Source organism: Rhodococcus sp. USK13, from assembly GCF_018343855.1.
GTDB lineage: Bacteria > Actinomycetota > Actinomycetes > Mycobacteriales > Mycobacteriaceae > Rhodococcus_F > Rhodococcus_F oxybenzonivorans.
The window spans coordinates 917,155-1,147,840 of the sequence record NZ_CP069242.1 but is presented as its reverse complement, the minus strand read 5'-3'; the positions used below and the strand labels follow the sequence as shown (position 1 = coordinate 1,147,840).

General features: G+C 64.9%; 205 protein-coding genes and 7 pseudogenes (2 of these 212 running past the window's edge). 92 read left to right on the top strand and 120 right to left on the bottom strand.

The features are described 5' to 3' along the window. The 6 genes from JQT59_RS08085 to JQT59_RS08060 form a co-directional block, all read left to right on the top strand. Window positions 1-629 carry the end of a DUF262 domain-containing protein gene (locus tag JQT59_RS08085; protein ID WP_213575679.1) on the top strand. It extends 1,210 nt beyond the left edge of the window, so only the last 629 of its 1,839 coding nucleotides appear in the window; its start codon lies off the left edge, out of view; it ends in the stop codon at window positions 627-629. Between the two features lie 799 nt (window positions 630-1,428). Further along, window positions 1,429-1,626, top strand: a complete 198-nt coding sequence (locus JQT59_RS08080; protein ID WP_213575678.1) for a helix-turn-helix domain-containing protein — start codon at window positions 1,429-1,431, stop codon at window positions 1,624-1,626. A 2-nt stretch (window positions 1,627-1,628) separates the two neighbouring features. Next, a complete protein-coding gene (locus JQT59_RS08075) occupies window positions 1,629-4,904 on the top strand; it encodes a helicase-related protein (RefSeq protein WP_213575677.1) in 3,276 nt (1,091 codons plus the stop codon). Continuing rightward, window positions 4,897-5,574 (top strand): DUF4391 domain-containing protein, encoded by a 678-nt coding sequence (locus JQT59_RS08070; RefSeq protein ID WP_213575676.1) that lies wholly within the window; start codon window positions 4,897-4,899, stop codon window positions 5,572-5,574. The genes JQT59_RS08075 and JQT59_RS08070 overlap by 8 nt, the downstream gene beginning before the upstream one ends. A gap of 4 nt (window positions 5,575-5,578) precedes the next feature. Next, the gene (locus JQT59_RS08065) at window positions 5,579-7,441 is read left to right on the top strand and encodes a site-specific DNA-methyltransferase (RefSeq protein ID WP_213575675.1); all 1,863 of its coding nucleotides are present in this window, start codon (window positions 5,579-5,581) and stop codon (window positions 7,439-7,441) included. Window positions 7,442-7,446: 5 nt separating this feature from the next. Further along, window positions 7,447-10,527: a type III restriction-modification system endonuclease gene (locus tag JQT59_RS08060; protein ID WP_213575674.1), complete on the top strand. Its 3,081-nt coding sequence runs from the start codon at window positions 7,447-7,449 to the stop codon at window positions 10,525-10,527. Here the strand turns inward: JQT59_RS08060 and JQT59_RS37660 are convergent. Next, entirely contained in the window at window positions 10,517-10,639 is a 123-nt protein-coding gene (locus JQT59_RS37660) for a hypothetical protein (RefSeq protein ID WP_283254053.1), read from the bottom strand. The two genes, JQT59_RS08060 and JQT59_RS37660, sit on opposite strands and share 11 nt — an antisense overlap. Before the next feature lie 407 nt (window positions 10,640-11,046). Between JQT59_RS37660 and JQT59_RS08055 the strand changes: the two genes are divergently transcribed. Continuing rightward, entirely contained in the window at window positions 11,047-12,390 is a 1,344-nt protein-coding gene (locus JQT59_RS08055; protein ID WP_213575673.1) for a PIN-like domain-containing protein, read from the top strand. Window positions 12,391-12,698: 308 nt separating this feature from the next. On the opposite strand, the pseudogene JQT59_RS38315 reads toward JQT59_RS08055, so the two are convergent. The 12 genes and pseudogenes from JQT59_RS38315 to JQT59_RS36770 form a co-directional block, all read right to left on the bottom strand. Then, window positions 12,699-21,142: pseudogene (locus JQT59_RS38315) on the bottom strand (helicase-like domain-containing protein); the annotation flags it as partial. A gap of 386 nt (window positions 21,143-21,528) precedes the next feature. Beyond that, the gene (locus tag JQT59_RS38310; protein ID WP_502939800.1) at window positions 21,529-22,155 is read right to left on the bottom strand and encodes a hypothetical protein; all 627 of its coding nucleotides are present in this window, start codon (window positions 22,153-22,155) and stop codon (window positions 21,529-21,531) included. Between the two features lie 194 nt (window positions 22,156-22,349). Then, the gene (locus tag JQT59_RS08040) at window positions 22,350-22,712 is read right to left on the bottom strand and encodes a type II toxin-antitoxin system HicB family antitoxin (protein WP_160093876.1); all 363 of its coding nucleotides are present in this window, start codon (window positions 22,710-22,712) and stop codon (window positions 22,350-22,352) included. Beyond that, window positions 22,705-22,965 (bottom strand): hypothetical protein, encoded by a 261-nt coding sequence (locus JQT59_RS08035; protein WP_064079949.1) that lies wholly within the window; start codon window positions 22,963-22,965, stop codon window positions 22,705-22,707. The genes JQT59_RS08040 and JQT59_RS08035 overlap by 8 nt, the downstream gene beginning before the upstream one ends. Window positions 22,966-23,271: 306 nt before the next feature. Further along, window positions 23,272-23,883, bottom strand: a complete 612-nt coding sequence (locus JQT59_RS08030) for a hypothetical protein (protein WP_213575670.1) — start codon at window positions 23,881-23,883, stop codon at window positions 23,272-23,274. A 308-nt stretch (window positions 23,884-24,191) separates the two neighbouring features. Then, the gene (locus JQT59_RS08025; RefSeq protein WP_213575669.1) at window positions 24,192-24,383 is read right to left on the bottom strand and encodes a hypothetical protein; all 192 of its coding nucleotides are present in this window, start codon (window positions 24,381-24,383) and stop codon (window positions 24,192-24,194) included. After that, window positions 24,380-24,943 (bottom strand): DnaB-like helicase N-terminal domain-containing protein, encoded by a 564-nt coding sequence (locus JQT59_RS08020; RefSeq protein WP_213575668.1) that lies wholly within the window; start codon window positions 24,941-24,943, stop codon window positions 24,380-24,382. Before JQT59_RS08020 ends, JQT59_RS08025 begins: the two co-directional genes overlap by 4 nt. Before the next feature lie 32 nt (window positions 24,944-24,975). Continuing rightward, window positions 24,976-25,203, bottom strand: a complete 228-nt coding sequence (gene nrdH / locus JQT59_RS08015) for a glutaredoxin-like protein NrdH (protein ID WP_213575667.1) — start codon at window positions 25,201-25,203, stop codon at window positions 24,976-24,978. A gap of 454 nt (window positions 25,204-25,657) precedes the next feature. Beyond that, the gene (locus JQT59_RS08010) at window positions 25,658-25,795 is read right to left on the bottom strand and encodes a hypothetical protein (protein WP_213575666.1); all 138 of its coding nucleotides are present in this window, start codon (window positions 25,793-25,795) and stop codon (window positions 25,658-25,660) included. A gap of 424 nt (window positions 25,796-26,219) precedes the next feature. Continuing rightward, complete coding sequence (locus JQT59_RS08005; RefSeq protein ID WP_213575665.1) at window positions 26,220-26,651, bottom strand: hypothetical protein; 432 nt, start codon at window positions 26,649-26,651, stop codon at window positions 26,220-26,222. 42 nt (window positions 26,652-26,693) lie between these two features. Then, window positions 26,694-27,170 (bottom strand): hypothetical protein, encoded by a 477-nt coding sequence (locus tag JQT59_RS08000; protein WP_213575664.1) that lies wholly within the window; start codon window positions 27,168-27,170, stop codon window positions 26,694-26,696. Window positions 27,171-27,593: 423 nt separating this feature from the next. Then, a complete protein-coding gene (locus tag JQT59_RS36770) occupies window positions 27,594-28,007 on the bottom strand; it encodes a ribbon-helix-helix domain-containing protein (protein WP_249354231.1) in 414 nt (137 codons plus the stop codon). Here JQT59_RS36770 and JQT59_RS36765 point away from each other — a divergent pair. Beyond that, window positions 28,000-28,560, top strand: a complete 561-nt coding sequence (locus tag JQT59_RS36765) for a hypothetical protein (protein ID WP_249354229.1) — start codon at window positions 28,000-28,002, stop codon at window positions 28,558-28,560. The two genes, JQT59_RS36770 and JQT59_RS36765, sit on opposite strands and share 8 nt — an antisense overlap. Before the next feature lie 24 nt (window positions 28,561-28,584). Here JQT59_RS36765 and JQT59_RS07990 read toward each other — a convergent pair whose 3' ends face one another. Beyond that, window positions 28,585-28,809: a hypothetical protein gene (locus tag JQT59_RS07990; RefSeq protein WP_213575663.1), complete on the bottom strand. Its 225-nt coding sequence runs from the start codon at window positions 28,807-28,809 to the stop codon at window positions 28,585-28,587. A gap of 136 nt (window positions 28,810-28,945) precedes the next feature. Between JQT59_RS07990 and JQT59_RS07985 the strand changes: the two genes are divergently transcribed. Then, window positions 28,946-29,104, top strand: coding sequence for a hypothetical protein (locus tag JQT59_RS07985; RefSeq protein ID WP_213575662.1), 159 nt, complete (start codon window positions 28,946-28,948; stop codon window positions 29,102-29,104). A 30-nt stretch (window positions 29,105-29,134) separates the two neighbouring features. On the opposite strand, the pseudogene JQT59_RS07980 reads toward JQT59_RS07985, so the two are convergent. Then, window positions 29,135-29,236, bottom strand: a pseudogene (locus JQT59_RS07980) (Lsr2 family DNA-binding protein); the annotation flags it as partial. Window positions 29,237-30,243: 1,007 nt separating this feature from the next. Between JQT59_RS07980 and JQT59_RS07975 the strand changes: the two are divergent. The 9 genes and pseudogenes from JQT59_RS07975 (at window position 30,244) to JQT59_RS07935 (ending at window position 39,392) form a co-directional block, all read left to right on the top strand. Beyond that, entirely contained in the window at window positions 30,244-30,807 is a 564-nt protein-coding gene (locus tag JQT59_RS07975) for a VOC family protein (protein WP_213575661.1), read from the top strand. A gap of 27 nt (window positions 30,808-30,834) precedes the next feature. After that, window positions 30,835-31,686, top strand: a complete 852-nt coding sequence (locus tag JQT59_RS07970) for a fumarylacetoacetate hydrolase family protein (RefSeq protein WP_213575660.1) — start codon at window positions 30,835-30,837, stop codon at window positions 31,684-31,686. Next, complete coding sequence (locus tag JQT59_RS07965; protein ID WP_213575659.1) at window positions 31,683-33,650, top strand: acetoacetate--CoA ligase; 1,968 nt, start codon at window positions 31,683-31,685, stop codon at window positions 33,648-33,650. Before JQT59_RS07970 ends, JQT59_RS07965 begins: the two co-directional genes overlap by 4 nt. A gap of 36 nt (window positions 33,651-33,686) precedes the next feature. Beyond that, entirely contained in the window at window positions 33,687-35,450 is a 1,764-nt protein-coding gene (locus tag JQT59_RS07960; protein ID WP_213575658.1) for an FAD-dependent monooxygenase, read from the top strand. A 69-nt stretch (window positions 35,451-35,519) separates the two neighbouring features. Next, on the top strand, window positions 35,520-35,870 hold the full coding sequence (locus tag JQT59_RS07955; protein ID WP_213575657.1) for a DoxX family protein: 351 nt from the start codon (window positions 35,520-35,522) through the stop codon (window positions 35,868-35,870). 347 nt (window positions 35,871-36,217) lie between these two features. After that, window positions 36,218-36,486 (top strand): annotated as a pseudogene (locus JQT59_RS07950) (acyl-CoA dehydrogenase family protein); the annotation flags it as partial. Between the two features lie 198 nt (window positions 36,487-36,684). After that, window positions 36,685-37,665 (top strand): quinone oxidoreductase family protein, encoded by a 981-nt coding sequence (locus JQT59_RS07945; RefSeq protein ID WP_213575656.1) that lies wholly within the window; start codon window positions 36,685-36,687, stop codon window positions 37,663-37,665. 570 nt (window positions 37,666-38,235) lie between these two features. Continuing rightward, window positions 38,236-38,466, top strand: coding sequence for an acyl-CoA dehydrogenase family protein (locus JQT59_RS07940; protein WP_249354569.1), 231 nt, complete (start codon window positions 38,236-38,238; stop codon window positions 38,464-38,466). 344 nt (window positions 38,467-38,810) lie between these two features. Beyond that, window positions 38,811-39,392: a TetR/AcrR family transcriptional regulator gene (locus tag JQT59_RS07935; RefSeq protein WP_213575655.1), complete on the top strand. Its 582-nt coding sequence runs from the start codon at window positions 38,811-38,813 to the stop codon at window positions 39,390-39,392. A 17-nt stretch (window positions 39,393-39,409) separates the two neighbouring features. Here JQT59_RS07935 and JQT59_RS07930 read toward each other — a convergent pair whose 3' ends face one another. After that, on the bottom strand, window positions 39,410-39,706 hold the full coding sequence (locus JQT59_RS07930; protein ID WP_213578382.1) for a hypothetical protein: 297 nt from the start codon (window positions 39,704-39,706) through the stop codon (window positions 39,410-39,412). Here JQT59_RS07930 and JQT59_RS07925 point away from each other — a divergent pair. Further along, window positions 39,599-40,550 (top strand): annotated as a pseudogene (locus JQT59_RS07925) (recombinase family protein). The gene JQT59_RS07930 and the pseudogene JQT59_RS07925 sit on opposite strands and share 108 nt — an antisense overlap. Window positions 40,551-40,849: 299 nt before the next feature. On the opposite strand, the gene JQT59_RS07920 reads toward JQT59_RS07925, so the two are convergent. From JQT59_RS07920 to JQT59_RS07910, 4 genes are all read right to left on the bottom strand, one after another. Further along, entirely contained in the window at window positions 40,850-41,002 is a 153-nt protein-coding gene (locus JQT59_RS07920; protein WP_213575654.1) for a hypothetical protein, read from the bottom strand. Window positions 41,003-41,108: 106 nt separating this feature from the next. Next, window positions 41,109-41,417, bottom strand: coding sequence for a hypothetical protein (locus JQT59_RS07915; protein ID WP_213575653.1), 309 nt, complete (start codon window positions 41,415-41,417; stop codon window positions 41,109-41,111). Window positions 41,418-41,426: 9 nt separating this feature from the next. After that, window positions 41,427-41,552 (bottom strand): hypothetical protein, encoded by a 126-nt coding sequence (locus JQT59_RS37655; protein WP_283254052.1) that lies wholly within the window; start codon window positions 41,550-41,552, stop codon window positions 41,427-41,429. A 53-nt stretch (window positions 41,553-41,605) separates the two neighbouring features. Beyond that, window positions 41,606-42,103 carry a winged helix-turn-helix domain-containing protein gene (locus JQT59_RS07910; RefSeq protein ID WP_213575652.1) on the bottom strand — a complete coding sequence of 166 codons (498 nt, stop codon included), beginning with the start codon at window positions 42,101-42,103 and terminating at the stop codon, window positions 41,606-41,608. A gap of 135 nt (window positions 42,104-42,238) precedes the next feature. On the opposite strand from JQT59_RS07910, the gene JQT59_RS07905 reads away from it, so the two are divergent. Beyond that, on the top strand, window positions 42,239-43,216 hold the full coding sequence (locus tag JQT59_RS07905; protein WP_213575651.1) for an ATP-dependent DNA ligase: 978 nt from the start codon (window positions 42,239-42,241) through the stop codon (window positions 43,214-43,216). Window positions 43,217-43,486: 270 nt separating this feature from the next. Here the strand turns inward: JQT59_RS07905 and JQT59_RS07900 are convergent, their stop codons facing one another. From JQT59_RS07900 to JQT59_RS07880, 5 genes are all read right to left on the bottom strand, one after another. Beyond that, a complete protein-coding gene (locus JQT59_RS07900; protein ID WP_213575650.1) occupies window positions 43,487-44,737 on the bottom strand; it encodes a zinc-ribbon domain-containing protein in 1,251 nt (416 codons plus the stop codon). A gap of 165 nt (window positions 44,738-44,902) precedes the next feature. Continuing rightward, a complete protein-coding gene (locus tag JQT59_RS07895) occupies window positions 44,903-45,250 on the bottom strand; it encodes a histone-like nucleoid-structuring protein Lsr2 (RefSeq protein ID WP_213575649.1) in 348 nt (115 codons plus the stop codon). Window positions 45,251-45,350: 100 nt separating this feature from the next. Continuing rightward, the gene (locus tag JQT59_RS07890; RefSeq protein WP_213575648.1) at window positions 45,351-45,548 is read right to left on the bottom strand and encodes a hypothetical protein; all 198 of its coding nucleotides are present in this window, start codon (window positions 45,546-45,548) and stop codon (window positions 45,351-45,353) included. 145 nt (window positions 45,549-45,693) lie between these two features. After that, on the bottom strand, window positions 45,694-46,077 hold the full coding sequence (locus JQT59_RS07885; protein ID WP_213575647.1) for a hypothetical protein: 384 nt from the start codon (window positions 46,075-46,077) through the stop codon (window positions 45,694-45,696). Window positions 46,078-46,742: 665 nt separating this feature from the next. After that, entirely contained in the window at window positions 46,743-47,390 is a 648-nt protein-coding gene (locus JQT59_RS07880) for a TetR/AcrR family transcriptional regulator (protein ID WP_213575646.1), read from the bottom strand. A gap of 184 nt (window positions 47,391-47,574) precedes the next feature. Here JQT59_RS07880 and JQT59_RS07875 point away from each other — a divergent pair, with 184 nt between their 5' ends. The 4 genes from JQT59_RS07875 to JQT59_RS07860 all read left to right on the top strand — a co-directional run bounded on the left by JQT59_RS07875 (window position 47,575) and on the right by JQT59_RS07860 (window position 52,777). Further along, window positions 47,575-48,501, top strand: coding sequence for an SDR family NAD(P)-dependent oxidoreductase (locus JQT59_RS07875; protein ID WP_213575645.1), 927 nt, complete (start codon window positions 47,575-47,577; stop codon window positions 48,499-48,501). Next, window positions 48,498-49,697, top strand: a complete 1,200-nt coding sequence (locus tag JQT59_RS07870) for an acetyl-CoA C-acyltransferase (RefSeq protein WP_213575644.1) — start codon at window positions 48,498-48,500, stop codon at window positions 49,695-49,697. Before JQT59_RS07875 ends, JQT59_RS07870 begins: the two co-directional genes overlap by 4 nt. Window positions 49,698-49,774: 77 nt before the next feature. Then, window positions 49,775-51,133, top strand: coding sequence for an MFS transporter (locus tag JQT59_RS07865; RefSeq protein ID WP_213575643.1), 1,359 nt, complete (start codon window positions 49,775-49,777; stop codon window positions 51,131-51,133). A gap of 42 nt (window positions 51,134-51,175) precedes the next feature. Then, the gene (locus JQT59_RS07860) at window positions 51,176-52,777 is read left to right on the top strand and encodes a long-chain fatty acid--CoA ligase (protein ID WP_249354222.1); all 1,602 of its coding nucleotides are present in this window, start codon (window positions 51,176-51,178) and stop codon (window positions 52,775-52,777) included. Between the two features lie 520 nt (window positions 52,778-53,297). Here the strand turns inward: JQT59_RS07860 and JQT59_RS07855 are convergent. From JQT59_RS07855 to JQT59_RS07820, 7 genes are all read right to left on the bottom strand, one after another. Further along, window positions 53,298-53,813 (bottom strand): recombinase family protein, encoded by a 516-nt coding sequence (locus JQT59_RS07855; RefSeq protein WP_502939798.1) that lies wholly within the window; start codon window positions 53,811-53,813, stop codon window positions 53,298-53,300. 412 nt (window positions 53,814-54,225) lie between these two features. Then, window positions 54,226-55,920: an AMP-binding protein gene (locus JQT59_RS07850; RefSeq protein WP_213575641.1), complete on the bottom strand. Its 1,695-nt coding sequence runs from the start codon at window positions 55,918-55,920 to the stop codon at window positions 54,226-54,228. 730 nt (window positions 55,921-56,650) lie between these two features. Continuing rightward, window positions 56,651-57,244: a hypothetical protein gene (locus tag JQT59_RS07840; protein WP_213575639.1), complete on the bottom strand. Its 594-nt coding sequence runs from the start codon at window positions 57,242-57,244 to the stop codon at window positions 56,651-56,653. A gap of 43 nt (window positions 57,245-57,287) precedes the next feature. Beyond that, window positions 57,288-58,364 (bottom strand): alcohol dehydrogenase catalytic domain-containing protein, encoded by a 1,077-nt coding sequence (locus tag JQT59_RS07835; protein ID WP_213575638.1) that lies wholly within the window; start codon window positions 58,362-58,364, stop codon window positions 57,288-57,290. Between the two features lie 22 nt (window positions 58,365-58,386). Continuing rightward, window positions 58,387-59,820, bottom strand: coding sequence for an aldehyde dehydrogenase (locus JQT59_RS07830; protein ID WP_213575637.1), 1,434 nt, complete (start codon window positions 59,818-59,820; stop codon window positions 58,387-58,389). 25 nt (window positions 59,821-59,845) lie between these two features. After that, the gene (locus JQT59_RS07825; protein ID WP_213575636.1) at window positions 59,846-61,081 is read right to left on the bottom strand and encodes an NAD(P)/FAD-dependent oxidoreductase; all 1,236 of its coding nucleotides are present in this window, start codon (window positions 61,079-61,081) and stop codon (window positions 59,846-59,848) included. Next, window positions 61,078-62,715, bottom strand: coding sequence for a pyruvate, phosphate dikinase (locus JQT59_RS07820; RefSeq protein WP_249354218.1), 1,638 nt, complete (start codon window positions 62,713-62,715; stop codon window positions 61,078-61,080). Before JQT59_RS07820 ends, JQT59_RS07825 begins: the two co-directional genes overlap by 4 nt. 407 nt (window positions 62,716-63,122) lie before the next feature. Between JQT59_RS07820 and JQT59_RS07815 the strand changes: the two genes are divergently transcribed. The 5 genes from JQT59_RS07815 (at window position 63,123) to JQT59_RS07795 (ending at window position 67,311) form a co-directional block, all read left to right on the top strand. Next, a complete protein-coding gene (locus JQT59_RS07815) occupies window positions 63,123-63,539 on the top strand; it encodes a PEP-utilizing enzyme (RefSeq protein WP_213575635.1) in 417 nt (138 codons plus the stop codon). A 66-nt stretch (window positions 63,540-63,605) separates the two neighbouring features. Then, window positions 63,606-64,811: a cytochrome P450 gene (locus JQT59_RS07810; RefSeq protein ID WP_213575634.1), complete on the top strand. Its 1,206-nt coding sequence runs from the start codon at window positions 63,606-63,608 to the stop codon at window positions 64,809-64,811. Beyond that, entirely contained in the window at window positions 64,808-64,999 is a 192-nt protein-coding gene (locus JQT59_RS07805; protein WP_213575633.1) for a ferredoxin, read from the top strand. The genes JQT59_RS07810 and JQT59_RS07805 overlap by 4 nt, the downstream gene beginning before the upstream one ends. Before the next feature lie 137 nt (window positions 65,000-65,136). Further along, complete coding sequence (locus tag JQT59_RS07800) at window positions 65,137-65,943, top strand: tyrosine-protein phosphatase (RefSeq protein ID WP_213575632.1); 807 nt, start codon at window positions 65,137-65,139, stop codon at window positions 65,941-65,943. A gap of 57 nt (window positions 65,944-66,000) precedes the next feature. Then, window positions 66,001-67,311 (top strand): PucR family transcriptional regulator, encoded by a 1,311-nt coding sequence (locus JQT59_RS07795; RefSeq protein ID WP_213575631.1) that lies wholly within the window; start codon window positions 66,001-66,003, stop codon window positions 67,309-67,311. On the opposite strand, the gene JQT59_RS07790 is transcribed toward JQT59_RS07795, so the two are convergent. Further along, the gene (locus JQT59_RS07790) at window positions 67,305-67,802 is read right to left on the bottom strand and encodes a hypothetical protein (protein WP_213575630.1); all 498 of its coding nucleotides are present in this window, start codon (window positions 67,800-67,802) and stop codon (window positions 67,305-67,307) included. The genes JQT59_RS07795 and JQT59_RS07790 overlap by 7 nt on opposite strands. A 29-nt stretch (window positions 67,803-67,831) precedes the next feature. After that, window positions 67,832-68,800 carry a phosphotransferase family protein gene (locus JQT59_RS07785; RefSeq protein ID WP_249354567.1) on the bottom strand — a complete coding sequence of 323 codons (969 nt, stop codon included), beginning with the start codon at window positions 68,798-68,800 and terminating at the stop codon, window positions 67,832-67,834. A 546-nt stretch (window positions 68,801-69,346) separates the two neighbouring features. On the opposite strand from JQT59_RS07785, the gene JQT59_RS07780 reads away from it, so the two are divergent. Genes JQT59_RS07780 through JQT59_RS38305 form a run of 3 tightly spaced genes read left to right on the top strand, consistent with a single transcriptional unit; the run spans window position 69,347 to window position 72,558 of the window. Next, on the top strand, window positions 69,347-70,660 hold the full coding sequence (locus tag JQT59_RS07780; protein WP_213575628.1) for a hypothetical protein: 1,314 nt from the start codon (window positions 69,347-69,349) through the stop codon (window positions 70,658-70,660). A 43-nt stretch (window positions 70,661-70,703) separates the two neighbouring features. Further along, entirely contained in the window at window positions 70,704-71,624 is a 921-nt protein-coding gene (locus tag JQT59_RS07775; RefSeq protein ID WP_502939796.1) for a DUF7064 domain-containing protein, read from the top strand. Then, window positions 71,608-72,558 carry a DUF7064 domain-containing protein gene (locus tag JQT59_RS38305; RefSeq protein WP_502939794.1) on the top strand — a complete coding sequence of 317 codons (951 nt, stop codon included), beginning with the start codon at window positions 71,608-71,610 and terminating at the stop codon, window positions 72,556-72,558. The genes JQT59_RS07775 and JQT59_RS38305 overlap by 17 nt, the downstream gene beginning before the upstream one ends. Window positions 72,559-72,618: 60 nt before the next feature. Here the strand turns inward: JQT59_RS38305 and JQT59_RS07760 are convergent, their stop codons facing one another. Continuing rightward, complete coding sequence (locus JQT59_RS07760; RefSeq protein ID WP_213575624.1) at window positions 72,619-73,587, bottom strand: DUF7064 domain-containing protein; 969 nt, start codon at window positions 73,585-73,587, stop codon at window positions 72,619-72,621. Window positions 73,588-73,730: 143 nt separating this feature from the next. Here JQT59_RS07760 and JQT59_RS07755 point away from each other — a divergent pair, with 143 nt between their 5' ends. Further along, window positions 73,731-75,455 (top strand): PEP-utilizing enzyme, encoded by a 1,725-nt coding sequence (locus JQT59_RS07755; protein ID WP_213575623.1) that lies wholly within the window; start codon window positions 73,731-73,733, stop codon window positions 75,453-75,455. 66 nt (window positions 75,456-75,521) lie between these two features. On the opposite strand, the gene JQT59_RS07750 is transcribed toward JQT59_RS07755, so the two are convergent. The 11 genes and pseudogenes from JQT59_RS07750 to JQT59_RS07700 all read right to left on the bottom strand — a co-directional run bounded on the left by JQT59_RS07750 (window position 75,522) and on the right by JQT59_RS07700 (window position 84,676). Next, window positions 75,522-76,121: a histidine phosphatase family protein gene (locus JQT59_RS07750; protein ID WP_213575622.1), complete on the bottom strand. Its 600-nt coding sequence runs from the start codon at window positions 76,119-76,121 to the stop codon at window positions 75,522-75,524. A gap of 17 nt (window positions 76,122-76,138) precedes the next feature. Then, entirely contained in the window at window positions 76,139-77,347 is a 1,209-nt protein-coding gene (locus JQT59_RS07745) for a helix-turn-helix transcriptional regulator (RefSeq protein WP_213575621.1), read from the bottom strand. Window positions 77,348-77,498: 151 nt separating this feature from the next. Beyond that, entirely contained in the window at window positions 77,499-78,266 is a 768-nt protein-coding gene (locus JQT59_RS07740; RefSeq protein ID WP_213575620.1) for a FadR/GntR family transcriptional regulator, read from the bottom strand. A 735-nt stretch (window positions 78,267-79,001) separates the two neighbouring features. Then, window positions 79,002-79,319, bottom strand: a complete 318-nt coding sequence (locus tag JQT59_RS38300) for a hypothetical protein (RefSeq protein WP_502939792.1) — start codon at window positions 79,317-79,319, stop codon at window positions 79,002-79,004. 104 nt (window positions 79,320-79,423) lie between these two features. After that, entirely contained in the window at window positions 79,424-79,942 is a 519-nt protein-coding gene (locus JQT59_RS07725; RefSeq protein WP_213575619.1) for a hypothetical protein, read from the bottom strand. 4 nt (window positions 79,943-79,946) lie between these two features. Next, window positions 79,947-80,909, bottom strand: a complete 963-nt coding sequence (locus tag JQT59_RS07720) for a phosphotransferase family protein (protein ID WP_213575618.1) — start codon at window positions 80,907-80,909, stop codon at window positions 79,947-79,949. A gap of 78 nt (window positions 80,910-80,987) precedes the next feature. Continuing rightward, window positions 80,988-81,419, bottom strand: coding sequence for a transposase (locus JQT59_RS37650; protein WP_283254082.1), 432 nt, complete (start codon window positions 81,417-81,419; stop codon window positions 80,988-80,990). A gap of 18 nt (window positions 81,420-81,437) precedes the next feature. Continuing rightward, window positions 81,438-81,797, bottom strand: coding sequence for a transposase (locus JQT59_RS37645; protein ID WP_283254051.1), 360 nt, complete (start codon window positions 81,795-81,797; stop codon window positions 81,438-81,440). Window positions 81,798-81,843: 46 nt separating this feature from the next. Beyond that, window positions 81,844-82,419 (bottom strand): annotated as a pseudogene (locus JQT59_RS07710) (RNB domain-containing ribonuclease); the annotation flags it as partial. Window positions 82,420-82,544: 125 nt separating this feature from the next. Further along, entirely contained in the window at window positions 82,545-83,957 is a 1,413-nt protein-coding gene (locus JQT59_RS07705; RefSeq protein WP_249354217.1) for a TnsB C-terminal domain-containing protein, read from the bottom strand. Then, window positions 83,954-84,676, bottom strand: coding sequence for a TnsA-like heteromeric transposase endonuclease subunit (locus JQT59_RS07700; RefSeq protein WP_213575617.1), 723 nt, complete (start codon window positions 84,674-84,676; stop codon window positions 83,954-83,956). Before JQT59_RS07700 ends, JQT59_RS07705 begins: the two co-directional genes overlap by 4 nt. A gap of 255 nt (window positions 84,677-84,931) precedes the next feature. On the opposite strand from JQT59_RS07700, the gene JQT59_RS07695 reads away from it, so the two are divergent. From JQT59_RS07695 to JQT59_RS07675, 5 genes are all read left to right on the top strand, one after another. Beyond that, a complete protein-coding gene (locus JQT59_RS07695) occupies window positions 84,932-85,786 on the top strand; it encodes an integrase (protein ID WP_349307003.1) in 855 nt (284 codons plus the stop codon). Further along, window positions 85,746-87,230, top strand: coding sequence for a tetratricopeptide repeat protein (locus JQT59_RS07690; protein WP_213575616.1), 1,485 nt, complete (start codon window positions 85,746-85,748; stop codon window positions 87,228-87,230). The genes JQT59_RS07695 and JQT59_RS07690 overlap by 41 nt, the downstream gene beginning before the upstream one ends. After that, entirely contained in the window at window positions 87,212-88,510 is a 1,299-nt protein-coding gene (locus JQT59_RS07685) for a CHAT domain-containing protein (protein ID WP_213575615.1), read from the top strand. The genes JQT59_RS07690 and JQT59_RS07685 overlap by 19 nt, the downstream gene beginning before the upstream one ends. A gap of 119 nt (window positions 88,511-88,629) precedes the next feature. After that, window positions 88,630-89,040: a VOC family protein gene (locus JQT59_RS07680; protein WP_109334474.1), complete on the top strand. Its 411-nt coding sequence runs from the start codon at window positions 88,630-88,632 to the stop codon at window positions 89,038-89,040. Window positions 89,041-89,188: 148 nt separating this feature from the next. After that, window positions 89,189-89,392, top strand: a complete 204-nt coding sequence (locus JQT59_RS07675; protein ID WP_109334475.1) for a cold-shock protein — start codon at window positions 89,189-89,191, stop codon at window positions 89,390-89,392. Between the two features lie 331 nt (window positions 89,393-89,723). Here the strand turns inward: JQT59_RS07675 and nuoN are convergent, their stop codons facing one another. From nuoN to JQT59_RS07600, 15 genes are all read right to left on the bottom strand, one after another. After that, a complete protein-coding gene (gene nuoN, locus JQT59_RS07670) occupies window positions 89,724-91,370 on the bottom strand; it encodes an NADH-quinone oxidoreductase subunit NuoN (RefSeq protein WP_213575614.1) in 1,647 nt (548 codons plus the stop codon). After that, window positions 91,367-92,968, bottom strand: coding sequence for an NADH-quinone oxidoreductase subunit M (locus JQT59_RS07665; protein WP_213575613.1), 1,602 nt, complete (start codon window positions 92,966-92,968; stop codon window positions 91,367-91,369). The genes nuoN and JQT59_RS07665 overlap by 4 nt, the downstream gene beginning before the upstream one ends. Then, a complete protein-coding gene (gene nuoL, locus JQT59_RS07660) occupies window positions 92,965-94,959 on the bottom strand; it encodes an NADH-quinone oxidoreductase subunit L (RefSeq protein ID WP_213575612.1) in 1,995 nt (664 codons plus the stop codon). The genes JQT59_RS07665 and nuoL overlap by 4 nt, the downstream gene beginning before the upstream one ends. Before the next feature lies 1 nt (window position 94,960). Then, window positions 94,961-95,260: an NADH-quinone oxidoreductase subunit NuoK gene (gene nuoK, locus JQT59_RS07655; RefSeq protein ID WP_109334483.1), complete on the bottom strand. Its 300-nt coding sequence runs from the start codon at window positions 95,258-95,260 to the stop codon at window positions 94,961-94,963. Continuing rightward, a complete protein-coding gene (locus tag JQT59_RS07650; protein WP_213575611.1) occupies window positions 95,257-96,141 on the bottom strand; it encodes an NADH-quinone oxidoreductase subunit J in 885 nt (294 codons plus the stop codon). Before JQT59_RS07650 ends, nuoK begins: the two co-directional genes overlap by 4 nt. Continuing rightward, window positions 96,135-96,734 carry an NADH-quinone oxidoreductase subunit NuoI gene (gene nuoI, locus JQT59_RS07645; RefSeq protein WP_213575610.1) on the bottom strand — a complete coding sequence of 200 codons (600 nt, stop codon included), beginning with the start codon at window positions 96,732-96,734 and terminating at the stop codon, window positions 96,135-96,137. The genes JQT59_RS07650 and nuoI overlap by 7 nt, the downstream gene beginning before the upstream one ends. Beyond that, entirely contained in the window at window positions 96,727-98,070 is a 1,344-nt protein-coding gene (nuoH, locus tag JQT59_RS07640; protein ID WP_502939843.1) for an NADH-quinone oxidoreductase subunit NuoH, read from the bottom strand. The genes nuoI and nuoH overlap by 8 nt, the downstream gene beginning before the upstream one ends. Before the next feature lie 5 nt (window positions 98,071-98,075). Next, a complete protein-coding gene (locus JQT59_RS07635; protein WP_249354565.1) occupies window positions 98,076-100,511 on the bottom strand; it encodes an NADH-quinone oxidoreductase subunit G in 2,436 nt (811 codons plus the stop codon). A 53-nt stretch (window positions 100,512-100,564) separates the two neighbouring features. Continuing rightward, window positions 100,565-101,863, bottom strand: coding sequence for an NADH-quinone oxidoreductase subunit NuoF (gene nuoF / locus JQT59_RS07630; RefSeq protein ID WP_213575608.1), 1,299 nt, complete (start codon window positions 101,861-101,863; stop codon window positions 100,565-100,567). 1 nt (window position 101,864) lies between these two features. Further along, on the bottom strand, window positions 101,865-102,839 hold the full coding sequence (gene nuoE, locus JQT59_RS07625) for an NADH-quinone oxidoreductase subunit NuoE (protein WP_213575607.1): 975 nt from the start codon (window positions 102,837-102,839) through the stop codon (window positions 101,865-101,867). Beyond that, a complete protein-coding gene (nuoD, locus tag JQT59_RS07620; protein WP_213575606.1) occupies window positions 102,836-104,176 on the bottom strand; it encodes an NADH dehydrogenase (quinone) subunit D in 1,341 nt (446 codons plus the stop codon). The genes nuoE and nuoD overlap by 4 nt, the downstream gene beginning before the upstream one ends. Beyond that, window positions 104,176-104,823 carry an NADH-quinone oxidoreductase subunit C gene (locus tag JQT59_RS07615; protein ID WP_249354563.1) on the bottom strand — a complete coding sequence of 216 codons (648 nt, stop codon included), beginning with the start codon at window positions 104,821-104,823 and terminating at the stop codon, window positions 104,176-104,178. Before JQT59_RS07615 ends, nuoD begins: the two co-directional genes overlap by 1 nt. Window positions 104,824-105,119: 296 nt before the next feature. Continuing rightward, a complete protein-coding gene (locus tag JQT59_RS07610) occupies window positions 105,120-105,674 on the bottom strand; it encodes a NuoB/complex I 20 kDa subunit family protein (RefSeq protein WP_213575604.1) in 555 nt (184 codons plus the stop codon). An 85-nt stretch (window positions 105,675-105,759) separates the two neighbouring features. Continuing rightward, the gene (locus JQT59_RS07605) at window positions 105,760-106,119 is read right to left on the bottom strand and encodes an NADH-quinone oxidoreductase subunit A (protein ID WP_109335456.1); all 360 of its coding nucleotides are present in this window, start codon (window positions 106,117-106,119) and stop codon (window positions 105,760-105,762) included. Window positions 106,120-106,408: 289 nt separating this feature from the next. Next, window positions 106,409-106,831 carry an Rv3143 family two-component system response regulator gene (locus JQT59_RS07600; RefSeq protein WP_109334499.1) on the bottom strand — a complete coding sequence of 141 codons (423 nt, stop codon included), beginning with the start codon at window positions 106,829-106,831 and terminating at the stop codon, window positions 106,409-106,411. Between the two features lie 203 nt (window positions 106,832-107,034). Here JQT59_RS07600 and JQT59_RS07595 point away from each other — a divergent pair, with 203 nt between their 5' ends. The 8 genes from JQT59_RS07595 (at window position 107,035) to JQT59_RS07560 (ending at window position 115,564) form a co-directional block, all read left to right on the top strand. Further along, complete coding sequence (locus JQT59_RS07595; RefSeq protein WP_213575603.1) at window positions 107,035-107,478, top strand: hypothetical protein; 444 nt, start codon at window positions 107,035-107,037, stop codon at window positions 107,476-107,478. Window positions 107,479-107,567: 89 nt separating this feature from the next. Continuing rightward, the gene (locus JQT59_RS07590; protein ID WP_213575602.1) at window positions 107,568-108,959 is read left to right on the top strand and encodes a cytochrome P450; all 1,392 of its coding nucleotides are present in this window, start codon (window positions 107,568-107,570) and stop codon (window positions 108,957-108,959) included. Between the two features lie 271 nt (window positions 108,960-109,230). Further along, window positions 109,231-110,196 carry a thiamine pyrophosphate-dependent dehydrogenase E1 component subunit alpha gene (locus JQT59_RS07585; RefSeq protein ID WP_208960018.1) on the top strand — a complete coding sequence of 322 codons (966 nt, stop codon included), beginning with the start codon at window positions 109,231-109,233 and terminating at the stop codon, window positions 110,194-110,196. A 14-nt stretch (window positions 110,197-110,210) separates the two neighbouring features. Beyond that, window positions 110,211-111,242, top strand: a complete 1,032-nt coding sequence (locus JQT59_RS07580; protein WP_213575601.1) for an alpha-ketoacid dehydrogenase subunit beta — start codon at window positions 110,211-110,213, stop codon at window positions 111,240-111,242. Window position 111,243: 1 nt separating this feature from the next. After that, the gene (locus tag JQT59_RS07575) at window positions 111,244-112,806 is read left to right on the top strand and encodes a dihydrolipoamide acetyltransferase family protein (protein ID WP_213575600.1); all 1,563 of its coding nucleotides are present in this window, start codon (window positions 111,244-111,246) and stop codon (window positions 112,804-112,806) included. Between the two features lie 9 nt (window positions 112,807-112,815). Continuing rightward, the gene (gene lpdA, locus JQT59_RS07570) at window positions 112,816-114,225 is read left to right on the top strand and encodes a dihydrolipoyl dehydrogenase (protein WP_213575599.1); all 1,410 of its coding nucleotides are present in this window, start codon (window positions 112,816-112,818) and stop codon (window positions 114,223-114,225) included. 62 nt (window positions 114,226-114,287) lie between these two features. Beyond that, window positions 114,288-115,307, top strand: coding sequence for a lipoyl synthase (gene lipA / locus JQT59_RS07565; protein ID WP_213575598.1), 1,020 nt, complete (start codon window positions 114,288-114,290; stop codon window positions 115,305-115,307). Next, window positions 115,304-115,564 carry a DUF3263 domain-containing protein gene (locus tag JQT59_RS07560; protein WP_109334512.1) on the top strand — a complete coding sequence of 87 codons (261 nt, stop codon included), beginning with the start codon at window positions 115,304-115,306 and terminating at the stop codon, window positions 115,562-115,564. Before lipA ends, JQT59_RS07560 begins: the two co-directional genes overlap by 4 nt. Here the strand turns inward: JQT59_RS07560 and JQT59_RS07555 are convergent. From JQT59_RS07555 to JQT59_RS07530, 7 genes are all read right to left on the bottom strand, one after another. Continuing rightward, window positions 115,543-116,658, bottom strand: coding sequence for a GAF domain-containing protein (locus tag JQT59_RS07555; protein ID WP_502939841.1), 1,116 nt, complete (start codon window positions 116,656-116,658; stop codon window positions 115,543-115,545). The genes JQT59_RS07560 and JQT59_RS07555 overlap by 22 nt on opposite strands. 234 nt (window positions 116,659-116,892) lie before the next feature. After that, window positions 116,893-117,369, bottom strand: a complete 477-nt coding sequence (locus JQT59_RS07550; RefSeq protein WP_213575596.1) for an Lrp/AsnC family transcriptional regulator — start codon at window positions 117,367-117,369, stop codon at window positions 116,893-116,895. Between the two features lie 34 nt (window positions 117,370-117,403). Next, complete coding sequence (locus tag JQT59_RS07545) at window positions 117,404-117,556, bottom strand: hypothetical protein (RefSeq protein WP_213575595.1); 153 nt, start codon at window positions 117,554-117,556, stop codon at window positions 117,404-117,406. A 79-nt stretch (window positions 117,557-117,635) separates the two neighbouring features. Then, window positions 117,636-117,764: a hypothetical protein gene (locus JQT59_RS37640; RefSeq protein WP_283254048.1), complete on the bottom strand. Its 129-nt coding sequence runs from the start codon at window positions 117,762-117,764 to the stop codon at window positions 117,636-117,638. Between the two features lie 212 nt (window positions 117,765-117,976). After that, complete coding sequence (locus JQT59_RS07540) at window positions 117,977-118,171, bottom strand: hypothetical protein (RefSeq protein ID WP_213575594.1); 195 nt, start codon at window positions 118,169-118,171, stop codon at window positions 117,977-117,979. A gap of 189 nt (window positions 118,172-118,360) precedes the next feature. Next, window positions 118,361-119,035 (bottom strand): response regulator transcription factor, encoded by a 675-nt coding sequence (locus JQT59_RS07535; RefSeq protein WP_230990003.1) that lies wholly within the window; start codon window positions 119,033-119,035, stop codon window positions 118,361-118,363. Continuing rightward, window positions 119,032-120,351, bottom strand: a complete 1,320-nt coding sequence (locus JQT59_RS07530) for a sensor histidine kinase (RefSeq protein ID WP_249354211.1) — start codon at window positions 120,349-120,351, stop codon at window positions 119,032-119,034. Before JQT59_RS07530 ends, JQT59_RS07535 begins: the two co-directional genes overlap by 4 nt. 47 nt (window positions 120,352-120,398) lie before the next feature. Between JQT59_RS07530 and JQT59_RS07525 the strand changes: the two genes are divergently transcribed. Then, the gene (locus tag JQT59_RS07525) at window positions 120,399-120,800 is read left to right on the top strand and encodes a hypothetical protein (protein WP_213575593.1); all 402 of its coding nucleotides are present in this window, start codon (window positions 120,399-120,401) and stop codon (window positions 120,798-120,800) included. A 102-nt stretch (window positions 120,801-120,902) separates the two neighbouring features. Then, a complete protein-coding gene (locus tag JQT59_RS07520) occupies window positions 120,903-122,609 on the top strand; it encodes a cutinase family protein (RefSeq protein ID WP_249354209.1) in 1,707 nt (568 codons plus the stop codon). 12 nt (window positions 122,610-122,621) lie between these two features. Here JQT59_RS07520 and JQT59_RS07515 read toward each other — a convergent pair whose 3' ends face one another. Beyond that, entirely contained in the window at window positions 122,622-124,832 is a 2,211-nt protein-coding gene (locus tag JQT59_RS07515) for an acyltransferase family protein (RefSeq protein ID WP_249354208.1), read from the bottom strand. A gap of 231 nt (window positions 124,833-125,063) precedes the next feature. On the opposite strand from JQT59_RS07515, the gene JQT59_RS07510 reads away from it, so the two are divergent. Beyond that, window positions 125,064-125,303: a DUF6400 family protein gene (locus JQT59_RS07510; RefSeq protein ID WP_213575591.1), complete on the top strand. Its 240-nt coding sequence runs from the start codon at window positions 125,064-125,066 to the stop codon at window positions 125,301-125,303. A gap of 29 nt (window positions 125,304-125,332) precedes the next feature. On the opposite strand, the gene JQT59_RS07505 is transcribed toward JQT59_RS07510, so the two are convergent. Next, window positions 125,333-125,734 carry a winged helix-turn-helix transcriptional regulator gene (locus JQT59_RS07505; RefSeq protein ID WP_213575590.1) on the bottom strand — a complete coding sequence of 134 codons (402 nt, stop codon included), beginning with the start codon at window positions 125,732-125,734 and terminating at the stop codon, window positions 125,333-125,335. 105 nt (window positions 125,735-125,839) lie between these two features. On the opposite strand from JQT59_RS07505, the gene JQT59_RS07500 reads away from it, so the two are divergent. Together JQT59_RS07500 and JQT59_RS07495 are read left to right on the top strand one after the other, a co-directional pair. After that, window positions 125,840-126,757, top strand: coding sequence for an NADP-dependent oxidoreductase (locus JQT59_RS07500; protein ID WP_213575589.1), 918 nt, complete (start codon window positions 125,840-125,842; stop codon window positions 126,755-126,757). Between the two features lie 62 nt (window positions 126,758-126,819). Beyond that, entirely contained in the window at window positions 126,820-128,202 is a 1,383-nt protein-coding gene (locus JQT59_RS07495; RefSeq protein ID WP_502939790.1) for an FAD-binding oxidoreductase, read from the top strand. A gap of 21 nt (window positions 128,203-128,223) precedes the next feature. Here JQT59_RS07495 and JQT59_RS07490 read toward each other — a convergent pair whose 3' ends face one another. After that, window positions 128,224-128,685, bottom strand: coding sequence for a MarR family winged helix-turn-helix transcriptional regulator (locus tag JQT59_RS07490; protein WP_213575588.1), 462 nt, complete (start codon window positions 128,683-128,685; stop codon window positions 128,224-128,226). Continuing rightward, window positions 128,682-129,293 (bottom strand): type 1 glutamine amidotransferase family protein, encoded by a 612-nt coding sequence (locus JQT59_RS07485; RefSeq protein ID WP_213575587.1) that lies wholly within the window; start codon window positions 129,291-129,293, stop codon window positions 128,682-128,684. Before JQT59_RS07485 ends, JQT59_RS07490 begins: the two co-directional genes overlap by 4 nt. 105 nt (window positions 129,294-129,398) lie before the next feature. Here JQT59_RS07485 and JQT59_RS07480 point away from each other — a divergent pair, with 105 nt between their 5' ends. Beyond that, entirely contained in the window at window positions 129,399-129,977 is a 579-nt protein-coding gene (locus tag JQT59_RS07480; protein WP_213575586.1) for a GNAT family N-acetyltransferase, read from the top strand. A gap of 6 nt (window positions 129,978-129,983) precedes the next feature. Here JQT59_RS07480 and JQT59_RS07475 read toward each other — a convergent pair whose 3' ends face one another. The 4 genes from JQT59_RS07475 to JQT59_RS07460 all read right to left on the bottom strand — a co-directional run bounded on the left by JQT59_RS07475 (window position 129,984) and on the right by JQT59_RS07460 (window position 135,551). Then, a complete protein-coding gene (locus JQT59_RS07475; protein WP_213575585.1) occupies window positions 129,984-130,433 on the bottom strand; it encodes a hypothetical protein in 450 nt (149 codons plus the stop codon). Window positions 130,434-130,442: 9 nt separating this feature from the next. Beyond that, window positions 130,443-132,389, bottom strand: coding sequence for a primary-amine oxidase (locus JQT59_RS07470; RefSeq protein ID WP_213575584.1), 1,947 nt, complete (start codon window positions 132,387-132,389; stop codon window positions 130,443-130,445). Then, entirely contained in the window at window positions 132,386-133,876 is a 1,491-nt protein-coding gene (locus tag JQT59_RS07465) for an APC family permease (protein WP_213575583.1), read from the bottom strand. Before JQT59_RS07465 ends, JQT59_RS07470 begins: the two co-directional genes overlap by 4 nt. Window positions 133,877-134,045: 169 nt before the next feature. Continuing rightward, window positions 134,046-135,551 carry an aldehyde dehydrogenase family protein gene (locus JQT59_RS07460; protein WP_213577493.1) on the bottom strand — a complete coding sequence of 502 codons (1,506 nt, stop codon included), beginning with the start codon at window positions 135,549-135,551 and terminating at the stop codon, window positions 134,046-134,048. Window positions 135,552-135,969: 418 nt separating this feature from the next. Between JQT59_RS07460 and JQT59_RS07455 the strand changes: the two genes are divergently transcribed. Together JQT59_RS07455 and JQT59_RS07450 are read left to right on the top strand one after the other, a co-directional pair. Continuing rightward, complete coding sequence (locus JQT59_RS07455) at window positions 135,970-137,427, top strand: APC family permease (protein ID WP_213575582.1); 1,458 nt, start codon at window positions 135,970-135,972, stop codon at window positions 137,425-137,427. After that, complete coding sequence (locus JQT59_RS07450) at window positions 137,424-138,179, top strand: IclR family transcriptional regulator (RefSeq protein WP_213575581.1); 756 nt, start codon at window positions 137,424-137,426, stop codon at window positions 138,177-138,179. Before JQT59_RS07455 ends, JQT59_RS07450 begins: the two co-directional genes overlap by 4 nt. Window positions 138,180-138,196: 17 nt before the next feature. Here the strand turns inward: JQT59_RS07450 and JQT59_RS07445 are convergent, their stop codons facing one another. The 4 genes from JQT59_RS07445 to JQT59_RS07430 all read right to left on the bottom strand — a co-directional run bounded on the left by JQT59_RS07445 (window position 138,197) and on the right by JQT59_RS07430 (window position 142,829). Next, complete coding sequence (locus JQT59_RS07445; RefSeq protein ID WP_249354205.1) at window positions 138,197-138,970, bottom strand: MBL fold metallo-hydrolase; 774 nt, start codon at window positions 138,968-138,970, stop codon at window positions 138,197-138,199. A 55-nt stretch (window positions 138,971-139,025) separates the two neighbouring features. Next, on the bottom strand, window positions 139,026-139,619 hold the full coding sequence (locus JQT59_RS07440) for a DinB family protein (protein ID WP_213575580.1): 594 nt from the start codon (window positions 139,617-139,619) through the stop codon (window positions 139,026-139,028). 9 nt (window positions 139,620-139,628) lie between these two features. Continuing rightward, on the bottom strand, window positions 139,629-140,240 hold the full coding sequence (locus JQT59_RS07435; protein WP_213575579.1) for a hypothetical protein: 612 nt from the start codon (window positions 140,238-140,240) through the stop codon (window positions 139,629-139,631). A 375-nt stretch (window positions 140,241-140,615) separates the two neighbouring features. Continuing rightward, window positions 140,616-142,829 (bottom strand): serine/threonine-protein kinase, encoded by a 2,214-nt coding sequence (locus JQT59_RS07430; protein ID WP_213575578.1) that lies wholly within the window; start codon window positions 142,827-142,829, stop codon window positions 140,616-140,618. A 291-nt stretch (window positions 142,830-143,120) separates the two neighbouring features. Between JQT59_RS07430 and JQT59_RS07425 the strand changes: the two genes are divergently transcribed. Both JQT59_RS07425 and JQT59_RS07420 read left to right on the top strand, forming a co-directional pair. After that, entirely contained in the window at window positions 143,121-144,476 is a 1,356-nt protein-coding gene (locus JQT59_RS07425) for an MCE family protein (protein ID WP_213575577.1), read from the top strand. Between the two features lie 121 nt (window positions 144,477-144,597). Continuing rightward, the gene (locus JQT59_RS07420; protein ID WP_213575576.1) at window positions 144,598-145,557 is read left to right on the top strand and encodes a peptidase associated/transthyretin-like domain-containing protein; all 960 of its coding nucleotides are present in this window, start codon (window positions 144,598-144,600) and stop codon (window positions 145,555-145,557) included. A gap of 55 nt (window positions 145,558-145,612) precedes the next feature. On the opposite strand, the gene JQT59_RS07415 is transcribed toward JQT59_RS07420, so the two are convergent. Next, window positions 145,613-146,197, bottom strand: coding sequence for a TetR/AcrR family transcriptional regulator (locus JQT59_RS07415; RefSeq protein ID WP_213575575.1), 585 nt, complete (start codon window positions 146,195-146,197; stop codon window positions 145,613-145,615). A gap of 102 nt (window positions 146,198-146,299) precedes the next feature. Between JQT59_RS07415 and JQT59_RS07410 the strand changes: the two genes are divergently transcribed. Next, window positions 146,300-147,442: an acyl-CoA dehydrogenase family protein gene (locus JQT59_RS07410; protein ID WP_213575574.1), complete on the top strand. Its 1,143-nt coding sequence runs from the start codon at window positions 146,300-146,302 to the stop codon at window positions 147,440-147,442. Window positions 147,443-147,503: 61 nt separating this feature from the next. On the opposite strand, the gene JQT59_RS07405 is transcribed toward JQT59_RS07410, so the two are convergent. Together JQT59_RS07405 and JQT59_RS07400 are read right to left on the bottom strand one after the other, a co-directional pair. Further along, a complete protein-coding gene (locus JQT59_RS07405; protein ID WP_213577489.1) occupies window positions 147,504-148,679 on the bottom strand; it encodes an Nramp family divalent metal transporter in 1,176 nt (391 codons plus the stop codon). 344 nt (window positions 148,680-149,023) lie between these two features. Continuing rightward, window positions 149,024-149,962 (bottom strand): dihydrodipicolinate synthase family protein, encoded by a 939-nt coding sequence (locus JQT59_RS07400; RefSeq protein WP_213575573.1) that lies wholly within the window; start codon window positions 149,960-149,962, stop codon window positions 149,024-149,026. Between the two features lie 208 nt (window positions 149,963-150,170). Here JQT59_RS07400 and JQT59_RS07395 point away from each other — a divergent pair, with 208 nt between their 5' ends. After that, window positions 150,171-151,160 carry a LacI family DNA-binding transcriptional regulator gene (locus JQT59_RS07395; protein ID WP_249354561.1) on the top strand — a complete coding sequence of 330 codons (990 nt, stop codon included), beginning with the start codon at window positions 150,171-150,173 and terminating at the stop codon, window positions 151,158-151,160. Between the two features lie 93 nt (window positions 151,161-151,253). Here JQT59_RS07395 and JQT59_RS07390 read toward each other — a convergent pair whose 3' ends face one another. The 7 genes and pseudogenes from JQT59_RS07390 to rpsF all read right to left on the bottom strand — a co-directional run bounded on the left by JQT59_RS07390 (window position 151,254) and on the right by rpsF (window position 158,578). Then, the gene (locus tag JQT59_RS07390) at window positions 151,254-152,222 is read right to left on the bottom strand and encodes an ERCC4 domain-containing protein (RefSeq protein ID WP_213575572.1); all 969 of its coding nucleotides are present in this window, start codon (window positions 152,220-152,222) and stop codon (window positions 151,254-151,256) included. Window positions 152,223-152,453: 231 nt separating this feature from the next. After that, on the bottom strand, window positions 152,454-153,914 hold the full coding sequence (locus tag JQT59_RS07385; RefSeq protein ID WP_213575571.1) for a glyceraldehyde-3-phosphate dehydrogenase: 1,461 nt from the start codon (window positions 153,912-153,914) through the stop codon (window positions 152,454-152,456). A gap of 276 nt (window positions 153,915-154,190) precedes the next feature. Then, window positions 154,191-156,394, bottom strand: a pseudogene (gene dnaB, locus JQT59_RS07380) (replicative DNA helicase). A 555-nt stretch (window positions 156,395-156,949) separates the two neighbouring features. Then, on the bottom strand, window positions 156,950-157,405 hold the full coding sequence (gene rplI / locus JQT59_RS07375) for a 50S ribosomal protein L9 (protein ID WP_109334605.1): 456 nt from the start codon (window positions 157,403-157,405) through the stop codon (window positions 156,950-156,952). A 17-nt stretch (window positions 157,406-157,422) separates the two neighbouring features. Next, the gene (gene rpsR / locus JQT59_RS07370; RefSeq protein ID WP_109334606.1) at window positions 157,423-157,665 is read right to left on the bottom strand and encodes a 30S ribosomal protein S18; all 243 of its coding nucleotides are present in this window, start codon (window positions 157,663-157,665) and stop codon (window positions 157,423-157,425) included. A gap of 38 nt (window positions 157,666-157,703) precedes the next feature. Beyond that, entirely contained in the window at window positions 157,704-158,225 is a 522-nt protein-coding gene (locus tag JQT59_RS07365; protein ID WP_109334607.1) for a single-stranded DNA-binding protein, read from the bottom strand. Window positions 158,226-158,290: 65 nt separating this feature from the next. Further along, window positions 158,291-158,578, bottom strand: a complete 288-nt coding sequence (gene rpsF / locus JQT59_RS07360; protein WP_005249677.1) for a 30S ribosomal protein S6 — start codon at window positions 158,576-158,578, stop codon at window positions 158,291-158,293. A 181-nt stretch (window positions 158,579-158,759) separates the two neighbouring features. Here rpsF and JQT59_RS07355 point away from each other — a divergent pair, with 181 nt between their 5' ends. The 4 genes from JQT59_RS07355 to JQT59_RS07340 are packed head-to-tail and all read left to right on the top strand — an operon-like array spanning window position 158,760 to window position 161,301. After that, window positions 158,760-158,981, top strand: a complete 222-nt coding sequence (locus tag JQT59_RS07355; protein ID WP_213575570.1) for a hypervirulence associated TUDOR domain-containing protein — start codon at window positions 158,760-158,762, stop codon at window positions 158,979-158,981. Then, complete coding sequence (locus tag JQT59_RS07350; protein WP_249354199.1) at window positions 158,978-159,313, top strand: DUF3140 domain-containing protein; 336 nt, start codon at window positions 158,978-158,980, stop codon at window positions 159,311-159,313. Before JQT59_RS07355 ends, JQT59_RS07350 begins: the two co-directional genes overlap by 4 nt. 48 nt (window positions 159,314-159,361) lie before the next feature. Beyond that, window positions 159,362-160,720 carry a glycosyltransferase family 87 protein gene (locus JQT59_RS07345; protein WP_213575569.1) on the top strand — a complete coding sequence of 453 codons (1,359 nt, stop codon included), beginning with the start codon at window positions 159,362-159,364 and terminating at the stop codon, window positions 160,718-160,720. After that, the gene (locus tag JQT59_RS07340; protein ID WP_213575568.1) at window positions 160,717-161,301 is read left to right on the top strand and encodes a GNAT family N-acetyltransferase; all 585 of its coding nucleotides are present in this window, start codon (window positions 160,717-160,719) and stop codon (window positions 161,299-161,301) included. The genes JQT59_RS07345 and JQT59_RS07340 overlap by 4 nt, the downstream gene beginning before the upstream one ends. 11 nt (window positions 161,302-161,312) lie before the next feature. Here the strand turns inward: JQT59_RS07340 and JQT59_RS07335 are convergent, their stop codons facing one another. Both JQT59_RS07335 and JQT59_RS07330 read right to left on the bottom strand, forming a co-directional pair. Further along, complete coding sequence (locus tag JQT59_RS07335) at window positions 161,313-162,257, bottom strand: alpha/beta hydrolase (protein WP_213575567.1); 945 nt, start codon at window positions 162,255-162,257, stop codon at window positions 161,313-161,315. Window positions 162,258-162,301: 44 nt separating this feature from the next. Then, window positions 162,302-163,948, bottom strand: a complete 1,647-nt coding sequence (locus JQT59_RS07330) for a flavin-containing monooxygenase (RefSeq protein ID WP_213575566.1) — start codon at window positions 163,946-163,948, stop codon at window positions 162,302-162,304. 223 nt (window positions 163,949-164,171) lie between these two features. Between JQT59_RS07330 and JQT59_RS07325 the strand changes: the two genes are divergently transcribed. Next, a complete protein-coding gene (locus JQT59_RS07325) occupies window positions 164,172-166,466 on the top strand; it encodes an ATP-binding protein (protein ID WP_213575565.1) in 2,295 nt (764 codons plus the stop codon). Window positions 166,467-166,577: 111 nt separating this feature from the next. Further along, the gene (locus JQT59_RS07320; RefSeq protein WP_159922847.1) at window positions 166,578-166,865 is read left to right on the top strand and encodes a CD225/dispanin family protein; all 288 of its coding nucleotides are present in this window, start codon (window positions 166,578-166,580) and stop codon (window positions 166,863-166,865) included. Here JQT59_RS07320 and JQT59_RS07315 read toward each other — a convergent pair. From JQT59_RS07315 to JQT59_RS07305, 3 genes are all read right to left on the bottom strand, one after another. Further along, on the bottom strand, window positions 166,862-168,478 hold the full coding sequence (locus JQT59_RS07315) for a glycosyltransferase family 87 protein (RefSeq protein WP_213575564.1): 1,617 nt from the start codon (window positions 168,476-168,478) through the stop codon (window positions 166,862-166,864). The genes JQT59_RS07320 and JQT59_RS07315 overlap by 4 nt on opposite strands. Before the next feature lie 22 nt (window positions 168,479-168,500). Further along, a complete protein-coding gene (locus tag JQT59_RS07310; protein WP_249354196.1) occupies window positions 168,501-170,867 on the bottom strand; it encodes a transglycosylase domain-containing protein in 2,367 nt (788 codons plus the stop codon). A 278-nt stretch (window positions 170,868-171,145) separates the two neighbouring features. Then, complete coding sequence (locus JQT59_RS07305; RefSeq protein ID WP_109334618.1) at window positions 171,146-171,577, bottom strand: DUF5318 domain-containing protein; 432 nt, start codon at window positions 171,575-171,577, stop codon at window positions 171,146-171,148. Window positions 171,578-171,665: 88 nt separating this feature from the next. On the opposite strand from JQT59_RS07305, the gene JQT59_RS07300 reads away from it, so the two are divergent. The 6 genes from JQT59_RS07300 (at window position 171,666) to JQT59_RS07275 (ending at window position 177,368) form a co-directional block, all read left to right on the top strand. Beyond that, the gene (locus JQT59_RS07300) at window positions 171,666-172,526 is read left to right on the top strand and encodes a DUF1707 SHOCT-like domain-containing protein (RefSeq protein ID WP_213575563.1); all 861 of its coding nucleotides are present in this window, start codon (window positions 171,666-171,668) and stop codon (window positions 172,524-172,526) included. Window positions 172,527-172,550: 24 nt separating this feature from the next. Then, a complete protein-coding gene (locus JQT59_RS07295) occupies window positions 172,551-173,375 on the top strand; it encodes a DUF1707 SHOCT-like domain-containing protein (RefSeq protein WP_213575562.1) in 825 nt (274 codons plus the stop codon). Window positions 173,376-173,381: 6 nt separating this feature from the next. After that, window positions 173,382-174,170: a DUF1707 SHOCT-like domain-containing protein gene (locus JQT59_RS07290; protein WP_213575561.1), complete on the top strand. Its 789-nt coding sequence runs from the start codon at window positions 173,382-173,384 to the stop codon at window positions 174,168-174,170. Window positions 174,171-174,355: 185 nt separating this feature from the next. Continuing rightward, window positions 174,356-174,913, top strand: a complete 558-nt coding sequence (locus JQT59_RS07285) for a PadR family transcriptional regulator (protein WP_109334622.1) — start codon at window positions 174,356-174,358, stop codon at window positions 174,911-174,913. Continuing rightward, on the top strand, window positions 174,906-175,988 hold the full coding sequence (locus JQT59_RS07280) for an inositol-3-phosphate synthase (RefSeq protein ID WP_005249652.1): 1,083 nt from the start codon (window positions 174,906-174,908) through the stop codon (window positions 175,986-175,988). Before JQT59_RS07285 ends, JQT59_RS07280 begins: the two co-directional genes overlap by 8 nt. 129 nt (window positions 175,989-176,117) lie before the next feature. After that, window positions 176,118-177,368, top strand: a complete 1,251-nt coding sequence (locus tag JQT59_RS07275) for a T3SS (YopN, CesT) and YbjN peptide-binding chaperone 1 (protein ID WP_213575560.1) — start codon at window positions 176,118-176,120, stop codon at window positions 177,366-177,368. 14 nt (window positions 177,369-177,382) lie between these two features. Here the strand turns inward: JQT59_RS07275 and JQT59_RS07270 are convergent, their stop codons facing one another. The 7 genes from JQT59_RS07270 to JQT59_RS07240 form a co-directional block, all read right to left on the bottom strand. Next, window positions 177,383-179,596, bottom strand: coding sequence for a transglycosylase domain-containing protein (locus tag JQT59_RS07270; protein WP_213575559.1), 2,214 nt, complete (start codon window positions 179,594-179,596; stop codon window positions 177,383-177,385). 132 nt (window positions 179,597-179,728) lie between these two features. Further along, a complete protein-coding gene (locus tag JQT59_RS07265) occupies window positions 179,729-179,920 on the bottom strand; it encodes a hypothetical protein (RefSeq protein ID WP_213575558.1) in 192 nt (63 codons plus the stop codon). A 6-nt stretch (window positions 179,921-179,926) separates the two neighbouring features. Then, a complete protein-coding gene (locus JQT59_RS07260; RefSeq protein ID WP_213575557.1) occupies window positions 179,927-180,820 on the bottom strand; it encodes a carbohydrate ABC transporter permease in 894 nt (297 codons plus the stop codon). Beyond that, window positions 180,817-181,866 (bottom strand): carbohydrate ABC transporter permease, encoded by a 1,050-nt coding sequence (locus tag JQT59_RS07255; RefSeq protein WP_213575556.1) that lies wholly within the window; start codon window positions 181,864-181,866, stop codon window positions 180,817-180,819. The genes JQT59_RS07260 and JQT59_RS07255 overlap by 4 nt, the downstream gene beginning before the upstream one ends. Window positions 181,867-181,897: 31 nt before the next feature. Further along, window positions 181,898-183,172, bottom strand: a complete 1,275-nt coding sequence (locus JQT59_RS07250; protein WP_213575555.1) for an ABC transporter substrate-binding protein — start codon at window positions 183,170-183,172, stop codon at window positions 181,898-181,900. Window positions 183,173-183,352: 180 nt separating this feature from the next. Further along, the gene (locus tag JQT59_RS07245) at window positions 183,353-184,426 is read right to left on the bottom strand and encodes an ABC transporter ATP-binding protein (RefSeq protein WP_213575554.1); all 1,074 of its coding nucleotides are present in this window, start codon (window positions 184,424-184,426) and stop codon (window positions 183,353-183,355) included. An 89-nt stretch (window positions 184,427-184,515) separates the two neighbouring features. Next, entirely contained in the window at window positions 184,516-185,370 is an 855-nt protein-coding gene (locus tag JQT59_RS07240; protein ID WP_213575553.1) for a ferredoxin family protein, read from the bottom strand. A gap of 187 nt (window positions 185,371-185,557) precedes the next feature. Here JQT59_RS07240 and JQT59_RS07235 point away from each other — a divergent pair, with 187 nt between their 5' ends. From JQT59_RS07235 to JQT59_RS07225, 3 genes are all read left to right on the top strand, one after another. Next, window positions 185,558-186,523 carry an ABC transporter substrate-binding protein gene (locus tag JQT59_RS07235; protein WP_213575552.1) on the top strand — a complete coding sequence of 322 codons (966 nt, stop codon included), beginning with the start codon at window positions 185,558-185,560 and terminating at the stop codon, window positions 186,521-186,523. Window positions 186,524-186,593: 70 nt separating this feature from the next. Next, window positions 186,594-187,412, top strand: coding sequence for a DUF2786 domain-containing protein (locus JQT59_RS07230; protein WP_213575551.1), 819 nt, complete (start codon window positions 186,594-186,596; stop codon window positions 187,410-187,412). Continuing rightward, on the top strand, window positions 187,409-187,933 hold the full coding sequence (locus JQT59_RS07225; RefSeq protein WP_213575550.1) for a TIGR04338 family metallohydrolase: 525 nt from the start codon (window positions 187,409-187,411) through the stop codon (window positions 187,931-187,933). The genes JQT59_RS07230 and JQT59_RS07225 overlap by 4 nt, the downstream gene beginning before the upstream one ends. A gap of 40 nt (window positions 187,934-187,973) precedes the next feature. Here the strand turns inward: JQT59_RS07225 and surE are convergent, their stop codons facing one another. Both surE and JQT59_RS07215 read right to left on the bottom strand, forming a co-directional pair. Then, window positions 187,974-188,741, bottom strand: coding sequence for a 5'/3'-nucleotidase SurE (gene surE, locus JQT59_RS07220; protein WP_213575549.1), 768 nt, complete (start codon window positions 188,739-188,741; stop codon window positions 187,974-187,976). Next, window positions 188,738-189,685, bottom strand: a complete 948-nt coding sequence (locus JQT59_RS07215) for a 1-phosphofructokinase family hexose kinase (RefSeq protein WP_249354191.1) — start codon at window positions 189,683-189,685, stop codon at window positions 188,738-188,740. The genes surE and JQT59_RS07215 overlap by 4 nt, the downstream gene beginning before the upstream one ends. Window positions 189,686-189,863: 178 nt before the next feature. Between JQT59_RS07215 and JQT59_RS07210 the strand changes: the two genes are divergently transcribed. Further along, window positions 189,864-190,658 (top strand): LLM class F420-dependent oxidoreductase, encoded by a 795-nt coding sequence (locus JQT59_RS07210; RefSeq protein WP_213575547.1) that lies wholly within the window; start codon window positions 189,864-189,866, stop codon window positions 190,656-190,658. Between the two features lie 68 nt (window positions 190,659-190,726). Here JQT59_RS07210 and JQT59_RS07205 read toward each other — a convergent pair whose 3' ends face one another. After that, window positions 190,727-191,941, bottom strand: coding sequence for an acetyl-CoA C-acetyltransferase (locus tag JQT59_RS07205; protein WP_213575546.1), 1,215 nt, complete (start codon window positions 191,939-191,941; stop codon window positions 190,727-190,729). A gap of 283 nt (window positions 191,942-192,224) precedes the next feature. Between JQT59_RS07205 and JQT59_RS07200 the strand changes: the two genes are divergently transcribed. Further along, complete coding sequence (locus JQT59_RS07200) at window positions 192,225-194,039, top strand: ABC transporter substrate-binding protein/permease (RefSeq protein WP_213575545.1); 1,815 nt, start codon at window positions 192,225-192,227, stop codon at window positions 194,037-194,039. Window positions 194,040-194,043: 4 nt separating this feature from the next. Further along, window positions 194,044-194,769 (top strand): amino acid ABC transporter ATP-binding protein, encoded by a 726-nt coding sequence (locus JQT59_RS07195; protein ID WP_213575544.1) that lies wholly within the window; start codon window positions 194,044-194,046, stop codon window positions 194,767-194,769. Between the two features lie 12 nt (window positions 194,770-194,781). On the opposite strand, the gene JQT59_RS07190 is transcribed toward JQT59_RS07195, so the two are convergent. Continuing rightward, on the bottom strand, window positions 194,782-195,465 hold the full coding sequence (locus JQT59_RS07190) for a FadR/GntR family transcriptional regulator (protein ID WP_213575543.1): 684 nt from the start codon (window positions 195,463-195,465) through the stop codon (window positions 194,782-194,784). Between the two features lie 78 nt (window positions 195,466-195,543). Here JQT59_RS07190 and JQT59_RS07185 point away from each other — a divergent pair, with 78 nt between their 5' ends. From JQT59_RS07185 to JQT59_RS07175, 3 genes are read left to right on the top strand one after another with little or no spacing between them, the layout of a single operon-like run. Next, window positions 195,544-196,296: a (Fe-S)-binding protein gene (locus tag JQT59_RS07185; protein WP_213575542.1), complete on the top strand. Its 753-nt coding sequence runs from the start codon at window positions 195,544-195,546 to the stop codon at window positions 196,294-196,296. Continuing rightward, window positions 196,293-197,771: a LutB/LldF family L-lactate oxidation iron-sulfur protein gene (locus tag JQT59_RS07180; RefSeq protein ID WP_213575541.1), complete on the top strand. Its 1,479-nt coding sequence runs from the start codon at window positions 196,293-196,295 to the stop codon at window positions 197,769-197,771. Before JQT59_RS07185 ends, JQT59_RS07180 begins: the two co-directional genes overlap by 4 nt. After that, entirely contained in the window at window positions 197,771-198,382 is a 612-nt protein-coding gene (locus JQT59_RS07175) for a LutC/YkgG family protein (protein WP_213577481.1), read from the top strand. The genes JQT59_RS07180 and JQT59_RS07175 overlap by 1 nt, the downstream gene beginning before the upstream one ends. Window positions 198,383-198,423: 41 nt before the next feature. On the opposite strand, the gene JQT59_RS07170 is transcribed toward JQT59_RS07175, so the two are convergent. Both JQT59_RS07170 and JQT59_RS07165 read right to left on the bottom strand, forming a co-directional pair. Further along, window positions 198,424-199,191, bottom strand: a complete 768-nt coding sequence (locus JQT59_RS07170) for an alpha/beta hydrolase (RefSeq protein WP_397517695.1) — start codon at window positions 199,189-199,191, stop codon at window positions 198,424-198,426. Between the two features lie 50 nt (window positions 199,192-199,241). Then, window positions 199,242-200,258, bottom strand: coding sequence for a PHP domain-containing protein (locus JQT59_RS07165; RefSeq protein ID WP_213575540.1), 1,017 nt, complete (start codon window positions 200,256-200,258; stop codon window positions 199,242-199,244). A gap of 154 nt (window positions 200,259-200,412) precedes the next feature. Here JQT59_RS07165 and JQT59_RS07160 point away from each other — a divergent pair, with 154 nt between their 5' ends. Continuing rightward, complete coding sequence (locus JQT59_RS07160) at window positions 200,413-202,482, top strand: PhoX family protein (RefSeq protein ID WP_213575539.1); 2,070 nt, start codon at window positions 200,413-200,415, stop codon at window positions 202,480-202,482. Between the two features lie 58 nt (window positions 202,483-202,540). Here JQT59_RS07160 and JQT59_RS07155 read toward each other — a convergent pair whose 3' ends face one another. The 3 genes from JQT59_RS07155 to JQT59_RS07145 form a co-directional block, all read right to left on the bottom strand. Further along, the gene (locus tag JQT59_RS07155; RefSeq protein WP_213575538.1) at window positions 202,541-203,287 is read right to left on the bottom strand and encodes a glycoside hydrolase family 25 protein; all 747 of its coding nucleotides are present in this window, start codon (window positions 203,285-203,287) and stop codon (window positions 202,541-202,543) included. A 74-nt stretch (window positions 203,288-203,361) separates the two neighbouring features. Then, window positions 203,362-204,699 carry a glucosylglycerate hydrolase gene (gene ggh, locus JQT59_RS07150; RefSeq protein WP_213575537.1) on the bottom strand — a complete coding sequence of 446 codons (1,338 nt, stop codon included), beginning with the start codon at window positions 204,697-204,699 and terminating at the stop codon, window positions 203,362-203,364. A gap of 44 nt (window positions 204,700-204,743) precedes the next feature. Further along, window positions 204,744-206,174 carry an amino acid permease gene (locus tag JQT59_RS07145; protein ID WP_213575536.1) on the bottom strand — a complete coding sequence of 477 codons (1,431 nt, stop codon included), beginning with the start codon at window positions 206,172-206,174 and terminating at the stop codon, window positions 204,744-204,746. Window positions 206,175-206,351: 177 nt separating this feature from the next. On the opposite strand from JQT59_RS07145, the gene JQT59_RS07140 reads away from it, so the two are divergent. The 5 genes from JQT59_RS07140 to JQT59_RS07120 are packed head-to-tail and all read left to right on the top strand — an operon-like array spanning window position 206,352 to window position 212,217. Further along, window positions 206,352-206,558, top strand: coding sequence for a heavy-metal-associated domain-containing protein (locus JQT59_RS07140; protein WP_213575535.1), 207 nt, complete (start codon window positions 206,352-206,354; stop codon window positions 206,556-206,558). A gap of 33 nt (window positions 206,559-206,591) precedes the next feature. After that, window positions 206,592-207,527: a DUF8832 domain-containing protein gene (locus JQT59_RS07135; RefSeq protein WP_213575534.1), complete on the top strand. Its 936-nt coding sequence runs from the start codon at window positions 206,592-206,594 to the stop codon at window positions 207,525-207,527. Further along, the gene (locus JQT59_RS07130) at window positions 207,527-209,788 is read left to right on the top strand and encodes a heavy metal translocating P-type ATPase (RefSeq protein ID WP_213577477.1); all 2,262 of its coding nucleotides are present in this window, start codon (window positions 207,527-207,529) and stop codon (window positions 209,786-209,788) included. Before JQT59_RS07135 ends, JQT59_RS07130 begins: the two co-directional genes overlap by 1 nt. A gap of 2 nt (window positions 209,789-209,790) precedes the next feature. Further along, window positions 209,791-210,108: a metal-sensitive transcriptional regulator gene (locus tag JQT59_RS07125; protein ID WP_109335477.1), complete on the top strand. Its 318-nt coding sequence runs from the start codon at window positions 209,791-209,793 to the stop codon at window positions 210,106-210,108. Window positions 210,109-210,144: 36 nt separating this feature from the next. Continuing rightward, entirely contained in the window at window positions 210,145-212,217 is a 2,073-nt protein-coding gene (locus JQT59_RS07120; protein ID WP_213575533.1) for a heavy metal translocating P-type ATPase, read from the top strand. Window positions 212,218-212,433: 216 nt separating this feature from the next. Here the strand turns inward: JQT59_RS07120 and JQT59_RS07115 are convergent, their stop codons facing one another. Continuing rightward, window positions 212,434-213,759: an HNH endonuclease signature motif containing protein gene (locus JQT59_RS07115; protein WP_213575532.1), complete on the bottom strand. Its 1,326-nt coding sequence runs from the start codon at window positions 213,757-213,759 to the stop codon at window positions 212,434-212,436. Here JQT59_RS07115 and JQT59_RS07110 point away from each other — a divergent pair. Both JQT59_RS07110 and JQT59_RS07105 read left to right on the top strand, forming a co-directional pair. Beyond that, entirely contained in the window at window positions 213,758-214,015 is a 258-nt protein-coding gene (locus tag JQT59_RS07110) for a hypothetical protein (protein ID WP_213578380.1), read from the top strand. The genes JQT59_RS07115 and JQT59_RS07110 overlap by 2 nt on opposite strands. Window positions 214,016-214,132: 117 nt before the next feature. Continuing rightward, the gene (locus JQT59_RS07105) at window positions 214,133-217,609 is read left to right on the top strand and encodes a serine/threonine-protein kinase (protein ID WP_213575531.1); all 3,477 of its coding nucleotides are present in this window, start codon (window positions 214,133-214,135) and stop codon (window positions 217,607-217,609) included. A 508-nt stretch (window positions 217,610-218,117) separates the two neighbouring features. Here the strand turns inward: JQT59_RS07105 and JQT59_RS07095 are convergent. Further along, complete coding sequence (locus JQT59_RS07095; protein WP_213575530.1) at window positions 218,118-218,984, bottom strand: alpha/beta fold hydrolase; 867 nt, start codon at window positions 218,982-218,984, stop codon at window positions 218,118-218,120. Window positions 218,985-219,138: 154 nt separating this feature from the next. Here JQT59_RS07095 and JQT59_RS07090 point away from each other — a divergent pair, with 154 nt between their 5' ends. Continuing rightward, entirely contained in the window at window positions 219,139-219,732 is a 594-nt protein-coding gene (locus tag JQT59_RS07090) for a TetR/AcrR family transcriptional regulator (protein ID WP_213575529.1), read from the top strand. A gap of 44 nt (window positions 219,733-219,776) precedes the next feature. On the opposite strand, the gene JQT59_RS07085 is transcribed toward JQT59_RS07090, so the two are convergent. The 4 genes from JQT59_RS07085 to JQT59_RS07070 are packed head-to-tail and all read right to left on the bottom strand — an operon-like array spanning window position 219,777 to window position 224,449. Then, a complete protein-coding gene (locus tag JQT59_RS07085; protein ID WP_213575528.1) occupies window positions 219,777-221,021 on the bottom strand; it encodes an NADH:flavin oxidoreductase/NADH oxidase family protein in 1,245 nt (414 codons plus the stop codon). 29 nt (window positions 221,022-221,050) lie between these two features. Continuing rightward, on the bottom strand, window positions 221,051-222,514 hold the full coding sequence (locus tag JQT59_RS07080; RefSeq protein WP_213575527.1) for a class I adenylate-forming enzyme family protein: 1,464 nt from the start codon (window positions 222,512-222,514) through the stop codon (window positions 221,051-221,053). Between the two features lie 10 nt (window positions 222,515-222,524). Further along, entirely contained in the window at window positions 222,525-223,472 is a 948-nt protein-coding gene (locus JQT59_RS07075; protein WP_213575526.1) for an alpha/beta hydrolase, read from the bottom strand. A gap of 8 nt (window positions 223,473-223,480) precedes the next feature. Beyond that, window positions 223,481-224,449, bottom strand: a complete 969-nt coding sequence (locus JQT59_RS07070) for an enoyl-CoA hydratase/isomerase family protein (protein ID WP_213575525.1) — start codon at window positions 224,447-224,449, stop codon at window positions 223,481-223,483. A gap of 160 nt (window positions 224,450-224,609) precedes the next feature. On the opposite strand from JQT59_RS07070, the gene JQT59_RS07065 reads away from it, so the two are divergent. The 3 genes from JQT59_RS07065 to JQT59_RS07055 all read left to right on the top strand — a co-directional run bounded on the left by JQT59_RS07065 (window position 224,610) and on the right by JQT59_RS07055 (window position 227,354). Continuing rightward, complete coding sequence (locus JQT59_RS07065) at window positions 224,610-225,335, top strand: TetR/AcrR family transcriptional regulator (protein ID WP_213575524.1); 726 nt, start codon at window positions 224,610-224,612, stop codon at window positions 225,333-225,335. Window positions 225,336-225,412: 77 nt separating this feature from the next. Next, window positions 225,413-226,315 (top strand): SDR family oxidoreductase, encoded by a 903-nt coding sequence (locus JQT59_RS07060; protein WP_213575523.1) that lies wholly within the window; start codon window positions 225,413-225,415, stop codon window positions 226,313-226,315. A gap of 37 nt (window positions 226,316-226,352) precedes the next feature. Continuing rightward, on the top strand, window positions 226,353-227,354 hold the full coding sequence (locus JQT59_RS07055) for an NADP-dependent oxidoreductase (protein ID WP_213575522.1): 1,002 nt from the start codon (window positions 226,353-226,355) through the stop codon (window positions 227,352-227,354). A 29-nt stretch (window positions 227,355-227,383) separates the two neighbouring features. On the opposite strand, the pseudogene JQT59_RS07050 reads toward JQT59_RS07055, so the two are convergent. Both JQT59_RS07050 and gnd read right to left on the bottom strand, forming a co-directional pair. Continuing rightward, a pseudogene (locus JQT59_RS07050) lies at window positions 227,384-227,555 on the bottom strand (phosphoglucose isomerase-related protein); the annotation flags it as partial. A 38-nt stretch (window positions 227,556-227,593) separates the two neighbouring features. Beyond that, complete coding sequence (gene gnd, locus JQT59_RS07045) at window positions 227,594-228,646, bottom strand: phosphogluconate dehydrogenase (NAD(+)-dependent, decarboxylating) (protein ID WP_502939788.1); 1,053 nt, start codon at window positions 228,644-228,646, stop codon at window positions 227,594-227,596. A 151-nt stretch (window positions 228,647-228,797) separates the two neighbouring features. Between gnd and zwf the strand changes: the two genes are divergently transcribed. Further along, window positions 228,798-230,231 carry a glucose-6-phosphate dehydrogenase gene (gene zwf / locus JQT59_RS07040; protein WP_249354559.1) on the top strand — a complete coding sequence of 478 codons (1,434 nt, stop codon included), beginning with the start codon at window positions 228,798-228,800 and terminating at the stop codon, window positions 230,229-230,231. A gap of 176 nt (window positions 230,232-230,407) precedes the next feature. Here zwf and hxlA read toward each other — a convergent pair whose 3' ends face one another. Continuing rightward, on the bottom strand, window positions 230,408-230,686 hold the end of the coding sequence (gene hxlA / locus JQT59_RS07035; protein ID WP_109334663.1) for a 3-hexulose-6-phosphate synthase. 351 nt of this gene lie beyond the right edge of the window; the window shows 279 of its 630 coding nt (coding positions 352-630); the start codon falls outside the window, past its right edge; the stop codon is at window positions 230,408-230,410.

Genomic DNA, 230,686 nt, shown 5'->3' with positions numbered 1-230,686 from the left:
ATGCGAACACACGCGGATACGGTCGAACCTTCATCGAGGTGCTCCAAGCTGCCCAAGCAGCCGAAGCGGGGAACCGCCCGATCGCCCTCGCAGTTGTCGCCGCGTTGGACGGAACTGGGCGAGCTCATTGGTGGCCCACTGATGAGGAGATCACCGAAAGCTTCACCACAAGGCGCTTCTATGACGGAGTCCTCAGCCGCGGGCGTCTGCGCCTGCTGCTCTCCGAGATTGATCGAGCACTGCGTGCCCGCAACGCGAAGACCGAACAAGGACAGTTCAACTACGACGTCCTGCAAATCGAGCACATCATGCCGCGGAACTGGCCGGCGAACTGGCCGGTGGACATCGCTGACGAGTCCGAGCGTCTCGCCGCAGAGCAGCACCGCCAGCAGCATGTCGACCGCCTCGGCAACCTCACGCTTATCACCGGGTCCTTCAACAGCTCTTTGAGCGACAGCGCATGGGACGTAAAACGAGCAGCTCTGCTGGAACAATCGAAGCTTCAGCTCAACGCCCGAATCGGCGCAGCGGAGGTATGGGACGAGACCGCCATCACCGCGCGCGCGAAGGAACTCGCCGACATCGTGCACGGCATCTGGCGCAGTGCAGAAGAATTCTCGCGCACATAACTAGCCGCGGCGCCGTGGCAAGGTCGAAATGTTGAGTGGAAGCCGAATCGATGAGGCATCCGATTACGGTGTCGAGCCGACCGGCACGGATCCAGACTGCCCTACCCACAACCAACGTTTCTGGTGTGCCATAACCACTTCATGACGTTTCAGGGAGTCTTGATGCGGGAGGGCGTCGGCACGGTGGCCTCGTTCGTGATGCCCGAAGAAATGCCAGGGCATCGAGACAGATTGCGGTGGCCGTGCCGTGAGACAAGCGACAACTCCGCAGGTCGCAGTGTCTCAAGATGCCACCCGCAGCGAGATGTCTACAGCCTCTTGCTCGAATCAGGGGACACCGCAGGTGGCCTCGCCCGGGTCGAAGGACCGCGGCCGATCTGCAGGCGGCCGCGTACGCAACCCCGCCCGGCACAGAGTGGGCTCCGAAACCGTGACGGTTCGGGGCCGGCTATCACCGTGTCACGCTGCGTCGGTCGCACCCCTGTCGTTCGCGGTGGGGGGTTGAGGGCGGCGGCGAGCGTGTGCACGGTCGCGAGCACGGTGAGTGCGGTCTCGGCGACGACGTGGTGTCTCCGTTTGCCCACACAGCGATATTACCGATGCTGATCGCGGCCTCTCTGCCTTACGGCACCACACCAGGTGGGCCTCGTTTCCAGAGAAGCCACGTGCCTGGTTTACGACGGTCCAGGGTCGATAAAAGCGGACAGACCTGCCTACGCACGGTCTAACGGGGTTAGTCGGGTAGGGTCGACACGCGTCAGCACAGGTCGTACTGCAAGCCCCCGAGAGGAGTCCTTCCGTGCCCGAGCCGTGGCTGTCCGCTGATGACATCGCCGCCCACCTCGGCGTCACCAAGGACACCGTGTATGCCTGGATTGCCGAGAAAGGCATGCCCGCCCACAAGCTCGGCCGCCTGTGGAAGTTTCAGACCAGCGAAGTCGATGACTGGGTACGAGGCGGCGGAGCGGACGCTGCCCGAGACACGGCGGGGGCCTGAGCGTGCGCCTCATCAACAACGTCAGCGACCTATTCGGAGACGATCTCAAGACCGAAATCATGCCGGCTTCGAAGGTGCGCATCGCGGCATCCACTTTCTCGATCTTTGCGTTCGAATCGCTGCGCAAGGAACTGGACCAGATATCTGAGTTGCAGTTCATCTTCACGTCGCCCTCGTTCGTAACCGCGAAGGTGACGGACAAGTTGAGCAAAGAGCGCCGCGAGTTCTATATCCCGACCGGTCACGCGGAATCTAGCTTGTACGGCTCCGAGTTCGAGATCAGGCTGCGCAACAAACTGACCCAACGCGCAATCGCGAAGGAGTGCGCCGACTGGGTGCGCCGCAAGGTGACGTTCCGATCGAACGCCACCAGCAACCCTATGCAGCCTCTCGCCGCGGTCGACGAGACCGCCGTTTACTTCCCGATTCAAGGATTCACGACCACTGACCTCGGCTACGAGCGGGGGCCAGCTGTCTCGAACGTTGTCACCAAGTTCGAGGGCGCACCCGAGACACGACAGTTCCTCAGCATCTTCGACCAGATCTGGAACAACCCGGACCAGCTTGACGACGTCACCGAAGCGGTCTACGACCACATCGCCAGCGTGTACGCAGAGAACTCCCCGGCCCGCATCTACTTCCTGATCCTCTACAACCTGTTCTCCGAGTTCCTCGACGACATCAACGAGGACGTGTTGCCCAACGACCGCACCGGATACCAGGACACGAAGGTCTGGCAGAGCCTGTACAACTTCCAGCGCGATGCCGCGACCGGGATCATCAACAAGCTGGAGACCTACAACGGCTGCATTCTCGCTGACAGCGTCGGTCTCGGCAAGACCTTCACCGCGCTGGCGGTCATCAAGTACTACGAACTGCGTAACAAGTCGGTACTCGTCCTGTGCCCGAAGAAGCTCGCCGAGAACTGGACGAACTACAACGCGAATCTGACGACCAACGTCTTCGCTGGTGACCGCCTCAACTACGACGTCCTCGCGCACACCGACCTGTCTCGCGATCGCGGAGAGTCGCTGGGGCTCAGGCTGGATCGGGTCAACTGGGGCAACTACGACCTGGTCGTGATCGACGAGTCGCACAACTTCCGCAACGCGGACTACGCAGTGGAGAAGGAGTCCCGCTATCAGCGGCTCATGCGACTGGTCCTCCGGGAGGGCGTAAAGACCAAGGTGCTCATGCTATCGGCCACCCCAGTCAACAACCGGTTCAACGATCTGAAGAACCAGCTCCAGCTTGCATACGAGGGTGAGTCGGAGAATCTCGCCCAGCACCTAAATATCTCCGCCACTGTCGAGAAGGTTTTCAGCGACGCACAGCGCGTCTTCAACGAGTGGTCCAAGCTCGACCCGGGGAATCGCACGACCGACCGCATCCTTCAGATGCTCGACTTCGACTTCTTCGAGCTGCTCGACGCAGTGACGATCGCCCGGTCACGCAAGCACATCCAGGCCTTCTACGACACCACGGAAATCGGCGCGTTCCCCGAACGGCTCCCACCGAAATCGATCCGCGAGCCGCTCACCGACTTGTCCGACGTGCCCGGCTTCAACGACATCTTCGAGCAACTCCAAGCACTCACGCTCGCTGTCTACACGCCACTGGCATACGTCTTCCCGAGCCGCATCGGCAAGTATGAAGACCTGTACAACGTCACCGCTGGCAACGCACGATCGAACCTCGGACAGCGTGGCCGCGAGCAGGGGCTCAAGAAACTCATGACCGTCAACCTCCTCAAGCGGTTGGAGAGCTCGGTCGACGCGTTCCGTCTCACCCTGACCAAGATCGAGCACACCGTCGACCTGACCCTGAGCCGACTCGACTTCCACAGCGGCTCGACCGTCGACCTCGGAACCGCCCTTTCGGGCCTCGACTTCGACGTGGACGACGCGGACGACGCAAACCTTGAGGCGCTTTCCTTCGGAGAAAAGATCAAGATCGACCTCGACGACATCGACATCGTGTCCTGGCGTCAGGATCTGTGGAACGACCGTGAAACCCTCCGCGAGCTACTTGACGAGATGCGCAAGGTCATCCCTGACCGCGACCTCAAACTCCAAGCGCTCAAGCGACTCGTCGAGGACAAAGCCGCCCACCCAATCAACCCGGGAAACCGCAAGGTCCTGGTGTTCTCCGCCTTTGCCGACACTGCCAGCTACCTCTACCGCGAGCTCGCGCCAGCCGTCAGCGCCGCGGGATTGGAGGCAGCCTTGATTACCGGTGGCAGTAACGGCGCGAAGACGACACTCGGTACCGGCTACGATTTCCAACAGGTCATGTCACTGTTCTCCCCTCGGTCGAAGCAACGCCACCTCACCATGCCGAAGGAGACACGCGACCTCGACGTGCTTATTGGTACCGACGTCATCAGTGAGGGCCAAAACCTCCAGGACTGCGACTACCTGATCAATTACGACATTCACTGGAATCCGGTCAGGATCGTCCAGCGCTTCGGCCGCATCGATCGCATCGGCTCGACCAACGCCCAGATTCAACTGGTGAACTTCTGGCCCGACATCTCCCTCGACGAGTACATCAACCTCAAAGAACGCGTCGAGAACCGGATGGTCATCGCCGACCTCGCCGGCACCGCCGACGACAACGTCCTCACCCTCGAAGACAGCGATGCCGCGTTCCGCAAGGAACAGCTCCGCAAACTCCAAGATGACGTCATCGAACTCGAAGACGTCCGTACCGGCGTCTCTATCACCGACCTCGGGCTCAACGACTTCCGCATGGACCTCCTCGGCTATCTCAAGGAGTACGGCGACCTTGCCACCGCCCCGAAGGGCCTCCACGCAGTCGTGCCTGCGGATCCCACCAAGGGGCTCAAGCCTGGCGTGATCTTCGCGTTGCGCAATATGAACGCCGACGAGAACATCGACCGCGGTAACCGACTCCACCCCCACTATCTCGTCTACCTCGACGACGCCGGCAACGTCATCACAGACCACACCGAGGCCAAGCACATGCTCGACCTCCTCCGGTCCGGATGCCGCCCCTACGACCAGCCCGTCGCCGACGTCGTCCGCACCTTCAACGGCGCCACCGGTGAAGGCACGAACATGGGCAAGTACTCCGAACTGCTCACTGACGCGATCCACTCAATGATCGACGTCACTGAGGAACGCGACATCGACAGCCTGTTCACCGGCGGTCGCACCACAGCACTCACCCAGACCATCGCCGGCCTCGAAGACTTCGAACTCATCGCCTTCATCGCCGTCGTCGACCCCGCCCAAGGGGCGCCGGTCGATGAGTGACCCGGCCGCGAACCTGCTCTACCGATGGCCCGCCGCCGCCAAGTTCGGCAGTCGAGTGCCCAAAGAGAAGTTCTACGAGCACGGCACAGTCCCAACCACAGTGCGGGAAAAATTCGTAGCTGAGGTGCAGCGCATCACCTGGGCATACAAGCTGGCCGAGAACACGATCAACCTATCCGGTAGCATTGCCGTCCCTGAAATTCAGGTCTTCCAGCTCGAAGCGAAGGGCAATGACGTCTCCGAACCGGTGTTGACCGCGATCGACAAGGCCATACCGTTCCCCATCATCTTCGAGATCAGCCGCGGCGCAGGTGATTCCAGGAGTGTTCGCATGGTCGCTGTGCATAAGCAGCTCGGCGCTGGCGCTCCCAAGCTCGGCGCCTACTACAGCACAGGCTGGCAATCCGCCGATGCTGAGCGGCAGACACTCCCCGCCTCGATCACGCTGTCCGCCTTGTACACTGCCCTCCTCACCCCACTGACCCCTGTGGAGTTGCGGCCGGGTGAGGACATGTCGGAGGTCGCCGCCAGACTGCAGACAGTGCGCACGCTCGAACGCGAGATCGCCTCACTGGAGCGCAAAATCCGCACGGAGCCTCAGCTCAACCGCAAGATTGAGCTGAGGCGTGCCCTGAAGACGAAGCAATCAGAACTTGAACAGCAGAGGTAAGTAAGTGGAGAAACTGCGCACGCCCGACTCGTCCGACGCCAACATCGACAAGCTCTCGACGTTGTTCCCCAGCGTCGTCTCCGAGTCACTTGACACCGACGGCAACCCTAGGAAGGTCATCGACTTCGATCTGTTGCGGCAGGAGCTTTCTGATTACGTCGTTGAAGGTCCGCAGGAGCGCTACCGGCTCGACTGGCCCGGAAAGCGCGCTGCAGCATTCGCTGCCAATGCACCCATAGCCAAGACCTTCCGCCCAGTCCGCGAGGAGTCCGTCGACTTCGACATCACCAAGAACCTCTTTATCGAAGGCGATAACCTCGACGCGCTCAAGCTGCTTCAGGAGTCTTACCTCGGTAAGGTCAAACTGATATACATCGACCCGCCCTACAACACGGGTGGAGATTTCATTTACGATGATGACTTTGTCGAGCAAATGGACGCCTACCTCGAACGCTCAGGCCAGACCGACAACCGTGGCACCAAGCTCGTAGCGAATACTGAGGCGAACGGTCGGTTCCACTCAGACTGGCTTAGCATGTTGTATCCGCGGTTGCGACTGGCTCGGAATCTTCTCTCGACCGAAGGCGCTATTTTCGTCTCGATTGACGACCATGAGATGCCTCGACTTCGTGCCATTATGGATGAAATATTTGGGGCTTACAATTTCGTCGCTACTGTGATCTGGCACAAGGTTCATACAGTCAAGAACACCGCTCGACACTTCTCGGAAGATCACGAATACGTCGTTATCTACGCCCGAAATGCGGACGAGTGGTCTCCTCGCCGCTTGCCGCGGACTGAGGAGCAGGACCAACGATTTACAAATCCCGACAACGACCCGCGGGGGCCCTGGATTAGTGGACCGATTCAAGCACGCAACTACTACAGCCGTGGTCTTTACGCCATCACGACTCCGAGTGGCCGTGTCATCGACGGGCCACCTTCTGGAACGTACTGGCGGTATTCAGAGGTGAAACTAGCCGAACTCGACTCTGACGGACGGATCTACTGGGGCGCAGCTGGATCTAACGTTCCACGAATTAAGAGATTCCTCTGCGAGATGGAGGATGGCCGAGTTCCGCAAACCTATTGGCCGCACGCTGAGGTCGGTCACAACCAGGACGCAAAAAAGGAACTCTTGAGTCGAGTGCACTTTGGCGACGGTGACGCCATATTTGACACGCCGAAGCCGACGAAGCTGATTCGGAGGATGTTAGCGCTCGCCACCTCCGCTGAATCTGATGATATCGTCATGGATTTCTTTGCTGGCTCAGCCACGACTGCCGATGCTGTCCTCCAGCAAAACGCAGAAGATGGCGGGCGCCGGCGATTCGTCCTTGTCCAGCTCCCCGAGCCCGAGGGCGAAAAGTCAAGGAACATCGCCGACATCGCCCGAGAAAGAATTAGAAGCGCCGGACGATCGGTCGTGCACGAAACGGGTATGAGTGGGGCTCATGTAGACGTCGGTTTCCGTGTGTTGCGCGTCGACGCCACGAGCATGGCTGACGTACTGCGCTCACCCGACGAGACGGATCAGCTCGCGCTCGACCAGCTGGAGGGTAGCGTGAAGCCCGACCGTTCGGGTGAGGACCTGCTGTTCCAGGTGCTGCTCGACTGGGGGCTCGAACTGACGATGCCGATCAACATCGACCAGATCGACGGTCATGAGGTGTTCGTGGTCGAGGACGGCGCGCTGATCGCCTGCTTCGACGAGCAGATCAGCCCAGAACTCGTGCGTACCATCGCGAAACGGGAGCCGCTTCGCGCCGTGTTCCGTGACTCCGGTTTTCCTTCGGACGATGCACGCATCAACACGGAGCAGGTATTCCGTGAGATATCTCCGGCGACAGACGTGAAAGCGATCTGACCGAGATGAAGCTTCAGTTCAAGGTTCAGCAGTACCAGACAGACGCCGTCGACTCCGTCGTCGATGTCTTCGAGGGACAGCCCAAACACGACGGAATCTTCTACCGGATTGACCCCGGCAAGGTGCAACGGTTGCCCAACCCGGCGCTGTTCGAGGCGAACGAGACGCCCGGCTCGGGGCTCCGGAACGCTGAAGTCGTCCTCTCCGCCGCCCAGCTGTTGGCGAACGTCCAAAAGGTCCAGCGTTCTCGCAACCTTCCGCTCTCGGCCAAGCTCGTCGACAGCAAGGCTGCACCAGGAGCGCCGAACCTTGACATCGAGATGGAGACAGGAACGGGCAAGACATATGTCTACATCAAGACGATCATGGAACTGTACAAGCGCTACGGCTGGTCGAAGTTCATCATCGTCGTGCCGTCGGTCGCAATCCGCGAGGGTGTGCAGAAATCGTTCGATGTGACTGCTGAGCACTTCCAGCAGCTGTACGGCACGAAGCCGCGATCGTTCATCTACAGCTCCTCGCAGCTGCACGAATTGGAGCGGTTCAGCTCCGATGCCGGAGTGCAGGTGATGATCATCAACATCCAGGCGTTCAACTCGTCCGGCAGAGACAATCGGCGAATCTACGACGTGCTCGACGACTTTCAGTCTCGGCGTCCGATCGACGTCATCAAGGCCAACCGCCCGATCGTGATCGTCGACGAGCCTCAGAAGATCGGTGCGGACAAGTCACTCACGTCACTCGCCGAATTCAACGCGCTGATGATGCTGCGCTACTCGGCCACCCACAAGGTCGACCACACTAAGATTCACCGACTTGATGCGATCGACGCGTACAACCAGAAGCTGGTCAAGAGGATCGCCGTCCGGGGCATCACCGTTAAGGGACTGGCCGGCTCGACCGCGTACCTGTATCTCGACGCGATCGAGATCGCCAAAGGTTCCAAACCCCGTGCCCGAGTCGAGCTCGAGGTGCAGACCAAGGGAGGCCCGATCAAGCGTCTGGTCAAGCGCCTTGACGTCGGCGCCAACCTGCACGACGTCTCGAACGGCATCGAGGCCTACAAGGGCCTGTTCATCACCGACATCGATGCCAACCGTGACGTGGTCACCCTCAGCAATGGTGACGACGTTGTCGCCGGTCAGTTGGCCGACCGTGACGTCACCGAGGAAACAAAGCGCCGCATCCAGATTCGCGAGGTGACCCGTGCCCACTTAGACAAGGAGCGGGAACTGTTCAGTCGGGGCATCAAGGTGCTCTCGCTATTCTTTATCGACGAGGTCGCCAAGTACCGCGACTACGACCGCGAAGACACCCTCGGCGACTACGCCCGCGTCTTCGAGGAGGAGTACGTCGCCATCCGCGACGAGGTGCTCGGTGAGCTCGCCCTCGACGACGCCACTGCGGGGTTCCAGAATTACCTGCGCCGCGACGACGTCCGCGCGGTGCACGAGGGCTACTTCTCCATCGACAAGAAGACCAAGCGGCAGGTTGACGGCAAGGTCAGCGGTCGCGGCGACGACAAGGGCCAGTCCACCGACACGGACGCCTACGACCTGATCCTCAAGCACAAGGAGCGCCTACTGTCGTTCGCAGAGCCGGTGCGGTTTCTCTTCTCCCACTCCGCGCTGCGTGAGGGGTGGGACAACCCCAACGTGTTCGTGATGGGAATGCTCAAGAAGAGCGACAACACCGTTTCCCGTCGGCAGGAGATCGGCCGCGGCCTGCGTCTGGCGGTCGATCAGCATGGTGAGCGTATGGACAACCCGGTAACCGTCCACGACATCAACGAGCTGACCGTGGTCACCGATGAGTCCTACACCGACTTCGTCGCCGGGATCCAGAAGGAAATTTCCGAATCCTTGGCGGCGCGACCGCGCAAGGCAAGCGTGAAGTTCTTTACGGGCAAGACGATTCAGACGCCGGATGGCGAGTTGGCAATCGAGGAGGTGCTCGCGCAAGCCCTGTATAGGTACCTAGTCAAGAACGACTATCTCAACGACGACGACACTCTCGCCGACACCTACAAGCAGGCGAAGGACGCTGGCACACTGGCCGAACCCACCTCGGAGGTGCTGAAGCCCGTCATCGACTATGCCTGGCCGCTTGTGGACGCGCTGTACCTCGACATTCCGGTCCCGGCCGACGACCGCAAGCCGAAGAAGATCCCGCTCAACGAGACCAACTTCGCCAAGAAGGAGTTCCAGGCGCTGTGGGGTCGGATCAACCACAAGGCCGTCTACCAGGTAGAGTTCGACTCGGATGAGTTGATCCGCAAGTGCATCCAGGCGCTCGACAAACACCTCAACGTCTCTGCGATGCAATACGTCGTCGAGGCCGGTCAGCAGCGCGCTTCCCTCGACGTCAATGACCTCACCGATGGTTCCGGGTTCACCCTGTCGAGTACGGCGACACATACCGAGACCGCCACTGCCGGCTCTCAGGTCAAATACGACCTTCTCGGTGAGATCACCGAGAAGACCCAGCTCACCCGGCGCACCACGGCTGCGATCCTGGGCGGAGTCACGCCAGCGACGTTCGCGAAGTTCCGGCTCAACCCCGAGCAGTTCATCACCGAGTCCGCCCGGCTCGTCAACGAGCAGAAGGCAACCGTAATCGTCGAGCACCTGACCTACGATGCGTTGGAGGACAGGTTCGACTCGGTGATCTTCACCGAGAACCAGACGAAGCAGGCGTTCGACCGCGTCGGTGACAAGCTGACGAAACACATCTACGACTACGTCGTCACCGACTCCAAAATCGAACGCGCCTTCGTCACCAAGCTCGACACCAGCACGGAGGTCGCCGTCTACGCGAAGCTACCTCGTGGATTCTTCATCCCGACCCCGGTTGGTGATTACAACCCCGACTGGGCAATCGCGTTCACCGACGGCAGCGTCAAACACGTGTACTTCGTCGCCGAGACCAAGGGCTCACTCTCAACGCTGCAGCTGAAGGGAGTCGAGGACGCAAAGATTGAATGCGCTCGAAAGTTCTTCGCATCGCTGAACGAGAAAAATGGCGAGGGTGTCGTCTACGACGTCGTCACCGACTACACCGAACTCATGCAGCTCGTTACCGCATGAAGGCCAGGTCGAGTTGCAGGATGGTGGTAATCAGCTCGGCGACCCGTTTGAACGAACTACCGGGCGGCGCGACGTTCGAGCTGTCCGACCTGCTGTCCGGGTCGGCCTCCACTGTCTGCGCGTCCTGCTCGTCCGTCGCAGCAAGAGAACCTACACGGCCCCTCTCGCTTCGTAATGGCTGAAGAAATGCCAGGGAATTGAGACAGATCGTTGTAGCCATGTCGTGAGACAGGCAACAAGTCCGCAGGTCGCAGCGTCTCTAGATGCGGCCCTAGCCCTACAGCTCGAATCACGGGACACGCAGATGGCCTCGCTCGGGCCGAAGGACCTCGGCCAGCACAAGGGTGAGCCAAAAAGTCATGGGGATCAGCTTCATGGTCGACATCCACACCGTGGCCTGCCTCCGCAAATGGTAAGTGAACGAACGGGTTCGGTATCTACTTGAGCCGCGTGCAACAATCGCGACATGTGAGCTGCGGGCTCCATGCAGGGCGGACAAAGGCGTGAGGAGCGTGCAGTGTGAAATCGGTGTTGGCTGAATGGTATGGGCCAAATGACGAGGAGATCGGCGAATTCCTCGCGAACGCAACGATTGCACTCGATGCGAATGTGTTGCTGGCGCTCTATCGCGTAAACGACGCCCAGCGCAAGCAGGTCCTCGATGTGCTGACACGTGTTTCCAGCCGGCTATGGGTTCCGCACCAGGCGGCGCTTGAGTATCAACGCAATCGACTCGGGGTTGCTGCTGATCAGCAGAAGGCCCACGATGCGGTTGCATCTATCGCTTCAGAGAGGGTAACTGAGGTGCTCTCGACTGCAGTCACAACACTCACTGAGCTGTGCGCAGAGGCAGTTGGTGAAGTCCGCGATCGTGAGATTCGATCAGCGATCGAAGAACAGTTCACCATGACGGTAAGCAGCCTTGAGGCTGTGCTGACCGAGCGTCAGCTGGCGATGCAGAACAAGTTCCACGAACTGCGGAGGACGCACACGATTGACTTCGCCGATGCTCGCAACGCCGACCCGATTCGGGCCGCTCTCGACGCATTGATCACAGATGACCGGGTCGGCGAAAAACCTGATGCGGAGACGCTTGAGACGCGGAAGAAGAAGGCACAGACGCGTATTGATGCAAAGATCCCACCGGGCTACAAAGACGCGAACAAAGATGACGCCACCGGAGATTGCTTGATCTGGTTCGAGCTCCTGGATCATGCTCGGAAGTCGACCCGTCCCATTCTTTTCGTGACCGACGATGCAAAAGAGGACTCGTATCAACGCGTTCGCGGGCAGATCGTGGGTCCTCGCGTCGAGTTACGTGCTGAAATGGCGAACGAGGCGAAACAGCCATACCACCAGACAACTCTGGACGGGTTCGTTCGTCTAGCGAACAGACACCTGAAGACTGCTGTTCCAGAAGACACTATCGCGACTCTCGAGCGGAGTCGGGTCGAGGCGAATAGAGCTGGTCGCGAAGTCCGGGGTCGGCTTCGAGATATTCGGATGATCATGCACCCTGACGGTTTCATGACACCCGCAGGTTTGGTGGAGGTCCTTGGGGATGGCTATCGCTCAGGTGAGTCGCTTCTTATTTCGCTGACGAATCCTGCAACCATCGCCGCACTTGGGGTCCTCATCGGGGACGTCGTGGTCGTAAGGATCGACAAAGAGGGTATGTACGAGATCCTCGGCCCGGTGCTCGACGTGCGTACTGGAGAAGAGCGCGAGTTCACAATGCCGGAGAGGTGCCCGGCGTGCGAAACCCCGGTGGTGGTGAGCGCTACTCCCAAGGGTCGCCCTGGGTGGAGGTGCCCCAATGAAGAATGTGCGCCGAAGCGGCAGAGGGATCAACTAGAAGATTAAGGACAAGGACGAACGCCCTGGGCGATTGCCACCTCAGGGAAAGTTTCTGGCTGCACCCCAAACCTCCATTCGATCGCGGTCCTCCCCTGTTCCTGGCCGTCGGACGGCCAGGAATAATCGTTGTCCTTCCTGCAACGAGTACTGTCGCACAGACCATCGTGGGGACTCCTGATTGGTAGGTCGCAGCCCGCCGTGAGCCCGTGCTCGCGGCGGGCCTACCTGTTTCGTCGTGCAGCTTATGGCCGTGCAGGCTCAACGGCTACGCCGCGGCGAGGACTACGGTGCGGACGACCGCGCCCGCTCGATCGTCAGCGCTCTTGATCTGTGTCGCGGCTGCGGTCGCCCCGCAGTCCGGATGGCACCCGTTCGATCGTGACGGTGTTCCTGGCGGCGCACGCGGTTGCGTGGGCAGGGAAATCGGACTTAACCAGCCGCATCACCTCCGCCAACTCCCGTTCCTCCTGAGTTCCTGCCGCCACTATGGGAGCCGAATCCTGTACACCGGACCGTGTCTCAGCCAACGATCCGGCATCGCGTTCCCACACCGCCGCCGGTGGGATGGCGGCTTCCGCGAGGGCGGTTCCGACGGTCTTCTCGGCGGCGGAGATCGCGGCGTCCCGGGTGGGGAAGGTGCCGCTGTCGAGGGTTTCCCGCGCGTTGTGGGCGGACCAGTACCAGTCGCGGCCGGTCCACTTCACCACGGCACCGGGATCGCCGGTGTCCCGGTCGAATCCAGCGGTGAGCTCGGAGCCGATCTCGTCGGCGCGCTGCCACCGTGGTGGTTGCGGATTCTCCGCGAGCTGGGCCTTGCGTTCGGCGTGCTCTTTCGCGGCCGCCACCATCCGGGCGGGGGTGGCTTCCCGCAGCTCGTCCTGGGACATGCCCTGGTTGTCGGCGTGCCCGCGGGTGGGGTTGAGGTCGCGGGTCCATCCGCGGTACATGCCGGCGGCCGCCAATCGTTCCTTGGTCGCCGCCTTTTCGGCGAGTGCTTCGGGGGAGTTCTCCCTGGCGGCGAGGTCGGCCCGCATCTCGTTGTAGGTGTGTGTGAGGCGGGTGATCTCGTCGGTCTTGGGGAACGGGACCCCGAGCTTGTCGGCGAGTTGCTCGGTCTGGGCGGCCATGTAGTCGCGGTCCTTCACGTTCAGGTCCATCGCGGCGGGCAGGTCGGCTGCCATGTTGGTCAGCCGGGTCACCATGCCGGATCCACCGTCGGCGCTGCCGAGGGCGAGGTCGACGACCTCGGCGTCGACGGTGCGGACGATGCCACCGGTGAGCCGGAATGCGTATCCGCCGACCGGGAGCCGGCCCATCGAGATTTCGGCGCCGGCGATCTCGGCCACCAGGTGTTGGCCGTCGGGTTGGCGTTCGAGGTCGCGGATGATGTGCGCCAGCCGGGTTTGCACCGCCTTGCGTACCTCCGCCGGTTCGGCGAACGAGACGGCGCGGCCCCCGACGGTGAGGGTGCGCTGTTTGCGGGGCAGTTCATTCCAGGCGGTGAGGGCGTCGGCGACCTCGCGGCCTTCCTCGATCTCCTTGGTCAGGATCGGCAACCGGGTGCGGTTGTCGTGCAGCTGCCATTTGATTCGCTCTTGGTCGGAGCGGTGGGCGCGGGCTTCGGCGCCCAGTTTGCGGAGCTGCGTTTCGAGTTCGACGACCTCGACGTAGCGGGGATCGCCGGTCGCGGCGGCCTTGGTCGCGGCCATCGACGAGGTCATATCGCCGCCGCCGATGTCTTCGGCCTCGGAGAAGTCGAGCACTCCGCGGCGGAGCTGCTCGATGTAGGCGGATTTCTTCTCCACGGTCTGCCATTTGGTGGTGTCGTAGGAGCGTTCCCCGACGATGTTGATGATCTCGACGGTCTTGTTCTGGTTGCCCTGCCGGATGATCCGGCCCTCGCGTTGTTCGAGGTCCGCGGGCCGCCAGGGGCAGTCGACGTGGAAGAGCGCGGTCGCGCGTTTCTGCACGTTCATGCCGGTGCCCATCGTCTCGGACGAGCCGATGAGCACCTTCACCTCGCCGCGGCGGCAGGCTGCGAACAGCTCCCGCTTGTCCTTCGGTTTGGGGTAGTCCTGGATGAACTGGACTGCGCCGGGGGACATGCCGCGGGCGACGAGGTCGGCGCGGATGATGTCGTAGAGGGTGTCGCCCTGGCCGGGCTTGGGGGTGCCGCGGTCGAGGAACACGATTTGCAGACCGCCGGTGCGTGGTTCCGGGTTGCCGTCCTCGTCGTAGTAGACGGTGTCGGCGGTGCCTTGCTCGATCTCCCAGAGCTTGTTCACCAGCAGGTCGACCCGGCCTTCACCCGGTGGTGGTGCGTCGAGGCCGCCGAGGCGGGGGTCGAGGGTGACGTTGGCGCCGTCGCTGCCGATCTTGAGGGGGTTGTCGATGTGCGCGGTCTTGCCGGTGTACATCTGCATCCGCTCGTCCAGGTCGATCATGAAGTCGCGGACCTGTTGCGGCATTTCGAAGGTCAGGTTCTGGCGGCCGCCGCCGGCAATCTCGGGAAGGGTGGCGGGGACCTGCTCGCGGACGACGACGTCGGTGAACTGGGCGTTCATCGACATCAGGGCGGGCAGGTTGACGAACTTGCCGATCCTCGACACCGATCGCAGTTCGGTGCCGGTGATGTTCATTTCGACCGATTGGCGCATCGCGGCGAAGTTCGCCGCCCAGGCGTCGATGTTCTCCATCCCGGCGGCCTCGAGCAGGTCCGGGCGCAGGTACTTCATCATCACCCACAGCTCGGACATGCTGTTGGCGACCGGGGTGCCGGTGGCGAAGGTGACCACCTTCTCCGGAACGGGTTTGCGGCCCTCGACGGCGGCGCGCTGGCGGTACTTACGCCGCAGGGAGGACAGTTTCATGTCCAGGTCGGTGGCCCGGCTCGATCCTTCCCGCAGCGCCAGGTCGGCGTTGTTGGACTGGCGCGAAAGGTTCTTCCACATGTGCGCTTCGTCGAGAAACAGGTAGTCGCAGCCGGTTTGCTCGAAGGAGAACCCGACGTCCTTGGAGTCGGCGTTGATCTTCTTCTCGAGCTTTTCCTGCCACCGTTTCTTGGCCTTCTCGATCTCTTTGATCGTGTTCTGCCCGGTGGCGGCCTCGCGGGCTTCCTCGAGCCGGGTGATCTCGTCGGCGATGTAAGCGGCCTGGGTGTCGACCCCGCATTGCATCTTGGTGAAGGCCGGTTCCGGGACGATCACCAGGTCCCAGTCCTGGGAGGCTGATTGCGCCATGAACAGTTGCCGGTCGGCGCGGGACTTGAAGTCGTCCCCGACCAGCACCCGGGCACCGGGGTAGGCGTCGGCGACCTCGCGGGACCACTGGTCGACCAGGTGGTTCGGGACCACCACCCAGGGCTGTTTGATCTGCCCGAGGCGCCGCATCTCCATCGCGCACATCGTGATCGACCAGGTCTTGCCGGTGCCGACGGTGTGATCGAGCAGCACCGACGGTTCGTTGATCTGCCGCACCGCGACCGCGGCCTGGTGCGGGTGCGGTGTGATCCGCAGTCCGGGGAAAGTGCGGCCCTGCCCGCTGTAGGCGGGGTCGACGAAGGAGTTGAACCGGTCGTTGAACGCCCGGGTCAGCGCGGCGGTGCGGGCCGGGTCGGCGAACAGCCATTCCCCGAACGCCGTTTCGAGCATCTCGGCCCGCTGTTGCAGTTCCTCGGTGAGCTCTTCGTGGAACCGCGGCTTGGGGGAGTGTTCGAGTTCGGCTTCGTCTTGAAGACCCGGATGGGCTGGTTGTTGGCGATCTTCTCCAGCAACGACAGCCCGTCGACGCCGCGCCGGTCCCCGGCCGTTTCGTACGGCAGCCCGTAGGGGTCGGTGTACTGGTCGCCGGCGATCGTGAAGTCCCAGGACGCGGTGATGGGGGAGTACTCGACCGCGATGCGGGTGTCCGGGTGCACCGAGAACGATTCGCGGATGAACTGCTCGTACAGCGGGGTCGGTACCCAGTTCGCACCGGGGCGGACGGTGATGTTGGTCGGATCCAGATCCTTCGGGATCACCTGCCGCAGTGCGTCGACCGCGCCGGCGTAGAGCTGTGGGTTCTGCCGGGCGGCGGCTTCGGTGGCCGCCAACTTCTCCCGCACGTTTCCGGACAGGAATCTTGGGGCCGGGATCAGTTCGGTCGGGTCTTCCGGGTCGGGGAAGACCAGCCCGTCGAGCTGGGTCCGGGCGGTCTCGGGATCGATGCCCACCAGCCCGGCGATCCGGTCCAGGTCGACCTGCCCGGTCTCGTCCAGGCTGACTGCCAGCGCTTCGGCGATGTCCTGGGCGGACTGCGCCCGTTGCGGCGCGGTGATGACGTCCTCGGTGAAGATCTTCGACTTGCGCGCCTGCTGGGTGTCCTCGTCGAAGAGTTCGATGCTGCGGACCAGCGCGATCGCCGGGTCGTAGCGGATGGCGCCCTCGAGGTGCCGCATCTTCTTCCACGCCGGGTTCGGCTCCGATGCCTCCGCCAGCAGCCGGGCGGCGACGTCCTCGGGAAGTGCCCCGGTGACCGGGCCGGTCTCGTCGCCGTTGTTGGCCCGCCACTTCTTCTCCAGGTCGGTGAAGCGTTTGTCGATCACCTTCTGGTTGGGCGGCGCGGGGGTGACCCAGGTGAACCGGTTGAGCGGCCCGTACTTCCGTGCGTACGCGTCGTACTGGCGGTTCAGCTGGGCCCGCAGCCGGTTCTTGGTGTCCTCGTCGCCGCCGGTGCGCTGGGCGTCGACGAGGTCGGTGACCGTGCCGGCCATGGCGAGCATCGACTTCCACTGGGCGGTGCGGGCCTTGTCGATCTTCGACGGCACCGGCGTCCACCGGCCGCCGAGGGAGAGCTGCTCGAACATGTCGATTTCGTCGTTGAACCGCACCGATCCCGGAACCTCGGTGATCGCGGCTTCTTCCGCGGTGATCAGCCCGGCCCGATCGAGCATCGGGTCGGCGGCCGGCTGTTCCGCGTCCTGCCCGAGTCCCGTGTTCTTCGCGGTGTCGACGATGGCGGTCAGCCGGTCACGGACCTGGGTGGCCAACGGGCGGGACGGGTCGGCGGTCACCTTCAAGGTGGCCGCCGAGTACATGCCCGACCCGATCCCGAGTTCGCCGAGCACGTTCTCCGGGTGGGTCAGGAAGTAGTCGTTGACCTGGATCTCACCGCCTGCCAGCTCGGCCTTCGAGGTGGTGATCCACTGCTCGGTCGCCGTTGCCGGTGCGCGGCCGGCCTCGCGGCGGCGGAAGATCAGCAGGTCAGTGACCACATCGGTACCGGCTTGGCGGTCGAATGCCTTGGTCGGCAACCGCAGTGCGCCGACCAGGTCGCCGAGTTCGGCGATTTCCTCGCGGGCCTTGGTCCGCTGGGCGTCGGAGGTGAAGGCGCTGGTGATGACCGCGACGTAGCCTCCGGTTTCGGTCAGTGCCAGGGACTTGCGGATGAAGTGGTTGTGGATGGTCAGCCCGGACGGGTTGTGCAGCGGGTCGCCGACCGCGAAGTTGCCGAACGGGACGTTGCCGATTACCGCGGTGAAGGCGCCCTCGTCGGGGGAGAACTTCTCGAATCCCTGATTGCGGACCTGGTGTTGGGGATAGAGGTGGTGCGCGATCCGGGCGGTCATCGGGTCCAGCTCCACCCCGACCATCCGGGTGCCCTTCGGGGCGTGGCCGATGAAGTTGCCGGCCCCGCATCCCGGTTCGAGGACCCGCCCTCCGGTGAATCCGGCTCTGCCCAGCGCGGACCACATCTCGGCCGCGATCGCCGGGTCGGTGTAGTGGGCGTTGAGGGTGGAGGCGCGGGCGGCGGCGATCTCCGCCGGGGTCAGCACCGCGGAGAGGTCGTTGCGGAGCTCGTCCCACTCCGGTTTGCGCTTGTCGAAGATGTCCCCGGCCGCACCCCACCCGGACCAGGCGGCGAGGACCCGCTGCTCGGCGGCAGTGGCCGCCCGATTCTCGTCATTGAGCTGGTGCACCAGACGGATCGCGTCGATGTTCGCGCGGGCTCGGGCCTTTGCCCCGGATGGTGCCAGCACCTCGGCGCCGAGGACGAAGTTCGCTGCCGTCACCTCCGGCCGGTCCGCCGCCGACTCGGCCGCCGCCGACGGTGCAGCCTCGGCCTCGTTCTCGGTGGAGCGGGAGAGGTCCTGACGGCCGCGTTCTGAGGTGTCGCGCTCCCCGGTGATGCTCGCGGCGGCCGCGGCCGACTCGATGTGCCGGCCGGTGCGTGCGGTGGCGATCGCCTCGGCGAGGGTTGCCGTGATGACCGGTTCGGCGTCGCCGCGGCTGACCTGCCAGTCCTTGGTGCGCCACCGGTAGCTGACCTGGGCCCGGTCCTGACCGGGTTCGCCGACAAGGTACTCCGAGGCCCGCACCGCCTCGAGATCGGCCGGTCCGGTCACCGCCGAGAACAGGTCGTCAGGTTCGGTGGCGCTGGTGTGCAGGGTGTCGAATGCGTGGTCGGCGACGTCGAGACGCAGTATCTCGGACATGTCGAGGCCGTGGGCGCGGCATGCCGCCGCCAGTGCGGGGTGCTCGCGCTCGACCTCGGTGAGGATGCGCGAACGTAACTCCCGGGAGGCCTGCGAGGTCAGAAAGCCGGTGCGGCCCAGGCTGGGGTGCGGTGAGGTGGCGGCCGCGACGAACACCTCGTCTGCTAGCAGGGCCTGCCCGGTGATCTCGGCGAACCGGCCGCGGGCCTGCTCGGCGACCATCCCGCTGCGGACCGGTCCCGCGTTCGGCGCACCGGTGCCGACCGTGGCCCGCCGGACCGCGGGCAGGTGGTGGCTGCCCCAGCGCTCGCGGCTCTCACCGCCGTCGGTGGTGACCTCCCAGATCGGATTGCCGGTGTGCGGGGTGAACCGGTGTATCTGGGTGCGGGGACGGTCTGTTCGTACGAAGGTGTCGACGCCGCGCGGGAACCATTCGGTGGCCTTGTCCCGGTAGACGTCTTCGAGGGACGCCAGGAGCGGCCCGCGGACTTCGGCGGTGAGCCATGGGTGGCCGCCGTGGTCGTCGATCACCGCCGCGAGCTCGGGATGGGTGGCCAGACGATCGGCCAGGTCGGCGGCCGCGGACTCGAGGACGGCGCTGGTCCGTTTGGTCACCAGAGTGCTCGCCGCCAGGGCCACCACCAGCGGATCCTGAGCAAGCTCGTCGAAAGCCCAAGCCCGCCACTTCCGGGCGGCGGCAGTGCGGTCGTCGACGCTGCCGGCCGCCTGCCAGGCGCGCAGGCTGGGGTCCGGGATCTGCGCCCGGGCCGTGTCGGCGCGGTGCTGCGCCTCGGCCACCGCGGCGGCATCGGCACCGTCGAGCATCAGGGCGGTGTGCACGCGTTGGGCGTCGAGCCAGGCATGGATCTTTTCCTGATCCGGAATCTCGGCGCCGACCTCGACGGCAGTGCCGGGTGCTGTTACCGCGTCGACCGTGACCTCGCCGGGCTCGGCGGTCTCCGGTGTGGGCGCGTCCGGGTCGGGGGAGTCCTTCACCGCCTCGTGGACCGCATCGAGGGTGGTGGCGATGTTGTCGTGCAGCCAGTACGCCGCCGCCTGATACTGCGGATCGGCGCCGTCGACGGACAGCAGCCAGTCGCTGACGGTGAGGTTGAGTAGCCGATGCCGGCCGACGCTGAGCTGGTCCTCGGGTCGTCGCCGCAGCACCTGCAGGCTGGGGTGGGTGATCATCTCGGCCTGCAGATCGGCGAGGACCTCGCCTTCGCGCCTCCGCGCCCATTCGGTCCGGGCACCGTGCCAGCCGCGGTTCCAGTCCGTGAAGATCTGCTCGGTGCGCGGGTCACCAACGGGGACACCGTCGAGTGCAGCGCGGACTCTCGGGTCCGCCGCCGGGACCGGGGCACCACCGGTGGGCCCGTGTTCGGTCCAGGCGTCGCGGCCGGTCTGCCGCCAGTCCACCGGGTCGGTGCGGTGACTGTTGGCGTGCACCCGGGTCAGGGTGTCCTCGGCCAGTTGCTGCCGCTGCGTTTCGTTTTCCGGGCTGGCGGCGGTGACGGTGGTGTCGAGGGCCTGCTGCACCGGCGGGGCTGCGGTGAACTGCTCGGCCGGTCCGGTCGCGGCCTCGGTAACAGCAGGGTTCGCTTCGAGTGCGAGGACCGCGGCGTCCGCGGCCGCACGATCGGGGTGGTGCTGCGCCCAGGCGCGGGCGGGCAGCTCCGCCGCTGCCGCCTGCCATCGGGCCGGGTCGTCGAGGGCGGCGCGGGCGATCGCCGCGACCTGCGGGTCCTCGCTCATCACCTGCTCGACCAGGCCGGCCTGCACGTCCTCGTGGGTCTTGCGGGCCGCCCAGATCGTGAACTGCTCGAACGTGTTGGCCTCGGCCCCGGCGACCAGGTTCAGGGTCTCGTCGGCCAACACCTGCCCGCAGATGTCGTCGAGCAACGCCGAAATGCCCTCGTCGTCGGCGACGGGTTCGCGTTGGCTGGTGAACTCGGCGACCAGCTCTCGCAGCGGCCGCCGGCCGGGCACGTCCTCCGAGGCCGGCGCGGGAGCCGGTGTCTGTGAGGGGCGCCTCTCGCGGTCGGTGCGCTGGGCGGCGAGTTGCTCCCGAATCTGCGCGGACCGCTCCCGTGCCTGCCCGGGCGTCAGTGGGGGACCGGTGTGCTCGGCCCGCTCGCCGCGCGCCCGTTGGGTTTCCGCCTCGGCGAGGATGCGGGCGATCTCCGGGTCGGCGGCGTCGGCGACCTTCCCGGACCGGGTGCGCAGCAGTTTGATTTGCTCGTCGGCGCGGCCGATCGTCAGGTCGTCGGGCAGCCGCACCGGCAACCCGCGCTGGCGCCGCAGGGTCCGCAGGTACGCCTGCTGCCGATCGGTGGCAGGGCGGTCGCGCCAGTCCCGGCGCGGTAGGCGTACCCGGCTCAGGGCCGCCACATCCACCCCGTCGACGTCATAGCCGGCAGCGATGCACGCCTGCCGGGCACGCTCGGCCGCGTCACGGGCCTCGTGGGCATCAGCCGACACCCGCTCGACCCGGGCCGCCATCCGGTCCGCGGTCGTACTCAGATCCTCGATCAGCTCCGGATCGGCATTGGCCAGGGACGCTTCCGCTGCCTGCGCCTGGACCTGCTTGGTGGCCTCGCGCAGGGTGCGGACCTTCTGCCGCAGCGCGTCGGCGTCCCGCTGAGCGCGGGCGTAGGAGATGAGCTCCGGGGCTACACCACTCGGTTCCCCGCGGCCTTCGACGCCTTGATCTGCTCGTCGATCATCTGCGCCAGCTCGTCGGCCAGCGGATCCGCCGCCGTCAGCGGTGTCCTCTCGTTGTCCTCCATCCGCTGCGCGATCAGCGCCGCCGCGTACCCCTGGAACGCGTCCGGTTCGCTCGGCCACACCCGATCGACCACCTGCCACGCCAACGGCGGGATCTCCACCATCGAGGTCCGCCACCGATCCGGGTCGCGGGCCTTCCGACGCTCGGTGATCTCCTCCTCGATCCGCTGCTCGATCTTCAGCTCCCGGGCGATCTGCTCCTCGCTGATCTCCGGCACCTGCGAGTACAGCTCCTCGGTCAGCACGGCCTCCCGGCTGTCGTGCTCGGCCTGCGCGATCAGCTGATAGGTCGTCATCACGTCCGGATCCTGTCCCGGATGCTCGGCCTTCCACTTCCGCACCAGATACCCTTGACCGCCCCCGAACCGCTGGGACGTCAGCTCCGTCAGCCGCTGGGCCTCCTCGTCGAACTGGGCCGTCAGCTGTTCCGGTGTCGCGTCCGGGTCCACGCCCAGGTGCTCCCGCCAGATCCGCTCCACTTCCGCGCGAATCGTCGGATCGAACTCCGCCATCGTCGTTTCCTCCCTGGATGATGTGTCCGCGCTCGCTCAACCGTCTGGCCCCTCTCATGTGCTGCCACGCGAAGCGTGACCTCCCCGTGCGCCCATTCGTTGGACACAAAGCACATGCAGCCTATGACGGATCTACCGAAAGTACTTGCAGCGCAAAGTTGTTAAAGTCTTACAACTTTGCCTGCGGCCTTCCCTCAGGCGGCACCGGCCGCCGCCGACCGAGGCGCAGCCGGAGCCGTGATCTTCTGGTTGACCAGCATGTTGAGCGAGACACCCTGTTCCTCGGCTTCGATCGCCAAAGTCCGGTGCACCTGCGGGGACGTGCGCACCATGAACTTGCCGCTGTAGGGCCGATCCGCGATCGGGACCGGTGGTTGCTCGCCGGACAGCGTCATGTCCTCGAGCACTTCACGGACGACGCCGATGACACCGTCGAGTGCTTCGGCCTGCGTTTCCGCCAACCAGGACAACGACGGGAATTCGGCGACGGCCCCGACGAATTCGCCGTCGTCCTCCGACCAGGTCACCCGATAGGTGTAGTGCGATGCGTCAGCCATTGTCAGCCTCCTTCGTGAGCTTGTCGTATGCGATGACGACCTGGCCGACCTGATAGGGCTTGGCCTTGCCGCCGCTGCCTTTCTGGATATTCACTCGCGGGTCGCCCGCCCACGGCATCTTGAACACCGCGTGCGAGGTGCCGCGCTGGCGCGGTTCCCCGAATATGTCGCAGCAGAAGTTGAACAGCTCGGTATAAGTCACGCTCTGCGGACTAGCCCTCATCCTCGCGATCAGCTTCGCCTGCTTCGACATACCGGAATGGTATCACTGGCGATACTATACTGATAGGTGTTGAGGGCTACGAGAGAGAAGTCAGCGGCCTTCGGCGTCGGCCTTCACGCCGAGACTCCGCTGGCCAGGAACATCAGCGGGCAGTATCGCCGCTGTTACCGCTCCGGAAAAGCGATCGCAGTGCGGCGCGCCTGCTCCGTCCGCCGTGCGCGGGGATATCGCCGGCGACCGTGGGCAGTCTCGGTGAGAGTTCCCGGGAAGGTGTCGAGGATGATGGTCTCGTCGGCGTCAAGGGCAAGTATCGGCGGGTGCAGGCATGTCATTGGTTCAGCCGGTTCCGAGGTCCTCTCGTGCCCGCACGAGGAAGTCACCTACGAATTCCCCTGACACCTCGACCATCCGATCGATCTCCGTGAGCAAGCCAGGGCGGTCCGGAAATAGACCGTCGGGGTCTGTTACGTCGCCGGCGCCCCCGAAGTGGCGGAAATCGAACGGGTTCAGGTGCACTCGGAAAAAGGATTCGTATGGGTAGGTGAACTTGTCGAGGGCCGGGAGGAGCTGTGCACTTCCCACCAAGAGCACCATATGGACGGCTCTGATTGCCGCCCCTCCCTTGTCCCTGATGACAGTGATGGCAGCTTGTACGGCTTCCGGATCGGGGGGATTCTCCGTCAGTGCTCCTTTCAGAGTTCCGAGTCCTTCCAGGAACCCGGTGACGCCGGTCATGAGATCGGCGTAGATCCGTTGCTGGTTCTCTCGCACCTCTTGCGCTACTGCGACACTTTCGTTTCTCGCCAACTCGTTTCTACTGACGTAGACAGCTGATCCGGCCGAGACGACGCTGGACACGATCGCCGCGCAGAGGGCCGTGGCCAGTGCGTAACGGCCGGTGCGGGTCGCGGCGCGGACATCGCGTTCCAGGCCCCTGGTTGATGCCAAGTCTGATTCCGATGTGTCCGCAGTCGGCGGCGTGGCGGTTGGCCCAGCGGTCGGCTGGTTCCCGGGCTCGGGTGTGCTGTCGGTATCCATCACAGGCCACCGATCCTCGCTTTACCTGAGTTCGCTCTGCTGGTGCGTAAGTTCAGTGTCTTCGCAAGGCCGGTCCCGGCACAGCGTATTCGGGTACTCGAAACGAGTCGGCGGTGCGCACCACCACTCCCGGCAAGGACATGACGAGTCCTCCTCGTTGCTCTTATCGGCCAGGGCGGGGTCTTCGGGGTTGCGTGTGAGTGCGCAGCAGGGGTCCGTCAGAACAGGGTGATTTGGGATTGGGCGGCGGCGGCGTCAGTGCGTTGCCGGTAGGCGGTCGCGAACGCTTGGGCGGTCCCCTCGGTGCAGCCGATTTCGCTGGCGATCTGCGCCCAGGTGAGTCCGGAGTTGTGGAGGTGGAAGGCGTCGCGTTCGTCGTCGGTGCTGCTCAGGTCGGGGTGGATACTCACTGGTCATCTCCTTCGATGGTGTTGCGGCGTTCGGTGAGCGAGCGTTGACGGCGGCCGATTTCGCACATGTGCTCATACAGCTGGTCGGCGGGAAGTTCCTGCGCGGCCTGGGTGAGTGCGGTCGCCGCGGCGGCGAAGCTGCGCCGGTATGCCTGGCTGAACACAGCTCGGGCGTAGTGGTCGATCGCGGTGTGTTCGGCGCCGAGGGTGGCGAGGTTGGCGAGGTGGCGGGAGCGTTCGGATCCGTGGTGGCCGGCGAGGGCACCGGACTGCTCGAGTTCCGATCCGACCATGGCCGCGTTGTGGGGTGCCCCGCCCGCGATCAATCGGGTGATCAGGGAGAAGAACTCGCGGTGGATGGGGCGCACGAAGTCGGTGGGCTCGAGGATGCCGATGGCGTGTTGCGCGGCCGACCGGGGTGCCCACAGCAAGGCGCACAGGAACAGTGCTTCGACGTCGTTGTGTAGGTCGTCGGCGTAGTCTTCCGGTTGGATCGGGTCGGCCGCGGCGGGTTCGGGGCTGTCCGTGACGCCGGTGACGACGGAGAGTGCGGCGCTCACGCCGGTTCGTTCCTTTCGTGGGGCCACGAGATTCAGGCCGCCGTGAGGCTTCTGATGCGGTCGATCCGAAATCCCGCCCAATGTTGGGTGCCGGCCACAACGACGGGAGCCTGGCGGTAGCCGAGGCTCATCACGTAGTCGCGGGCTTCGGCGTCCGCGGTGAGGTCGACAACCGTGTACTCGATCCCCGCTTTGTCGAATTGCAAATAGGTCGCGTTGCACTGATCGCACTCGGGCTTGGAATACACGGTGACAGTCACAACTTCCCCCTTCGAATAAATTTCGATTGCATTTATCTTATCGAATAAGACGCTCATATCCAAGCCTTTCGAGTATTTAATTCGATCATTTATGGACCATTCATGGGGGCGCTTTTCGATACCCTTCCTGGTACCCACTGAGGCATTGACTTCCCCGGGGGCAATGGCGCTGCTACCAGCGTGATCGCCTGCCCTCGGAGCTGCTTTCCCCCTGTATTGGCGGATGCCCTTCCGGGGCGGTGGGGGTCAAGGTGAGCGGGGAAAGTTTTCTGCGGAATAAGGGAATTCGTGACCGCGTGGAAAAGTTTTCACTGAGCGGCCTTGATGCGCAGGGGCCCTGGTAGAAGAGTGGGAAAAGAATAAGGGGGATGGTGCCGCAAACGGTTTATTACTTGTTGATTTCTCGGTGGTTTCCGTTCGCGGCCCGTCCAGTCGCCCGGCGCGATGCGGAGTGTCATCGGACCGGAAACCAGGTGTTCGGGAATTCTTCTAGTTCCGTCTGGTGCGGCATCTCTTCTCCGGTCACCCGGGTGGCTCCAGCTATCGGCGGGTGCAGGATCGGCATTCCCAGCGGCCGCGCACCTTCTGGCATGTCCGGCGTTCCTCGCACAGCCAACATGTCTGCTTTGCTTTCCGATCGGGATCGTTGGTGCTTGCGGTCGGGATCGCCGTGTTCCCCGCCGGGATTTCGACGGTGTGTGCGGCCTCGAGCTGCGGTGATACCTCGCGCGGTACGGGGGGTCGGGTTTGCAGCATGTGGCCGAACGCGTCTTGGCAGCCGGGGCACACGTCACCGGATTCGATGACTGGGGTTTCGCAGGTGGGGATGGCGCATGGGGTGAAGAGGTCGAGCTGGGCGAGTTGGTGTCTCGGCTCGGTCATGGTGGTTGCTCTGCCTTGTCCTTGGTGCGGGCACACCGGGCAGATAGCTGCTGCCCGGTGCGCCGTTGGGGGCCGATCTACGTGGTGGTCAGGATGTGTCCGCCATGCACTGCATCAGCGGGCTTGATCCGGTGTCAGACTTCGACGACCTGGGCGCTGGCCGCGGCGGCGGCGACGTCGATCGTCACCTTCTCCAGCGCGGTTCGAGGCACATTCCAGTACACGCCGTCGTCGCCGCCCAGCTCGGCGATCTTCACCTTGGCACCGTTCGAGAGGACCACGAACAGCGTGGTCGGATCGATATTCCGGGCCTGCTTCACCCGCACCGTGGACCCGGTCGACAAGGGCGCAACCGCGACGATCGGTTTCGCTAACAGTTCCTCGGGCGCGGGCATCAGCACTCCTGGCTGTGCCCTCACTCCGGGGCCGATACCGTCGAGTGGCTTAAGCTCGTAGTTCACCTTCAACTGGCGAACCACCTCGAAAACGCGCCCCTTCATGTCCTTGTTCGCGACCACGGGGTCGATGATGACGCGGTCGCCAGCCTGGAAGATGTTCTTCGACATAACTTTTGTTCTCCTTCGGAGATGGGTGTGCGGTGTTGGTGGTTATGCGGGGATCCAGGTCACGCCCTGGTCTCCGATGAGGGCGGTCTTCCCGGCCGGTGCACCGCCGGTGTACTGGTGCAGTGCCGTGCGGGCGCGGGTGACCGCGCAGCCGAGTGCATCGGAGGAGTCGCCGAGCACCTCGACGCTGGCCTCGCCCATTGCCAGGGCTACCGAGTCGCCCTGCGTGTCGTACAGGCCGACGGCCCAGCTCGTAATGGGTTCACCGGTTGCCAAGGCAGGGCCGCCGTTGGTGGTGGCCAGGAGGTAGATCGACCGCCCATCGGGGGCGTAACCGGCACCGCCGGTAAGGGCGTAGCAATTGCCGCCGGTCGTGGCCACTTCGGGATCGGTGACGCCGACTGCTTCCAGTTGAGTCAGCTCGTGGGCGTAGATCTCTTCCAAGGTGCCGAAGCTTCGGTAGTCGAGCACATCGGACGTCTCCACGATGGGATCCGCGGGCGCTGTCGGTGGGTTCATATGTCAGTGACCTTTCGTACGGATCGGATCACTCGCCGTGTCCCGATCGTTCTTTTTGCCCTGCTGGCAAGGGAGAGTCGGATCGGCGGTATCAGGACGGGGTGCAACCCCTGGGCCGAGAAGTTTCTCAGCGAGCGAAGCGAGTACGCGTTGAGAAGGTTCTCGGAGCCTTGTGCCGGCGCTTGCGCCGCCAGGGGTTGTTCCCCGGCCGCCGTCGATCAGGATCGGAAGGCCAGCAGGTCAAAAGAACGATGCTCTTCAACAGGGCGGAGCGCAGCGGAGCAGGAGCAGCTCGATTCGGGGGACACCGCAGGTGGCCCGGTAACCGCCGGAGGCGGGTACATCGCAACGCCGCCTCCGCCCGCGACCACTGACCAGCAGCCGTGGTCGATCAGTTCGTGTGGAGCGGAGGGCGCCGGTCGATCAGTCCGGCTGTGTGCGGCGCCGCGCCTGGCGGCGGGCGTGGCGGGCCATCAGATGGGCTCTGTTCTTCTCGCTGCGGAAGATCTCGCGGTTCACAGCGTGTTCGATCATTCCGGGTGCCTCGAGCACCCGCTGCGCGGCCAAACGCATCAACTCGGCGCGATCGGACCCGAGCCGTGCGGCCAAGGCGTCGAGCCTGTCCCGGAGCGGGGCGTCGAAGTGCACATTCACTCTGGCGGGATAGATTTCGGGTCGAAGATCGCGCAACGGTGCGATGTTCTCCAGGTCCGTGGTGAGGTCACCGGGCTCATCGAGCAGGCGCCGTAGCGCGACCCGGGCAAGTGCGGTGCCCAGTTTGTCGCCGTGGCGGCCGGCGAGGCGCCAGACCTGGTGCTTGCTGGACGGGTTGACCATCACCTCGACCTTCTCGGACAGTCCGGTCCGCCTCGCGGAGCATCGGGTGTTTGTAGCGGCCGGGAGTTTTCAGGAATCGGTGCAGGGCGATCCGCATGAGTGCGCTGATCGTGGTGTCGTGCTCGGCGGTCAGCGCCGTGAACTTCTGCGCGGTGTCGGGTTCCAGTTTGAGCGTGAGCATGACCAGCGGGATCGCCCGCCGCACGTGCGTGAGTCGCCGCGCTTCGGCGAGACGGTTGCGGACGGCTTTCGGCTGGGTGACCAGTCGTCGGCAGGCGGCGCGGATCAGCGCCCCGAACCGGCGTGGGCCGATGCCCTCGGCCATCTGCTCGAGTCGGTGTTTGGTCTCGGGGTCGAAGCGCAGTGCGATGGGATCGCCCACCGGGATCCGCCCTGGTTTCGACTCCGTCATCCCGTGCTCTTCTTCTGGTCCGCCGGTGCGCATGGTTGTGCCCCGGCGTCGGGGGGGATGCCGGGGCACAGGGGTTCTGGGAACGAATGGGGGGTGCTCACCAGAACGAATACGAGTCTACGGATCGCCGCCGTCAGGTGATCGCGCGGCCGCGATTCGCGCAAGTCAGTCGGAGTTGGGGAGGGTGAACCAGCGGTCGGCCTGTGGTTGCGGCCCGGAGCAGGGCGGGATCCGCACCGTCTCCCCGCACAAGCGACAGAAGAACGTGCGGTGCCCCGAGTTCTTGGCCGCCGCGGCCGGGCACCCGCAGACCTCCCAGCCGACCAGGCACCGTCCACCGATCAGCAGGTGATTGTTCGGACACCGGTCCGGGGCTTCCTCGTATTTCACTCACCCAGTCTATTCGCACACACATTCGAATTGAGCTAGTCTGGGGGTGCCCCGACTTGGAGGGAAGCCTTGCCGGGGCGCAGAACTTTGCCGCCGTTGACCTGGGCCTTCGGCGGTGCGGGCACGGAGGGACAGGGTGAAGGTAGGAGACCGGGTGCTGGTGCACCCTGAGGGGAAGTCGGTGTTCACCATCCTCAGTCTCGAGGACGATCGCGCGCTGATCGAGTCCACGAGCGAGGCGCCAGGACGATATCCGTTCAGCATCCGAGTGAAGTACCTCGTACCTGCGCCCTGAGCCAGCCCGCCCTGGTTGTCGAAAAAGGTGTCAGTGCGCTGCGTCGAATGCTTCCTGGACGTCGGCGGGGATCCGGCCGCGTGCAGAGACTTCGTAGCCGTTCGCGGCCGCCCATTCCCGCACGTCCCGGGCCCGTGACCGGGACTGGGCCTAGCCGGCTTTGGTGGTTGGGCGGCGCTTGTGGCTCCCGATCTTGGTGGCATGGTCGATGTAGAAGTCCATCGTCTTGAGGAATTCTCGGGCGTCCGCGCCACGTGTGCACTCCTTCTGCTCCGGTTACAGCCAGGCCGACCCTAGTGCCCAGCCGACGGAAAGCCACCGGCTTCAATTTTTCGGGCAGGAAGTGAAGCACCACGGATAACGGCTCGCCGGGGGTTGATTGCGCCGATGTTGGGGTGAATCGAGTGGGTCGTCGGCGGCGGAGATCACGTACGACGGCTGCCGACTGCTGGCCTCAGCCGGTGGCCACCGTGATCCCGGTTCTGTGGTCGCAGAATCTGAACGTCATGACGTCGTCGTATCCGGAATTGATCGAGGCCCTGGCCGCCACTTTCGACGGCCGCCGCCGGGTCGTGCTCGACGGGGAGGTCGTGGCGTTGGGAGCCGATGGGCGGCCCTCGTTCGGCCGTTTGCAACGCCGCTTCACTGCCCGACAATGGTGTCGAAACTCGCGGCGTCACTGTAGCCCGTCAATGTGCTCTTGTCTGAGGTTTTTCGTTGTGCCGGGACTGTTCGAGTGCCAAGTCCCTGCGCGCGGCCCGATAGGAGAACGCCGAATGGCCCACGTCGAAAAGCCTTGCAGGATCGGAACTCTCTGAGCTGCATCGTCAGCGAGGCCCTTCTGATGACGATTCCAGAATTGGTGACTAGCGAGACATGTTATGTCGACGGGAGTTGACGGACGAATCGCGTCTCGAGCGTCCCTTCGTTCGTTCATCCACCTTCCAGGGGCACGTTATGACCGCCAGAGCAGGTTTGATTTAAAGTCATTGACATCTAGTCAACGTAATGTTTACGCTGTGATTCAGCGCACGATGTGACCTGCTACATAACCGCCGCGTCCCGGTGTAGTCAGTGGAACCCGTAACGGCGGAGGTGCGCCGCGACAGAACTCGGACGGATATCACAAGGAGGCGGCTATGAGTGCCGACAAGAGACTCGCGCACATCGTTCTGCAGACCACCCAGCTTCCGGCAATGAAGGATTGGTACCTCGCGGTGCTCGACGCCGACCTGGTGTTCGAGAATCCGATGTTGGCGTTCCTGACCTTCGACGACGAGCACCATCGGCTCGCGATCGCGCAGATTCCCGGCCTGGTCGAGCGCACGCCGATGACGGTGGGATTGGCCCATTCCGCGTACACCTTCAACACGCTCGGTGACCTGCTCAACCAGTACGAGCAGCTGACGAAGCACGGCATCGAGCCGCAGGCGCCGGTGCAGCACGGTGTCACGACGTCGATCTATTACCGCGATCCGGACGGGAACATGGTGGAACTGCAGATCGACAACTTCGCCACCGCCGACGAGGCCACCGCGTACATGAACGCCGAGGAGTACACCACCGACCCGATCGGCCCGACTTTCGATCCGGAGGCGATGCTGGCGGCGCTCCGTGCGGGCACACCCGAAGCCGAGCTGATCACCAGGGCTTGGGCTGCGACAACCCCTCAACGCAATGTTCTCGAACTGATGATGTCCTGACCGGGACCGACTGAACAGGACTGAGCAATGCGACTTCTCAATGTGAACGGCCGGTTGGCGATCGAGCGTGACGGCAAGGCCATCGACGTCGAACGCGCCAGTCGCGGTGCCTTCGGCGCGGATCCGGCCGACATCTACCTCGACTGGGACAGGTTTCGTGTCTGGGAGGGCGAATACGGCGGCACCGACGGCGAGTCGTTCGATCCCGAGCAGCTGGGATCGCCGGTCACCACGCCGCGGCAGATCTTCGCCATCGGCCTGAACTACCGTGGGCACGCCGAAGAGAACGATATCGAGCTGCCGGACACTCCCATGGTGTTCACCAAGTTCGCTACCTCGATCACCGGGCCCAACACCACCGTGGTCATGCCGACCGCAGCGGTGGACTGGGAGGCCGAGCTCGTCGCGGTGGTCGGCCGCCGGGCCGAGCGGGTGGCGGCCGCCGACGCGTGGGACCACATCGCCGGATTGACCATCGGGCAGGATCTTTCGGAGCGCGTACTGCAGGTCAAGCCACCCGGACCTCAGCAGTTCAGTCTCGCCAAGTCCTTCCCCGGATTCGCGCCGATCGGCCCGGCGCTGGTGACCCCCGACGAATTCGACAACCCGGGCGACCTTGAAATCGGCTGCCGGATCGGTGCCGAGGTGATGCAGAAGTCGAGGACCGCCGATCTGATCTTCAGTGTGCCGGTCATTGTCGAGTATCTGTCGTCGATCCTGCCGCTACTGCCGGGTGATGTGATCTTCACCGGAACCCCGGACGGGGTGGGTTACGCCCGTACGCCGCAGCGCTTTCTGCGCGACGGCGAGGAACTGACCACCTGGATCGAGGGGATCGGGACGATGACGCAGCGTTTCGTCGCGAAGGCAGAATCGTGACCGACGAAATCCTGTGGACGCCGACACCGGCATCGATCACGAAGTCGCGATCCGGTCACTACCTGGACTGGCTCGAGGCGACCGGGCGCGGAAATTTCCCGGGCTATCCGGAGTTGTGGCGCTGGTCGGTGACGAACCTGCCCGACTTCTGGCGATCGATCTGGGACCACTTCGAGGTCATCGGCGACGGTGACCGGGACACCGCGCTGATCGGCACCGAGATGCCCGATGTGACGTGGTTTCCGGACGCGCGGTTGAACTACGCCGAGAACATGTTGCGCGGCCCCGGTGATCAGCCCGTGCTGGTCGCGCTGTCGCAGACCCGGGAACAGATCACCATGACTCGTGGGGAATTGCGGGACGCGGTGGCACGCACCGCCGCGGGATTGCGGAAACACGGTGTTTCGCAGAATGATCGGGTGGTCGGCTATCTGCCGAACATCCCCGAAACCCTGGTCGCGATGCTGGCCACGGTCAGTCTCGGTGCGATCTGGGCGGTCTGTGCCCCGGAGATGGGTACGCAGAGCGTGCTCGACCGGTTGCAGCAGCTCGACCCCACGGTGCTGTTGGTCGCCGACGGCTACCGGTACGGCGACAAGGTCATCGACCGGGCGGATGAGGTGGCAACCCTGCGAGCGGAACTCCCGACCGATATGACGGTGATCCACGTGCCCTACCTGGGCGGCTCTCCCGCACCGGACGGCACGATCGCGTGGCCGGATCTCCTCGCCGAGGCGGCCGAGCCGCACTACACCCGAGTGCCGTTCGATCACCCGCTGTGGGTGGTGTTCTCCTCCGGTACCACCGGTTTGCCGAAAGCGATCCTGCATTCGCACGGCGGGATCACGCTGGAGATGAACAAATCGCTGGGTCTGCACTCGGACGTGGGCCCCGAGGACAGGTACTTCGTGTTCACCACCACCAGCTGGGTGATGTGGAACATCCAGGTGTCGGCGCTGCTGCTCGGCTCGGCGATCGTGCTGTTCGACGGCAACCCCGCACATCCGGCACCGGACCGGCTGTGGCGGGTCGTCGCCGAACACGACGTCACAGTATTCGGGTGCGGTGCAGCGTTTCTCGCAGCCCAGCGTAAAGCACGTGTCCGACCCGGCGCCGAGTTCGATCTGTCGGTGCTGCGCGGCATGTTCGTCACCGGTTCACCACTGCCCACCGAGGGGTTCCACTGGGTGTACGAGGCGGTCAGCCCGGATGTCTTCCTGCAGTCCGCGAGCGGGGGCACCGACGTCTGCACCTGCTTCGTGGGCGGTACTCCGTTGCTGCCGGTGCGGGCGGGGGAGATCGCGGCGCCGCAGCTGGGCGTGCATGCCTGCGCGTTCGACGACACCGGTTCGCCGATTGTCGACGAGATGGGGGAACTGGTTGTCACCACGCCGATGCCCTCGATGCCGGTCGGGTTCTGGAACGACCCAGACAAGCGGCGGTACCGCGCCACCTATTTCGACCGGTACCCCGGAATCTGGCGCCATGGTGACTGGGTGGTGTTCAACTCGCGTGGCGGATGCGTGATCTCCGGCCGTTCCGACGGCACCTTGAACCGAGGTGGTGTCCGGTTGGGCACCAGCGAATTCTATTCGGTGCTCGAGGACATCCCCGAGATCGCCGACAGCCTCGTGGTCCATGTGGAGGACACCGCCGGCGGCATGGGCGATCTGGTGCTGTTCGTGGTGCCCACGACCGGCGCCGAGGTGGATGACGCGTTGCGCGGGCGGATCACCGGCGCGCTGCGGGACCGGCTCTCCCCGAGGCACGTCCCCGACCGCGTCATCGCAGCGCCCGCCATCCCGTACAACCTGACCAACAAGAAACTCGAGGTTCCGGTCAAACGGATCCTCCAAGGCGAATCCGTGGATCGGACCGTCTCGCCCGGAGCGCTGCGCAACCCCGAATCGATCGGCTTCTACGAGCAGCTCGCACAACGATTCCCCCGGCCCATCACCGCATGAGCCATCTCCCCGACGCAAGAAAGAAAGTAACGAACCATGTCTGAGATTCGAGTACCCGTCCTCATCGTCGGCGGTGGTGGGGCGGGGTTGACCTCATCGATCTTCCTGTCCTCACACGGCATCGACCACCTGCTGGTCGAACGGCACGAGGGAACCTCCGTCCTGCCCAAGGCGCACTACCTCAACCAACGATTCATGGAAATCATGCGGCAGCACAACGTCGCGGACGCCGTCTACGCCGGCGGTGCACCACTGGCACAGATGGGAAAGGTCGCGTGGTACACCTCGCTGAGCGGTGACGGCCCGCTCGACGCGAAGACCTTTGCCAAGATGGACGCTTTCGGCGGCGGAGAAACAACCGAACGGTACCTGAAAGACAGTCCGTGCCGATCGACGAACTTTCCGCAGCTCCGACTGGAACCGGTGTTGAAGCAGATCGCCGCCGATCGGGCGCCGGGCCGGGTGCTCTTCCACCACGAACTCACCGACGTGACCCAGGACGCCGACGGCGTGACCGCGACGATCCTCAATCGGACCACCGGCGACACAATGACGGTTCGCTCCGACTACCTCGTCGCCGCCGACGGCGGTAAGACGATCGGTGAGACGATCGGCGCGACCATGGTCGGCCCGAAAAATCTGATCGACATCGTCTCCACGCACTTCACGGCGGACCTGTCGCCGTGGTGGGACGACGAGGTACTCATCGCGCACTTCACCAATCCCGAGTCGGGCGCCTACCCCGCGGGCGGCAACCTGGTGCCGCTCGGCCCGACCTGGGGCAAGCACTCCGAGGAATGGCAGTTCCACTTCGCGTACCTGCCGACCGACGAGACGCACCTGAGCCCGGACTTCCTGGTTCCGAAGATCCGCGAGCTGCTCAAGGTCGGCGATCTCGACATCACGGTCAACAAGACCAGCCACTGGATGGTCGAGGGCAGTATCGCCAGCAAGTTCCAGGAAGGCAGAATCTTCCTCGTCGGCGATGCCGCCCACAAGCACCCACCGACCACCGGCCTGGGACTCAATACCTGCGTCCAGGACGCACACAACCTCGCCTGGAAGCTCGCGGCCGTCCTCAAGGGCCAGGCGGCACCCGAATTGTTGGACACCTATCAAGCCGAGCGCCTGCCGGTCGCCATGCGCGTCGTCGACTGGGCGTTGTTCAGCCTGCAGAACCACTTCGTCGTCGATGCCGGTATCGGCATGATGCCGATACCCCTCCCCCCGGAGATGCATCAGGCGATTCTCGGCGTCTTCTTCTCCGACACCCCGATGGGGGAATCGCGCCGGGCACGGTTCAACGAAGCGGTGGCGACCCAGCGAGTCGAATTCCAGGCCCACGATCTCGAGATCGGATACTCCTACCCCGTCGGCGCTGTGGTGGCGGACGGCTCGACCCCGCCGCCGACAGATCCGATGGGATCGATCTATCACCCCACCTCGCGTCCGGGACACCGCCTGCCGCACGCCTGGCTCGAACACGACGGACAGCGCCTCTCCACCCACGACATCGTCGGCGCTACCGGCGAGTTCACACTGATCACCGGTTCCGCTAATGCCGCATGGAAGGCGGTTGCGGCGGAGGCCTCCGAGAAGTTCGGCATCGGCATCCAGGTCGCGGCCATCGGATCGGACTACGCCGATGCAGACGGGCAATGGGCAGAGGTACGCGGAATCGGTGACGATGGCGCCATACTCGTCCGCCCGGACAACATCGTCGGCTGGCGCAGCGCCGATGCCACCGACGCCGCAGTGCACTCCTTCGTCGGCGCCGTCGGCACCATCCTCGGTCACTGACCTCGCCACCGCTGAACCGGGAACGGCCCACCGGGGTTCCGGTGGGCCGTTGACGAACAGGAGAAACACATGCCCACAGCCCACACCGTGCTGTCCTTCGTGCTCGCGGCGCTGATCGCGTTGATCGGAACACTCAAGGTCGTACAACACCCCAAGATGCTCGACAATGCCCACCACCTCGGGTATTCGGCACGCGCATTTCTGCTCATCGGGCTGCTCGAATGGGCCGCCGCGGTGGGACTGAGCGCCGGAGTGTTCTTCACCCCGCTCGGCATCGCGGCGGCGACCGGCCTGGTCGCGTTGATGATCGGCGGTGCCCTCGCGCACCTGCGAGCGAAAGACTCGGTCGTGGCCACCGCCCCCGCCGCCGTCTTCGGAGCGCTCGCCGTGGGCGTCATCGTTACCGCAGTCGCCGCTTGAACCTGCCCCTCCGGCCGAGCCGTGTGACTGTCACGCTGCAGGCGGCGGTAACAACCATGTGCGAGGGCGCGAGCATGGACAAAACCATGCACTCGACCTGAGTAGACGAGGGCAGTCATCCAAAGGACGACGGAGCTCGGCTCGGAGAACCGCCCCGTGTCGGCCGAGCCGGAGCCCGGAGCCCAGAGCCCTGGGGCTCTGCGCCCGGCAGCACAAGCGCTACGCCGATATCCCCAGACGCGCCGTGGGCTGACGGCCGAATCATTGCGCGGTCGCCGGTGGCTCAGCGCGGTCACCGGTGGCCGGGACCGGTAAACCCTGCGGAGCCACGAAATAGGAGAAGATCGATGCATCGCACACTTTTCGAAGCCGACCACGAGGCGTACCGGGAGACTGTGCGCGCGTTTCTCGCCCGTGAGATCGAACCCCACTACGAGGAATGGGAGTCCGAGCGGCTCATCGACCGGTCCACGTGGCTCGCGGCCGGAAAGTCCGGACTCGTCGGCTCGGTGTACCTGAGGAACACGATGGACAAGGGGTGCGTGACTACCGGTTCCGGTATGTCGTCGCGGAGGAAATCGCCCGTACCGGAGCCACCTCATTCGGATCGGGACTGTACTCCACCAGCATGGGCACCCCACCGCTGCTACCGCAGATCGGATTCCTCGCTCACGCGGCTACCTTGCGCGGCTTTGGCGAAGCCACTCAATGGTTGGTCGATCGGTTCGCCGGCCAGAGCCTGCCGCGCGGATGCACAAACTAATACCGACAACGGCACCTATGACAGGGCCCAGAACAATTCTGAGGAGAAATCATGAGAGCAGCAGTGGTGCACAGTTGGGGCGATGCCGAACAGCTCCGCGTGGAGACAGTTCCCGATCCCATTCCAGAGGACGGTGAGGTGCTGGTCGAGCTGCGTGCCAGCTCCTTGAACTGGCACGACGTCATCGTCCGCCAGACCGGACGAGGTTTCACGACACCGAGCATCCTGGGTATGGACGGGGCGGGGACCCGGCTCGACACCGGTGACGACACCATCATCTACCCCTGCATGAACTGGGGCAGCGACGAGACGGCACCGGCGAAGGACTTCTCCATCCTCGGCGACAGCACCGACGGCACGTATGCGGACTTGGTGTCCGTTCCCGTCGACAACCTTTTTCCCAAACCCGAGCACCTGTCCTGGGAGGAGGCCGCAGCCCTGCCCTGTGCAGGTCTGACCGCCTACCGTGCAATGTTCACGCGCGCCGACCTGAAGGAAGGTGAGACGGTGCTGGTCCTGGGGGCCGGGAGCGGAGTCTCCACGTTCGCGGTCACGTTCGGTGCCGCGGCCGGCGCTCACGTCCTGGTGACGTCGTCGAGTAACGACAAGATCGAGTCCGTCCGGGCGATCGGCGCCGAGCGCGGGTTCCTCTACACCGATCCGGACTGGGTCGAGCAGGTCGTCGAGGCCACCGGCGGGGGAGTCGACGTGGTGATCAGTGGGACCGGCGCCAACCTGGCCGAGGCCCTCGGGTGCCTCAAGCCCGGTGGCCGGATCGCCGTATTCGGCTCCAGCGCAGGCCGAACGGCGACATTCGAGGTGCCGATGCTTTACTTCGGGCAGTTCACCGTCCTGGGTACCACGCTGGGCAGCCCGACGGATTTCGGGCAGATGCTTCAATTCGTCGAGAAGCACCGCATTCGGCCGGTGATCGACTCGACGTGGGCTCTCGATGACGTCGTCGCAGCCCACCAGCATCTCGAGTCCCGCCGACACCTCGGCAAGATCGTGCTCGTGAACAAGGCCGGCTGAGTTCCCCTCGCCGGGCACTGTTCTGGACAGCGGATCGTCCGTCCAGCGGTTCGGAATGCGTCACCCCGTTCGGAGACTGGGGTGACGCCTCGGGCTCGCGCATCGCATGTGCCGACGGGAGGTGATTCCGAACGTGCGTGGTTTCTGAGCCCGAGCTCAACCTCAGGACGCCATCGGTCGCGGAGTGCCGCCGGTGCTGATAATCGGTCAACGGCCCAGCGACGATCTTCGAGGGTGCGGTCCGCAGACGCTGGCTCGCGCATGGGCGGAACAAGACCTTCCCCGTATCGGCTCCCAGCCGGCGTAAAGTTCGAGACCCGCGGGCAACCCCTGCCCTGAGACCGAATCGACAAACGCCGCCGCGACGCTCCGCGTGCCGATTCGGGCACGCGTCCCGCTCGACAGATGCGAATGCGCTGTCCGACAACGGACAACTCGGAGTTGTCCTGGCCGAACTTCGCCCGTCACACCGACACCCGACGATTGCTACTTCTGCATCAGGAACGTTGGCCCGGGTGGCAGCCCGGCCTCGGACGCGCACCGCGAGACGTCGACCAGCGCGATGATGGGCTGACCTGCCGTCACGAGAGGAACCGAATGAAGCATCGAGGGTCGACACCTTGGCGGGCAAGCGAGCTTCAGAAACGCGTCATCGACCGTTGCGTTCAGCTACACGGAGGTTATGGCTACATGATGGAGTACCCCATCGGCCGCGCCTACGTCGACACTCGCATTCAGACTATCTACGGCGGCACCACCGAGATCATGAAGGAAATCATCGGACGCGACATCGCAAGGTAGTTCTTCTCGCCCATCTAACGGGGCACGTCATGCCGCCCACACTTCGAATGAGGAGCGGCAACCACGAAACGCCCTGACGGGAGTTCCCCGATGGCGCTGGGTCGACGAAATTGCCATGAAGGCGGGCGCCGTCAAAAACGGGTATCCGATGTCGGTGACCTCAAGTCAATGACTTGCACTAGTCTAGAAGTGGACCACGATCAGAAAGGGACTCGCCGGCGGCGGTCGACCACTCGCCGTCGCAAGTGCCGGAAGGGAAGCGCCCGATGGCGTCAACAGCTGCCGCAGGCGCTCAAGTGCCTACGCGAAAGGCCCGTGCCGAAGAGACCCGCCGCAAACTCATCGTGACTGCCATCGAAAAATTCTCCGAACGCCATTACGACGAGGTGGCAGTAAGCGACATCGCCGAAGCCGCGGGTGTCGCGCACGGGTTGCTATTTCATTATTTCCAAAGCAAACGCGGGATCTATCTAGAGGCCATGCGTGCGGCCGCGCGAGACCTGGACAGTGCGCGCGAGGTGGAGCAGGGAATACCTCCAGGCGGGCAAGTTCGCCAGATGTTCGAGGCTCACTTCCGCTACCTGGCGCAACATCAGGGTCTCGCGCTTCGGTTAATACTGGGAGGCCGAGGCGCCGATCCCGAAGCTTGGGAGCTGTTTGAAGAGGACCGATGGCGATCCATCGACTGGGTATGCAACCTCATCGGCCTCGACCCGCAGCGACCAGCACTGCGGCTGATGCTCCGAGCTACCGTTGGCTGCGTGGACGAGGCAACCGCCAACTGGCTGGAAAGTGGTCAGCAGTTCGAAATCGAGCTGATGGCTGAGGCTCTCGTCGACCTTACCGTGGCCGGCCTTCGCGGCGCCGCCCGATTAGACGAATCCCTCGACGTCGAGAAAGCGGTCGCGCTACTCCAACAGCGGTAGCCCCTCCGGTACGGCTCTCAGCTCAGCGAAAACGGTAGCCGGGGAGGGTCGCCCGGGGTGCCATGAGGTTCGGTGAGAAGGATTTCGGCGCTGCCTTTTCCTGTTCCGACACCTGCCCTGAACAGCACATTCACCACCTCAAGAGCGTCGATAACCCGTGCTGGAAAACTATGTCGAGAAACCCCGCGTCTGGGTATTGTCGACAAATGCTGATCGGCTACGCACGCGTCTCCAGCGCAGACCAGAACCCCGACCATCAGGTCGATGCGCTGCGCCGTGCCGGGGTGGCCGCCGAGAACATCCACGTCGACCATGCCGGCGGAGCGAAAGCGTCACGACCCCAGCTCGATCTAGCGCTGGCGAGGCTACGCGAGGGCGACGTCCTGGTGATCACCCGGCTCGACCGGCCCGGGCGGTCGGTGCTGCACCTGGTCACCCTCGGCGCCGAGCTGCGGGAGCGCGGCATCGGGTTGAAGGTGCTCGAGCAGGGCATCGACACCTCTACCGCCGAGGGCCGCGGCCATGTTCGGGATGCTGTCGGTGCTGGCCGAGTTCCAGCGGGAGCTGATCGCGGCGAACACCCGCGACGGGCTCGCCGCCGCCCGAGCCCGTGGCCGCAAGGGCGGCCGGCCCTCAAAGCTCAGCCCGGACCAGATCGCACTCGCGCAACGCCTCTACGACGCAGGCGAGCACACCGTAGCCCAGATCGCGAACATGCTGAAAGTGCCGCGCACCACGATCTACGGGCATCTGAACACACGGCGGATGGACAGCGCACCCCTCGCACAGGAGAGTGCCGTGGTCGCCGATCAACCTGCCCGCACGCCTCGGACATGCCCGACCTGCGGGCACGAGCCAACCACCCGCGCCGAGGCGGCACACCAACGCGCCGACCTCGCGGTGACCTGGCTCCACCCCGATCCCCACCACCGGGGAACGGTCGTCAGCCGGCACCACTGTCGGCATTGCGAACCCGGGCAACCGGCATTCGACATCGCCTGCAGCGTCTGCGGCGACGGGCCCGTCCTCGCCGGCGCGCTCGCCGAGCAAGCCAAGAACGGCCACCTGAGCGAGCCGGTTCAACGATGGCTCACGGCAGCGGAATGGGCAGTCACCCCGGATCTCTTATGCCCGGGCCACGCCTATGCCGCGGACTGAACCCACTGGGCGATCACGCCGGCCTACCTGCTGCCGGCCGAGCCCGAACTGGTCGCCCACCGCGACCCATCCGAGGTCGCGACAACTGATGCGCGGCGTTGGTGTCGGTGGGGCGGGTTATGGTGGCTTCCGCGACGAGCAACAGGTCGCTGCACACTGACAAAGACCATGGATTTTCATGGTCCTGATCTGCGGAGTCTCCTCAGATCGGTTAGATGTGTGGCGACCTGTTTTTCAGTTTCGGTGGGCAGGTTCGTGTGGTGGCCCGGCGCGGTGGGGTGTTCGGCAAGTAGCCGGTCCTAGACCCCGCGCGGCAGGTTGGCCGACGGGGTGTCCCAGTGGGCATGATCGATGTCCGCGTAGAGACCGCCGAGGTGGTGCCTGGCCGCCGCCGCACCGCGGTGGAGAGCTTCGGACGCGATCGCGTCGAGGCGATCGAGGCGATGGGGCACGGCGGGACTCCCTCGAAGGTGCAGGTGAGACACCGCGATCCGACCCTTCCGGTGGGTGCGACTGTGCGGCAGTAGTCATGGCCCGGAACGGGTTGCCCAGATCAGATCAGGGGTGCGCCGGTATTTCCTGGCCACGCAGCCACGAGACGTTCCGTGCTGGCGTGCAGCTGGTTGAGTTCATCGACGACCAGGGCGCCAGGAACTCGACCGGCTGCTGCGTGGGGTCGGGAAAGCTCGCCGGCACGTCTGCCATCTCTTCCGTGGTCAGCTCGTTCCAGTTCTCCGGAAGATCGCCGAAGATCCCACCGGTGATCGTCGGCCCGTCCTTCGAGACCATGTAACTGATCACCAGTTCCCGGGGGTGCAGATCGTCCCGATCTGCGGGCTCGACACCAAGGACCAAATGCCCCCACACCCCCTTGTCTCAGGTGATGACCTCGGCGTCGACGGCTTTCTGCAGAAGCCAGTGACCCACGAGGCGATAACCGTCGTTGACCCGGCTGGGAGTGAGTCGGTCGAGCCGATCGGTGTGCAGTGTCAGCAACGCCATTCGGGGTCCTTACGCGATGAGGTGTCGGGCGAGGTGGTGGTATTGGCAAGGACTCACACGGCGTCTTCCACCTTTTGCCGGAGCCGGTCTGCCGTTTCGGCCCACTCGATGTGGTGGGGACTGTTCGGATAATCGGGTTCGTCCTCGACCTGGTCGCGCATTCGACCTGCCCATTCTTCCAGTGCGTCGGTCAGCACGAAGTACAGATGAGGCTCGGCCGGATCGTCGAGGTCGATCGTCAGGCTGTGCTTGCTCTGACTGTCCATCGCGGCGAGGACCGTAGTGAGCCGATCCCGGATCTGCGCCAATTCACCTGGCACGTCGACGGCCCTCAGTGGTTCGGTGCCGACCACGAAGGCGCCGACTCCCTGGCGGGTTTCGATCAGTCCTTCCTCGGCGAGACGTTGTTGCGCGGCGCGCACGGTGTTCAGGCTGCGGATGCCGTATTCGCCTTGCAGTTCGCTGATGCTGGGCAGTTTGGTACCGACTCTCCATTCACCAGAGGTGATGCGCTCGCGGAGCCGGTCGGCGAGCGCGTGGTACACAGCCATGCCCAACACCGTAACACTGTGTGTGATAACTACAGTTAAGTTGCGACAGGAGACCATGACCGGCGATCGACGGGGCCGGACCCTTCCGAGCGCTTCCGTCTGCGTAGCTCGCAGGTCACGGGCACAATCGGGGCTATGCGGCTGATCGCGCCCATGCTGGCCACGGCCGGCGTCGCACTCCCGGACGACACGGCGGAACGGCCGTGGAGTTTCGAGATGAAGTACGACGGGTGCCGAATGCTGGCCTCGGTGGGCGGCGGCCGCGAGCCGGTGCTGTGGACCCGCGCCATGAATGTGGTGACACCCTCGTATCCCGAGGTCGCCGAGGCCTTGACGGCGGCGTTCGGCGGCCGCGGGCGCATCGTTCTCGACGGGGAGGTTGTCGTACTTGATAAGGGCAAGCCCTCGTTCGGACTGCTCCAGCGGCGCATGGGGGTAGCCCACGCCACGAAGCCGCTGCAACGACGAATACCTGTGACATTTCTACCCTTTGACGTCCTGGTGCTCGACGATTTGGGCCTGATCAGCGCCTCGTACCTGGATCGGCGGGCGGAGCTGACCGGGCTGGATTCGATCATCCAGGACGTCGGCGGCCTGCCCATCACCGTCCCTCCGCACTGGGAGAAACAGAGCAGCACAATCATGCTCAATGCCGCGAAAAGTGCCGGTATGGAGGGGATCTTGGCCAAACGGTCGGCATCGATCTACCTTCCGGGCCAGCGGAGCCGATCCTGGATCAAGCACGCAATCCGCACGCGCAGTTCGGTTTTGGTGATCGGCTTCGTCGGCTCGAGCCGTTCGGTCGCGGTGCTGATCCTCGGAGCGTACGACGCCGAAGGACGTTTGCTCCAGGTGGGTTCGGTCTCCTCCGGACTCACGGTGTCGATGCGCCGACAGCTGCGCGAGGACTTCCGGCCGCTGGAACGCCCTAGCAGCCCTCTCGCGGACCCGTCAGCGGCCGCGGAGATCTTCCCTGGGGTTCAGTGGCTGACTCCTCGGCTGGTCGTGGACGTCGCCTACAGGGCGTCTGGTCCAGGTGGGCTCCGGCACCCCTCTCTGAAGGGCCGGCGCTTCGACGTCGATGATCGCTCGGTTCGGGTGGAGGACCTGTAGACCGGCCAGAGGAAAGCCGCCGACACCTTCCCCGGCGTCAGCGGCCTCCTCATCCCCTACGCCTGGAACGCTACGCACTGTAGGTCTTACCCGGTTCGGGGGTGACAGTGACGCCATATCGCCTCTCGGCAAGTGGTCGCTCGCAGCGACTTTTCTGGTGTGGTACCCGGGGTATGAGCGCCACCGTCGCCCTCTTCAACATGGGCCGAGCTGGTGGTATTCCGGCGGGGCCCCTGCCGCTTCCGAAGGTTCAGCTGCTCACGGGGCCTGTCAATGATTGATGACGCCGTAAGCAAGGGGATTCGGTGTATGCAGCGGGTCCGGCTTACCGATGAGAGGGTGATCGGTGAGTGGCTCACCGAGGATGGCCAGGCCGCCGCGGTGCAGGGTCAGTCCGGTGATCGACGCCACCAGCACAACGGTCTTGTCGTGGACCAGAAGCATGATTTTCGAGGCAGCGACGTGATCTGCCCGGAACTTCCAGATCCCCCGGCCCCGCTCCCACAGTTCCTGCGGTGTGAGACCTGGGCCGTAACCGGTATGTGTTCGGCCGAGAGGGTCGTCGGGTTCGGCGGGTGAGGATGCGGTGAGCGTGACCCGTAGGGCCGCTGAACGCGGGGGAAGCTGCTTCGGCCGGAACCGCCGCAGCTCGGACGACGCTCCTCTCTCACGGTCGCGGGGGAGGTGAGCGAAGCTGGGGTAGTGCCGATTCGCGAGGTTGACCGGAGGCAGCTCACCGGTCGCCGTGAACCGCTGTTGCTCGCAGAATTGCACGCGCCGCTCGATATCGTCGTCTAGGGATGCGTCGACAATGCCGAAGCCGAGCTTCTTCAGCGCCCATCCGATCTGGGAGGAATGCTCGCCGGGAAGATACCGGTCATGAAAGCCTCCGGCATCGTCCGGCACAGCCGAGTGCATCTCCTGCCGGCAACTCTGCGGCAGCGCGTCGAGGATGCGCAGCATGCACGCGCCGAGCAACCTCGATGCCGGGTAGCTCAACAGGGGACGATGCTCGACGGCCGCGATAGCGACGTACAGGCTCACCATCCGCACGAAGTACGCCTCCACCAGCGGGAAGATCTCTGCCCACCACTCGACGGTGTCGGCCGCTCTGCCGCAGAAGAGGGCGTAGTGCGGGCTGTCATCGAGGATGCGGACCGCGGCCGCGGCCGAGTCCTCATGCGCGTCGAGGATCAGCCGCGTGTGCTCTGTGATCTCGCACTTGTCGCACGGGTGGGCGAGCACACGAAAGGTGGTTTCGCTGGGCCTGAGGCTGCGGTGGCCGCAACTGTGCACGATGCAACCGGGAGCGACGCAGTACAGGCATGCGTTGATATCTCCCTTCTTCCACGTTGCGGGTGATCGCCGTTGCAACGGCGTTTCTTGCCACTCGTGGCCCACGGGGCATCGCCACCACAGCATCTTCTGCGACGAGTTCGGGATCGCATCGAGGTCGACCCCGGCATTGCGGGCTCGGTGTAGTTGCTGAAACAGTTCTGGGTGCTCGTCTTTGAAACGCATACCCCCCCTTGGGTCTTAAGCGGTATAGCTACTCACTCTTGTATCAACTGCGCGGAAATGTAGTTGGCGCAACCCCCTCGACTGTGGTGGAGGTGGTAGCCGGGTCGATGGGCGCCAGAAAGCCGCCGGGACGGGATGTCTCAACGAGCAAAGGTGAGCGGGGCGTCAGTGGGCGTCGTGGAAGGCCTGCTCGATCTCGGCGGGGATACGACCGCGGGAAGCTAGTTCGTAGCCCTGCTCAATCGCCCATTCGCGGATCTTCTTCGCCTCTCCCGATGCGCGCTTTGCGGCAGGCGGATTGACCGGTCGGTCCGCGCGGTGTTTGCGGCCGCCGACCCGGGTGGAGTGGGCGATGTAGTACTCGAAGGTTTCGCGGAGTTCCTTCGCGTGCTCGTCCTTCAAGTCGATCACGTACTCGACGCCGTCGACCGCGTAGTGGATGCTCTCGCCGTCCTCACCGAAGACGGTGCCGTCGATATCGTCAACCATCTCTACTACGACCTTGCGTGCCACAGATTCCACTCCTCGAATTCTTCGCTAGGGACCAGATGACAGTACTGGTAGTACCAGGAATCCCCGGCGGATCCAGCAGGGCCTATCGGCGCCCCACCGCCTACGACTGCGGCTCGGCACCCAGGTGACGCGAGAGCAGTTCGTCCCACGCGCGCGTGGGCAGCCGGGTGGGGTCATAGACGTCCAGGGCCAGTGCAGCGTGGTGCGCGTCCGCGTGCAGGCCCCCGAGGTTGTGTAGGTCGGCTCGTGCGCCGGCGGTGAAGGCGGCTGCTGCGATGAGCGTCCGGTGGTCGGTCAACGTTCTCTCCGTTCGTTGTCTTCGATGGCCGCGCGGGTACCGCGGGCATCGGTGAGTTGGTCGCGTAATTCGTAAGTTCCTTGGCGGCCGCCCGCTGCTACGCCTGGTCAGATCAGTGGAGTCCCAGTATTTCCTGGCCAGGCGGCTACGAGACGTTCTGTGCTGGCGTGCAGCTGGTTGAGTTCGTCGACGACCAGGGCCAGGAATTCGCCGGGCTGCTGCGTGGGGTCGGGGAAGCTCGCCGGCACGTCTGTCGCTTCTTCCGTGGATCGGCGACGATCCCTCCGGTGATCGTCGGCCCGTCCTTCGAGACCATGTAACTGATCACGAGTTCCCGGGGACGTAGGTCGTCTTTATGCTCGGGTTCGACCCCGAGCATCAGGTGCCCCCACACCGCTTTGTCCCAGGTGATGATCTCGGCGTCGACGGCCTTCTGCAGAAGCCAATGTCCGGCGAGATGGTAGCCGTCGCTGACCTGGCTGGGGATGAGTCGGTCGAGTCGGTCGGTGTGCAGTGTCAGCAACGTCATTCGGGGTCCTTACGGGATGAGGTGTCGGGCGAGATGGTTGCATTGGCAAGGACTCACACTGCGTCTTCCACCTTTTGCCGGAGCCGGTCAGCCGTTTCGGCCCACTCGATGTGGTGGGGACTGTTCGGATGATCGGGTTCGTCCTCGACCCGTCGGCCGAGCCCGAACTGGCCGCCCACCGCGACCCATCCGAGGTCGCGATAACTGTTGCGCCGCGTTGGTGTCGGTGGGGCGGGTTATGGTGGCTTCCGCGACGAGCAACAGGTCGCTGCACACTGACAAAGACCATGGATCGTTCATGGCCCTGATCTGCGGAGTTTCCTCAGATCGGCGGGTTGTGTGGCGACCTGTTTTTCAGTTTCGGTTGGCAGGTTCGTGTGGTGGCCCGGCCGCGGTGCGGTGTTCGGCAAGTAGCCGGTCCCAGACCTCGCGCGGCAGGTTGGCCGGCGGGGTGTGGCAGTCGGCGTGATGGATGTCCGTGTAGAGACCGCCGAGGTGGTGCCTGGCCGCCGCCGCGCCGAGGTGGAGCGCTTTTCGGAAGAATATGCAGAATTACCAGTAGTTCGTCCTGTCTTGCATCAGCTGGGGCCGATCACCGCAGCTGCGTCGCCGACTTGGCCGCGCCCCGGAGTCGGTCGGCGGCCGAGCCGAGTCTGCGCCACGGGTTAGCGGGATTGGTGGTGAGCATCTGCTGTTGCGCCGATTCCGCCGATCAGGAGGTCCACTACTTGACTGGCCAGGTCGTGGACCTCCTTTTCGGTCTGTCCTTCGATCTTTCGGTACCAGACGTCGACGGCGTTGAGGTTGCTCAGCAGGGTTCGGGTGGCGAGTGCATCGTCAACGTTGCGTAGGGAGCCGTCCGCTATCCCCTCGGTGATGACGTGGTGGAACATGCGTTCGTAGTCACGTCTGAGTTCGTTGAGGGCGGCCAGCGCGTCACGCTGGCGGACTTTCAAGGCAGTTGATGCCTGATCGCGCACTCCTTGGTGGACCACGTGGTGGTATCCGAGATCGATCATCAGGTTCTCCACGTGAGCGACCGACATCGCCACCAGTCGCTGGCGTCCGGTCCCGGGTGCGCCCACGTACGGTTCGACCCGCTCCCGCACTCGGCGCATGCCGTCCTCGTACACCGCGAGAAAGATGTCGAACTTCGATCGGAAGTGGTAGTAGATCAGGCCCTTCGTGGCACCGACATCGTCTGCGATGTCATCGATGGTGGTGTTCGCGAACCCACGGAGCATGAAGGCGTCCGCCGCGGCATCGAGAATTCGCCCCTTGACGTCCGATTCCGGTTCGGCGCTCGCGCTCACGGTTCTCTCCAACTTCGTTCGGGTGGCGCGATCATCATGACACCGTTCCCGAGCGAGGCGCTGCGGGCGTCCTCCCGGGGATGCACCTCGTTCTCAGCATCGCGATGTCGCGCACGATTGACAGCTATTGTGACCCTCGTTACGATAATACTCGGTAGTATCCCTGGTGGAAGGCTTTTCCTTTATGAACATAAACTTTTCCGGCAAGGTCGCCATCGTGACGGGGGCCGGTGGCGGTCTCGGCCGTGCGCATGCCCTCGCACTCGCCGAACGCGGCGCGAAGGTCGTGGTCAACGACATGGGAGGGTCGGTCACCGGCGGCGGGGTAGATGACGGTCCGGCAGCGCGGGTGGTCACCGAGATCGAGCAGCGTGGCGGAGAGGCGTTCGCGCACCGCTGCGATGTCACCGACGTCGCCGACGTCGAGGACATGGTCCGCCAGGCGATCGCACGGTGGGGGCGGGTCGACATCTTGATCAACAACGCCGGCATCCTGCGCGACAAGTCGTTCGCCAAGGTTGACCTCGACGACTTCCGGAAGGTCCTCGACGTACACCTGATGGGCTCGGTGCACTGCACCAAGGCGGTCTGGCCGCACATGGCCGAGCAGGGATACGGCCGCATCCTGATGACGACGTCCGCGTCGGGCATCTACGGCAACTTCGGCCAATCCAACTACGGCGCCGCCAAGTCGGGAGTGGTCGGATTGATGAACGTCCTCTCGATCGAGGGTGCGCGCAAAGGCATTCGGGTCAACGCCCTCGCACCGACGGCCGCCACCCGGATGACCGAGGACCTCATCGACGACGAAGCGCTGGCAGCACTGACTCCGGAATCGATCTCACCCGGGGCGCTGTTCCTGGTCTCCGAGGACGCCCCGAGCAAAACGATCCTCGCTGCCGGTGCCGGTGTCTTCGCCGTGGCCCGGATGGAGGAATCGGCCGGGGTGTACCTGCCCGAGGAGGTCCGCTCCCCGGAGGTGATCGCCGAACGGTGGGCCGCGATCAGCGACATGTCCTCCTCGGTGGTCACCGACTCGGCGTTCGAGCAGACCGGACGCTACGTCGCCATCGCCGCCGGCGCGGACCTGAGCGCGGGAGTGGGCCGATGAGAGAAGCAGTGATCGTCTCTACCGCGCGCACGCCGATCGGTAAGGCATTCCGAGGGGCGTTCAACGACACGTCCGGCCCGCACCTGGCCGCGCACGCGATTACCGGGGCCTTGGCCAGGGCCGGAGTCGAGGGGGCCGAGGTCGAAGATGTCATCCTCGGCTGCGCAATGCCCGAAGGTGCCACCGGATTCAACGTCGCGCGCCAGGCTGTGCTGCGCGCGGACCTGCCGGTCACGGTGCCGGGAATGACCATCGACCGGCAATGCTCGTCCGGCCTGATGGCGATCGCCACCGCAGCCAAGCAGATCATCGTCGATGGCATGATGGTCACCATCGGCGGCGGGGTCGAATCGATTTCCCTGATCCAGAACGAGCACAAGAACCGGTACCGGGAAGCCGACGAGTGGCTGACGCAGAAACTTCCCGCCACCTACATGCCCATGCTCGAGACCGCCGAGATCGTCGCCGACCGTTACCGCATCGACCGCGACGCCCAGGACCGTTTCGCGCTGCTCTCACAACAGCGCACCGCCGCCGCGCAGGACCACGGCCTCTTTCACGAGGAGATCGTTCCCTTCGCCGGAACCCGAATCGTCGTGGACACCGAAACCGGTGAACCGCGATCGGTGGACTTCGTGCTCGACTCGGACGAAGGCAACCGCCCGTCGACCACGATCGAGGGACTGTCGGCGCTGCGCCCCGTCCTGCCCGACGGCACGGTCTCTGCGCAGTCATCGATCACTGCCGGAAATGCCTCGCAACTGTCCGACGGTGCCGCCGCCGTGGTGCTGATGGACGCGGCCGAAGTATCGCGCCGGGGTCTCTCGCCGCTCGGAACGTACCGAGGGATCGCGGTCGCCGGCTGCTCACCGGAGGAGATGGGCATCGGCCCAGTCTTCGCGATCCCGAAACTTCTTACTCAACACGGCCTTTCGGTCGACGACATCGACCTGTGGGAATTGAACGAGGCGTTCGCGTCTCAGACCCTGTACTGCCGCGACCTCCTCGGTCTCGACCCCGAGAAGGTCAATGTCAACGGCGGAGCGATCTCCATCGGCCACCCCTACGGGATGTCGGGCGCACGCATGGTCGGACACGCCCTCCTCGAAGGACGCCGCCGCAGGTCCCGCTACGTCGTGGTGACGATGTGCATCGGCGGCGGCATGGGCGCCGCCGGCCTGTTCGAAGTGCACTGAATCTCCCGCCCGGCACTGCACCGGGCCGCTCGGTCCGGTCCACCCCAAACCCTGTGCAACAACCCGAAGGAAATTACATGAGCATCGATTCTGTGCTCGCAGCAGCAGACGAGCTGCACAAGCGCGCCACCCGCAAGGCCGTGCTGCGGCTGCTGCCGGTGATGTGCGCGGTGTACTTCATGGCCTACATCGACCGCACCAACGTCGCTCTGGCCAAGACCCATCTGGAAGCCGACGTCGGCATCAGTGCCGCCGCATTCGGTCTCGGCGCCGGCATCTTCTTCATCAGCTACGCGTTCCTCGAAATCCCGAGCAACCTGATCATGTACCGGGTCGGACCGCGCAAATGGATCGCCCGGATCGCCATCACCTGGGGAACCCTGTCGGCGTTGATGATGTTTGTCCAGGGCGAGCAGTCCTTCTACCTCATGCGGTTCCTACTCGGAGCCGCCGAGGCCGGCCTGTATCCCGCACTGATGTACATGGTCACGGTGTGGTTCGCCCAGCACTACCGCGCCACCGTCGTCGGCTTCATCTACCTGGCACCGACCCTCGCGCTGGTGGTCGGCGGCCCCCTCGGCGGGGCCTTGATGGAGCTCGACAGCGCACTCGGACTGCATGGCTGGCAGTGGATGTTCCTCATCGAAGGCATCGTCACGGTGCTGGTCGGCGTCCTGGTCTGGTTCAAACTTCCGCAAGTGCCCAGCGAGGCAAAGTGGTTGTCCGCCGACGAAGCGCGCATCCTCACCGACCGCGCCGTCGGCGCCCACCCCGAAATCGAAACGAAGATACGCGGCAACCTCCGCAAGGCCTTCGGCCGCCCGTTCGTCATCGTCGTTGCGCTGATCTACTTCTTCAACCAGGTCACCAACGTCGGGATCGTCTTCAACATCCCGGCGATCATCGAAGACCTCGACGTCAGCGGATCGTTCATCATCGGACTCGTTTCCGGCAGCGCGGGCATCGGCGCGACCATCGGCGTGCTGCTGATCCCTCGCCTGTTCACCTGGTACAAGCGTGAGGCCAGCGCTGTCGGCATCCTCGCCGCCGCCACCCTGGTCACCTCCGTCGCCTTCATGCTGTCCTCGAGTGCGGCCGTCCGCATCGTCCTGATCGCAATCTCGATGATCTTCGTCTTCGGAACCCTGCCGCTGTTCTGGTCGATCGCCATGGCCCGCATGTCCGGCCTGATGGCCGCGGCCAGCCTGGCCTTCATCAACACCGTCGGCCTGATCGGCGGATTCGTCGGCCCCTACCTGTTCGGGCTCGCCGAAACCGCGACGAACAACCCCTCGGCCGGCTTCTACGTCGTCATCACCGCCTCGGCGATCGGAGTGGCTCTCGCCCCGGTGCTGGCCTACGCCATCAGGCGAGAGGACGCGGGAACCGCGCAACCCGTCTCCGCCCCGGTGTGCTCCCCCACCAGCACGCACTGACAACCCCATCTCGCCCAAGGATTCGCCACGATGCACGGATTGATGCAAGACAGACCCCTGAGCCTGCCGCTGTTAATGGACGGCATTGAGGGACGATTCAGCCACAAAACCGTTTCCACACAACACATCGGATTCCACACCACCGCGACCTACGGCGAGATCGGACAGCGGATTCGGCGGCTCGCCGGGGCACTCGATCACCTCCGGATCCCGCACAGTGCCCGAGTGGGCAGCTTCGGCTGGAACAGCCAGCGGCACCTCGAGCTCTACATGGCCGTGCCCTGCACCAACCGGATCCTGCACACCATCAACCACCGACTGTTCGCCGACGACATCGCCTACATCGTCAACGACGCCGAGGACGACGTCCTGTTCGTCGACCGCTCGATACTCGACGTCGTGTGGCCGCTGATCGACCGCTTCGACACCGTCCGGCACCTCATCGTCATGGACGACGGACCCGGGCCGCAGATCCCGAATGATCCCCGCGTGCACGACTACGAGGAACTGATCGCCGCTGCGCAACCCGTCGCCACATTCGACCTGCCGGACGAACGCACCGCCGCCGCCCTGTGCTACACCTCCGGGACCACTGGGCGTCCCAAAGGCGTGCTCTACGACCACCGCTCGATTGTGCTGCACGCCATGACCTTGCTGATGACCGACACCTTCGCCATCAGCGAATCGGATGTGGTCATGCCGATCGTCCCGATGTTCCACGTCAACGCCTGGGGACTGCCCTACGCGGCCATGATGTCGGGAGCTCGTCTGGCCCTGCCCGGCCGGGCGATGCAGCCCACGCAACTCGCCGAAACGATCGAAGCAGCCCGGGTCACCTTCGCGGCCGCGGTGTCCACCATCTGGCGCGGAGTGCTGCCGCACCTGCAGGGTAGGCAACTCCCCACCTTGCGCCGACTCGTCAGCGGCGGCGGCCCCCTGCCGGCAAGCCTGTCGCGGCAGTACGACGAACAGGTCGGGGTGCCCCTGAGCAGCTCCTGGGGAATGACGGAGACCAGCCCGCTGGTGTGCAGTTCGCGCATCCCCAGCGACCAGCCAGCGCTCGACACAACCGACCGCATCGACACCCTGTGCCTCCCCGGCCCCCCGGTACCCCTGACCGCACTGCGACTCCAGCACGAGGACGGCACCCTCGCCCCACACGACGGCGTCGCCTCCGGCGAACTGCAGGTCGCCGGACCCACCATCGCCGGCGACTACTACGGGCACACCGACGGATCAACCGCCTTCACCGACGACGGGTGGCTGCGCACCGGAGATGTCGCCACCATCGACCCCCGCGGATTCGTGCGGATCGTCGACCGCACCAAGGACCTCATCAAATCCGGCGGTGAATGGATCTCCTCCGTCGAACTCGAGAACGCGATCATGACCTCCCCGGAGATCTCCGAAGCAGCAGTGATCGGCACACCACACGACAAATGGGGCGAGCGCCCGCTCGCCTACGTCGTCCCCGTCGACGGCTCCAAGATCACCCCGGAATCGATCCGCACCCACCTGCACGGATTGATCGCCAACTGGTGGATCCCCGACGAGATCCTCATCCTCGACGAAATCCCCAAGACCCCAACCGGGAAGATATCCAAACTCGCACTGCGACAGCACATCACCGAACCCGCAACCTGACCAACATCGGGTGACGAGCCATGCGACGGTTGGGCCCATTCATCCCTGTGCACCTCGTTTGTGAGCGAACACGCCGTCCGGCTCAACTGGTCGAGCCGGACGGCGTATCTCAGATGGCGGGCCTACGTCTGCGATGTCAACGAGCGGACCCGGGCAAGCCGATCAGTGCGCGTGAGTTTCGGTCCATGCGCATCGGCCGATGCTACTCACCCGGTTACCGGCTCAGCCACGTATCCGGCGGCGGATGTGAACGCGCGCGCTCGACTTGCAATGGGATGCGGTCCGATGCGGCAGTCACATCGAGGCGAGGCACTAGGTACACCACACGGCCACCACCGCTCTGTTACACGGGAACGTGCTCTCGCGGGCTTCAGTCAGACGGCGTCGTCGAGATCCTGAGCAAGTAGGTCAAGACCTGACCAGCGATGTCTTCGAGTAGGGCGACGATGAGAGCTGAGGAACTCGATGTCCCACTGGTCAGAAGCGCGGTGCACAGAAGATCTGCCTCCAGGTCAGCACCTCACGGCGACGTGGCCGAGAGATGCCGGTACAGCGTCGCGCGACCGATCCCCAGAACTGACGCGATTTCGCTCTTCGGGGTCCCGGCCTCGATCATCTGTCGAATATGACGCGCCTTCGCTGCGTCGATTGCCTTGGGCTGCCCACCGACCCTCCCCCTGGCCCGTGCTGCAGCGAGTCCGGCGACCGTCCGCTCCTGAATCAACGCTCTTTCGAATTGTGCTAGCGCGCCGAAGATTTGAAAGATAAGCATCCCACCGGGAGACGAAGTGTCAATCGTCTCCGTGAGCGATTTGAATGCCACCCCGCGTTCCTGGAGGCCTTCGACCGTCTCGATCAGATGGCTCAACGATCGCCCGAGCCTGTCCAGGCGCCACACGACGAGGGTGTCACCGGCGCGAAGATGCCCGAGTAGGTCCAGCAGTTCGGGGCGGTCCTTCTTGGCACCGCTCGCCACTTCCTCCCAGACTCTCGAACACCCGGCGGCCGCCAGAGCGTCCCTCTGCAGATCCAGCACCTGATCGGTGCCACTTACCCTCAGATACCCGATGTCAGTTTCAGTTCTTCCCTGCACGGATTCCAGCAAAGTTGGTCGCTTGTGCAGACGACTTCCGAATGGAGCGCGGCAAGAGTCATCTGCATGATGCGACCGAGGCAATCTACTCTGCGAACAGCGCCTCGACCATCGCCGAGTCGATCCCTGGACCGGGATATTGGTTGTCGCGTGCGCTGCGCCGGTTGGTCCCACGAAGTGAACGTTGGGGCTGTTCCGGGATCGAGGTCGATGCTCGTCACTGCGCTACAAACCGACTATGCCGCCCACCCGTGCCGACAATGAAAACCTCAACTTCGCCCACAAAATAGGGGTGATCCGGTTCCACCTCCTCTTGGGTTCTACTGCGTTGGGACTCCACTTCTCGTGGAGCTGCTCAGCGTGCACCCGTGACCGTCGGCTGATTGAGTTCCTCCACAATCTTCTTGCGCAGAAGATGTTTCTGGATTTTGCCAGTCGCCGTCATCGGCAACGAGTTGGTCGTGATGACTCGTTCGGGGGTTTTTTGGATCGCAACCCCCCGGTCGGTCAGGTAGGTGCGAAGTGTATCGACCGTAGGAGGTTCGTGTCCTTCCTTCGGTACGACGTAGCAGCACACCTTTTCACCCAGTCGTTCATCAGGCATGCCAACGATCGCGATGGCGAGAAGATCTGGATGACCAGCCAATTTGTCCTCGACTTCTCGGACACTGATGTTCATACCGCCGCGAATCACGATGTCTTTCGTGCGTCCGGTGACCCGCACGAATCCGTCGGCGTCCATGACGCCGAGGTCCCCGGAACGAGAGAATCCCTCCGACGTGAACAACTCCACGGTGTCCTCGGGACGGTTGAGATACTCGATCATGTGTGATGGTCCTCGGTAGGCGATGTCGCCCTCGGTTCCGCGAGGAACCTCCAGTCCGTCGAGTCCGATGATCTTGACCGTCGCGCCGGGCATTGCAGCGCCGTCGGAGGTGATCGCCCGCTGGGGGTCGTCTTCTACGGTGCAGGTGGTGGTGGTGAGGTTCTCGCTGCGTCCATACAGCGACAGAACGCTAGTGGTAGGTAGCTTGGTCTTGGCGTTCTCCACCACGGCGGCGGGGATGGGCGCGCCGGCGCAAACCCAGACTCGCAACGAGGAAAGATCCGCGTTCGGTTCCTCCTCGGCTGCCGCTATCAGGGTCTGGAGAAAAGTTGTCGCCGTAACAGCCGCGGTGCATCCGAATTTTTCGATCTCGGCCAGGCCGCGCTTGGGGTCCCAGTCGGCCATGAGGTGTGACGATGCCCCGGCGAGCAGCGGAAGGAGGACGCTCGTGACGAGACCAGTCGTGTGGGTAATCGGCGACGGACCGAATTGCACATCGGTATCGGTGTGAGCGAACGCGACTTTCAGGGCGCGGGCGCCCGAGGCGTAGGTGTTGAAGGTGTGCAGGCACCCCTTCGGCCGTGAGGTGGTACCCGAGGTGTAGACGAGGACGAACGGATCATCCGGATGTGCACGATAGTCAAGTTCGTCGTCGACGGCGGCAGTGTCCGCCTCGGCGGCGATCACGTCTTCGAGGGTGAAGATGTCCTTTTCGGTGAGGGACGTACGCGTGTCCTGTGTGGTGCGCACGGCGATGATCGACTCGAGAGTTGCTGATTCGTGGCGAATCTCATCGAACATCGCCGCGTAGTTGAAGCCCTTGAACTCTGCCGGAGCGATCGCCGTCCGGATCGACGCGTCAGAGACGACGTGGGAGACCTCGTCCTTACGGTAGATCGGCATGATCGGCACCATCACGGCTCCGATCCGCGACAAGGCGGCAGCAACGACGACGAATTCGACCCAGTTCGGCAACTGAACCGCAACCCTGTCGCCGGGTTGCAGACCGCGACGCCGGAGGCCGAGCGCGAGACGTTGCGACTTCTGGTAGAGCTCACTGAACGTCAGGACGCGAGTGCCGTCGGTGACGAAGGTCTTGGCAGGGTTGCTTTCGGCACGCGAGCGCAAGAGTTCGGTGAAGTTCTCATCGGTCCACTGGCCGCTCGCATAGAACTCGTCGATCTGTGCCTGCGTATAGCGGCCGAGGTTTCGCTCGCTCATCATGATGCCGTCCTTCGTCACGGTGTCGCGCAATCGGAAATAAATGGTTAGACCGAACAGAGATCATCTTCGTGCCACGGACTTACGCCCGGCGCTGACCGCATCTTCCAAGTCCAAGATCAACCGCGCCGGCCGCCGACTCGGTGCCCTTCCCCGACTTCTTCTCGCTGTCCCCGGGACAAACAAGAAGGATCGATTTGGGCTCACTGCGGCTTCTTCCTCTGTAGGCCGCGCGCTTGCACGAAGCCACTACCTCAACGTGCTGATTGAATGCATGGTGAAGAAACACCGCAATGTCTTGGTCGGGTCGCGGCTTCGATCCCGCAGTTCGAGCACTTCGATCTCGACATGGACTGTGTGTGTCACCGTGGAACAGCGGCTTGGGAAACGCACCTTATCGCTGCGGCACGATCGGCTGATGTACATGGTGGCGCACCGTCCTTATCGAAGTTCAGGCCGTCGCGCGGCAGCGCCGGTGCGTCCTTGGGTACGCCGAGCAGTTCAGCCACACCGAAGGTGCGAACCAGTGGCGTTGCGGTCGACAACGACAGCCCACTGTCGGATCGCGTGAACGGACCTCGGATTTCCCTATGCCATCATTCGAAATTCACATTCGAAAGGCCTGATCCTTGATAGTGGCAGCCACCGGCCGCCCAAGTAGGCGCCGTACGGCTCAGTACAATTCAGGGGCAGCTCGACGTTGACGCCCGGAGCGCTACCGGTTGAAAGTCCGTCATTCGTCTGCGTCAGTCCGCTCACGACCGAGGATCTGCAACATGTCCTCGTGCAGTTCCATCCAGACGTCGTGGTAAGACCCCGACATCGGACGGGCCAGAGCTGATGTCTCCCCACTCTGGAAAGCCTCGAGCGCAGTCCTGAACCGAGGTACGTAGGATTGCATCCGAGGAACCGAACCCGATGCCAGCGTCAGCACCTTGCTGACGCTCTCGTCGATCGCGATGAGGTCGGGTAAGACCACCGACGGGTCACCGTTAGCCTCGGTCTGCCACTTGGTCGTGACCGCCTTGAAATCACGGTTCGGGGCGAGGAATGCGTCATAGGCTGCGGCGAGATCATCGAGCTGAGCCGGGACATTGGCCGCGCGCAGTTCCTCGTGCCGCTTACGGCCCTTCACCGTCAGCATGTATCCCTGTACCCGGCCTCCGGATCGTTTCCTCACATGCTCCTTGTCAACCGCGTCGTCGAGTACCCGTTCGACAAGCGAAGGGTTGAGTCCGATCGCAGAGGCAATTTCCTCCGGTTGGGCCATGCCCTTGATTCGGACTCCATGGAGCACGTCGAATTCTTCTGCAGGGCTGTAATTCATAGGTCTGTACCTCCTAGAACGTTTTGAGGTGTCGTACTGACTCTCAGGGCTGAGGTGTCAGTACGATACGAAGTGCTTCGCCGCTCTGCTGTGCGTTGACGACCTCGTTGATTTCGGAGAGGTCTGCGGTCTTGTTGATCAGCTTTTCGATGGGGAGCCGTCCATTGCGCCACAGTCCGACCAGGATCGGTAGGTCTCGGTGCATACTGATGCCGCCGTGAAAGCTTCCGGTGATCTTCTTGTCGTCATGGAAGAGCTCGTAGGCGTTGATCTCCACGACCTTGTCCGGCCTGCCGGCGCCGACGACCGTCACGGTGCCGCCACGACGGATAGCTTTCCATGCGCCCGCGACGGTCGCGGGGGCGCCCACTGCGTCGATGATGATGTCCATGTCGCGCAGTTCGTCCAACTGTTCGGGGGCGAGCGACTCCGTCGCGCCGACGGTGTGGGCCAGCGCGCGACGCTCCTCCATCGGGTCGATGGCGATTACGCGCGCGGCGCCGGCCACGACGGCACCCATCACTGCATTCAGTCCCACAGCGCCACAACCGATCACGGCAACATTGTCACCGGGCTGCACTTTGGCGCTTCGGAGTGCGGCGCCGACGCCGGTCGGCACTGCGCATCCCATCATCGCGGCGACCGGGAACGGGACGTCGTCGTCGATGCGTACGACCGCGTTGGCCGGGACGACGGTGCGCTCGGCGAATGTCGAGGTCGCCATACCTTGGTGAATGGATGTGCCGTTCACACTGAGCGGGGAGGGCCGTGCCGCTTTTCCGGCGCGGGCGTCCGCCGACGATCGGCGGTTGGCACACAAGTAGTCGTCACCACGTCGGCACGGTGCGCACCTTCCGCAAGGAGGTACCCACACCAGGACGACGTGGTCACCGACCTGGATGGAATCGACGCCGTCGCCCACTTCTGCGACGATGCCCGCTCCCTCATGCCCGAGTACCACTGGCGTGGGCTGTCCGAATGCCGTCGTCAGCGACAGGTCCGACGCGCAGACGCCGCAACTGTGCAGGTCAACCGAGACATGGCCCGGTGCCGGCGGGGCTATGTCGATCTCTTGGACTTCGAAGGGTTTACCGGCATCCCACATCACCGCTGCGCGCATCAGATTGTTCTCTTTCGATCGGTCAAGACGGATAGTGGATAGAGGTGAATTGCAGGTACGCATCAAGTCCTTCGGCGCCGAACTCGGTTCCGAGTCCGCTGTCCTTGTGTCCGCCGAAAGGTGCTGCGGCATTGGATCCATAGTGATTGATGCCAATGTTGCCGGTGTGCAGACGCTGGGCGACGCTAGTCGCACGATCCTCGTCGGCGCTGAAGACTGTAGCGGCCAAGCCGTAGTCCGAGTCGTTGGCGATCGCGACGGCCTCATCGATGTCGCGGTAACTGATCACCGACAACACCGGCCCGAAGATCTCCTCCCGGGCAATGGTCATCTCTGGTGTCACATGCGAGAACACGGTGGGTTCAACGTAGAACCCGCGTTCGAATCGTTGGGAGACATCACCTCCGGTCACCGCCTTGGCGCCCTGGGCATGGGCCACCGTCAGGTACCCGGCGATTCGGTCCCGTTGACGTGCGGACACGACTGGACCGAAGAACGTCGCCGGATCGAAGGGGTCGCCCATCGGCGCAGAGCCCACGACCTCGCCTGCAAGTGAGGCGATCTCCTCATGTCGATCGGCTGGTACCAAAAGGCGTGTGCAGGCCTTGCAGGTCTGTCCGGTGTTGCGCATGGAGACCTTGAGCAAATTCTTCGCGAAGACCTCCGGATCGAAATCGTCGAGGACAATCGCCGGCGACTTGCCACCCAATTCGAGGGTCACCGGGCGAAGCCTTTCTCCGCAGGTCCGCGCGATCGTTCGACCGACTGCCGTGGACCCGGTGAACGAGATTTTGTCCACTTTCGGATGTCTGACCAGCGCATTGCCCGCACCGGTCGTTCCTGTCACCAGGTTCACCACTCCGTCGGGGATTCCCGCCGCCACTACGGCATCCATCAAAAGGCGGGTGGCCATCGGGGTTTCAGGTGCCGGTTTGATGACGACGGTGCAACCCGCGAGCAGGGCTGGACCCAGCTTGATAATGATGAGCCCGAGCGGAAAGTTCCATGGGGTAATGAGACCGGCAACGCCGACCGGTACCCGGCGAACCACACTGTGCCCCGGCGCCATCGGGTTACTTCGATGGTCGGGAGCAGCCAGCACCTCAGCGAGGTCGGCGGTCAACCTCAGGTGTGCTGCGCTGTGTGATGGAGCCGCACCGCTTTCTGCGATAGGCGTCCCATTCTCGGTGGTGATGATGCGTGACAGTTCCTCTGACCGCAGGTCGACCTCATCGGCGAGCCGACGCAGGAACGCGGCTCTCTCCCATGGGTCGGTGGCCGCCCACGCCGGAAAGGCTGAGCGTGCGGCTGCTACTGCATCTTCGATGTCGAATTCGTCGCCGTCAGGGACGGTCGCCCAGATTTCCCCGGTAGCGGGGTTGACGACCTCGGTGCGGTCAGTAGAGCGGGAACGGACCCACCTACCGCCGATGAACACGTCGTCGTGGTTCTGCATGTTCGTATTCTCCTCGACTCGCAAGTCAGGTGTTCGCCGCGGCCGCGGCGTTGCGTTTGTCGGCGAATTCCATTGCGGCATGCCATGTTCCACGACGCGAGATTTGCACGCGATACTTCATGATATCTCCTCTTCGGTTGACGGCGAGTGCGCCGACGAGTCGATCGCCGTCGCGGTAGAGAGCCACAAGGTCATCGGTGTCCCAGTTCCCGCTGACCACGTGCGGCTCGCCGACTGGGAGACCGGCGAACTGGATTCGTTGTCCGTACCAATCCGACCAGAAGTAGGGAACGTGCTGATACGGCGACGCGTCCGCGGGAGCCAAAAGGTTCTCCATCGCGTGTGCCGCCTGCTCGCCGGCGTTCGTCCAATGCTCTAGGCGCATCGAGGCGTCGAAGAGTGGATTAGCCCATCGGGCCACATCACCGGCGGCCCAGATGCCGTCCCCGGCACGTAGGGTTTCGTCGCAGACAACGCCGTTGTCGATACGCAGTCCCGATGTCTCGAGCCAGTCGGTCGCCGGATCCGCGCCGATACCGACCACCACCAGGTCGGCAGCGATCTCGGTTCCATCAGCGAGACGGACGCCTTCGACGCGATCATCGCCCACGATCTCGGAGACGGCGACGCCGCATCGGAGGTCGACTCCGTTGCGTGCATGCATTCGAGCAAGCCCCCTACCGCCCTCCTCGCCGACCGCGCGGACGAGTGGAGTGGCGGCGGCCTCGAGAATGATCGGGTCAAGGCCTCGTTTCACCGCCGCTGACGCGACCTCGGCGCCGATGAAACCGGCGCCGATTACCACCACGCGCGCCCGGGTGTCGAGTGCCTCTCGGATGGACTCTGCATCATCGAGGTTGCGCAGCACATGGACCCCGGCGAGACGATCCGTGCCCGGTAGCCGGCGCGCACGGACGCCGGTGGCGATCAGCAATGCGTCGAAACTGACGACGTCGCCCCGGCTCGTCGTCACGGTGTGCCCTTGGACATCCAAGGATTCCGCGCGAGTGCCGGTTCGGACGTCCACGTCCAGTCTCTCTGCAAGATCAGCGGTTTCAGGGAACTCGTGTGCCGTTGTGAGGGGCCCGTCCGCCAGATATTCCTTGGACAGTGGCGGTCGGTCGTACGGGAGATGGTTCTCGTCGCCGATCAGGGTTAGCCGGCCCGCGAAGCCGACCTCACGGGCAGTTTGTATTGCACGCAGCCCGGCGAGGGATGCACCGACGACGACTACGTGCTCCGGGCACGCCGCCTTGGTCATGCCGGTGACACCTCCCGCTGCTGTGCCCACTCGTCGATCCGGAGAAGATGCGGTAGTCGTTCCACGACGACATCAGCTGCTTCGGCGGCAGACGCGGCGACCTCACCGATCCACACGCAGCCGGTGGCCCCGTCGATCGTGATCACTTCTCCGGCGGTGACGCTTGACCCACCGTCCGACCGCACCTGGTCGCCGGAGATGCTCAGCGTGTGAGCCCCTACCACTGCCGGGATGCCCCAGCCGCGGGCCACGACGGCAGCGTGGCTCACCAGCCCCCCTTGAGTAGTAAGGATTCCGACCGAGGCGGACATGCCGGCCACGTCTTCCGGGCTGGTGCTGGTGCGTACGAGGATCACGTCGTCATCGGCGCACATGGCTTCTTCGGCTGTGAGCACGACACGCCCGCTCACCCGGCCGGGCGATGCTCCCAAACCGATGCCCAGCAGTGTCGTGCCCTCCTCGGGATCCTGCGCTTGCGCGGCGACTTCGGCTCGAGCACGAGCGCGAGTCGCTTCGGGCACACGAGCCAACACTTCGGCTGGAGTGAGGCCGATCTCGGCATCGTCCGCCATGTCGACGGCGATACGAACCGCTGCAACAGCGCCGCGCTTGCCGATGCGGGTCTGCAACAACCACAGTTTGCCGTTCTCAACGGTGAACTCAACGTCACAGATATCGCGATAATGCAGTTCGAGACGTCGGAGTGTTTCAAGCAATTCAGCGTAAGCGTCAGGTTGATGTTCAGCCAGATAGATGAGGGGCTCGGTCCGCGCGTTGCCGCCGACGACGTCCTCACCCTGCGCGCACGGCAAATAGTCCCCGAACGGCGTCGCCTCGCCGGTCGACGGATCGCGAGTGAAGACAACGCCCGTACCGGAGTCATCCCCTCGGTTGCCGAAAACCATCGCCTGCACATTGCAGCCGGTACCGATGTTCTCGTCGATGGACTCGTGCTTGCGGTAGGCGCGAGCACGATCGGAGCCCCATGAGCGGAAAACGGCCTCGATGGCCTCACGAAGTTGCTGCACCGGATCGTGGGGCACCGGTCGGCCGGCATACTCAGCGATCCGCTCTTTGAGCGCCGCGACGTGCCCGCGCAACACTTCGGGTGTGGCTCCCGCCTCGATCTCGGGCAGCGTTTCCCGCGGAACGTCCATCACCGTGCTCGCGAACATCGAGAGAAAACGGCGGTAGCTGTCCCAGGCGAACCGCTCGTCCGCAGAGATGCGGGCAAGCCCTTCGACAGTGTCGTCGTTGAGCCCCAGGTTGAGCACAGTATCAAGCATGCCTGGCATCGAAACCGGGGCGCCGCTGCGCACCGCGACCAGGAGTGGGTCCATCGGATCACCCAGCCGGCGGCCCATGACCTCGCCCAGCTGGTCGATGTGGGCGCTGATCTCCGCGTCCAGATCGGCGGGCCAGCCTTGCGCAAGGTATGCACGGCACATGGGCACCGTGATGGTGAAGCCGGGTGGGACGTTGAAGCCCAATGCCCCTGTCATCTCCGCCAGGCCAGCTCCCTTGCCGCCGAGTAGGTGTCCGAGCTCGCGTGCGGGAACCTCATGGTCATGGTCGAAGGAGTAGACACCATTCACCATTGCCTCCATCTCGTTACGGTCTGACCGTTTACTCATTGGTCCAGAACATAGCGCGTGATGGCAATCATCGGAAGCCCGGGGAGTGACTGCAGGCACACTTCCCCCTTTCGAGATAACCAGCGCCGCATCGCCACCCGCGCCGGGCGGTGGCGATCCGCAGGCAGAACGTATGCGGGTGTCCGTAGGGATGCGTTCATCGATCAGCTACGCCAGGTTTCTGAGTGAACCCCGAACATCGGGTGGCTCGCCGGCGAGCCATTTCCCCCCACCGTCCCCGGCACCGCGCCCCCTCCTCATGCAGCCACAGTCGCCACCGCGTTATCCCGAACGGGGGAAAACGAGGACGAAGATGCCCAGAGGGGTTGACGGGTTTATGACGTTAATCCATGCTCCGTAATGGTCCAACAATTTTCGGCCCAGTAGATCTAGTAAGAGGAGCGGGAATGACCACAAGCGAGGCAGTGACCGGCGTACAGATCGGCGCCGGCGTCAAGGCGTTCACGTCCGCGTCGGGGGCAATCGGCAAAATACGCTTCCTTGACTCCCCTGAGGAGGTTCTCGACTTCATCGGCGACACGGACGTGGAATCGACCGTGGTGATATCGCGAGGCGGCACGACGACCTTCATGTCGCCAGCCCTTATGGCTGGCGTCGCAGGTCTCATCACCCTCCAGGGCGCACCGGAGAGCCACCTCGGCATCCTGTCGCGCGAGTTCGGTATTCCGTGCGTTATGTCCACCCAATTCACCGAGGGCATCCAAACCTCACGGGGCGAGACAATCCCAGCGGACGGTACGACCGTGCGAATCGACACCTCGGGTGACACCGGACTCGTGTTCCTCGCGGACGCGGATGATTAACAGGAACGACATCCTCATGTCCGGCGATGAATTCCCAAACCTTTCGACCACCCGAGCGAGGCAGCGATGACCACCGGGCAGCAGTCAATTGACCTGATGGATCTCAAGCCGTTCATCGACGGCACCGAGAACACGATGCTCGCGCGGCTGCGCGAGTGTGAACCACTGCATTGGAACGACGAGATCCACGGACCAGGGTTCTGGTCTGTGACTCGTTACAACGATGTGATCCGAGTGGTCACGGACCCCGAGACGTTCGTCAACGGTGAGGGGACACAGATTCTCAGCCGCAAAGTCGAGGGTGGTACCAGCACGGTGCACAACACGGACCCGCCCCGACACGGCCAGCTTCGGAAGCTGGTGGCTCCGCACCTGCGTGCGGTCCGCATCAAAGACTGGCAGGACGTCATCGATCGCTCGGTCACGGCGATCCTCGATGACATCGAGGCCCGCGGTGACGTCGAATTCGTACATTCGGCCTCGGCGCTGCTGCCCATCCAGGCACTCGGGCAAGTGCTCGGAGTGCCGCTCGAGGATTGCGGGCTCTTACTCGACTGGACGAACCGCGTGGTGTCCGACGACCCGGAGTACATGCGTGGGCCGGACGAGAAGGAGCGCGCGCGCACCGAGATGTTCGCGTACTTCAAAGAATTGAGCGAGCTGCGGCGCAAGGACCCGCGAAACGACATCGTTTCCAAGTTGGTCCACGCCGAACTCGATGGCGAACCGCTGCCGTGGGACGATCTCGCGGCGTACTACTTCGTACTCGTCGGAGCAGGTAACGAGACCACCAGGAATCTGCTCACGGGAACCGTTCTCGCTTTCGACGAGTTCCCAGATCAGTGGCAGACGTTGGCGGCGGACCGTACCCTTTTGAAGCCGGCGATCGAGGAAATGCTCCGATACATCACCCCCATCCGCGCGATGCGCCGCACGGCCACCAAGGATGTCGAGTGGAACGGTCAAACGATCAAGGCGGGCGACAAGGTCGTCTGTTGGTTCCAGGCGGCAAACCGTGATCCTGCCATGTTCAGCGATCCGGACATGGTCAAGATCGATCGTGAGGACAACGAGCACGTCGGCTTCGGGTGGGGCATCCATGCCTGCATGGGCTCTCACCTGGCACGCGCGGAAGCCACTGCATTTCTTTCTCAGGTCCTGGATCGAGGCCTGCGGATCCGCCCACTGGGCCAACCTGATCGGTTACACACTAATCAGTTTCATGCGTTCAAGCGACTCAACGTCCGAGTGGAGAAGGGAGAAAGTCGATGAAGATACACGTGGACTGGAATCTGTGCGAGGGCCACGGTCAGTGCGAGTATGCGGCACCCGACGTCTTTACCATCAATGATGACGGTGAATTGACAGTCATCGACGAGACGCCCAAGGAAGGCCAACGCAAAGCAGTGGAACAAGCGGTTCGGCGATGCCCTGTGAGGGCGCTCGAGATCGAGAACTGAAACGCAGACGGCTTTTTCTCATCCAACAGTCGTCGGCCGCGTACGTCGAGAATGAAACTACGAATTCACATCGATCTGGAGATAGTAATGAGCCAAGCTGTGCAAAAGGCCATAACGTCCGTCGACGCCCTCACCCAATGATCGACGCCGATCGGTGCATCCCGATTCCGGGGACATCAAACCTGCGTGATATAGGTGGCTATGAAACGCGCAGTGGAGAGATCGTCGCTCGCCGCCGTGTCCTTCGGGGGGAGGCGCTGGTCATGCCCGGGGGCAGCGCGTCCTACGCCATTTACGACCGCTCTGCCGACGAGCAGTACAGACAACTGAACCTGCGAACCGTCATCGATCTCCGCGCCTCCAGTGAGATGGTCCGTGCGCCGACCGCGTGGGCGACGGTCTGCGGCGCCCAGCTGGTCGAGATTCCCATAGCAGAAGGCGGTGAAGGCGCCGATACGAATTACATGCGCATGCTTCTTGCCGGGGAGATGCAGACTTTCGGCGTCGATGACATGACCCGCTTCTACATTGGACTTGTCGAACGACGCGCCGAGCAGCTCGGGAAGGCGATCCGAGTGCTGGCTGATCGGAACCGATTACCGGTCTTGGTGCACTGCGCCGCCGGAAAAGATAGGACCGGCATCCTCGTCGCCTTAGTGCTTTCCGCCTTAGGGGTTCCCGACGATCAGGTCGTCACCGACTTCGCACTGACAGGCGTCCTACGTCCAAATCGCATCCACACGTATGCCCACATGTTCATCAAGGCCGATCGAGACCCGGAGGTGGCGCGAGTGTTGTTCGAGTCGCCACCGGAATCCATGACCGCCCTGTTGAATTATCTCCGCACCGAATACGGCGGCACGCTCAGCTACCTGCGGGATCGCGCACGGGTCGGTGACGCGGTCATTGCCGATCTCAGATCCGAACTGATCCAGGCCGACTGAGGGCACGTGGTGACGGAATGAGCACTAATACACTTGCCTCCTGAGAGGGGCTGCGTCATGGATACGACACTCAACACCACCAATGAGCATCGTCCTGACAATTTTGGGCAACTTGCAGATCGATATGCGCTGTTGCTCGGTCAGCACGAGATGGAGGTACGCCTCGCCGACCGATTGGGATCGGGGTGTGAGTTCCCGGAGATGTTCGCAGCCATCGCTGAGTCAACCGATTTGCCCATGTGGGTATTCGACACGCGAGGACAAAGGGTGCTCCGGTCTGGCGATAGGGAACTCGCGCCACCTGACATTACGTCGATGTGCACCGAGGGACGGCGAGAACAGCGGGGTAGCCAATTCATGATCGCCCACACGCCCAATGGAGTTGCTCGGCGTTGCCTCGTTGAACGCATCGACGGGGCCAGTGCAGATGAGTTCCTCGGTTGGTTGGTCATGGGAGAGATCGGCCGTACCTTTAGACAGCTTGACCATTTCCTGATGGACCGTGGGGCGGTCTATCTCGCGCGGCACTGTACCCTCCACCAGGCGATGCACCGTTCGATTGCTGATCTGACACGTGGTTTCGTGGAACGACTACTGCGGCGTGGAGAGCAGGGCGAAAGCACTGTGGAGGATGCGCGCCGACTCGGTATCGCTTCCGATAGTTCCTGCATTATCGTAGCGATCGACGATTCGGCACTGTCGCGCGGCGTCGGTGACATCGACTCGCTAACTTTTTCTCTGAATAAGTTGCTCGCCGGCAAAGTTTTTGGGGCGCGGACTCCACGGGGGCCGGTGCTGATCGTCGATCACGGTGCGGCGGAGCGGACTGAGGACTCCCGGCTGATCGAAGAGGTTTGCAGAGGCCTGAGTTCGGTCTTGCCAGACTCGGGAGTCCAGTGCGGTGTCTCGAGTGCAGTCGGGGTCGACGCGATCACAGAAGGCTATGACGAAGCGTTGGAGGTGGTGGCCTGCCTCGAGCGTTTCATCGCGGACCATACGCGGATCCTTAGTGTTCGAGACCTTGGTCCGGCGCGAATTCTCGTCGCCAATGGCAACATCGCGGCGATTCGCCGGTACGTGGAACACACGCTGGGTCCACTGTGGAGCGAAGAAGCTGACAGCGATATGGAGATACTGATGGCCACCCTCGCACAGTTCTCGCGGATGGGACACAGTGTTCGCCGAACGGCAGCAGCGATGTCGGTGCATGAGAATACGGTCCGACAGCGGTTGGCGCGCGTGCGCCGCCTGACAGGCCTGGACATGCTCAATGATCCGTTCGCACAGCTCTCAGTGCACACCGCACTTGCGATCATCGCGTTGCGCAATCGTGCGCATCCCCTGTGGGACCCGCGCAGGGCTCATTGAGCCTCGGTCGGGTCCAACAGAAGTCGGTTGAGATCAGTTAAACGCACATCGCTCTCCCAGGCCATCCCCGCGAAGAATGACCGGTTTGCGTTGACTCGTTTGCGTTCTGAGTTCAACACCGCGGTCCTCGCTGACACCTGGAACGCATCGTCGCCGTCTTTGTACGATGCATAGATCAGTCCTTCGATTGCTCGACCCAGCCGATCCGCCCTATCGCGTATCGCGACGGTGTCCTGCGGTGAGTACGAGCTGGCGAGGACTGAGCCGAGCGTCCGGGTGGCATCGACGACCGCGGGTCCCCCCGAGCTCGCTGCTAACAGGTCCGCCCCCAAGCCCTCGAAGCACGCTAGCTCGTACTTATCAAAGCTAGCTGCGATGTCGACCTGCTCGCGAATGACCCGCAGGTGAGCGATCGACATCTGCAGCTGCTCTGCGGCTCGTTCATTTCCGGCAACGGCGGGATCGACCGTGTCTTCGAGGGCACGGATCACCGAATCGATTCGAAGCTGTATTGAGGGATTCATCGTGGACCTTTCTCGATCATGTCGATGATGTCGGCCGCGAACAGGTATCCGCACGTCGATAACCAGGTGAGGAGCACATCATGGTGACTTTGACGGTCGCGGGCGGCACGAAGCGAAGACGCAAGCGTCGCGATGAGGCTTTTGAAAGCGCAGAGCACCTCGTAGAAGTGCAGCGTTATGGGGTCAATGCGATGTCCGGAAAGCTCTTCATACCGTGAGAGCAGGCGCTCACGGGGCATGAGTCCTGTGACGAGACGCTCTCCGTCTTCGGAGACCGTGCTGTAGAGCCGCTGGATTCCCCATGCCAAGTCCTCATGCGGATCTCCGACATGCGCCAGTTCCCAGTCGAGAACTGCGGTGATCTTGTTGGTGGACTCGTCGAAGAGGTAGTTGCCGGTGCGGTAGTCACCGTGGACGACGACGAGACGTTCTTGCAAGGGAAGATTGTCGCGCAGCCAGACCTCGATCCCTGCCACGAGAGGGAACGGTGCGATGGAATCGTCGCGCCACACGCGCGACCACCAGTTCACCTGCCAACGTGCCGCTTGACGAGGATCGCCGTCGGGAACGCCGAGACAACCGAGCTCGGCCGGGTTCAGCGAGATATCGTGCAGAAGCGCCAGATTATGAACGAATTGTTCGGCGAGTTCCTCACGTTGCCCACCGGAAAGGACCGTCTGCATGCCCGAGACACTTTCCTGCGAAAGGTTTGTCGGCGCCGACACCCCGTCCACGAAACATGTCGCCAAAAATGGCCTTCCGAGTATTTCTCCGGTGGATTCAACCCATCGTGGTGTCGGAACCGGGAAATGTGGCTCGAGAAAGTGCAGGACATCGAACTCACGTTGTCGGTCCGATTCCATTACGCCTTGAATCGCATCAATGCGGAGGACGAGTCGTTCGGATCTTCCGTCGGAATGGGCAAGCTCCACCGAATACTGCTCATTCGACGCCCCACCTCCCATCGGTTCGACGGCGCGCACGATGGCGGAGACCGCCTCACGGTCGAGGAATCGTTCGAGCCCACAACGGACAGCCTCGGTGCCCAGCGGGGAGTAGTCACCGCTTCGTTCGACCGTGTCGCGCTTACGATCCAGCATTGCCGCGATGGACGGTTCGAGATCGTCGCTGGTCCTTACGAATACTGAACTGGTCAAGGGGCCCATATCGTCAATCACATCCTCGATGTTGATACCGCGTGGTGGAGCCGTGGACTCCCTCCGGAAGTTCACGCTGCGATGAATCCTTTCCGTCGGTGACCTCGCGAGGCAAGATGCGGTGCATCCGGATGTGTAGAAATCTACCGGGACATGTGTCCTAGTTCACAGCCTATCTGGGCTTAGCCACGGACTCTGCCTCGGTTCGTCTGGGCCCGGTGTAGATTTTTCCATCGTTCGACACCCGACACCGAGCATCAGCTTTCGTCACCTGGTTGCATGTGCCCATAGGCAACAGGCAGTCGCACCACGCACTGTCAATTGCGGTTGCTGCAGAACAGAACGGAGCGCGACGTGACGGATATCGACTTCGAGGCGATGTTGCAGCGTTACAGGGGCATTCACCCGCTGGGCAGTGCTGGAGACAAGAGTATCGCGGCCACCCTGAAGACAAATATCATCGACACCACGGACCACAATGTGCGTCCCAACCGACTGTCCGTCGAAGAGATCGACGACTACCTCGCATACTCGGGCTGGAACCTGTGGGACCTGCTTGCCCGGAGGTCGACTGAGGGCGAGTCCGGCTTGATACCGCGGCAAGAGTACGAGACGGTCGCCTTCGTCCAGCAATGGTTGAAGTTCCCGCACCTGTACGACCGGATCACCGAGGCCGCCGGCGGCTCGGAAGGGTTGGTCGACCTCGCGCGGTCGCATGCGTCGCAGCCAGCGGACAAACTGAACAACACCCGCGCGTGGGTCAACATCTGCACACTGATGGGGCGCGGCCTGCTCACTTCGCTCGGCCTCCAACAACCACACGATCGTCTCCACGAGCTCAACACCGCAATTCAGTTCCAGCGGCGTATCCAGCACGGTGTCTACGGGCCGGGTCGTGGCTTCATCTCCGGACGAAACTACAAACCCCGAGTTCTCGACCAGGAGTGGATCGATCGATTCTACGACGAGCGCCAACCGGTCGCAGACGACGAACACCGCCGATTCTGCCGCAAGTTCAACGCCGCGACCGAAGTCTTCGGGTTTCTCCTCATGTTCGACACGCGCTCGGCGACGAACACGAGCGGACCCTATGAACTACCCAACGGCGACGTGATGCTGGTCCGCGATCACTTCCTTCTCGAACCCCTGTATCCGTGGATGGATGACGCCGCCGGCGGGCTCCCCTACTGCGTTACACAGGCGATGATCTTCGACGGTTCGGCGCCGGAGTTCAACATCAACGACATAGGCACAACGTTCACCACCGGTCACGCGGACTATTGGAACGCGTTGACTCACTTCACCGTCTACCGTAAGGACCGCTGGGACAGCACCGAACTCGTCAGCCTCAATCTCGACGAACAGCGCGACATCTTGCAGCGCTCGCAGCAGGGCGTCGGGAAACTGTACCGGCGAATCGCCAGCATGAGTCGCCGCGATCGCATCATGGCCGGCGTCCTGGTCTACACCCGCGAGATGATGGCTCCCTTCGCGCGGCCGGTCGGGTTGTGGAATTCGTTCGTCGAAGAAGAGCAGTTCGACGAACTTGATCCCTTGACATCGCAGGCCTACTTCCCGCTCACAAACGGTCATGCGCAGGACCTTCTGCCACCCGCCTTTGTGATGGGAGAGGCGTTCATTCCCATCGAACACAGCGCAACCTGGTAGCGAGCCGATCGGACCCCGATCACGAACATCGAATGGAGCACTCATGGCTTTGCAGCCACACGACCACCTACGTCACACGATCAATGGACAATTCGCGCGCGAGAGCGTGGCGTACTGCCTCGTTCTTCCAGAGCACGGCTTGATGGGCCACTGGTACACATGGGTGAATGACTCCGGCATAGGCGGGCGGGCGTTCGTTCTCCATTCTGACGGTCCTGAGCCGGTGTACTTCGACCACCGCGACGGTCTCGAGGTCGGCGTTCAGGACTTCGACAAGTGGAATCTGGGCGGCGCGTCCCTGGCGGTCGGGGAGGCGCTTCAAGGTGCGGACGTCCGTTTCGAAGCGGACGACCTCGCTGTCCATTTCACGTTCGAAGGAATCCATCCTGCTTTCGACTATGGCTCCAACGCCATCGGTACACCGAGTTATCTCGCTGACAATCGCTACGAACAAACTGGACGAATCGCGGGCAGCCTCGTCTGGCGCGGTAAAACCTACGAATTCGATGGTCCTGGACACCGTGACCAATCGTGGGGAACCCGAGACTGGGATGCAATCCACCATTACAAGTGGATAGCGGCCTCGGGGGACGACTGCTCGGCGAACCTGATGTGGACAATGGCAGAGGGGGAAGTGGACATCAACGGGTACGTCTACCTCGATGGCGTACAAGCGTCCATTGTCGATGCGTCCGTCTCCACCGAATACGGCCCTGAGTTCGTCCAAGACGTGGTCAGAGCCGAGTTGGTTGATTCGGGCGGGCGCCACACGACGCTGAACCTGGATCGACGACACACCCTCGCCCGCTGGGACGTGACCCCCACGTTCAACTTCTCGGACACGATGTTCACCGGGACTCTGGGCGGCCATCAGGTGCGCGCGTACGTGGAATATACCTGGCCCCGCGCGTATCTTGATCACTTGTTGTCGCGAGCGGCGAGAAGTGATGCACATGTCAGCTGAAGCTCTGCACCCCAACGGGTTCCGTGAGACACGTAATGTCTTGGATCCAACTCGCCCAAGACATCGAGAGTCGATCGTCTGGGTCATACCGCACGTCGCGGACGGGGTCACTGCGTTCGTCTACACCTGGATCAATTCACAAGGCGCCGCCGGCGCCGCGCTCAGCGTTTTCGGGACGACGGTGGGCGAGCAAATATTCGAGAAGGTCGACGGAGTGCCCGTTCTGGGCAGTGCCCGGTTCGATGACTATCGCGTCGGGCCGCTGACTCTCGAGCTGAACCCGGACGGGATGAGCTCGACCGTCTCGTTCCGAGGAAAGCGCGTCGCGATCACCCTCAGGTTCAATGGGTTGCATGCACCCTACCGGTATGGAAGTCACCCCGAAGGCTGTCCGCCGTTTTTCGCTGACGACAGGTTGGAGCAGACGGGTCGAGCCCACGGTACGCTCGACATAGACGGTCACGCGTACCCTATCGACGCGATGTGTCAGAGAGACCATTCCTGGGGGGAACGTGATTGGGATGCAATGCATCACATGAAATGGGTGAACGCATTGGGCAGCACAACAGCGGTCCATGCCGTCGAGTTGCTTGCCTACGGTCAACGCTATGTTCGTGGTTATCTTCTCCGTGAGGGTCAGTGCGTTCCACTGCAGGATCTTTCGTTGCGCTACACACTCGACTCCGAATTTCTGCACCGCAGCATGTCGACGGACTGGACCGATCTGATCGGACGATCGTCCCACGTCACCTTCGACGGAGGTGGACCGCACTTCGCCTGGGACGTGAGTTCGAATTTCACTCTGCGCGACACTGCCATGTCGGCATCCATCGACGGGGAGGTGGCCGTGGGCTATGTGGATATGTCCTGGGATCCTCATTATCTCCGTCGATCATTGGAGAAGTCGAAGACTCCGGTGACCGTCACCGCGTAACGCCGCATTACACGCAGATACCCGCCCGGTCGCCCGGGCGGGTATCCGTTTGTGCGCAGTTCAGTTGTACAGCTTGGTGTAGTGGTAAAGGTCCAAGAAATCGGTGCTGGTGCCGTAGGCAGTCAGATCCCCCATCGTCCATTTGGGCAGAACCATGAACGCCATCGAGCCCGGCCAGAACTGACAGGGGAACTGAGTCTGCGCCTCGCCCGTCAGCTCCCATACGCGGTCCTGGGCGTCGGTCAGATGAAGGTCGATGGTCTCGGCGTACATTCCCCGGCGTCGGATGGTGGCGGTGCCATCCTTGAGACCGATGCCTTTGCCGTGGTCCATCACGTAACCATGCGTGATCTCGGCGATGACTTCCTGGTCCGGCCCGATAGCGGGGTCGAAGGCGAACATCGAGTGGATCGCCAGATCATGATTGAAATGAGCCTGAAGCCAAGTCATGGTGCCGAGCTGCTTCTCTTCACGCACGCCCCAGCTGTGATCCATCGTCGACATCGAGTCGACCTTGTGCGTGACCCCATTCAGGGTCACTTCTCCGGTGATCTTTCCGGTCATGTCGAAATGACCTGCGTACGCTGCGCTTCCGGAGAGGTCACCGACAAAGTGCTTGGCCCTGGGGTCCATCGCCGGGTCATGGATGTCGAATCCCTCCATGAGCGCCTCGTAGCGAACGTCGATTTTCAGGGACTCGCCGTTGTCGTAACGAAGGTCCCAGATTTTATTGGGTTCGCGACAGGTGACCGACAGACCGTTGCCGAGTGAGTAGTCCAGCAAGCTTCCGGATTCGGGCATCGGTAGGTACGCGCGACTGTCCCAGTAGTCGATCTCCCACGACGAGGTCACACGACGTGAGTTGACGAAGATGGCGGAGTTCACGACCCCGAGATTTGGCCGGAAGAGGGCATACAACCCGATGTGGAGGGGAACCTCGGGAATCTCGAATCCGAAGTAGTTTGTCTCCGTCCACATGCGCGCGTCCGTGGTGGGAGGATGAAATTCAGCGTCTTTTGAACTGATCATGGTCCCAGTGTCACCAAATGAGCTGCTGTACGACACCACTTTACGGCGCGTTACCTCTTATGGGGTATTCCTCTGGCGGGGATCGTTGACCGCACTCGAACGTTCGTACGCTCCTCACATCATCGATTGATCGAGGAGCCGATATGACTACGTCATGGCCTTGTGACGACAAGCCGAGCGAACGTTTTCCCATCTTCACACGTGCCAACACCGGTGAGGTGTTCAGCGATGCAGCGACACCTCTCACTTGGAGTACGTTCGGCCGTGGCGTGTACGACGCCGCGTACCGCGACGGTCTCTACGAGATCGGGGTGTTCACCGAGGAAGACTTCCGCCGTGAGGGCGAGTGCGAGGTCGTTGGGTGCTTCGGTGGCTATGTGTACATCAACGTCTCTATCTCGCGCGTCCTAGCGGTGCGCACGCCCGGGATGACGGCGGAAGCTATCGACCGGTCGTTGTTCGGCGAGCACCCGGACGTCAGGCCGTACGCGCCGCATCCGGCTGACGAGGATCAGCAGTGCACCGAGCGAATGGTCGAGTGGATGGAAGGGCTGTTCGCGGCAACGGATATCCCCGAACTGGCCAAGCACCGAGCGCGGGTTGACACTGTCGTCGCTGAGCGACCGGATCTGACTCGCTTGACCGATCAGGAACTTGTCGGCAGGTACCGTTCCTTGGTCCCGGAGATGCGACCAGTCTTCGCCACCCACATCGTCCACCTCTACGCGAGCAACATCATCACCGGTTTGCTCGCACAGGTAGGTGAAGCAGTCGGCGAGGGAGAACTGGTTGCAAAGATGACGTCGGGACTCGGCGAAGTCGACTCCGCGCAGCAATCGTTCGACCTCTGGGATCTGTCTCGCTTGGTTCGCAACTCTCCGACACTTTCTGCAGCGTTCGGGGCCGGGATCACTGGTGTCCTCGATCGCATCCAGACACTCGAGGCCGCCGATGCGCAGACGTTTCTCGCACAGTGGGATGCTTTCCTGGACTCGTGGGGATTTCTGGGACCGAGCGTGTGGGAAGGACGTTCACCCACCTACCGATCTAACCCTGAGATCCCGCTTCGCATGCTCGACCACGCACGCCAGGTCCCGGATGAGGGTTCGCCGGCAATTCGGACAGCGAATGCGGTTGCGGAACGCGATGCCGCGGTCGCTGCCATCGCCGCCAAACTGGACGACGACATGCGAGCCCAATTCCTCGCGGCGACGCAAGCGGCGAAGCTCTACCTGCCGGCCCGTGAAGCGACGAAGGTGCAGTGCACCCGGTTGTGCGAGGAGGCGCGCATGACCATGCGCGAGCTCGGCGGCCGGTTCGTAGACCGTGGCGTGCTCATCCGCTGGGAGGACGTCCTGCTGCTCATGAACGACGAGTGCGATGCATTCCTGAGCGATCCCAATTCCTTCAGCGCCACGATCGCCGACCGCAAACGGACATTGGAAATTCTGGAACGGAAATGGCCGCCGTTCATCCTGGATGGACCTCCGCCCTCCATCGAGGAGTTCGCAGACCGGGACAACACGATCGTCAACGCGGTGGGCAGTGGCGAAATCCTTGGAGGCCTCGGAGTGGCGCCAGGCGTGCACACCGGGCCGGCTCGCGTTGTCCGATCCCTGATGGACGACGTCGACGTCGAACCAGGTGATGTCCTGATCGCGATGACAACAGATTCATCCTGGGGACCGCTGTTTCTCTCGGCAGGCGCCGTGGTCTGCCAGACGGGAGCGTCTATTTCGCATGCGGCGATCGTTGCGCGTGAGCTGGGAATCCCAGCTGCGGTATCCGTCCAAGACTGCACCACTCGGATTCCGGACGGGACGATCGTCACCGTTGACGGAAGCAGCGGCAAGGTAACTGTGCACTGACCGATTGGAGCGGATGACGCTGCACGCGAGATCGACTCGCGTGCAGCGTTATTCTCACCGCGCTTGTCAACGGAGATGGTCGGTCTCGTTCACCGAGAGCAATTCTCGATAGTCGCCGTCGGCGTGTATGCGGGTAATCGACGTGTAGGCCGTATCGACAAAGAACGTGCGAGCCGTTCCGAGGATGTGCGAAAGGTACGCACTGACGACGCCGCCGTGACAGATGACAGCGACAACCGATCGCGAATCCGCACGCGCGATAATGTCCTCGAAACCGCGGACGATTCGCCCGCGGAACTCATCGAGGTCGAAGGTGTTACCGCCGAACTGGCCATTGTTGAGATCATCCCAGCCGGCTCTGCGATTAGGGTAGTGACCGATTCCCGTCCCGTAGGTTTTCCATCCCGAATCAACCTCCACGATACGGTCGTCGAGGATTGGCTCCAGGCCCACAACATGTTGAACGAACTGGGTCGTCTCGACTGCCCGGCGCATCGTGCTGCTCACCAGATGGGTAACTTCACCGAAGGGCTTAGTCGCAAGGTAGTCGGCGAGCCGTGAGGCCTGTTCGGACCCCTCAGCCGTCAGCCCTGGATCCGCGCCGGACGAATCGTGAGTGACGGCATGGGGATGCGCATGCCGGATAAGGAGAAGTTGAACAACCATGCGTCAGAGTATAATGCTCACCCCGCGACGAGTCGCTGCGGCTTCATCCACATGGCAACGGTCTCAGCCCTATTCGAGGAGGACGTCTTCCGGAGTATCCGCTTCACATGTGATTTGACCGTTCCCTCAGCGATCGTGAGCCGCCGACCGATCTGAGCATTGGTCAAACCTTCCGCCATCAGGGCAATCACCTCGACCTCCCGCGCGGACAGGCCCCATTCGGCGGCGAAATCCACGTCGGCGGGATCTCGGACACCGATGGCGGTGAGTTGCCCGAACACCGAAACGGATGCCAGCCCACCGGTCGAGTGAACATCGCGCTCGACCGACGGCGCAGACACCGCTGCAAAACGAGCGATGAGCACCGACAATTGAAGACAGAAGCGACGAAGCGCATCGATCTCGGACTTACTTGGAATGCGCTCTTGAAGGTGGCAATCCGCATGGATAATGCCCGCGATGCGGTGCTGAAACAGTACAGGCACCATCCAAAAATCTCTCGATTTCGATCGTTGCCACAGCGAGAAGCCGAACGCACGTTCGCGATGCGCGAGCATGGTCGCCTCGTTCACGTGAGCAGCACGGCAATGGGCCGCCGCGCTGGGCAAGAGAAACCCGGACCGGTTCTCGCCGTCGAGGTACGGTGATGCCCATTCGGATCCGCACCGCGAGTAGGCAGACTTCGGATACCACCGTCCCGACGAGACCGTCGAAAAAAGCACCCGATCGAATCCGAGGCGTGCAGCCTGCGCGGGGATCATCGCCATCAGTTCCGCTGCGTTCGCACACTGGCTCAATCGGCTGAGCGCGTCCGTCGTCACGTCACTCAGCGTGGACGTCAACGCGCGCTCTTTCTCCGCCAGCGCAGTTTCCAGGTTTCGCAGCCGAGAGAGCACCGTCACTAGATCGGATACCTCCGCAGCGGACGCGTTCACCGTCATCGTGTTCAGTAAACCGGTGGTCGCATCCCATGCATGAGCAATGAACTCGCCAATGTCGGCAGCATCGCGTAAGCGATGGGATTCGGTGAGGGGATGGGCGGCAGAAAGGCGTGGATTGGCTGTCACTCTCGCGTGCACCAGACGGCACGTGTCGAGGGCCTGCACCACGATGTCGTCAGCCATACGCTCAGCACCGTAGGGAGGTCGTTGCCGACATCGCGTCACGGAAGTGCCAAGGTTAATGGCCGACCCCGTGTGAACGGGGTTGTCGGCGAGACGCAACATAACGAGTATCCGTTCAGTAGACGGCGTGTTCGTGACCGAACCAGCCCCATCATGGCTAACGTGTGCGCTATCACGCTAAATATCAACCATAGAAGGGTCTGATCGATAACACAAGGCTGTATCACGCGGTCTGCGGAGCGGGGAACGAAGGCTATGCCTGGCGCGGGCGTGCGTTGCAGTAGTCGGTGGAAAGACCCTCCACCGCGGTCGCGTCGACGACCGGCGGTGTGTGTACGTGCCTGGTCATGAGTTGATATGCGGTGGGAGGAGAGCCCTCGGCAATGGCACGCGTGATCGCCCGATGCGCGGCGAGTGACTGTTGCATCGCGTCCTGATTCCGATGCGTCTCGTTATCGGTCTGTCGCAGGATCGCACGCGACACCGCTTCCATGAACGTCGACAGCAAGTCGTTGTGGCTGGCCGTTGCGAGAGCGGTATGCCAACGAACCTTGCACTCGATGAAGTCACTCAGGTCTCTGATCGCCGAGGCGGATTGTTCATTGATCAGTCTTAACGCTCGCAGGTCGGCGTCCGTACGACGTTCGGCGGCGAAGTAGGCACACCAGGGTTCGATGACCTGCCTCGACTCATACAGCATCTGAGTTCCTGGGGCCCAACCCTGAAGTTGGAGGTCAACAGAGCTCATGAAGGCTGCCGCGGTCGGCCGCGAGACGATCGACCCACCTCCGCGCCCCGGTTTCGTGACGATGAGCCCTTGGCGCTGCAGCCGCTGGAGTGCCTCGCGAACCACGGCGCGTGTGAGACCACTCTCTTCGACGAGCAACCGTTCGGGCGGGAGCTGCGTTCCCATGAGTAGCTCACCCGCGAGGATCTTATCCCTGATCAGATCGGCGTAGACATCTGCGGGGCGAGGGACATGGACTGCGCCGATGTTGAGCCGCGCTTGCTGACTCGTCATCTCAGTATTGTGACTCGTTGGTCTGGAAATTCATCGACTGCAGGAAACCTTTCCGAGAACTCGATGAGCGTTTACTGTTGCTGTCGCGGACGGGGCGTGCTGCGCGTCGGCGCAGCCAACCGGGGCGCGGGCTCAGTCGGAACACCTAAGGATCTCCTTCACGCGTGTTTGTGCCCCCATTGTGGTACACGACGACGGGCGGACGGACTATCGGTTGTTGCGTTATCCCTTTCGAGAGACTCGGGGCAACGTTGGTCGCCGGGCACCCAACTCCGGTTTTCGCAGTTCGCAGGAGGACAGCCGTCGCCTGTCCTGCTTGCTCGGTGGCCACCCGGAAGAGCGGGCACCAGACCGCGACGCCGAGAAGTCTCCGCCGGCCGATTCGTGCCAAGGTCGGCGGCGAGGTCTCCCGGGTCCCCGAGGAGTCGGGGTACCGCGACTCGGGTGGCTGCGGCCGTGAGTGAGCCGGTCGAGAGTTGAGCGGTTGACGTAGACGAGGGCGGGGCAGGTCAGATCGGTGCGGGCGTCTTCGCGGAGCACCGGGCGCGGAATCGGCCGGCCCCGGTCACGGAAGCGGTGCATGCCGACGCGAACGATCACACTCCCGTTCGTGTGAAAGTCGTGGGGCGAGTTGATTGAGTCGAGTGTTGGTGTAAGGGGTCGAGGTCTGGAGGTCTCTCCACGCATTTGATGCGCCGAGCGTCTGCAGAGGCGCGCCGGGCCTGGGCCAGGACTTCAGCCAGGTGGTCGGGGTCTGCGAGAAGTCGCCGGGCGACCACCCGCACCAGCACCGGTGCGGCCGATGTCGGCGGCCAACTCTTCGAGCCATTGCTTGGTTATCGGATCGAACCGGGTGGGCACTGGGGCGCGGCGGGTGCTGCGCCCGAACCGCGGCGCGGGCGCGGGTTGGACGAGCCCGTCGACGTCGACGAATGCGCCTCGCGCGACGTGGTGTGGGTGGGACGGGGCCTCGTCGACGTCGAGGACGGGCGCGATGCACGCCGTCAGTCCCTCTCCTGCCTCGAGCCCCTCGTCGAGGGTGCGGTTGGGCAAGCATCTGCGGCGGTGATTCCCGAACCGGTCGACCCCGCAGCGAGGGATATCACCTGAGAACTATTGTCCATAGATCACCGAGGTACCGCATCCTCTGTCTGCAACTATGCGAATCGGACCGCGAGTTCCGGTATCTCGTCCGATGCGCTCCAGCCCTGGGCCTTGAACCACGACATGTGGTCGACCAGAAGCGGTTCCGACAGACGAAGGACCGTCGATTCGATCTCTACGCGTTCGACGACATCGCCACGACGCGCTGCGCGCACTGCGGCGCAGAGCAAGCCGGACAACGTTCGTGTCCACTCTTCGAGTATGACCTGATCGGCCGGTGACGACTCGATCGCCCCTCGGGCGCCGCTCACGCTGTCGCTCAGCCGCTCGGTCAGTACCGCCGACCACTCGACCAGCGGTAGTACTGCTTGTCCCATCGCGATGTGGCGGAGCAGCTCCTGCGATGCACGTGTGCTGCGATACGGGAGTTGTCCCCGTACGAGTTTGAGCGTCTTGCTGATGAGCATCGCCTGCTCGGTGGCCAGTGGGTGATTTTCGTCGACTGCTGGGACGACTACCGCATCCAGTGATCGGATGGCGGCATCGAGCGCGTTCTCTATTGAATCCGGCATTTAATCATGCTCCTGCGTCGATGAGCTCGCGGACGAGGTCCCGCGAAAAGGCATGGGCGAGCCCCTCGATCCAGGTGAGGAGCACGTCTTGATGTGAGCGACCGGAGCGCGCGACCCGGTAGGCCGTTCCGAGTGACGAAACAACCAATTGATAGGTGTTGAGGATCCGGTAATACCGGAGCTTGTCTGGGTCCACGGAGAGTCCCGACGCCTGCGAATACGAGTCCAGAAACTCTGCCTCCGGGATCAGCCCCGACACCAGCAGTTCACCCGTCACATACCTCCTTCCCCACTGGGGAAGCGTGATCCATGCCAGATCGCGGTGCCGATCGCCGAGATGACTTCGCTCCCAGTCGAGCCAGGCGGTGATCTGCCGAGTCTCCTGGTCGAACAGAAAGTTTCCGGTCCTATAGTCCCCGTGCAGGACACTGACGCGGTCGAGTTCAGGCGCATGGCGCAACAGCCAGTTCCCGGCAACCTCCATGAACGGTAGATCGTCCCGCCGATCCTCTTCCCAGATCCGCAGGGCGCGATTCACTTGCCAAAGCGCACTGTCCGTCGACCCCGTGTCCGGTCGCGTGAACGAGCCCATGCCGGTGAGCCCGTCGACGTCACACGCATGTATACGCGCCACGTGCTCCACGAACTGGTCAGCCAGGTCGCGGCGCAGTTGGCCGTCGAACTGACCGCCGACGCCTCCGACGTGACTCGCTGTACCTCGCGGCTTGGTCACGCCGCCGACGAAGGAGTAGATCAGCGCCGGCCGGTCGAACGATCGACCGGATTCGTCGACCCAGTAGACCGTCGGGACCGGAACGGTCCCGGTCATCGCTCGGATGACCTCCGCTTCACGGGTCCTACTCGTAGCATTCAGCGATTCGAGCGGCTCCAGTCGAATAACCAACTGGTGTACTCCATCTGCGAAATCGTCGGCGCCGGTGATGTCGAGTTCGAATGCGATCTGCATCTTCGAACCGCCACCGCTGAGCCACCGAAGATTCCGGACCGAGAACCGACCGGACACCCTTTCGATTAAGAGCGTGTCTCATATGGAGAGTTTCTTGAAGCAGGTGAGTGCGGCGGCGAGGTGGAGGAATCCGGCGAAGTGCTCCCCGTGGCGTTCGTAGCGGATGGTCAGGCGTCGGTAGCCGGTGAACCAGGCGATAGTGCGTTCGACCTTCCACCGATACCTGCCGAGCCGGTCATTCTTATCGATGCCACGTCGGGCGATGCGCGGAACGATGTCCTGCTGGCGCAGCCACCGACGGTGCTTGTCGTAGTCATAGCCCTTGTCGGCCCGCAGTTTGCCGGGTTTGCGGCGGCGCGGACCACGCCTGGATTTCACCGCCGGAATCGCGCTGACCATCGGTTGCAGCAGGGTGCTGTCGTGGGTGTTCGCTCCGGAAACATCGACCACCAGCGGGATCGAAGTTCGAGTCGGATAGGACGTGAATCTTTGAGCCCTTCTTGCCCCGATCGACCGGGCTCGGACCGGTCAGCGAGCCCCCCTTTTCGCCCGGACGCTCGCCGCATCCAGGATCGCTGCCGACCAGTCCAGTTCGCCGGCCCGACCGAGTCGGTCGAGCACCTCACCGTGCAGTCTCTCGAAAACCCCCGCCGCCACCCACGTAGTGAACCGGCGGTGCGCGGTGGGAACGGTGACCCCGAACGACGGCGGAAGATGGCGCCACGCACATCCACTGGTCAGCACGTACACGATCGCGGTGAACACCGCCCGGTCATCCACCGGGGCGCTGCCACCTCCCTGCGGGCGAGAGACGAAGCGCGGAATCAACGGTTCGACGATCTCCCACAACGCATCCGGCACCAACCGCAGAGACAACTCATCTACCACGAGTCACATAATGCACCACAAGTCACTTCATCCACATGAGACACGCTCTTAGTTCGGCGGCGATCGCCACGATTGCCCCGTCCTCGTTGCTCGCCCAGCCGCGTGTGAGGTCGTAGAACGCGAGTGCGCCACCGTCGCGACGGGCGGTCAGCATGACCTGCGCGGCAGCATCCGCCGCGGCCAACTGGGGGTGCAGCGGATGTGCCGGGTCGGTCAGGATGGCGGGCACCTCGGCGTGATCGACCGCCACGCACCGACCCGACGGAATCTGCCCGCGGCCGACGGTGACGTCGACCAGCCGGCCGTCGGTGGTGATAGTGCCGGTGACCCGCAGGCTGGTGCGCCGAGAATTGGAGGTCAGGGTGGCGGCCTGCTCCGCGGTGTCGCCGAGCATCGGAATGGTGCGGCTGCGCAGGTACCGGGTTTCCGCCCGCAGGAACGCCTGTTCGTCGGCGACCGACCCCAGTTTCACGACGTCGGCGACGCCGGCGATGTGAACCTCGACCGCCCACCCGCGCCCGTCGGCGCGGGGGATGACGGAGAAGGCGTCGTCCCGGTCCCGTGCATACGCGGAGTCGATCATCAGCAGCGTCGACAGGTCGGTCGTTGTCGGTGATGTCATGGTCGCCGCACCCCCTTGGTTCTACAGGTCTCCGACGATAACCAATCTTCACCAGGCGCGTCGGCAACGCGCCTGCGGCAGAATCATCTGCGACTCTTCAGAAACCGGCTTCAGGTATGGTTTGTTCACCGCGGTGAACAACCGGACTTCACGACACCGATCTCGAACATCTCGGTCGGGCAGAACTCGGCCCGCGGGATCTCCGGCACACACAACCCGTCGTGCTGGGTGCGGTGATACACCGACCCGACCCACTCGCGGATGATCTGCTCGAGTTCGCTGACGTAGTAGAACGCCTTGTCCTCGAAGTCTTTTCCGCGGGAGTACACATCCGGGCCCTTGTAGGCGGGCAGGTGCTGCAGCAGTGCTTCGCGCAACGTGCGGAAGAATCGTTCGACCGTGGGTTTGTCGGTGGGTTTGTGCGGGATCGCCGGCTGGATCGTGATCCCCAGGCGAGCGCACACCCCGATCACGTGATCGGACAGGTACTGCTTGCCGTGATCGACCACGATCGCCTCCGGCAGACACGCCGGCAGATCGCCGACCCGCTGCTGGGAGAGGCCGTCGGGTTCCTCGGTGCCGACGAGCAAATTCCGCGGAACCCCATGATACGGCCACCCGTTGTCATCTCGGTCTCGTTCGGGACTGACGCATTGGTAGAGCACGTTCGCCACGTCCTGCGATTTCGTCGACACCGGCGTCAACCGCAGCCCGAGCACGCAGCGGGTGAACAGGTCCATCGCCACCGTCAACTCCACCCCGACCCAACGCATCGTGATCGGCTCCATCGCAAACACATCCAGAGGAGTGGTGTCCAGCACCACGTACTCGCCGGGCCGTGTGGCGCGGAGCCGACCGAAAACACCCGTTGGACGGTCGGCCACCGAACGGCGTCCCTTGGCGCTACCGAACGCATGCCGTCCCTTCGCCAACACCTTCAGACGCCGGTAGGCAGTGGCTTTGCTCGGCAGTGGCACGGTTCCGGGACTGAAGCCTGCCTCCAATTTCCGGGCGACGGAGTCGATGACCACTCCCATCGTCGGCGTCGACGCCTCGATATACCGGTCGAGGACCCGCACGCACGCCGCATCCCACCGCGGATCCACGCTCGCGGCGTATCGACTCCGCACACGGGTGTCGGCCAAACCGGCGACTCCGGCCGCCCGGTAGCCGGCGATCCAGCGTTGGAGCGTGCGCACCGAGACCTGCAACTCATCGGCCTTGGCAGCAAGACTCGACTTGAGTGTCGAAGCGTCCGTTCGTGCTTCGGAGAGCAGGCCGCGCACCAGCTTGGCCCGAGTCTCCAGTTCTCGGCGCTGCGCCGAAGTCAACGAGCTCAGGACGACAGTGGCCGGATCGGGACCGTCGACCGGGGCGGCCATCGAAACACCCCGGACAACGACCTCAGCGAACGTCGCCCGCTGCAGCGAATCCCCGGACCGGAGTGTCACCTCGCGCCCAGATAGCGTGACGACCTCCCACGAGGTGCCGTCGAACCAGATCCGAGCGCCGGGACGCAACTCGAGAATATCCGTCATGGCGATCCTGCCGTGCAGGTCAGCACCGACTTTCCGGATAACGGCACCGACAGATCCACCGACCATGTCCCAGACCACAACTTCGCGAGCACAGCAATGCGGCCTCGCGGGTTCCTTCCTGCCGTGATCACCTCGTCGATCGTCATCCCGGACGCCGCGACCGCCTCGACACCCGCGGTGGTCTCGGCGCCGATCAAGCCCGCTCTGCGGGCAGCGCCGATGGTCCAGATATTCGACAAAACCACCGGGTCCGCCCCAGTCCACACTTCGTACGACCAACCCCGGGTCGCGCACATTCGACCGGTCCACGAAAACACCTGCGCCACCTCGTCGCGACGGGCGAACTCTTCCGGTTTGACGTCCACGACCGTGAACCGACCATCAGCGTGTTCGAGCAGCAGGTCAGGAACGTGTCTACGTGTCCTCGTCCCATCCGAGCCGCAGATCCACATCGGCTGCGCCGCCATCCGGACCACCTCCGGAGCGAAGTCGGCCAACCACAGCCGATCGAGCTCCAACCGACTCTCGTAGAGCACATGGTCGCGATTGGTGGGCGACCAGAACCACCCCGCGTAATGCCACCGCCGAGGATGACTCCGGACGCGACGCACCGGCAGACCATGAACGACCTGACGCGGATCCACCGCAGCGATCGATGTCGCGACAGGATTCCCGTTGTCCTGCACGTACCTGACCTCGACCTCGCTGGTCCTGGGCACAAATCCAGTGTCGCCCCGAGTGACACGAAATCTGGAAAGTGACACGCGAGTGACATGAAATTTGGAAAGTGACACGGATTCGCGGAACCTACATCAGCTCCCCTAAATCGTGCCCCTGGGCGGTGGTTCCGTGTCACTCATGGTTTGTGGGCACTGGGCGATGATAATTTCAGTTATCGCACCGTCTCCGGCGAAACCCCTCGTCAGCACGTTTTTGCTCTGCAGAGTGTCGGTGTTCCCCGATACCCTGCGCCGGTGACGATCGAACCGGTGGACGAGGCCCTGCACGGCCCGGTAACAGCCTCGATGGGGCCCGCGCTGCCGGAGGAGGTGGCGGCGAGGATCGCCGGCACCATGCAGCGGTCGTGCGCGGAGAACACCCGCCGCGCCTACACCTCGGACTGGGATCGTTTCGTCACGTGGCGTTTCTCCCACGGGCACACCTCGATGCCGGCGCACCCGATGGTGGTGGCCGCGTACCTGATCGACGCCGCCGACACCTACAATCAGGACGGCGAGCGGGCCTACGCCCCGGCCACCCTGTCGCGGTGGGTGGCCGCGATCGGGCACCACCACCGCCGCGCCGGGCATCCCGCGCCCGGTAGCCACGAGATCGTCGCTGCCACCCTGTCCGGGATCCGCCGTGACTACGCCGACAACGGGGACCGCCCGCGCCGCCAGGCCGCCCCGCTGCTGGTCGACGACCTCGTCACCATCGTCACCGCGGCCCGCCAGGCTGTTACCGGGTGGGCGTCGGAGGTGATCGAGCGCCGGGACACCGCCCTACTGCTGATCGGATTCGCCGGCGCCTTCCGTCGCGGCGAGCTCGCGGACCTGGTCTGCGGAGATCTCTCCCTGCATCGCCTGGACGGGCTCACGATCCGCCTGCGACGGTCCAAGACCGACCAGGAAGGCGCGGGGGCGGTGCGGGCCGTGCCGTTCACCACCAACCACCTCAGTTGCCCGCCCTGCGCGTACGTGCGATGGCTCCAGATCGTCGCCGCCTACGACACCGCAGGACGGCCGGGGGTGATCCGGCTCCTGCGCAACGCGCCGGCCTTTGACGGGCATGTCTGCAAGAGTAGGCGGCGCCGCCTACGGCCGCGGTGATCTCACGGCAGCGCTGGCGACCTTCGAGCAGGTTGCGCGCAGCGCCACCGGCGATCTACGGATCAGCGCAATGATCAACGCCGCGAGCATGTCAGACGAGTTGGGTGACCACGCCGCGGCCGTCGACCGCTATCACGAGGCCCTCTCGGCCATGCCGGCCGACGCCCGCAGGATCCGGCCCGCCGCGTTGATCAATCTGTCCCAGGCTCTCCAGCACGTGGGCGACCTCGACGGTGCGCAGACGGCACTCGAGCAGGCGCGCTCCATGCTCACGGACGGCGCCGACGACCTCGAGGACCTCCGCGTCCCGTGCCTGTTGTCGTTGACAGCCGTTGCCATCCACCGTCAGCAATGGGCCTACGCGGCCGACCTGGCACACGAGTCACTGGAAGCCGCAGTACGTTCCGCGCCGAATCACGCTGGTCACCCGTTGATGAATCTGGCGGCCATCCATTTCGAGACCGGACGCTTCGACCTCACCGACGACTTCGCCGGCCAGGCGCTGGCCGCCTTCGACGAGGCCGGTGACAGCAACGCCTTCGCCGAAACGCAGCAGAATCTGGGGATCATGCGGGCCCGGTCGGGGCGTCACGAGGATGCCGAGCCACTGCTGCTGGAAAGCCAGAGGTACTTCGAGCAGGCCGGTGTCGGACATCGGGTGGGGATCGGGCTGAAGGTGCTGGCGTTTGTGGCGGAGCGACGCGACCAGACAGAACGTGCGAGCGCGCTCTACCGGCGCAGCGTAGAACACTTTGCGGAGTCCGGGGCCGTACTCGATGTCGCGGACGTCAACACTCGCCTGGCGACACTGGCTTTCAGCGCCGGCCGGCGAGACGAGGGTGAGGCCCTGTTTGCTTCCGCTGTCGAAACGTATGCCGAACTGGGCCTCGGATTGCAGTGCGCACAGGTCGACGTCTGGCACGCGACGCTGTTGGAAGCGGCGCTGAACGTCGACCCCGACGGGGCGCTGCACAAACGAGCCGTCGACCTCGCAGTGCCCGCGGCCCTCACCATCGACGCCGTCCGCTACTCCCTCCCCAACGGGTTTCAGCGCGAGCAGTGGAACCGGCACGTCGCGGACCCGGCCATGGCGTTGGCATTCCGCCTCTCCTACAGTTGCGGTGACGCCCTTCTCGTCGGTGATCTCATCGAGGCGCACTGCGCGGGAACAGCACTCGACATCAACCGCTCCACCGGCAGCGCGGCGCCGACGTTGCCACTCGTGATGCCCGACCTTCCTGACCGCACTCCCGACGTGTCGACCGCACTCCACCTCGGTGCTGCGTTGGCCGGGGTCGCCGCGGGTGCCGGCCTTCCTGTTTCGCTGCCACCGCACCTCACGATGTCAGTCGGTGGCCGTGTTGCGCTCGAGCCGTACATCGCGGAGGCCGAGAAGCGGTACGGGCGGCCGATTCGCGACAGCCGATGGGTTCCGGCGTGGTGACGTCGGGGCGTCCCACCGTCTTCGTGCGGATGGCTGATGCGGGAGACCTGTTTACATCGTGGCGGTGGTCGAGCGACAGCTATCCCGGTGGAGTCTCGGTCGTCACCGCGACACAAGTGGACGCGACTCTCGCCGCACTGACACCCGCGTTGCCCGATGCTGCTGATCCGAAGAGCCTCGAACACGTTCTGACGGCTGGCGCACTCTCCACGTACGACGCGGAGCATGCACTGGCGCAGCATCTTTCGCGAACATTTCTCCCGTTCGGTCTCGCCGCGCAGCTGTACGAGTTGTACACCCGCGGGGTACGGCCTCACATCCGGATCCAGCCGTCACCTCGCGTCGCGCAGGTACCGTGGGAACTGATCGCGCCGGACGCCCACCTGCGCCTGATCGATATCGCCGACGTCAGCCTGCTCGCACCACTGAGTATCGTCCACGCCCCCGGGCGCGTCCCGCGCTCTTGGCTCGACACGCGCGAGCTGCCCGTCGTCGCCGTCCTCGATCCACGGGTGCCAGGATATCGCGCGGATTCCGTACTCGGCTCGGTGCTGGGCCGGATGTCCGGTCACGCTCCCCTGTCCCGCCAGGTCGGCGCCTACGCGGAGCAGAACAGACTTCTACCGAAAGTGACCGGCCCCGTCGACCTGTTCCGCCGGGAGGACGTAGACCGGGATTGGCTGGGCGATGCGCTCCGGGGCGGTGCCAGCCGCCTGATCTACGTCGGCCATGTGACCGCAGCAGCGCCCGAGTCCGGCCAGAGTGAGCACGCCGAACTGCATCTGTCGTGCCGGGCGGAAACCATCGGGTTCGCGGAGGCGATGCGGGCACACCGACCGCTGTCGGCGAAGGATCTACTTCTGGGAACCCACACCCTGACCGACGATCCTGTGGCGGGACCCGAGCTGTGGCCCATCCCGAGCAGGGTCGCCCTGATCGCTTGTGAGAGCGGCGGTGACCTCCGCTTCGGTGAGGCGCTGGGCCTGGTCTCGGCGATGATCAGCGGCGGTGCCGAACTGGTCACCGCCACTCGATGGGCTTTGCCCACCGACCTCGCCTTCGAACGCCTGGCCGGCGCAGATCCTCGAGAGCGCCCCCTGGAGTCGGCCATGTGTTCCGTCGATTCCGCGCACGAGGAACCGGACGCGGTGCGAGCGCTCTGCGACTGGCAGCGGGAGCGGTCGGCGGCGTGGCGAGAAGAGCGGGCCATCGTCGACTCACCGGTGCTGTGGGGAGCGTTCGCGACGGTGTTCACCGAAACCGACCCAGTGCTGCCCTGATCGGTATAGCCCTGATCCGGTGCTGCACGGATCCGGGGTCGAGTGACTGCTCTTCGCTGTACCGTCGGTGTGTCGGATCGCCACGAGAAACAATTTCTGCACAAAGAAGGAGCTTCGCCATGGCCTCACGTCTCAACCCGTACATCAGCTTCGGCGGCAACGCACGAGAGGCGATGGAGTTCTACAAGGAGGTGTTCGGCGGTTCACTGTCGATCAACACCTTCGGAGAATTCGGTGCGCCCGACACCGAAAGCAGCGACAAGATCATGCACTCGCTGCTCGAAGCCGACAACGGATTCGTGCTGATGGGCGCCGACACCCCTCCCGGGATGCCGCACAATCCCGGTGACAACATCGCGGTGAGTCTTTCCGGCGACGACGCCGACGAACTGCGCGGCTACTGGACAAAGCTGTCGGAGAACGGCACGGTATCCGTCCCCCTCGAGAAGCAGATGTGGGGCGACGAGTTCGGCGCCTGCGTAGACCGGTTCGGCATCTCCTGGATGGTGAACATCACGCAGCCGCAGTGATGCGGAGGTGCGCAACCGTGGATTTTTTCCCCGCCGGGAAACCGAACGTCCGCAAATGCACTCGTTCCGCGCCGGAGGATGGCAGTATGGGTGGTACGACCGGACCTCGATATGAGCGTTCGGCGGACAGTTGCAGGGAGTTAAAGGTATGGCGCAGGGTGTTGTGAAGTGGTTCAACAGCGAAAAGGGATTCGGGTTCATCGCACCGGATGACGGCAGCGCCGACCTTTTCGTTCACTACTCGGAGATCTCGGGCAGCGGCTACAAGTCGCTCGACGAGAACCAGCGTGTGGAGTTCGAGGTCGGCCAGGGACAGAAGGGCCCGCAAGCCCAGAACGTGCATCCCGTCTAAGGATCCAGACGTAACGCAAGGCCGCATCCGATCGTTTCGGGTGCGGCCTTCGCACGTTACGGCGAGGCCTCGAGACGCCTCCTTCCCGGTGCAGTGTGGGGTACCGAATCGTGATGCAGTGCACTCGTATGCCAGGCGGCAAGTGGGTACTCAGCCAGTGGTCGTCGCACGACCACGAACGAACGGGCTCCCATGGAGGTGACAGCCGTGAACTTGTACTATCCGCTGGTCATTGTGCTGTACGTAGTGTCGGCCCTGTTGCAGGGCAATCTCGGAACCATTTTCTGAGCCCGACACACCCGACGTTCCCGGGGCGGATCGGTGGCCCGGCTCAGCGCACGAACACTGCCGCCTGCTCTGCGATATCGAGCGCCGTCTGCGGAAGAATGCCCAGCACGATGGTGACCACGACGGAGACGGTGACGGCGGCGGTGGTCAGCACGCTGGGGATCACCACGGTGGGCGCGTCGTCCCCCGGCTCCGAGAAGAACATCAGCACGATGACGCGCACGTAGAAGAACGCCGCGATGGCGCTGCTCACCACGCCGACGAGCACCAGCGGGGTGGCGCCGCCCTCGATCGCGGCCTGAAAGACCGCGAACTTGCCCACGAACCCACTGGTCAAGGGGATACCGGCGAAAGCGAGCAGGAACATCGCGAACACCACCCCGACGAGGGGTGAACGTCTACCCACTCCCGCCCAGCGCGACATCTCCGTGACCTCTCCGTCGGCGTCCCGGACGAGGGTGACCACCGCGAAGGCGCCCAGGGTGCTGAAACCGTAGGCGAGGAGGTAGAACATCGTCGACGACAACCCGGCGTCATTGGCGGCGATGAGACCCGTGAGGATGAAGCCGGCGTGCGTAATCGACGAGTACGCGAGCATGCGTTTCACGTCGGTCTGAGTCACCGCCAGGACGGCACCGACGACCATGGTGAGGATCGCGACCACCCACAGCATGGGCCGCCAGTCGTCGCGGAGACCGGGGAGTGCGACATAGAAAATGCGGAGCATCGCGCCGAAGGCCGCAATCTTGGTCGCAGCCGCCATGAACGCGGTGATCGAGGTAGGAGCACCCTGGTAAACGTCCGGTATCCACGAATGAAACGGCACCGCACCGATTTTGAACAACAAGCCGACGGCGAGCAGTCCGGTGCCGATCAGGGCCAGCCCCTCGTTACCGGAACGGTCGGCGACGGCATCGGCGATTCCCGCCAGTCGGACGGTCCCGGCGTAGCCGTAGAGCAGTGCCACTCCATAGAGAAAGAACGCCGAGGAGAAGGCGCCGAGGAGGAAATACTTGAGCGCGGCCTCCTGGGACAGCAGGCGACGGCGGCGGGCCAGTCCGCACAGCAGGTACAGCGGCAGCGACAGCACCTCCAGGGCGACGAACATGGTGAGAAGGTCGCCCGCGGCCGGAAAGAGCAGCATCCCGCCTATCGCGAGCAGCGTGAGGGGGAAGACCTCGGTCTGGGCGGCGCCCGCCTCCTCGGCCTCCCGTTCGGCAGCGCTCCCGGGAAGGGCCGCCGCTTGAGGGGCGAAGGCATCCGCCACCACGTCGTCGTCGGCAGTCGACCGGCCGGCACTCACCGCCACACCGGCCGACATCCGCATCCGGTCGAGACCTCGCTCGGCAATCAGCAGGATTGCCGGAATCGAGACCAGCAGAATGGTTCCCTGCAGAAACAGGGTGGGTCCGTCGATGATCACGGCGCCCATGACCGCGGAGCTCCGTCTTCCCGCGAGCAGGACGACAGCGACGAACGCCGCCGCGAGACCACCGAGGCTGAGAACGAGATGACTCGTGTACCGGGCCCGGCGCGGCAGGAAGGCCTCGACGAGCACGGCGGCCACTGCGACGCCGAACACGATGAGCATCGGGGAAAGCTGGCCGTACTCGATGTCCGGAGTGGGCAGCGCCGGGCTCTGGGCGAGGAAGGTGTCGGAACGCCCGACCCAATATGCACGAGCACTCATGGGTGAGTACCTCCGTCCGGTGCCTGCTCCGCTACGGAGCCGCTGCGGGGGTCGGTGGGAACAGTGGGCGCCGGGTCCTGCCGGTCGATCGTCGTGAGGATCTGACCGACGGCGGGGGTGATCACGTCCAGGGCGGGCTTGGGATACACACCGAGGATGATCAGGAGAGCGATGAGGGGTGCGACCACAGCGAGTTCACGGGGCACGAGGTCCCGAACCTTCTCGTTGTCCTCGGTGATCGGACCGGTCATCATCCGCTGGTACAGCCACAGCACGTAGACGGCGGAGAGGACGAGTGCACCGGCCGCGAATACGGCGGCAACCTGGTAGCGCGGGTACGTGCCGACGAGGACGAGGAATTCACTGACGAACGGTGCCAGCCCGGGCAGGGACAGCGTCGCGAGGCCGGCGACGAGGAAGGTACCGGCCAGAACGGGTGCCACCTTCTGCACGCCGCCGTAGGCGTCGATGAGGCGCGTGCCGCGGCGGGAGATCAGGAATCCGGCGATGAGGAACAATGCGGCAGTAGAGATTCCGTGGTTGACCATGTACAGCGTCGAGCCTGCCTGGCCCTGACTGGTCATGGCGAAGATGCCGAGGATGATGAACCCGAAATGCGAGATCGACGTGTACGCGATCAGTCGCATCATGTCGGTCTGGCCGATGGCCAGCACCGCACCGTAGAGGATCCCGATGACCGCCAGCGTGGCGATCAGTGGCGCGAACGTCGCGGACGCCTCGGGGAAGAGTTGGAGGCAGTACCGCAACATCGCGAAGGTGCCCACCTTGTCGACGACGGCCATCATCAGCACCGCGCTCGCCGGTGTCGCCTCCACAGCCGCGTCGGGGAGCCAGGAGTGGAACGGCCACAGCGGCGCCTTGACGGCGAAGGCGAACATGAACCCGAGGAACAGGGCATTGAGCACGGCGGGGTCGGCACCGAGTTCCCCCGCAGATGCGGCTGCCACGACCTCTCTGAAGTCGAAAGTTCCGGTGCCCCCGTCGGCGGTCACGACATACAGGCCGATCACTGCGGCGAGCATGATCAGGCCACCGAACAGGTTGTACAACAGGAACTTCACCGCGGCATACGAGCGGCGTGCCCCGCCGAAGCCCCCGATGAGGAAGTACATCGGGATGAGCATCGCTTCGAAGAACACGTAGAAGAGCAGGATGTCGAGGGCGGTGAACGACACGAGCACCATCGCCTCGACCATCAGGATCAGCGCCACGTACGTATGGGCCACCCGCCGCTGCGTGTAGTCGGGGGCGTCGTGGCCGTCGTTCCAGCCCGCCAGGAGCAGCAGCGGTACCAGCACCGCGGTCAACAACACCAGCACAAGCGCGATGCCGTCCAGGCCCAGGGTGTATCCGGTACCGAATGCCGGTATCCACGAATGGGACTCGACGAACTGGTACTGCTCGCCGCCCGCATCGAATCCGGCCGCGAGCCCGCACGCGAGAATGAGAACGGCTACCGAAACACCCAGGGCAATCGACTTGGCGAGGTGCCGTCTGGGCGCAGGTATCGCCAGAACGACACCGGCGCCGACCATCGGGAGCAGCCACAGGACCGTCAGCCAGGGAAAGTTGTTCACCACAGCCTCACCAGCATCATCGTGGCGACCACGAGTGCCGCACCTGTGAACATTGACAGTGCGTACGACCGGACGAACCCGGTCTGCAGGCGCCTGATCAACCCCGACCCACCACTCACTGCGGCGGCGAAGCCGTTGACGACCCCGTCGACGCCCTTGTTGTCGAAGTACAGCAGTAGTCGGGTCAGGTGCTGGCCGGGGCGCATCACCATCGCCTCGTTGACCGTGTCACCGTAAAGATCGTTGCGTGCGGCGACGGTCAGCGGGGACACCGCCACCGGCGCGGTGTCGGGCACTTCCCTTGCGGCATATTGCCGATAGGCCGCGGCAACACCGGCGAGGACGACCACCAAGATGAGGACGGTCATCATCCACACCGGGATCGCCGCTTCCTCGTGGTGAGCGCCGACGACCGGCTCCAGCCAGTTCACCAACGACGACCCGATCGCCAGTGCCGCACCGGAACCGACCGAACCGACCGCGAGGACGATCATCGGAATCGTCATGACCCGGGGCGACTCGTGCGGATGTGCGTCGGCCGCCCAACGCCGATCCCCGAAGAACGTCAGGAGCATGACTCGGGTCATGTAGAAGGCAGTGATTCCGGCGCCGAGCAGTGCAGCGGTCCCGAGGATCACGCCCTTGACGCCCCCGGCAGCGAAGGCCACCTCGATGATCGGGTCCTTGGCGAAAAATCCGGCGAAAGGCGGAATTCCGATGATCGCCAGGTATCCGAGACCGAACGTTGCGAAGGTGATCGGCATGACGCTGCGGAGTCCTCCGTAGCGGCGCATATCGGTCTCGTCGTTCATGGCGTGCATCACCGATCCGGCTCCGAGGAACAGTCCGGCCTTGAAGAAGCCGTGGGCCAGCAACAGCATGATCGCGAATGCGTACCCGGCCGGACCGAGTCCGGCGGCCAGCACCATGTATCCGATTTGACTCATGGTGGAGGCGGCCAGCGCCTTCTTGATGTCGTCCTTGGCGCATCCGATAATCGCCCCGAACAGCAGGGTGGCGGCTCCGACGGTGACGACGGCCAATTGAGCGGTGGGGGCCAGGTCGAAGATCGGCCCGGACCGGACGATGAGGTAGACACCGGCGGTGACCATGGTGGCAGCGTGGATGAGTGCCGACACGGGGGTGGGTCCCTCCATGGCGTCGCCGAGCCACGATTGCAGCGGCAGCTGCGCCGACTTGCCGCAGGCGGCGAGGAGAAGCGTCAATCCGATTGCTGTGGTGATGTTCTGACCCGCAGCCTCCGCGCCGCCGAAGACCCCGGCGAAGGAGATCGTGCCGAAGGTCGCGAACATGATCATCATCGCGACGGCCAACCCCATGTCGCCCACCCGGTTGACCACGAAAGCCTTCTTCGCGGCGGTCGCTGCCGTCGGCTTGTACTGCCAGAAGCCGATGAGCAGATAGGACGCGAGACCGACGCCCTCCCAGCCCACATACAGGCCGAGGTAATTGTCGGCGAGCACCAGCAGGAGCATCGCGGCGAGGAACAAATTGAGGTAGGCGAAGAACAGGCGTCTACCAGGCGCGGAGCCGGCGGAGTGCCCGAGGTGGTTGGGCGCGGAGCCGGCGGAGTGCCCGAGGTGGTTAGGCGCGGGGCCGGTGGTGCGGCCGGCGGGGTCGGGGCCGTGGGCCATGTATCCGATGGAATAGATATGGATCAGCGAACCGACGCCGGTGATCAGCAGCACGAAACAGATGGACAGCTGGTCGAGTTGGAGTCCGAAGTCCACTTGCAGGCCGGCCACGGGAACCCAGCTGAACAGGTTTTGGTGTACCGCACGATCGGCTTCGTCCGCGCCCAGCATGTCGACGAAGAGCGCAAGCCCCAGCACGAAGGCGGCCAGCGCGGTCCCGCACCCGAGCAGGTGTCCCCACCTGTTGCTGCGGCGGCCTGTCAAGAGCAAGACGGCAGCGCCGAAGAGCGGTAGTGCGGGCAGCAGCCAGACCAGAGACGCAATCCCCCCACTCATGTCAGTACCTCAGCAGGTTGGCGTCGTCGACCGAGGCCGATCGGCGCGAGCGGAAGATGGTCATGATGATCGCCAGTCCGACCACCACTTCGGCCGCTGCGACGACCATGGTGAAGAACGCGAAGACTTGCCCGTCGAGGTTGCCGTGCATCCGGGAGAAGGTGACGAAGGCCAGGTTGGTGGCGTTGAGCATCAACTCGATGCACATGAACACGACGATGGCGTTGCGACGGAGAAGCACCCCCGCCGCGCCGATCGTGAACAGCAGGGCGGACAGATACAGGTAGTTTTCCGGGTTCATCGTGTGCCCTCCTCACCGAACGCTGTGGACTGTGCCGGCGGGATCCCCTCGCCGTGGTTCTCTTCGGGCACGGCTCCGATGGGGTGACGTCCGCGCTGGTGAAGCACCCGGCTGACCGACAGAGGTGAATACGAACCGTCCGGCAGCAGGGCCGGCATGTCGACGGCGTTGTGCCGTGCGTAGACGCCCGGACTCGGCAGGGGGGTGACGTGGGCGTCGGGGGTGTCGCCGACAGTCCGTTCCGCCCATCGACGAAAGCGGTCCTGCGACAACTCGCGCTGCCCCTTACGGGTGTCGAACCGCTCGCGATGCGCCAGCACCATGGCGCCGATGGTTGCGGTGATCAGCAATGCACCGGTCAGTTCGAACGCCCATACGTACTGCAGGAAGATCAGCTCGGCGAGGCCCTCGACATTCCCGCCGGCGTTGGCCTGCTCCAGATCGGTGAAGCCGGGCCCTTCGGCCGAGCGCGCCCACTGCGTCGACGCATTGCCGAGGCCGCCGATCAGGAGGAGTCCGAACCCGATTGCCGCTGCTATCGCGGCGGTCCGCTGGCCTCGTATCGTTTCGACCAGCGAGTCGGACGAGTCGACGCCCACCAGCATGAGCACGAACAGGAACAGCATCATGACGGCGCCGGTGTAGACCACGACCTGCACGACCCCGAGGAACAATGCGCCCTGGGCGATGTAGAAGATGGCCAGGATGATCATCGTCATGGCGAGGAAGATGGCCGAGTACACCGCCTTCGGCGCAATGACCATTCCCACAGCACCGATGACCACCACCGCGCCGAGGATCCAGAATTGGACGGCCTCCCCCGTCGACGTCCGGGTGAGGGGCTCCGCGGCCAGGATGGCGGAAGACAGGGAAGTCACCACCGCGCCTCTTCTTTCCTGATTGTCTCGCTCACCTCGACCTGCCGTTCGTCGTCTTCGGCTTCCGCGGCAGGCGTGTCTGCGGACGCCGACGCCGTCACGGTGCCGCGGTAGTAGTCCTCCGCGGTGGTGCCGGGAGCCATCGGGTGCGGCGGGGCCGTCATGTCCGGCTGGAGGGGCGCGAGTAGCCGGTCCTTGTCGTAGATGAGATCGGCCCGGTTGTCGTCGGCCATCTCGTATTCGTTGGTCATCGTCAACGCCCGTGTGGGGCACGCTTCGATGCAGAGCCCACAACCGATGCAGCGCAGGTAGTTGATCTGATATACCCGGCCGTACCGCTCACCCGGCGAATAACGCTCCGACTCCGTGTTGTCGGCACCCTCCACATAGATGGCGTCGGCGGGGCACGCCCAGGCGCACAGTTCGCACCCGATGCACTTCTCCAACCCGTCCGGGTGACGGTTGAGCTGGTGCCGGCCGTGGTAGCGGGGAGCGGTCGGGGTCTTCTCCTCCGGGTAGTACTCGGTATTCGGTTTCTTGAACATCGTCGAGAACGTCACTCCGAAACCGGCAATGGGGTCGAGGAACTTAGACATCGCTGTCCTCCCTGTTCATTCGAGCGGAGCCTGCGGAACGACCCACGGTGACGGGGGTGCGTGGGGGCACCGGTGAGCGCTGGCCGGGCAACGGCGGCACCGGGAAACCACCGGCCATGGGGTCGAACGCGCTGGCCGCAGGAACGTCTTCTCCGGCTCGGCGCGTCACATCGTGGTCGGGTACACGGGTTTGCCTGCGGCGGAGCCGATTCCACAACATGGCGAGCACCACCAGCCCGAGGATCACGCCGGCGGTGACGAGAGCGACCGGCCAAAAGTCGTACCCTTCGTTGCGGAAGGCCCGCACCGTCGCGACGATCATGATCCACACCAGCGACACCGGTATCAGTATCTTCCAGCCCATGTTCATGAACTGGTCGTAGCGCAGTCGCGGAAGCGTGCCCCTCAACCAGATGAACACGAACAGGAATCCCCAGACCTTCAGGGTGAACCACAGCACGGGCAGCCAGCCCGAATTGGCGCCGTCCCACATGTTGAAGGGCCACGGCGCATGCCAGCCACCGAGGAACAAGGTGGTGGCGAGCGCTGACACCGTCACCATGTTCACGTATTCGGCGAGCATGAACATGGCGAATTTCAGCGAGGAGTACTCCGTGTGGAATCCGCCGACGAGTTCGCCCTCGGCCTCGGGCAGGTCGAACGGGGCGCGGTTCGTCTCACCCACCATCGAGGTGACATAGATGAGAAACGAAGGGAGCAAGAGAAATACGTACCAGATGCGGTCTTGCGCTGCCACGATCCCCGACGTGGACATCGTGCCCGCATGCAGGAACACGGCGGCGAACGACAGCGCCATCGCGATCTCGTACGAGATCACTTGCGCGGTCGAGCGCAGCCCACCGAGCAGTGGGTACGTGGAGCCCGACGCCCACCCGGCCAAGACGATCCCGTAGACGCCGACCGAGGTGACCGCCAGGACGTAGAGGACGGCCACGGGGAGGTCGGTCAGCTGAAGTGCCGTGCGGTGGCCGAGGATCGAGACTTCTGGGCCGAACGGGATGACGGCGAAGGCCATGAACGCGGGCACCGCGGCGATGATCGGCGCAAGCAGATAAATAGGCTTGTCGACGCCTTTCGGGGTGATGCCCTCCTTCAGCGCCAGCTTGACCCCGTCGGCGAGGCTCTGCAGCATGCCGCCGGGTCCCACCCGATTGGGGCCGATCCGCATCTGCATCCGGGCCATGACCTTGCGCTCGGCGAGGATCGCGATCAGCGGAGTCAGGATGAGGAACACGAAGACGGCGAGGGCCTTCCCGAGGGTCAGCCACCACGGGTCGTGGCCGAACAACGTCGGGTCGGGATAGTCGAGCGACAGAACGGTCACGAGACCTCCTCGGGCGCATTCATCGGCGACGACCGGGTCGCCGCGGCACCGACGGCGTTCGCGACGCGGACGACGCTTCCCATCGGGGCTGCGAGTTGCCGGAAGACTGCGGATTCCGGCGAGTTGAGGGGAAGCCACACCACTCGATCGGGCAGATCCGCGACAACCAGCGGGAGGGTGACCGATCCCCGGTCGGTGCTCACGGTTACCGAGGAACCCTCGGCGGCAACGATTTCGGCGGCCGACGCGGCCGACAACCGGACAACCGGTGTTCGAGCGGTCCCGGCCAGATGGGGTTCCCCGTCCTGCAGACGTCCGGAATCGAGGAGCATCCGCCAACTCGCCAGAACCGCTTCACCGGGTCCGGCCTGGGGCGTCGCCCGCGGAGAATAGGCGGGCCCGGCCGGTCGTTCCCCGTCCCAGCGGTCGAGCCGCCCCAGTTCCGCGCGTGCCGCCGCAGCATCAGGCAGTCCGAGCCGGATGTTCATCTCGGAAGCGAGGGCATCGAGGACCCGTTGGTCGGGCATGGCCCCTGTCCCGCGCAGAGCCGCCTCGAACACGCGCGGCCTGCCCTCCCAGTCGAGGAAGGTGCCCGGTTTCTCCACCACTGGTGCCACGGGGAAGACCACGTCCGCCCGTTCGGTCACCTCGCTGCTGCGCAATTCCAGACTGACGACGAAGTCCGCCGCCTCGACGGCCGACAGGGCGGCCCGCGGATCGGGCAGATCGCTGACCTCTACCCCGGCGATCACCAGTGCACCGAGCGTGCCGGCTGCCGCCGCGGCCAGAATCTCTGCTGTTCCACGACCGGGAGTCGACGGCAGTTCGGGCACGTTCCACATTTCCGCCACCTGTCGACGGGACTCCGGATCGTCGAGAGGCCGACCCCCGGGCAGGAGTGTGGGCAGGACGCCTGCGTCGACCGCACCCCGTTCACCGGCCCGCCGCGGCACCCACGCCAGGCGAGCTCCCGTGGCATCGGCGAGGCGCGCGGCGGCGGAAAGCCCACCGGGAACGGTCGCCAGGCGCTCACCGACCAGGATGACCGCACCGGGTTGGCGCAACGCCGCCGCGAGTGCCGCGCCCTGTTCGTCGAGTCTCGTCTCCGGGTGGGAGACGAGCGCGTCGAGCAACGCCGCCTCCTCTCCCGGCACCGCACGCAGCAACCGGCCCGACATCTTCGTCAGACTGCGGGTGGTGAAGGGCGCAATCGAGTACACGCTGTGCCCGCTCCTGCGTACGGCCTTGCGGAGCCGCAAGAAGATGATGGGCGACTCCTCTTCGGGCTCGAACGCGACGAGCAGGACGGCCGGTGCTTTCTCCAGATCGTCGTAGGTCACTTCCAGTCCGCGGCCCGCGACCCGTGCCGCCAGGAACTCGGCCTCTTCTGCCGAATGCGCGCGGATCCTGAAGTCGATGTCATTCGAATCGAGTGCGACCCGCGCGAATTTCGCGTAGGCGTACGCGTCTTCTACCGTGGCTCGCCCGCCGACGAGAACCCCCGCATTTCCGCGCGCGGCCGCCAGCCCCCGGGCGGCGAAGGAAAGGGCTTCCGGCCACGAGGCCGGCACCAGAGCACCCGTGTCATCGCGAACCAATGGGGTAGTGAGACGGTCGCGCTCGGTGGCGTAGGTGAAGGCCCACCGCCCCTTGTCACAGTTCCATTCCTCGTTGACCTGCGGATCGTCACCGGCCAGCCGTCGTAGCACTTTGCCCCGGCGATGGTCGGTGCGCTGCGCGCAACCGCTCGAGCAGTGCTCGCAGACACTCGGGCTGGAGACGAGGTCGAACGGACGCGCCCGGAACCGGTATGCGGCACCCGTCAGCGCACCGACCGGACAAATCTGTACGGTGTTGCCGGAAAAATACGACTCGAACGGTTCCTTGGCATAGATGCCGACCTGCTGTAGCGCACCCCGCTCCTGAAGTTCGATGAACGGATCGCCGGCAACCTGTTGGGAGAAACGCGTGCACCGGGCGCAGAGCACGCACCGCTCCCGGTCCAGCAACACCTGCGAGGACAGCGGAATCGGCTTGGGAAAGGTGCGTTTGACTTCTTCGAAACGAGACTCCGTACGCCCGTTCGACATGGCCTGATTCTGCAGAGGACACTCGCCGCCCTTGTCGCAGACCGGGCAGTCGAGCGGATGGTTGATCAGCAACAACTCCATCACACCCTTCTGCGCCTTGTCTGCGGCAGCCGAGGTGAGCTGAGTGCGAACCACCATGCCGTCGGTGACGGTGGTCGTGCAGGAGGCCAACGGCTTCCGCTGCCCCTCCACGTCGACCAGACACTGACGGCAGGCGCCCACCGGATCGAGCAGCGGGTGATCACAAAATCGCGGAATCTGGATACCGGCCAGCTCGGCGGCACGAATTACCAACGTGCCCTTGGGAACGCTCAGATCGACACCGTCGATGACAAGGCTCACCTCGTTCACCGGGGGTGCGTCTTTGCTCGCTGCGCTCGCAGGCACTTGGGCTGTCACGCGGGAACTCCTGCCATGAGAGTTGACTGGTGCGGATCGAATGGGCAGCCGCCCTGTTCGAAGTGCGCGAGATACTCGTCCCGGAAGTACTTCAGGGAAGACATGATCGGGCTTGCCGCTCCGTCACCGAGGGCACAGAACGACTTTCCGAGGATGTTGTCGGAAATGTCGAGCAACTTCTCGAGGTCGGTCTCGGAACCTCCCCCACTTTCGAGACGCTGCAAAATCTGCACCAGCCAGTAAGTACCTTCCCGGCAGGGCGTGCACTTACCGCATGATTCGTGGGCATAGAATTCGGTCCAGCGCAGCACCGCGCGCACCACACAGGTGGTTTCGTCGAACAGCTGTAAAGCCTTGGTGCCGAGCATCGATCCCGCAGCACCCACACCTTCGTAGTCGAGCGGAACGTCGAGGTGCTCGTCGGTGAACATCGGGGTCGACGAACCACCCGGGGTCCAGAATTTCAACTGATGCCCGGCGCGCATTCCCCCCGCATATTCCAAGAGCTCCCGCAACGTGATGCCGAGCGGCGCCTCGTACTGCCCGGGCCGGCTGACGTGTCCGGACAGCGAATAAAGAGTGAAACCGGGTGACTTTTCGGTGCCCATCGAACGGAACCACTCGACCCCGTTCTGCAGAATCGGCGGCACGCTCGCGATCGATTCGACATTGTTGACGACCGTCGGGCAGGCGTACAACCCGGCCACAGCGGGGAATGGGGGACGCAAACGGGGTTGTCCGCGACGGCCTTCCAGAGAATCGAGCTGAGCAGTTTCCTCACCGCAAATGTACGCGCCGGCGCCCGCGTGGACGACGAGGTCGAGGTCGTACCCGCTGCCGAGAATGTTGCGGCCCAGGTACCCGGCGGCGTACGCCTCGGATACCGCGGCCTGCAGGCGACGCAGCACAGGCACCACTTCACCGCGCAGATAGATGAAGGCGTGACTGGCGCGAATGGCGTACGCGGCGATGATGACGCCCTCGACGAGTGCATGTGGGGTGGCCAGCATCAACGGAATGTCCTTGCAGGTGCCGGGCTCGGACTCATCCGCATTGACCACCAGATAGTGCGGTTTGGCGTCGTCCTGCGGAATGAAACCCCACTTCACCCCGGTCGGGAATCCGGCGCCACCACGACCCCGCAGTCCCGAGTCCTTGATCGTGTCGATGACCTCGTCCGGCTGCATCTTCAGCGCTTTGCGCAGCGCCTCGTACCCGTCGTGGCGGTGGTAAGTGTCGAGAGTCCAGGACTGGGGGTCGTCCCAGTACCGGCTGAGGACAGGAGTCAGCGGCACCTCAGTCTCCCTTGCGTGTCGGGTCGGTCCCGGAGGTGGATTGGTGCGGCGGCGTCGGCTCGGACGGTGCAGGAGCCGGCTTGTCCTTCGTCGACTCCGTCGCCAATGGCTTGCCGATCTCGGCGTGCGGCCCCGACCCCGATGGCCCGGCCGGCGGGGACGGCGCATCCATGTCGAGTTCTCGGGCGACGTGCAACCCCGCCAGGGTGGCAGGGCCGGCGCCGCCGCCGGCTTCCAACGCTCCCGGTCGCTCATCGGGGAATCCGGCGAGCACGCGAGCCGTCTCGCGGAACGTGCACAGCGGCGCTCCCCGGCTGGGTGTCACCTTCTCACCGGATCGCAGCGAATCCACCAGCGTGCGGGCCGACTCCGGGGTCTGGTTGTCGAAGAATTCCCAGTTGACCATCACGACAGGAGCAAAGTCGCAGGCCGCGTTGCATTCGATGTGCTCAACCGTGACCTTGCCGTCCGACGTCGTCTCACCCGGTCGCACACCGAGGTGATCCTCGAGCGCCGCAAGGATCGCGTCACCGCCCATGATCGCGCACAACGTGTTGGTACAGACCCCGACGAAGTAGTCACCGGTCGGAGAGCGCCGGTACATCGAATAGAAGGTGGCCACCGCCGCCACCTCCGCCCCGGTGAGACCGAGCTGATCGGCGCAGAATTCCACACCCGCCGGACTGATGTACCCGTCCTCCGCCTGCACCAGGTGCAGCAGGGGCAGCAACGCGGACCGGGCAGTGTTCTGCGGTCGCTCTCCTGGCCCCGCCCCGGGCTTCGGGTAGCGGCCGATGATCTCCGCGGCCTCTCCGTCCAGCCTGGCCCGCACCTCCGGCGGATAACTCTCCCGCGCACCCGGCCACACGAGTTGGTTGTTCTCCTCGGGCCGTGGTCCGAACTCGATGAACACCGGTGCGCTCTTGCTTGCTGCGGTCGCGGGCGCCGGGCTCTGGCTTCTCGGCAAGGAGCTCATCGGTCGACTCCGCCCATGACGGGATCGATGCTGGCGACCGCGGCGATCACGTCCGACACCATGCCGCCCTCACACATGGCGGCCACCGCCTGCAGGTTGGTGAACGAGGGGTCTCGGTAGTGCACCCGATACGGGCGGGTGCCGCCGTCGCTGACCATGTGCACACCCAGTTCTCCTCGCGGCGATTCCACCGCCACATAGACCTGGCCGGGCGGCACCCGGAAACCCTCGGTCACCAACTTGAAATGGTGGATCAACCCCTCCATCGAGGTGTCCATGATCTTGCGCACGTGCTTGGTGGAGTTTCCCAATCCGTCACGATCCAACGCCAGATCCGCCGGCCAGGCGATCTTCCTGTCCTCGATCATGATGGGGCCGGGGCGCAACCGGTCGAGGCACTGCTCGGCGATCTTGAGCGACTCCTTCATCTCGTCCACCCGAATCAGATACCGGCCGTACGCATCACAACCGGTATGGGTACAGACGTCGAACTCATAATTCTCGTACCCACAGTAAGGTTCCGACTTCCGCAGGTCGTGCGGCAAGCCGGTGGCACGAAGCATCGGACCGGTGATCCCCAGCGCCATACAACCCGTGAGATCCAAATAGCCGATCCCCTCGGTGCGGGCCTTCCAGATCCGGTTCTCGTTGAGCAGGTTCTCCATGTCCCGAATCCGTGACGGCAGCACCGTCAGCAACTCACGAACCTTCTCGACAGCACCGGCCGGAAGATCCTGCGCCAGCCCACCCGGTCGGATGAAAGCATGATTCATCCGAAGCCCGGTGATGGTCTCGAAAACATCGAGGATCAGCTCCCGCTCACGGAAACCGAACAACATCGCGGTGACGGCACCCAATTCCATGCCACCCGTCGCCAACGCCACCAAATGCGACGAAATGCGGTTGAGTTCCATCAGCATCACCCGGACAACCGTGGCCCGCTCCGGGATCTCGTCGGTGACCCCCAGCAACTTCTCCACACCCAGGCAGTACGCCGTCTCATTGAAAAACGGAGACAAATAATCCATCCGCGTCACGAACGTGACACCCTGAGTCCAATTGCGGTACTCCAGGTTCTTCTCGATCCCCGTGTGCAAGTAGCCGATTCCACAGCGCGCCTCGGTGACCGTCTCACCCTCGATCTCCAGGATGAGCCTCAAAACACCATGCGTAGAGGGATGCTGAGGCCCCATGTTGACGACGATCCGCTCCTCGCCCGTCCCCTGCGCGGTACCCTCCGCAGGCACCCTCGCCGCCGCGAGAATCTCGTCCCAATCCTGCCCGGCGACAGTGACCATCACCTCCGGTCGCTCCGTCCGCGCCGCACCCTCGCCCATCAGTTGTACCCCCTCCGCTCATCGGGCGGCGCTATCTCCGCACCCTTGAACTCCACAGGAATACCGCCCAGCGGATAGTCCTTCCGCTGCGGATGACCCGACCAGTCATCAGGCATCTCGATCCGAGTCAACGACGGATGACCATCGAACACAATGCCGAAGAAGTCGAACGCCTCCCGCTCATGCCAATCATTCGTCGGATACACCCCATACAACGACGGCACATGCGGATCCGCATCCGGCATCGCCACCTCCACACGGACCCGGCGATTATGCGTAATCGACATCAACGGATACACCGCATGCAGCTCCCGACCCATCTCCTGCGGGTAATGCACCCCACTGACCCCCAAACACAACTCGAAACGCAACGACGGATCATCCCGCAACGCCCGAGCCACCTCCGGCAAAAACTCCCGGCGAACATGGAACGTCAACTCATCCCGGAAAACGACAACCCGTTCGATCGCCTCCCCCACACCCCGCTCCGCCAACGCCGCCCCGAGGGCATCCGCCACCTCATCGAAATACCCACCCAACGGACGAGGAGAACTGCCCGGCAACGCCACCGGACTCACCAACCGCCCATACCCCGACGTATCCCCACTGCCCTGCACACCGAACATCCCGCGGCGTACGCTGATCACTTCAGAAACACTGCTCGCTGAGTCATGGCTCGCTGCGCTCGCGGGTGCATCAGCTACATGGCTCGCTTCGCTCGCAGGTGCTCGGCCTGGATCGCGAACCCTTCCCTCGTCACTCACTCGCTTCGCTCCCTCGCTGAGACACGGCTCGCTGCGCTCGCAGGTGCTCGGCCTGGATCGCGAACCCTTCCCTCGTCACTCACTCGCTACGCTCCCTCGCTCCTCAGTCCAGGCTCCGCGGGCCGAGCACAACAACACCACGCGGCTCGCTTCGCTCGCGCGTGTGACCACAGCGGCGGTCATCGGAGAAGGCCCTTCATCTCGATCGTCGGAGTGACGGCCAGGGCGGCCTCCTCCGCCGCACGTATCGCCTCTTCACGGTTCACGCCCAGCGGCATTTCCTGGATCTTCTCGTGCAACTTCAAGATGGCGTGCAACAACATCTCCGGCCGCGGAGGGCAGCCCGGCAGATAAATGTCCACAGGGACCACGTGGTCGACGCCCTGGACGATGGCGTAGTTGTTGAACATGCCCCCCGAGGAGGCGCAGACACCCATTGCCAGCACCCACTTCGGCTCCGCCATCTGGTCGTAGATCTGGCGAAGCACCGGTGCCATCTTCTGGCTGACCCGGCCGGCGACGATCATCAGGTCGGCCTGGCGCGGAGACGCCCGGAATGCTTCCATCCCGAATCGGGCGATATCGAACCGGCCGGCACTGGTGGCCATCATCTCGATCGCGCAGCACGCGAGGCCGAAAGTCGCGGGCCACAGGGAGCCCTTCCGTACGTAACCGGCCAGACCTTCCACCGTGCTCAGCAGAAAGCCGCTCGGCACCTTCTCCTCGATACCCATATCCGACTCTTCCTACTTCCGGTTTCGCTATTCATCCGCTTCGCGGCCCGTCAGATGCGAGCACTGCGAGCGATCGAAAAGACACCTAATCCCAACTGAGACCGCCCCGCCGCCACTCGTACACGTAGGCCACCGCAGCGCTGAAAATGAAGAGAGCCATAGCAACGAGACCGAAGAAGCCGAGGGCATCGAAATGGATCGCCCACGGATAAAGGAACACGATCTCGATATCGAAAATGATGAACAACATGGCGGTCAGGTAGTACTTCACGGGAAAACGGCCACCACCCACCGGTTGCGGGGTGGGGTCGATTCCGCATTCGTAGGCGTCGAGCTTGGCCCGGTTGTAGCGCTTCGGACCGACAACCGACGCCAAGATCACGGATACGACCGCGAATGCGACAGCAATTGCTCCGAGCACGAGAATCGGCACGTAGACGTTCATGCGCTGAGCACCTCCCTGCGAAGCCTGGCCGCGATACCCCATCTCCTCGAGCCGAGAATCCCTCAGCGCGTAGATATGTGAGTTGAGACACAGACTACCGGTTTCGGCGATCTTGTCTCGGTTTCAGCGCCCGCAGTTCCCCAGAGATTTACGCGGGTGTAATTCCCCAGGGCCGCATCGGTCACACGACAGGTCATGCAGGGCAGATCACAGGGCAAAGATGCAGGTCAAGCGGATTTCACGCACTGATGGCACCCGTCCCCGAGGAGCGAGGTTCGGAGAGCCGACCCTAAGACGAGATACGCGTGCGGAGCAGCGCGACGACCGCCTCGCCGAGCCTGATGGGGTCGATCGGGTGAGGGACCGCAGCCTCGGCCCGCGACCAGTTGGCCAGCCACGCGTCGTCAGCTCGCCCGGTCAGCACGAGTACGGGCGGGCACGGGTCGATCTCGTCTTTCAACTGCTTGGCGATCCCCATGCCGCCGGCCGGGGATGCCTCACCGTCCAAGATGGCCAAGTCTATTTCGCCCGCATCCAAGTGCTGGATCACCACCGGTCCGGTCGCCACTTCCACATACTCGAGATCGGGCAGATCGGGATGCGGACGCTTACCCAGAGCCGACACGACCTGCCGACGTGTGTTCGGGTCGTCGCTGTAGACGAGGACGCGCAGCGAGGTGGGGCGGCTGGGACGGGCGGTCGCGTCGGTCACGGACCCGATGCTACCGGCCGGCTACGGCCGGAACGCGTTGCTTTCGCCGATGATCCGGCACGGACGAGGTGGTGGAGCGCGCCACCCGGGGCCGCCCAGCAGAGCACCCGCACCGGCGTCGAGCACCGCTACCGGCGCCGCTTCACATCCGTCAGGATGGATACACGATCTCGAACTACGACGATCGAACGGACGGTACGACCATGAGGCGTTTCGCGTCGACATTGCTGGTGGTGCTTGCACTGTGCGCAGTGGCGGTTGCCCTGTTCTATTTCACGTCCCGGACGCCGCAGGACACCGCCGCGCGGCCGATGGAGGACAAGGCGTTCATGATCGACGGTAGACCGATGACCTGTCGTGAACTCTTTCCGCCGGGTTGCGACTTCGACCTGCAGTATTCGTACAACCGGTGGGGAGAACGGCTCGACAGTTTCGTCGATACGAGCGACCTCGGGCCCTACGCGCGGGACATCGGGTTCGCGGCGTCGGCGAAGCTGAGCCTCCAAGCCTGCCGACTCTCGGAGACGTCGGGAAAGACGATCCTCGAGTTCGTCGAACTCGCTCGACGTGACCATCCGGAGGCCGGCAGCCCCCAGGTCTTCCCCTTCTGGAACCGCGCACGTCAGTTCCTATGCCCCGGGGTGTGACTCGGCGCGGTGGCCAGTGCCTGCCCGGACGGACCCTGAGCGACGGCCCCTTCTGTTTACCCATGACGGCTGCGGGTACCACGACCTCCATGGCGACCAACAGCGCGCGAGACGTTGAGCACCGTGCCTCCGAGACCGCCATCCCCGGCGGCGGTCCGACGGTTTCGGGACTCGAGGCACTTCGCATCGCGGCAGTACTCGGCTTCACCCCGATCGCTGCCGGTGTCATCGCGCGGCGTCCGTCGATGATGGCCGTCCTGGGGCGACTCGGCGCCGATGCGCCCACCGTGCCCTTCGTGCGCCGACTGCGGGAGCGCTATGGGCCGGGACCGCTGCAGCTACAGCTTCCGAAGCGGCGGCTGGCAGTAGTGTTGACCGGCGGCGATGCGGGTCGAGTCCTCGACGGCTCACCCGAACCGTTCAATCCCGCCAACCGGGAGAAGAAGGGTGCACTCTCGCCCTTCCAACCGCACGGCGTGCTGATCTCGGAGGGACACGTTAGACAGCAGCGAAGGCGCATCAACGAGGAGGCTCTCGACACCTCACACGCGATGCATCACCTGGCCGATCCGATGGTCGAGGTGATCCGGCACGAGGTTGCTGCCCTGCTGGCGTCCGCGCAGTCGAAGGGAACACTCGACAGCGACGAGTTCACCCGCACGTGGTGGCGGATGGTCCGCCAGATCGTCCTGGGAAAGTCGGCTCGCGACGACCACGCGATCACCGATCAGCTACACAAGCTTCGGGCCAACGGCAATTGGTCGTACTTCCTTCCACCGCCACGCAAGCTCCGTGATCGGTTCATCGAAAGCCTGTACTCCTACGTCGACAAGGCCGAGCCTGGATCCGTGGTCAGTTCCCTGGCCGCCCTACCGGCCGGAGGGGCCATCGACCCGGTCGGCCAGATACCGCACTGGCTCTTCGCTTTCGATGCGGCCGGCATCGCCACCAGTCGCGCTCTGGCACTGCTGTCCACACACCCGGAGCAGCGTCGACTCGCCCGCGGGGAGGTTGCCGCCTGGGATACGACAGTGCCCCAGCAGTACCCGTATCTTCGCGCGTGCGTGCTCGAGTCGGTGCGGTTGTGGCCGACGACGCCGACCATTCTGCGGGACTCCACCCGCGACACCACGTGGGGTTCCGGCGACGGCGAGTTCACCATTCCGGCTGGTACCGCCTTCATGATCCTCGCCCCCGCCTTCCATCGTGATGACCGAACGTTCTCGTTCGCCAACGGCTTCGCGCCCGAGGTCTGGCTCGACGGGACTGCGCAGTCACGCCCCGAACTGGTGCCTTTCAGCGCCGGCCCCGCCGAATGCCCGGGCCGCAACCTCGTGTTGTTCGTAACGAGCACCGTGCTGGCGTTGATGCTGGAGGCCGCCGACTTCCAGCTCACCTCCACCCCCGCACTGACGCCTGGTCAGCCACTGCCCCCGACCCTGAACAACTTCGGACTCCGCTTCCGCGTCACCTCGACGTAAGGGGTCGACGGCTCCTTTCCGCGGAGTCACTGCGTTCTGCCGCCGTCTCGTTCTGATCTCCTGGGCAGCCTCTGTGTGAACCACCCCGACGCCTCCTTCGGCTGGCGGCGTCCTGATTGCAATCCGCTGCAACCTTTATTGCGTGCGTCATATCGCCCTACATTCATGACCCGGGTTACACGAGGTCGCGGGCGACAACGAAGTTGCAGCGTCGTCGCAATCGGAAGCGGGCCCAGCAACAGCGGCCCCAACGCAGAAACAGAGGAGAGCAATGGCGCTGACCAAAAGTGCACTATTGAGCGCGTATCGGAAGATGGCCGAGATCCGGGCGTTCGAAGACCGTTTGCACGAAGAGAACGCCACGGGCGACATCCCCGGGTTCATCCACCTGTACTCGGGGCAGGAAGCCATTGCCGTCGGAGTATGCGAGAACCTCGAGGACACCGATTACATCGGGTCGACCCACCGCGGGCACGGTCACTGCATCGCCAAGGGCTGCGACCTTCACGGCATGATGGCAGAGATTTTCGGTAAGGACGACGGGCTCTGCCACGGCAAGGGCGGGTCGATGCACATCGCCGACCTGTCGGTGGGCATGCTCGGAGCGAACGCCATTGTCGGCGGCGCCCCGTCTCTTGCGATCGGAGCCGCGCTGAGCGCCAAGACCCTCGGCAATGGTGGCGTCGCAGCGTCGTTCACCGGAGACGGCGGTTCCAATCAGGGCACCGTGTTCGAGGCCATGAACATGGCCGTGGTTCTCGACCTCCCGATCGTGTTCGTGATCGAGAACAACGGATTCGGCGAGGCCACCGGACGCGACTACGCCGTGGGCGCCCCGAGCATCGCGGACCGGGCGTCGTCGTTCGGCATGCCGGCGGCCACGGTCGACGGCACCGACTTCTTCGCCGTGTACGAGGCAACGCGGGAGGCCGTCGAGCGAGCTCGCGGCGGTGGGGGACCATCCACGATCGAGGCCGTCGCGCACCGCTGGCACGGTCACTTCGAGGGCGATGCGCAGCTCTACCGCACGGCGGACCAGGTGGCCGAGATCCGGCAGACCAAGGACCCGCTGCTCAATTTCCGCAACCACGACGACAGCAAGAAGGTCTCCGCAAAGGAACTCGACGCGATCGAGGCCGATGCCCGAGCGCGGGTCGACGACGCCGTCGCGAAAGCGCGCGCCGCGAGCTACCCCCCGGTGGAAAACCTTCTGACCGACGTTTACGTGTCGTACTGAGAGTGAGAACAGAGATGACCACGTCGAAAACGACGTATCGCGAAGCAATCAAGGCCGCACTCGCCCAGGAGATGGAGCGCGACGCGACTGTCGTGCAGATCGGTGAGGATCTGCGCGGTGGCCAGGCGGGCACCAACCCGGAACTCGAATCCGGGAAAGTCGAAGCGTTCGGTGGTGTGCTCGGTGTGACGAAAGGGTTGTGGACGGAGTTCGGTTCCGAGCGTGTCATCGACACCCCGATCACCGAGTCCGCGATCATCGGTATGGCCGCGGGTGCCGCGCTCACCGGACTTCGCCCGGTCGCGGAATTGATGTTCATGGACTTCTTCGGAGTCTGCTACGACGCCCTCTACAACCAGGCTGCCAAATTCCGGTACATGTTCGGCGGCAAGGCACGCACCCCAATGGTGGTGCGCGGCATGATCGGTGCCGGATTTTCCGCAGCCGCCCAGCACTCGCAGTCCCCGTACAACGTGTTCGCCGCCGTCCCGGGTCTGAAGGTGGTCGCACCGTCCAACGCGTACGACGCGAAAGGTCTTCTCATCCAGTCGATCCGCGACGACGACCCGGTCGTGTTCTGCGAACACAAGACCCTGTACGACCTCAAGGGTGAGGTGCCCGACGCCCCGTACACGATTCCGTTCGGCGTCGCCAACTACACCCGTGAAGGCACCGACGTCACGGTCATCGCGCTCTCGGCCATGGTCAATGCCGCCAATGCCGCCGCCGACAAACTCGCCACCGAAGGCATCTCCGTCGAGGTCGTCGACCCCCGCACCGTCTCACCGCTGGACGAGGAGGGCATCCTCGAATCGGTCGCTTCAACCGGCCGGGTGGTCATCGTCGACGAATCCGCGGCCCGATGCGGATTCGGGCACGACGTCGCCGCCCTGATCGCCACGCAGGCGTTCGGCTCGTTGAAGGCCCCCATCGAGTTGGTCACCCCGCCGCACACGCCGGTGCCGTTCTCTCCCGTGCTCGAGCAGGCGTGGCTGCCGAACGCCGCCCGTATCGAGGCAGCCATCCGCAAGGTCGTGAGTGCCTGACATGAGTGACATCAAACTGATCGAAGTTCCCAAATGGGGCCTGTCGATGGACGAGGGCACCGTGACGGAGTGGCTGATCGAGGAGGGAACATCCTTCGCGAAGGGCGACCTGCTCTGCGAGATCGAGACCAGCAAGATCACCAACGAATTGGAGGCGCCGTTCGACGGCGTGCTGCGGCGGGTGGTCGCCAAGCCGGGTGAGACGTTGCCGGTCGGTGCGGTGCTGGCGGTATCGGCAGAGGCCGCCGTGTCCGATTCCGAGATCGAGAAAGTCCTGACCAGCATCGGGGCGGATCAGGTACCGGTGCCCGCCGAGTCCGACCGGTCCCCGGGCGGGCAGCCCACACCCGCCGAACCGGATGTCAAGCGCACCCCCTCCGCACCCGCGGCACAGGAATCAGCGCCCGCTGCCGGCGGGCACACCGGAGCGAGTGCGGGCGGGACGACGACCGTTCCGCAGTCGCTGCGGGGTCGGGCGGAGGGTGATGTGTTCGCCACCCCGCACGCGCACAGGCTGGCCGACGAGCTGGCGGTAGACCTGGGACTCGTCGAGGGTAGTGGTCGAGAGGGCCGGATTTCCGTCCAGGACGTTCAGGACGCGATCCGTGCGGCGGGCGGTACCGTCGCGCAAGCACCCACTCCGGCGCGTTCGGGTGTGCCCGGCCGCTCCACCCAGGACGACAGCACGATCGACGCCACACCGGTGGCCCGGCGCCTGGCGAGAACCCTCGGCATCAATCTGCACGATTGCCGGGCAACCGGATCCCGCGGCCGGGTCTGTGAAGCGGACATCCGGGAAGCCGAACGGAAGTTTCGGCTACTACCGGATCCGGTAACCACACCCCTCGCTGACGAGGGCGCCGCGCAGGCTGCACCGGAATACGAAACCATTCCGTTCACCGCGATGCGCAAGGCGATCGGTCGGCGACTGCAGGAATCGAAGCGCAACGCCCCGCACTTCCGGCTCACCGCCGACCTGCAGATCGACAACCTCCTAGCACTGCGCAAGCAGATCAACGCGACCGTTCCCACGGTCAAGTTGTCGGTCAACGACTTCGTCGTCAAAGCGTGCGCGGCGGCGCTGCGCAAGATGCCCGATGTCAACGTGCAGTTCGACGAAGCGGCGCAGTCGGTGCTGCGGTACGCGAGCGCGGATATCTCGGTGGCCGTCGCCCTCCCGTCGGGCCTGATCACGCCGATCGTCCGGGGTGCAGAGAGCAAGACACTCGCGGAAATCTCCGGGGAAGTGCACTCTTTGGTGACGAAGGCCAAGGCCGGGAAGCTGAGCCCCGACGAGTTCCAGGGCGGAACGTTCACCGTCTCGAACCTCGGGATGTTCGGTGTGCGCGAATTCGACGCGATCATCAACCCGCCGCAGGGCGCCATTCTCGCGGTCGGTGCCGGACAACCGCGCCCGGTTGTCGTCGATGGTCAGGTGGTGACCCGCACAATGCTCACCGTCACCCTGTCCTGTGACCACCGGGTGATCGACGGTGCTCTCGGCGCTACGTTCCTGCAGGAGCTGCAGCGCTTTGTCGAGTCGCCGGCATTGATGCTGGTCTAGGGAGCAACGATGACTGACAAATACGACGTCCTGGTAATCGGTAGCGGTCCGGGCGGGTACGTCGCCGCCATCCGCGCCGCTCAACACGGACTCCGCACCGCGGTGATCGAACGGGACCGACTCGGCGGTATCTGCCTCAACTGGGGGTGCATTCCCACCAAGGCCCTGCTTCATGGCGCCGACGTCGCACATACCCTGGCGAACCTGCGACCGCTCGGATTCACCGCTAGCGGAATCGAATTCGACATCACGCAGCTCGTCGAGTTCAGCCGTGGGGTGTCGGGCCGGTTGTCCGATGGCATCGGCTACCTGATGAAGAAGAACGGTGTCGACGTGATCACCGGCACCGCCAAGCTGATCGACAAGGGCGTCGTCGGCGTCAGGTCCGGAAAGGACGAGTCGGCACCGGCCACCGAGTACCGGGCCGATCACATCATCCTGGCCACCGGTGCTCGCCCGCGGTCGATTCCCGGAGTGACCCCAGACGGCGAACGGGTCTGGACCTACTTCGATGCCCTCGTCCCGACCGAACTTCCGAAATCGTTGCTGGTCATCGGATCCGGTGCCATCGGTGTCGAGTTCGCGAGCCTCTACCGGGACCTCGGCAGCGAGGTGACAATTGTCGAAGTGGCACCGCAGATCATGCCCGTCGAGGACGCCGCCGTCGCCGCACACGTGCGGCGGCAGTTCGAGAAGCGAGGTATCACGATTCGCACCGGCGCCTCGGTGTCCGACCTGACGGTCGGCACGGATTCGGTCGCGGTAACTGTGACGTCGGCAGACGGCACGGTGGAAGAAGTTACCGTCGACCGGGTTCTGGTCGCCGCCGGAATCCAGGGCAACGTCGAGGACCTCGGGCTGGAGGACATCGGAGTCGAGGTGGACCGGAGCTTCGTCACCACCGACCAGTGGTGCCGCACCACCGCTTTCGGGGTCTACGCGATCGGTGACGTCGCGGGCGGTCCGTGTCTGGCGCACAAGGCCAGTCACGAAGGTGTGCTGTGTGTCGACAAGCTGGCGGGTGCCGAGCACGTGATCCCGTTGGACAAGGACTACGTGCCGGGCTGCACGTACGCGCGGCCGCAGGTGGCCAGCCTCGGGCTCACCGAGGACCAGGCGCGCGGCACCGGTCGTCGCCTGCAGATCGGGCAGTTCGATCTGCAGGCGTCCGGCAAGGCGCTCGCCATCGGCGAGGCCGACGGGTTCGTCAAGACGATTTTCGACGCCGACAGCGGCGAGCTCATCGGCGCCCACATGGTCGGTCCTGATGTCACCGAACAGATCCAGGGCTTCGGCATCGCGCGATCGCTGGAGGCCACCGGTGACGACCTCGCGGAAGTGATCTTCGCGCACCCGACGCTGTCCGAAGCCATGCACGAATCGGTGCTGGCTGCGCTGGGTCGCCCGATCAACATGTAGCAAACCCGCCGAACCGCGGTTGCCCCGCGGTTCGGCGGGAACCACCACCCAGGAATCGACACGTGACTGCCACACCACGAACATCGACCGAGGCCGCACAGGCCCCGCCCGGCCGCAAACTCCTTCGACTGGAAATCCGAAACGCGGAGACCCCGATCGAACGCAAGCCGAACTGGATCAAGACGAGAGCGAAGATGGGCCCGGAATACTCCGAGCTCAAAAGCCTCGTCACACGCGAAGGCCTGCACACCGTCTGCGAAGAAGCCGGCTGCCCCAACATCTACGAATGCTGGGAAGACCGCGAGGCCACCTTCCTCATCGGCGGTGAGCAATGCACCCGCCGCTGCGACTTCTGCCAGATCGACACCGGCAAACCCGACGAACTCGACCGCGACGAACCCCGCCGCGTCGCCGAGTCCGTCCAGGCCATGGGCCTGCGCTACTCGACCATCACCGGCGTCGCCCGCGACGACCTCCCCGACGGCGGCGCCTGGCTCTACGCCGAAACGGTGCGCCTGATCCACCAGCTCAACCCCGGCACCGGCGTCGAACTGCTGATCCCGGACTTCAACGCCAAACCCGAGCAACTCGCCGAGGTGTTCTCCACCCGCCCCGAGGTCCTCGCCCACAACGTCGAAACCGTGCCCCGCATCTTCAAGCGCATCCGCCCGGCCTTCCGCTACCAGCGCAGCCTCGACGTGATCACCGCCGCCCGCGAGGACGGACTCGTCACCAAGTCGAACCTGATCCTGGGAATGGGCGAAACCCCCGACGAGGTCACCCAGGCGTTGCACGACCTGCACGACGCCGGCTGCGACATCATCACCATCACCCAGTACCTGCGTCCCTCACCGCGGCATCACCCCGTCGAGCGGTGGGTCAAGCCCGAGGAATTCGTGGCGCACTCCACCACCGCCGAAGAGATCGGCTTCGCCGGCGTGATGGCCGGGCCACTGGTCCGCTCCTCCTACCGGGCCGGCCGCCTGTACGCACAGGCGATGGCCCACCACCGCCGCGAAATTGCGGACCGACTCCATCATCTCGCAGCCAACCACACCACCCGTCAGGAGCCTCACCCATGAGTAACCGTTCCATCATCGAAGACTCGCGGATCCTCGAGTTCGCCCGCCGCTGGCTACCTTACGGGGGTGGGAACACCGGTGATCTCCTCGTCGAATTCGGTATGACACCCGCCGGCTACATCGCCAGGCTCGGAGAAATTCTCGACGGTCCCGCCGGCTGGCACCTCGACCCCCAACTCCGCGCGGACCTACGCAGCTTCGTCGACACACGTATTCAGGCCGTGCGCACCACAGCTCAGCCGAACATCCGAACCTGAACATTATCCGCGAACCGGTACGGCTGAGCAATCAATATCGGGCCCAGACTTTTTCGGAGACGGGAGATCTCGGCGCGGACGGCGACGACGTGGTCACGGTCGCCGAACAGCGCCTCGCTCATCGCGGCGGCGTCAGTACCGCCGGGCCCTGCGTCCGCGAGGACACGCAGAATCTGAGCGTGTCTCGGCGACAAGGCCCGGGTCCAGTTCACATCTCCGCGCACCGTCGCGCGGGGCGACGCACCGAGGTCGAGCTCGAGGTCGAGGTCTGCCCGATCCTCTCGGCGACGCACCAACCACCCCGCACCGAGCGGCTCCGGCACACACCACCCCAGACCCGGCACCAGTAAGGGCTTTTCGGCGCACGGAGGCGCCAACCGTTCAGGTACAGCGATTCCGCCGGCTTCCACAACCCAGCCGTGCCGGTCCACGACGAGTGCGGGCCCACCGGCGGCGGCGAGCACCGGCGCCGCTTGCGCACGGAGCTTGTCGAGTTGGACGGTGTGCTCTCGCCACAACGTCGACTCGGCCAAGCGCACCGCAGTTCGCACGAGCGCCATGGTGGTCGGATGGACCGACATCGCCGACCCGCTGATGTCGACCACGCCGAGCACCTCGCCCGTCCGCGGGTCGCGGACCGGCGACCCGGTACACGACCAACCGGAGTGCGACCGCGCATAATGCTCGGCCGAAAACAATTGCACCGGAGCCCCTTCGACCAGTGCAGTGCCGACGGAATTGGTACCGACCAAGTCCTCGGACCAGCGTGCACCTTCCATGAAGCCGAGCGCATCGGCAGCCTTGCGCACGGCGCGGGAACCGTCTCGCCACAGCACCACCCCATCGGTGTCGGCGATCACCACGATGAACTTCGCATCGTCGGCCACCTCGGTCAACGTGCTCCGGAGCTCCGGCAGAACCGAACGGAGGGCAGTTCGGGTACGGCGGGACTCGAGTTCGGAGCAGTCCGCGAATACGACGTCTTCACACCGGGCGGGGCTGACACCCTCGGCCTGAAGTCGCGACCACGACCTGGCGACAACCTCACGCGGAGGCATGGGCGGCTTCTGCCCGGACAGTACCGCGTCGTGCACCTCGCTCAACACTTGTGCGTGCCGGGAGAGATTCACACCGGAACCCACAGCCAGGAGCCTCTCCGGCGTCGAACTGGTCGCACTCACGACACCGAGCTTACCGTCGTGTTGTGAGCCGGGACACGGGCGGTCGGAGCTCACGCCACGGGCACGATTCGGGGAGGCCATTCCTTGAAAGCGGCTTCGCACCCGCCGATTCCAGGGCGGTGGGGGTCGGGCCGCCCTCATCGGCGCTCACCCTGCCTCCCCGGCGATCCGTTCGAGCAGCGGGCGGGTTCGGTAGGGAATGGCGTCGCGCATCGCGACCGACACCGTCGTACGTTCGATTCCAGGGACGGCAAGAATGAGGCCGGCCACCCGGTACAGATCATCGGCATCGACGGCGACTACACCGATGTGGAGGTCCGCAGCCCCGGAGATGCCGACGACCTCGGTGACCTCGGCGATGTCTCTGAGGTGGTTGATGACCTCCTCGAGACGATGTTGATCGACCACTGCAGTGACGAAGGCCTGCAAGGGATAGCCGAGATCCCGGGGCGCCACGCACCGGTCGACCGGCGCCAGTACCTTCTGCTCGTCCCACCGAGACATCCTCGCCTGCACAGTGTTACGTGCCATGCCCAACAGAGACGCCAACTGCACGCCGGTCGCGCGAGGGACGTCGCAGAGCGCAAGGAGCAGGCGGGCGTCGGTCCGATCGAGTCTCGTCATGTAGCGGAGTATGCCACCAGGCGACTCAACGGTGCTACGCATTCTGCTTGATTTTGTCAGCGATACTGCGCAAACGGCCCATGGCGTCGCGGTGGTGCACCGATGCAACGGCATTGGATCCCACCGTTGCCGCCACGGCTCGGGCCGTGATCGGCACCGACCACAGCGACGCGACCTGACCACTCATGACTAGGCGCCGCGCAGGACCTCATCGTCGTTCAGGTCGGGGAAGTCCTGCGGGAACCGCATCAGGTCGGCGGTCGACGTCACCCGTTCGGGTAGAACAGTGCACCGGGTGCCCGGCGTGAGCTGGGCTTGGCGAGGACGCGCTGCAGTGCCGTGCGGCCGCCGATTGCACTGGCCAACAAGCCCAGTAGCAGTGCCACGTTGGTCATACCGCCATCCTCTCCGGTGCGGTGCGATCACCCCGGAGCGGTCGGGGCTCGGAGCGTTCACCGGCGAACATCGCCTCGATACGCAACTTGATTTCTTCGGTACTGATCGACCCCGCCCGGCGGGACGAGCGTGCATGGGTCGTTGATCCTGAAACGGGAAAGCTCACGAATGTAGGTGTCCTGTCGATGCGATGTTGATGGTGGAAGAAAGGTCAGATCATTACCGATGCGGCGGCGACGCAGGCAAGGGTCGCGACCGCTGCGACACCGGCCAGAAGCGCGGACCCGGTCACTACCACGGCGGGTGCCGCTGCCGCTGCCGCGGCACCGAGCGCTATCGAAGCGCCCGAGCGCACCAGTGAGGTCGTCGACTCGTCAGGAAGCGGGGTGTGGTGGGTGGTGTGCACGCCGGGGTCCTTTCCGGATCGGGTCGACTGCAATAACGTGGAAGTAGACGTTTTCCGCGGTCACGGTTAAGTGTGCGCTGGATCACATTCGGTCATGGCGTTAGTTGTACATCATCAAAAAGACGAATGCCACTTGTGATCGCGCCCAACAGAGCCGAGCGCCCTCGACCGGCACAATTGGACATCGGTTCAAGTTGCGTGGCCGGGCGTGACGATGCCGTGGTCAAATGCGTAGACAATGGCGGCGGCGCGGTCACGAAGATCGAGTTTGACGAAGATGTGCCCGATGTGGCTCTTCACGGTTACTCCCGAGATGCCCAGCGCGCGGCCGATCTCACTGTTGCTGTATCCCCGGCCGATGAGCGCGAGCACATCGAGTTCCCGCGCCGTCAGCTCGTCGACGCTGCGACCCGCCCCGTTGGTGGGCCCGGCGGCGGTGCGATAGGTGGTCAGCACTCGGCCGGTCACCGCCGGATCGAGGCAAGCTCCTCCCTCCGCGACCGTTCGCACGGCACGAATCAATTCCTCGGCGGGTGAATCCTTGAGAAGGAAACCGGCGGCGCCTGCGCGCAGAGAGCCGGACAGCAGTTCGTCGTCGTCGAAGGTGGTGAGAACCAATACCGGCGGGGGTCGATCACCGGCCTGGAGCTCACGGGTGGCCGTAATCCCGTCTACCCCCTTCATGCGTAGGTCCATCAGCACGACATCGGGTGCGTGGCGAGCCACGGCGTCGGGCACTTCCGAGCCGTCGGCGCATTCGGCAACGATGACGAAACCGTCCTTGCGTCGCAGGATCCGCCGGAGCCCTGATCGCACCAATTCTTGGTCGTCGACGAGCAACACCTTGATCTCGGGGGCGGTCACGACTGCTCCGGGGTACGACGCCGGAGCGACAGCGGGCAGGAGTCGGTCGGGAGAGGAATCTCGGCGCGCACCGACCAACCCTGATGATCCGGGCCGGCCTGCAACGTGCCACCGAGGAGTTCGGCGCGCTCCCGCATTCCACGCACCCCCGAACCACTCGAGTCCATGGGTAGTACTGCGGGAGCAGCGGTCGGATTGCGCACCACCAGCGTGATCGACTCCGGCGCGATCGAGAGTGTCACCTCGGCGTCGGCGCCCGGCGCATGTTTGATGATGTTGGCCAGGGACTCCTGCGATATCCGATAGAGACCGAGACCGGTCGCGCTGCTCACCGCGCCCGAGTCTCCTCGCATCTCGAAAGAAACCTGGAGTCCTGCGCGGCGGAAGTCTTCGACCAGATTCGGGATGTCACCGATGGCAGGTTCGGGCCGCGTTCCGGCCGGTTTCACCTCGAGCAGCCCGACCGTCCGCCGGATGTCTGCCATTGCCTGACGGCCCAGGCGCTCGGCGTCGGCGAGGGCCTCCACCGCGTCGTCGACGTCGCGATCCTCTTCGAGGGCGCGGCGGGCCCCGGTGAGATGGAGCATGGTGATGCTCAACGAGTGGGCCACCACGTCGTGGATTTCCCGGGCGATGCGTTGGCGTTCGCGAGTGGCGGCCTGCTCGGTCTGGATGACATGGGATGCGCGCTCCTGATGAAGGAGGCGGAGCTGGGTCTGCAGCAGATGTCCGATGATCCACCCCACCGCGACACCGGCGATGTACCAGGGCACGTCACCCAGCCGGTCGGCGACGGCGAATCCGGACAGCACCGCGACGGCACCCGCCGCGGTCGCAAGGCTCACGGCCAGCTTCGCCGTCGCCGCGACTTCGCCGACCATGAACACGAGAATGAACGGGGCCACGTCGAACTGACCGATCACCTGTTGCACCAACAGCAGTGCCGTCGCTGCGGTGACCACGACCGCCAGGAGAGGCCGGGGAATCATGGATCCAGGTCTCACCAGATCTCCTGCCAAGGATGTTCCCGCGGCCACCAGCGCGACCGGCAACGCCCATCCTGGGGGCACGAACGCATCTCGCTGCGCGACGGCGACACCGGCCACGGCAACGATGGCGACGTGCCCGAAGATCGGGACACCGGGCGGGTAGTCGTACTCACTCATCGTCATGCGGCGGCGAAAGTACTCCATGACCTGCACCTCACCAGCGTAGCCGGGTGAGGTTCCCCGGAACATCGTTCCGAGAGCGGAGCCGTTTCTCCGCCCGTAGTAGGAGAAGTAGTCGCGACCCTGGCACGGCGAAATCGCCTCCACAGCCCCGTAGCGTTTCCCGCATCACAAGATTCGACGGAGGTGGCGAAATGTCCTGGAGTAATTTCCACGAACGGCGGGCGGTGCTGGAGGATGTGCTGTCGGTAGCACAGCTCGACGTGCACGCAGCCCTCGAGGCCAGTGAAAGTACCGACGCGCTAAGGCTTTTCGGACGCGCTGACAACCTTCTCCTTGCATTGCAGCATCGATGGAGCAATCACCTCGCCGCGAAACTCGATCAGGCTCTCGAGGACGGCACTCCGCTGGAGGACGAGTGGTTCCACTTGGCCGCCGAACAACCGGCGCTTCGCGCGCTCCTCGACGCGGGTGCCGCCGTGTCCCCGTCACTGCGTTTCGCTCAACGAGGCGAACAGCGGATGATCGACGCTCACTCGACGGGCCGTCTCGCCGGTCCGGCTACAACGCGACACCGGGTGCCTGCGCCCTGCTAGCTCTCCTGGCTCTGCTGCAGGTGTGTAACGCATCGGTGTCGGATTCCGACGTGCCTGGTAACGCATTGTCATTGGTCGGGGCCGGACCGAATGAGGTTGACCATGAAACATGGCGTAACGACACCTGCGGCACACCGACGCCGGATGGCGTCGGGGCTGCTGGCGCCTGGCGTGCTGGGACTGGCCGCGCTGCTTGCCGCTCCGTGGTCGAACCCCGCGGCGCCGACGACGACGGCCACGGCCCTGACTGCTGCAGCCTCGACCGCCTGTTACGACATGGTGAGCATCGCAGTTGCCGGGCGCAACGACGCGCCGCACGCGGGCACACACCAGATGCTGGTGGCGCCCGACGGCACGCCGCTCCCGGCGGCTCTGTCCAGCGAGTACAGCAGCGACTGGGTCGATCCGGTGGTCAACGCACCCCGTCAGGCCGTCGGCGAGGGTTCCTACGCCGCCGTCTACATCGACTATCCGGCGAACATGTCGTCGTATGAGGACGCGGTGAATGTCGGTGTCGACAACACCGAAACCGTGATGCGCACGATCGCCGCCTCCTGTCCGGACACGAAGTTCGCCATCGTCGGCTACAGCGAGGGCGCCGATGTGGCGCGCCGGGTCGCGATGGAAGTCGGCAACCAGGAGGTCGGAGAGGACGGCTACGACATCGTCGACCCGGCATCCGTGGTCGGCGTGGTGATCCTGGCGGATGCCGGACGTGAAGTCGGCGGGGGTCCCTTCCCCGGCGCCGAAAACGAATTCCGCAATCCCGACGGATTCGATCTCGCCTACCAGTCCGGTACCAACAGCGCTCCGGGGCGGGGCGCCCTACCGGGCACATCCGGCGGATTCGGCGCGCTGGACGGCAAAGTGGCGTCCTTCTGTTCGGAAGGAGACCTGACCTGCTCCGCGCCGGACAACATCGCCCTGCTGCAACTCGCCGTCAACGTCGGCAGACAACTGAACGTCGATGCGCTCGAGCGCGAAGGGCTGACCATCGCGACAGCACAGGACATGGCGACGGTTCTCGGACAGATCGCCCTCGCCGCGTTCGCCGACATCCAGTCGCAGGAGAACTGGATGCAGTCGGACGAGACCTTCCTCGACGTTCTCATCAAGGTATCGGACCCCGCCTACAAGCCCGGTACCCCAGTGGCACAGTCGGATACACCCGCCGGACCGCTCTCGCCGAACCAGGCAATCGATCTGGTCTACCTGCCTGCCAAGGTTCGGAACGAGATCATCGGATTCATCGCGGACAACGAGAACACCGTCGCCGTGGTGATGAGCGATCCGTATCAGCAGACCCTCGGTCCGGGAACAGGTCATCACTTCGACTATTGGCGCGACGCCGACCCCGCGGGCGGAAAGCCTTTGACCTCTTCGCAATACGCCGCCGCCTGGCTGACTCATCTGGCCCGGCAAGCAGAGATGGGACAGCCGGCCGCCGACGCGTCCGCTGCCGCTCTCGTCGCGTCGTCCGATTCGGCAGCGAACCCGAGCGACACCGCGTCGACTACCTCGACAACGTCCACCGTGACGAAAGATCTTCTCTCTTCGACTGATTCGTCCACCGTGCCGACGACGACATCGTCGGCCGTCCCCACCGCCGCTCCCTTGGCACCCACGGTGGCAGTGGTCACGCCCGACACGTCGGCCGCGTTCTCGGAGGAGCCGTCACCGTCCGCCGCGGTTGCAGCCACCGACACCCCGTCCACCCAGCAAGAGGTCCCGACGACGGTAGAGGTGGCCGAACCGGAAGCGACGACGATCCCGACCACCACCACCGTCCCACCGTCGCCGGTGCAGTAGAAAAACTACCGCTCAGCGTCGGGCGAGAGCGCGGTCGGCGAGGGCACCGACGACAGGAGCGAGGTTCTGGGCGTGCCCGAGCGTCAGATGGTTGTCGTCGCGGTACACCAGGTCGTTGCCGACGATCACCGGACAGCGGTCGGGGGTGCAGAAGAGCGAGGTGAGGTCGGCGTACTGACCCCCGCCGGCCGCGGTCGCCGCCGCCTCGGCGGCGATACCGGCGGAGTTCACCGCGGCACCGTGCGGCGGCGAGCAGGCCGTGGCGTCGTCGAGGTGACCGGACAGGCAGGTCGGCACGGTGGAGCGCGGATCGGGGATGGGGCCGAGAACCAGAACGGCCGCGCCGGTGGACCGCAATTGCGCCACCATGCGGGTCACGCCGTCGATCCAGGCCTGGTCGTAGGTGGTGAATCCGAAGTCGCCGCCGTACCGCCGAGACATGCTCACCACAATCAGTTGTGGACGCTCGGCCTGTAACCGGGCGGTCACTTCGCCGCGCCACTGCTCGCACTCGGAGTACGCCCGGCCGAGATAAGGACTGGTGATAGGCAGCTCCATCAAGGGACAGGTGACCTTGCCCATCGTCGTGAGCCGCCAGTGTCGCTGCTCGGCGACCGGCTCGAACGCCGGGTGCCACATCGCGGCATGCGAGTCGCCGACGAGGGCCACCGTGGTGGTCGAGGCAGGATCACCCGACACGCAGTCCTCCAGCCCGACCTCGAGCCAGGAGCGCACGCAGCCGTTGTTGAAAACCGCCGGCTTGTCGGCCGGGGCGTCGGCGAGCGGCGGGGTCAGATTGGACGGGACGGCGCGCAGCTCGGCCGAGTGCGCGACCGCGGCCGCGACCTGTGCGGTCACCTGCTGCACCGCCGCGTCATGCGGGTCGACGGTGGGGACCGCCGTGACCTCCGGCGCGGTGACCGTGAGCGCCTCCGCTGCAGCACCCTGGCCCACCGGCATTGGGCGCGATATCAGCAGTACGAGCGCCGCGCAGACGGCGAGCACTGTGACGGCGCCGCCGAGAGCCAGGCTGCGCGTGTCCGACCGACGCAGTGGAGCAGCGAACCGCGCGGGGTTCTCGATGAGTCGCAGCGTGAGGACGGCGAGGCCGCCCGACAGCGCGACCGCCGCGAGCCGGTCGAAGAGGCTCAGGGAATGGCCGAGCAGGGGCGGCAAGAGCAGCAGCACCGGCCAATGCCAGAGGTACCAGGAGTACGACACCCGGCCTATCGCCCGCATCGGGGCAAGCGAGAGTCCGCGGCCGGCGCCCAGTCGGGGTTCGGCGCAGCCGGCGCCGATCACCAGCACCGTGCCGAGCACGGGCAGCAGTGCGGCAGTCCCGGGGTAAGGCGTCGTCTCGTCCAGCGCGAAACAGCCCAGAAGAATCAGGACCAGTCCCGCCCATCCGGCGACGGCAGCGGGAAGCGCCGGCAACCGGCGCCACAACGGGACGGACAACGCGACCAGCCCGCCGGCGGCCAGTTCCCACGCTCGCGAGGGCAGAGAGAAGTACGCCCACGGCGGCAGCGTGCTCGTCCAGGCCATCGAAATCGCGAACGACACGGCCGTCACGAGTGCGAGACCGAACAGAAACGGCCACACGGAGGGTGCAGCGTCGCCGTCGGCACGCCTTCGCGCGCGCCGGACCAGCCAGACCGTGCCGATGATCAGCGCAGGCCACAGCAGGTAGAACTGTTCTTCCACGCCGAGTGACCAATAATGCTGAAACGGCGACGGAGGTGTATCGGCGGACAGGTAGTCGGTGCCCTGCAGGGCGAGCCGGTAGTTGCCGACGTAGAGCGCGCTGGCTATCCCGTCGCCCAGAACGGCGCGCGCCTGTAATGGGGGCAGGAGCATGGCCGCACCGACCGCGGTGACCACCAGCACGGTGACACCGGCGGGCAGCAGACGCCTGGCCCGCGCCGCGTAGAACCGGGCGAGCCGCACATTCCCGGTAGCGGTCACGTCCCGCCACAGCAGCCCGGTGATGAGGAAGCCGGACACGACGAAGAACACGTCTACGCCCACGAATCCGCCGTCGAGGCCGGGAACGCCCGCGTGGAACAACACGACTGCCAGCACTGCGACTGCCCGCAAGCCCTCGATGTCGGTGCGGAACCCGGTGCCGGGTGCTCGCCGATTGTCCGGACGCTCCAGCGCTCCACGATCGGGGCGATGACGACCGGCTCCGCGCCGCCGTTCCGGAGTCTCGACGATATTCACTCGACCATCGGTCCTCTCCCGAAGCCAGCCCCGGATTCCTGTGGCACCCGTCATATTGCCAACGATGCGGCAGGGTACCCGACAGCCACGCCGCGTCAGCCTGCAGCATGTCCGCGCTCGACGTCACCGAGTGGGCGATCGTCCCGATCGTGATCCAGGTCATTGTGATCTTGGACCCGCTCGAGTAACCCTGTGCCCTTCGATATCGACTGCGAAAACGAAGGTGATCCGATGAGCGGCCATTCCGAACTGTCATTCGCGCTCGATCTCACGCTCGACGAAGCACGACGGCGTACCGCGGTGCTGGAGGCGATCGGGGACGACTGGGACCCTGTCGCCGTCCTCGCGGAAGAGGAACGCGCCTACGACCTGCTGTATTCGGGTCTCGACGCCGACCAGCAGCGCATCTACGACGAACTGGTGGCGGCGGGTGTGCTGCCGGATCGGACGGTAGGCCGCGTCACCGATTGATCCGTCCCCTGTGGAGCAGCAGGTCGCGACTACTGTGCGCGGCCGTCGTACGTCTCACGAGCCGTGGTCACGTCGTCCATGTTGTGTTCCGCCCACTGTTTGACCGCTCTGAGGATCGGCAGTAGCGACCTACCGAGTTCGGTGAGCTCGTAGTCGACGCGGACGGGCACCGCCGCAGTCACTTCGCGTGCGACGAGACCGTCCCGTTCGAGCGCTCGAAGAGTCTGGGTCAGCATCTTCTGACTGACCCCGGCGAGTTCGCGCGCCAGTTCGGAGTACCTTCGCGAACCCTGACCCAGCGCGACGAGAATGAGCGACACCCACTTGTCGCTGATCCGGTCGAGGAGCTGACGACTCGGGCAGTTCGCCAGATACACGTCATACTCTCGCTTTGCCGCATGTCGCGCTTGTCCTGCGGTTGTCGTCGCCATCGGGCGCCCCTTTTGCTTCGTTACGCACTTTCAGGTGCCTACTTCCCAACGGAGAGTAGTCAGGCGATTCTGAACCGGCAACAGCGACTACCGAAGGGGTGCACCATGCGAGCAATTGTGACAACCGGGACCGAGGACGTGAAGATCATCGAGGTGGCAGTGCCGGAGGCGGGACCCGGGGAAGTCCGAATCGAACTCCGCGCGGCGGCGGTCAATCCGGTGGACTCTCAGACCAGGCAAGGCGTCTATCACCGGCTCGGATGGATTGATCAGCCCGACGGCGCGGGCCTGGGCTGGGATGCGGCCGGGATCGTGGACGCGCTGGGTGATGGCGTGGTGGGACCCGCCGTCGGCACGAGGGTCGTCGCCCTGCACGACCGGTTGGATGCGCCGCTCCGCGCCTTCGCGGACTATGTCGTCGTTCCGGCCACTGCGGCGGCCCGAATTCCGGACGGCCTGAATTTCGCCGGGGCGGCAACGCTGCCCCTCAACCTGTCGACCGCAGATCAGGCACTCGATCTCCTCGGTGACCCAGCGGGCAGATCGCTGCTGGTGACGGGCGCGGCCGGTGGAGTTGGCGGGTTCGCCGTCCCGCTCGCGGTCGAGAGGGGATGGACGGTCAGCGCACTCGGCCACCCCACCGACACCGACTTTCTGCGGTCCGCGGGTGCAGTACAGGTTCTCGGCGAAATCCCGTCGACCCGGTTCGACGCCGTGTTCGATACCGCGGTACTCGGAGACGCGGCGGTTTCCGCGGTTGTCGACGGCGGAACCTATGTGGGCGTCGTGCCGCCGGCAAAGCCCGGGGCCGTGCGCGGCGTCGACGTTCAGGCCGTGATGGTCCACCACGACGGAGCCAGGCTCGAGAAATTGCTCAGCTCTGTCGCACGCACGGGAAGGGAGAGCGGCCCGCTCGCGGTACGAATCGCCGGAACTTATCCGCTCGAGAAGGCGAATGAGGCGTTGGCGGCCCTCGATGCGGGCGGCTCGCGTGGACGCTGGGTGCTCACCTTCGAACGCTGATTCCCGAACCGCCTTCACATCGCCGATGATGGACTGCGACATCTCGTCGAGAGGAGGCAATCATGACCGTTTCGATGCAGTCGTTCCTCGACGAGCTCGCCGACATCGTCGGTGCGTCCCACGTGCTCACCGATCCCGGCGTGGTTGCCGGATATGTCACCGACTGGACCGGGCACTGGCAGGGGCACACCACCGCCGTGGTCCGGCCCGCCGACACCGGGCAGGTTTCGGCGGTTCTGGCCCTCTGCTCCCGCGCCGGCGTCGCCGTGGTCCCCCAGGGCGGCAACACCGGTCTGGTCGGTGGGTCGATCCCGATGGACGGGGAGGTGGTGCTCAGCACTACCCGGCTTTCCGTCATCGAACACGTCGACCCGATCGGCCGCACCATTGCGGCGGGAGCGGGTGTGACCATTGTCCGCGCCCGCGACGCGGCCCGCGAACACGGAGTGGAGCTCGGTGTGGACCTTGCCTCCCGCGAATCGGCAACCCTCGGCGGGATCCTCGCGACCAACGCCGGGGGCATCCGGGTAATCAAGAACGGCGACACCAGGTCTCAGTTGCTCGGCATCGAGGCGGTGCTGTCCGACGGGCGCGTTCTGACCCGATGGAAAGAGCTGACGAAAGACAACGTGGGGTACGGCCTGCCCGGCCTTCTCGCCGGCTCCGAGGGCACACTCGCCGTCATCACTCGCGTCCTGATGCGACTCGTACTACCCCCGAGCGGAACTCGAGTCGCCTTCGTCGCAGTCGGGTCGGTGGGTGACGCACTGATGGTGGTGGATCGCCTCGAGCGCGCCGGGCTGACGCTCGACGCCGCGGAGCTGATGACGAGGTCGGGTATCGACCTCGTCTGCCAACATCAGCGACTCCGGCGGCCACTTTCGGCCGACACACCGTTCTGTGTCCTGGTGGAGGTGTCCGGTCGCGAGGACGCCGAGACCACGCTCCTCGAGGTTCTGGACGACAGCCGTGAATTCGTGCTCGACGCCGTCGTGGAGGAAGGACCGGCACACAGGCTCTGGCAATACAGGGAGAGCCACACCGAGTCGGTGGGCGCCGCTTCGTCGACGCCACCCGTGAAGTTGGACATTTCGACGCCGCTGCGCGACATCGAGGCCTTCCTGAACGAGCTGACCACCGGCCTCGATCGACGCTTCCCCGGAGTGCGGGCGATCTGTTTCGGGCACGTGGCCGACGGCAACATTCACGTCAATCTTCTCGACGCCGCGCCGGATCAGCGGGACACTCTGTCCGACTTCGTTTTTCATCTCGTCACCGACCACAACGGAAGCATCAGCGCCGAACACGGTGTCGGGCGGGCCAAGGCCCCCTGGATGACACTCGGACGAAGTGCGGTCGACCTCGACGTCATGCGGTCGATACGAGCAGGGCTGGACCCCGCCGGGATCCTGAACCCCCACATCCTTCCCGCACGCAGGCCGTGAGATCGAAACGTCGAACCTTTATTACGGACCTTCCTGGCCGTCGGCGAGATCGTCGAGGACGGCCGAAAGCCGGCGCATCGCTGCGAGCGCGTCACGTAACTTTTCGGGTCCCATGGCCTCGGCCAGGCGAGCGGCGAAGGCAGCATGCGCGGGGTCGATGCCGGTCACCGCTGCACGCCCCGCCGGCGTGGGGGTGATGAGCTTGGCTCGTCGATGAGCGGGATTCGGCTGATACTCGGCGAGTCCACGCTCGACGAGCAGGTCGGCGATTCTTTGCACACTCTGGCGCGTGATGCCCATTTCCCGTGCGACGCCGGCAACAGTCAGCGGCTGGGTCAATACGGCGCCGAGAACCTGCCACCACGCGGCCGTGAGCCCCGCCGGGCGTGCCAATTCCTCGGCCACAGCGAGAAACTGACCGTTGAGCCGGAACGTGGTGAGGGCTGCTCCGCTGAGCAGTTCCTGTTCGGCTCGCTCACTCATACGGCCAGGAGTTCATAGAATCCGGCCGGATCGCGGTGGCCGTAGAGCTTGAACCAGGACGCGAGAACGCTGGGCTCGAATACATCGAGCCGAGCGAGGATTTCGCGCGCGAACTCTACCGGCGCAGTGGCACTAGCGGTAATGAGATCGCGATCCGTGACGGCCGGCTCATCACGGTAAAGGCTTCCACCGGCGTATCCGACTCCCTCGAGGAATTCGGCGGCGTTGCTGGTGTGCTCGCGATCGTCGAGCAACCCGGCGAGCGCAAGGCCCCCTGTTGCACCGCAGATCGCCGCCACCGGAACCCCGGCGGCGAGGAATTCGCGAGCTTTCTCGGCGAAGGGAGCGAACTGCTCGGTGGGCCAGATGTCGTTGCCCGCCAGAATCAGAATTGCACTGTCCTGCGGCCGAATCTTGTCCAACGTGGTGTCCGGAACTACGCGCATGCCGCCCATCGTGGTGATCGGATCCAGGGTGGACCCGACCGTACTGACGGCGTAGCGACCGGGCTGCTTGTGCCAGGCGGGCTTGTTGATGTGGGCGATCGCGTGGCCCACCTCCCAGTCGGCGAAGGTGTCGTATACGGCGACGTGCACTGTTTCAGTCATGACAGAATGCTGTCATGATGACAGAATCCTGTCAATTGTCGATCGTGCGTCTCCACCGCCCGATAATCACTGGCTCCGGTTCAGCGAACGTGATGTAGTGCGGTCATGCCAACCTCCATTCGCCGGATGACGACGACGGACGTCGACCGTGCCGCGACCGTCCTCGGTGACGCCTTCGCTGACTACCCATGGACCAACTGGTGCATCGCCGCGGACTCACACCACCAACGTGTGACCGAGCTTCAACGGCTGTATCTCGGGCACATGGCGCTGCCACACGGTCTCGCGTACATCGACGAAGAGCACAACGGTGTCGTAGCGTTCATCCCGCCGGACCTGCCCGAGCCGGAAGAATCGCTTGTAGCGAAGATCGTCGAACTCCACGGGGATCGTTTCGAGCACGCCGCCGAAGCGGAACAACGCTTGTCAGCGATGGACGTTCCGGACAACGCCTGGTGCTTGGCGACCGCCGGAGTTTCCCGCGCAGCGCGAGGCCGAGGACTGGGAAGTGAGCTTCTCACAGTCGGACTGGCCGAACTCGACCGACGCAACGCGGCATGTTGGCTCGATACCTCGACACACCGGAACCTGCCACTGTACGAACGTCACAACTTCAGGGTCGCCGACCATGTCGTGCTCGACGACGCACTCGAGGTGTGGAGAATGCACCGCCCGGCGGTCTGAGGAAGATCAGTCCCAGTTCGGTGCCAACGGGTCTGTGTTCCGCGTGCGATAGAAGACCATGGACAGAGCAATGACCGCTTCGAGTGCTGCGGTGAGAAGAGCTGCTGCCATGGACAGGGACAGTGCATGCCCGACCGCCGTCGGGTTCGCGGCACGGGTCGTGTGGCCGTGGTGGCCGCTCACGGACGGACCGAAGTCCACTGTATGCAGGGTGATCATGCCGACGCTCATGATCGCGACCCATCCCCAGTCGCGGGAGTTATCTCTCATCCACAAGTGTCGGGCGCAGTGGAGGCATCCGAGGAGCATGCCAACCGTAAGCAACACCATCAGTGGTGACACCCGATGGTCGCCGAGTGAAGCGATATGCAGCCCTGAAGAAAACAGTGCAAGCACCACGGCCACCCGCCGCCACCAGAAATCGGCGGGGCGGGCGGTCGTCAGCGCGGCAGCCATGATCACAGCTCAGCCTTCACAGCAATGCTTCGACGTACTCGCCGGCACGTTCAGCGCCGGGTTGCGGTCGAAGAAGCCGACCGGCTTAAGCTTGAACCCGGCGTAGTCGACCGGCATGACCGGCCAGTCCTCGGGCCGGGGGAAGTGCGTCAGCCCGAACGTGTGCCACAGCACCAGGTCTTCGCCCTCGATGTCCCGGTTGCCCGCCACGAACGTCGGCAGACCGGCCTGGCCGGGGTGCTGGTTGACGAAGTCGCCTGCGGGATAGCGCTCGGACTCGTCGTATTGCGTGACCCACAGGTGCTTGGTCGCGAACGCGGCGCGGGAGGCGATCGAACTGGACGGGTCCGCCAGGAGCACCGGCTGACCCTCGGGGTGCAGCGCGTACCCGACGTCCTGTCCCAGCCGGTTCTGCTTGGTGGGATTGGTGATGTGCCAGACCCGGGCCTTGAGGTTGTCGGCGGTGCGTTGCCCCTCCGATTCGGTGGTCAGCTTGGTCTTCTGACAGCGGAAGGCATTGCCCCACGGGCTCTCCGGTCCCATCGGGACGGGCACGGCGTCCACTTCCTCGACGGTATTCACGTTGCCGTCGACGGCCATGTCGAGCCTCGCGGAGAAGAGGTGCTGGTGGAACGGGGCGCCGAGCCCGGGTGCCATCTGGGTGGAGAATCCCTCGGCGCCGCGGTAGGCGGACGTGAAGACGATTCCGGTGGCCTTCGCCTCGAGTTCGATCGTGCCGTCGAGGTAGAGGTACCAGTAGAAGCCGTAGTCGTAGTTGCCGATGGTGAGGAAGAACGAGATGACGAGGCGGCGCGAGCGGCGGGTCTCGGTCATGCCGTTGAACATGTCCGTGTGCTTCCACAGGACGCCGTAATCCTCCTCGTGGAGGCAGATCGCGTTCTTCATGACGCGCGGGTCACCGGACTCGTCGGCGATCGTGACGTCGAAGTACTGGATCTCGCCGAGGCAGTCGCAGCCGAGTTCGAGCGAGTTGGTGTACCGGCCGAACAGGTACTCGCCCTGGTCGAAGTAGTTCTGCCAGTACCGGACCGGGGACGGATCGGCGTAGGGAACCACCATCTCGGCGATCGAGGCGCGATAGATCACGGGGCGTTCGACTCCCCCGTCGTCGAACGAGAGCTGGTGCAGCGTCAGACCTTCGCGCACGTCGAAACCGAAGCGGAACTTCCAGTCGGCCCAGGTGATCTCGTTGCCGTCGACGGAGAAGCTGGCTCCTTCGGGCTGAGTGATCTCGATGGGTTTGAGGTCGGTGCGGGTCGGTGTGGCGTGCGGTTCGGCGTTCCATTCGCCGCGCTCGGCGGGGACGGGAAGCTCGATCTCGTCGACCACCTTGACGACACGGTGCTCGGTGAGATCGACGTAGGCTACGACTCCGTCGATGGGGTGCGCCCACGGCAGGTCCGCCTTGTCCTCCTGGTGGAAGGCGAGGACGCGGACGATGCGGTGCCCGACCTCGTCCTCGTGACCGAACACGCCGGCCGACAAGGGAACGGCCCGGACCTTCGACGGTTCGATGCCGCGCTTCGCCATCGCCGCGAGCCAGTCGGTGCTGCCGAGCAGGAACGCCTCGATGTCCTCGAACTCCTCGTCGAGGATCGGCACGTGGCCGTCGGTGGCGGAATCGACGGTGGCCCTGCTGATCACGCGGTTCTCCGTCACCGACACGACGAGGTCGGTGCCGATGCCGGTGGAGCGATCGAGCAGCAGGATCCGGGCGCGTCGCTCGATCGGGTCGCCGGGCGTGAATGCGAGGACCGTCGACTTGTGCGGCTCGGCGAGCGCGACGAAGACGAAGCGCACGTTCTCGCCGATCAGTCCCTCGTCGGTGAGGAGTGCTTTCGCCGAACGGATCTCGTCCGCCGACAACGGGGTGAGCGGATGGTCCGGGGCGGCGGAACCGACGGTGGCCGGGGTCTCGGTGGTGGCGGTACTCATCGTGCGATCTCCTTGTCGATGATGGTGTCGTTCGTGTCGTGCTGCGGTAGAGCGGTGTCATGGCGTGCGGCGTGGGGTCGGAACACGGCGACGGCCGCTCCGCCGGCGAAGGTTCCTATGAGCAGGACCCCGATGACGGCGGCGAGAGTGCCCGACCCGCCGACGAGAAGGGGAAGGTTGGCGACGGTCATGATCAGAAGCCCGGCCAGGCCGACGAGCCCGAGCAGTGGTGCGATCACGGTGTTCCACACCCGCCGGTCCAAGCGGGTCCGGCCGAAGTAGACGAGGACGGCCACGGAGGTCAGGGTCATCAGTGCGACGATGCCGACCGAGGACACACCGGCGAACCACGCGAACACCTCGGTCACCGGGTCGAGTCCGGCAACGGCGGACGCGACGATCAGGACGAGAGCGGACGCGGTCTGCACGACCGACGCGATGTACGGCGACGCGTGCTTGACGTGCGAGCGGCCGCATCCCGCCGGCAGGGCCGCACTGTTCCCGAGGGAGAAGATGTACCGGGAGAGCACGTTGTGGAAGGACAGCAGGGCGGCGAACAGGCTCGTGATCAGGAAGATCTGGACCAGGTCGCCGGCGATCGCGCCCACGTAGCGGGTGGCGGTCTCGGTGATCATCCCCTCCGGATTCTCGGTCGAGATGGCCACGGCACCCTCGTCGCCCCACGCGCTGACCATCGCCCAACTCGACAGTGCGTAGAAGCCGCCGATCACCAGCAACGCCAGGTAGGTGGCCCGGGGAATGGTGCGGCCCGGGTCGCGGGCCTCGTCCCGGAAGACGGCGGTGGCCTCGAAGCCGATGTACCCGGCGATGGCGAAGATCAGTGCGATGCCGGGTGCTCCGGAGAAGAACTCGGCGGGGTGGAACGCCGCCGTCGAGAATCCCTCGTCACCGCCGCCCCGGACGATGACGGCGGCGTCGATGACGAGGACGATTCCGACCTCGCAGACGAGCAGGACGCCGAGCACCTTGCCGGACAGGTCGATGTGCCGGTATCCGAGGATGGCGACCACGGCCGTCACGGCCAGGGCCCACACGTACCACGGAAGCGCGGGGCCGCCGTGAGCGGTGACGAAATCGTTGACAGCGGCTCCGATGTATCCGTACACCGCGCCCTGGACTGCGGTGTAGGACAATAGCGCGAGGAACGCGGAGCCGAGACCGGCATGCCGGCCCAGGCCGTGGGTGATGTAGGTGTAGAACGCGCCGGCGCCGGGGAGGTGCTTGGCCATCGCCGTGAATCCGACGGCGAAGAACAGCAATACCACCGTGCAGACGATGTAGGACGCGGGATAGGCGGCGCCGTTGCCCGCTGCGATGCCCAGAGGGACGGTTCCGGCGATCACGGTCAACGGGGCCGCCGCTGCGACGACCATGAACACGATGGCACCCGGACCGAGGGTGCCTGCCAGTCTGCGAGGGGTGCCGTCACTGACCGCACTCGAGTGCGTGGGGGCGTTGGTTGTCATGGATTCCTTCGACTTTCACGAGGAGAGGGTCTGCGTGGACGCTCCGCGGTGAGCTCTGGGACGAGCATGCGACTGCGGGTTGTCGGCGCAGTTGCCGAAGCGTCACAGTCCGTCGACAGCAAATGAGAACGCACGCATGATGATTCTCATTCGGGTCGGGTGGAGGAATCTAGAGTGCGATATTGACGGACTTGCTCTGGGTGTATTCGGCGATGGCGCCTTCACCGAGTTCGCGTCCCCACCCGGACTGCTTGTAGCCGCCGAACGGAAGCGCCGTGTCGAACGCGTTGTGGCAGTTCACCCACACCGTGCCCGCCTTGATTTCGGCGGCCACGTCGTGGGCGCGGGACACGTCCCGGGTCCATACGCTGGCGGCAAGGCCGTAGGGGGTGTCGTTGGCGGCCGCGCGGACGCCTTCCTCCCGATTGAACGGCACCGCCACCGCGACGGGGCCGAAGATTTCCTCCTGGTACACGCTGAAGTTCCGGTTCACGTCGACCAGCAGGGTGGGCTCCACGTAGAAGCCGGTGTCGCCGTGCCGTTGCCCGCCGGAGAGCGCGCGGGCACCGTCGGCGAGTCCGGCGTCGATGTATCCGGTGACCTTGCCCAACTGCTCCTCGGAGATCAGTGGGCCGATGTCGTTGGTGGGGTCGAGTCCGGGTCCGATCTTCTGGGACTTCGCGAAATCGGCTACACCGGAAGTGAATTCGTCGAAGATTCGATCTTCGACGAGCAGACGTGTTCCGGCCGTGCAGGCCTGGCCGTGGTTGAACAGGAACCCGCTGGCCACGCCCGGGATCGCAGCCTCGAGGTCGGCGTCGGAGAAGATCACCTGCGGGCTCTTGCCACCGAGTTCGAGGGACACCTTCTTCAGGTTCCCCGACGCGGCATTGACGATCTTCTTTCCGACCTCGGTCGAACCGGTGAACGCGACCTTGTCGACGTCGTCGTGACTCGACAGCGCCGCGCCGATGTCGCCGAAACCGGTGAGCACGTTGAACACGCCGTCGGGGACGCCGGCCTCGGCGATCACCTCGGCGAGGAGCAGCGCGGTGAGCGGTGTCTGTTCGGCAGGCTTGAGGATCATGGTGTTCGAGCAGGTCAGCGCGGGTGCCACCTTAAACGCGGCCATCACCAGCGGGAAGTTCCACGGGATGATCTGTGCGCACACACCGACCGGTTCACGGGTGGTGAACGCGTGGAATCGGGCTCCGGGCGCCCACGGCACCGACACCGGGATGGTGCGGCCTTCGATCTTGGTGGCCCAGCCGGCGTAGTAGAAGAAGATCTCCGCCGCCCACGTCACGTCGACGGCCTTCGCCACCGCCACGGACTTGCCGTTGTCGATCGACTCGAGCTGCGCGAACTGATCGGCCCGGGCCAGAATCCCCTCGCCGATCTTCCAGAGGATCCGCTGACGTTCCGCGGGGGTGAGCGAGCGCCACGGCCCGGACTCGAAGGCCCGCCGGGCCGCCGCTACCGCCCGGTCCACGTCTTCGATTCCGGCGTGCGGCACGGTCGTGATCACCTGTCCGGTGGCGGGATCGACCGTCTCGAACGTCCCGCCCGACGCCGAGTCCACCCATCGGCCGTCGACGAACATGCGCTTCGGTGACGAAACGAAGTCGACGACTCGGGGGTCGAGTCCGGCGGGGGTGTGAACGACTGCAGTCATCATGTCCTCTTCGATGGAGTTAATGAATCTGTGAATGAATCCGGCTTCTGCAGAACACTTTTGGCGGAAGTTATCGCTTCGTCGTGCTGCGGCCTGAACCCACGATAAGCCCCGAATGTGTCGCCAGTCACTACTAAATCCGGATGGGAATCAGCGACTGCGGCATTCTCATTCGACTTTTCCGGCCACCGCGGCGCCGATTCTCATTCCGGCTTTTCGGGTCGGTGCAGCTGATCCACGGTATGTGCCGACGCGGCCCCCGGAATCGGGAGCACATTCTCCGGCCATTCTCATTCGAGGTGATCGAAAATTAATTCCGATCGGAGCATCGCGCTCGTCTCCTGCGCTAGCGTGCACTCATGCAGCCCCGGGTTGATCATTCGCTCGGGGCAGGCCGGAAAGTGTGGAGAGCAGGTGCATGGTGTCCGGTACACCGAGAATCAGAAGTAGATCACCGGTCGCCGGTCTCGAGCGGGCGCGTCTGAGTTTCGTCCAGGTGCTCGGGCAGTCCGTTTCCGCGGTCGCACCGTCGGCCGTGATGGTCACGCTGCCTGCTCTCGTCATACCCGACGCGGGCCGGGCGACCATTGCGGTGTTCGTCGCGGCGGCGATTCTGATGACGGCGGTCGGCTACTGCATCGGACAGTTCGCCACCCGGATGGTGGCCGTCAGTGGTCTCTACAGCTACATCGTGAAGGGACTCGGGGCGGTGCCCGGTTTCGGCGGAGGCTGGTCGCTGCTCGTCGGTTACGCGGCCGCGGCCATGGCGAGCACGCTCGGTGCCGCGAGTTACCTCGCCGCGCTACTCGGCCGAGTCGGGCTTCCTGCGGGATCGCCCCTCATCGCGGTCCTCGCGGCGATCGTCGGACTGCTCGCCCTTCTCCTCATGGTCCGGGGCGTGCAATTGTCGGCGCGGATCATGCTCGCCATCGAGGTCTTCGCGATCGTGGCCGCCTCCGCCGCGTTGGTGGTCGCGTTCGTGCAATCGGTCCGCGAGGGCGCGACCCCGTCCGCGGGCGGCGCGAAATCAGGTTCCGCGGTCGGGTTCGCCTTACTGCTCGCGATCACGTCGTTCGTCGGATTCGAGAGCGCGGGCACGGTGGCGCGGGAAGCCCGCAACCCGTTCGTCGCCGTCCCCCGCGCCATCCGGTGGACCCCGATCGCCCTGGGTGTTTTGTACGTGTTCGCGGCCGCCCTGCAGTTGCCGGAGCCGGTGCGGCAGGGAGTCGACTCGCTGCCGATCGTCCTCACGTTGCCCGACACGTCGGGCGCAGGTTCGTCGACGCTGTCGATCGTCGTGGAACTCGGTATTACCGCCTCGTGGTTCGCGTGCGTCCTCGGTTCGACGACGGCGCTGTCGCGAACCCTGTTCGCGATGGGCCGCGAAGGGGTGGTTCCGAACGTGTTCGGCCGGACGCACCACCGGTTCCATACTCCGCATGTGGCGTTGACGGCCACGATGCCGGTCGTCGTCGCAGTGCCCGTCTTCTACCTGTTCATCAGCGGTTCGAGCCGCGACGTCCTGATCGGACTCCTCGCCGTGTCCGCCCACGGCTACGTCCTCGCGTACGTCCTGCTGTGTGTCGCGACGCCGGCGTTCCTCCGGCGGATCGGCGAACTGACTCGACTTCCGGTGATCATCGGCGTGCTGACGGCGACCGCGATGGTCGCACTGGTCGGGTGGGCGGCGTTCTCGCGGACATATGTCGCGGGCGCGGCGACCGCCGTCTACCTGTTTCTGATGCTTGTCGGCGCCGCGGTCTTCGCGATCCGCGCGCGTCGGTCCCCCGGAATCGAAGAACGGATGGGTGTGTACGACGAGGCCGTGGCCGAAGACCTGCTGGGGCGGTACCGACCGTGGGAGGTCCGCCGATGAGTGCCGACGACAGAACCCTGTCGGGGCGTCAGCCGAAGGCCGTCACCAGCGCACTGCGGGTGCTCGAGGAGGTGGCCCGGGCCGGCTCGGGTGTCACAGCGAAGGACATCGCCGCCCGCCTGTCGATGCCGTCGGCGACGACGTACCGACTGCTCAACATCCTCGTGGGCGAAGGTTATGTGGTGCGGCTCCCCGACCTGTCCGGGTTCGCGCTCGGACAGAAGGTCGGGATCCTCGTCGACGCGGCCGTCGTGCCCACCGTATGTGCGGCGGCGCGTGAGATTCTCGCCGAACTGCGACTGTCGGTACGCTTCGGGGTCCACCTGTTCTTCTACACCAATGTCGCCGTCCGCACCGCCGACGCCGACCCCGAATACCCGCCGCCGGAGGACGAGTCGTTCCTCAACCAGCACCTTTACGCGTGCGCCGTCGGCAAGCTCCTTCTCGCGGAGAAGTCGGAACTCGAATCCGTGATTCCCCGCTGGGAACCACGGGCGCTGACGGCCCGCACGATCGTCGCGAGGAGCGAACTGCTCGCGAATTTGGACCTGATCCGAAGCCAGGGCTTCGCCACCCAACTCGGCGAACTCCGCGACGCGTCGGCCTGCGTCGCCGTCCCCATCCGATCCGACACGGGCGCCCTCATAGCGAGCATCGCGCTGTCCGGGCACGTCGATCACCACCACCTGATGTTGAGGCACATCCCGTCGTTGCAGGAACAGGCCGGCCGGCTCGGACGGTTCATCGCCTGACCCGGATGGAAGTTCGTTCAGGTGTGGGCGGAACCGTTCTTGCCGGCGGCTCGCTCGCGAACCGTCGCGACTGCGTCGCGGATCGGGCTGCGCTGTGTTCGGCCATGACCCGGAATGAGCAGATCGGCGTCGAGTGTGGCGAGGGCGTCGAGGGACGCCAGGGCCTCCTCCTCGGAGTGATGGAACATCGGGAGCAGCAGCTGCGGACCCACTGTGCGGGAAGTGGGGTGCCCCGTCACGAGGCTGTCCCCGGTCACCACCGCGCCGACGGACGGTAGGTAGTACGACGTGTGCCCGGACGTGTGGCCGGTGGTTGCCACCGGTAACGGGGTGCCGGGAAGGTCGAGAGGACCCGCGGCGGGGAACTCGGCGGCGTGGGGCACGGTGACGTGACGTGTCGCGCCCGCCCGGGCGATGCGCAGGGACCACCGCAACATTCCCGGCCGCCAGATGTTCTTGACGACGTCCATCTCACCGGCCTGTTCGAGGTACTCCCGCTTGGCGTGTGATGTCTCCACCGCGGACATGTACACGGGTGTTCCGTACTTGTCGCGGAAGTGGTTGATCGCTCCGATGTGATCGATGTGCGCGTGTGTCAGGAGGATTGCGCGAACATCCTCCGGCCGGCGACCGATGGAACGAATGGATTCTTCCACGGCAGGAATGTCGGCGGGGTAACCCGCGTCGATCAGCGTCAGGTCCGTGCCCTCCCGCAACAGGACCCAATTGACGTCGGTACCGGTCGCACAGAACACATTCTGTTCGACCTCCACCACAGTAGGACTCGGCACAGGATCCCCCTCAGCACGTCGCGGCCTTCCACGCTAGCAGCTGACGAACACCGCATCACGGCCTGTCTTCCGCCTCGTCGGACGTGAGCGCCGACTTACGCAGGTACAGATCGCGGAGCAAGGCGATCTCCGCGCCGTGATGGATGACTTCCCGGTTCACGTGCAACACGAGGGCCGCCATCGAACGATCCGCGAACGGCCCCTCACTGGGACCGCAGGGACGGGCAAGGGCATCATCTGTCAGGCTCGCGACTCCTCGCACCCACAAGGCATACATCTCGTCGAGTTGGTCGAGAGCCTCAGCAGCCGTACCGGCGTAGTCGAAGCTCTGGTAGTCGACCGGACGACCACCGAAATGACTGCTGATACGGGCCCCGAAGACGCCGACGATGATGTGCCCGAGACGCCACGCGATGGTCGTGACCGGTGGCGGATCCGGTGCAGGAATGGCGAATTCGATCGTGAAGGCTCCGCTGCCGGCCTGCACGGGCGCGTGCGAAGTGCCGCGCGGGCGCACACTCCAGCAGTCGGGTACCGGCTCCCAGAAGTACTCGTCGTCACTCAGTCCCGCCAGCCTGGTGCGCAACTGCTGTTGCCAGTGCCAGCTCAGCTGATCACCCAGTTCGTACGACGAGTCGAGCGAGTGCATTGAAATTGCTCAGTTCTCCTGCACTAGTTCAACATCGGGGAATTCGACGGTCACACCCTCCGCCAACGGTGGGGCCTCTCCGGCTTCGGCGTGCCGGAAGAACGTCGGCACACCGAGCGCGGCGCGCAGGGTGTAGCGCCCCGGATCCGGCACCGAGAAGTTGTTGGCATAGTGGTAGAAGGTGCTGTAGTAGAAGTTCAGCGGCTTCGCCTCCACCACTCGACCGTCGGCGGCCACCACCTCCAGGGTGATCGGCACATTCGGCACGATCCGCCCGGTTGCTGCCTCGAACGGGATGATCTCGATGTGGTGCGTTTCTCCGGGCGCCGGCTCACGGAAGCGCTGACCGGGCCCGTCCGCCTCATACCACGGCTCGGCCGGCTCGACGATGTACGCCACCCGCCACGCCCCGGACTCCGTCTCACCACCCTCGGCGGCGATCTCTTCCTCGAGGGTCTCGTACTGCTCTGCGACGCCGGCCGGCACGGCCTCCGCTGCGGCTGAGGCACTCGGACCAGCCGTCGCATCGGCCGAGTCGGTGCCGCTGTCACCGCAGGCAGAAGCGAGCGTCACTGCGCCGACGGCAGCAAGGGTCATGAACGTGCGAGGCATCCGTTCCATAAGGTCCTCCTCAGGGCACCGTAGCGGAACAAGGCAAGGCTAAGTTAGCACCCGTCATGAGTCGGATTGGGCGGAATGCACCATCCCACTCATGGGATCCGTTCGGTTTCGCCGAGAACGGTTACCTCGGATTACGAAGTGTGTGTTCGCCTGTCGATGTCTTTGTCGACGGCGGTGGCGATGTCGTGGACGAGTCGGGAGTGCCAATGTTTGTGCGCCTCGAGGTCTGCGGTGAGGGCGTGGCAGTCGGGGCATTCCGAGGAGGCAGGACCGGATTCGGCTGTATTTTCCATGGCGCTGCGCTTTCTGAGAGAAATCGTTGTTCTTCCACCGTGGCACGGGCGGGACCGATAGTCCACGGCCGCGGCTGATGCGCTAGACCACCCGCTCCAGCGCGCGCACGTCGGCATCGAGCTTCCTGTACAACCAGTACACCGCGACGAATGCCAGCCCGGAGGCCGCGCACAAACCGAGGACCGAATCGCGCACGAGCGGAAGCTCCGCGGGTTCGAGGGTGCTGAATCCGGCCAGCACCCCGACGAGTGGCACCGATGCCGTCACCGCCAGATAGACAGTGGTTCTTCGACGCAGCCCGTGTAGCACGACGGCGTCGTGGGCGGTCGTGACGCCGTGGCGCAGATAGATGGGATAAACACAGCGGACGACGTAGAACGTCGACAGAAAGAAGGTGTAGGCAACGGAGATGGTGCCCGACACCAGAACAGTCGTCGCCGCATGAACCATCAGCCGGGCCGGAAGGTCGGTGAACCAGCGAAGAAACATCACCCCCGCCACCGATGCGCAGATGGCGAACACGAACGTGTTCAGCGCACACAGGTCCCCCCAGACCAGTGTTCGCGACCGCACTCGCGCGAGGACGGCCTCGTCGTAGCGTCTGCCCTTGCGCAACCCACGAGGAACCGCGAGCAAATCGCGTGACATGTATGCGTAGATGAGGACGGCCAGCGGCCAGGCACAGAGGTTGAAAACCACAGTGCTCGTGTAGAGCTTCGAATAGGTGGCATCGGACAGGCGATCGTCGAGCAGTTCCTGGAGGTGCACAGCCAGATAGATCGTCGCCAGGCCGATCCCGACCAGCGAAGACGACCACAGGACGGGAGTGGGCGATCGCGAGAGGCGTGCCCTCCAACTGTTCGGGGGCGGATAGACCAGGTCGCGGGACCTCTGCTCGAGGCACAGGTCGAGCTGCTGCGCCAATTCCGAACCGCACGGGTAGCGGTCCTCACGATCGGGCGACAGACACTTCAGCAGCACTCTGCGCAGCGCCATGGGGCAGTCCGGCGGAAGCTCCGACAGGAACTTCGACTCGATCGGCCTGCGCCGCAGTTCCAGCATGCGGGCGAGGGACGTCTCCGACTCGCCGGCGGACGTCGCGTCCGCGAAGGGGCGGCGCCCAGTGAGCAGCTCCCACAACATCACGGCGAGCGCGAAGATGTCGCTTCGTGTGTCGAGGTCCGCGGCGGTCGCGGGCGAGCCCGGATGGCAGGCTTCGAGCTGTTCGGGCGACATGTACGCCAATGACCCGCCGAAGTACGCCAGCGGACTTGTGCCCTTGATGCGTTTGCTGGAACTGACGTTGAAGTCGGCCAACTTCGGAGTTCCCTCGGCGCTCAGCAGCACGTTCGCGGGTTTGATGTCTCGATGCAACACCCCTCGTTCCGATGCGTGCTGAAGCGCGTCCGCGAGTCGGCGGCCCAACCAGGCAACTGTTTCCGGCCACGTCAGTGAGGCGGCCCTGGCGCGAACGGCGGATTCGCTGGGCCGAACCTCGCCCTTGGCGGCAAGGACCCCGTCGACGGCATCGAGCAGCAGTTGACCACTACGGTGCTCCGGAGGAGTCGCGCGTAGTAGATGCACGACGTCGAGCAGCGTTCCCCCCGGGAGATACTGCATGTAGAGGAGCTTCAATTCGCCGTCCGCAATGAGCCGCTGGTCGAAGATTCGAACGATGTATTCGTGATCCAACTGGGCGAGGGTCTGCGGCTCGATCCCGTGGTTGTGGGAAATCTTGACCGCAACCAGTCGCTGCATCGACTGCTGCCGAGCGAGATACACCTGCGCGAAGGCGCCTGCCCCGATCCTCATCAGGAGGTCGAAGTCGTCGACACGGTCGCCGACGTCGATGTTGCCGAGAACAACTTGTGCCCGTGGACGAGCGATCATCGTGCTGCGGTAGTCACTCGTGTACTCGTCGAGCTCCGGGTTCCCCGCCATGGTGGCGGCTTCGGTGGCCATGGTGGCCGCGTCGACTCCGTGCGAACTTCGGCGGAGGGCGTGGAACTCCTCGTAGACCAGCTCGGCAGGCAGCGGACCATCTTGCAGCTCTGCGAACTCTGCGCGGTAGTCGGTCAGTCGTTTGGGGAAGTCGTGCCGAATCCAGCGGTATTCGAGGTCGATCTTGATCAATTCGATCAGTATCGATCGCCGCTCGGCCGGTTCGCGGGGTAAGTAGGCGGACAGGTCAGGTGGGGACCCGGACCCCCAAGCCTCCGAAAATTGTGCCACCACGGTGGCAAGCGCTGTGCGGGTTCGTTCAGCTGATTCGACCAGATCGGTCGGCTCGTACATCGGTAGCTCGGAGTGCCGCCCGAGGCCGTCACACAGCGGCTACGCGCGCTGTGGCCTTGTTTCGTTGTCGCCCCACTTTGTGTCCTTCCGCCGAGTCTCCCCGGTCAAGGGTATCGCTCCGATACGGGCGTATGGGCGCAAAGGGAGGATCGTCCGCAGTCAGGTATTTCCGGTAACTGCTCCGATGCGGCACCAGACCCGCCCGCGACGAGGCACGATAGATCACGGCATGGGCACTGCTGACACAGTCTCCGCCGTCGACCACCGACGGCGATCGTGAGGGTTGTCGAAATGAGAAACACGACATCGGTCGTGGGCCGCCGTGTACTGGGGCTGGTGTTCTTCCTTGTCCTGGCTCTGTTCCTGGCCGTCACGATCGGCATGTTCGACAAGACGTTCACGAAGGTGGTCAAGATTGGGCTTGTCACCGACACCGTCGGAAATGCGCTCCCGCCCAATGCGGACGTCAAGGTGCGTGGCCTGATCGTCGGAGAGGTGCGGTCGGCCTCCACCAAGGAGGGTGAGGTCACCTTGGATCTGGCCATTCAGCCGGACAAGGCCGAGCTCATTCCGTCCAACGCGACGGCGCGATTGCTACCCAAAACCCTGTTCGGCGAACGGTACGTGTCGCTGATCGTGCCGGAGGGGGACACGGCTCCGCCGATCCAGGCTGGTGACGTTCTCGAGCAAGACAAGAGTGGAAATGCCGTCGAGATCGGCGAGGTCCTCGACGGCTTGCTGCCGCTGCTGCAGGCGATCCCGCCGCAGGACCTGGCGAACACGCTCGGCGCACTGTCGCAGGGACTCAGTGGACGCGGCGCCGAACTCGGTCTGACGCTCGACCGGCTCGAGGAGATCTTCGCCGGACTCAACACGGAACTTCCTGCGATTCAGGAAGACCTGCGGGGTATCGCAGACTTCTCGCAAACATATTCGGAGGCGGCACCGGACCTGGTCAACGCGCTCGACAACCTGCGCACCACGGGGAACACGGTCGTCGAAAAACAAGGTGTTATCTCACGGCTTCTCGCGACGCTCACCGGAACGAGTTCGTCGACCGCGGACCTCCTGCACACCAACGCCCAGAACATCGTCCTGATCGCTGCCGATTCCCGTGAAGCACTGCAACTCCTCGGCCGCTACTCGCCCAGCTTCGGTTGCACCTTGGCGGATTTCGTGGAGGCTGCACCGATCGCCCGTGAGCTACTCGCGCTGGACGATCCCAATCCCGGCGGTCGAGGGACTGTTCAGTTCATCAACCCGAAGGGCCGCTACCTGCCCAACCAGGACGAGCCGCGCCTGCTCGACAACCGCGGACCCGCCTGCTACGACGACGTCACGGCGCCCGGCGGCAAGTTTCCGCAGTACCCGGGCGGATCGTTCAACGACGGCTCGTACCAGGTGCCCACGCGGAATCCCGGCCCCCCGAGCATCGAGTACTTTCCCGCGCCCGCCGGCGTCCCCGATCAGGTTCCGGGATGGGGAGCCGAGATCGCGCCCGCCAGTTACGCGGGTTCGAAGATGGAACAGGACACGTTGGATGTCGTCTACGGCGAGGCCGGGGGAATTGCGCCGGAAGACGTGCCGAGCTGGACGACGCTCGTCGGCGCGCCGACCATCAGGGGAACCGAAGTGACCTTCGAATGACGACGGTCAGGGCCGCTGCGCGGGCCGAAAACACATACAGCATTCTCACAGCTCGTCTCCAGGTTGTCTGCATGTGCGGCTGTTTGCATGGACCTCAACCGGAAGCAGCTATGGAGGACTCATGACCGACAACGCACGCCATCACGCCGCGGACGTGCACGAACACGACCGCGGGCTCACCCACGACCTGAAGGCGATGCTGTCGCGCCGCCGCGCCTTGTTCGTGTTCGGAGCGGCGGGCGCGTCTGCACTCGCCGCGTGTTCGTCCGCCGGATCGACCACCACCGCGGCGTCCGCGTCTAGCGAAGAGGCAGCGTCGTCGGCCGTCGGCACCGACGGCACTTGCGTGGCAGCCGCGCCGCAGGAAACGGCAGGGCCCTACCCGGGTGACGGTTCCAACGGGCCTAACGTTCTGATCGAGTCGGGCGTGGTGCGTCAGGACATCCGCAGCAGTTTCGGGTCGTACTCGGGCACCGCGGAGGGCGTCGAGACCACTATCGAATTATCCCTGCAGAACCTGGCGAACGACTGTGCCGCGGGTACGGGCATGGCCGTCTATCTATGGCATTGCGACCGGGACGGTGAGTACTCCCTCTATGGCCGGGATATCACCGAGCAGAACTATCTGCGCGGCGTCCAGGTGGCCGACTCGGCCGGAGCCGTGTCGTTCACGTCCATCTTCCCGGCCTGCTACTCGGGGCGCTGGCCACATATCCATTTCGAGGTGTTCGACTCCCTGGAAGCCGCGGTGGCGGGAGAGGATCCGCGGTTGACCTCGCAGATCGCGATACCGCAGGACGCGTGCGAGAAAGTCTTCGCCTACGACACCGGGTACGCGAAGAGCGTGAGCAACTTGTCGGACGTGTCTCTGCAATCGGACAACGTCTTCGGTGACGGTTGGGACGCCGAGTTGGCGACCGTGACGGGCGAACCCGCCGACGTGATGACGATCGCCATCACGATCGGTGTCGCGGAGAAGTCGGCGAACGCGGAGTCCGCTCCGAGCGCTCCGCCGGCAGGGGGCCCACCGGCAGGGGGCCCGGGCGGCGGGCGGCCTCCCATGGGTGCGCCCGGCCGGTAGACGTACCGATCGCCGGCTACCGACCGTATCGATTGGGCGACAATGCCGCCGGGCCTCAGGCGCTGATCCCTGCGGTCAAAATAGCCGCGAGTTCGCGGTAGGCATGGGCGTCGTCGAGGCCGGTACTGTTCCGGACCCCGCGTTGCTGAATGCGCACCATCATGGTGGTCACGAGGTCGGCGGCGAACGCGGCATGGACGTCACGGAAGTCGCCGCCGGCCACACCGTCGTCGATCAAAGCCTTGACGCGCCCGGCGGCGATCTGTGTGTTCTGCTCGTAGACCTCGCGGGCCGGCGGGAAGGCGTCGAGGTCGGCCATGAACTGGTCGGACGCAGCCGTAAGCGCGGTACCGACCGCGGACAGGTAGGCGCTGATCCGCTCTCGGGCCCCGGAAATTTGGACGATGTGCGACTCGACGTCCTCGGTGGCGCGGCGGAAGAAGTGCACTGTGGCCTCCCGGACGAGCTGCTCCTTGCTGTCGGCGAGGGTGTAGAGGGTGGATTTGGAGCACCGCAGCCGCGCGGCGATCTCGTCGAGTGTCAGGTGAGCGAACCCTTCGGCCAGGAAGAGGTCGACCAGCGCGTCGAAGAGCTGGGTGCGCCGTCGCGTCGCGAATTCCGGTCGGGTGATCTGCTCCATACACCGGATAGTACTGGCGCAGCCCTTGCAGTACTACTTTCGCATCAGTACTGTGAGCCGTAGCTCAGTACTGTTTCCGTCGTCTTCTCGAGGAGAAATTTCGTGGCCGTCGATCGTTTGCTGCCCACCGACGAAGCGCGTGACCTGATTCAGCTCACACGCGATGTCGCCGACAAGGTCCTGGCGCCGATCGTCGACGAGCACGAAAAGTCCGAAACGTATCCCGAAGGGGTCTTCGCCACCCTCGGTGAGGCCGGACTGCTGAGTCTGCCGTATCCGGAAGAGTGGGGCGGCGGCGGACAGCCCTACGAGGTGTACCTGCAGGTTCTCGAGGAAATCGCCGCCCGGTGGGCGGCGGTCGCGGTAGCGGTCAGCGTCCACAGCCTCGCCTGCCACCCACTGATGGCCTTCGGCACCGACGAGCAGAAGCGGCAGTGGCTTCCGGACATGCTGGGCGGCAACAGCATCGGCGCGTACAGCCTGTCGGAGCCGCAAGCCGGGTCGGATGCTGCCGCGCTGGCCTGCAAGGCTGCCGCGACCGATGGCGGATATGTGGTAAACGGTGCGAAGGCGTGGATCACCCACGGCGGCATTGCCGATTTCTACAATCTTTTCGCCCGCACCGGCGAGGGGTCGAAGGGCATTTCTTGCTTCCTGGTGCCGAAGGGCACCGAGGGGCTCTCGTTCGGCAAGCCCGAGGAGAAGATGGGCCTGCACGCGGTCCCGACGACGTCGGCGCACTACGACGACGCCTTCGTCCCGGTCGAACGGCGGATCGGCGCGGAGGGTCAGGGTCTGCAGATCGCTTTCAGTGCACTCGATTCCGGGCGCCTCGGTATCGCCGCCGTCGCTGTCGGTCTCGCCCAGGCGGCGCTCGACGAAGCCGTGAGCTATGCCAAGGAACGGTCGGCATTCGGCAAGAAGATCATCGACCACCAGGGGCTGGGGTTCCTACTCGCCGACATGGCCGCCGCTGTCGACTCGGCGCGCGCCACCTACATCGACGCAGCACGCCGCCGCGATGCGGGCCTGCCCTACTCCCGCAACGCGTCGGTGGCCAAACTCGTCGCCACCGACGCCGCCATGAAGGTCACCACCGACGCCGTCCAGGTGCTCGGCGGCTACGGCTACACCCGCGACTTCCGCGTCGAGCGGTACATGCGGGAAGCGAAGATCACCCAGATCTTCGAGGGCACCAACCAGATTCAGCGGTTGGTGATCAGCCGCACGCTCGCCGGAAACTGACTACTGCACCAGAGGCGGGTCGGCGCACCGTGTGGTGTGCCGACCCGTCGTCTTGTCTGTTTCAGCTGAGCAGTTCGTAGATCAGCAGGCCGGACAGGGACAGGATCGAGACGAAACCGAGCGCCCCGATGACGTTCTTCCACCAGGTGTTGCGGAGGTTGCCCATCAGCTGGGAGTTGTTGCTCATCACGAAGAGCAGAAACCCGAGGAACGGTGCGATCAGGACAGTCAGCGCCTGAGCGACGATGATGAGCTGGACCGGCGACTTGGTGAACAGGATCGTGATGACGAGACCGAAGGCGAGGATCACGGCGCTGGTGCGTTTGGCCGTCGGCGTGCTGGGCGAGGGTCCTTTGTCGAGCGCATCCGAGAGCATGGTGCCGCCGGCGGTGGCGTTGGCAACCATCGCGGAGAACGCGGCCCCGGATAGGCCGAGGGCGAAGATCGTCGATCCGACGGGGCCGGCGAGTGGTTCGAAGATCTTTGCCAGGCCGGCGAGAGTGGTTGCTTCGGTGTCTGCCCGTCCGAGGACGGCGGCCGCGACGATGATGACGAGCGAAGTCATGATGCCCGGTGCCACGATGCCCGGGACGGTGTCGGCGATGGTGGTCTGCCGATATTCGTCCGCGGTGCGCTTTCGTTCGTGTGTGCCGTACGAGGTGAAGAAGGCGGCGTTGAGCGAGAAGTTGGTGCCGACCAGGGCGACGACGAGGAGTTGTCCGCCGGGCGGGATGGAGGGGACGAGCCCGTTCACGGCCTGAACCCAGTCGGGCTGGGCGATGACGGCGCTGATGACGAAGGTGGCCGCTAGCAGCGCGACTATCACCAGCAGGACGCGTTCGACGGTGCGATAGACGTTGCGGAACAACAAGATCAGACCGACGAAGGTGGTACAGACCGCGGACCAGATGAGCGGGGACCCACCGAAGACCATGGACAGACCCAGACCGGAACCGACGGCGTTACCGACCGAGAAACACAGGGTGATGATGAAGACGCCGACTCCCGCGGCGACGCCGACACGGCGACCCAGCACGTCTTTCACCGAGCTGATCATGGACACCGGCGTGCGGATACCGAGTCGGACGCTCATGTCCGCGTAGACGAGCATGAAAACGGTCGAGAGGGCGATGACCCAGATCAGGGAATAGCTGTATTCACTGCCGGCCTGGACGGCGCTGGCAAGGTTGCCGGGGCCGAACTGCCACGCGCCGGCGATGAACGCAGGACCCGCCATCGCCAGGGTGCGGACCCAGGTGCGTTGCGCCCGGGGTGAGCCGGCGGGTGGTCGAGGAGTGTCCGCGACCACAGCATCGCCTCCGGCCGATTCGACTGACGTACGAGATTGCTGACTCATGTGTGAGCCTACTTTCTGGTGTTCGAACCGCCGATGCGGTGTGCGGCGTTGACGTGTGGCCGGCGCCGCCGGCTCGAAGGGAAGCTACGGCGACTTACGGCCGCGGTGGGCCGAGGCAACTTGGGGGGCGCTGCCCGGCCCGGAGTATCCGGGCCGGGCCGGCGGGAACGCGCGCGGCAGATTCCGGGAAATGCCCGGGAACTGGTCCGACTGGGTGTGCCAGGTCAGGCGGGAACGGTGACCGAGGACAAGCCGGCCGACTGCAGGGCCGCGGCGATCTCGGCACCGGCACCCTCGGCCAAGGGAAGCAGCGGCGGCCGGACGGTGGCGTGATCGAGGATGCCGCGGGCCACCAGACCTTCCTTGAGCGCGACGGTGCCCTCCATGTGCGAGCCGCGGTGATAGACATTGGCCGTCACCGGCAGCAGGCGGTCGTGGATTGCCCGGGCCGCGGGGTAGTCCTTGGCCTTGCCGGCTGCGATCAGCTCGACCAGCGGCTCGGGAGCGAGGCCGCCGTAGCCGACCAGCAGGCCGTCGACGTCGAACACCGTGTGCAGCAGGTACTCGTCGTGGCAGCTCAGAATCTGCAGGTCGGGGTTCTCGCGGCGCAGGACCGGGATCTCCCGGTCCCACCGGCGCATGTTCCGCACCCCGTTCTTGGTGGCGAACACGCCCGGCTGAGCGGCGATCTCGAGCTGGGTGTCCAGGTTGTACGTGGCCTTGGTGACGTCCGGGTACTGGAACAGGATCAGCGGCAAGCCCGACCCTTCATAGATCGCCTTGTAGCGATCCTGCGGTGCACCCTCCTGGTAGCCGAACCGCAGCCACCCATGGGAGGGGTAGACCAGGCCGGCGGAGGCGCCGGCGTCGACCGCACGGCGCGCTTCTTCCACGGAGACGGCGGTCCCTTCGCCGGTGATGCCGGCGATGATGGGCAGCCGGCCGTCCACGGAGTCCTTGAAAGCGGCGATGACGCGAACCTGCTCGTCCTGGGTGAGGAAGGTTCCCTCACCGGCGTGGCCGAGCACGACCAGGCCCTTGACGCCGTCGACACTGCCGAGCCACGAGCCGAGGCGCGCGATGGCGTCGTAGTCGACGTCACCGTCACGGGTGAAGGGTGTTACCGGCGCCGGAGTGAGTCCGCGAAGGTCGAGTGTGCTCATGATTCTCTTTCCGATCGACGTTGTGCAAACGTTCCCGGGAACGTTCCCGTGAACGATTTCATCGTGCAGTAGAATCGGCGATTGTGTCAAGCGTCACGTGTCTGTGGCGGTGTGAACGGGACGTCACCGCGGGATCGCGGGCGGCGCCGGGGCGGTAGACAGGAAGATTGTGGAAGCGAACGCACACGGCAGGAACCGGGTAGTGACTCTGCGTGAGGTCGCGGAGGCCGCGGGAGTAAGCACCTCGACGGTGAGCCGCGTGCTCGACGATCGGGTGCCGCCGTCACGGTCGGCGACGGCCGAACGCGTCCGCGCGGTCGCCGACCAGCTCGGCTACCGGCGCAACACCTTCGCCTCCAGCCTCCGGCGCGGCCACACCGCCACGATCGGGGTGCTGGTGCCGCGGCTCAGCGACACGGTCATGGCGCTGATGTTCGAGGCGATCGGGCGAGCTGCGCATCGGCTCGGTTACTTCACCGTCGTCGCGACCACCGGCGACGACCCCGCCGACGAGCAACAGGCGGCGCAGACTCTCCTCGGTCGCAATGTCGACGGCCTGATCATCGCCTCCAGCCGCCGCGAAGACCCCCTTCCACGGCAACTGAGAGAGCAAGGCGTGCCGCACGCGCTGGTGTTGCGCACCGACGGCGTCAGCCCGTCCTCGATCGGCGACGACGAGGCCGGTGGCTACCTCGCCACCCGGCATCTGATCGACCTCGGGCACACCGACATCGCGGTGCTGTCCGGCCCGCTGTTCACCTCGACCGCCACCGGGCGTCTCGCCGGCGCGATGAAAGCCGTTCGCGAAGCGGGGATCACCCTCGATCCGGACTGGATCGTCGAGTCCGGATTCGGAATCGAGAGCGGCGAGGAAGCCGGACGTCGGCTCTTCGCCTCCTCGACTCGTCCGACAGCCGTCTTCGCCGCGAACGACAACCTCGCCCTCGGAGTCATGGCCGCAGCGCACCAACGGTCGCTGTCTGTCGGTGAGGATCTGGCCCTGGTCGGTTACAACGACATCCCACTCGCGCAGCGACTGCCGGTTCCCCTGACTTCGGTGCGCACCCCATTCGACCAGATCGCCGCCACTGCCCTCGATCTGTTGTTCTCTCCCGCAGCGAGTAGCGATCCGATCCGGCGTGCTCTGCCCACCCTGATCCCGCGTCGTTCCTCAGGACCGCACAAATTGCCTACCTGAACGACTGGAGCAAGTGCCCATGCGAAGTCGACTACACCTTCGATTCCAGCCCGAACAGTGACACGTTTCCGCCTACCGCGCCGAGGGTTCGCGTCACGGTTCGGGGTGGGCGGCGGTGTAGGCGTCCCAGACCTCGGGGCGTAATCGGCCGCGGTCGGGCACGGGGAAGCCGTGGTCGCGGGCCCACGCGCGGACCTCGGAGGTGGACGGCGCGGGCGCCTCGGTGGGTGTGTCGTTGGCCGCCGGTGCGCCCGAGGCGGGTGGTGCGGCGACGACATCGGCCCAGATGTAGGCGGCTGCAAGGTACCGATAGGTCCATTGTTCGGCGAGGGCGCGGGTTTCGCAGAAGACGAGCGGCACGTTCGGCCATCGAATCTGGAGTTCGGCGAGCCCGTCCGCGACGATGGCGGGCCGGACCCGGTCGAGGGCGTATATCGCCGAGTAGCGGTCCTCCACCACGACGGCGGCGCGGGGTAGCGCAGCAAGTTCGGCGAGGGCATAGCGCAGTTTTCCGCTGGTAAGGCTCGATACCAGGTCGGGGAGTGATTTGCGTTCGACCGAGGCGATCAAGGTGTCCTCGCGCAGCAGTCCGTAATCTCCACACGGTAGGGCGCGTTTGACGGTAGTGACCTGCTGGTCGGCGAACCGATACGGGTATCGCTCGTGCGAGTCGACGACGATGTGCAGGTCGGCGATCCCGGCGGCGCGGGCGGTGGGGGTGCTGACCTTTGGTCTGGCTTGTTTACGGGTGCGCGGGGACTGCCAGAACACCATGTCGCGGCCGCGGGCGGTGGTGAAGACGATCTGGGAGCGGTTCTCCCTTCCGCGGTCGAGGATGAGGTCGATGGCGGCGCCGCGCCGGGCGCACGACCGCAGTCGTGCGCGTTCGACGACCTCGGGGTGTTCGGGCCACTCGCTGACCGGAACGGGATGGCAGTAAAGCGCTTTCGTGCGGGGCCACGTTCCTGCGGTGCGCAGCACGAGTCCGCCGTCGATGGGCAGCCGGAGCAGGTAGGGCAGCTTGGAATCCGGGTCCGGATTGGCAGCAATGAGCAACTCCACTTTCTCAGGGTCTCACTGATCCGCGTTTCGTCGGCGAAGGCGGCGCCGGTTTCGTGTCCGGATGAGGCTGGTACTCGGCTCGAGGCCGGCCTCGCGGACGGGCATGAGATCGGTCGCGGCGGAACCATACGAACGACGAGCTTTCGGCGGCGAGGCCCACCGAATACGCGACGACGCCCGGGGAGAGCAGCCACTGCTCGGCCCGGGCGCCGCGAACGAACGGTGCTGCGGTCAGACCACCGACACCGCATCGGCGGCGTCCACCGCGGGGTAGATCGGGTACTCCACACCGGACAGGTACTGGACAGTGCGCACCACCTGGCACGAGTATCCGAACTCGTTGTCGTACCAGACGTAGAGGATGGCGGTGTCGCCGTCGACGATCGTCGCGTTCGCGTCGACGATGCACGCGGCGCGCGAACCGATGAAGTCACTGGACACGGCATCGGTTGCAGCGGTGTAGTCGAGGTTCCGGCTCAGCGCTCCGGTGAGCGACTCCTGGCTGAGATGCCCGAGCACCTCCTCCCTGGTGGTCTCACGGTCCAGCTGAAGGTGGAGGATGGCGACGGACACGTCCGGAGTGGGAACGCGGATCGAGTTGCCAGTGATCTTGGCCTTCAGCTCGGGGAGCGCCTTGGCGACCGCCGACGCGGCTCCGGTCTCGGTGAGCACGAGGTTGAACGGCGCCGAACGACCACGACGGTCGGCCTTGTGGTAGTTGTCCAGGAGGTTCTGGTCGTTGGTGAACGAGTGCACGGTCTCGACGTGCCCGCGGGACACACCGAATTCGTCGTCCATGGTCTTCAGCGGCGGGACGATGGCATTGGTGGTGCAGGACGCGCACGACACGATCTGCTCGTTCGGGTCGAGGTCACGGTGGTTGACGCCGTGCACGATATTCGGGACGTCTCCCTTGCCGGGAGCGGTGAGCACCACCTTCGCGACACCGGGGCGGAGGTGCTTCGACAGTCCGTCGCGGTCGCGCCAGATTCCGGTGTTGTCGATCAGGATGGCGTTGTCGATGCCATGCTCGGTGTAGTCGAGGCTCTCCGGGTCGTTGCTGTAAATGAACTTGATGACGTTGCCGTTGGCGATCAGTGTGTTGTTGTCGGTGTCGACCTTGATCGTGCCGTTGAACTGCCCGTGGACGGAGTCACGGCGCAGCAACGATGCGCGCTTGATCAGATCGTCGCTGCCACCCTTGCGGACGACTACGGCACGCAGGTTCAGCCCGTTGCCCGAACCGGCCTTCTCGATGAGCAGTCGAGCGACGAGGCGACCGATACGCCCGAATCCGTACAGGACCACGTCCTGCGGCTGCGCGGGACTCGTGTGGGCGCCGCCGACCAGGTCGGCGAGGCTCCGTGCAACGAACTCAGGGACCGTTGCTCCGTCGCTGTTGGCACGATAGGCCATCACCAGCAGTCCGAGGTCGACCTTCGAGGGCCGAAGATCGAGGTGAGTCAGCGCTTCGAGGAAGGGGAACGTCTCCTCGACGGACAGTTCGTCACCGCTGATCTGCCGAGCGAAACGATGGGTCCGCAGGATGCTGATGACCGACTTGTTCACCAGGGAGCGGCTGTGAAGCAGGATCGTCACCGAGCGTCTGCGGTGCAGGCCGCCGATGATCGGGATCATCGCCTCCGCGAGAGCTTCCTCGGAGTTCCACTGGGCCAATTCCACTGTGCTCACTGCGCTTGTCTGCCTTCCCGGCTCATCTGTCCTTGGATCGGATGCCGGCGAGCGCACACCCTTCCACCAGCAGTGACCTGGATCACCGGAGCCGGTTTCGTGACTCGCGGACACCGGCGCGCCCGACGCCTCATCATAAGGAAGCGCTTCTTTGGGCCGACAAGCCGGTCGCCGAAGCGTCCGCTGGGACGAGCATCCGGCCAGGCAACAGGCCGAGTGTGGGAGGAGAGAGGGGCGGCGGCAGCAAGCAGGCAAGCCGCTGGAACTATCGCAAAACTACCCCCGCGCCATGTCCACGAACTTGGAGAGGTGGAGCTGGTGCGCCACGGTGATGGTGGCGGTGGGGCCGTTACGGTGTTTGCCGAGGATCAGGTCGGCTTCTCCGCCGCGTGGGTCGTCGCGTTCGGTGGCGTCGGGGCGGTAGAGCAGGATCACCATGTCGGCGTCCTGCTCGAGGGAGCCGGATTCACGAAGGTCGGCCACCTGAGGACGCTTGTCCTGGCGCTGTTCGGGGCCACGGTTGAGCTGGCAGATCGCGACCACCGGAACCTCGAGTTCCTTCGCCAGAAGCTTCAGGCTACGGGAGAATTCGGAGACCTCCTGCTGACGGGATTCGACCTTCTTGCCAGAGCTCATCAGCTGCAGGTAGTCGATGACGATGAGCTTGATGTCGTGTTTCTGCTTGAGCCGCCGGGCTTTTGCGCGGATCTCCATCATGGTGAGGTTGGGCGAGTCGTCGATGAAAAGCGGCGCCTCACTGATTTCGCTCATGCGCCGGGCGAGCTTCGTCCAGTCGTCGTCCGTCATCTTGCCGGAACGCATGTCACCGAGCTTGATCTTCGCCTCCGCCGACAGCAGACGCATGACGATCTCGGTCTTGCTCATCTCGAGCGAGAACATGACGCTGGCCATGCCGTGCTTGACCGAGCACGAACGCAGGAAGTCCATGCCCAGCGTGGAGTTGTGCGTGGGAATCATCGAGCGACCGGCGAGGTACAGATGATCGGCGTTGTCTACCTCGACGCAGCGTACGGGAACGCTGTCGACCTTGCGCATATCGACGATGCGCCGTGATCGGCGCACATCACCACGGAGTTGCTTGTGGCGGAGGGCCTTCCGGTGCATCTGGAACACGTCATCGTCAGCGTAGAAGGCGACGCCACTTTCCGCGCGGTGGCAGTCGTATCCCAGACCGACGACGAGTTCGGCGACATCGTCCGACAGCGATGGGTCGCGGGTCTCGAGACGAATTTCACCGTCTGCCGCGACGGACGCGGCGGCGTCGAGCATCCCGGCCAGCAATTCGCGGCGTTCGGATTCGGAGCCGCGGAGCAGTTTCGCCGGAATCCTCTTGTTCTCGGCCTGAACGACGAGATCGGCCACACCGACGCGCAGTTCGGGATCAACGGTGGCACCGACCGTCAGCGAGGCCGCCAATGCGTACGGGTCGACAGGCACATTCGACGAAGCGAACTGCAACGCGCGGGTATTTGCCACCTGATGACGGGCGCCGATCGAGCCGGCGATCTCACCGGTGGTCCGGACAGCGCCCTGCCCGTCGATGTCCGTCAGCCACTGATGCTGCTCGTCGGCGACGAGGACGGTTCCGTCGGAGAACTCCACCTCGTAACAGGGGCGGTCGTTCATGACCTCGGTGGCGGCGACGACCCGGGTGGGCTTGCCGTCGGCGTCGATGAGGTGATCGCCCACTCGGACGTCGCCCATGGTGGTCCAGCCGGTGGGGGTGGGCAGGGGGTGTCTAGCGCCAGCGCCTTACCCACACCGGGCCGCGCTGCGACGATGATCATCTGCCCGGGGTGGAGGCCGTTGGTGATTTCGTCGAGTTCGACGAAGCCGGTGGGCACGCCCAGGGAGATGCCGCCGCGGCTGGCGATGGAGTCGATCTCGTCCATCGTGGGCTGCAGGAGTTCCTCGAGGGGGACGAAGTCCTCGGTGGTGCGGCGTTCGGTGACCTCGAAGATCTCGGCCTGTGCGCGGTCGACGACCTCGGCGACGTCCTGCCCGTCGGCGCCTGTGTAGCCGTACTGGACGATGCGGGTGCCGGCGTCGACGAGGCGACGCAGGATGGCTTTCTCGGCGACGATCTCGGCGTAGTAACCGGCGTTAGCAGCCGTGGGCACGGTCTGGGTCAATGTCACCAGGTAGGAAGCACCACCCACCCGGCGCAGCTCACCACGACGGTCCAGTTCCGCCGACACCGTCACGGGGTCGGCGGGCTCACCGCGGCTGTAGAGGTCGAGGATCGCGTCGTACACGGACTGATGCGCGGGACGGTAGAAGTCTCCCGGACGAAGCACCTCGAGCACGTCGGCGATGGCGTCCTTGCTGAGTAGCATGCCGCCGAGGACCGACTGCTCCGCCGCCATGTCCTGAGGTGGCTGGCGACCGAACTCTTCACCGGGTTCCGCGTCGGGCGGCCCCGGGTATTCGGAACGGCCCCGATCGTCTACTACAGCCACTCGACCGACCTTCCCCATCACTGTTGCGCCGCTCGGAAACTGCAGTCCCCGTGGTGCACGAACCTTTTGTACTCGGCCCTACCGACAACCTTCGCAGGCTCTTCGCGAGAGCCGGCTCCGGAATCGTGAGACACGCCGGGACGACGTTAGGGATTAGCCAAGCCGTGTACAAACCAGCCTGTGTACACAGCTGGGGACAAAATGTGGAAACCGCTGGGTACGTTTGTTAACCCCATGGGGATAACCTGAGGATAAGTGCACATCATATTCTCATCTCCGCAGATCAGCGCCGTTTTCCACGCTTTCCCCGCTGTGGATGAAAACCCGTTCGGCGTGTCTCTCACGTCGACGACTCGGGCGTGTTGGGTTCGTCTCCACTGCGCACGCGTATGATCCAGGTCACTCGACGCAGAATGCGCGGCTAACTTTCAGACACATCCCTGGAATGCATGGTCCCGCGCAGTTCACGACCCGAAATGTCCGAGAAATCCGCATGGACAGACGCGGGCCCCCACACGCCGAAGCGCGTGGGGGCCCGTGCAGCGAACGAGTCGACTAGGCGGCGACGACGTTCAGGTGGAACTTGGCAACCACGTCGGGGTGCAGGTTCACGACGATGGCATGCTTGCCGGTCGCCTTGATGTGAGCCTTCGGCAGCTCGAGGCTGCGCTTGTCGACGACGGGTCCGCCCGCGGCCTTGATGGCACCGGCGACATCAGCCGCGGTGACGGAGCCGAACAGCTTGCCCGAATCACCGGCGGTCTTGACCGTCAGCGACACGTTCTCGAGACCTTCGATGGCAGCCTTGAGCTCCTTGGCATGGTCGAGACCACGCACAGCGCGAGCTTCCTGAGCACGACGGATGCCCTCGACCTGCTTCTCGGCGCCACGGCTGGCAACGATGGCCAGGCCGCGGGGCAGCAGGTAGTTACGGCCGTAGCCGTCCTTGACCTCGACGGTGTCGCCAGGCGCACCGAGGTTGTCCACGTCAGCGGTGAGGATGAGCTTCATGTCTTCCCTCCCTTTCCTTAGCGAGCCACGGTGGCGTAAGGCAGCAACGCCACCTCACGTGAGTTCTTGACGGCAATGGCAACGTCGCGCTGGTGCTGGACGCAGTTGCCGGTGACACGGCGCGCGCGGATCTTGCCGCGGTCGCTGACGTACTTACGCAGAAGCGTCGTGTCCTTGTAGTTGATCTGCGTGTTCTTTTCTTTGCAGAAAGCGCAGACCTTCTTTTTCATTACCTTGTCGCGCAAGGGCGGCTTCGGCATTTGTTCGCTCTTTTCTGGATGTTCCGATCAGGTACGGATCAGAACGGGGGCTCGTCGCTCCCACCACCAGAGCCTCCGAAGGAGCCGGACGCCTGCGGCGCACTACCCCACGGATCGTCTCCGCCAGTGTTGGATTGCGGACGTCCGCCGCCTGAACCGCCGGAGGAACCGAAGCCACCACCGCCGCCGCCGCCACGGTTGGCCTTGTTGACTTTGGCCGTGGCGTACTTCAGCGAGGGGCCGATCTCGTCGACCTCGAGCTCGACGACAGTGCGCTTTTCACCTTCACGAGTTTCGTAGGAGCGCTGCTTGAGCCGGCCACTCACGATCACTCGTGAGCCGCGGGTCAAGCTCTCCGCCACGTTCTCGGCTGCTTCGCGCCAGATGTTGCAACGCAGAAACAGCGCTTCGCCGTCTTTCCATTCATTGGTCTGACGATCGAAGGTGCGGGGCGTGGACGCAACGGTGAAGTTCGCGACCGCGGCACCCGCGGGGGTGAATCGAAGCTCCGGATCAGCCGTCAAGTTTCCGATGACGGTGATGACGGTGTCGCCTGCCATATGGTTCCTCCTGCAGAATGTGGAGTTCGGTTGGTCACGAGCCTAGGGCTGGTGGCCGACAGAAATCACTTGTTGTGGCGCAGAACCTTCGTACGCAGCACCGACTCGTTCAGACCCAGCTGACGGTCGAGCTCCGCAACGGTGGCGGGAGTAGCGCTGATGTCGATCACCGCGTAGATGCCTTCGCTGTGCTTCAGGATCTCGTAGGCGAGACGACGCTTACCCCAGACATCGACCTTGTCGATTTTGCCGCCGTCCTGGCGAACAACATTGAGGAACGTATCCAGCGAAGGAGCGACAGTGCGCTCGTCCAGGCTGGGGTCAAGGATGACCATCAATTCGTAATGACGCATAAGACCTCATCACCTCCTATGGACTAGTGAAACGGCCACGGGCTGTCCGTGGCAGGAGGGTCGTTGCGTCAGCAACCTTTGCAGGCTACATGACGAGCCCCTGACCAGCGAAATCAGAGCGCGGGTGTGGCAGCAGTCGCGACGGGGTATCAGGCGGGAACGTCGACAACGGGAGGCACGCATGACATCGGACAAGAAGTTCGACAAGGGCGACGAGGTCGAGTGGAAGACGCACGGCACCACCACGTCCGGCAGGGTCGAGGAGAAGATCACGGACGATACCGAAGCCGCCGGACGGACGGTGCGCGCCTCCGAGGACGACCCGCAGTACCGGGTGCGCAGCGACAAGAGCGGGAAGGACGCCGTCCACAAGCCGGATGCGCTCGACCGGAAGGACGTATGACGATGGCGGACGACGAGGAAACGTGGAAGGAATTCCGCGACGCCGTCAATATGACCCCGGGTGAACTCGAGAAGTGGCTCGAGAGGGAGGAGTCGAAATCCGTCGGCCAGAAATCGGGCGGCGGGGAGTCGACCGGGCACGCCAGCGGCCGGCGGATCGTCGAGGTGACCCGGACGAAGAAGTCCGACCTCGACGAGGACGACTACGAGCACATGCGCAGGGTCGTCGGATACGTGCACCGGCACCTCGCGCAGAGACCGTCCGGTGACATCCGGGACACGCACTGGCGCTACTCGCTGATGAACTGGGGTCACGATCCGCTGAAGGAGTGACCCGGTTTGTCGTCGCACAGGGGGCCCGGCGCGCCCTAGTGTGGATTCATGCACATCGGAGCTCGGCAGCGAACGTCGATCACGGCGGTCGTCGTAGGGTTGTGCGGCCTGTCCATGCTCGCCGGATACCTGAACAAAGCCCGGTGCACGGGGGCGCCGTTCGACGTCGCGGGCCGTAGCCTGATCTTCGACCGGATCAAGGACACCCAGGTCTGCTACTCCGACATCCAGTTCCTGTGGGTCGGGCGCGCCATCAACCTGCACGTCTTTCCGTATGTCAGCGGGGGCATCAATGCCGACGGCATGCTGACCGGCGGCACCGTGGAGTATCCGGTCCTCAGTGGGATCCTCATGTGGCTGGGCGGGATCGGTTCGCACACCGACGCCGATTTCCTTCTGCATTCGGCGCTGATCCTCGCACCGTTCGGTCTGCTCACCGCCTGGATGCTGGGTCGTCTCGGTGGTTGGTGGGCACTGCTGTGGTCGGCCACCCCGCCGCTCACGCTCTACGCATTCCACAACTGGGAACTTCCGGTTGTGGCCACGTCGGTGGCCGCCATCTTCGTGATGAGCATCGAGCGTTTCCCCCTCCGCTCCCGCGGGGTGGTCGCCGCGGTCCTCCTTGCCGTCGGGTTCTGCCTGAAGCTGTACCCCGGCGCGTTCGTCCTTCCCCTCATTGCGTATGTCCTCACCCAGAACCGCACGGCAGACCGCCGGTACGACGTCCGGGGCGCCGTCACGGTCGCGGCCGCGGCGATCGGCACGGTGGTCGCCGTCAATCTGCCGTTCGCGCTCATCTCCTACAGCGGCTGGCGGGCGTCGTTCACCTTCCAGGAGAACCGTCAGGCCGACATGACCACCAACTCCATCTGGTACTGGGGTCTGCGGCCACACTTCGGCACGATCGGCCTCGACACCCCGGTGCCTGCCTACGACCAGACCGTCGGCCTCCTGTCGCCGCTTCTCGTCTGCGCTGCCTTCGCGCTCGCCCTGCGTCTGGGCTGGCTGCGGTTCCTGCGGAACGGCACCTTCCCGTGGATCGCGGTCAGCGCCGCCATGCTGTGTGGATTCCTGTTGCTGCACAAGGTGCATTCCCCGCAGTACACACTGTGGCTCATCCCGTTCTTCGTGCTGCTGCGGGTGCCGTGGGGACTGGTGGCGGCCTATCTGGTGGCCGACCTGGCGATGGGTATCGGCGTCTTCAAGTACTTCGGTGCGCTCGCCGCGGGCGAGGACCCGCACACCTTCGAGTGGCTGGTGCAATTCGGCGTGTGGGGACGGGCCGGGTTACTGGTGGTGCTGTTCTTCGTGTTCCTCCGGGCACCCCTCCGACGGGCCTCGCCGGCCACTCACCCGGATGACGACGCCGAACTCGCCCTCACCAAGTCACCGGAGCCCGCCAGATGAGCGAGTCCTGGTTTGCCCGGCCCACCCTGACCGGAACCCACGTCCGCCTCGAGCCGCTCTGCGACGACCACATCGACGCGCTGGTCGCGGCCGTCGACGACCCGCGCATCTTCCACTGGACCTCGGTGGACATCTCCGACCGGAAGGATGCAGCGACATTCGTCCGAACCGCGAACGAAGACCCGACGCGACTCGCCTACGCACAGATCGACCTGGCCACCGACATCCTCGTCGGGTCCACCTCCTACTACCTGATCGATCCGCGGAACCGTTGTCTCGCGATCGGGCACACCTGGCTGTCGCGATCCGCGCAGGGAACGCTGATCAACGCGGACTCGAAGCTGCTCTTGCTTCGCCGCGCCTTCGAGGACCTCGGCGCGGTGCGCGTGGAATGGCACACCGACGAGCGCAACGCCCACTCCCGCGGTGCCATCGCGAAGTTGGGCGCCGAGTTCGAAGGCATACTGCGTAAACATCGACGACGGCGTGACGGTTCCTGGCGCAACACGGCACTGTTCTCCATGACCGACGACGACTGGCCACGCGTGTGCCCCCGACTCCAGGCGAGAGTCGAGGGCTGACGCTGCGGTGATCACACCACGGGCGCGGCGGACGAGATCTTCTTGACGAATTCGATTACTGCCGACCGCATTTCGCTACTACGCGGAACAGCACCGGACATCCAGAAGGCCCCGTGGACAAGTCCGTCGAACCGGATGACCTCGGTGTCGACGCCCGCGTTCCGCAGGAGACCGGCGTATTCTTCGGCCTCGTCACGGGCCACCTCGTTCTCAGTGGTGAGCACGAGCGCCGGCGGCAGCCCAGACAGACTGGCGGCACGACTGGGCACGGCGTACGGATTGCCGGCATCGTCCGGCGACGACAGGTAGTGACTCCAGAACCAGTCGAGGTCACCGGCGGAAATGACGTAGCCCTCGGCAAACTCCTCACGTGAGGGCAGTGTCGCGTGCGGATCGATCACGGGGTAGACCAGAACCTGGCCCCGCACACGGGGGCCGTCTTCGTCACGGGCACGCAGCGCGGTGACTGCGGCCAGGTTCCCGCCCGCGCTGTCACCCATCACGATGACGTTGCCGGGGTCCCCGCCGTAGCCTTCCACATTGTCGGACACCCAGCGCAGTGCCGCAGATGCGTCGTCGGCAGCGGCGGGGAAGCGATGCTCCGGTGCGCGGCGGTAGGTGGCGGCCACCACGATCGCACCGGTGCCGTTCGCGACGGCGCGCGCCGGTTCGTCGATGACATCGAGGTCACCGGCGACGAACCCACCGCCGTGGAAGTAGAGAACGACGGGGTGTGGCGACGGCCCGGTGGGGACGTAAACCCGCAGCGGCAGGGTTGTTCCGGCGCTGTCGTAGTGCGCGTCTTCGACGCGGTCGACCGGTTCGGGTGGCGCCTGCAGTCCCGTGAAAGTCGACACGACTGCGCGGGCCTCCTCCACGGACATCTCCGCAAATGGCTTCATACCTTGTGCTCGTAGTCCGGCGATCAGTTCTGCTGCGTTGGCGTCGAGTGCCATGCGACTCTCCTCGGTGTGATGGTGTTCGGGATCGGTGGTTCGGTTCAGGACACGGTGACGGGTGAATCGGTGCGGGTGAGAGTGAAACCCGCATAGCCGTCGGCGACGACCTCCGCGCAGGTGGCGCGATAAGCAGGAGCTCCGCCGAGGTAGACCATGCACGCCCTCGGCTTACCGGGAATATTCGCACCCATGTACCACGAGTTCGTCTCCGGCAGCAGGGTCTGATTGGCGATGTCATTAGTCAGTGCGCCCCAGGAATTTTCAGCTTCTCTGGTGGGCTCGATGACATCGAGCCCACGCTGGTTCAGGTAATCGATCGCATCGGTAGCGAAGTCGACGTGGTCCTCGATGGCGAGCGGCATGTTGTAGAGCACCGACGGCGACTGCGGGCCGGTGATGAGGAACAGGTTCGGGAACTCGTGGACCATGATGCCGAGATAGGTCGTGGGGCCGTGCTCCCACTTCTGGGCCAACGGCAGGCCACCCCGACCGCGGATGTCCATGGCCATGAGGGGACCGGTCATCGCGTCGAATCCGGTCGCCAGAACGATCGTGTCCACTTCGTAAACGCGGTCACCGACCCGCACACCGGTAGCGGTGATCTCGTCGATCGGCGTGGTCTTCACGTCGACGATGTTCACGGTGTCGCGGTTGAACGCCTCGTAGTAGTTGGTTTCCAGGGGAGGGCGTTTGGTGCCATACGAGTATCCGGTCGGTGCCAGCTTGGCGGCCTTCTCTGGGTCCTGGACGCGCTCGCGGATCCGGTCGCGAATGTAGTCGGCGATCGTGTCATTGGCCTTCTTGTCGAACAGGATGTCCTGATAGGAGTCGATGAACAGCCGGAAACCGCCGGCGTTCCAGCGCGCGTCGAATGTGCGGCGCCGTTCTTCCGCGTCGACGGCGAGCGCCGACGGCTGGACCTGATCGAAGGGCACGCCGAGGAAGTGGTTGCGGGCCGCGTTCCGCACCTTGCCGTAGTTGCGTTTGATCTCGGCGACTTCGTCCGAGTCGCTCGGGCCGTTGCCGAGAGGTGTCGCGAAGTTGGGTGTGCGCTGGAAGACCGTCAGTTCGGCTGCCTCCTGGGCAATGAACGGGATCGCCTGGATGCCACTGGCTCCGGTACCGATCACCGCGACCCGCTTGCCGGTGAAGTCGGCGCCCTCGTGCGGCCAGTTACCGGTCATCAGCACCTCCCCGCGGAAGCTGTCGATGCCGCCGAACTCCGGTGTCTTCGGCACGGACAGGTTGCCGGCCCCGGAAATGAAGTAGCGGCTCCGCACTATCTCGCCGGTGTCGGTGTGCACGGTCCACAGCGAGTTCTCGTCGTCCCAGTGGACGCCGACCACCCGCGTGCCGAAGGTGATGTCCTTGCGTAGATCGAAGCGGTCCGCGACATGCTCGAGGTAGCGGAGAATCTCCGGCTGGCCGGCGAATTTCTCACTCCACTGCCACTCCTGCTGGAGGTCCTCGTCGAACGAGTAGGAGTAGTGGATGCTCTCGATGTCGCAGCGCGCACCCGGGTACCGATTCCAGAACCAGGTGCCGCCGACGTCGGAGCCGGCCTCGAAAACGCGGGTCGACAGTTGCATCGTGTCACGCAGCTTGTGGAGCGCGTAGAGGCCGGCGAACCCGGCGCCCACGACAATGACATCGACATCGACATCGGGAGAAGAATAGGGCTGTGACATGGTGATGATCTCCTCGTAGAACGTGCGGTCCCGGCGGAATCAGAGCGGGCAACCGGGTATGCAACGACAATGGCCCACGTCACATCACCCCCACACGGGGTAAAACACCCCCCTCGTTACCTGTGTTGGCCGTCACATCACCGCGGGGGTAGGTTCGTCCCACACCTGGTCACTCGGGGATGGGAGGCATCCACTGACTCGCAGCAGAGAACTGAAGAGATCGATGACCAGCTTCATCGGTCGACGACGCGAGATCGAGGAAGCCCGCGCACGCTTGCAGCAATCTCGGCTCGTATCGCTCCTGGGTGTCGGCGGCGTCGGTAAGACACGGTTGGCCGAGGAGCTTGCCGTGCGCTCCGCCCGCGCCTTCCGCGACTCCGTCCGGTGGATCGATCTCGCTTCGGTGCGGCAGCCCGAGGCCGTGCCGTCCGCCGCGGCCGTCGCCCTCGGAGTGACCGACCAGTCGAGCCGAGCGGTGATGGACAAGGTGATCGATCACGTGCAGTCGCGGCACATGCTGATCGTTCTCGACAACTGCGAACACCTACTGGCCGCTGCAGCCGAATTGGTGAGCGCAGTCCTCGCGGCGGCGCCGGAGGTACGAATCGTCACGACGAGCCGCGAACCCCTCTCCATCGCCGGTGAGTACGTCTATATGCTTCCGCCCCTGAGCACCCCAGGGGAGATCGAAGACTGCCGGGCCGCCGACATCGCGCACTTCGAGTCGGTGTCGCTGCTCGTGGAACGCGCGCAAAGCGTGGTCGCCGACTTCCAACTCACCGACACCAATGCCCGTGCCGTTGCCCAGCTGTGCAACCGGCTCGACGGCATCCCGCTCGCGATCGAACTCGCCGCGGCGCGGTTGCGGTCGCTGTCGCCGTCCCAGCTCGTCGAACGCCTCGACAAAAGGTTCGCACTCCTCACCGGCGGCGACCGGGGGGCGATGCCCCGGCAGCAAACGCTGCGCGCCCTCATCGACTGGAGTTTCGAACTCTGTTCCGACACCGAGCGGTTGCTGTGGGCGCGGCTCTCCGTCTTCTCGGGTAGCTTCGATCTCGATGCCGCGGAGGCAATCTGCGGATTCGGGGATCTGTCGGACACCCCGGTCATCGACGTCCTCGACCGGCTCATCGGCAAATGCCTTGTCACCGTCGACCGTACGACCGAACAGCTGCGCTACTCGCAGTTGATGACCGTGCGTGAATATGGTCATGAACTTCTCGAAAAGAGTGGCGACAGCGAGGAATTATGTCACCGCCATCTCGAGCACTACTCGACGCGAGCCGACCGCTCGTCGAACGACTGGTGCGGGCCAGGACAATCCGAGATTCTCGCCGGACTCCGCATCGATCACCCCAATTTCGTCGCGGCACTCGACTGGTCGCTTCGTGACGCTTCGCAGCGGGCCGCCGCGGCGCGGCTGGCCGTCGCGCTGCGCTACCACTGGATCGCGGGCGGCTACCTGTCGGACGGCCGGATCCGACTCGAACGGATCCTCCAGCACCTCACCGCGCCCACCCGCGAGCGGGGGGATGTGCTCTGGGTGACCGCCTGGACCGCCCTCATCCAGGGTGATCATGACGCTGCCCTCGCACACCTCGACGAGTGCACTGATCTCGCGACCGCACTCGGCGATGATCGGCTGCGGGCACACGCCGACCACTGGCGCGGCATTCATGCCGTGTTCTCCGGCAAACCCGCAGATGCCATTCGCCTGTTCCATGACGCCATCGCCGTTCACCGCTCGGTGGGCGATCTCGCGTCCGTGCTGACCGCATCGTTCGAACAGGGTATGGCTCAAACCTACGACGGTCAGCTCGACAGTGCCCTCCGGACGTGCAGTGAAGTGATCGCGGTATCGGACGCACACGGTGAGAAGTGGAACAAGGCCTACGCCCTGTGGGTGTCGAGCGTCGCGTACTTCCACCTCGGCCGCCACGACGATGCCGTCGAGGCGGCCGAGCAGGCATTGCGCATTCAGCACGACTTCAAGGACAAGATTTGCACGGCCCTGTCCATTGAGCTGCTGTCGTGGGTGGCGGCGTCCAGCGGGGATGCCGGCGCAGCAGCCAAACTCAGCGGTGCGGCAAAGGGGGTGTGGCGCCGGCTCGGCACGTCCGTCGTGGCGTTCGGTCCGCACATCACCGAGGACTCTGTGACGTCGGAGCGCAAGGCCGCTCGCACAATCGGAGCGGACGAGTTCGCCCGGCTCGCGGCACGCGCGGTCGGGCTGACCATCGATCAGGCCGTCGATCTGGCCCTCGGGCCCCGGCCGGACGCGGCGCCGACGCCACCCGCGGAAGCCTCACCGCTGACCCGTCGTGAGCAGCAGATCGCCGAACTCCTCGCCGAGGGACTCAGCAATCGTCAGATAGCCGACGCACTGGTGATCTCACGGCGTACCGTCGACGGCCACGTCGAACACATCCTCGACAAGCTTGCCGTCAGCTCGCGCACCCAGGTCGCGGCCTGGGTCGCGGCCCGTGCATACCCACGCATCGGGCAGGCCGGCGGATAGCCGGAACGTAACCACCAGCTGCTCGAAAGGTGGTGTACGTCCAGACATCTGGGCGGGTCTATACTCCACGTCGGCGCCCACGGTCGTGGGCTGAACCACGGGGAGGCATGCATGACGGCGCAGCATCAGGACACCTCGGCAGACTTCGACGGCCCGCTGGCACCGCCGCCCGCAAGCAGTCTGCCACTTGCAATCCTGGCGGTGGTCGCCTTCGTTCCGTTCGGCATCGTCGCTCTTCTCCGCGCGCTCTCCGTTCACCGACTGTGGGAGCAGGGGGAGTACGACCGTTCGGTGCGGGCCGCCGCCGACGCCCGCCAGTGGTCGATCAGAGCCATTTCGCTCGGCGTCTCTATCGCCGTGTTCCTCGTCGGCGCCGCGTACGTGCTCGCGAACCCCTAGCCGCTCATAGTCCAGGTGTCCTGGGCAGGTGCATTTTTCGACGCTCGCGGCCGCAACCAGACCGGCAACCAGCGCGGATGCGCGTCCGGTGCCTGATCGAGGACCCCACCCGAGGGGTCGTCGATGAACCCGTACCGCACGAGGTCCTCGTCGGGCCGGTAGATCTGACGGATGATCAGCACGCACAGTGCAACCACGGCGACATCACGAACCACCACCGCGGAGGTGAACCATTGCTCGGGAAGACCTTTGTTGGAGACGCCGAGGTAGTACATCATCCGGGGCACCCACACGAGCGCGTCGACGGTCATCCACGCGAGAAGAATTCGACGGTGCGGTAGGGCGAGCACAGCCAGCGGGACGAGCCACAGCGAATACTGGGGGCTCCACACCTTGTTGGTGAGAAGGAAACCGGCGACCAGCAGAAAGCACAGCTGGCTCAGCCGGGGACGCTGCGGGGCGGTGAGCCCGACATAGCCCACGCCCACACAGACCAGAGCGAACAGTACGAACGACACCGCGTTGAGGATGGTGGGTGCCTGCCCTACCGGGAGAACGCCGTCGAAACCGGTCCACCCGGTGAACGAAGTGACGACGTTGTACAGCGAGTCGGGGTCGGCGCCGCGTTCGGAATTGAGTCTGAAGAATTCGGCCCACCCGCGCGGGAAGAGCAGGGCGATAGGCAGATTGACCGCGAGCCACGTGCTTATCGCGGTCAACGCGGTCACCGACCAGTCCCGCGTCTTGCCGGTGCGCACGCACAACACCAGCAGTGGTCCGAGGAGCAGCAGCGGATACAGTTTGGCCGCGCCGCCGAGGCCGAGCAGGACACCGGCGAGCACGGGACGTTTCCGCGACCACGCAAGCAGGCCACCGGTAGCGAAAGCTGTTGCCAGCGGGTCGAAATTGGTGAACGCATGGACGACCACGAGCGGTGAACCGGCCACCAGCGCGGCGTCCCAGACACGCCGCCCGGCCAGAAGCGCACTGGCCCAGACGGTGACGAGCCACGCCGCGGCCAGCCCGAGCGCCACCACATTGAAATAGATGACGACCTGCAGGGCGCCCGGTAGCCAGTGGACGGAGTCCCACGCCTTGGCCACCGCCATGGCGCCGTACTGATACAGACCCGACACCACCGGGTACTCCATGTAGCGGCGCTGCATCTGGCCGTTGCCGGCGTCTTCCTCCCACCACTTCTTGTAGGGGAAGGCGCCCTCGTTCAGCCGTTCGGCCCCGTACAGCGGCACGGTGTCGGAGTAACACATCGCGACATATTGCCGGCTACCGCTCCAGTCGAGACCCAGCGCACCGTTCGCGCCCACCGGAGCCTGCTGGATACAGGGCGCCTTGGCGAACCAGCCGAGCGCGAGAAAGACGACCGCCAACAACAGGATCGCCCGCATCGGCGTGAAGAATCGACTGCGCCCCACCACCGCGTGCCGACCCACCGGTCCACCGATCACCCCGGACAGCTCCGACACCAGCGGGTCGGTGCGGCCGGGAACATCCCGCCAGTCCGCCGAACGCTGATCCTCCGCCAATGGTGCGGGCGAGACGAATTCCGCCTCGCCCGCGCCTCGGACGACGTGCGCGTTCTGGTTTTCGGCCACTACGCGAGGCTACCGCTCGCCGCTAACCAGTCGGAATCTGCCGCTGACCGTTGCCCGCGTTCGGTGGTGTCGTGTTCTCCGGTTCGGTCGGCACCACCGGTGCCGGTGTGGTCGGTCTCGGCGCCAGACCCGGAACCGGAATGGTGATGCCGGGCAGAATTTCGACCGGCGACGGCGTCACCACCACAGGCGGCACGAGCTGCGTCGGCAGCTGGAAGGTACTCGTCGGCGGCGCAGACGTCTTGGGAGGCGCCGGGGCGGAGTACGCCGGCAGACCCGACTGGCCTCCGATGGGACCCGGCTTCGGGAACTTCTCGACGGGGGTGCCTTCGAGGGCCCCGTCCATCGTGTCCTTCCAGATGTCGGACGGCAGGCCGGAGCCGTAGATCATGGCGCCGTTGCTGTTCTCGAGAGCCTGACCATCGGTGGTGCCCACCCAGACCGCCGTGGACAGCGACGGGGTGTACCCCACCATCCATGCGTCCTTGTTCTGCCCGGTGTCCCCGAGCTGCGCGGTACCCGTCTTGGCCGCGGACGGGCGTCCACCGGCCAGGTTGTGACCGCGCGAATATCCGGCGATCGGCTCCATCGCGGCCGTCACGTTGTCGGCGACGTCCTTGTCGATGCGCTCCTCGCCCGGATCGACACCGCGGTCGAGCAGCACGGTGCCGTCCGCGCTGACCACTTTCTGCACGAAGTGCGGGGCGCGGTAGACACCCGAGGCCGCCAACGTGGCATAGGAGGACGCCATGTCGAGCACGCGCGACTGGTATTGACCCAGCACGATGCCGTTGTTGGGACCACTGCCGTCCGGCTCGGTCAGCGTCGGCCCGACACCGGGGATCTCCTCCGGGATACCCGCCCGGTGGGCAATCTCGGCGATCGCCTGCGGCCCGCCGTCGATTTCGAGTTGCTGACGGTAGAAGCTGGTGTTCAGCGACCGCTTGAGGGCCTCGGCGATGGTGCAGGTGCCGCAACCCTCGCCCTCGACGTTGCTGATCGTGATGCCGTTGACCGTGAGCTCCGAGCTGTCGTACATCTGCGACAGCGGGATGCCCTGGTCGAGGGCCGCGGCGAGGCCGAACACCTTGAACGACGAACCGGTCTGCAGTCCGGCGTTCGCGAAGTCGTAACCGCCGCCGTCCTCGCCGCCGTAGTAGGCCCGCACCGCGCCGGACTTCGGGTCCACGGACACCACACCGGTCCGCAGGTTCTCCGGTTCACCCTCCAGGTTGGAACGCACCGAGTCCACCGCGGCCGCCTGCGCGACCGGGTCGATCGTCGTCGTGATCTGCAGTCCCTCGGTGTTCAGCAGCTGCTCGCTGATTCCGGCGTCACCCAGCTCCCGCAGGACCTGGTTCTTGATCAGGCCCTCCGGACCGGTGTCCTGGTTACCGTTGTCGACCTGGGCGAGGGGCACATAGGGCGGATACTGCATACCTGCGCGAGCCGACTGCTCGAGCGTGCCTGCGGTGACCATGCCGTCGAGGACGTAGTTCCACCGCGACTGCGCACCCTCGGGATTCGTCTCCGGATCGAGCAGCGACGGCAACTGGATCGACGACGCCAGAACTGCGCTCTCCTCGACGGTGAGCTGGTCGACGGGCTTGTTGAAGTACGCCTTCGACGCCGCCGCGATACCGTACGCACCACGGCCGAAGTAGATGGTGTTCAAGTAGGCGGCCAGGATGTCGTCCTTCGACCATTCACGGGCCATCTTCGACGAGATGACCAGTTCCTTCATCTTTCGCGTCAGCGACCGTTCGGAACCCACCATCGTCTTCTTCACGTACTGCTGGGTGATGGTCGAGCCACCACCCGCGCTGTCCTTACCCAGGACATTGTCGCGGGCGGCGCGGGCGAAGCCGCCGACCGAGAAGCCGGGGTTCGAGTAGAAGTCGCGGTCCTCGGCTGCCAGCACCGCGTCCCGGGTGTGCTTCGGGATCTGGTCGAGGGTGACCTCGGTGCGGTTACCCTCCGGCGGCACGACCTTGCTCAGCACCGACGTGCCGTCCGCGGCGTAGATGGTGGCCACCTGGTTGGTCTTCAGGTCGCCGGGACGCGGAACTTCCTGCACGACGTAGGCGGCCATGAACAGCAGGATCGGAATGATCAGGCCCAGCGCGACACATGTGTAGGCGGCGCGGCGCACAATCCTCCACCTCGACTTGTTTTTCGCCGGCGGTTTCCGCGGCGGTCCACCAGCGTTGCCTCCCGGCCGGCGACCGCCCGTCGGCGGCGGACCCGGAGGACGCCCACCGGGGGGCGGCGCGCTGCGAGGACCGGCAACCGGACGGCCTGGCGGGGGACCGGGACGGCCCGGCGGGGGACCGGGACGACGCGGCGGCGGCCCCGGAGGACGGCCCCCACCCTGCGGCGGAGGAGGCATACGACGCGGCGGCGGTCCGGGAGGACGGCCGCCACCCTGCGGCGGGGGAGGCATACGGCGCGGTGGCGGCCCACCTGCAGGCTGTCCGCCGCGGGGTGGTGGACCTCCGGGGCGCCCCTGTGGCGGGGGGCCACTCGGTCGTCTCGGTCCGTTCGGTCGATCACCCGGGGCGTTGCTGCGGGGGGAACTCACGTACAAATCTCCAGTGGTTGTGGACCTGTTTCAGTCCGGCGTCACGTCAGTGGGCAGTCCTCGGCCCTCGTCCGTGTTCGGGCGTTCTATTCGCTCGCGGTCCGCCGACTCGGCGGCCGAGGCCTCGGCGACGATCGCCTCGGCCTCTTCGGTGCGGGCACATTACCGAGAACATAAGACTGAACCAGATGGTTCCAGCTACAGGTTCTGCACACCTCGACCACGTGAACCGAGAACTCCTCCTGAGTGGCTGCGAGACGCACCAGCTCCTCGGCCGTCCGAGCCGAACCTGACACCGGGCCCAGCTTGTCGCCGAAGACCCAGGAAACCAGGGTCAACTGCTCTTTCCGGCAGATAGGGCACACGACGTCACTGCCCTTGCCGTGGAATTTCGCGGCTCGAAGCAGGTACGGGCTGGCATCACAGACCTCCGTGACGCCCGTCCTGCCCGAGTAGACCTCGGCCAGCAGAGACTTGCGCTGAAGCGCGTAGTCCACCACCTGCCGCTGTATCCGCACGGAGACCAGAGTACGTGCGTGGCGTCAGGAGGAAAGGGGTCGGTCGAGTGACGCTGGTCAAACGCCGTTCCCCCACTACGATGCCGATGTGGCCTCCGGACCGTCCTCGCGCACCCGCGCACGCGACCTCGATCGCGTCAATGCGTGCAGCCAACTCGACGCCGCTTACGCCGACGGACAGCTCGACGCCGGCGAGTACCACGACCGCACCGCGCAGGCCATGTCGGCGAAGACGCTGGCGGAACTGAACCTGCTGATCAGCGACCTGCAGTTGCCCGCCAGCCTCACCGATGAAGTACCCGTTCGCTCTGCCCGGCCCCGCAGAACAGTTCTGCGGATCGCCGTGGGTATTGCGGTGGCGGTGGCAGCAGGGATCGTCGCAGTTGCACTGACGCAGCACGACGGCCCCGAGCCGGCCGGCGGTTCCGTACCCGTCCAGGTCGAGCGGCCCGTCGGTTTTCCCGTCCAGGAGCCGCCGGTGGCGGACGCCGAGTCGCCGATCACCGGGGTGGTTCAGCCGCTGACACCGGACGGCATCGCAGCGGTGTTCGACGCCTATCAGCGCGAGTTCGGCGACCTCACGGCTCATCAGATGGCGCTGTACCCGGGCTATGCCCTCGCAAAGAGAACGGTGGCGGAAGCACCCGGTCAGGCCGACACCTACTCCTTCCGCGGCGGCTTCACCCCGTGGGGACCGCGCAGCGGGCGGTCGCCCGGCACGGCCGACGTCGATCTGCGGCAGGTGGACGTCGCTGCGCTGGGGGCGCTGCTCGGCGATGCTCCTCGGCTCGTCGGCGCACCCGACGGCAGCATCGCCCACGTCCTCATCGCCGACGGCGGTAGAGGTCCGACCATGAACATCTACGTCAACGGCGCCGACAACCTCGGGGGCGGGTACGTCAAGGCCGGCCTCGGCGGCGAAGTTCTGCAGATCGTCCCAGCGCAATAGCGGTCCGCACACTAAGATCTCTGCGTGGCCAGCCGATACCCAGCGAACACGCGCGCGCGTGACGTCGACCGCGCCAATACCGCGGCAATACTCGACGGCGCTTTCGGGGACGGACAGCTCAGTCAGGACGAGCACCGGGCCATGTCGGAACTCGCCGCCGGCGCGCGCACACTCGACGAACTCGAAGCCCTCGTCGGCGACCTGCAGCGTCCCGCGGATGCACCGCCCGACGCCAGGCCTCCCCGCGAAACCCGCCGCCACCTGTTCACCGCAGCAGTCGCGGCCACCGCCGTCATTGCCGCTGTCGGGGCCTTCGCCCTCACCGACAGCGACGACGCGCAGGCCCCCGCACCCGCCGCGCAACCGGCCTCGATGGATCTCGGTGCAGTCGCGCCGGTGGTGATACCGACGCCGGACCTCACCACGCGGGAAGGAATGACCCTCTTCATCGATCAGTACCGCGCCAAGTTCGGTGACACGGTCGTCGACGAGTTGAACCTGTATCCACAACACGCCAACTTGGAGCGCGCACAACCGCTGGAGCCGAATCGGCTGGTCTCGTACGACTACCAGGGCGGGTTCTCGCCGTCACGTCCGGCGACCACTCGGAAGGTCGACACCCCGATCATCGACCTCGCGGGCCTGAATGTGGATGCCCTGGCGGACGTCGTGGCGACGGCGCCCACGGCTATCAATGTTCCGGACGCGAAGGTCGACTACCTCGGAATCGACACCGACGGCGCCACGCCCATCGTGCGGATCTACGCGAGCAACGACTTCGACGAGAGCGGCATGATCGTGGTCACGCCGGCGGGTTCGGTCCTCCGCGTCTCGCCGTTCAGTGGATAGGACACGATGAACAAGACAAGCCTCCCCGGGCTACGGGCTCGCGACTCCGATCGGGCCGACGCATGCGGAGTCCTCGACGCGGCTCAGGCCGACGGTCAGATCTCGGCTGAGGAACACAGCTACCGCACAGCCCGGGCGATGAGCGCGAAGACCTTCGACGAACTCGACCGGCTCGTCGGTGACCTGCAAATTCCCAGCCGACTGGCCAATGCCCCCGTCGTCCGCCCGAAACAGCGCAGGTCCCGGCGACGGTGGATCGCCGCCGGTGCGATCGTCGTGAGCGCTGCGGTAGTCGGCGCAATCGCGGGATCGATCGGGGATGACGCCGGACCGTCGAAGCCGCTTCCCACCCTGACCACCGGCAGCGGGGTTCAACACTTCATCGACGAGTACCGCGCAGAGTTCGGTGACACCATCGCCGATGAAGTCGATCTCTTCCCCGAACATGCCGTTCTCGACCGACAGGCAACCGGAAACCCGTCCCAGTCCGACCCGTACCTCTACGACGGAGAATTCGACAGCTGGGGAAGCGCCTCCACCCGCGACGCCGACGAGCGGTCGTTCGACCTCGCCGCCGTGGACCTTCCGGCCCTCGCCGGCCTGCTGAAAGGCGCACCGGAAAGCGTCCGAGTGCCCAACGGAACCGTGGATCACCTGTCCTTCGGCTTCGAGCCCGGCGGAGAACAAGGGCCGCCGATCATCTCCGTGTACGCGAATAACGAAGCCGGCAACACCGGATACTTCGACGTCACCTTCGACGGTGAGATCATCGCCGTCTACCCGTTCGGTGACTAGACGTAGTTCCTACGGAGGTTGTGAACGGCGCGGCTGACCCGCGAACCGGCCGACAGAAGCCACCCACAAAACAATCTGTGACGACTTGTCCCATGTATCGCCCACGCGTATCGTCATATATATCGGTGCGATATAGTTCGGCATCGCATCACACGGTTAGGTCTGGCGACTCAGGGGGTGGACAAGTGCTCGAATTGGCAATTCTCGGGCTGCTCCACGAGTCACCCATGCACGGATATGAGCTGCGGAAGCGGTTGACGGGACTGCTGGGTGCGTTTCGCGCGTTCTCCTACGGTTCCCTCTATCCCACTCTGCGACGCATGCAGGCGGACGGTCTGATCGCCGAGGACGCAGGTGCCCCGGGCACCGTCAAGCGTCGCGCCCGCCGCGTCTATCAGCTCACACCGGTCGGCAGGGAGCGGTTCAAGGAACTGGTCGCCGACACGGGTCCGCAGAACTACACCGATGACGGTTTCGGTGTTCATCTCGCCTTCTTCAGCCGCACACCCGCAGAGGCGCGGATGCGCATTCTCGAAGGCAGACGACGCCAGGTCGAGGAGCGCCGGGAGGGGCTCCGCGAAGCCGTGGGACGGGCCAGCGGGTCGATAGACCGCTACACCCGTCAGCTTCACCAGCTCGGTCTCGAATCCAGTGAGCGCGAAGTGCGCTGGCTCAACGAGCTGATCGCCGCCGAGCAATCGACAGCAACACCTAATAAAGAAGGAGAACCCGACCATGGGTGAGAACAGCACCGCGGTGCGCGTGGCCATTGTGGGCGTGGGGAACTGTGCCTCGTCCTTGGTTCAGGGCGTGCAGTACTACAAGGACGCCGACGAGACGGCGACCGTTCCCGGCCTCATGCACGTCAAGTTCGGCAAGTACCACGTTCGCGACGTCCAGTTCGTCGCCGCTTTCGATGTCGACGCAAAGAAGGTCGGATTCGACCTCTCCGAGGCCATCTTCGCCAGCGAGAACAACACCATCAAGATCGCGGACGTTCCGCCGGCCGACGTGCCGGTGCTGCGCGGCCCCACCCTCGACGGCATCGGCAAGTACTACGCCGAGACCATCGAGATTTCCGAGGCCGAGCCCGTCGACGTCGTCAAGGCGTTGAAGGACGCCGAGGTGGACGTGCTGGTGTCGTACCTGCCCGTGGGTTCCGAGGATGCCGACAAGTTCTACGCCCAGTGCGCAATCGACGCGGGTGTCGCGTTCGTCAACGCCCTGCCCGTGTTCATCGCCTCCGACCCCGAGTGGGCGGCTAAGTTCAAGGACGCCGGCGTCCCGATCGTCGGTGACGACATCAAGTCGCAGGTCGGTGCCACCATCACCCACCGCGTCATGGCGAAGCTGTTCGAGGACCGCGGCGTGCAGCTCGACCGCACCATGCAGCTCAACGTCGGCGGCAACATGGACTTCAAGAACATGCTCGAGCGGGACCGCCTCGAGTCCAAGAAGATCTCCAAGACGCAGGCTGTGACGTCGAACCTGACCCGCGACCTCGGTCCCGGCAACGTGCACATCGGCCCGTCGGACCACGTCGGCTGGCTCGACGACCGCAAGTGGGCGTACGTGCGCCTCGAGGGTCGCGCGTTCGGCGACGTGCCCCTGAACCTGGAATACAAGCTCGAGGTCTGGGACTCCCCGAACTCGGCCGGCATCATCATCGACGCCGTCCGCGCCGCCAAGATCGCCAAGGACCGCGGAATCGGTGGACCCGTCTACCCGGCTTCCGCGTACCTGATGAAGTCCCCGCCGGTTCAGATGGCGGACGACAAGGCTCGCACCGAGCTCGAGGCGTTCATCATCGACGCGTAGGACGGTTCCCGAGGCGAATGCCCCTTTCGACGCTTTTCATCGCGCCGTAAGGGGCATTCGCCTTTGTGTTCGAATACTTGTCGTACCCGCCCTCTACGGTGACACCCAGGATTCATCGAGGGAGGCGTGATGTCCGAGAACACTTTCGATCGGGAGATCGACGACGCATGGACGCAGTTCCAAGACCGTCTGACCCGGTATGTGCGCGCGATGCAGGACGACGACGAGCTGGTGCTGGTGTCGCGTTACGACAGCACCGACGACGGCCTCACCGAGACGGCCGCGTGCGTGCGATTCTTCGCCTGGGCCGGTGACACGGTGCGGTGTGAGGTGCCGTCCAACCTTTTCTTGCATCCGGCGCGTCAACTTTCCGAGGAAGATCACGATCGGCTGATCGAACTCGGGTGGAACCGCCCGGATGCGGTGGTGGACGTCGACGAGGGCAACGGCTCCGCTTCGTTCTATCTCGACGCCGACCGCACCGAGGCCACTCGGCTGGCGACGATGACCATCGCCGTGTTCCGGGAAATCTGGGACCTGATGCATCCGTCGTTCCTGCACGCGATCACCCGGGGTCGACAAGATGTCCCGCCGCTCGACGTCCCCGACGTCGCACCGGCTCGGCAGCGCAACGGATCAGGTCTACGGGAACTCGTCGACACGGCCGTCGAATCGATGCTCGGGCAGGCACCGGAGAAGGACGGGGACGGAGACATCCTCGTCTGGGTCGGTGACATGCCCACCTACGTCAGGGTGCTCGACGACGACGCCCGGGTCGAGGTGTTTGCCCGCGTTGTCCATTCGATCAGTGACCGGACCCGCGCAGCGGAAGCGCTGGCCGATCTCAACCGTCAGTGGTCCGACATCAAATTCCTGCTGATAGTCGACAACGTGGTCGCCGTCATGCGAATCGACGGTTCGCCTTTCGCGGCCGAACATCTGCTGTCGGTGTTCCGCACCTTCGAGCACCTCGTCGATACCGCCGACGAGGCATTTGCCGAACGACTGGGCGGCACCCTCAACACCACCGCCACGAGTCCGACCGGCACCGACGAGCACGGCAGCCACGAGTTGCCCGCGGCGCTGATGACGCTGATTCATCTGGACTCCGACAGCGGGCTGGACGCCGACGATGTCGCCGAAATCTGCGGTCGCGATCGAGACACCATCCTCGAATTCCTGCGCCTCTGCTCCGACCAGGAAGTCGAGTGGCGCCACAACGCGGAACTCGCCCGCGAGAACGACTCCGAAGAAGCGGACATGTGTGAGAGCGAAGCCCAGTCCTGGGCCAAGACGTCCGACAGCCTACGAGCAGCGCTGCGGGTCGTGGTGCTGCCGCATCGTGCACCACCGGGCGGCGGGTACCGCAGCCTGGGCTGAAAGTTCGCCCGACCCTAGCCCGGCAGCGGAATGATCACGCCCGGAAGAATTTCGATCTGCGTGGGCGCCGGTAGCTGGAGCTGCGGCGGGGGCTGAATCGGCGGTAACGGTGCCGGCGGCGGCGCCTCTACGGGTGCCGGCGCAGGCGGCGGACTGGCGGTCTGGCCGTTGCCACTTCCGGACCCGCTGCCGCTACTCGAAACGCCGCTCCACGAAGGAACACCCGCCTGCCCGCCGATGGGGTCCGGCCAGGGGAATTCTTCCCAGTCGGTGTCCTCGAGGGCACCGTCCATCGTTCCCTTCCAGATGTCGGACGGCAGGCTGGACCCGTAGATCAGCCCGCCCCAGCTGTTGTTGATCGCGGTGGCGTCGGCCTTACCGATCCACACCGCCGTCGACAACGACGGCGTGTAACCGACCATCCAGGCGTCCTTGTTCTCACCGGTATCGCCCAGCTGCGCGGTGCCCGTCTTCGCCGCCGACGGACGTCCTCCCGCGAGTGCGTGACCGCGGGAATAGGCAGCCACCGGCATCAAGGCTTGGCTGATGTTGTCGGCGACCGCGGCCTCGAGTCGACGCTCCCCGGGGCTCGGCGCCCGATCGAACAGGACCACTCCATCGGCGGTCACCACGCGCTGGACAAAGTACGGCGGGTGGTAGATGCCGGAGGCGGCGAGCGTCGCATACGCCGACGCCATATCGATCGGACGAGACAAGTACTGACCGAGAACGATGCCGCCCTCGGGTTCGCCGCCGTTCTCACTCAACGTTTTGCCCTGCACCCCGGGGATGAACTCGGGAATACCGGCCTTGTGCGCGGCGTCGGCAATGGCTTGCGGACCGTTGTCCAAGGACATCATGAGCCGGTAGAAACTGGTGTTCAGTGACCGTTTGGTGGCCTCGGCGATGGTGCATGTGCCGCAGGATTCACCCTCGACGTTGCCGATCTGCACATTGCCGACGGTCAGCGGGGCGCTGCTGAAGCGGGCAGAGAGCGGAATGCCCTGTTCGAGCGCGGCGGCCAAGCCGAACACCTTGAACGACGAGCCCGTCTGCAGCGGAGCCTGCGCGTAGTCGAATCCGGCACCGTCCTCACCGCCGTAGTAGGCACGGACACCGCCGGTGCGCGGATCGATGGACACCACCGCGGTGCGCAGACCGGGGTCCTCCCCTTCCAGGGTTTCGTGCACGGAGTCGATCGCGGCCTGCTGCGCTTTCGGGTCGATCGTCGTGGTGATCTGTAGACCCTCGGTGTTCAGAGTCTGCTCGGAGATCCCGGCGTCCGACAGTTCCCGGAGCACCTGGTTGCGGATCAGACCCTCCGGGCCGGGCGCGGAGTTGGCGTCGGTGGGCCGATTGGCCGGCGCCGCGGCCGGAAACTCGATCTCGCTGCGGTCCTGGGAGGTGAGCACACCCATCTCGACCATGCCGTCGAGCACATAGTTCCACCGGGCCTGCAACTGGTCGACGTTCGCTTCGGGGTCGAGGTAGGACGGGCTCTGGATCACCGAGGCCAGCACGGCGCCTTCGGCCACCGACAGCTCACCGACCGGCTTGTCGAAGTACGCCCGCGACGCCGCCTCGATGCCATAGGCACCACGGCCGAAGTAGATGGTGTTGAGGTACGCCGCGAGGATCTCGTCCTTCGACCATTCCCGGGCCATCTTGGTGGAGATGACGAGTTCGCGCATCTTCCGATACACGTTTCGGTCGGCGCCGACCAGCACGTTCTTGACGTACTGCTGGGTGATCGTCGACCCGCCGCCAGCGCTTTCCTTGCCGAGGACGTTGTCGCGGGCGGCTCGCACGAATCCCGTGGTCGAGAAGCCGGGGTTGGAGTAGAAATTCCGGTCCTCCGCCGACAGGACAGCGTCCCGGACGTGCTGCGGTATCTCCCCGAGCGCGATTTCGGTGCGGTTACCTTCCGGGGGAATCACCTTCGCCAATTCGGTGGCGCCGTCCGCGGCGAACACCGTGGCCACCTGATTGGTCTTCATGTCCGACGGGCGGGGGACCTCGGCCTGGACGTAACTCACCAGGAACATCACGAGGGGAATGACCAGCACGAGCGCTATCACGCCCAGACCGACGCGGCGGACCGTGCGCCAGCGGCGGGACTTCTTCTTCCCTGCTCGCGGCGTGCTTGTCGCTGCTGCGCCGTCGTCACCGACGGGCGTGCCACCGGACTCGGCGGTGCCATCGCCCGTCGCGTCGTTGCCAGAACTCACTTACACACTCCCGGTCAGGTATCCGGTCACGGAGGATCATCGCACCCACCCCGTACGTATGTTATGTGATTGCCCCGAGTGTGACGCGCACCGCGCTACCGATCAGCAAATAATCCGACCGCTTGTCCTGTTTCAGCGGACACGGGCGCGCGCCGCAACTGCGAGCCCCGACAACAGCAGGCAACCCAGCAACACCAGCGCCGGTGTGACACCGGGATCACCGTTCACCACCTCCACGACCGCGGCGATGAACGCCATCACCGTGAAGAACCCGAGGATTCCGATGAGAATCTCGAGTCGCTGCCGCTTCGCCACCGGATGCATCTGGTGTCAGCTCTTCACGCCGCCGGCCGTCAGCCCCGACACGATGCGGCGCTGGAACAGCAGCACCATGATGACCAGCGGAATGGTGACGATGGTGCCGGCTGCCATGATCGCCGCGTAGGGCACGACATGCGGGTCGTTGCCGGAGAACCGGGCGATCGCGACGGTGACCGGTTCGGTGGCGTCACTCGACAGCTGGCTGGCGAGGAGATACTCGTTGACGGTGGCGATGAACGCCAGGATGGCGGTGGTGAACAGCGCGGGCGCCGCCAGCGGCAACATCACCAACCGGAACGCCTGGCCCCGGTTGGCGCCGTCGATCCGGGCCGCCTCCTCGAGCTCCCACGGGAGTTCCTTGAAGAACGACGTCAGGGTGTAGATGGTGAGCGGGAGGACGAACGAGATGTTGGGGATGATCATCGCCTGGTAGGTGCCGATCCAGCCGATGTTCGTGAAGAACTGGAACAGTGGAGTGACCAGTGCGACGACGGGGAACATCGACGCGCCGAGCACGATGCCGACCACCACGTACTTGAACCGGAACTCGATCCGAGCCAGGGCGTAGGCGGTGAAGATGCCGACGGCCAGAGCCACCGCGGTGGTGACGCCGCCGACGATCATGCTGTTGATCAGGGCCCGCGTGAAGTTGTTGCCGCTGCTCGTCGACAACGCGTTCTGGAAGTTCTCGAGGGTCAGGTGCGTCGGCCACGGTGTGGTGTCGAAGGTGTAGTCGGGGTCGCGGAACGCCGTCACCATCATCCAGTAGAACGGGGCGAGACCCCAGACGAGGATGATCGCGACGCCGACGTAGATGCGAGTGTTCTTGAAAGCGAATCGCTGGGGACGCTTGCGCCGCGCCGAGGTGTCGGGGACGTCCGGTTCCGGTGCGCGATGCGTCACGGCTTCGGCCCCTTTCGCTGTGCTTCCTGAGTTTCGACGGCATTGGCACCGAGAAACTTCACGAGGACGAATGCGACCGCGAAGATCATCAGGAATGTGATGGTCGAGAGCGCCGACGCGCTGTTGAACCCTTGCCGCACCTGGTCGACCACGAGTATCGACACGGTGGTGGTGGCAGGGTTGCCGCCCGTCAGGATGGCGGGCAGGTCGTACATGCGCAGGGCGTCCATGGTGCGGAACAGGATCGCCACCATCAGAGCAGGCTTGACCAGAGGGAGTGTGATCCGGCGGAACCGCTGCCACGCCGAGGCGCCGTCCACGCGGGCTGCCTCGTACACGTCCTGAGGAATCATTTGCAGACCGGCGAGGATCAGCAGCGCCATGAACGGTGTGGTTTTCCAGACGTCGGAGATGATCACGGCGAAGCGGGCCGGCCATTCGTCCGACGTCCACAGGATTTGGGTGCCGAGTAACCGGTTGGCGATGCCGTCGTAGGCGAAGATGAAGTACCACAGCTTGGCGGTGACCGCGGTCGGGATGGCCCACGGGATAAGGACGGCCGCGCGCAGCAGTGCGCGACCCTTGAATGTCTTGCCCATGATGATCGCCATCCACAGGCCGATCGCGACCTCGATCCCGACAGTGACGACAGTGAAAAAGGCGGTGTTACCGACCGCCGACCAGAACTGGGACCCGAGTGTGCCCGGGGGGCACGCCACGGCCGCACCTCCCGGAGAGGTGCATTGCTGCAGGATCCAGTGCGTGTAATTGGTGAATCCTGCCCAACCGCCCTCGACGAACATGCCCGTCGACGGGTCGAGACCGGCATCCTTCTGGAACGACATCACCAGGGCCCGGATCACCGGGTACCCGATGACGACAGCCAGGACCGCCAGCGTCGGGACGACGAACAGCCACGCGCGGCGACCGCTCAGCCCAAAGCGTCGCCCGTTCTCACTTTCCGCACGCGAACCGCGGCCGGGATCGGAATCCCCGGCCGCGGTACGGGCCGGCGCCCCACTGGTGGTCCCAGTCGGAACGGCCATCTTCACTCCTGTGTTCTACGAGCCGGTGTTGCTACGAGCCCGCGGACTGGATACCGGACTGCATGTCCGTGATCGCCTGGTCGACGGACTTCTCACCCTTGATGGCGGCGTAGGCGTTGTCCTGCACGGCCTTCGACACAGCCGGGTAGAACGGGGTGACCGGGCGGGGAACAGCGTTTTCGATCGACACCTTCAACGTGGGCATGAAGGGGTACTTCGCCACGATCTCCGGGTCGTCGTACAGCGCGGCGCGGACCGGGGGAAGCGAGTCCATCGCCATGATGCGCTGCGCCTGCTCGCCCTGCAGGAAGGTCAGGAAGTCGCGAGCGGTTGCCTTGTTCTCCGAGAACGCGCTGATGGCGGCGTTGTAGCCACCGAGCGTCGAGGTGCCGATCCCGTCCTTGCCGGGCAGCGGGGCGACCGCGAACTTGCCCTTCACCGCGGACGAGTCCTTCTCGGCGTTGGCGTACACGTACGGCCAGTTGCGCAGGAACAGCGCCTTGCCGTCCTCGAAGGCCTTCTGGCTTTCGGGCTCCTTGAACGTGGTGTCCTGAGCCGGGATGTCGCCGTTCTTGAAGTTGTCCACGAGAACCTGCAGACCCGCGCGGGACTCCGGGCTGTCGACGGTGGGGGTCTTGCCGTCCTCACCGACGAACGAACCACCGAACGCGTTGATGACCTCGGCGGTGTTCACCGTCAGGCCCTCGTAGGGCGCGAACTGACCGGCGTAGCAGTCGATGTTGTTGGTCTTGGCCACCTCGCACGCCGCGGCGAGTTCCGTCCACGTCTTCGGGGCGGCGGGGAGCAGGTCGCTGCGGTAGTACAGCAGCCCACCGTTGGTGTTCTTGGGTGCCGCGTACTGGGTGCCGTTGTAGGTGGCACTTTCCACGGTGGCGGGGAGGATTCCGGTGTTGTCGACCGCGAACTCACCGGTCAGCGGCTGCAGCCAGCCCTTGGCCGCGAACTCCGCGGTCCAGGGCACGTCGAGTGCCACGACGTCGTAGTCGGACTGCTTGGCCTGCAGGTGCTGGACGAGGTCGTCGTGCGCCTGATCGGCGTCGTTCGACTGCTCCTTGAACGTCACCTGCTCGTCCGGGTGCTCGGCGTTCCACGCGTCGATGATCTGGCGGACGACCCCGGTCTCGGTGGTGTCCTTGCCCTCGACGTACGTGATGGGTCCGCGGCCGTCGAGGTTCTCCGACGTGGAGTTGCTGCCGCTGTCGCTAGAGCACGCGGTGAGCGTGACCAGCGACGCAGCGGTGGCAAGCACCGCGGCGCGCCGGACCGCTCTCGAAATCTGAACCATGGAGTCTCCCCGTAGGTAGATGTGGATGAACCCGCCACCGGCACCGGGATTCCGGCGCATTGCGCACGAAATCCGGCGGCACCGGTGCGGTGTCGGAACATACTGTGGCACGGAACACGGCCGAAGTGCCGCATTACCCCCGACCTGAATCGTTCAGGAACGGCGGCGCGGACTCCGCGGCTAGCTCAGCCGGTATCCCTCGGACGCCGAGAACAGGTGTACCGCGGCGGGATCGACGTGCAGTTTCACCAGGTCGCCCTTGCGTGGGGGGTTCCGCCAATCGGCGCGCGCCACCAGCTGGTGTGTCTCGCCGTTGACGGTGCTGCGACCGTAGATGTAAGCGTCGGATCCGAGCTCCTCGACCACCGCGACCTCCATCGGGATGCCCGTGGTGGACAGCTCGAGGTGTTCGGGACGGATACCCACCACCACCTGGGTTTCGGACGATTCCGAGCGCAGTTGGCGGGGCAGGGGAATCGTCGCGTCGCCGAGCACGACCCCGTCCGGAGTGATCGGCAAGGTGAACAGATTCATCGACGGCGAACCCATGAAGCCGGCGACGAACACGTTGGCCGGCTTGCTGTAGAGGTTGCGCGGGGAGGCGCACTGCTGCAGCACTCCATCCTTGAGCACGGCGACCCGATCACCCATCGTCATCGCCTCGACCTGGTCGTGGGTCACGTACACCATGGTGGTCTCGAGGCGGCGCTGCAGTTGCGCGATCTGCGTCCGCGTCTGCACGCGGAGCTTGGCGTCGAGGTTCGACAGCGGCTCGTCCATCAGGAACACCTGAGGTTGCCGGACGATCGCACGGCCCATCGCGACCCGCTGACGCTGACCGCCGGAGAGCGCCTTGGGCTTGCGGTCGAGGTACGGCTCGAGGTCGAGCAGCTTGGCCGTCTCCTCGACGCGCTGCCGGATGTCGGCCTTCGGTTTCCCGGCGAGCTTCAACGCGAAGCCCATGTTCTCGGCCACCGACATGTGCGGATAGAGGGCGTAGTTCTGGAACACCATCGCAATATCCCGCTGCTTCGGCTCCTGGCCGGTGACGTCCCGGTCACCGATGAGGATTCGCCCACTGTGCACGTCTTCGAGTCCCGCGAGCATGCGCAGTGATGTGGACTTGCCGCAGCCGGAGGGTCCGACCAGCACGAGAAACTCACCGTCCTCGATCTTCAGATCGAGCTGATCGACGGCCGGCTTGTCCGAGCCGGGGAACAAACAGGTGGCACCGTCATAGGTCACTGTGGCCATGAACGTCGAAGTCCCTTCTACCCGGCGCAGCGCGCGCACGTGCGTGCGAATGTACCTTTCCGGCGTCCTCCCGCACGCACGTGTATCTGTTACCGACCGTCTGCCGGCGCCACGTCCGTCATCTCGACCAGGCGGTGATGCTCCGGGTTGCCCACCACTCCCGCGCTGCACGCGGTCAGCCGAGGCGCCGCCGACTCGGTGCGCACACGCACGCGCACAACTCCGTCGGGGAGAGCGACGAGGACGTCGGAATCGCCGTCGTCACGCGTGGTGGCGGACAGCGGAACGACGTCGTCGATACCGACCAGGTCGCGGTCGGCGCGGACGGAATAGTCGGCGAACTGAAGCAGCGGCGGGTCGATGCATCGCCCGCGGTAATGCCCCAGCACGATGCGGCCCCGATCATGTTCGGCGACTATATGTTCCGCGGCCTCCGCGGTGACGCGTCCGTAGTAGATTCCGGAGGGCAGGCACACCATGGTCGCCGCGAACCTGTCTCCGCCGACGTGCGTGGACTCCCACACCCGGCTCCCACGATCTCCGAGGCCGGCAACCACCGGACGTCCGAAGGCGGCGCAGCACGCGTCCTTCTTGCCGTGTGTGCACACCAGGAACAGTGAAGGATGAACCGTCGACGGGTTGACCTCTGGCACAGCAGTTTCCGAGACGAGGTCGAGCAGTTCCCCATCGTCGCGCACCAGTTCTCGCTTCATCCACGCATCGGATCGGCCGGGACGGACCAGGTAGACGTGTCGCCCAGTGCTGATGTCGCGACGAGCCCTGGTCCGTATCAACACGGGTCGGACCCCGGCGTCCGCGCAGCGTCCGGCCAGCGTGTCACCGAGAATGGGGTCGAGGCGACTCTGCCGTAACCGGTCCCGGCCCCACGGGCCCGGCTGCTCGATCAGCAGCCACGCCCGCACCTCTGGAGCGGTGCCTGCCATCGGCTCCTGCAGAGAACGCGAAAGGTCGGCACACGCGGGCGGCCTGAGAAGACTCGTCGGATCGGGTCGAAGTGGGGCACGGGAACTGGACGGCACGGGCTTCTCCGATCGTGGTCGACATCAACCCGCCGCTCACTCTATAAGGTTAGGATCGCCTTTCTTCGCCCCTTCGAACTCGAGGTACGACATGCGCGCAACTACGTGCTCCCCGGAAGTGACCGAGGCCCAGTGGCAGGAACTCGTCGCTGCCCTTACTCGACGGCAGTTCGGAGCCGGTCTCGGTGCGGCCGCACTCGCCGCGCTGACCGCCGCCTGCGCCCGGAGCGGCACCGATTCCGGCACAGGCGCCGAGGGAAGTCGCACCATCACCCATGCCATGGGAACCACCGTCGTCAGCGCACGTCCCACCCGCATCGTTGCACTCGACAGCCTCCCCATCGACACCGTCGTCAGCCTGGGCAAAACACCGGTCGGCGCCGCCCAGGCCGGATCGGCGGACGGGCTCCCCGCCTACCTCGGGACCGGCCTCGAGAACACCGCGGTGGTCGGATCGATCGCCGAGCCGAGCCTCGAAGCGATCGCGGCACTGCGCCCCGACCTGATCCTCAGCAGCAAGCAACGCCACGGTGAGCTGTACGACTCACTCGCCGCGATCGCGCCCACCGTCTTCGCGGTCTCGCCCGCGGTCGACTGGCAGGGAACGATCACCTTGTTCGCCGAGGCGATGGGGGAGCAGGACACCGCCGCAGAGAAGTTGGCGGCCTTCCACGCCCGGGCCGCCGCGGTACGCGCGCGACTCGGTGCCGGTGGCCGCACCGCCCACATCATCCGGGTGATGGACAACGGCCTGCGTTTACACGGACCGGAAACCTTCGCCGGTTCGGTACTGACCGAGGCCGGGTTCACGATCACCGGTCAGACCTGGGACGCGAAGAACAACATGTCCGAAATCTCGCTGGAGCACGTGAACCAGGTGGACTCCGACATCGCCTTCGTCGCCAACACCCTGCCGCCGGGCGAGCTGGGGATCGCCCCGGAACTCGTCGCGCAGATGGGGGCGTCTCGACGCGGCGGCGTCCACCAGACCAATTACCGCACCTGGATCACCGGCATCGGTCTCGGTGGAGCGAATCTGATCCTCGACGACCTCTAGGCGCTCCGCGCCCGTGCGCGGTCGAGGAGTGTCCGGACTCGTCAACCACTCACGGGCGTAGCCTGCCCTGGTGAGTTCCGACAAGATGCTGACCCGCATCGGTGGGCTGCTCCGGCAGGCGGAATCCACCGACAACCCGCACGAGGGTGAAGCGTTCATGGCCGCGGCGCAGCGGCTCGCGACCGCCGCCTCCATCGACCTGGCCGTGGCCCGGTCACACGCTGCGGGCAAGGAGAAGCGGGCTACCCCTACTCAACGCCTGATCACCATCGGGGAACCGGGCAAGAAGGGACTGCGCACCTACGCGCAGCTGTTTCTGGTGATCGCCGCCGCCAACGACGTCCAATGCGACATCGCACAGACGTCGGCCGTGATCTACGCCTACGGATTCGCCGGCGACATCGACGTGTGCGAGGCCCTGTACACGAGCCTGCTGATCCAAATGGTGAGGGCGTCCGACGCCTACATCAAATCGGGCGAGTACCGGAACGAGACGACGATGCGCACCCAGGTCGAGCAGCGCGGACGGCGTCGGGTCCGGACCACCGTGCGGCGACCGGTTGCGGGTGTGACCGCCCGGCTCAACTTCCAACTTGCCTATGCAGCCCGCATCGGGCAGCGCCTCGCCGACGCGAAGAAGGACGCCGAGCACGAGGCGACGTCTGTTCCGGAGTCGTCGGCGGAGACGGCGCTGGTGTTGCGTGACAAGCAGCTCGAGTTGAAGGACTACTACTCCGAAAACTCCCAGGCACGCGGGACGTGGCGTGGAGCGCGCGCGTCGGCGGGTCATGCGTCGGGCGCTCGCCGGGCCGGGGACCGGGCCGCACGGACGGCGCGGTTGAGCAATTCACCCGAGCTGTCGACCGCACGAAAACGGATTCCGTCGTGAGGCGCACCCGCGACACCCAGCGTGCTGCCGTCTACGAGGCGGAAGCGTTGGTGCGCACGATGTTCGATCGCGCCGACGAGCGTGGGCTGCGCGTCGTCGACGTTCTGGGGTCACAGGTGACGCTGCCGGTGGAGCGGAAATTCGCGTCCATCGAGTCGGTGCAGGACTACGTGAACCGGGTGCTCGCTCTCAACTGGGTGCGGGAGACGTGGGCGCGAGCCGCCACGCCGATCCATGTGCGTGCGAGGGCGGGCAACAACGCCGCGCACTACGAAAGTGACTGCGCCACCATGGCCGTCCCCGAGTACCGCAGCGGCAAAGCCTGGGCATTCCGGGAACTGGTGGTTCTGCACGAGATCGCACATCACCTGGACCCATCCGACCCCGACGATCCGATCACCGCGGCACACGGACCGGAGTACGTCGACCGCTACCTCACCTTGGTGGGTGAAATCATCGGCCCGGAAGCAGCGTTCGTCCTGAGGGCCATGCTGCTGGCGGGTGGTGTGCGGCTGAGTTGACGCCAGAGACGACAGCGACCCGCACAGCGGGATCGCCCGGTCAGCGTGTCCAGTTCAACGTGCTGATGTCCACGTCGACCGCCTCGAAAGGTGCCCTGAGCGCGGTCGCGCTCGCCCAACCACGAACGAGGACACCGGCATCGGTCTCCTCGGAATTCTCGTTGTCGTCGGCGTGAATTTCGGCGAAAGTGACGGTCACGAACCCGTCGTCCGCTTCACCGACGTTCGCCTGGACGGCGCCGAATGCCGCGAGCGGGGCCGGGCGCAGCCCCTTCAACTCGTCGAGCGGAATGTCCGGTGCGTTCACATTCAGCACCGTGCCCGGGGTGCCGTTCTCGACGATCCAGTCCAACGCCTGCCGGCACACGACTTCGGCGGTGTCCCAATGCCTGGGGTTCGACGTGGCCAGCGACACCGCCAACGCCAGCGTGCCGTGCGTGGCGCCCGTCAGCGCCGCCCCGACGGTCCCCGAATGCAGAATCGCATGACCCGTGTTGGGGCCGTGATTGATTCCCGACAGCACGATGTCCGGCGGCGGCCCGAACGCACCGCTCGTCGCCACGAAACTGATGAGCGCGGGGGACGCTTCTACCGCGTGGACCGCCACCCCGGGAAGGTCCGGGAACTCCCGGCTCGACATCCGGAGCCGGCCGTTGCTCTCCAACGCGGTCAGCGACGCGCTCGCACCACTGCGTTCCTCGTGCGGGGCCGCGACCACAACGTCGAGTCCGGCGGCGAACGCCAACCGGGCGAGCAGGTTGATACCGTGACTGTCCACGCCGTCGTCATTGGTGACCAGAGCCCTCACTGCTTCTGCCCCTCCGACTCGGTCATCCGCCGCACCCGAATATTCTCGACCATCTTCGCGATCAGGTCCGGTTGTCCCGTTGCGAGACCACGCCGCGTCACGTTCACAGCGCCGGCGGCGGCGCCGAACTGCAATGCGTCGTTCATCGATTTGCCGCGGGCCAAGGCTGCGGCGATACCGGCGGTCATCGAGTCTCCGGCACCCCGGTGGTCGACGATATTCATGGGCGGAATCAGGACCTCCCAGATGTCGCCGTCGACGAGGGCCATCGCCGGATCTCCTGCTCGTGAGACGACGACGTGGTCGGCTCCTTCCGCCGCAAGTGCGTGCATCGCTTCGGCGAGATCTTCCGGCTTCTCCGACTGCGCGCGCCCGTCCTCGATGAGATCTTCGTGGCTCACCTTCAGTACGGTCAGGCCACCCTCGAGGGCCGCCGTCATGGTGGGGCCGGACAGGTCGGCAACCACCGGAACCTTCAACGCCCGAAGATCTCCCACCAACCGGGTGTAAATCTCCGGGGGCACCACATTGTTCTCGTGTGGGCCGCCGAGCACCGCGACATCCGCTGTGATTCCCTCGGCCAGCGACCCGCCGAACAAGTCGTCGACCTCGTGCCGAGACAGGACACGTGGGCGGACCTCGGCCAGCGGCTTCCTGTCACCCCCACGGCGGTCGTGCACATAGGACCCGTTCTCACCGGCCGTGGAAATCGCGCGGACCTTTATACCTTCACGCTCGATGAGGGACTGGAGGATGCCCCCCGTCTCGCCACCGAACACCCCGCACAACGTGACGTCGAGGCCGAGCGTCGCCGCCATCCTGGCAATCCATACCCCCTGCCCACCGGCGTGCACGTGCAGTTCGGTGCTCTCGTCCGGGGCGGCTTCGATCGTCACCGTCAGCAAGGGCGACGGTGCGAATACGAAGGCGGACACAGCACTCATCGGGTCGAACCTCATCTCGGTCGTCAACGGTCTGGCCTGCCGTCAAGTACCCGGGAGGTGACCGGTTCACACCGACTCGGTGGCCGTACCCCGTCGAGGCGAGCAAGATGGATTCGTAAACGACCTGCACGCACGGGCCCTCGACACAGGGCCGCCGCACTCATTCGAGGAGCCACGTATGACCCGTTCAGTTCGAATCGGTGTCCAGATTCAGCCGCAACACGCGCCCGACTACGGACTGATTCGCGACGCCGTTCTGCGGGCCGAAGACGCCGGCGTCGACATCGTCTTCAACTGGGACCACTTCTACCCGCTGTACGGCGACCCGGCCGGTGCCCACTTCGAATGCTGGACGATGCTCGGAGCATTCGCCGAACAGACGGAACGAGTGGAAATCGGTGCCCTCGTCACCTGCGCCGGCTACCGGAACCCGGACCTGCTCGCCGACATGGCCCGCACCGTCGACCACATCAGCGGGGGACGGCTGATCCTCGGGATCGGTTCCGGATGGTTCGAGCGCGACTACGACGAGTACGGGTACGACTTCGGTACCAAGGGGTCACGGCTGGACCTGCTGGCCGAGTACCTGCCACGGATCACCGCCCGGTTCGGCAAGCTCGAACCCGCGCCCACGCGGCACATCCCCATCCTCATCGGGGGCGGCGGCGAGAAGAAGACACTGCCCCTCGTCGCACAGTACGGCGACATCTGGCACAGCTTCAGCGACATCGAAACCCACGCGCGGAAGTCGGGCATCCTCGCCGACCGCTGCGCCGACCACGGTCGCAACCCCGACACCATCGCGCACTCCACGTCCTGGCCGGGCTCGGACGAAGCGGCCGCCTACGTCAACGCCGGTGTCACCCTGTTCACCGTCGGCACCAGCGGACCCGACTTCGACCTCACCGAACTGAAGGAAGCCATCGCGTGGCGGGACGAGAACACCCCGCCGCCGCTGTCCGGCCTCGCATAGGCGCTCCGCACCCGTGAGTGGTTAACGAGTCTCTGCACTCGTTAACCACTCACGGGCGGCGCAGCGGCCTACAGCCGTTCGAGGACCATGGCCATGCCCTGGCCACCGCCGACGCACATGGTTTCGACGCCGAACTGCTTGTCGCTGGACTGCAGGTTGTTCAGCAGGGTCGCGGTGATCCGGGCACCGGTCATACCGAACGGGTGCCCGAGGGCGATCGCACCGCCCGAGACGTTCAGCTTGTCCTCGTCGATGCCGAGTTCCCGCGCCGACCCCAGCACCTGCACGGCGAACGCCTCGTTGATCTCGAACAGGTCGATGTCGGAGATACCCATCCCGGCGATGGCCAGGGCCCGCTTGGTGGCCTCGATCGGGCCCAACCCCATGATCTCCGGCGAGAGCCCGGACACCCCGGTCGACACGATCCGGGCCAGCGGGGTCAACCCCAACTCCTTGGCCTTGGTGTCGGACATGATCACCAGGGCGGCGGCACCGTCGTTGAGCGGGCACGCGTTACCGGCGGTCACGGTGCCATCCGGCCGGAACACCGGCTTCAGCTGCGACACGGCCTCGTAGGTGGTGCCGGCGCGGGGGCCGTCGTCCTTCGACACGACAGTGCCGTCGGGCAGTGTGACCGGGGTGATCTCCCGCTCGAAGAAACCACTGTTGATGGCCGCCTCCGCCCGGTTCTGCGAGCGCACGGCCCACCGGTCCTGCTCTTCGCGGGTGATTCCGGTGATCTGGGCGACGTTCTCCGCGGTCTGGCCCATCGCGATGTAGGTGTCCGGGACCAGGCCCTCCTCCCGCGGATCCACCCAGGCTTGCCCGCCCTGGGCGAGCTTCTCGGTGCGGGTCTGAGCGTCGGCGTAGAGCGGGTTCTGGGTGTCGGGCAGCGAGTCGGAGTTGCCCTTGACGAACCGGGAGACGGTCTCGACACCGGCGGAGATGAACACATCGCCCTCGCCAGCCTTGATCGCGTGCAGCGCCATCCGGGTGGTCTGCAAAGACGAGGAACAGTACCGGGTGATGGTGGTGCCGGGAATGAAGTCGTAGCCCAACTGGACGGCGACGTTGCGGCCCATGTTGAAGCCCTGCTCACCGCCGGGCAGCCCGCAACCCAGGATCAGGTCGTTGATGTCGGTGGGATCGAGGGCGGGCACCTTGTCGAGCGCCGCCTGCACCATCTGCGCGGCCAGGTCGTCCGGGCGCATGCTCTTGAGCGATCCCTTCATGGCGCGACCGATCGGCGAACGGGCGATGGAAACGATGACGGCCTCGGGCATGAGGAACTCCTACCGATTCGATTCTAAGCGAATGCTTATTTTCTAAGCGTTTGCATATATTGACTGTCGGGCTCATATCCTGTCAAGGCCTGCGGCCGCCTACGCTCAGCAGCTGTCACGGGTCTGACGGCCGGATTCACGGGTCGCGCGCCGCCCGCCGTGCTTCGTCCATCACCCTCACCGCTTCCTCCTGTATGTCTGCCAAACCAGGGGGAGTGACGGGCGTCGCTCACGCGTCTTCCGACCCCGCTCATCAGCCACCGCCGGGGTTACGCTGCTCACCATGTTTTCTTCCGTGGGAGCGAAGATCCGTGTGGTGGTGGCATTGTTGCTGACCGCCCTGATGGCGCTGACCCTGTCGTCGTGTTCGAGCGACAGTAGTTCTTCGGGGGCGGCGCCACAGGATCTGTGTGCACCACCGGGTGTCGGCGCCGCGACCGCTGCGCCCACCAACCTCGACGCGTCGGCGGGCGCCGGCGCGGAAGACCGCTACACCACACCCGATGTCACCCCGCTGGAGCAGATCGATACATCGAAGCTGAACCTCATCACCCCCGGCGTTCTGACGGTGGGCACGCTGTCGGACGCACCGCCGAGCATCTGTGTGAACGCCGAGAACCAGTTCACGGGATACGACAACGAACTCCTGAAGGCCGTCGCCGCGAAGCTCGGTCTGCGCGTCGACTTCGTCGGCACCGAATTCGCCGGACTGCTCGCGCAGGTGTCGGGGCGACGGTTCGACGTCGGATCATCCTCGATCACGACGACGGACGAGCGGCGTAACACCGTCGGCTTCACCAACGGCTACGACTTCGGCTATTTCTCCCTCGTCGTCCCCAACGGCGGACCCATCAAGGGCTTCGACGACCTGAACTCGTCCACCCGCATCGGTGTCGTGCAGGGCACCGTTCAGGACGACTACGTCGTCAACACACTGAAGCTCGACCCGGTGAAATTTCCCGACTACGCCACGGCGTATGCGAACTTGAAGTCGGGGCAGATCGACGCATGGGTGGCGCCGTCGCAGCAGGCGGAAGGCGCCATCGCGCCGGGAGATCCGACGTCGATCGCGCAGAACACGTTCAGTGTCAACAACTTCGTCGGGTGGGCCGTCGCGAAGGAGAACCAGCCTCTGATCGACGCGCTGAACTCCGGTCTCGACGCGACCATCGAGGACGGCACGTGGGCGGAACTGTATTCGGACTGGGTGCCTCGCGAACTGCCCGAAGGATGGAAGCCCGGCAGCAAGGCGGCGCCGATGCCGGACCTGCCCGACTTCGCGGCGCTCGCCGCCGAGAACATCGAAACCGACGCCGAGACCCCGGTGAATGAGCCGAAGTCGACACTGGCACAGCTGAAGGACACGTTCTTCGACTGGGACCTGTACGCGCGGGCATTCCCCGATCTACTGAAAACCGGCCTGCCGAACACCCTGATTCTCGCGTTGGCGTCCGGCATCGTCGGCACCGTGCTGGGCATGCTGCTCGCGATGGCCGGGATCTCCCGCACGCGGTGGTTGCGGTGGCCGGCGCGGGTCTACACCGACGTGTTCCGTGGGCTTCCCGCCGTGGTGATCATCCTCATCGTCGGGCTCGGTGTGGGACCGGTGGTGAGAGGACTCACCGGAAACAACCCGTACTGGCTGGGGGCCGCCGCACTGTCGCTGCTGGCGTCCGCCTACATCGGTGAGATTTTCCGGTCCGGAATCCAGAGCGTCGAACCGGGGCAGCTCGAGGCCGCCAGGGCCCTGGGTTTCAGTTACCGCAAGTCGATGACCCTGGTGGTGATCCCGCAAGGTGTGCGACGGGTGCTGCCCGCACTGATGAACCAATTCATCTCCCTCATCAAGGACTCGTCGCTCATCTACTTCCTCGGCCTGCTCGTCACGCAGCGCGAATTGTTCGCAGTGGGTCGCGATCTCAACGCGCAAACCGGAAACCTGTCGCCCCTCGTCGCGGCCGGCCTGTTCTATCTCGCTATGACGATTCCGCTGACACACCTCGTCAACTACATCGACCACCGTCTGCGCACCGGCCGCGCCGACACGTCCGGCACGCTCGATCCGGTGGAGCAGTCCATCGTCGTGGAAAGGGGATAAGGCGATGGCCGTCTCTCTCACTGGCACCAACCTGCATCTCGCATTCGGCACCAACAAGGTGCTCCGCGGCGTCGACATCCACGTCGACGCGGGGGACACCGTCACCGTGATCGGCCCGTCCGGTTCCGGAAAGTCCACCCTGCTCCGAGTGCTCAACCGCCTACACGAACCCGATCAGGGCGATATTTTGATCGACGGCAAGTCGGTGCTGAAAGACAACCCGGACACGTTGCGGCAGCAGATCGGCATGGTGTTCCAGCAGTTCAACCTGTTCCCGCACAAGACCGTCGTCGACAACATCGCACTCGGCCCACGCAAGCTCAAAGGCCTGTCCAAGGAGGAGGCGCGGACGCTGGCGCTCGAACAGCTCGAGCTCGTGGGGCTGGCGCACAAGGCCGATTCGCGGCCGGGCAACCTGTCCGGCGGTCAGCAACAGCGGGTCGCGATCGCCCGGGCGCTGGCCATGAAACCCGAGGTGATGTTCTTCGACGAGGCCACCTCCGCGCTCGACCCCGAACTGGTGAAGGGGGTTCTCGCGTTGATGGCCGACCTCGCCAAGGGCGGCATGACCATGGTCGTGGTCACCCACGAAATGGGCTTTGCCCGTGAGGTATCGGACACGGTGCTGTTCATGGACCACGGTGCTGTGGTCGAAACCGGTACGCCTGAGCAGCTTTTCGACAAACCCCGGACCGATAGACTGCAGCAGTTCCTGTCCCAGGTGTTGTAGGCCGCTGCGCGCCTATCGAATCAGCCCGTAGAACCCCTCGATGTGTTCGCGGACGAGGGTGGACGCCTTGGTGCCGTACCCACGGCGTAGGGCGGTGACGATGGCGCGGTGCTCGCAGCGCAGGTTCTGCGCGACCTCGTTCCAGTCGTCGAGCTGCGGGACGGCCTGCATGACGTAGCCGGAAATCGATTCGCGGAGCGAGACCATCATGGCCTCGACGAGGACGTTGCCTGCGAGCGCGGCCATCGCGACGTGCAGATCGGCGTCGAGCCGGTGGAAGGCCTCCGGCGTCAGGGTTTCGTCGTCCATGGCGTCGAGTAGTGCATCAAGCCCCTGCAGGTCGAGTTCGCCTGCCCGTTCGGCAGCCTCCTGCACCGCCCACGACTCCAGCAGGATGCGTGTCTGGACGACGTCGCGGATCGGCAGGGTCTGCGTGGCCATGTGCAGTCGCAGGGCCACTCCGATGGACGCGGCGGGATCTGCCGCCACGATTGCCCCCGAGTCCGGACCCGAACCCACCGCCGTGCGGACGATGCCCATCGCCTCCAGCACTCGGATGGCCTCCCGGACGGAGGAGCGGCCGACCCCGAGCTCTTCGGCGAGCGCACGTTCAGCGGGCAATCGGCCGCCGACCACGAGTTTTCCGTCCGACAGATCCCGCTCGATCCGCTGCAGGACCACCTCGTGTGTACGCACAGTCGGAGTTTACCTGGTGTGGTCTGACCACAGTGCGCTACTGTGGTCAGACCACAGCCCACCCCGGTTGGAGGACCGATGAAGATCGCCTTGTTCGCCACATGCCTGGCGGATGCCCTGTTTCCCGACTGCGCCACCGCCACGGTCCGGCTGCTCGAACGCCTCGGCCACCAGGTGGTGTTTCCGCCGAAGCAGACGTGCTGCGGGCAGATGCACGTCAACACCGGTTACCAGGCCGAGGCGCTTCCGCTGGTCCGCCATCACGTCGAGGCGTTCGAGAGCGAATCCTGGGATGTGGCGGTCGCGCCGTCCGGTTCGTGTGTCGGGTCCGTCCGTCATCAGCATGCAATGGTGGCGCGGCGCTACGGTGACGAGTCCCTCGCCTCGCGTGCCGAGGATCTCGCCGCCCGGACCTACGAGCTGTCGGAGCTGCTGGTCGACGTTTTGGGTGTCACCGACGTCGGCGCCTACTACCCGCATCGCGTCACCTACCACCCCACCTGCCACTCGCTCCGGATGTTGCGGGTAGGCGACAAACCCGTGCAACTGCTCCGCGCGGTTCGCGGAATGACGCTGATCGAACTTCCCGCCGCCGATTCCTGTTGCGGTTTCGGCGGAACCTTCGCCCTGAAGAATTCCGACACCTCGACGGCCATGCTCGCCGACAAGATGGGCAACGTGCTCCGCACCGGCGCCGAGGTGTGCAGCGCCGGCGACTCGTCCTGCCTCATGCACATCGGCGGCGGACTGTCCCGGCTGCGCAGTGGGGTGCGCACCGTCCACCTCGCCGAGATCCTGGCGAGCACCGAGAAGATCGGGAGCAACGCATGACCACGTTCCTCGGCTCACCCACCTTCCATGCCGGCACCGGAAACATCCGGGGCACAGAATCTTTTCCCGACGCGGCGCGGAAGTCACTTGCCGACACCCAACTGCGCGCCAACCTGGGGGCGGCAACCACCACCATCCGAAACAAGCGCATCGCCGCGGTCGCCGAGGTCGACGACTGGGAGGAGCTGCGCCGAGCGGGCAGTGCACTGAAGGCGCAGGTAATGTCGCGGCTGCCGGAACTGTTGGTGCAATTCGAGGAAAACGTCACCGCCCGTGGCGGAATCGTCCACTGGGCGCGCGACTCGGAAGAGGCCAATCGGATCATCACCGACCTCGTCCGGGCCACCGGATCCGACGAGGTCGTGAAGGTCAAGTCGATGGCCACCCAGGAGACGGGCCTGAACGAGTACCTCGAGGAGAACGGGATCGCGGCGATCGAGACGGATCTCGCCGAGCTCATCGTGCAACTCGGACACGACAAGCCGAGTCACATCCTGGTCCCCGCCATCCACCGGAATCGCGCCGAAATCCGGGAGATCTTCTTGAAGTCGATGCCGGACATCGATCCCGGCATCACCGACGATCCGCGGGCGCTGGCAATGGCCGCCCGGGCACACCTTCGGCGAAAGTTCCTCTCCGCCAAGGTGGCGATCAGTGGTGCCAACTTCGGTATCGCCGAGACGGGGACGCTGGCGGTGGTGGAATCGGAGGGCAACGGACGGATGTGCCTCACCCTTCCCGACACCCTGATCACGCTGATGGGCATCGAGAAGCTGTTGCCCGCGTTCACCGACCTCGAAGTCTTCATGCAACTGCTTCCCCGCTCGTCGACGGCCGAACGCATGAATCCCTACACCTCCATGTGGACCGGCGTCCATCCCGGTGACGGACCGCAGAACTTCCACGTCGTCCTGCTCGACAACGGTCGCACCAACGTTCTCGCCGACGACGTGGGACGCTCAGCCCTGCACTGCATTCGGTGCAGCGCCTGCCTGAACGTGTGTCCCGTCTACGAGCGGGCGGGCGGCCACGCGTACGGCTCCGTCTATCCCGGGCCGATCGGCGCGATCCTCAGCCCGCAACTCACCGGCACCACCGGCCACGACGACCCCAATGCGTCACTGCCCTATGCGTCGACACTGTGCGGTGCGTGTTTCGACGCGTGCCCCGTTCGCATCGACATCCCGAGCATCCTGGTGCATCTGCGGGCCGAGCAAGTCGATTCGGAACGGCGCGGCCTCCCCGGCGGGCAGGACCTCGCGATGAAGGCCGCCGGCTTCGTGATGGGATCCGAGAAGCGGTTCGCCGCCGCCGAGACGGCGTCCAAGATCGGCCGAATGCTCGGCGGGAAGAAGGGACGCATCACGTCGCTGCCGTACCCGGGATCGAAGTGGACGTCGAGCCGAGACCTGCCCTCCCCACCGAAGGAAACCTTCCGGCAGTGGTGGGCCCGCACCCATGAGGACACCGAATGATGGACGCCCGCAACGCTATACTGGCCAGGATCCGGTCGGCGATCGCTGATGCACCCACTCCCGAACCTGTGCCGCGCGACTATCACCGGAAGCCGATATCCGGTCCCGGAGACGTCGAGAAGTTCACCCACACCGTCGACGACTACCGAGCCCAGGTCCATCGCGCCGACGAGAGGACGGTCGCCGAGGTCGTCACCGGGCTGATCCCAGAAGGAGCGCGCGCCGTCGTCCCAGCGGATCTGCCGGAGTCGTGGCGACCACGACGTGGCGTCGTCGTCGACGGTGCACCCGCGGAATTGTCGACGCTCGAACTCGACGCGATCGAGGTCGTCGTCACCGGGTGCACTCTGGGCATCGCGGCCACCGGGACAATAGTTCTCGACGGCGGCGTCGGTCAGGGCAGACGGGCACTGACCCTGGTCCCCGATCACCACATCTGCGTCATCCGTGCCGACCAGATCGTCGACACCGTGCCGCAGGCCTTCCACGCCCTCGACCCGACCAGGCCGCTCACGTTCATCAGCGGCCCCAGCGCCACCAGCGACATCGAACTCAACCGCGTCGAAGGCGTCCATGGCCCCCGCACCCTGGACGTCGTGATCGTGCGCTAGCGCCTGTGCGTGGCCGGCGAGTCCACAGACTCGTTAACCACTCACGGGGCGCGGAGCGCCCTCTCGGCGAGGGCCACGGTGGCGTCGACGATGGTGGCACCGCCGAACATCACGGCGTCGTTGTGCCCCACCCCCGGCAGTGCCACCCGCTCGACCGGTCCGCGGGCGGCGTCGGCGACGCGTTCGCTGTGGTCGGGAGGCACGATGGTGTCGGCCGTCCCGTAGACCACGGTGGTGGGTACGTCGACTCGTGCCACCGACTCCGCGACCGGGAATCGGTCGCGCAGTAGCAACCGGACCGGCAGGAACGGGTAGTGCCTGGCCCCGAGCGAGGCCAGGTCCACGAACGGTGATCGCAGCAGCATCCCCGCCGGCGGATGCTCGGTGGCGAGTTCGGTGACCACACCGGTGCCGAGGCTTTCACCGAAGTAGAGCAACCGTTCGCGGGGCACCCGGCGCTCGTCGACCAGGTGCCGGTAGGCCGCACGGACGTCGAGTGCCAGTCCTTTCTCGCTGGGCTCACCCGGGTTGCCGCCGTACCCGCGGTAGTCGAAGAGCAGGGTGGCGAAACCGGCGTCCGCCAGGTCCGACGCCAGCAACGCCCGGTCCGCCCTGTTACCCGCATTCCCGTTGGCGACGAGCACGGTCGCGTCCCGGCTCGCACCGACCGGAGGCACGTACCAGGCGCCCAGCTCGAGGCCGTCCGACGTCGTCAGTGTGACGTCCTCGGCGCGGGTGAACAGCTGTAGGGCCGATGGCACCGGGGAGGCGTCGGGGAAATAAATCAGCTTTCGCTGCAACGCCCACATGGCAGCGATCAGCAACGCGGCGACCGTGAGCGCAATGAGCAGGCCACGAGTCAGTGCCGGTGGGATGAGCCGGTCCACGCCAGCAGCTCGGTCACGGGCAGAGTGTTGATCACGTTCGCCGGCTCGACGCCGCGTTCGGCGGCGCGTTCACAGGCGTAGCCCTGCCACGCGAGCTGACCGGTGCAGTGAGCGTCGGTGTCGACGGAGAACAGGCAGCCGCTCGCGAGCGCGAGATCGATCAGGCGGCCTGGCGGATCCCGCCGCTCAGGCCGGGCGTTGATCTCCACCGCTGTGCCGTGCTCGCGGCACGCGTCGAATACCCTCTCCGCATCGAACTTCGATTCGGGCCGCGTGCCCCTGTTTCCCGCTACGAGTCGTCCGGTGCAATGCCCTAGAACATCGACGTGTGGGGACTTGACCGCCTGCACCATCCGCTTCGTCATCGTGGCACGGTCGCTGTCGAGGTGGGAGTGCACACTGGCGACGACGACATCGAGGTCCGCGAGCAGATCGTCGTCCTGGTCGAGGGACCCGTCGTCGAGGATGTCGACCTCGATGCCGGTCAGGACGCGGAACGGCGCGAGCTCCGCATTCAATTCGGCGATCACGCTCAACTGGGCGAGCAGGCGCTCCGACGTCAGTCCGTTGGCGGCCGTCAGTCGCACCGAGTGATCGGTCAGCGCGCAGTACTCATGCCCCAGGGTGGCCGCCCGGCGCATCATTTCCTTGATCGGGCACCGGCCGTCCGACCAGTCCGAATGCGTGTGCAGGTCGCCGCGGAGGGCGTCGAGTAGTTCCATGCCGCCGAGCCCGATCGGCTCGGCGGAACTCCGCAGATACGCGAGATAGGGCGGCACCGACTCCGCGCACTCCCGGATGATCGCAGCGGCTTCGGCCCCGACGTCGGGTAGCGACTTCCAGTGGTCACTCTGCTGGGCGGCTCGCTCGCGGGCCGACAGATTCGCGACCACGTCCGCAGCCTGACGGAAAGCGGCAATCCGGTAGGTCTCGGCACGTGAGCGCTCGAGCCAGAACGCTATTTCCCGCAGCGCCTCCACCGGGTCCATCTCTCCATGGTGCACGGCCGACAGGCCGTCCGCCAGACGTAGAAGCAACGACTTAGGGTCGCCTCGTTCGTCGCCCGTTCACGCAGGTGTTCCCTTTCCCTTGCTTACGACTTCTACGGTGCCGAAGTTATTCCACTTCTAATCGGGAGCCACGGTGAGCTTGAAACCCCTCGCACTGTTCGTCACCCACGACGGCGTGTCGTCGCGCGCCGCCGTCACCTGCCAGTACAAGTGCGGCAACGCCTGCTCCCACGACGTGCCCAACGATTCGCAGGGTGAGTACTTCCGCGACATCGCCCGCGCGGCACTCTCCCGGCGGGGCGTCCTGCGCGGTGCCGGGATGGCGGTACTCGCCGTGGGTGCGGGCAGTGCGCTCGCAGCATGTTCGACCGACTCGGACAGCGGCAGTAGTTCGAGCACAGCGGGCTCGGATGATGCCGCGCCGAACGGCACGAACTTCACGGCCGTGGCCCCGAACACCGAGGACGCCGTCGTGGTTCCCGACGGATACGAGCACGCGGTCGTGATCGGCTGGGGTGACCCGGTCCTCGCCGGCGCACCCGCATTCGACTTCGACAATCAGACCGCGGCTGCGCAGGCGCAACAGTTCGGATACAACAACGACTTCGCCGGACTCCTCCCCGTCGACGGCCAGCCCGACACGTTCCTGTTGGTGGTCAATCACGAGTACAGCAGCGAGCCGTTCATGTTCAAGGGGTATGACGCCGACAATCCGTCTCCCGAACAGTTCCAGATCGCACTCGCCGCCCATGGACTGTCCGTGCTGCAGGTGAAGGGTGAGAGCGGCTCCGGCAGGCTCACTCCCGAATTCGGACCCTATAACCGGCGCATCACCGCGACCACCGAGTTCGTCGTCACCGGGCCCGCGGCCGGCAGCGACTTCCTGAAAACGTCTGCCGATCCGACCGGCACCAAGGTCCTCGGCACCCTCAACAACTGCTCCGGCGGCCTCACGCCATGGGGCACGGTGCTGTCAGGTGAAGAGAACTTCAACCAGTACTTCGCGAACGCCGAACTGGTCACCGACCCGGTCGTCGCCGCGCGCTTGAAGCGTTACGGCCTGGAAGGTGCTGCCTCCGAACGTAAGTGGGAGCGTTTCGACCGCCGTTTCGACCTGATGCAGGACCCCAACGAGGTGAACCGCTTCGGGTACGTCGTCGAGGTGAACCCCTGGGATGCCGCGTCCGCGCCGGTCAAGCACACCGCACTCGGCCGGTTCAAGCACGAGGCCGCGACCATCCACGTCACCGACGACGGCACCGTGGTCGCCTACAGCGGGGACGACGAGCGCTTCGACTACATGTACAAGTTCGTTTCCAGCCGAAAGATGATGGACGGCAACAGCCAGGCGGCCGTGCGCCACAACATGACATTGCTCGACGCCGGCACACTGTACGTCGCCAAGTTCAGTGGCAACTCCCCGGACGAGATCGACGGCTCCGGCACGCTGCCGTCGAGCGGTTCTTTCGACGGCACCGGCGAGTGGATTCCGTTGCTTCGCACCGGCGAAGACGGCAGGGGCGAGTCCCTCGTCGACGGCATGAGCGCCGAGGAGGTCGCGGTTTTCACCCGCGAGGCCGGCGACAAGGTCGGTGCCACCAAGATGGACCGCCCCGAGGACTTCGAGCCGAACCCGAAGACCGGCAAGGTGTATGTGGCGCTGACCAACAACACCAAGCGAGGCGTCGACGGCGCTGCCGCCGCCGATGAGGCGAATCCCCGCAACAACAACAAGAACGGCCAGGTTCTCGAGCTCACCGACGACCACGCCGGCACGTCGTTCACCTGGAATCTACTGCTCGTCTGCGGCGACCCGAAAGAAGCCGACACCTACTTCGGCGGGTTCGACAAGGAGAAGGTCAGCCCCATCTCCTGCCCCGACAACCTCGCGTTCGACACCCACGGCAATCTGTGGATCTCCACCGACGGCAACGCGCTGAAGTCGAACGACGGACTGTTCAGCGTCACCCTCGACGGCGCGAACCGCGGCGAAACCAAACAGTTCCTGTCGGTGCCGAAGGGCGCCGAGACGTGCGGCCCGATCGTCGACGAGGATCGGGTGGTCGTGTGCGTGCAGCACCCAGGTGAATCCGACGACGCCAGCGCCGACAACCCCGCCTCACACTGGCCCGACGGCGGAAGTTCGCAGCCGCGTCCCGCTGTCGTCGCCGTGTGGAAGTCGGGCGGCCGGATCGGCGCCTGACCCGGTAGGTTGACCCCGGGCGGCTCACCGAGGCGCCTGGGGTCAACCTACAGGTGGCCTAACTGCCGAACGGCGACGCACTGTTGGAGTACCGGGCGAAGTCGCCCTGCGCTCCGCTGTAGACGTTGAGGTCGACGTTGCCGTTGACACCGGGGATGCGGCCTGTGCTGGTGTACTGCCAGAAGCTCCACGTGTTCCAGCCACCCGGAAGCGGTCCAGGGGCGTTCTGCCCGTTGTAATCGGCGATCCACAGGGGATACCCGGCGAATTCATGGGTGTCGGCCATCGCCGTGCGCCAGAAGTTGGGATACGTGTAGATGATCGGCTGGCGTCCGGTGAGCGCCCGCACGGTGTTCAGGTAGCGGTGCGTCCAATCGATCAACGCGGCGGGCGGTAACCCACCGGAATGCTCGATGTCCAGAACCGGTGGCATGTCGCCGGGGCCGTTGATGCCCAGCACCACCGTCGAATAGAAGGCGGCCTGCGCTTCCGGTGACTGAGTGGGGTCGGCGTAGTGATACGCGCCGCGGGACACACCGGCCACCCGCATGGCCAGACAGTCCTGCACGAAGAACGGATTGACGTAATTCAAGCTCTCGGTGGCCTTCACCATTGCGAAGTCGTGACCGGCGTTGCGGACGGCGAACCAGTCGATCGGCGAACCGCCCGGATGTTGCCAGGATGCGACGTCGGGCCCCCTGACGGGTTCGGCGGCGGCAATCCCCGGCACCGCCGCCGCAACAGCCCCCGCGACGAGAAGTGGTGCGATTTTGGACAGCTTTCGGACGCTCTCCCCGATATCCATGCGCCCGAGGTTAGCGCTTCGCGCCCGTGAGTACTTGTTAACCGCGGAGTGTTAATAAGTACTCACGGCTGGGTTTAGCCCAACCAGTCCAGCACCGCGGCGGCGGTCCACGACTGCTGCATGCTTCCCAGGGGTTCGCCCGTGAACGGTTCGTAGTACTCGGCGAAGCTGCCGTCGCTGGCCTGTCGCAAGCCTTCGGATCGGAGCATGTGCGAGCGTTCCGCCCACCCGCGCCGTGCGAAAGCCCATGAGAACAGCCAGGTCATCACCGGCCACACCGGACCGCGCCAGTATTCACGGGACCGGAAGTCGCGCGACACCGGGGATGTCGACGGGGGCACCGCATACCGAAGGTCGGGGTGCCCGCAGAATTTAGGGCCCTCGAAGGTGCGCAGCAGGGCTCGTTCGGCGTCCCGGCTCAAACCGCCGCACAGCAGCGGCGCAAACATGGCGAGGGTTTCGGTGGATATCCACCTTCCGCTCCGCAGATCGAAGTCCCGTGCGGCGCCGGATCGTTCGTCGGTGGTGGTGAGCACGCCCTGGCGGAAGCGTCCGGCCCAGCCGTGCAGCTCCCGCACGTCGGAATTCGGCATCGAGTGCTCCTCACCGATGGTGGCGAGGACTTCGCATGCCATCGAGAAGACCGCGCTGACGAACACGTCCTCCACGGCGAAACTCATGGCGGTGGCCAGTTCTTCGTCGTCGTAGCGGACGCTCTTCATCTCCTCGAGCAGCCACAGGTAGCGGTCGTACTCGCCGTTGGACGGACGCTGCGACCTGTCCGCGACGACGGTCAGATCCTCCCGCAAGTACTTCGGCATCGTCCCGGTCACCACGTTGGCGTACGAGAGGTCCCAGCGCGGCGAATTGTCCATGCCCGACTCCCAGCCGTGGAAAAGGGCGATCCGGCCATTACCGTCGAGGTCACGCGCGTGTGCCAGCCAACGGTGCCAGCGGACGAGGTCGGGCCAGCGACGGTCGAGGAATTCCTCGGCCACGGCGCGGGTGGTGCGCCCGTGCCGGCGTGAATGGTCGAGGATGCGCTGGACGGCGATGGCATGGACCGGTGGTTGCGTGATGCCGGACGTCTGCGGCCCGTTGGGGGCGTGCGCCGCGAGCGTCGCGGTCTCCCACCTGGCCGGCCCGGGAAAGTAACCGTCCACACCGTTAGCGAACACGATGTGCGGAATCATCCCGTTCTTCCATTGCGCCGACAGCAGGGTGTCGAGTTCGACGACGGCTCGTTCGACGCTCAGCGGCGCCAAACCGACAGCAACGAACGCGGCGTCCCAGCTCCACATGTGCGGGTAGAGGCGGGGCGCCGCGCTGGTCATCGTGCCCAGGTCGTTGCCGCGAAGCAGATACGCAGCACGCGCTGCGAGCTGTGTCGGGGTGAATCCGGGGTCCGCCATCGCACCATTGTGCTGCGGGTTCCGTCGGATTGCGCGCCGTCGGGCTATGAAGCCGGCGACACCGGTTCGCTGGACTCGAGTTTCGAGTGCGTCCGGGAGTAGAAGAAGTACACGAGGAGGCCGAGAATCAGCCAGATTCCGAATCGCAGCCAGGTCTCCCAGGGGAGGGAGAGGATGAGCCACCCGGAGAAGACCACACCGATAATGGGCACCACCGGCATGAACGGCAACCGGAAGGAGCGGGGCACCTCAGGACGGGTATGTCGTAGGACGGCCACGGCGATGCAGACGACGATGAAGGCCGACAGGATGCCGATGTTGGTCAGCTCGGCCACCGTGTTGATAGGCAGGAAGCCGGCCATCAGTGCGGAGCCGACGCCCACGATCCAGGTGACCCGAGTGGGCACCTTCCGCACCGGATGGGTCTTGGCGAACCATTCGGGCAGCAGGCCGTCCCGGCTCATCGCGAACCACACCCGGGTCACACCAAGCATGAAGGTGAGCACCACGGTGATGATGCCGACGATGGCTCCGACGGCGATGATGTTCGCGACTCCGGGCATCCCGACGGACTCGAATGCGGTGGAGAAGCCGCTGTCAGGGCTGATCTCGGTGTACTTCTGCATTCCGGTGAGTACCAGGGTCGCGAGCACGTACAGGGCCATGGCGATGCCGAGCGAGTACAGGATCGCCTTGGGCAGGTGCTTCTTCGCTTCCTTCGACTCCTCGGCAGCGGTGCTCATCGCGTCGTAGCCGAAGACGGCGAAGAACACGGTCGCCGCTCCGGTCATCACCGCGGCGGTGCCGAACGGGAAGTAGGGGGTGTAGTTGGCGCTGTCGATGTGGAACACGCCGAGCACGATGATCAGCACGACGAGCGCCACCTTGATCGCGACCGCGACCGTCTCGAATCGTCCGACACTCTTGATGCCACGGGAGAGCACCCAGGCCGTGCCGAGGCAGAACAGAGCGGCGAAGACGTCGAAGACGTGACCGTCACCGGTACCGAGTGCGCCCATCATCCAGTCGGGCAGGGATATGCCGATCTGCTCGAGTAGGAACCGGAAGTACCCGGACACGCCGATCGCGACAACCGCGGCGACCGCCACGTATTCGAGGAGCAGATCCCAGCCGATGAACCAGCCGACTATTTCACCGAGGGCGACGTAACCGTAGGTGTAGGCGGAACCCGCCTTGGGGATCATGCCCGCGAATTCGGCGTAACAGAGTGCGGCAGCGGCGCTGGCGATTCCCGCGATCAGGAAGGAGATCAGCACCGCGGGCCCGGTCACCGAGTGCGCGACGGATCCGGCGAGGGAGAACACCCCGGCACCGATGATGCCGCCCACCCCGATCGCGGTGAGCTGCCACAACCCGAGCGATTTGGCGAGTCGCTCATCGGCAGGCGTGTCCTCCTCGATCTCCTCGAGCGGTTTGCGGCGCAGCAGTTGGGTTCGCAACGTGACGAGTGACATCGCCGGCTTCCTTTCCCGGTGGCGCGAGACGCAGGTGAGAACAACTCAATACCTTCTGCGACCGACGTGTGACGGAAAACGCCGAACCCGGCGACACGGGACCTTGCATAAATACCATAGGGGGGTACGGTAGCTACCAGAGTCGGACATCGAGAGCCCAGAGAGAAAGGCACATCCGTGAGCACTTCGACCGTGATCGTCACCGGCATGACCTGCAACCATTGCGTCGCGTCGGTGAGCGAAGAAATCGGCGCCATTCCCGGAGTCACCTCCGTGGACGTCGACCTCGCCACCGGCAAGGTCGTCATCGACAGCATCACCGACCTCGATCCGCGCGCCGTTTCCGACGCCGTAGAAGAGGCCGGATATTCCGTGGCCGGCTGAGTCGCCGCCCACCTGTCCGCAGGAGTAACCATCATGAACGCCACCGGTAAGTTCGCCGGTTTCACTCTCGGTCTCGTCGCCGTCTTCGCTGCCGCGACGGGAGTGGGAGCGTTGGTCGGACCGGACATCGACGAACCCGCAGCACACGCCGCCGACGACCCCGGCCACGGTTCCGCCGGCGACGGCGTCGAAGGCCACGACACCGGAGGCCACGACACCGGAGGCCACCAGGAAGCCGCCGACGCGACACCGAAGGGACTGCGCTCCACGCAGGACGGCTACACCCTGGAACTGGCGTCGCCGATCGCCGCCACCGGCACCGGCGTCCCCGTGCAGTTCCGCATCCTCGACCACACGGGAACTCCCGTGACGCGATACGCCGACCAGCACGAGAAACAACTGCACCTCATCGCGGTGCGCCGCGATCTGACCGGTTACCAGCACGTGCACCCGAGCCTCGACGAGTCGGGCACGTGGAGCGTCTCACTCGATCTGGCCCGGGCGGGCGACTACCGGGTGTTCGCCGACTTCATGCCTGCGGGCGGGGACGCACTGACCCTCGGTACCGACCTGCGGGTCGCCGGCAGCTACGACCCGCAGCCCCTGCCTCCGACGGAGACGACGACCACCGTCGACGGCTACACCGTCACCCTCGACGGCACCCTCGAACCCGGACAGACTTCCACCCTGACCCTCACGGTCGGTCGTGACGGATCGCCGGTCACCGACCTGCAGCCCTACCTCGGCGCCTATGGCCACCTGGTCGCGCTTCGCACCGCTGACCTCGGTTATCTGCACGTGCACCCCGAGGGGCATCCCGGGGACGGTGTGACGCCCGCGGGGCCCGGTATCGACTTCGCGGTCACCGCACCCAGCTCCGGCGAGTACCGCTTGTTCCTCGACTTCCAGCATGCCGGGGCGGTCCGCACCGCCGAGTTCACGGTTTCCGCACATTCCGAGGAGGAATGATGACCCGCACCACCGAGGTTCCCGCGCCTGCGGGCTCGCAGGTCGAGTTGTCGATCGGCGGAATGACGTGTGCGTCGTGCGCCAACCGCATCGAGCGCAAGCTCAACAAGCTCGACGGGGTGACCGCCACCGTCAACTACGCCACCGAGAAGGCGCGGGTGCACTACTCGGCCGACGTGTCCCCAGACGACCTGGTGAGCACCGTGGAACAGGCCGGGTACACGGCGCGCTTGCCCGAGACCGGACGACCCGTCGTGGAGGAGGACGACCCCGCCGCGAGCCTGCGACAGCGACTCCTTGTTTCGGCCGCCTTGACCGTTCCGGTCATTGCGATGGCGATGGTCCCGGCCCTGCAATTCACCAACTGGCAGTGGCTGTCCCTTACGCTCGCCGCACCGGTCGTGGTCTGGGGCGCGTGGCCCTTCCACCAAGCCGCCTGGACCAATCTCCGGCACGGCACCGCCACCATGGACACCCTGGTGTCGATGGGCACGCTCGCCGCGTTCGGCTGGTCGCTGTACGCATTGTTCTGGGGAACGGCCGGAATGCCGGGCATGACACACCCCTTCGAACTGACGATCGCGCGCATCGACGGCAGCGGCAACATCTATCTCGAAGCCGCCGCCGGTGTCACCACCTTCATCCTCGCCGGCCGCTACTTCGAGGCTCGCGCCAAACGTCGGGCAGGCGCAGCGCTGCGGGCACTGCTGGAGATGGGTGCCAAGGAAGTATCGGTGCTGCGCAACGGAGTCGAACAGTTGATCAGCGTCGACAAGCTGGCCGTGGGCGACCGCTTCGTGGTTCGTCCCGGTGAGAAAATTGCCACCGACGGCGTCGTCATCGAGGGATCTTCCGCCGTCGACGCGTCGATGCTGACCGGGGAGTCGGTGCCCGTGGAAGTGGCGCCCGACTCCGAGGTTGCAGGCGCCACGGTGAACGTCGGGGGCCGAATCGTGGTCGAGGCCAGCCGGATCGGCTCCGACACCCAACTGGCCCAGATGGCGGAAATGGTCGAGGACGCCCAGACCGGCAAAGCGCAGGTGCAGCGGCTGGCAGACCGAATCTCCGGAATCTTCGTGCCGATCGTGATCGCGCTGTCGGTGGCGACGCTGGGATTCTGGATCGGGACCGGCGGCTCCGTCGCTGCAGCCTTCACGGCCGCGGTCGCCGTCCTGATCATCGCGTGCCCGTGCGCCCTCGGCCTCGCGACTCCGACCGCCCTGATGGTGGGCACCGGGCGCGGCGCCCAGCTGGGAATACTCATCAAGGGCCCAGAGGTGCTGGAATCCACCCGCCGCGTCGACACCGTCGTGCTCGACAAGACCGGCACCGTCACCACCGGCACGATGTCGCTGCACGACGTAGTGACCGACGGAAGCACGGACGAGAACACCGTCCTGCGGTACGCGGGCGCCTTGGAAGATGCTTCCGAGCATCCCATCGCCCGCGCCGTCGCACGCGCCGCGCGGGACCGACTCGGCACGTTGCCGGAGGTCGAGCAGTTCGCCAACATCGAGGGACTCGGCGTTCAGGGTGTCATCGACGGGCATGCGGTGGTCATCGGACGACCGACGTTGCTCCGTGATTGGTCACTGCACCTTCCCGCCGCGCTCCGCGAGGTGGTGGACGCTGCGGAGGCAAAGGGTCGCACCGCGGTGGGGATCGGCTGGGACGGTAAGGCCCGCGGTGTGCTGGTAGTCGCCGACTCCGTGAAACCGACCTCGCGTGAGGCAGTGTCACAGTTCCGCCGACTTGGTCTGACCCCGATCATGCTGACCGGTGACAACGAATCGGCAGCACGGGCCATCGCCGCCCAGGTCGGCATCGACGAGGTGATCGCGGACGTCCTTCCCCAGGACAAGCTCGATGTGGTGAAACGACTGCAGGCCGAAGGGAAAGTGGTGGCGATGGTCGGCGACGGTGTCAACGACGCCGCCGCCCTCACCCAGGCCGACCTGGGGCTGGCCATGGGCACCGGAACCGATGTCGCAATCGAGGCCAGTGACCTCACCCTCGTGCGCGGGGATCTACGGGCCGCCGCCGACGCGATTCGCCTGTCCCGCAGAACATTGACCACCATCAAGGGCAATCTCTTCTGGGCGTTCGCCTACAACGTGGCCGCACTGCCCTTGGCCGCTGCCGGTCTACTCAACCCGATGCTGGCCGGCGCCGCGATGGCGTTCTCCTCGGTGTTCGTCGTCAGCAACAGCTTACGACTGCGCCGATTCCAACCACTCACCTCCGACCCGAAAGAGCGATGACCATGGCTTCCGCAGATACCCCGCACGACGAGCATGCCGGACACGGCTACATCAGCGGAAAAGACGAGTACCTCAAGCGATTACGCCGGATCGAGGGCCAAGCCCGCGGCCTTCAGCGGATGGTCGAGGACGAGAAGTACTGCATCGACATCCTCACCCAGGTCTCCGCGATGACCAAGGCGCTGCAAGCCGTGGCGCTCGGTCTGCTCGACGACCACATCAGCCACTGCGTCGTCGACGCCGCCGTCGCAGGCGGGCCGGAGGCCGAAGCCAAGATCAAGGAAGCCACCGACGCAATCGCACGCCTGGTGCGTTCCTGACCCACCGAAACGAGCACAGCTTCCAAGGGAGCAGCCATGTCTCACCAACATCAGCAAGAAGTACACCTCGGGCACGCCGGGCACGACAGCCACCAGGAACACGGTGACCGGCACGCCGGACACGGGGCGCACGGCGAGATGTTCCGGGAGAAGTTCTGGGTCAGTCTTCTGCTGTCGGTGCCGGTGGTGGCGTTCAGCCACATGTTCGCCGACCTCGTCGGTTACATGGTTCCCGACTTCCCGGGAGCGTCCTGGATTCCCCCCGTCCTCGGCACCGCAATCTTCGTCTACGGCGGCGCCCCATTTCTCACCGGCGGCTGGGCCGAGCTGAAGTCGCGCCGGCCCGGCATGATGCTGTTGATCAGCATGGCCATCACTGTGGCGTTTCTGGCGTCGTGGGTGACAACACTGGGATTGGGTGGGTTCAACCTCGACTTCTGGTGGGAACTGGCGCTGCTCATCGTCATCATGCTGCTCGGCCATTGGCTGGAGATGCGGGCCCTCGGCTCGGCGTCCGGCGCGCTCGACGCGCTCGCGGCGCTCCTTCCGGACACCGCCGACAAGGTAACCGATGACGGAATCACCGAAGTGCCTGTCTCCGAATTGTCAGCGGGTGACCTGGTTCTGGTGCGCGCCGGCGCCCGTGTCCCCGCCGACGGCACCGTGGCGGACGGGCAGGCAGAGGTCGACGAGTCGATGATCACCGGCGAATCCGCCCCGATCCTCCGCACCACCGGCGACAGGGTCGTGGCCGGAACAGTCGCCACCGACAGCGCCCTCCGTGTCCACGTCGACGCCGTGGGGGCAGACACCGCACTCGCCGGAATTCAGCGTCTGGTCGCAGACGCCCAGGCCTCGTCGTCGCGGGCCCAGGCCCTCGCGGATCGTGCCGCGGCGTTCCTCTTCTACTTCGCCTCGCTCGCCGGCGCTCTCACCTTCCTGGTGTGGTCGCTTCTCGGCAACATGGACGAAGCGGTCGTGCGCACGGTGACCGTTCTGGTGATCGCCTGCCCGCATGCCCTCGGTCTGGCCATCCCCCTCGTCATCGCCATCTCCACCGAACGCGCCGCGAAGGCCGGTGTGCTGGTGAAAGACCGCCTCGCGCTCGAGCGCATGCGGAATGTGGACGTCGTGCTGTTCGACAAGACCGGCACGCTGACGCAGGCCAGGCATGCGGTCACCGGAGTCGTCGCCGTCGCCGGCACCACGGAGAACGAACTGCTCGCTCTGGCAGCAGCGGTCGAGGCAGACAGCGAGCATCCCGTGGCCCGCGCCATCGTCGCCGAGGCCGCCGTCCGGGTACCCGCGAACATGCATGCCGCCGCGTCACAGTTTCGTTCGGACCCCGGCCGCGGCGTGCGCGCGGTCGTCGACAACCATCCGGTCGCGGTGGGTGGACCGGCCATGCTTGCCGGACTTGAGATCGTTGCCCCGGAATCGATTACGCGCACTACCGCGGGATGGATCGCTCGTGGCGCCTCCGTACTCCACGTGGTCCGCGACGGGGCGGTTCTGGGTGCGCTCGCGCTCGAGGACGCCGTCCGCCCGGAGTCGCGGCAGGCCGTCGACGCACTCCACGCCCGCGGTGTGAAGGTCGCGATGATCACCGGCGACGCCCGGCAGGTGGCGGACGCCGTGGCGGCCGACCTCGGCATCGACGAAACCCTCGCCGACGTATTGCCCGAGAACAAGGACGCCGAAGTCGCTGCACTGCAACAGCGGGGACACCGGGTGGCAATGGTCGGGGACGGTGTCAACGACGCACCGGCGCTCGCCCGGGCCGATGTGGGTGTCGCAATCGGGGCGGGAACGGATGTGGCCATCGAATCTGCCGGCGTCGTCCTGGCCGCCGACGACCCCCGAGCGGTGCTGTCGATCATCGACCTCTCCCGCGCCAGCTACCGCAAGATGTGGCAGAACTTGGTGTGGGCAACCGGGTACAACATCATCGCCGTCCCACTGGCCGCGGGTGTGCTCGCCTTCGCCGGTGTCGCAATCTCGCCGGCAGTGGCCGCGATCCTGATGTCCGTGTCCACCGTCGTCGTCGCGCTCAACGCCCAGTTACTGCGGCGGCTCGACCTCGACCCACGACGACTGGGGCGGTCCTGATCGGGACATCGGAAGTAGACCGACGTCGAGAACTGTTTATTAGCAAGAGCTTGGCGGGTGGGTGAGGGCTGCGGTCGGATGCCGTCTGGTCTGCTCTGGCACTTGGCATTTGGCACTTGACGCTCGGCACTTGACGTTTGGCACGACGGCATGCCGGCTCTGCAACAGGCGTGGTCCTGGTGCAGAGTCGGCAAATGTGTGTGTCGTGCCTCGGGGTCAGGCCGCTCGGGGTCGGGCCTGGTTGTGTGCGGGTATGGGTGTGCGTTCCCAGTCGACTTGCCGGGGTGGGATGAAGGCGGGGTGCCGGTCTGCTCCCATTTCGATTTCCCAGTCGCTGTGGTGCAGGAGTCGGTGATGGAACCCGCAGAGCAGTACGAGGTTGTCCATGTCGGAGGGTCCACCTTTGGACCAGTGGACGATGTGGTGGCCTTCGCACCATGAGGGTGGTGCACCGCATCCGGGGAATGCGCATCCTCGGTCTCTCGCGACCAGGGCTTTTCGTTGTCGTTTGGTCACTGTCCGGGTGGTGGTGCCGAGGTCGAGTGGCGCGCCGTTGTCGTCGAGGACGATCGGCGTGTAGATCGAGTCGCAGCTGAGGAGCCGAGCCGCTCGCAGGCTCAGCGGTCCCATCCACTCGGTCCACGCGACCCCGTCGACAGCGAACAGCGACGCGTCGGTCGCGCAGGCGCTGCGCTGATCTTCTGCGCTGGCGCCGGCGTGGTTGGCGTGGTCGGTGAGGTCTTTGACGTTGATGTGGAGGGAGACGTGGGGTCGTTCTCCGCCTTCTTCGCCGGCGATTGCGGAGTTGAGGTACCGGCGCAGCAGTTCGGTGAATCCGTCGGCCCTGCGCTGTCCGGGGGTGCGGTTGTCGGTGGTTCCGTCCTGCGCGGGTCGCGGCTTGGAGAGTCCGGAGAGCGCGGAGAGCAGCATTTCGCCGGTGACGGCGTCGAGGTCGCCTTTGACGGCGATGCGTCCGTTGAGTGTTCTGGAGGCGTGGAATTCGTTGAGTTCGGTGTCTTCGGCGGGCGGCGGGTCGTCGGATTCGAAGGCGCGTTCGAGTCGAGCGATGACGGCACGCACGGCGTCGGTGTTGGCGGTAGGACCGCTCGCCGCGTACAGCAACGCGTTTCGGCAGTCGCCTATCGCTTCGAGTGGCATGCCTTTGGGCGGCCTCTCGCAGAATTTCATGATCAGTGCGGCGTGCTCCGCCGACATCGTGGTGTCGAAGTATGCGTCTGCGATTTCCGGTTGGGAACGTAAACCTCGTCCCAACATTACGATTCGTCCCGCCGCACCGACCTCGAGCAACGTTTTGGAGGCCAGCCACATCTTGGTGTTCGGAAATCCCAGCACATCAACCTTGCAGCGGTGGTCGACGGCACCGACCAGCCTGACCCGCAAAGCCTCGAGTCGCTGAATCTCCTCCGACACAGCAACCACCGATTCGAGCAACTCGGCCTCGGCCAGACGCCACGCATCACCGACCGCAGTCGCCAAAATCTCGTCCGACAACGCCCCCTGGATATCCTCCCCGATCCCCATGTCGAAATCCTACTTCGAACGGGTGTTCGAGTCAATGGGCGAGAACGATCCCCCGTCCTCGACGCCTTCTCAACGCCCCCACGACACCGGACTGACCCTCTTCGGATTCCTCCGCGGCACCACCATGAACATCTACACCCACCCCCCACCACATCATCAACGTCCGTACGTTGACGAACCAGCCCTAGCATCAATCAATCTCTGGACCGGTGTCCGCCCGGTTCTTCCCACCGCCGGCAACGCTTTCTACGACTAGGTTGCTGCCGGTATCTAGAATGGGGTAGTCGCAGTGCGAGGAGGCCCTCATGGGCAGGTGTTGGTCGGTCCGGGCACGCCGCATCGGCGAACCGGGCAAAGTGCGCTGAGGCTTGCCATGCCGGACGACGACACCGAGAGCACGCAACGACAGGTCGACGCAGACGTCGTCGCGGAGTTGGCGGCTGAAGGTTTCGAAGACGCGTGCATCGTCGGCCGCGGCGGGTTCGGCATCGTGTACCGGTGCCGTCAGCCGACGCTCGACCGCGTGGTCGCCGTCAAAGTCCTGAGCCCCGACCCGGACCACATGGATCGGGCCCGTTTCCTTCGCGAGCAACAGGCGATGGGGCGGTTGTCCGGACACCCGAACATCGTCCATGTGCTGCAAGCGGGAATCACCTACACAGGTCGCCCCTACATTGTGATGCCGTTTCATCGCCGTGATTCCCTCGACTCCTGGATCACCAAGCACGGGGCGCTGACGGCCGCAGAGGCGCTGTCGGTCGGTGTCAAACTCGCCGGTGCTCTGGAAACCGCGCACCGCGCGGGAGTGCTGCATCGCGACATCAAACCGGGAAACATCCTGTTGACCGAGTACGGCGAGCCGCAGCTGACCGACTTCGGCATCGCCCGCATCACGGGCGGCGAGGAAACTACCCGGGGTCTGGTGGCCGGGTCACCCGCCTACACCGCCCCAGAACTGCTCAGCGGCGCCGACGCGTCGGTGGTCACGGATATCTATGGCCTCGGGGCGACACTGTTCACGGCACTGGCAGGCCGGCCGGCGTATGCCCGTCGCCGCGGCGAGCAGGTCTTCGCCCAGCTGATGCGCATCGGCACGGAGCCGCTGCCCGATCTGCGAGAGGCGGGCATCCCCAATGCAGTGTGCGACGCGGTCGAGTCGGCAATGGCCCGAGACCCCGCCGACCGTCCCACCACTGCTGCGGACCTGGGCGCCGCACTGCGACGGGCGGGCGAACACATCGGCCTCGCACTGGGGGACATCCCGCTTCCGATCGTCGACGAGGAAGACCGCCCCTTCCTACCCTCGGATGAGGTCGAGGTCGGCGTGTCCGAATACCTTCGATACCGACGGGGCAGCGGGACCCGGCTGGATCGTCCTGCGCCACCGAGTGCGTCCACCAAGTACCGTCCACCGGTCACACCGGGTGCGGCGGTGGCGCGCACGCAGCTGCTCGAGCGCCTCCGCCGGAGCGGGCGTCGGCGCCTGGTGCTCATTCACGGACCCGTCGGGTTCGGTAAGAGCACGCTCGCCGCTCAACGGCTCGCGGCCTTGCGGGAGGAAGGGGTGGCGACTGCGTGGCTGACGATAGACAACGACGACAACACGCTCATCTGGTTCCTCACCCACCTGATCGAGTCCATTGCGGTGGCGGAACCAGCTTTCGGCCGAGAGCTGGTTCGTGAACTCGAAGTCTACGGCGCGGACCGCGAACGGTACGTTCTCACCTCGTTGATCGACAAGCTTCATTCGGCCGACCAGCACGTCGCAGTGGTCATCGACGATTGGCACCGCGTGAGCAATGAGGACACGCGGTCGGCGCTGGCATTCCTGCTCGAGCACGGTTGCCACCATCTACATTTGATCGTCACCAGCCGCACCCGGCTGGGTCTGCCGCTCAGTACAATGAGCGTGCGCAACGAACTCGTCGAAATAGATTCCTTCGCTTTGCGTTTCGACGTCCGGGAGTCGACCCAGTTGTTGGTGGACCGCTCCGGCCTCCACCTGGACGCACCTGACATCGTCGAGCTCGAACAGTCGACGGACGGATGGGCAGCGGCACTGCAACTGGTCTCACTGGCCTTGCGTGAGCATCCGGACCCACGGAGACTGATCGACCACCTGTCCGGAGGGAATCGGGCAATAGGCGAGTATTTGGCCGAGAACGTCCTCGGCAATCTCGATCGAGGCACCCTCGATTTCCTCCTCGCGACCTCGATCACCGAGAAAATCTGCGGCAGCTTGGCACGCGCGCTCACCGACAGCCGGGAAGGGCAAGCGACGCTCGAAGACATCGAGTCCCGTGATCTGTTCCTGCGACGGCTCGACGAGGAAGGGAGATGGTTCCGCTACCACCATCTGTTCGCCGAGTTCCTGCAACACCGCCTCGAGCGTGACGATCCTGACCGAATTGTCGAGCTTCATCGGCGAGCAGGTCGGTGGTTCGCGGACCGGCACCTTCTCAGCCAGGCGGTCGACCACTACCTCCTCGCAGGTGAGGAAGACGATGCTGTCACGCTCGTCGAGGACGCCGCGATGGATTTACTCGAGCAGTCGCAGATGGGAACGCTTCTCGGCCTCGCCGCGAAGCTGCCGGCGAAAGAAACTACCGATCGGCCCCGCTTACACATCGCTGTCGCGTGGGCGCACGCGTTGCTGCATCATCCGCGCGACGCCGAACACAATCTTTCCGTCGCGGAGACCGCACTGGCCAGCGGCGACGATGGCGACGATGCAGTCGTAGATATGCGCGTCGAAGTGACATCCATCCGGGCTGCTGTCACCGCGTTCGACGACAAGATCGACGGACTCGATGAGAGCGTCGAGAGGTGTATGGCCCGGGCGGACACACTGCGGCCATGGGTATTGTGCGGAGCCGCCGACGTCGCGTCCTTCCGCGCTATCTACCAATTCGATTTCGACGAAGCCCGCCGATGGCAAAAATGGGCCCTTCCCTTCCACCAACGGTCCGCCGGGCCCTTCAGCGTGTTGTACGGATATTGCATGGCCGGGATCGCGGCACGCGAACAACTCGATCTGCCAGCGGCTGAGGTCAGTTTCCGGCACGCTATGACACTGGCCTCGGAGGCCGAAGAGGGTCTCGGCTACGGCACCCGGCTCACCGCTGCCCTACTCGGCGACCTACTGTACGAACAGGGGCACCTCGCCGACTCGGATCAACTCCTCGACCGTAGCCACACCTTGGGCGCCGAGGGTGGCACCGTCGACTTCATGCTCGCCACCTACGGCACGGGTGCCCGACTGAAACTCCTGCTCGGACAAAAGGATGCGGCGAAGGCGCGTCTCGACGAGGGTGCCCGGCTGGCGCAGCAACTTGGCTTGCCCCGTTTGGCCGCGCGAATCACCAACGAACGAGTCCGAGCCGGATTCGGACACGCCGCTCCCGGCGCCCCGGTTTTCGACCTCGAGAGCGGACAACTTCCCGACCGGAACAACGGGATCGCCGTCGTCACATTCGAATTGGAGGAGGAGTCGAGGATCCGGGCAGCTCTGACTACCCGCGATCAGGACCTCGCGCCCGTCTACGAAAGGGCACACGCCCTCATCGAGTCGATCGATCGACGGGTTCGCCCGCGGGCATTCCTGCACGCCGCCCTGCTGCAGGTGAATGTGTTGGCCACCATGGGACAGGAAGATGAGGCACTGACGGAACTGTTGCCGCTCGCCGAGCAGTGCGCTCGAATCGGGCTGATACGACCGGTGCTGGATGCCGGGCCCGCGGTGAGCAGGTTGGCACGACGTCTCCGCACACATCTTCTCGGGCGCGCCGACGCCGCCGCGTACACCGGCTTGAACGAGTACCTCGACGAGTTGGAGAAGCAACCGACGTGATCGACTACGACGCTGAATCGCTCGAGTCGACACCAAGGCCCATAAATTTCGAGACTCCAGTGAGCAGTCTCGGACAGACGGTCGGGTAGGCGCGTGCTTCCTTGTGCCAGGTGAGCGCGCGCCGGCCCGGCCGTCATCCGTTCTGGAGGTTCAGCGGGGGATGACCGGGAGTACCAGGTCGGCGCTCGCGCATCGCGATGTAGAACGTTCAACGATCCCGTCTTGTCGTACGGGGTGCGCTGGATCAGCACCGGATACGAACCCGGTGACGCCGGCCGATAGACATCGGCCCTGAGAATCGTGCCGTCGCGCATCGGCGCCTCCACGTTGATCGATGCTGATCTGACTTCTTCGGGGTTTCCTACCTTCATTCGAACACCAACTCGATGCACACCCGGCGCTCGCGAACGCACCTGGAGTGTGCGTGAGTACCGGGTGAGAATCCTGTGAATGTGGTGACCCGCAAGGTACACATAAGGGTACAAGGAGGCAAGGAAAAGTACCCCACTCAGGGCTGGGCAAGGAATTCGAGCACTTCAGGAACGAATCGATGGTGGTACTGGAAGACACCGCCGTGTCCGGAGTTCGGGTAGATCGTCAAACGCGAATTCGGCAGTCGCCGCGCCAGGTCCTCCGAGTGCTCGCTCGCGACCATCAGGTCGTGGTCGCCATTTGCGACGAAGGTGGGGTGGGTGACCACCGACAGGTCGTCCGGAGCCGCCTTTCCGGCTCGTACGATCGCTGCGATTTGCGCAAACCTGGCTTGGATGGAAATCGGCTTGTCGCGGCCGTCGGTTCGCTCGGCCAAACGTGCGAGGTAGTCGTTCGCTGCTCGTTTGCCTTCAGAGGTGCGGGGAAAGAAGAGGAAGTGCCGTGGGTCCTTGCGTGTGAGCGCAGCCTTCAGGTACGCATTGGTGACGATTCGAGCCATCTTGTCGATACCGCTACCCCCACGCGGCCCGGTACCGGCGAGCACCATTCGTCGCACGAGCCGAGGTTCTCGCAGTGCGATGACTTGAGCCACCGCACCTCCGAGCGAAAAACCGAACAAGTCGACGGTGTCGTGGCCGAGAGCGCGAATGAACGCAATTGCGTCGACGCCCATCTGCGTGAGGTCGGCGGGTACGCGTGAACCGCTGGCACCCACCCCGCGATTGTCGAACGCGATCACATGGTGGTGCTGAGCGATGCCGTCCAACACCCGGGGGTCCCAGTCATCCATGACGGCGGTGAAATGATGGAGGAACACCACCGGCACTCCGCCCCGGGGCCCCAATTCGCGGTACGCGAACAGCACACCGTTGACGTCGATGACTTTCGTCGGCGCCTTTGCCCAAGCAATTGCGTCGCTCTCTTGCGCGTTGTGAAGTGTCATTTCATTACTCCTTGTAGCTCGACATCGATAGCTTGCGGCCAACCGTCGAGCCGATTAGCGTACGACCATAATATTACGATCGTCAGGCTATCCCGTAGACTCGCGGCTGGCAAGGAAGACGTCGTGGTGACCTACGAAGCAGGGTGGTGCAGAAATGGCGCGGTACGACGAAGCGCACAAGGCTCAGACGCGTCGTCGCATACTCGACACTGCGGGTCGACGACTCAAGCGCAGCGGTATCGATGGTTCCGGCGTGAGTGCGCTCATGTCGGACGCGGGTTTGACCAATGGCGCTTTCTATGCGCACTTCGGTTCCAAAGACCAGCTCGTCGCCGTTACCGTCGCGGATCAGTTGACAGCGCAGGAGGAAACGCTGCGTTCGCTGCTCTCCGACGACGGTTCGCTCCAATCATTCGTCGAGGACTACCTGTCGTGCGACCATCGCGATCATCCAGATCAGGGTTGTCCGTCAGCCGCCTTGCTGGACGAGATCGCGCGGGCGAGCACTGAGATCCGCAGTGCATATACCGAAGGAATCGTGAGAATCATCGAGTTGGTGGCGAACCGCACCGGCTGCGACGAATCATCATCTGCCAGAAGCACAGCCATTGGCGTCATTGCCGTACTTGTCGGCACGATGCAGCTCGCCCGAGCCGTGACCGATGAACAGCTGTCGGCGGAGATACTGGCGTCTGGAATCGCCGGCGCGGGCCGGCTCCTGGAGCACGCCGAGCCGAACTCCCACTGAGCACCGCCCCCAGGTCGCCGGTCCACCGGTTCACCTCGGCCGGCCTATCCGCCCCGCTTGGGTCGAAAGGATGTCCGCCCGTTGCGACGCAACAGTGCGACCGTGGTGGCGAGCAGCCCCCGATTCAGATCGGGTTCGAGACCGGCGCTGATGCGGTGCAGCTGGTCGGTGTGCCAGCCGAGGTCGAGGAGCCCGTCCAGCGCCTTGACGTCGACCACCCTACCCAGGACACCCCGCATTCCGGATCGCGACTGATGAGTGGTGAGGGCGTCGGCGCGCCCGGCGAGGATGACGTCGGCAGCATCGGTGGTCGTCGCGGTGGGCCGTCCGATCCCGACGACATCGCACTCGCCGGCCCCAATTGCCCCCTCCATGGCGGTGCGAGAGCGGAAACCGCCGGTCACCGCAAGCGGAACATCTCCTGCCAGCGCGCGGACAGTGCGTGCGTAGTCGAGAAAGTACGCCTCGCGGGCGCGGGTACTGGCCGCGGCACTGCCCATCATGGCGGGAGACTCGTAGCTTCCTCCGCTGACCTCGATCAGGTCGAGGCCTTCCTGGGCCAGCGCCGCGACCACCACGCGGGACTCGTCTTCGGTGAATCCGCCGCGTTGGAAGTCGGCCGAGTTGAGTTTGATGCCGACCGCGAAGCCCGGTGACACCCGCGCGCGAATGCGGCGCACGACCTCGAGGACGAAGCGCATCCGCCGCTGCGGGTCACCACCCCACTCGTCATCGCGCCGGTTCGCCAACGGTGAGAGGAACTGGGCGACGAGGTAGCCATGGGCACCGTGAATCTGCACGCCGTCAAAACCTGCTGTCTCACAGACCAGAGCGGAGGCGGCGAAACGTTCGATGATGCCCTCGATTTCACCGGAGGTCAGCTCCCGCGGGGTGGACGCGCCGGGAATATCGAGCGGCACCGGACTCGGAGCGACGGGAGTGTGCCCGAGCGCGAGCGGGTTCGCCTGGCGTCCGGGATGATTGAGTTGAACCCAGATCGGGACACCGGCATCCTTGGCCGTCTTCGCCCAGCGGGTCAGCGCGTCGAGATCACGCTCGTCCTCGATGACGATATTGCCCGGCTCACCGAGCTGGGTGCGGTCGACCATGACGTTGCCGGTGACGAGCAGCCCGTAGCCGCCTCGACTCCAGGTGGCGTAAAGCTGTTCGAGGCGGTGGTCAGGAGAGTTCCGTCTATCACCGAGCGCTTCACTCAACGCAGACTTCATGATTCGGTTCGGGAGTACCTGACCGCAGGGCAACGGTAATGGATCGTGCAGGGAGGCCATGAAGCAGTACCTTTCGCAGGGATTGATTCTTACGACGTCGCGAGGGCATGGGCGGCCCGCAGTGTGTTCTTGTCGATCTTGCCGACCGCGTTCTTGGCGATGGCTTCGACGACGACGATCGACGTCGGCCGCTTGTAGCGGCTGAGTTTCTGCGTGCACAGTGCGTGCAGCGCAGCCGGGTCGACGGTCGAATCGGGTGCCGGTTGCACGTAGGCGACGACGACCTCGCCCCAAATGTGGTCGGGTACGCCGATCACGGCGGCCTCGAGCACGGACGGGTCGCCGGCGAGGACGTCCTCGATTTCCTTGGGATAGATGTTCTCGCCGCCGCGGATGATCATGTCTTTCGATCGTCCGACCAGTGTCAGGTAGCCTTCCGCATCGAGGTGACCGATATCGCCGGTGTGCAGCCATCCGTCGACGAGGACGCGCGCGGTGTCGTCCGGGCGGCCGAGGTAGCCGCGCATGACATTGGGGCCGCGCACGAGGACCTCTCCGTCCACCCCCACACCCATGTCAGTGCCGTTCGGGTCGACGATGCGAATCTCTTGACCTGGGAAGGCAATCCCGACCGTTCCGGCGCGACGGGGCCCCGACACAGGGTTGAGAGTGGACGCGCAGGTCCCTTCGGACAGCCCGTAGCCCTCGAGGAGGGGAAATCCGTACCTGCCCTCAAACCTGGCCAGCAACTCCGGCGAGGCGGGTGCGGCGCCGCAGATGCCGAAACGCAGTGAGGACGTGTCGGGCCGAACCTCGCTCGGGAGGGCCGCCAGGATGTTGTAGATCGTCGGCACAGCGCTGAAGAAGGTCGGGCGTTCCGATTCGACGAGATCGAAGAAGGTTCGGGGATCGAATCGGCCGGATATAACGACGCTGGCACCGACGAGCAGCGGGGTGAGGACGCTGACGACGATGCCGTTGACGTGGAACAGCGGCAGGATCAGCAGGCATCGGTCTGCCTCACCCAGTTGCAGCGCCTGGGCACCCATCTCGGCCATGGCGTCGATATTGGTGTGGTCGAGCATCACCCCCTTCGGCACTCCGGTGGTGCCGCTGGTGTAGATCAGGAGGGCGGGGGCCGACGTATCGGCGGAAGGTGCGGGATCCGCCGCCACGGGCGCGTCGTACAGATCAGCGACACGGAGCGTGACGACATCACCCGCCGGGGTCAGGCCGTCGTCGACGACGAGGAGGCGTGCGGCGGAGTCGGCGAGCTGGCGAGCGACCTCGGCGTCGGTCAGGGCGGGGTTGACCGGGGTGACGGTGGCGCCGAGTCGCCAGGTCGCGAACAGCAGCACCACGAACTCGGTGCGGTTGGTCAGCTTCACGGCAACGACGGCTCCGGGCCCGATGTTCAGCTGATGGAGGTGGCGGGTGGCCGCGCGTACTCGGTCGAGCAACTGAGCGTTGGTGAGTGCGCTCCTGGCGTCGGAGACGGCGGGTCCGTGCGGGTCGAGATCGGCGCGGCGGTCGGGCAGCGATGCGAACGTCATGGTGGTCGTGTCACCTTCGGTGTGATGCGGCCCGGCCCGGTGCGGGTGTGGCCGGCGCTGCATCGAGATGGCGGGTGAGGAACTCGGTCTGATCGCGGACCAGGGCTTCGAAGGGTTCGCCGAGGTAGAAGTCGAAGTGTCCGGCGTCGTAGGTCTTGATCTCTGCCTGCGGTGCGGTACGCGCATATCGGAGGGTCTGAGCGGGTGGGGTGACGGTGTCGGTGTTGCTGATGCAGAACAGGATCGGGAAGTCGATGTTCTGTGCTGCGCGCCCCGGCCGGTAGGTGACCAGACTGGGAATCACTCGGGCCGCTACCTCGTTTCGGAACGTCGCCCCGGTTGGCACGATAGCCCGGTAGCCGGGAAGTGCATCCGGGGCATTCATCAGGGCCAGTGAACCGGGTGCGCCGGCGAGCGGAATCATGACCGGCTCGCGTCGGCGAACCTTGGCCGCCAGATCCCGGGCGATCAGAGGCGAGGCTTTCACCGAGGCGGCCGGACCGAGCGCGAGCGCGGAGGCCAGCCCGTCGGTGAACGGGCATTGGGCGACGGCGGCTCGCAGTTCCGGATGCCGCGAGGCGACGGTGATGGCGTGTCCACCGCCGAAGGAACTGCCCCACACGGCAATGCGTGTGCTGTCGAGACCGTCACGAGCCTTGACCCACGCAATGGCGGAATCCCAGTCGGCAAGCTGCTTCTTGATCGACAGCAGCTGGCGGGGATGACCGCCGCTGTCGCCGAAGTGCCGATAGGTGAACGCGAAGGCGGCGATGCCTGCCTTGGCGAAACGCTCGGCGAAGGCGTCCAGGCGCATGTCGCGGGTGGCTCCCAGGCCGTGCCCGAGGATGACGACGGGCGGGGACGCTACGCCGGTGGGCAGATACAGCCATGCCGCGCAGGAACTGTCGCCGGAGGAGAAAAGGACGTCGTGACGGGTGTAGGGCTTCTTGGTGGCCATGGCTGGTCTCACTGTTCGTTCGTCGAGCGGGGCCCGGGCACGCGGCCGGATTCGAGGGCCTGCTTGTAGATGTCCGGGTTGTAGAGGGGCAGCTCACCGGTGGAATCGGTGCTCTCGAGATAGTCGAGCATCAACTGCTGGCCATCGTCGGATTGGTCGGTACCGAGGAACTCGGTGCGCTCGACATGCAATCCCTCCGCCAGCGACATCGAGCCGCCGAAATACACCGACCGCTTGACCGCCGCCACCGCTTCCCTCGGGCGAGCGCCGAAGTATTCGGCGAGCTCGGTCGCCCGAGTCACCACGTCGCCCGGCGCAACAACCTCGTCGACGGCTCCGTTGGCGAGGGCCTGCGCGGGCGTGAACGGTTTGCCTTCGAGGATGGCGACCAGGGACCGATGGGTGCCGATCAGTCGAGTCAGGCGCTGGGTACCGCCACCACCCGGATTGATTCCCAGCAGTACCTCGGGCTGACCGATGAAGAAATCTCCGTCGGCCATGACCCGCAGGTCGCACGCCCAGGCGAATTCTGCACCCAGACCGAGCGCCGAACCGTTCAGGGCAGCAACGAAAATGACGCCGCTCGCGTTCATCCGCAGGAATGTGGCATGCAGACGGTCGAGCTGGACTGCTCCCCACAGCGGGGTTTTGCGCATCATGGGCTCGAGGGCACGGGCGCGATCCGCTCCTCGGGCCACCCGCGCGATCGCGGAGGCACCGCGCCGCCCAAATGGCGGGACCGCCGCCCCCTCTTCCTGCAGCCACCGCACATCCGCATGGCTGACGAATCGGCCCGGGCGTGTGCCGGTGAACACCACGGCGCGGATGCCCGGATCCCGGTCGACCCGGTCTACCAACTCCTCGAGCTGGTTGGCGATATCGATGCCGAACAGGCTGTGCGGGCCGCCGTCGACCCGCACGATCAACACCTCTCCGCTGTCCTCGACCTCGAGATGTCCCTTGGTTTTGTGTGTCATGAGATTTTCACTTCCGTGAATGGCTGAAAGGGGAAGCACGTCTGGCGAGCGACCGCCAGTAACTTCGTTATAGGAGTACTGTAACCTCGTTATTAGCTAGTGGCAACCGTCACTCGTACAGATGGATGCCCCAGCGGAAAATGCGAAGTCAGGTGTAGTTATGGGAGAGACGTCGTCGGTGCCGGTTCCGGGGAGTGTTCCGGAACGGTTGGTTCTCGCCACGGTCGGCCTGCTGGCCGAACAGGGCCCGTCCGCGATCAAGGCGCGAACCGTGGCGTCCTCGGCCGGTCTGTCGACGATGGTGGTCTACCACCACTTCGGCGGGATACCCGAGCTCGTCCGCGCGGTCGCAGACTATGGGTTCACCGAACTCGGCACCGCCTTTTCCGGGGTGCCGGAGACTGAAGATCCGGTCGTGGATCTGTTCGCACTGGCATTGACGTGTCGGCGCCTGGCACGCGAGAACCCTCATCTATACGACCTGATGTTCGGACTGTCCACGCGCGCTACCTACCGGCCGCTGGAGTCGGACGTGCGATTGAGTGGGCATTCCCTGGCGTTCCGCGAAGCCTACGCACGCGTCATCCACGCGTGTGCACGTCTTGTGGCTTCCGGCAGGGTCGAGCCCCACACCCCGGAGGTGGTCGCTGCCCAGCTGTGGAGTTACGTCCACGGTTACATCACCCTCGAGCTCGGCGAGCATTTCGCCGAGTTCGACGACGCGGTGCTGCAGGTTATGTTGCCGATGGGAGTGAACTTTGCCGTCGGCCTCGGCGACACCCGCGAACTCGCCCAGGCTTCACACGAGCGGGCGGTGAGCCTGTACGGGTCGGCCCAGCCGGCGGGAAATTCGGCGGGCGAGTCGGCAGTGGCCTCGGGCGCGTAGCGAGTCTGCCGAAGTCAGTGGAAGATCCGAACCGTAGAGCCATTGCGCTCGTCGTATAACGAAGTTACAGTCGAGCCATGAAACGAGATCTGGTGGGCAGGAAAGTGATTGTCACGGGGGCCGCGCGCGGCATCGGGGAGAAGGTGGCACGCCTGGCCGCGGCCCAGGGAGCCCGTGTCGCTCTGATCGGCCTCGAGCCCGACCGACTGCAATCCCTTGCCGCGGAATTGGGGCCGTCGTCTCATTGGTGCGAGGCGGACGTGCGGGACAGCACGGCGCTGCAGTCCGCGATCGACGAGTGCGCCGGTGCCATGAACGGTGTGGACATGGTCGTCGCCAACGCCGGAGTGGCCGCCTATGGAACAGTGCGGCACGCGGACGAAGCATCCTTCGAGCGAGTCGTGGACATCAACCTGAACGGCGTATTCCGCACACTCAAGCATGCGACACCCCACCTGCAACGCAGCGGAGGCCACGTGCTGATCGTGGCATCTGCGCTGTCCTTCACCTCGATAGGCGGTCTTGCCTCCTACGGTGCGAGCAAGGCCGGGGTCGAGGCGCTCGCGCTCGCCTACCGCGGTGAAGTGGCCCATCTCGGGATCACCGTCGGCCTGGTTCATCCGTCCTGGATCGACACCGACCTGGTGCGAGGCGCCGAGGTCGACATTCCCTCCTTCCAACAGATGCGCAACCGACTCCCGTATCCGGGGAACGTCACGACCAGTGTCGAGCGGGCGGCCTCGGCGATCGTGGAAGGACTTGCCCACCGGCGCAGTCGCGTCTATGTGCCGCGGGCCGTCGTCGTCGCCAACTGGGCGAAAGCACTTTTGAATTCACCGCTGGTCTGGCCGTGGACGAGGCGGTTCTCTGCCCTGACAATCCCGTCACTCGAGACCGAAGTTGCCGCCTTGGGCCGCAACGACCAACTCGTTCCACGCTTCGAGTCGCCCGGCCGAGAACGATCCCCGGTTTCCGCCTGAGCGACGCCCCGACACAAAGAGCAAGGAGAAAAAGACGATGAAGGCATTCGTTCTCGATCGTTACGGAAGCAATGACGGCGTGCGGTTCGGCGAAACTCCCGACCCGGAAGTGGGCCCCGGTGACGTCCTGGTTCAGATTCACGCCGCGAGTGTGAACCCGCTGGACCTGAAAATCAGAGAGGGAAAACTCAAACCCGTCCTGCCGTATCGCCTACCGATCGTGTTGGGCAATGACCTGGCCGGAGTGGTCGTCAAGGTTGGACGCGATGTGCGGAGATTCCAGCCAGGTGACGAGGTGTATGCGCGGCCGGACCAAGGCCGGATCGGCGCCTTCGCGAAATTCATCGCAATGCAGGAAGACGATGTGGCTCTCGAGCCGCGAGAGCTCACCATGGAGGAGGCGGCTTCGATACCTCTGGTCGGCCTGACCGCGTGGCAAGCGCTGGTCGAGAGGGCGAATCTGCAGGCCGGACAGAAGGTTCTCATCCATGCCGGCTCAGGTGGGGTGGGTACCTTCGCGATCCAATTGGCCAAGCACCTCGGTGCGACCGTGGCCACGACGACGAGCACCGCGAATATCGACTGGGTGCAGCGTCTCGGTGCCGACATCGTCATCGACTACAAGAAAGACGACTTCGCGGCGGTCTTGCGCGATTACGATCTCGTCCTCGACACCCTGGGTGGGGACACGCTCGCGAACTCACTCCGCGTTCTCAAACCGGGCGGAAAGGTCATCTCGGTTGCCGGTCCGCCGGATCACACTTTCGCGAAAGAAGCCGGCCTGAACTGGATCGTGCAACAGGTGATGCGCCTTCTGAGCTTTCGAATCCGAAGGAACGCCAAGCGTCACCACGTCACCTACTCCTTCCTCTTCATGAAATCGAGTGGAGACCAGTTGCGCCAGCTCGCGTCCATCATCGAGTCCGGCGCCATACGTCCAGTGGTGGACCGAATCTTTCCGTTCGAACAGACCAAAGAGGCTCTGGCATACGTCGACCAGGGGCGCGCGAAGGGCAAGGTCGTCGTCAAGGTCAGGTGAGATTTCCTGAGCAGCGGGCGGCCGGACGGCGCGTGCTGCCCGTCGGTGCCGGGCTCAACCCACCAGATGGTCCGGGTGGCGGTGCCGACCAGAGCTCGATTATCCTGCACCGCTTTACCGTTTGACTCCATGGGCAACTGCTGGGTAAGCAGGAAGCCGGGCGAGATCGTTCGAATACGGCAGCAAGGCCCGGGTTACGGCGTTGCGGGGGATGCTGGTTGGGTCGAGGTTGTCACGGGTCAGGCGATTCCGGCCGATGCGGCGGGCCGGACGGCGTGTCCCCCGAACTGATTACGCAGTGCCGAAACCGCTTTCATGGCCGGGGAGTCATCCTGACGGGACGCGAACCGCGCGAACAAAGCAGCGGAGATCACCGGCGCGGGGACCGCGTGGGCGATGGCCTCTTCGACGGTCCAACGGCCTTCACCGGAATCCTCGGTGTAGCCGGAGATCGCGGCCAATTGGGGATCGTCGGACAGCGCCTGCACCAGGAGATCGAGCAACCAGGAGCGGACCACGGTGCCTTTGGACCACGCGCGCAGGACCGCGGGCACGTCGACGATGGATTCCTCCGCCGCGAGCAATTCGTACCCCTCGGCGTAGGCCTGCATCAATCCGTATTCGATACCGTTGTGCACCATCTTCGCGTAGTGGCCGGCGCCGACCCGTCCTGCGTGCACGAACGAATCCTCCCGTTCACCGTCCGGGCGCAGCGCATCGAAGACCGGCATCAACCGGTCGATGTCGGCCGCGTCGCCGCCGGCCATCAGCGCGTACCCGTTCTCGCGTCCCCACACCCCGCCGGAAACGCCGCAGTCGAGGTAGCGGATGCCGTGTTCGGCCAGAATTTCCGCGTTGAGCCTGTCGTCGGTGAACCGGGAGTTGCCGCCGTCGACGACGAGGTCCCCGGGTGCCAGCAGGCGAGAGAGTTGCCCGATGACCTGACGGGTCGGCGCCCCAGCGGGCACCATCACCCATACCGCGCGGGGAGCGGGAAGTGACTCGACCAACGCTTCGAGGCTGTCCGCGTCGCTGTCGGCGGAACTCGGATCGTATCCGACTGCCTCTAGTCCACGGTCGCGCAGACGCTCCCGCATGTTCAATCCCATTTTGCCCAGACCGACCAGTCCCAGTTTCATCGTCACCATTCCCGTTTCACATCGGCGATCTTGCCGAGACCTATGTCTACGGGGGAATCGGCACGACCTCACCTGACCGGACGGGCAGCCGGCACTGGCCGCTCGGCCAAGTGCATTCCGGCTCGCCGCCTTCGACACTGGTACCCGACGCATTGTCTGAATGCGCCTGTAGTGGAGCGAAAGACGGAGTGCAGCTGAAGTGACCGTATCTGAAGTGCAGGAGCGGAACCCGCTGGCAGGCGGCTCAGGCGTTGTCGGCGAGGCATTGATTGGCAACACGGGTCAGGTCGCAGAGCCGGCGTCGATGGTGATCTTTGGGGTCACCGGTGATCTCTCCCGCAAGAAGCTGATACCGGCCATCTACGACCTCGCGCACAGTGGTCAGCTGCCGCCGGACTTCGATCTCGTCGGCTTTGCTCGCGACAGTACAGACTTCGATTCCCGGTTGCGGGATGCTGTGATCGCGCACGCGCGCACACCATTCGATCCTGCGGTGTGGGCGGGGCTCTCCGAGCGCATCCACCTCGTACAGGGGTCGTTCGACGACACCGCGGCGTTCGCCCGGCTCGCCGCCCGGCTGGCCGAGCTCGATGTCCGCCGCGGCAAGCCCGGCAATTACGTCTTCTACCTGTCCATCCCGCCCTCGGCGTTCGAGCCGGTATGCGACCAACTTGCGATCACCGGACTGAACCGGACTGCGCACGACTGGCGCCGGGTGGTGGTGGAGAAACCGTTCGGGCACGACCTGGCCAGCTCACAGGCCCTCGGTGCCGCACTGGAGAAGGTGTTTCCGCCGTCGTCGATCTACCGCATCGACCACTACCTGGGAAAGGAGACGGTGCAGAACATTCTCGCTTTACGCTTCGCGAACGGGATGTTCGAGCCGTTGTGGAACAATCGGCACATCGACCATGTGCAGATCACCATGGCCGAGAGTGTCGGAGTGACTGGACGTGCCGGGTACTACGACGGTGTCGGTGCCGCCCGCGATGTCATCCAGAATCACCTGCTGCAACTCTTGGCGTTGATCGCGATGGAAGAACCGGTCGCGTTCGACGCCGACAGCATCGCCGCCGAGAAGATCAAGGTCCTCTCTGCCACCGAGCTCCTCGGCCCACTGTCGGAGACGTCGGCCCGCGGCCAGTACGGTGCGGGTATCGAGAACGGTGTTCCCGTAGCAGGATTGGCTGACGAGACTGGGTTCCCCGCCGACTCGGCGACCGAAACCTTCGCGGCACTGACGGTCGGTGTCGCGACCCGCCGATGGGCCGGCGTTCCGTTCTTCATCCGTACCGGAAAACGCCTCGCTCGGAGGACGACTGAGATCGCAGTGACCTTCAGACCGCCCGCTCACGGTTCGCCGGCCGCGCGAGCTGCTGCGGTGTCCAATGTGCTCGTCTTCCGGGTACAACCGGACGACGGCATCGAGCTCCACATCGGCGCCAAGCGCCCGGGCGGTGGCATGCACATTCAGCCGGTCAGCCTCGGGATGGATTTCCGGTCGGTGTTCGACCCGTCCCCGGAGGCCTACGAGCGGCTGATCTGTGACGTGCTGCGTGGAGACGCCACGCTCTTTCCTCGCCGGGAAGAGGTCGAATGGTCTTGGCGGGTCGTCGATCCCCTTCTCGACTACTGGGCACGTGTCGGTCGGCCGGACAACTATCCCTCCGGAACGTCCGGCCCGGAGTCGGCGGATCGGATGCTCAGCCGGTCCGGCCGTGCGTGGCGGTCACTCTGACCCGATAGGGCAGGGAGGTTCGGCGAGGTGGGACCGATCGAGGGGTTCGGTCCCACCTCGCTCGCGGACAGAAGCTGATCCAGTCTTGGACACAGGCACACTGCAGCCGACACCGCACCGTCGATAGCGAAGGGCCCCGAACACAATTCGTGTTCGGGGCCTTCGCGACTGGATGACTACTTGGTGAGGGCGTCCTTGAGTGCCTTCGCGGCAGCAGCCGGGTCCTCGGCACTGTAGATGGCGCCACCGGCGACGGCGACGTCGGCACCGGCGTCACGGACGGCGGCGATGGTGTCGACCTTCACGCCACCGGCGACGGAGAACGGGACACCGGCGATCTTGCCGTCGTCGAGAAGGGTCTGGATGGAGTATCCGGGCTGGGCCTGCTCGTCGAGACCGGCGTGGATTTCGACGAACGCGACACCGAGCTTGGCGATCTCGCGGGCGCGCTCGAC

Bases quoted from the DNA above. Each gene is read 5' to 3' on its own strand.
- JQT59_RS08070 (WP_213575676.1), top strand. From the start codon at position 4,897: ATGAGTGACCCGGCCGCGAACCTGCTCTACCGATGGCCCGCCGCCGCC.
- JQT59_RS08060 (WP_213575674.1), top strand. From the start codon at position 7,447: ATGAAGCTTCAGTTCAAGGTTCAGCAGTACCAGACAGACGCCGTCGAC.
- JQT59_RS38310 (WP_502939800.1), bottom strand. From the start codon at position 22,155: ATGGCGGAGTTCGATCCGACGATTCGCGCGGAAGTGGAGCGGATCTGG.
- JQT59_RS08040 (WP_160093876.1), bottom strand. From the start codon at position 22,712: ATGGCTGACGCATCGCACTACACCTATCGGGTGACCTGGTCGGAGGAC.
- JQT59_RS08035 (WP_064079949.1), bottom strand. From the start codon at position 22,965: ATGTCGAAGCAGGCGAAGCTGATCGCGAGGATGAGGGCTAGTCCGCAG.
- JQT59_RS08010 (WP_213575666.1), bottom strand. From the start codon at position 25,795: ATGCCAGAAGGTGCGCGGCCGCTGGGAATGCCGATCCTGCACCCGCCG.
- JQT59_RS08005 (WP_213575665.1), bottom strand. From the start codon at position 26,651: ATGTCGAAGAACATCTTCCAGGCTGGCGACCGCGTCATCATCGACCCC.
- JQT59_RS08000 (WP_213575664.1), bottom strand. From the start codon at position 27,170: ATGAACCCACCGACAGCGCCCGCGGATCCCATCGTGGAGACGTCCGAT.
- JQT59_RS36770 (WP_249354231.1), bottom strand. From the start codon at position 28,007: ATGGTCAACCCGTCCAGCAAGCACCAGGTCTGGCGCCTCGCCGGCCGC.
- JQT59_RS07975 (WP_213575661.1), top strand. From the start codon at position 30,244: ATGAGTGCCGACAAGAGACTCGCGCACATCGTTCTGCAGACCACCCAG.
- JQT59_RS07970 (WP_213575660.1), top strand. From the start codon at position 30,835: ATGCGACTTCTCAATGTGAACGGCCGGTTGGCGATCGAGCGTGACGGC.
- JQT59_RS07960 (WP_213575658.1), top strand. From the start codon at position 33,687: ATGTCTGAGATTCGAGTACCCGTCCTCATCGTCGGCGGTGGTGGGGCG.
- JQT59_RS07955 (WP_213575657.1), top strand. From the start codon at position 35,520: ATGCCCACAGCCCACACCGTGCTGTCCTTCGTGCTCGCGGCGCTGATC.
- JQT59_RS07945 (WP_213575656.1), top strand. From the start codon at position 36,685: ATGAGAGCAGCAGTGGTGCACAGTTGGGGCGATGCCGAACAGCTCCGC.
- JQT59_RS07930 (WP_213578382.1), bottom strand. From the start codon at position 39,706: ATGGTCGACGTGGATGTTCTCGGCGGCCACCCCGGCACGGCGCAGCGC.
- JQT59_RS37655 (WP_283254052.1), bottom strand. From the start codon at position 41,552: ATGGCGTTGCTGACACTGCACACCGATCGGCTCGACCGACTCACTCCC.
- JQT59_RS07910 (WP_213575652.1), bottom strand. From the start codon at position 42,103: ATGGCTGTGTACCACGCGCTCGCCGACCGGCTCCGCGAGCGCATCACC.
- JQT59_RS07905 (WP_213575651.1), top strand. From the start codon at position 42,239: ATGCGGCTGATCGCGCCCATGCTGGCCACGGCCGGCGTCGCACTCCCG.
- JQT59_RS07900 (WP_213575650.1), bottom strand. From the start codon at position 44,737: ATGCGTTTCAAAGACGAGCACCCAGAACTGTTTCAGCAACTACACCGA.
- JQT59_RS07885 (WP_213575647.1), bottom strand. From the start codon at position 46,077: ATGACGTTGCTGACACTGCACACCGACCGACTCGACCGACTCATCCCC.
- JQT59_RS07875 (WP_213575645.1), top strand. From the start codon at position 47,575: ATGAACATAAACTTTTCCGGCAAGGTCGCCATCGTGACGGGGGCCGGT.
- JQT59_RS07870 (WP_213575644.1), top strand. From the start codon at position 48,498: ATGAGAGAAGCAGTGATCGTCTCTACCGCGCGCACGCCGATCGGTAAG.
- JQT59_RS07865 (WP_213575643.1), top strand. From the start codon at position 49,775: ATGAGCATCGATTCTGTGCTCGCAGCAGCAGACGAGCTGCACAAGCGC.
- JQT59_RS07860 (WP_249354222.1), top strand. From the start codon at position 51,176: ATGCAAGACAGACCCCTGAGCCTGCCGCTGTTAATGGACGGCATTGAG.
- JQT59_RS07850 (WP_213575641.1), bottom strand. From the start codon at position 55,920: ATGATGAGCGAGCGAAACCTCGGCCGCTATACGCAGGCACAGATCGAC.
- JQT59_RS07840 (WP_213575639.1), bottom strand. From the start codon at position 57,244: ATGAATTACAGCCCTGCAGAAGAATTCGACGTGCTCCATGGAGTCCGA.
- JQT59_RS07835 (WP_213575638.1), bottom strand. From the start codon at position 58,364: ATGCGCGCAGCGGTGATGTGGGATGCCGGTAAACCCTTCGAAGTCCAA.
- JQT59_RS07830 (WP_213575637.1), bottom strand. From the start codon at position 59,820: ATGCAGAACCACGACGACGTGTTCATCGGCGGTAGGTGGGTCCGTTCC.
- JQT59_RS07825 (WP_213575636.1), bottom strand. From the start codon at position 61,081: ATGACCAAGGCGGCGTGCCCGGAGCACGTAGTCGTCGTCGGTGCATCC.
- JQT59_RS07820 (WP_249354218.1), bottom strand. From the start codon at position 62,715: ATGAGTAAACGGTCAGACCGTAACGAGATGGAGGCAATGGTGAATGGT.
- JQT59_RS07815 (WP_213575635.1), top strand. From the start codon at position 63,123: ATGACCACAAGCGAGGCAGTGACCGGCGTACAGATCGGCGCCGGCGTC.
- JQT59_RS07810 (WP_213575634.1), top strand. From the start codon at position 63,606: ATGACCACCGGGCAGCAGTCAATTGACCTGATGGATCTCAAGCCGTTC.
- JQT59_RS07805 (WP_213575633.1), top strand. From the start codon at position 64,808: ATGAAGATACACGTGGACTGGAATCTGTGCGAGGGCCACGGTCAGTGC.
- JQT59_RS07800 (WP_213575632.1), top strand. From the start codon at position 65,137: ATGATCGACGCCGATCGGTGCATCCCGATTCCGGGGACATCAAACCTG.
- JQT59_RS07795 (WP_213575631.1), top strand. From the start codon at position 66,001: ATGGATACGACACTCAACACCACCAATGAGCATCGTCCTGACAATTTT.
- JQT59_RS07785 (WP_249354567.1), bottom strand. From the start codon at position 68,800: ATGGGAGGTGGGGCGTCGAATGAGCAGTATTCGGTGGAGCTTGCCCAT.
- JQT59_RS07775 (WP_502939796.1), top strand. From the start codon at position 70,704: ATGGCTTTGCAGCCACACGACCACCTACGTCACACGATCAATGGACAA.
- JQT59_RS38305 (WP_502939794.1), top strand. From the start codon at position 71,608: ATGCACATGTCAGCTGAAGCTCTGCACCCCAACGGGTTCCGTGAGACA.
- JQT59_RS07760 (WP_213575624.1), bottom strand. From the start codon at position 73,587: ATGATCAGTTCAAAAGACGCTGAATTTCATCCTCCCACCACGGACGCG.
- JQT59_RS07755 (WP_213575623.1), top strand. From the start codon at position 73,731: ATGACTACGTCATGGCCTTGTGACGACAAGCCGAGCGAACGTTTTCCC.
- JQT59_RS07750 (WP_213575622.1), bottom strand. From the start codon at position 76,121: ATGGTTGTTCAACTTCTCCTTATCCGGCATGCGCATCCCCATGCCGTC.
- JQT59_RS07745 (WP_213575621.1), bottom strand. From the start codon at position 77,347: ATGTTGCGTCTCGCCGACAACCCCGTTCACACGGGGTCGGCCATTAAC.
- JQT59_RS07740 (WP_213575620.1), bottom strand. From the start codon at position 78,266: ATGACGAGTCAGCAAGCGCGGCTCAACATCGGCGCAGTCCATGTCCCT.
- JQT59_RS07725 (WP_213575619.1), bottom strand. From the start codon at position 79,942: ATGCCGGATTCAATAGAGAACGCGCTCGATGCCGCCATCCGATCACTG.
- JQT59_RS07720 (WP_213575618.1), bottom strand. From the start codon at position 80,909: ATGCAGATCGCATTCGAACTCGACATCACCGGCGCCGACGATTTCGCA.
- JQT59_RS07705 (WP_249354217.1), bottom strand. From the start codon at position 83,957: ATGACGGATATTCTCGAGTTGCGTCCCGGCGCTCGGATCTGGTTCGAC.
- JQT59_RS07690 (WP_213575616.1), top strand. From the start codon at position 85,746: ATGTCTGCAAGAGTAGGCGGCGCCGCCTACGGCCGCGGTGATCTCACG.
- JQT59_RS07685 (WP_213575615.1), top strand. From the start codon at position 87,212: ATGGGTTCCGGCGTGGTGACGTCGGGGCGTCCCACCGTCTTCGTGCGG.
- JQT59_RS07680 (WP_109334474.1), top strand. From the start codon at position 88,630: ATGGCCTCACGTCTCAACCCGTACATCAGCTTCGGCGGCAACGCACGA.
- JQT59_RS07675 (WP_109334475.1), top strand. From the start codon at position 89,189: ATGGCGCAGGGTGTTGTGAAGTGGTTCAACAGCGAAAAGGGATTCGGG.
- nuoN (WP_213575614.1), bottom strand. From the start codon at position 91,370: ATGAGTGCTCGTGCATATTGGGTCGGGCGTTCCGACACCTTCCTCGCC.
- nuoL (WP_213575612.1), bottom strand. From the start codon at position 94,959: ATGAGTGGGGGGATTGCGTCTCTGGTCTGGCTGCTGCCCGCACTACCG.
- nuoK (WP_109334483.1), bottom strand. From the start codon at position 95,260: ATGAACCCGGAAAACTACCTGTATCTGTCCGCCCTGCTGTTCACGATC.
- nuoI (WP_213575610.1), bottom strand. From the start codon at position 96,734: ATGTCTAAGTTCCTCGACCCCATTGCCGGTTTCGGAGTGACGTTCTCG.
- nuoE (WP_213575607.1), bottom strand. From the start codon at position 102,839: ATGAGCTCCTTGCCGAGAAGCCAGAGCCCGGCGCCCGCGACCGCAGCA.
- nuoD (WP_213575606.1), bottom strand. From the start codon at position 104,176: ATGGGCGAGGGTGCGGCGCGGACGGAGCGACCGGAGGTGATGGTCACT.
- JQT59_RS07610 (WP_213575604.1), bottom strand. From the start codon at position 105,674: ATGGGTATCGAGGAGAAGGTGCCGAGCGGCTTTCTGCTGAGCACGGTG.
- JQT59_RS07605 (WP_109335456.1), bottom strand. From the start codon at position 106,119: ATGAACGTCTACGTGCCGATTCTCGTGCTCGGAGCAATTGCTGTCGCA.
- JQT59_RS07595 (WP_213575603.1), top strand. From the start codon at position 107,035: ATGAGGCGTTTCGCGTCGACATTGCTGGTGGTGCTTGCACTGTGCGCA.
- JQT59_RS07590 (WP_213575602.1), top strand. From the start codon at position 107,568: ATGGCGACCAACAGCGCGCGAGACGTTGAGCACCGTGCCTCCGAGACC.
- JQT59_RS07585 (WP_208960018.1), top strand. From the start codon at position 109,231: ATGGCGCTGACCAAAAGTGCACTATTGAGCGCGTATCGGAAGATGGCC.
- JQT59_RS07580 (WP_213575601.1), top strand. From the start codon at position 110,211: ATGACCACGTCGAAAACGACGTATCGCGAAGCAATCAAGGCCGCACTC.
- JQT59_RS07575 (WP_213575600.1), top strand. From the start codon at position 111,244: ATGAGTGACATCAAACTGATCGAAGTTCCCAAATGGGGCCTGTCGATG.
- lpdA (WP_213575599.1), top strand. From the start codon at position 112,816: ATGACTGACAAATACGACGTCCTGGTAATCGGTAGCGGTCCGGGCGGG.
- JQT59_RS07560 (WP_109334512.1), top strand. From the start codon at position 115,304: ATGAGTAACCGTTCCATCATCGAAGACTCGCGGATCCTCGAGTTCGCC.
- JQT59_RS07550 (WP_213575596.1), bottom strand. From the start codon at position 117,369: ATGACGAGACTCGATCGGACCGACGCCCGCCTGCTCCTTGCGCTCTGC.
- JQT59_RS07545 (WP_213575595.1), bottom strand. From the start codon at position 117,556: ATGAGTGGTCAGGTCGCGTCGCTGTGGTCGGTGCCGATCACGGCCCGA.
- JQT59_RS37640 (WP_283254048.1), bottom strand. From the start codon at position 117,764: ATGACCAACGTGGCACTGCTACTGGGCTTGTTGGCCAGTGCAATCGGC.
- JQT59_RS07525 (WP_213575593.1), top strand. From the start codon at position 120,399: ATGTCCTGGAGTAATTTCCACGAACGGCGGGCGGTGCTGGAGGATGTG.
- JQT59_RS07520 (WP_249354209.1), top strand. From the start codon at position 120,903: ATGAAACATGGCGTAACGACACCTGCGGCACACCGACGCCGGATGGCG.
- JQT59_RS07510 (WP_213575591.1), top strand. From the start codon at position 125,064: ATGAGCGGCCATTCCGAACTGTCATTCGCGCTCGATCTCACGCTCGAC.
- JQT59_RS07505 (WP_213575590.1), bottom strand. From the start codon at position 125,734: ATGGCGACGACAACCGCAGGACAAGCGCGACATGCGGCAAAGCGAGAG.
- JQT59_RS07500 (WP_213575589.1), top strand. From the start codon at position 125,840: ATGCGAGCAATTGTGACAACCGGGACCGAGGACGTGAAGATCATCGAG.
- JQT59_RS07495 (WP_502939790.1), top strand. From the start codon at position 126,820: ATGACCGTTTCGATGCAGTCGTTCCTCGACGAGCTCGCCGACATCGTC.
- JQT59_RS07490 (WP_213575588.1), bottom strand. From the start codon at position 128,685: ATGAGTGAGCGAGCCGAACAGGAACTGCTCAGCGGAGCAGCCCTCACC.
- JQT59_RS07485 (WP_213575587.1), bottom strand. From the start codon at position 129,293: ATGACTGAAACAGTGCACGTCGCCGTATACGACACCTTCGCCGACTGG.
- JQT59_RS07480 (WP_213575586.1), top strand. From the start codon at position 129,399: ATGCCAACCTCCATTCGCCGGATGACGACGACGGACGTCGACCGTGCC.
- JQT59_RS07475 (WP_213575585.1), bottom strand. From the start codon at position 130,433: ATGGCTGCCGCGCTGACGACCGCCCGCCCCGCCGATTTCTGGTGGCGG.
- JQT59_RS07470 (WP_213575584.1), bottom strand. From the start codon at position 132,389: ATGAGTACCGCCACCACCGAGACCCCGGCCACCGTCGGTTCCGCCGCC.
- JQT59_RS07465 (WP_213575583.1), bottom strand. From the start codon at position 133,876: ATGACAACCAACGCCCCCACGCACTCGAGTGCGGTCAGTGACGGCACC.
- JQT59_RS07460 (WP_213577493.1), bottom strand. From the start codon at position 135,551: ATGACTGCAGTCGTTCACACCCCCGCCGGACTCGACCCCCGAGTCGTC.
- JQT59_RS07455 (WP_213575582.1), top strand. From the start codon at position 135,970: ATGGTGTCCGGTACACCGAGAATCAGAAGTAGATCACCGGTCGCCGGT.
- JQT59_RS07450 (WP_213575581.1), top strand. From the start codon at position 137,424: ATGAGTGCCGACGACAGAACCCTGTCGGGGCGTCAGCCGAAGGCCGTC.
- JQT59_RS07440 (WP_213575580.1), bottom strand. From the start codon at position 139,619: ATGCACTCGCTCGACTCGTCGTACGAACTGGGTGATCAGCTGAGCTGG.
- JQT59_RS07435 (WP_213575579.1), bottom strand. From the start codon at position 140,240: ATGGAACGGATGCCTCGCACGTTCATGACCCTTGCTGCCGTCGGCGCA.
- JQT59_RS07430 (WP_213575578.1), bottom strand. From the start codon at position 142,829: ATGTACGAGCCGACCGATCTGGTCGAATCAGCTGAACGAACCCGCACA.
- JQT59_RS07425 (WP_213575577.1), top strand. From the start codon at position 143,121: ATGAGAAACACGACATCGGTCGTGGGCCGCCGTGTACTGGGGCTGGTG.
- JQT59_RS07420 (WP_213575576.1), top strand. From the start codon at position 144,598: ATGACCGACAACGCACGCCATCACGCCGCGGACGTGCACGAACACGAC.
- JQT59_RS07415 (WP_213575575.1), bottom strand. From the start codon at position 146,197: ATGGAGCAGATCACCCGACCGGAATTCGCGACGCGACGGCGCACCCAG.
- JQT59_RS07405 (WP_213577489.1), bottom strand. From the start codon at position 148,679: ATGGCGGGTCCTGCGTTCATCGCCGGCGCGTGGCAGTTCGGCCCCGGC.
- JQT59_RS07400 (WP_213575573.1), bottom strand. From the start codon at position 149,962: ATGAGCACACTCGACCTTCGCGGACTCACTCCGGCGCCGGTAACACCC.
- rplI (WP_109334605.1), bottom strand. From the start codon at position 157,405: ATGAAGCTCATCCTCACCGCTGACGTGGACAACCTCGGTGCGCCTGGC.
- rpsR (WP_109334606.1), bottom strand. From the start codon at position 157,665: ATGCCGAAGCCGCCCTTGCGCGACAAGGTAATGAAAAAGAAGGTCTGC.
- JQT59_RS07365 (WP_109334607.1), bottom strand. From the start codon at position 158,225: ATGGCAGGCGACACCGTCATCACCGTCATCGGAAACTTGACGGCTGAT.
- rpsF (WP_005249677.1), bottom strand. From the start codon at position 158,578: ATGCGTCATTACGAATTGATGGTCATCCTTGACCCCAGCCTGGACGAG.
- JQT59_RS07355 (WP_213575570.1), top strand. From the start codon at position 158,760: ATGACATCGGACAAGAAGTTCGACAAGGGCGACGAGGTCGAGTGGAAG.
- JQT59_RS07350 (WP_249354199.1), top strand. From the start codon at position 158,978: ATGACGATGGCGGACGACGAGGAAACGTGGAAGGAATTCCGCGACGCC.
- JQT59_RS07345 (WP_213575569.1), top strand. From the start codon at position 159,362: ATGCACATCGGAGCTCGGCAGCGAACGTCGATCACGGCGGTCGTCGTA.
- JQT59_RS07340 (WP_213575568.1), top strand. From the start codon at position 160,717: ATGAGCGAGTCCTGGTTTGCCCGGCCCACCCTGACCGGAACCCACGTC.
- JQT59_RS07335 (WP_213575567.1), bottom strand. From the start codon at position 162,257: ATGGCACTCGACGCCAACGCAGCAGAACTGATCGCCGGACTACGAGCA.
- JQT59_RS07330 (WP_213575566.1), bottom strand. From the start codon at position 163,948: ATGTCACAGCCCTATTCTTCTCCCGATGTCGATGTCGATGTCATTGTC.
- JQT59_RS07325 (WP_213575565.1), top strand. From the start codon at position 164,172: ATGACCAGCTTCATCGGTCGACGACGCGAGATCGAGGAAGCCCGCGCA.
- JQT59_RS07320 (WP_159922847.1), top strand. From the start codon at position 166,578: ATGACGGCGCAGCATCAGGACACCTCGGCAGACTTCGACGGCCCGCTG.
- JQT59_RS07310 (WP_249354196.1), bottom strand. From the start codon at position 170,867: ATGCCTCCTCCGCCGCAGGGTGGGGGCCGTCCTCCGGGGCCGCCGCCG.
- JQT59_RS07290 (WP_213575561.1), top strand. From the start codon at position 173,382: ATGAACAAGACAAGCCTCCCCGGGCTACGGGCTCGCGACTCCGATCGG.
- JQT59_RS07280 (WP_005249652.1), top strand. From the start codon at position 174,906: ATGGGTGAGAACAGCACCGCGGTGCGCGTGGCCATTGTGGGCGTGGGG.
- JQT59_RS07275 (WP_213575560.1), top strand. From the start codon at position 176,118: ATGTCCGAGAACACTTTCGATCGGGAGATCGACGACGCATGGACGCAG.
- JQT59_RS07265 (WP_213575558.1), bottom strand. From the start codon at position 179,920: ATGCATCCGGTGGCGAAGCGGCAGCGACTCGAGATTCTCATCGGAATC.
- JQT59_RS07255 (WP_213575556.1), bottom strand. From the start codon at position 181,866: ATGGCCGTTCCGACTGGGACCACCAGTGGGGCGCCGGCCCGTACCGCG.
- JQT59_RS07250 (WP_213575555.1), bottom strand. From the start codon at position 183,172: ATGGTTCAGATTTCGAGAGCGGTCCGGCGCGCCGCGGTGCTTGCCACC.
- JQT59_RS07245 (WP_213575554.1), bottom strand. From the start codon at position 184,426: ATGGCCACAGTGACCTATGACGGTGCCACCTGTTTGTTCCCCGGCTCG.
- JQT59_RS07240 (WP_213575553.1), bottom strand. From the start codon at position 185,370: ATGGCAGGCACCGCTCCAGAGGTGCGGGCGTGGCTGCTGATCGAGCAG.
- JQT59_RS07235 (WP_213575552.1), top strand. From the start codon at position 185,558: ATGCGCGCAACTACGTGCTCCCCGGAAGTGACCGAGGCCCAGTGGCAG.
- JQT59_RS07215 (WP_249354191.1), bottom strand. From the start codon at position 189,685: ATGAGTGCTGTGTCCGCCTTCGTATTCGCACCGTCGCCCTTGCTGACG.
- JQT59_RS07210 (WP_213575547.1), top strand. From the start codon at position 189,864: ATGACCCGTTCAGTTCGAATCGGTGTCCAGATTCAGCCGCAACACGCG.
- JQT59_RS07205 (WP_213575546.1), bottom strand. From the start codon at position 191,941: ATGCCCGAGGCCGTCATCGTTTCCATCGCCCGTTCGCCGATCGGTCGC.
- JQT59_RS07200 (WP_213575545.1), top strand. From the start codon at position 192,225: ATGTTTTCTTCCGTGGGAGCGAAGATCCGTGTGGTGGTGGCATTGTTG.
- JQT59_RS07195 (WP_213575544.1), top strand. From the start codon at position 194,044: ATGGCCGTCTCTCTCACTGGCACCAACCTGCATCTCGCATTCGGCACC.
- JQT59_RS07185 (WP_213575542.1), top strand. From the start codon at position 195,544: ATGAAGATCGCCTTGTTCGCCACATGCCTGGCGGATGCCCTGTTTCCC.
- JQT59_RS07180 (WP_213575541.1), top strand. From the start codon at position 196,293: ATGACCACGTTCCTCGGCTCACCCACCTTCCATGCCGGCACCGGAAAC.
- JQT59_RS07175 (WP_213577481.1), top strand. From the start codon at position 197,771: ATGGACGCCCGCAACGCTATACTGGCCAGGATCCGGTCGGCGATCGCT.
- JQT59_RS07170 (WP_397517695.1), bottom strand. From the start codon at position 199,191: ATGTGGGCGTTGCAGCGAAAGCTGATTTATTTCCCCGACGCCTCCCCG.
- JQT59_RS07165 (WP_213575540.1), bottom strand. From the start codon at position 200,258: ATGGACCCGGTGGAGGCGCTGCGGGAAATAGCGTTCTGGCTCGAGCGC.
- JQT59_RS07155 (WP_213575538.1), bottom strand. From the start codon at position 203,287: ATGGATATCGGGGAGAGCGTCCGAAAGCTGTCCAAAATCGCACCACTT.
- ggh (WP_213575537.1), bottom strand. From the start codon at position 204,699: ATGGCGGACCCCGGATTCACCCCGACACAGCTCGCAGCGCGTGCTGCG.
- JQT59_RS07145 (WP_213575536.1), bottom strand. From the start codon at position 206,174: ATGTCACTCGTCACGTTGCGAACCCAACTGCTGCGCCGCAAACCGCTC.
- JQT59_RS07135 (WP_213575534.1), top strand. From the start codon at position 206,592: ATGAACGCCACCGGTAAGTTCGCCGGTTTCACTCTCGGTCTCGTCGCC.
- JQT59_RS07130 (WP_213577477.1), top strand. From the start codon at position 207,527: ATGACCCGCACCACCGAGGTTCCCGCGCCTGCGGGCTCGCAGGTCGAG.
- JQT59_RS07125 (WP_109335477.1), top strand. From the start codon at position 209,791: ATGGCTTCCGCAGATACCCCGCACGACGAGCATGCCGGACACGGCTAC.
- JQT59_RS07120 (WP_213575533.1), top strand. From the start codon at position 210,145: ATGTCTCACCAACATCAGCAAGAAGTACACCTCGGGCACGCCGGGCAC.
- JQT59_RS07110 (WP_213578380.1), top strand. From the start codon at position 213,758: ATGTCGAAATCCTACTTCGAACGGGTGTTCGAGTCAATGGGCGAGAAC.
- JQT59_RS07115 (WP_213575532.1), bottom strand. From the start codon at position 213,759: ATGGGGATCGGGGAGGATATCCAGGGGGCGTTGTCGGACGAGATTTTG.
- JQT59_RS07105 (WP_213575531.1), top strand. From the start codon at position 214,133: ATGCCGGACGACGACACCGAGAGCACGCAACGACAGGTCGACGCAGAC.
- JQT59_RS07095 (WP_213575530.1), bottom strand. From the start codon at position 218,984: ATGACACTTCACAACGCGCAAGAGAGCGACGCAATTGCTTGGGCAAAG.
- JQT59_RS07090 (WP_213575529.1), top strand. From the start codon at position 219,139: ATGGCGCGGTACGACGAAGCGCACAAGGCTCAGACGCGTCGTCGCATA.
- JQT59_RS07085 (WP_213575528.1), bottom strand. From the start codon at position 221,021: ATGGCCTCCCTGCACGATCCATTACCGTTGCCCTGCGGTCAGGTACTC.
- JQT59_RS07080 (WP_213575527.1), bottom strand. From the start codon at position 222,514: ATGACGTTCGCATCGCTGCCCGACCGCCGCGCCGATCTCGACCCGCAC.
- JQT59_RS07075 (WP_213575526.1), bottom strand. From the start codon at position 223,472: ATGGCCACCAAGAAGCCCTACACCCGTCACGACGTCCTTTTCTCCTCC.
- JQT59_RS07070 (WP_213575525.1), bottom strand. From the start codon at position 224,449: ATGACACACAAAACCAAGGGACATCTCGAGGTCGAGGACAGCGGAGAG.
- JQT59_RS07065 (WP_213575524.1), top strand. From the start codon at position 224,610: ATGGGAGAGACGTCGTCGGTGCCGGTTCCGGGGAGTGTTCCGGAACGG.
- JQT59_RS07060 (WP_213575523.1), top strand. From the start codon at position 225,413: ATGAAACGAGATCTGGTGGGCAGGAAAGTGATTGTCACGGGGGCCGCG.
- JQT59_RS07055 (WP_213575522.1), top strand. From the start codon at position 226,353: ATGAAGGCATTCGTTCTCGATCGTTACGGAAGCAATGACGGCGTGCGG.
- gnd (WP_502939788.1), bottom strand. From the start codon at position 228,646: ATGCGTCGGGTACCAGTGTCGAAGGCGGCGAGCCGGAATGCACTTGGC.
- zwf (WP_249354559.1), top strand. From the start codon at position 228,798: ATGGTGATCTTTGGGGTCACCGGTGATCTCTCCCGCAAGAAGCTGATA.